This is a genomic window from Streptomyces sp. NPDC001599, from assembly GCF_042893535.1.
GTDB lineage: Bacteria > Actinomycetota > Actinomycetes > Streptomycetales > Streptomycetaceae > Streptomyces.
Genome location: NZ_JBIAVA010000006.1, coordinates 115344 through 342125, shown reverse-complemented (window position 1 = coordinate 342125; position 226782 = coordinate 115344). Strand labels below are relative to the sequence as shown.

Sequence of the window (226782 nt, the reverse complement as noted above, 5' to 3'; positions counted from 1 at the left end):
TGATCCACGGCTGCCGCCCGTCCTGCCCTAGCATGAAACCTAGGAACTCTAGGTTGCGGGAAGGCGGCCCATGCCCCGAGTGGGTCTCACCACGGACCGTGTCGTCGCCGCGGCCGCCGACCTGGCCGACGAGACCGGCTTCGAGGCGGTCACCGTCTCCGCGCTCGCCCGGCACTTCGGGGTGAAGGACGCCAGCCTCTACACGCACGTGCGCAACCTCCAGGACCTGCGCGTCCGGGTCGCGCTGCTGGCCGGCGGCGAACTGATCGAGGAGATCGCCGGGGCGGTGGCCGGCCGGGCCGGCAAGGAGGCGCTGGCCGCCTTCGCGGGCGCCTACCGGGCGTACGCCCTGCGCCACCCCGGCCGCTACGCCGCCACGCAGATCCGCGTCGACCAGTCCCTCGTCGCCGACGCCCCCGCCCTGCGCCGCACCGCCGAGATCACCTACGGCATGCTGCGGTCCTACGGCCTCACCGAGCCCGACCTCACCGACGCCGTACGCCTGCTGCGCAGCACCTTCCACGGGTACTGCGCGCTGGAGTCCGCCGGCGCCTTCGGCGCCCCGCGGGACGTACGGGCGTCCTGGGACAAGGTGGTCGACGCCCTGCACGTGGCACTGGAGAACTGGCCGCGCGCCTGAGCCGCGGGTAGGTGGCGGAGCTTTTTCCCGTGGTGACACCGCGATCCACTCGCGTCGAGGCATTGACAATCTATTCACGCACCGAGAGTCTGCATGACTATATGCAGGGGGCGTGAGCGTCTTCGTGTCGCCGGGCCGCGGCAGGACGACCAGCCTCCGGATGATCAGGAAGTAGGAGGGCCTTGACCATGGCAGCGGTAGTCGAGAAGCACTCCATCGACGTCGTCCCGGACAGCGAACGGCACGGCACAGCCTTCAACCAGTTCACGCTCTGGCTCGGCGCGAACCTCCACATCACGGCCGTCGTCACCGGTGCCCTCGCCGTCGTCTTCGGCGGCGACGTGGTCTGGTCGCTGCTCGGGCTCGTGCTCGGCAACCTGCTCGGCGGCGCCGTCATGGCGCTGCACTCGGCGCAGGGCCCGAAGCTCGGGCTGCCGCAGATGATCCAGTCCAGGGCCCAGTTCGGGGTGAAGGGCGCGGTCGTCCCGCTGCTCCTCGTGATCCTGATGTACGTGGGGTTCTTCGCCAGCGGCACCGTGCTCGCGGGTCAGGCCACGGCGCGGCTCACGCACACGGGAGACACGACGGGCATCATCGTCTTCGCGCTCGTCACGGGGCTCGTGGCGACAGTCGGCTACCGGGTCATCCACGTTCTCGGGCGGGTGGCGAGCGTGGTGTGCGCGCTCGCCTTCGTCTACCTGGGCATCCGGCTGTTCGACCAGGTCGACGTCGGGGCGCTGTTCTCGGACGCGCACTTCTCGCCACCGATGTTCCTGCTCGCGGTGTCGCTGTCGGCCTCCTGGCAGCTCGCCTTCGGGCCGTACGTCGCCGACTACTCGCGCTATCTGCCGCGTACGACCAGCGGCAAGGCCACGTTCTGGTGGACGCTCGCGGGCTCCGCGCTCGGCTCGCAGTGGTCCATGGCGTTCGGTGTGCTGGTCGCGGCGAGCGCCGGCGAGAAGTTCGTCGACAACCAGGTCGGGTACGTCGTCTCGCTCGGCGGAGCAGGACTCGCGGCCTCGTTCTTCTACTTCGTGATCGCCCTCGGCAAGCTCACCGTCAACGTCCTCAACACGTACGGCGGCTTCATGTCGATGGTGACGGGGATCAGCGGTTTCCGCGGGCAGCGGGAGCTGTCGCAGCGCGGCCGGGCCGTCTACATCGGCATCATCATGGTCGCGGGCACGGTGGTCGCACTCGCGGGCAAGGACAGCTTCCTGACCTCGTTCAAGGACTTCCTGCTGTTCCTGCTGACGTTCTTCACGCCGTGGTCCGCGATCAACCTGGTCGACTACTACCTGATCTCCCGCGAACGCTACGACCTCCCCGCCCTCTCCGACCCGGACGGCCGCTACGGCGCCTGGCGCTGGGACGCGCTCGTGGTGTACGCGGTCGGGATTCTCACCCAACTGCCGTTCCTGGCCACCGCCTTCTACACCGGCCCGCTCGTCGGTCCGCTCGGCGGCGCGGACATCTCGTGGATCGTGGGGCTCGTGGTGCCCGCCGCCCTGTACTGGCTGCTCGCCCGGGGTCGGGCAACGGACTGGCCACCCAGCGAGAAGACGGACAACAGCCCTGCTTCGTTGGGTGCCCCGGCTCCTTAGGGCCGGCCCGGCGCGCGCACCTCGTCGTACGTGGGCGCCGGACCGCCCGGGTCCCGGCCCGCGCGGACGTCCGCGGCCGCCTGAAGGGCCGCGCCCAGCGCCCGCCGGTAGAGCAGCGAGCCGAGGCTGACGCGGCGTACGCCGAGGTCGGCGAGGTGCGCGAGGGTGGGTCCGGCGGGCGTGTACAGGATGTTGAGGGGCACGTCGAAGTGGGCGGCGAGGGACGCGATGCGGGCGGGGTCGGTGAGCCCGGGGACGAAGACGCCGTCGGCACCGGCCTCGCGGTAGGCCTCCAGGCGCCGCAGCGTCTGCGTGGCGTCGCCGTCGCCCGACCAGTACGTGTCCGTGCGGGCGTTGACGAACAGGCCGGGGGCGGCCGCGCGGACCGCGGCGATCTTCGCGGCGTGCCGGTCTGCGGGCCCGAGGGCGTCCTCCAGGTTGATCCCCACGGCGCCGACCGCCGCCAGCTGCCGTGCGAACTCCCCCACCTCGTCGGGGTCGTCGCTGAACCCGTCCTCCGCGTCGACGGAGAGCGGGAAGGGGGCCGAGCCGAGGGTGAGGGCCAGCCGCAGGGTCTCGTCGCGGGTCGCGGACGCCCCGTCGGGCAGACCGGCCGCCGCCGCGACGCCGAGGCTGGTCGTGCCGACGGCGCGGAAGCCCTGCCCGGCGAGGGCGAAGGCGGAGGCGTGGTCCCAGGCACACGGCAGCAGCAGGGGCTCACCGGCACGGTGCAGGGCGGCGAAGGCGGTCACGGTCACGACAGGTCACCGACCGCGTCGGCGTAGTACACGGACTCCGCGAGGTGCGCGGCCAGTTCGCGAAAGCTCCAGCCCTCGCCCGGCGAGTGGTCGAGCTGCTCGTCGGTGAGCGCGTCGAGGCGGTTGGCCCAGATCCGGGCGAGCCGGGTGAGTCGGCTGCGGGCCTCGTCGAGGTCCTCGGCGGTGAAGCGGGCGTGGTCCGCTTCCGTGGTGACCAGGGAGGCGTGCCAGTGGTCGGGGAGTGTCTCCTCGCCCGCCAGCCGGGCCTCCAGCTCCGCGAGGTGGTCCACCAGGTGGTCGGCGACCCGCCGGACCGCCTTGTGCGGGGTGTAGACGCGGCCGTCGACGTGGGCGGGCGTCCCGTCCCAGTGGGTCCAGGTCCCGGCCAGGGCCAGGACGTGGTCGACCATGCCGGTGACGGCGTCGGCGGGCGCGGTGACGGTGTTCGTGTCGCTCATGTCCTGCACGCTAGGGGCCCGTTGCTTCGGCCGCGGCCGAAGTGTTCCGGGGGATCGGGGGTATCCGGCCTGCACCGGACTTCCACATCTTCCCCAGGAGAGGTGACATGGCGAGCGCAGACAGAGGCGACGACCGTCCGCGGCCGCGGTGGCAGGACAGGCTCTGGGCCATCGGTGCGATCGCGCTGGTCGTGGGCGTCGGGATACGGCTGCTGATGAACGGCGCGTCGGCGTGGCCGTCGGCCGTGGTGGGCGCGGTACCGGCCGCCGCCTGGATCGTGTGGTGGGTGCGCCGTCGGCGGGTGCGCGACGCGGGAGCGGTCGGTGCGGAACCGGCGGACGTGCCCGGCATGGAGCGGCAGATCCTCAAGGGCCGAGCGGCGCCCCGGGACCCCGAGCGGCGGCGGGCGATGGCGGCGCTGGTCGACTCGCGCCAGGAGCGGCTGCGGCGCAACCGCTGGTGGGCGTTCCCGATGCTGGCGCTCATCTTCTTCGGTACGTCGGCCCTGTGGTTCGCCTCGGGTTCGGTCGGCGCCGGGAGCCTGATGCTCGGCCTGGCCATCGTGTTCATGGGCTGGCTGACCTGGTACAACCTCCGCTTCGACCGGCGTCTGTCGCAGATGCGCGCTCGACTTCGGGGCTGAGCGGCCGTCCGGCGGGTCAGGTCACCAGGCCGTGGCGGTAGGCGAAGACGACCGCCTGGACGCGGTCGCGGAGGTCGAGTTTGGTGAGGATGCGGGAGACGAAGGTCTTGACGGTCTCGGGGCTGATCACGAGGGCCGCGGCGATCTCGCTGTTGGAGAGGCCGTCCGCGATGAGGCGCAGGACCTCCATCTCCCGGGGGGTGAGCGGGATGTCCCGGACGGTGCCCTCGGCGGGGCGGATGCGGGCCGCGTACCGGCCGACGAGGCGGCGCGTCACATCGGGGTCGAGCAGCGCCGCGCCCATGGCCACGGTACGGATGCCGTGCAGCAGCCGGTCCGGCGGCGCGTCCTTGAGCAGGAAGCCGCTCGCGCCCGCGCGCAGCGCCTCGTAGACGTACTCGTCGAGGTTGAACGTCGTCACCACGAGCACCTTGACGGGGTGTTCCACCCCGGCACCGGCGAGCAGGCGGGTGGCCTCCAGGCCGTCGAGCACCGGCATGCGGATGTCCATCACGACGACGTCCGGGCGCAGTTCGCGGGCCAGGTCGACCCCGGTCTGCCCGTCCCCGCACTCGCCGACCACCTCGAGGTCCGGCTGGGCGTCGACGATGGTCGTCAGACCGGTGCGGATCAGTGCCTGGTCGTCGCAGATCACGACCCGGACGGGCGCGCTCATGCCGTGCTCCCCCCGGGTATCCGGGCCTTGACGACGAAGCCGCCGCCCGCCGCACGGTCCGCGCTGAACTCGCCGCCCAGCACGTCGACCCGTTCGCGCAGGCCTGCCAGCCCCCGCCCGCTGCCGCCGGGGGACGCGGCCCCCGTGCCGGAGCCGTCCGTGCCGACCTCCACCGTGATCTCCCGTTCGCCGTGCCGCACCAGGACCGAGGTTCGGCCGCCGTGATCGTACTTGAGGGCGTTGGTCAGGGCCTCCTGCACGACGCGGTAGGCCACGAGGTCGGAGCTGCCGGTGGCCGCCGCCGGGGTGCCCTCCTCGGTGAACTCCACCGGCTGCCCGGCCCGGCGGGTCTGCTCGACCAGCGTGAGCACCCGGCCGACGGGTGGCGTCCTGGGCTCGGCGGTGCCGTGGTCGGGGTTGAGGAGGTCGAGCAGGTGCCGCAGGTCGGTGATGGCCCGCCGGCCGGTGTCGCTGACGGCGGCCAGGCTCTCGTCGAGCCGTTCGGGCGCGGCGGTCAGGTACCGGGCCGCCTCGGACTGCACGACCATCGCGGTCACGTGGTGGGTCACGACGTCGTGCAACTCGCGGGCGATGCGGGTCCGTTCGGCGTTGCGGGCGTCCTCGGCGACCCGGCTGCGGCGTTCGGCCTCCGCGGCCCGCGCGGAGCGCATCCAGGCTCCGACGCCCCACGCCAGGGCGAGGATCAGGTAGAACGTCACGTACTCGACCAGCGTTTCGTCGCCGCCGCGCGCGTTCAGCCCCACGGCCATGGCCACGTACGCCAGGGTGGCGGCGACCTGCGTGGCACGCCGGTACTTCTCCTGGTGGGAGCCCGCGTTGATCAGCACGATGGGGAGCGCGGCCCCCGCGAACATGTGGTAGCCGCGCAGTTGGTCGAGGGCGAAGCCGAGCGAGACGAGGGCGAGGCAGACGAGCGTCCACCGCCGGCGCACGGCCAGCGGGATGGACTGCAGGACGGCCGCCACCCCGGCCAGCGCGTCGGCGGGACGGGTCGGCAGGCCGCCGATCTCCGTGCCCTGACCGCGTAGCTCCGGCAGGAGCGACGCGACGAGGAGCAGTACCCCGAGCGGGAGATCCCGGGCCGTGACGTCGAGCCGGCGCCACCGCTCCAGGACCCGTCGGCGATCGATCATCGGGGCAGTGTAGCGGTGGAGTTGGCACGCGCGGCACGCCGGGAGCCGAACGGCTTGACGTTCCCGCGCCGGTGCGCCAGCCACAGGAACACCAGCGTCAGCAGCGCCCCGAAGCCGACCGAGTAGACGCTGCCCTCCGGGCCGAAGTCGCCGCCGGTCAGCAGCTTCGGGCCGGACATCGTGGCGTCCAGCAGTCCCTCGCTGTCGCCGTTGCCGGAGACGACGGTGCTGAAGACGCCGCCCGCGGCGAAGTTCCAGCCGAAGTGGACGCCGATCACCAGCCAGAGGTTGCGGGTGGCGGCGTAGGCGGCGGCGAGCATGAACCCGGCCTCGATGGCGATGGCGAGGGCGCCCCACAGGGTGGCGTCCTCGTTGAGCAGGTGCATGAGGCCGAACACGAGGCCGGTCAGGCCCAGCGCGAGGTAGGTGCCGATGTGCTCCTCGATGATCCGGAACAGGACCCCGCGGAACACGACCTCCTCCGTCGCGGCGGCGGCGGCCATGAACCCGACCAGCCCGATCGCGCCCTGTACCGAGCCGAGTCCGTCGACCTCGTAGTACCCGGAGGCGAAGAGGTTCGTGATGACGGCCCCGAACAGTCCGAAGCCGATCAGCGTTCCCCAGCCCGCCTTGGCCGCGGCGCCGTCCAGAGCAACGTCCAGGGCCTCCCGGCGCTCGGTCCGCCGCACCACCCAGGCGTACACGAACACCACGAGCGCGACCGACGTGAGACCGACCACCAGCGTGAGCCAGTCGTTGTCCTTCACCGCCTGGACGGCGATGCCACCGAGGGCGTAGGCCGCCAGCACGGCCAGGAACTGCCACACGAACCTCACGGAAACTCCTTCGTCGGGCCCGGAACTCGAGCGCCTCGGGCTGTGAAGGACGCTACGGATCCGGCGGCCGCAGATCGTCACCTCACGGTGGACACCTGTCTGTAGCTCGCACGGGGGACAAGCCCCCGTGGCCCCGCCGGACAGGTCGTAGCCTCGTGCCATGACCAGCGACTTCGCCGACGCCCTCGCCTCCGGCCCGCTCGTGCTGGACGGCGGACTGTCCAACCAGCTGGAGGCGGCCGGGCACGACCTGGGCGACGCACTGTGGTCGGCCCGGCTGCTCGCCGAGGACCCCGAGGCGATCACGCGGGCCCACCTCGCCTACTTCGAGGCGGGCGCCGAGGTGGTGATCACCTCCAGCTACCAGGCCACCTTCGAGGGCTTCGCCCGGCGCGGCATCGGGCGGGAGCGGGCGGCCGAACTGCTGGCGCTCAGCGTGGAGTCGGCCCGCGAGGCCGCCCGCCGGGCGCGGCAGGCCCGCCCGGACCGCCCCCTGTGGGTGGCGGCGTCGGCGGGCCCGTACGGGGCGATGCTCGCGGACGGCTCCGAGTACCGGGGACGGTACGGCCTGGGCAGGGGCGAACTGGAGCGCTTCCACCGCCCCCGCCTGGAGGTGCTGGCCGCCGCACGGCCCGACGTCCTCGCGCTGGAGACGGTCCCGGACACCGACGAGGCGGCGGCGCTGCTGCGGGCGGTGCGCGGACTGGGCGTGCCCGCCTGGCTGTCGTACACGGTGGCCGGGGACCGCACCCGCGCCGGGCAGCCACTGGACGAGGCCTTCGCCCTGGCCGCCGACGCGGCGGAGGTGATCGCCGTGGGCGTCAACTGCTGCGCCCCCGAGGACGTGCCCGGCGCGGTCGAGACCGCCGCCCGCGTCACCGGCAAACCGGTCGTCGCCTATCCCAACAGCGGGGAGACGTGGGACGCGAAGGCCCGTGACTGGCGCGGGCGTTCGTCGTACGTGGCCGAGCGGGTGCGGGACTGGCGGGAGCGCGGGGCCCGGCTGGTCGGCGGCTGCTGCCGGGTGGGGCCGGAGACGATCACGTCGGTCGCGCGGGCCCTGTCCCGGGAGTGACCCGTGCGGCATGTGCCAATATTGCCGTGAACAGGCGTTCGGGGGCGGCGACGGGTTCGGCGGGGGGCCACGGCATGGGACACGGGGAGCGGACGGGACACCGGGTGGCACCGGGGGTGGTGGCCGCCGCCGTGGTGGTCGGGACGCTGTCCGTCGCCGCGCTCGCGCTGCGGCCCGCGGAGGGGTTGCTCCACTCCGGCCGGGGTCCGCTCGGTCACTGGGGTTTCGTGGCGATCGGGGCGTCCGTCGCTTGGGCCTTCGGAGCCTGGACGGTCGTACAGCGCCTTCGTCCCCGTTTCGGCGCCGACCGCCTTTCGCTGCCGCCGGGTGAGGAGCGGCTGCGGGAAGCCGCCGCGCCCCTGCTGCTCGGCGCGGCGGGCGTCATCGGCGTCCTGGCCCTGGTCCTGCACCGCTTCTCCACCGGCGAGAGCACGACCGGCCCGCCCCCGCCCCTGGCGCGTGACCCGGCCCCCACGCCGACCCTCGTCACTCCCCCGCCCCGGCAGCGGCACGGTTCGGCGGACCATTCCTCCCTGCCGCTGTACCTCGTGCTCGCGCTGCTGGCCGCGGTCGCCGTCGTGCTCGTCGTGGTGGCCGTCCTGCGGCGGCTGCGACGGTTCGGCCTGAGGGTGCCGCAGCGCCCCGGCCTTCCCGGCGCCGCGACGCAGGACGACGACGCGCGGCTGCTGCTGTCCGCCGTGGACTCGGGCCGCCGCGCCCTGGCCGGGACGGACGACGACGCCCGGGCGGCCGTCATCGCCTGTTACGCCGCGATGGAGGACGCCCTCGCCGCGTCCGGTGTGCCGCGGCACACCTCCGACAGCCCCGCCGACCTGCTCACCCGCGCCGCGGGCGCGGGCTTCACGCCGGGTCAGGCCGCGCCGCGTCTGACCGCGCTGTTCCGCGAGGCCCGTTACTCCTCGCACCCGATGGACGGCTCGCACCGGAAGGCCGCGGCCGACGCCCTGGAGGAGATCGCGTCCCTGCTCCGGGACCGTGACGCGGACACGGACGCGGACACGGGCACGGACCGGGAGGCGGGGCGGTGAACCGGCCCGCGGAGAAGACCTCGGTGGCGGAGACCTCGCAAGACGCCATGCTCAGCCTGCCCCGGCTCGGGCTGCTCGGCGCCGCGGTCGCCGGCTCGGGCGTCCTGCTCGTCCTGCTCTTCGACGGCCCCGTGGCCGCCGGGGCCCTCGTGGCCCTGCTCGTCGCCGTGGCCGTGCTCACCGCCCGGTACGTCGCCGGAGCGGGCGCCCTCGACTCCGCGTACCGCGACGAGGTGCGGCTGCTGCGGACCCGGGCCCCGGGCATGGGCGAGTGGCGGCGGAACGTGGGCACGTCCACCGGACCCGACGGCGCCCTCTACTACCGGGCGGTGCTCCGGACCGAGCTGCGCCGCCTGTACGCGGCCGCGCTCGCCGAGCACCACCACGTGTCCCTGGAGCACCAGCCCGAGCGGGCCGCCGAGTTGGTCGGCCCCGAGCTGTGGCCGTGGCTGGGGCCCGTACCACCGGGCACCGGCCCCGACGGCGAGGTGCCCCTCGACGTGCTGCGCCGCCTCGTCGACCGGCTCGAAGCACTCGGCTCACCCCGCACTTCCGGCACCCGCGCCCCCAGCACCCGCGCCCCCAGCACCCGCACCCGCACCCGCAGCCCCCGTACCGGTAAGGACCAAGCGACGTGACGACTACCTCCACGAACCGGCTCCGCACCGCCGAGCAGGTCGCCGAGCAGGCCGGTGCCGTACTGTGCGAGATCGGCCGTGCCGTCGTCGGCAAGCCGGACGCCCTGGAACACGTGATGCTGGCCGTGCTGGCCGGCGGCCACGTCCTCGTCGAGGACCTGCCGGGACTCGGCAAGACGCTCCTCGCCCGGTCCTTCGCCACCACCCTCGGCCTGGACTTCCGCCGGATCCAGTTCACGCCCGATCTGCTGCCCTCCGACGTCACCGGGACGCCGCTGTACGACCAGCGCTCCGGCGAGATGGTCTTCCACCCCGGCCCGGTCTTCACGCACCTGCTGCTCGCCGACGAGATCAACCGGACGCCGCCGAAGACACAGGCCGCGCTGCTGGAGGCGATGGCCGAGTCGCAGGTGACCGTGGACGGCGAGACCCGGCCGCTCGCCGACCCCTTCCTGGTGATCGCCACCGCCAACCCGGTGGAGTACGAGGGCACGTACTCGCTGCCCGAGGCCCAGCTCGACCGCTTCCAGCTGCGGGTGCGCATGGGGTATCTGGCCGCGCAGGAGGAGCTGGCGATGCTGCGGGCCCGGATCGACCGGGCCGCGCCCGAGGCCGTACTGGAACGGCTCGCCGGGCCGGACGACGTCGTGGCGTGGCGGGCCGTCGTGGAGCGGGTGGAGATCGACGACGACCTGCTGGAGTACGCCGTCGCGCTCGTCGGCGCGACCCGCGACCACCCCCAGATCAGCATCGGGGCCTCGCCGCGCGGCGGACTCGCCCTGGTCCAGCTCGCCCGCGCCCGCGCCGTGCTGGACGGCCGCGACTACGTCGTCCCCGAGGACGTCAAGGACCTCGCGGTGCCCGCGCTGGCCCACCGGGTGTCGCTGCGGCCGGAGTTGTGGGTGCGCGAGATGTCCACGGACGACGTGCTGCGCGAGATAGTCGACAGCGTGGGTACGCCTACGACGCGGCGTACGGCCGCAGCGTCGTCGTGACCGCGCCCGCACCGCGCCCGGCCCCGGCTACGGCTACGGCTGTCGCGTCGGCCCCCGCGACCCGGCCGAGCCCGGCGGTGGTCCGCGCTCTGGAGGGACGCACCGCCCCGACGCAGCCACCGCCACCCCCACCCGGCGGCCCGCGCCCCAGTGAGCGCACCCTGCGCCTGCTGACCGTCGCCGTCGTGGCCCTGGCCGCCGCGCTGGTCACCGGCCGGGCCTGGCTGCTGGCACTCGCGGCGGCACCGCTGGTGCTGCTCGCGCTGGCACTGCCCCGCGCCCACGCCCGCCGCGTCGAGACGTCGACGACCGTCGAGCCGGGGCGCTGCTTCGAGGGCGACACGGTCACCGTCCGCATCGCGCTGGCCCACGACGGCGAGGCCGTGCGCCTCGACCCCGGTGTCACGCTCGGCCCCGGCCTGCGCCTCGACGAGGTCGTCGTCGGCCCGTCCACGGTGACGCTGCGCCACACGGCGCTGCACTGGGGCCGCTGGTCGCTCGGTCCGGTGGACGTCGACGTGTACGACCCCGGCGGCACCGTGCGCCGCACCGTGCGCGTCGAGGCGGCCGAGGTGTCGGTGTTCCCGCGCGCCACGCAGGCCCGGTTCACGCCGATCCCGGTGCGGCTGCCGCAGCGGCTGGGCGAACACGCCTCGCCGCAGTCCGGGGAGGGCGTCGAGGTCATCGGGGTGGGTCCCTGGGTCCCCGGGGAGCGGCAGCGGCGCATCCACTGGCCGTCGACGACCCGACGCGGGGCCGTGCAGCTGCACCGGTTCGCGGCCGAGCGGGCCGCCGACACCGTGATGCTGATCGACGCGTTCGGGGACGTCGTCGACCCGGCGACCGGGCTGTCGTCCCTGGACGAGACGGTGCGGGCCGCCGCCGGGCTCGCCCGGGCCTATCTGCGCACCCATGACCGGGTCGGGGTCGTCTCCACCGGCGGCACCACCCGGTGGCTGGCGCCGGGCACCGGGGACGCGGCGTTCTACCGCATCGTGGAGAGCGTCCTCGACGTCCGCAAGGACCGCTCCTTCGGCGGCGACGGGCTGGAGCGGGTCCCGCCGCCCGCGCTGCCGGAGGGGGCCCTGGTGTACGTGTTCACCCCGCTCAGCGACGCACGGATCCTGGAGGTGCTGCGGGACCTCCAGGCGCGGGGGCGCCGCCCGGTCGTCGTGGAGATACCGAGCGGGGACCCGGTGGTGGAACCGGGCGACGAGGCGGGCGAGTTGGGGCTGCGGCTGTGGCGCGCGGAGCGCGACGCGATGCGGTTCGCCCTGCGGGACAGCGGCGTGCCGGTCCTGCGGCACACCGAGGGCGAGTCACTGGATCTGGCGCTGGCGCCACTGCTGGCGGGGCGGGTCGGCGGAAGGGGGCGCGCGGGATGACGGCGCTGGACACGCGGGTCGGCCTCCGTGAGTACCTCGGCTACTGGATCGGCACGGTGCCGGTGCGGGTGCTGGGGGCGGCGGCGGTCGTGATGGCCTGGCGGCCGTGGGCGACGGTGGACACGGCCGGGGAAGCGGTGCCCTTGGTCTGCGCGGTCGCGTTCGCGCTGTGGGCGGCGCCCTCGCTGGACCGGCGGCCGTCGGTGGAGGCGGCCTGGTGGTCCTACCGGCTGCTGCGCCACCGGACGACGCTGCTGGCGTCGGGTGTCGTGGTGATCGCGGCCTTCAGGGAACCGGCCTGGTGGGAGGGCGCCTGTGTGATCGGGCTACTGGTCGCCTACCTGGTGACGAGTGAGACGTGGCCGTGGCGGTGGGGGCGAGGGACCGCACGGGTGTGGGGCGAGGCGGCCGCGGCGTGCGCGGGTGCGGGCGTGGTGGCGGCCGCGGCGGCGGTTCCGGTGTCCGGGACGGGCTCCGGACTGGGGCGGGCGATCGCCGCCGCGACGGTGGCGGGCCTGGCGGTGGCCGGCGGCGCGGTGCTGCGCGCCCGGTGGCGGGGCGATGCCCGCAGGACTCGCGTCCCGGGGAACTGAAGGGCAGCGGGCCTGCCCCTTCGGCAGCGGGAGAATCCCCCTTTCGAATGCGCTCGGACAGCCGTCCGCCCATTCGGTCGCAAGATATTCACACGCCGTCAATTTCCGTCCGAGCCCTTCATATGACGGCTGGTAGCGTGCCCAACGCTTCACCCCCACAGAACGAAGTAACCGATCTTTGGATTTCACTTCATGACTGGTACGCCAGAGGAAACCCCCACGAACACCTTCGCCCCGGGCGGACGGCGCAGGCATCGCAGGGCGAGAGTGAGCCGCGTCGGCGCACGCCGGGCCCTCGTGCTCGCGATGGCCGTGCCGGTGGCCTCCGCCACGCTGGCCGGAACCTCGGCCTTCGCCGCCGACGACAACACCCCGCGACCACAGGGCATCTCGGTCGACGACCTCGCCGCCGACGACGCGCAGCTGGTCAAGAACCTCAACGAGCGCCTCGCCGACGAGCGCCTGGGCACCGACGTCAGCGGCGTCGTGCTCGACGCCGACTCGGACACCGCCCTGTGGGACCACAACGGCTCAACGGCGCTCATGCCGGCCTCCAACGCCAAGCTCGCCACGGCCACCACGGCCCTGACGCTGCTCGGCGCGAACCACGAGTTCACCACCAAGGTCGTGTACGGCGAGGGCACTCTCACCCTCGTCGGCGGCGGTGACCGCACCCTCACGAGCGACGACGTCGCCGAGCTGGCCAGGACCGCCGCCGACGGCCTCAAGGCGGCGGGCCGGACCGACGTCCAGGTCCGGGTGGACGACAGCCTGTTCGCCGACCCGAGCCTCGCCGAGGGCTGGAACGAGGGCTACTACCCCACCGAGGTCGCGCCGGTCCGCTCCCTCGTCGTCGACGGCGCCGCCGTCCAGGACACCTCGATCGACGCGGGCAAGGTCTTCGCGAAGCAGCTCGCCGCGCAGGGCGTCACCGTCACCGGCGAGGTGGGCCGCCAGACGGCGAAGCAGTCCGACGTACCGGTGGCGCAGCACAAGTCGGCGCCGCTGTCGGACATCGTCAAGAAGATGCTCAAGACCAGCGACAACAACATCGCCGAGACCCTGCTGCGAATGTCCGCCGTGGAGCTGGGCAAGCCCGGCACCTTCGAGGCGGGTACCGCGCTGGTCCGCCAGGTGCTCAGCTCGTACGGCATCTCCCTCGACAACTTCGCGATGCACGACGGCAGCGGCCTCTCCCGCGCCGACCGCATCCCGGCCGCGACCCTGGCGCAGCTCCTCGACGCGATCACGGAGTCCCCCGCCCTGGGCTCGATCCTGGAGGGCCTGCCGGTCGCCGGCGAGGCCGGGGCCAGCCTCGGCCCGGAGTGGGGCCGCTTCGACGACCCCAACTCCGAGTGCGCCGTCGGCAAGGTGCACGCCAAGACCGGCACGCTCACCGGCGCCATCGCCCTCAGCGGTGTCACGCGGACCGACGACGGCGACTGGCGGATCTTCTCCTTCATCGAGAACAACTCGACGGCCGCCCCGAGCGACATCAAGGACGCCATGGACGGCCTCGCCGCGACCGTGAACGGCTGCTGGGCCTGACCCGTCGCAGGTGACGGAGCGTGGAGATCCGGTGAAGGCCCCCGAGGGCAGACGGGCGTGCCCCGTCAGTCCGCCGGGACACCGCACTCGAACCACACGACCTTGCCGGGCTCCCGCTCCGTCACGCCCCACTTGTCCGCCAGCTCCGACACCAGCAGCAGCCCGCGCCCACCCTCGTCCGACCCGTCCGGGTCCAGCGGCACCGCCGGTACGCCGTCCCCGCTGTCGTGGACCTCGACGCGTACGCCGTCCCCGCAGGGCAGCAGCCACAGCCGCAGCAGGAAGCCCCGGCCCGGCGGTACGCCGTGCAGCAGGGCGTTGGTCGCCAGTTCGCTGACGCACAGCACCACGTCGTCCGCGCGCCCGCGCACACCCCAGTCGGCGAGCGTCTCCCTCGCGAACGCCCGCGCGGCGGGGACGGACCGGCGCTCACGGCGGTAGAAGCGCTCACGTGGGGACGAGGGTGGAGTTTCACTGTTCACGTGACGAGGGTCACGCTCCGTGGTCATGATGGGACAGTGCGCATGGCCGTACAGCCGGTCTGTACGGGTGCGCGTTGGTGAACGTACACGCGCGGGTGGGGAGTTCGACCTCATGGGCACGACGACACGGAGGAACGCCTCCGCGATGAAGATGGTGGGCGCGCTGCTCGCCCTCTACCGGCAGGCGGCGGGGCACACCCAACGCTCCCTGGGCGAGCGCTTCGTCATCGGCGAGCAGCAGATCGCCTCGATCGAACAGGGCCGACGCCCGCTGAAACCGGACCTCGCAGAGCAGCTCGACGAACTCCTGGGGACCAAGGGGGCGTTGTCGGTTGCCTTGAGCAAAATGCCGGAGGTCGACCTCGTGCCGCTCTGGGCGGAGGAATACCTGGATCGGGAGAAGGAAGCGATCGCCATCTCCGTCTACGCGAGTCTGGCCGTACCTGGGCAGCTCCAGACCGAGGAGTACGCCCGCGCCGTCTTCCGCAGTCGGGTGCCTGTCTACGCTGCGGACGAGATCGAGCAGTTGGCGGCACGGCGTATGGAGCGCCAGGAGATCCTGCACCGCAAGGTGCCGCCCACCACCAGCTTCGTCATCTGGGAAGCGGTACTGAGGGACCACCTGGGGGGTCGGGATGTCCACACGCAGCAGGTGCGGAAGCTGCGCGAGTGTGCGGATGTGCCGGGCATCACCCTCCAGATCATGCCGCTCGGCCGCACCTCGCACGCGGGACTGGACGGCCCCTTCGTCCTCTTGGAAACACCCGACTACCAGCGGCTCGCGTATATGGAAACGCACCGTGGCAGCCAGCTGATCGCTGATCCGGACGGGGTGGGAATCCTCACTCAGAAGTATGCGATGCTGCGGACGCAGGCCCTCAACACCGAGGATACGAAGGACCTGTTGGACCGTCTCCTGGGAGAAGCATGAGTAGCGGCACCGCACTTGAGTGGTTCAAGTCGAGTTACAGCGGCAGCGAAGGCGGCGAGTGCGTCGAGGTCGCCCAAGAAGGCACCGCCGTCCACATCCGCGACTCCAAAGCCCCGCAGGGACACGTCACCGTCGGACCAGGCGCCTGGGCCGCGTTCCTCGGGGCGTTCGGGACGCGGTGACGTCGGCCTTCCACAGGTCGTACTCGGCGTCCAGCGGGCCGTGGGCCGTGTGCGGGTCGCCGTCGCCGAAGACCCGCACGGGGTGTGTGGCGTCCCAGGACTCCCACCCGGGGTCTCCGGACTCCACGAACCGCACCCACGCCCCGTGCATGGCGTCGGCCAGGGCCTGCGGCGCGCCCTCGCCCGCAAGCCTGCGTGCGTCGGGGCCGTCGCCGGAGTCGAAGACGAAGCCCAGCTCCAGGGCGTGGCAGGCGCCGAGGTGGGGGAGGTTGGACGGCCAGGCGAACTCGTAGAGGTGCGAGGAGCCGGGCCGCGCGTCGGCCACGCGGTGCATCGGGATGCGGAGCAGGTGGTCGGTGACGAGCTGGCCCACGGTCTCGGCGGCCCCCGCGCCGGGGCGCAGCGTGCGGTAGCCGCGGACCACCTCGTTGCCGCAGTGGCAGCGGGCGCGGGCTCCCGCGAGGGCCACCGCGCCGAGTCGGTCGACGCGTTCGACGAGGCCCCCGGGGACCAGCCAGAGCCGGTACTCGTCGCGGGTCCAGCCCATCATGAGGTCGACGCCCGGTGCCGCGTCGCCGTCGAGGAGCGCCTCCAGCGGGTCACGGGGCAGTACGTCGCCGTCGACGACGAGGCCGAAGCCGGGGCCGCCGAGTACGGGGCTGCTGAAGCGCCCGACCTCGGCCTGGGCGCGCAGCAGCTGGTCGCGGTCGGCGGCGGCGAAGGCCTCGGCGGTGGAGGGGATCTTGAGGCGGGAGGCCATGCGGCGGACCATGCGCCGCACCTTGTCGCGGTCGGTGGCCTCGGGTGCGCCGCTCTGGAGCACGGCCCGCCGGAACAGTCCCTGGGCCTGGGGTGCGGCGAGGAGCGCGCCGGTGCTGATGGCGCCCGCGGACTGACCGGCGACGGTGACCCGGTCTGGGTCCCCGCCGAAGGCGGCGATGGAGTCCCGCACCCACTGGAGGGCGGCGATCTGGTCGCGCAGGCCGGCGTTGGCGGGGGCGTCGGGAAACAGTCCGTAGCCCTCCACGCCCAGTCGGTAGTTGATCGACACGCAGACGACGCCGTCGCGGGCGAAGGTGTGGCCGTCGTAGACCGGTACGGCGGAGGAGCCCCTGGTCAGCGCGCCGCCGTGCAGCCAGACCAGGACCGGCAGGCGGGCGCCGGGGCCGGGCTCGGGGGTCCAGACGTTGAGGTTGAGGCAGTCGTCGCCCGGGATCGCCGGGTCGGACAGGTACCGGGCGAAGGCCTCGGAGTACGGCGGTTTCGGGGCCGTGGGCCCGAAGGAGCCCGCGTCTCGGACGCCGTCCCAGGGCTCGGGGGGTACGGGCGGGCGGAACCGGCCCGGTCCGAAGGGGGGCGCCGCGTAGGGGATGCCCCGGAAGACGGCGACACCGTGCTCGTACCTGCCGCGTACCGCGCCGTGGACCGTCCTGACCACGGGGTTCGTCTGGCCTGACCGCATGCGCCCACCAGCCCTTCGCCGCACTCTCGTACCGCTCAAGGCATAGCGCCACACGACCGGGGATCTATTCCGGCAGGCCCCTGTCGCCACGGCTGGGGGACAATGGAGACGACGCACGCGATGCGCGACCGAGGAGGCTGCCGTGACGGACGCACCCGTAAGGATCGCCGAGGCCGACGGTCGGCACGCGGTGCTGGCCTTCTCCGGGGACCTGGACGCGCCCGCGCTGGTCGTGCTGGAGGAGCTGCTCCTCGACCCGCGGCTGCGGGAGCCGAGTGCCTGGACCCTGGAGATGAGCGGCCTGGACCACATCGATCTGGCCTGCGCCTACGCGCTGCTGCGGACGGTGACGCACACGCCGAAGCCGGTCGCGCTCACCGTCCGGGGTGCCCGCCCGGCCGTCCACCGGACGCTGCGGCAGGCCGGTCTGGACACGGTGGCGGCCTTCACGGCGTAACCGGGTCGCCGGGTCAGCCACCCACGTCCACGTGGTTGTCGGGGGCCCCGTCGCCGAACGGCGGCAGGTCGCCGCGCTCGACCGGCGTGGCGGGCACGGGGTCGGCGGAGGGCAGGAGGCGGTCGGTCTCGGCGGCGTCGGGGCGGTGGGCGGCGAGGGCCGCCGCGCGCAGGACGTCGCGCGGCACGGCGTCCTTCTCGGCGGAGACGCGTACGACGTGCCCCTCCTCGGGCAGCGCGTACTCGTGCCGTCCGGCACCGGTGCGGTACCAGGCGTCACCGTCGCGCGCGCAGGTGGTGCGCTCGCCGGACATGTCGCCGACGGGCTGCTCTGGGCAGGTGCCGGCCGTGATGGTGCCCCGGTCGACGGCCAGGCGCAGCAGCGCGTTGGTGTCGCCGTCGACCCAGGTGGCGGAGAAGCCGTCGTCTCCGAGGACGCCGACGGACTGCTGGGCGAGGGTGAAGCCGGGGGCCTCGGTGACGTAGACCAGCTCGGGGGCCACGCCCAGCGCCTGGGCGCGGGAGGCGAGTTCGCCGGTGCCGGGGGCCGCGGCCGGGGCAGGGCCGGACGGACCGGGGTCCCCCGCCTTCTCGGAGCCGCAGGCGGTGAGCAGCAGCGGGGCCAGCAGCAGCACCGGCAGGACACGCGCGTGACGAATCATGCGGTCATCCTGCCGTACGGGCGTTCCCTCCGGGGGGCCGCTCACGCCGTCTCTCCACACCTGGCCGCGCGCCGAGCAGCCTGTGCGGCATCCGTGTGCCCGGGCGTGAGACTCTTCCGGTCGCGCGGCCGACGCGTACGGAGCCGTGGCGCTGAACATCGCCGCGATCGCGACGGGTGCCCAAGGCCGCCGCACCGAGGCTCTCGCCACCGGCACGGGGCGCCGGAAAGCTGCACCGCTCGCTTCCCGACCACCAGCGCCTCCGAGCAGCGGAACTCCCACTAGGGGCCTGCCCGAGGGCGGGGCAAGCCGCAAGTCTGGGCGCGGTACAGCCCGTTGGGGATCATGACCCTTCGATGCAGTACGCCGCGGATGTCCGGTTCAGAGGGCGAAGTGGCTATTTTTGTAGGACATGTGTTTCCATTGCGCCGCTCAAAGATCATTTACGGCCTGACCCGCCGGGGGGAACGACATCGGCGGGTCATGTGCCGAGACCATGAAAGTACGCACATGAGAACCACCTGGCATGCCGCGGGCATAGCCATGCCGGCCGCTACCGCCGTGCTTCTGTCCACGCCCGACGTCGCCGTCGCGGCCGGTGGGACCAGTCCTGGGGGCACCGAGGCGGAGCGCGCCGTCTCCGGGCTGCTGGAGGCGGGCATCCCGGCCCTGAAGAAGGCACGCAAGTTCTGATGGCGGAGGACCAGTGATTGCGATAACGGCGATCGTCGCGGACATCGTCCTGATCCTGACGCACCGTGTACGCGCCGTGCCGGACCCGGCGAAGTACGCGCCGTGGCCGTACATGGCCGTGGGCCTCGCGGGATGCGCGGCGGGCTGGCTCGTCGTCGGCCGGCCGGAGGCGGTCTGGGACGACCTGTTCCTGGCGCTGGTCTGCGGCGTGGTCGTCACCTCCGAGGCCGCGCACGCGGCCCGGGCCCTGTCCGGACGCCCCTGGGTGGGCTGGGCGACGGCCCTGGTGAGTGGAGCGGCGGCGGCCACCTGGCTCCTGCCGGACCCTCTGCCCTTCACCTGACACCCCACTCCCGGCCATACGGCTGTACTTGGGGTTGCGGGGGTGTCAGTCGCACAGAGGTGCGCGTGTACCGCGCCGAAGTCCTCAACTGAGGTTCATCTCACGTCGAGGGGTCGCGCAGGCCGACTAAGGCTGATGGGCGGCGGCGTCCTTCGTCAGCTTCACGGCCTGGCGCAGGCTGAGACCGGGGGCCGCCTCGCGCAGCGCCTTGACGGCGCGGACGGAGTCTACGGGGCCCTCGTGACCGGCCGCGGCGAGGCGTTCGTGCACCCAGCGGGCCAACAGGGCGGTGTCGGGTTCCGCGGCGGCCTGCTCGACCAGGGCCGCGGCGCGCTCCAGACCGGGCCGTTCCTCCGGCGTCGCCTCGGCGAGGGCCTGGCGGATGCCGTGAGCGACGACGTCCGTGTCGCGCAGGACGAGGACGTTGAGTTCCGGTGGGGCGAGTCGTCCGAACATACGGCCATGATCGGCCGTGCACCCGGTCGCGTTCAACGGACTTGAGGAGCTTCTGAGGCGGGCGGCGCCGCGTCCGGGTGTCCGTTTTCTTCAAGACCCGGTGCGCGCGCCCTGTCTACGGTGGCCCCATGACCGCACGATTCAACGCCATCAGCCTCATCGTCTCCGACATGGCCGCCTCCGTGGCCTTCTACCGCCGGCTCGGTTTCGCCTTCCCCGAGGGCTCCGAGGGACAGCCGCACGCCGAGGCCGCGTTGCCTGGCGGGATCCGGCTGCTCCTGGACACCGAGGAGTCCATCCGTTCCTTCACTCCCGGATGGGAGCCGCCTGCCGGGGGCGGGCGGCACTCGCTCGCCCTGCTGTGCGACACGCCCGCCGAAGTGGACGCCTTCTACGCGGAGCTGACGGGCGCGGGGTGCAAGGGCGAGCGCGAGCCCTGGGACGCCCCCTGGGGGCAGCGGTACGCGGTGCTCGGCGACCCCGACGGCCACGGCGTCGACCTGTTCGCGCCGCTGGCTTGACTCCGGCCGCCCCCCCCGGCACCAAGCCGGCCGTTTTCCGGACATTGTTCCGCTCGCCGTTGGGCCGGGCTCAGACGAGGGCGGTGACCAGGCAGGCGAAGGCGGCGACGATGACGGCGACGCGGACGTAGTGGTAGCGGTCCCAGCGGTTCATCTGCTCCTTCCAGTCCGCGGGCCGGTTCTCTGGGGTCCACGTCTTGCCCCGGTTGTTGATCGGGACGAGCAGCAGCAGCGACATGATCACGCTCACGATCAGCAGCGCGGCGGCGGTGACGACGAGTCCGGCGCCGGAGCGGTCCCACCCGGCGACGGCCCAGACCACGCTGAGGACGAGCGAGCCGATGTACCAGAACGGCATGAGGGCGCCGAGCATCCGGCCCCCGTGGGCGCGGGCGAGCTGGCCACTGTCCTCGGGAAGGGCGTTGAAGATCCGGTTCATGACGAAGGCGACGGAGAACTCCACCCCCACCATCAGGCCGACGATCACGGTGGTGAACACCTCGAGTGCGTTGAGCATGACGACCCCTCCTGGGATCTAGCGCCGCTAGATGATGAGGCAACGCTAGACCTACTGCCGCTCTCTTGTCTAGCGGTGCTAGGATCACAGTCATGTCGGTACAGGAACGCAAGCGGCGCGAACGGGCGGAGCGGGAGCGCCTCATCGTGGCGACGGCCCGTGAACTCGCCGAGCAGCAGGGCTGGGACGCGGTCACCACCCGCCGGCTCGCCGAGCGCATCGAGTACAGCCAGCCCGTCCTCTACAGCCACTTCCGCGGCAAACGCGAGATCATCGGCGCCGTCGCCCTCCAGGGCGCCGCCGAGCTGGCCGCGGCGGTGCGTGCCGCGACCTCCGCCGCGGACGGCCCACGCGAGCGGGTCGCCGCGCTCGCCCGCACCTACCTCGGCTTCGCCGCACGCAATCCGGCGGTCTACGACGCCTTGTTCCAGCTCGACGGCGGCCTGGCGTACGCACGGGAGGACACCCCGGAGCCGCTGAAGGACGCCTTCGCCGCGCTGCTGGAGAGCCTGGCCGAGGTCGCCGGGGACGGTGTCCACCCGGCGCTGTTCACCGAGGTGTTCTGGGCGTCCCTGCACGGCCTCGCGACCCTGACCCGGGCGGGACGGCTGCTGCCGGAGGACGCCGCCCAGAGGGTGGAGCTGCTGGTGGACCGGCTCGCCGTGGTCTGACGCACCGTCCCGGCGGGCACGCGGCCGGACGCCTCAGGGCCCCGCGCCCCGGGCTGCGGGCCGGTGCTCAGCGAGGCCCAAGTCCTGTGCGTCCGTCGAGCAGTTCGCGGGCGATGTCCAGATGCCCGGCGTGACGCGCCGTCTCTTCGACGACATGCATGATGATCCCGCGCAGGTCGCCGAACTCGTCTCCGAGCGGTTCGGGATGACGGCCCTGCGGGGGTGCGGACAACGGCGTGCGGGCGATCACGGCATCGGAACGGCGGCACTGGTCTTCGTAGAAGGCGAAAACCACCCGCGGCTCTCGCGGTGTGGTCAGGGGGGCATGGTCGTCGGGCCATGGCAACGGCTCGGCTGCTCCGGTGACGATCTCCTGGAACCAGTGCCTCTCGGCGTGACCCAGGTGTTCTATGAGTCCGAGGGGCGTCCAGCCGGAGGGCAGAACCGACGTGGTCAGTGCCTGTGGGTCAAGCCCGTCGACGATGGCCAGCACGCTGGCTCGCTGTGCCGCGAGAAACGCCGACAGCGTCTTCTTTTCCGTGCCTTCCGAGTTCATGGACGCATGGTTGCAGCAACCACTGACAACCGCGGCTCCCTCATGCCCGAGTAACGGCGCCCGCCCGGCGGCCGAGGCACGGCGGCTCATGGAGACCGCGCCGGACGCCCCGTAAGTGGTCAGCCGGGCGCAAGTCCGGCGGCCTGGCCGCGCAGCAGCTCGAGTGGTGTCGCGCCCGCCAACTCCCGTACGTCCCGCGCCAGATGCGCCTGGTCCGCGTAGCCGGTGCGGGTGGCCGTCTCGGCGAGGGGCGTGCCGTCCCGGGCCAGGGCGAGGGCGCGTTGCAGCCGCAGGACGCGGGCCAGCGTCTTGGGGCCGTAGCCGAAGGCCGCCAGGGAGCGGCGGTGCAGGCGCCGGGCTCCGATGCCGAGCGCGTCGGCGGTCGCGGCGACCGGGCGGCCCGCGTCGAGGGCGGCGACGACGCGGCCCAGCAGCGGGTCCGGCGGCCCGGTCTCGGCGGCGCGGGACAGCGCGGCCTCCTCCAGGCCGGTCGCGGGGTCGGCGGCGGCGTTCACCCGGGCGGCCAGCCGCCGTGCGCGGGATGCCGGCCAGAGGTCGGTCAGCTCGACGCGCCGGTCGCGCAGGGCGTCGGCGGGGACGCCGAGGAGCGCGGGTGCGGTGCCGGGATAGAAGCGGACGCCCGCCCAGGAGCCCCCGCCGCCCTCGGTGACGTAGGCCCGGGTGTCGGGGCCGGCGACCAGGAGCCGGCCGTCGTACCAGAGCAGGTCCATGCAGCCGTCGGGGAGGACCCGTCCGGGGCCGGACCCGGACGGGGTGTTGGTCCACACCACCGCGCCGGTCAGCCGGGACGCCCGTTCCGCGTACACGCCTGTCAGGTTACGCCGGAGCCGGGGCCCGGTACTCCTGCGGGCTCACGCCGTACGCGCGCTTGAAGGCGGTGGACAGGGCGAAGGCGCTGCCGTAGCCGACCTGGCGGGCGATGGCGCCCAGGGTGTCCTCGCTGTCGCGCAGCCGGTCGGCGGCCAGGGCGAGGCGCCAGCCGGTGAGGTATCCCATGGGCGGTTCGCCGACCAGGTCGGTGAAGCGCCGGGCGAGCGCGGCACGGGAGACCCCGGCCTTGGCGGCGAGGGACGCGACGGTCCAGGGGTGCGCCGGGTCGTCCTGGAGCAGCCGCAGCGCCCGGCCGACGACCGGGTCGCCCATCGCCCGGTACCAGGCCGGTGCCTCCGCCGAGGGCCGGGCGAACCAGGCCCGCAGCGCGGCGATGACCAGCAGGTCCAGGAGCCGGTCCAGGACGACCTCCTGGCCCGGCTCGTCCCGCGTGACCTCCGTCATCAGCAGCGGGGTGAGGGGGTTGTCCCACGCCTTCGAGGTGAGGGACAGCAGCGGGGGCAGCGCGTCGAGGAGACGGCCGCCGATCTCGCCGCGGACCAGGTAGGTGCCGATGAGGAGGACCGCCTCGCCGTCGGCGCGGTCGCCCCAGGTGCGTACGCCGAGGTCCATCGAGCCGTTGAGCGGGCGTCCGTCGGGGTAGCTGCACGCGCCGCCCGGCAGGATCACCGCCTGCGGGGCGGTGCCGGGGTCGTCCGCGCAGACGTACGGGTCGGGGCCGCGCGCGATGGCCAGGTCCCCGGCCCGCAGCCGCAGCCGCTCCCCCGCGTCGGGCACGATCCAGGCGTCGCCGCGGACCATCAGCATCACGGTGAGCGGCGCCCGGTCCTCGACGCGCACGGCCCACGGCGGGTCGAAACAGGCACGGATCATGAAGGCGCCACGGGCCCTGGGGCCCTCGAGCAGTCCGGCGAGTGCGTCCACGGTGCCAGTGTCCCGGTTCGGCCCGCGGACCGTTCACCGAGGGGTTCCCCGGGCCTCCTTCCTTCGGCCGGCGGCGGCCACGTCGAGCGCTCTCCTGGCCGCCGCGACGACCGTGCCGTCGGTGAGGAAGTGGGTGTCGTCGTCGGCGGAGGTGCCGCCCGCGCCGAGTGGCACCCAGCCCGCCGCGCGCCGGGGCGTCGCCCGGGTCTTGGCCGACAGGTGCACCGAGGTGGCGCCCGCCGCCAGCAGACCGGCGACGTCACCGGGCCGCACTCCGCCCCCGGCGGCCACGTCGAGCCCGGGGTTCGCCGCGGCCATCGCGGCCAGCACGGCGCTGCCCTCGATCGCGGTGGGCGCGCCCCCGGAGGTCAGGACGCGGGTGATGCCGAGCCCCGGCAGCGCCGCGACGGCGGCCACCGGGTCGCTCGCCTGGTCCACGGCCCGGTGGAGCGTGACCTGTGCGGCGGGGTCGGTGTCCCGCGCGGCGCCGACGAGCGCGGCGAGGGCGTCCGTGTCGAGGGCGCCGTCCGGGGTCAGTGCGCCGACGACGACGCCGCGGGCCCCGGCGCGCAGGGCGGTGCGCACCTCGGCGGCCATCAGGGCGACCTCCTCGGCGTCGTACACGAAGTCGCCGGGGCGGCAGCGGACGAGGACGTGGACGGGCGGTCCGGACTCGGCGGCCGCCTCGACGGCCGGGGTCGAGGGGGTCAGGCCGCCGAACTCCAGTCCGGTGCACAGTTCGACGCGGTCCGCCCCGTGTTCGCGGGCGGTGCGGGCGCCGGCCGGGGAGACGACGGCGATCTCCAGGCAGGCGCCCGCCGGGGAGAGGGCGGCGCTCACTCGTCGTCCCCGGTCAGCGGCCGGTCGGCGGCGGGGACGAGGCGGGCGGACAGGTCCGGGTCGGCCATGGCGGGGTCGAAGGGGAACATGGGCCGGCGGATGCGGCGGTGGCCGAGGCGTACGAGGTCCTGGTCGACGCCGCCCGGGGTGAGCGCCATCTTCCAGTCGGCGGCCATCGCGAACAGCTCGGGTTCCAGGTAGCCGATCTTCACGACGACGATGTCGGCGCCGCGCGGATCGAGGTCCAGGTCGGTGAAGTCGTGCTCGTGGTGGTAGGGCTTGCGCAGCTCGGTGAGGATCACGTAGGCGCTGCCGACGCGGATCACGACCTCGGTGCGGGCGTCCCGGTCGCCGAGCCGGACGGCGTGCACGACGCCGGTGAGGGTGACGGGACCGGCGTGCCGGTCGTCGACCTCGGCGCCCGCCGTGACCGTCACCGTGGCCCCGACGCCCGCCGCGGCGGCGTGCCGCACGGCCTCGGGGCCGGGCACCGAGGCGTACAGGACGGTCGGCCCGTCCTCCTTCTGGAACTCGGGGCGGGCGAGCAGGCGTGCCAGGCCCCAGGTCACGTCGCCGGCGCCGCCCGCGGTGGGGTTGTCGCCGGTGTCGCTGACGTAGTACGGGCGCCGCTCGCCGGCCAGGGCCTCGTCCAGGATGTCGTCGAAGGTGCCGGTGGGGGCGACGAAGTCGAAGTCGTGGCGGGCGTCCCAGAAGCCGCGCGCCAGCCGTTCGGCGCCCGCGGACACGGCCCGCTCGTCGTGCCCGGTGACGACGACCGCGGCCCGGTTGCGGGGCTCGTCGGCCCAGGCGTAGCCGACCCAGATCGCCGCGTCGATGACGCCTTCCTCCGCCTCGACCTCGGGAACGGCCCCGTACACGCTCTTCGCGGGCTCGATCCGGGTGGAGGTCTGCTCACCGGCCAGCAGGACGGGCACCGGCACCCATGCCTTCAGCGGGCGGGGGGCGCCGGAGGCGAGGTGCGTCAGGAGGTTGCGTACGGCGCGCTCCTTGGTCTCCATGTGGTCCTCGTGCGGGGCCATCCGGTAGCAGGTGATCAGGTCGCTGCGGTGGACGAGGGCGCGGGAGACGTTGCCGTGCAGGTCCATGGAGGTGGAGACGACGACGTCGTCGCCGACGACCGTGCGCACCTTCTCGAGGAGCAGGGCCTCGGCGTCGTCGACGCCCTCGACGGTCATGGCTCCGTGGATGTCGAACCAGAGGCCGTCGAGCGGGGGCAGGGCGGCGAGCCGGGTGAGGAGTTCCCCGGTGAGTTTCTCCCAGGCCGCGGCGGTGACGGTGCCGCCGGGCAGGGACTTGCCGACCAGGGCGCCGTGCCAGTCGGCCGCCTCGCGCAGTTCCTCACCCTCGGCGAGGAAGGGATAGCGGTCCAGTACCTCCTGGCCGCGCGAGGGGTGGAAGGCGGGCGCCTGGGTGCGGGCCGGCGAGAAGGTGGACGACTCGATGCCGAGACCGGCGACGGCGACGACGGGGCGGCGGGAGGGAGTGGGGGCGCTGGGGTGGGACATGGCTCCTCGTTCGTGCGGGTGGTGCGGGGGCGTTGCTTCAGGAAGTGGTGGAGGTCTGGAACCGGTCCGGGTCCAGCTGCGCTCCGCCGACCTCGCGCAGGGCCTGCGCGAGCGCCCGCTGGAGGGCGGAGTGTCCGGCGCCCAGGAGGCCGGCGTCGGGGCCGAGGACGGCGCGCTCGATCGCCAGGTGTTCGGTGACCAGCGGGTGGCAGCTCTCGTAGAGCTGGCTGCGGACCGCGGCGACGAACGGTTCGACGGTGGAGAGGATGCCGCCCAGGTAGACGGCGTCCGGGTTGAAGAAGTTGACGTTCGCGGCGAGCACCTGGCCGAGGTAGTCCCCGGCCCTGCGCACCGCCCGGTTGGCCTCCGGGTGCGCGTCGGTGGCCAGCCGCACCACGTCCTCGGCGCTGGTGACGTCCACGCCCTCGTCCCGCAGCACCCGCACGAGGGCGGCACCCGAGGCGACCGTCTCCAGGCAGTCGGTGTTGCCGCAGGAACAGGGCACGTGGTCGCCGCGGGCGATGCGGATGTGGGTGATCTCCCCGGCCGCTCCCGTGCCGCCGCGGTAGAGCCGGCCGTCGACGAGGGCGGCGGCGCCGATCGCGGTGCCCGTCTTCACCATGATCACCTGCTGGTGGCGTCCCTTGCGGGCGATGTGCTCCCCGACGGCCATGCAGTTGGCGTCGTTGTCGGCGACCGCGGGTACCGCGAAGCGCTCCCGGAGCCAGGACTCGACGGGGAAGCGGTTCCACCCCGGCATCCGGGAGGGCTGTACGACGCTGCCCGTCGCGGTGTCGACCGGACCGGGCAGGGAGAGACCGACACCGCGCAGCCGTCCCCGGCCATGGTGTTCGACCAGGTCTTCCAGGGTGGCGGCGAGCCGGGAGAGGGCCGCCTGCGGGCCGTCGGCGATCACCAGCGGCACGGTGGAGACGTCGCGCAGCTCGCCGCCCGGCAGGACCACGCCGACCCGGGCGTGGCTGCCGCCCAGGTCGGCGGCGACGGCGAACTCGTCCTGGCCGCCGAGTCTGAGCACCTTGCGCGGACGTCCGCCGGTGGAGGACTGGGTCCCCTCCTCGGCGACGAGGCCGTGCTCGACGAGCTGGGCCACGGCCACCGAGACACTGGAGGCCGCGGCGCCGAGCAGTTCGGCGAGCTGGGCCCGGGAGGTCGCCCGGCCGGAGGCGATGAGTTCGAGGGCTCGCGCCGCCAGTGCCGAGGTGCCTGCCGCCCTCCGGCCGGGCGTACTTATTTCATTCATGTACGTGCTTACTTCCCCATCGTCGGTCCGATGCAGACAGTACGCCGGAAACGCCGTCCCGTGAATGGTGATCAGTGCAGTAATTCGCGACCCGGACAGGGCCGGGACTTTTTTCAGAAACGGAGATACTTAGTTGTTACTCAACTTTGTTTGTGCATGCACCGAGTCAGGCGTTAGCTACCTCCAGGCCACTCACCTGGAGGAGATACATGTCCCCTGCTCGCACAGCGCCACGCCGGCGCCGGGCGCTCGTCGTCGGCGCATGCGCGGCCGTGGGCGTGCTGCTCAGCGGCTGCACGGGCGGCGTGTCCGCCCCCTCCGGCTCCAAGAACGAGATCAATTACGCCCTCCCGGCGAACTTCACCCCGAACTGGATCGTGCCGATCGGGACACCGGGGCACCTCAACACGAACAACGCCTCCATATCCCAGGTGCTGTGGGAACCGCTGATCGCCTACGACGGCTCCACCGGCGAGATCGGCTGGAACAAGGACAACTCGCTGGCGACGGACGCGAAGTTCGCCGCGGACGACAAGAGCGTCACCATCACCCTCGGGGACCGTCACTGGAGCGACGGTGAGCCGATCACCTCACGGGACGTCGAGTTCTGGTTCAACCTGGTCAGGGAGAACAAGAAGTCGTGGGCCAGCTACAGCCCGGGCAAGGCCCCGGACGTCTGGTCGTCCTTCAGGACCATCGACGACCGGCACTTCACGCTCGACTTCGACCGTGCCTACAACCAGCAGTGGATGCTCGCCAACGAGCTGAGCATGATCCGCGTGATGCCGCAGCACGTGTGGGACAAGACCAGCGACTCCGCAGCCGTCTCCGACCTCGACCGCACCCCGGCCGGCGCCGAGAAGGTGTGGACGTACCTGATCGACGCCGGCAAGAAGATCTCCCGCTACGCGAGCGACCCGCTGTGGAAGACGGTCAGCGGACCGTACCGGATCAAGTCCTTCTCCACCTCCGGCCGGGTGGAGCTGGTCGAGAACGAGAAGTACGACGGCGGGGGCGCGGCCCACGTCAAGCAGATCAACCTGCTGTCCTTCACCACCGTGGCCGCCGAGGAGAACGCGCTGCGGGCGGGCACGGTCGACTACGGCTACATCAGGGCATCCGACCTCGGGATCAAGAAGTCCTTCACGGACCTCGGCTACCACGTCGAGCGGTGGTCCGGCTGGGCCGTCACCTACATGCCGTACAACTTCAACAACCCCGAGATGGGCGCGGTCTTCCGGCAGCTGTACGCACGGCAGGCCGTCCAGATGTCCGTCGACCAGAAGACGCTGTCCAAGGTGCTCTACAACGGCACCGCCGTACCCACCTACGGTCCCGTCCCGCAGGGGCAGCCGTCCGCCTTCCTCTCGGACGAGCAGAAGGCGGAGCCGTACCCGTTCTCCAACTCCGCGGCGCGCAAGCTGCTGACGGACCACGGCTGGACCATGCAGGACGGCACGATGGTGTGCACCTCACCGGGCACCGGCGAGGGGCAGTGCGGCGAGGGCGTCGAGAAGGGCACCGAGTTCAGGATGCGGGTGCTCTCCCAGTCCGGCTCCACGGAGACGGACAACATGATGAGCGCCCTCCAGTCCTCCTTCGAGGAGACCGGCATCGACTTCGACATCAAGACCGCACCGGTCAACTCGGTCCTCTCGCAGACCGGACAGTGCAAGGAGGACGACCCCGCCTGCAAGTGGCAGCTCTCCTTCTTCGGCAGCGCGGGCAGCTGGTACTTCCCCGCCTACCCCAGCGGTGACGCGCTCTTCGCGAGCGGCGGCGGCTCCAACTTCGGCAGCTACTCCAACTCCGAGGTGGACCGGCTGATCGACCGGACCACCACCTCCTCGGCCTCCGACGCCATGCTCGACTACAGCAAGGCGCTCGCCGAGGACCTGCCCGTGGTCTGGCTCCCCGAGCCCGACTACCAGGTCTCCGTGATCAGGGACGGTCTCGGCGGATTCGCCCAGGACTCCCTCGCCAACTTCCATCCCGCCATGTGGGCGTGGACCGAGTGAGCCCGCACCCCGCCCCACTCACCCGCAGCCGCCCCGTCCCCACCAAGTCACCCGGAAACCCATGAGCACATACTCCTTCCTGATCAGGCGGGTCCTGCAGGCCCTGGCGGTGGTCCTCCTCGTGACCGTCGTGGTGTTCTGCCTGCTGCACGCCCTGCCCGGGGGCCCCGCCCGCGGCATCCTCGGCCCGCAGGCAACCGCTTCGCAGATCGCCGCCTTCAACCACGAGCAGGGGCTCGACAAGCCGCTGCCGGTTCAGTACGTGTACTACCTGAACCAGCTGGTCCACGGCGATCTCGGCATGTCCTACACCCTCAACGAGCCCGTCTCCCAGCTGATCACCGAGAGGCTGCCGAAGACCCTGCTGCTGACCGTGCTCTCGGCGGTCGTCGGCCTGCTGGTCGCGGTGCCGCTCGGCGTGTGGCAGGCCGTCCGCCGCAACAAGCCGGTCGACTACGTCATCACCACGCTCAGCTTCATCGCCTACTCCACCCCCGTGTACTTCCTCGGACTGATCCTGGTCCTCGTCTTCAGCCAGGTCCTGCCCTGGTTCCCGGCCCAGGCACCCCAGGGCAACAGCGTCGCCGACGTCCTCTCGCAGCCCCAGGGGCTGGTGCTGCCGGTGGTGGCCGGCGCGGCCACGATGGTCGCCGTCTTCAGCCGCTACATGCGCTCGGCCACACTGGAGAACCTCACCGAGGACTACGTGCGCACGGCGCGGGCCGGCGGCACCCGTCCCCGGGCCATCCTGACGCGGCACGTCTTCCGCAACTCGCTGACCCCCGTGGTGGCCATGCTCGGCTACTACATACCGGTCCTCTTCGGCGGTGCGCTCGTGGTGGAGCAGCTCTTCAACTACCCCGGCATGGGCCTGCTGTTCTGGACCGCCGCCCAGTCCTCCGACTATCCCGTGCTGCTGGGCTGCGTCCTGGTCATCTCGGTCGCCACGGTGACCGGCACCCTGCTGGCCGACGTCCTGCAGCGCGTCATCGACCCCCGAGTGAAGGCAGGTCGGTCATGAGCTCCCTCACCTCCCTGGACGGGCTCGCCGCGAAGCCCGAGCGCGCCGCCTCCGGCACCCGGCTCGCGGTCCGCCGCTTCCTGCGCAACCGGCTCGCCGTGGTCGGGCTCGGGGTCGTGGTCTTCTTCGTGCTGTTCTGCTTCGTGGGTCCGCTGCTCTACTCCACCGACCAGACGCACACCCTGCTCCAGCAGGTCAACCAGTCGCCGAGCGGCGCCCACTGGCTCGGCACCGACGCGGTCGGCCACGACGAGCTGGGCCGGCTGATGTACGGCGGCAAGGTGTCCCTGATCGTCGGTCTGTCGGCCGGTGTCCTGGCCACGGTCATCGGCACCCTGTGGGGCGCCGCCGCCGGTTACGCGGGCGGCTGGATCGACGCGGTCATGATGCGTGTGGTGGACGCGGGCATCGCCATCCCCGCCCTGTTCATCCTGCTGGTGGTCTCCGCGATCACCACCCCCGACCTGACCGGCCTGGTCCTCATCCTCGGTCTCATCTCCTGGCTCGTGCCCTCGCGCCTGGTGCGGGCGGAGACGCTGACACTGAAGAACCGGGACTTCGTCCTGACCCTGCGCGCGATCGGCGGCACCCACGCGCGCGCCATCATCCGGCACATCCTGCCGAACTCGGTGTCGACCGTCATCGTGGCGGCCACCTTCCAGATCGCCGACGCGATCCTGCTGGTGGCCTACGTCTCCTACCTCGGTCTGGGCGTCCAGCCCCCGTCCACGGACTGGGGCGGCATGCTCTCGTCCGGCATGACCGCGGCCTACTCGGGCTACTGGTGGCTGATCGTGCCACCCGGCCTCGCCATCATCCTGGTGGTGTGGGCGTTCAACGCGATCGGAGACGGACTCCGGGACGCATTCGACGTGAGGGGGCGGGCATGAGCGCCGTTCGACGACCGGCCGCTCCCGCCACCGGCGGGCACATCCTCGACCTCGACGACCTGGGCGTCGTCTTCACCACGGAGACCGGCACGGTGCAGGCCGTGCGCGGCGTGTCCCTGCACGTCGCACCGGGCGAGACGCTCGCCCTGGTCGGCGAGTCGGGTTCGGGCAAGTCCACCGTCGCGCTGGCCGCCATGGGCCTGCTCGCCGGCAATGCCCGGGCCACCGGAACGGCCGTCGTCGACGGCACCGACATCGTCGGCGCCGACGAGGAGCAGCTGTCCGGGCTGCGCGGATCGACCGTCTCCATGGTGTTCCAGGAACCGGCCACCGCGCTCGACCCGCTCACCCGGGTCGGCAAGCAGATCGCCGAGGTGATCCGCAACCACCGGCGGATCAGCGCGGCGGACGCCGCCGCGCGCGCCGTCGAACTGCTGCGCCGCGTCGGCATCCCCGAGCCCGAGCAGCGGGCCCGCTCCTACCCGTTCCAGCTCTCCGGCGGCCAGCGCCAGCGCGTCGTCATCGCCATGGCCATCGCCAACGAACCGGCGCTGCTGATCGCCGACGAGCCCACCACCGCGCTCGACGTGACCGTGCAGGCCGAGATCCTCGACCTGCTGCGGCGGCTCGCCGCGGAGACCGGCACGGGTGTCCTGCTGGTCACCCACAACATGGGCGTCGTCGCGGACTTCGCCGACCGGGTCGCGGTGATGTACCAGGGCGCCATCGTGGAAACGGGGCCCGTCGAGGACGTACTGCTGCGTCCGACGCACGACTACACCAAGCGGCTGCTGTCCGCCGTACCGCGCCTGTCCGTCGCCGAGTCCGGTCGGTCGGGTCAGTCCGGTCGGTCCGGCGAGTCGGGTGAGAGTGGTGAGCGGCGGGCGGACGGGCCCGGCGCCGCGCCCGGCGGAGAGCCCGCGGTGGAACTCAAGGACGTCTCGGTGGTCTTCGGCCGCGGGAAGCAGGCGGTGCACGCCCTCAAGGGTGTCTCCTTCGCCGTCCACCCCGGGGAGACCCTCGGCCTGGTGGGAGAGTCGGGCTCCGGCAAGTCCACCGCCTCCCGGGTGGCGCTCGGTCTGATCACGCCCACGGCCGGGTCCGTCACCCTCTTCGGGGCCGACCTGGCCGCCACCCGCGCGCGGGCACGGCGGGCACTGCGGGCCGGCATCGGCGTCGTCCTCCAGGACCCGGTCGCCTCGCTCGACGCCCGCATGACGGTAGGCGAGTGTGTCGCGGAACCGCTGCGGATCCACCGCCGGAAGCTGTCCGGCAGGGACCGGGAGTCCCTGGTCGCCGACGTGCTGGACCGGGTCCGGCTGCCGCGGGAGGTGGCCCGGCGGGCGCCGCGCGAGCTGTCCGGCGGCCAGCGCCAGCGCGTGAGCCTCGCGCGCGCCCTGGTCCTCGAACCCCGTCTGCTGGTGGCGGACGAACCCACCAGCGCCCTGGACGTGAGCGTGCAGCAGGCGGTCCTCGAAGTGATCGGCGAACTGCAGGAGGAGCTGGGCTTCGCCTGCCTCTTCGTCTCCCACGACCTGGCCGTCGTGCAGCAGTTCGCGCGCCGGGTGGTGGTGATGCGGGCGGGGCGGGCCGAGGAGCAGGGCCTGACGTCGGCCACGCTGCTGCACCCGGAGACCGACTACACCCGCCGTCTGCTGGCGGCGGTGCCCGTGCCCGACCCCGTCGTGCAGCGCGGCCGCCGGGCCGAGCGGCTGGCGACCCTCGCCGCCGGGCGGACGGAGGAGCAGGGGTGAGCGGTCCCGGCGCCCCGGTCTTCGCCGGGGTCGACATCGGCGGCACCACCACCCAGGTGGTGCTCTGCGACGAGGAACTGAAGGTGCTCGACCGCGCGGACACGGCCACTCCGGCCCGCTCCGGCGGCCGGGCGATGATCGCCGCGACGCTGGACGCGCTCGCCGTCGTGCGGGCCCGCACGCCCGGCAGGCTGACCGCCGTGGGGGTGGGCGCGGCCGGGGTGGTCGACGCGGCCTCCGGTCACATCCTGGTGGCGAGCGACTCGTTCACCGACTGGGCCGGGTTCCCGGTGACCGGCGCCCTGCGCACCGCACTGGGCGTCCCCGCCTTCCTCGACAACGACGTCAACGCCTTCCTGCGCGGCGAGATCGCGTGCGGCGCGGCGCAGGACGAGGAGGACGTCCTCGGCATGACCCTGGGCACCGGCGTCGGCGGGGCGTTGTGGACGGGGGGCGAGCTGCGCACCGGAGCGCACGGTGCGGCCGGCGAGATCGGCCACATCCCCGGCTTCGGCGACCTGCCGTGCACCTGCGGCGGCCGAGGCCACCTGGAGACGCTGGCCTCGGCCCGTTCGCTGCGGGCCCGCTACGGCGAGCGCACCGGGCGGGAGCTGACGGCCCGCGAGGTGGCCGAGGCGGCCCGGGACGGGGACGCCGACGCCCACGCCGTGTTCGCGGCGGCGGGCGCCGGTGTCGCTCGTGCGATCGTGATGACCGCCGGCCTGGTCGACATCGGGACGGTCGTGATCGGGGGAGGCGTCAGCGGTGCCTGGACGCTGCTGGAACCGCTGATCCGGGAGCCGCTCGCCGCCGAACCGCCGATCAGCGGCCACCCCGTCAAGCTGCTGCGGGCGGCCCTGGGAACCGACGCCGTGCCGCTGGGCGCGGCGGCCCGGGCACGCCGCGAGCTGACCGCCCGCTGAGCCCCGGGCCGGTGTGCCCGCCCGGCCCGCCGGAGCTCCGGCGGGCCGGGCGGAACACCTACTGTGCGGGGCGCATGGCCACGCCCTTGTTCAGCGTGCCGGTGCCGGTCCCGGTGTACAGGAGCAGCGTGCCCTGACCGCCGACGGCGGCGATGTCGCCCTTGCCGTCACCGTTGAAGTCGCCGCCGACGATGCGCTTCATGGGGGTCCAGGTGTTGTCCGGCCACAGCTTGCGGGCGAGGTCGAGGCCCCCCGTGGAATTGCCCGCGTACCAGTTCAGGCTGCCGTCGTCGCGCACCGCGACCAGGTCGTCGCGGCCGTCGGCGTTGATGTCGGCGGTGCCGGTGAGGCGGGTCTTGCTCCAGGTGGCGTCCGGCCACATCTTGACCTTCTCGCCGGTCAGCACGCCGTCGGCGCCGGTGTAGTAGCCGTAGAGGTTGCCGTTGCCCCACTGGGCGATCAGACCGTCACGGCCGTCGAAGGTGAACCGGGAGACCTGCTCGATCGTCTTCCAGGACGTGTCGTGCCACATGGGCCTGCTCTTGTTGAGCATGCCGGTGGGGGTGCCCGTGTACAGGTTGAGGGTGCCGTCGCTGCGCACCGCGGCGATGTCGCCGTTGCCGTCGTCGTCGAAGTCGCCGCCGATGATCTGCACCATCGGGCCCCAGGTCTTGTCGTTCCACAGTTCGCGCCCGTACTCCAGCGTCCCGTCGGGCTTGGTGTAGAAGGCGTGCAGGGACCCGTCCTCCAGGACGGCGGCGATGTCGGTGCGGCCGTCGCCGTTGAAGTCCGCGGAGGCCACCAGGTCGCTCAGACCGCCGGTGCCGAGATCGCGGTTGACGGTCTGCCGTACGAAGTCGACGTCGCTCGCCGCGGCCACGGCGTCCGTACTGGTCGACTCCGATCCGAAGCAGCCGCCCTGCATCGAGCGGCTGTTGACGCCCACCAGCTCCAGCGCGCCGTCCTTGTTCTGGAGCAGGGGGCCGCCGGCGTCCCCGGCACAGACGGCGTCGCCGTCCTGACCGGTCACGTTGACCGCGTCGGCGGTGACCGAGGTGGCCGTGAAGGCGCCCTGGTGACGCTGGGTGGGCACCCATGCGTCCTTCGTCCGTCCGAAGCCGACGGCTGTGAGTGGTGCGCCGGGGGCCGGTGCGCCGGCCGCGAGGGGCACCGGGGCGATGTCGGGGACGGCCTTGTCCAGCCGTGCGAGAACCATGTCCCGGTTCGGGTGCGGGACGAGTTCGACGACCTCGCGCACATAGCCGTTGGCGATGCCGGAGTCGGCCCGGCCCACGGTGGCGCGGGTGAGCCGTTCGGGCTTTCCGGCCGGGACCGCGACCGACTGGCTGGGGTCGTCCGCGAAGCAGCTCGCCGCGGTGAGCACCCACTGCGCGTCCACCAGGGCACCCGAGCATGCGCGGTAGTCGGTGCCTATGGTCAGACGGACGGCGAAGTCCAGCTTCGCTTCGGTGGCCGGGGCGCCGACGGTGGCATGGGCCGGGCCGGCTGCCAGGGCGGCGGCGGCCGTCAAGGCCATGCCGCCGGCCAGGGCCCCGCGGGCCCGCCGCGTGCGGATTCCTCTGTTGAGCAACATACTCCCCTTCTTCGGAATCAATCTGGCCACAAAAGGACCTTCCGAATTTGGCAATGGAAATACCTGACGCGTGACGCATCGTACACACGCCGCCCCGAACAGTTGCACGGTAAAGTCACCGGCCGCCCAGAACTTCTCCACAGAAGACTTGCGCGGTTTGCGAATAGAACGGTGCGTATTTCCTTTTCGCCTTGCCCTCAGGAGGCGTCGTCGCCCTGGTGGTGATGGTGGGTGTGGTTCGCGGGAGGCGCGCTCTTCGGGTGGGTGCGCAGACGGGCCGTGACGTCCTCGGGGGGCAGGAAGCGGGACCAGCGTTCGGGGAACTCGGAGGGCATGTCCGGGTCGCCCTCGCCGTTCACGGTGGTACGGGCCACGTACTCGGCGACCTGGGCCTGGCGCAGTCGCTCGTTGGCCTCGCGGGCGGCGGCGGTCGCGGCGGCCGGCCACACCCGGTCGATGGCCGCGTTGACCGCGGCGCCGACGAGCACCGCGAACGCGGACACCCCGATCCACAGCAGCACGGCGACGGGCGCGGCGAGGGAGCCGTAGATGGTGGGGCCCTCGACGGTGCTGGTGAGGTAGATGCGCAGCAGGAAGCTGCCCAGCACCCACATGGCGAGGGCGACCAGCGCTCCGGGGACGTCCTCGATCCAGGGCGAGCGCACCGGCACCGACACGTGGTACAGCGTGGTCAGGAAGGCCACCGAGAGGATGATGACGACCGGCCAGTACAGCACCTGTACGACCGTCGTCGACCAGGGCACGACCCGCACCACGGCGTCCGGCCCCGCCACCATCAGCGGCAGCGCGATCGACCCGATCAGCAGGGCCACGATGAAGAGGAGGAAGGCCATCAGGCGGGTCCTGACGATGCCCCGGACGCCGTCGAGGCCGTACATCACGGTGATGGTGTCGATGAAGACGTTCACCGCGCGGGAGCCGGACCACAGGGCGAAGAGGAAGCCGATGGAGATGACGTCGGGCCGGCCGCCCTTCATCACGTCGTCCAGGATCGGCTCGGTGATCTGCCGGACGCCCTTCTCGGAGAGCACGGCGCGGGAGGCGTCCAGGATGTTGTCGCGCAGGCTCTCGGTGGTGTCGGCGCCGATCCAGGAGTCGACGTAGCCGAGCAGTCCGAGGAGGCTCAGCAGCAGGGGCGGCACCGAGAGCAGGGTGAAGAAGGCGGCCTCGGCGGCCAGGCCGAGGATGCGGTACTCCATGCACGAGTTGACCGTGTCCTTCAGCAGCAGCCAGGCGGTCCTGCGTTTGGATACGTTCCGGTACAGGACCCGGGCACGGTGGAGCCGGCCCGAGGGCCGTTCGGGAGAGTCACTTGCTGGCTGCACGCCCTAAAGGTATCCGGCGCGGAGGGCGGCACTCGTCCGCGGACGCCCGGTGATCGCGTACCGCCCCGTCGCGGCCCCCCGGCACGGTAGGTTCACGTCCATGGCAGGCAGTACCCACACCGTGACGAATCAGGCGCCGCCGCTGACCGGCTACGACGTCTTCACCTCCGACCGGGCCCTGGCGGAGGCGGTCGGGCGGCAGCTGGCGGCCGGAGCGCGCGAGGAGGCGCTCGCCGAGCTGTCGGGGCTCGGCCGGGGCTGCGGGTCGTGGCAGACCCAGGAGTGGGGCGCGCAGGCCAACGCGCACCCGCCGGTCCTGCGCACCCACGACCGCTACGGCCACCGCGTCGACGAGGTCGACTTCCACCCGGCCTGGCACCGGCTGCTCGGCAAGGGCGTCTCGGCGGGCCTGACCGACGCCTGGTCGCGGCCGGGCGGGCACGTACGGCGCGCGGCGGCGTTCCTGATGTGGACCCAGGTGGAGGCGGGCAACTGCTGTCCGCTGTCGATGACCCACGCGGCGGTCCCGGCCCTGCGCGCCGACCCGGAGCTGGCCGCCGAGTGGGAGCCCCGGCTGACCTCCCGGGTCTACGACCGGGAGCTGCGACCGGCCCACCTGAAGGCCGGGGCGCTGTTCGGGATGGGCATGACGGAGAAGCAGGGCGGCAGCGACGTACGGGCGAACAGCACGGCGGCGCGGCCGCTGGCCGAGGACGGGACGTACGAGCTGACCGGGCACAAGTGGTTCTGCTCGGCGCCGATGTCGGACGGCTTCCTGGTGCTGGCGCGGGCCCCCGGGGGGCTGACCTGCTTCCTGGTGCCGCGCGTGCTGGCGGACGGCACCCGCAACGTGTTCCTGATCCAGCGGCTCAAGGACAAGCTGGGCAACCGGTCCAACGCCTCCGCCGAGGTCGAGTTCGCCGGGACCTGGGCGCGCCGGGTGGGCGCGGAGGGGCGCGGGGTGCCCACGATCATCGACATGGTGGCGGCGACCCGGCTGGACTGCGTGCTGGGCTCGGCGGGCCTGATGCGGCAGGCGGTGGCGCAGGCGGTGCACCACTGCGGGTACCGGGAGGCGTTCGGCGCGAAGCTGGCCGACCAGCCGCTGATGCGCAACGTCCTCGCGGACCTGGCGATCGAGTCGGAGGCGGCCACGACGCTCGGGCTGCGGCTCGCGGCGGCCTGCGACGCCGCCGCGGGCGGCGACGAGCGGGAGCGGGCGCTGCTGCGGCTCGCGGTGCCGGCGGCCAAGTACTGGGTGACCAAGCGGTGCGCGCCGGTGGCGGTGGAGGCGGCCGAGTGCCTGGGCGGCAACGGGTATGTCGAGGAGTCCGGGCTGCCCCGGCTGGTGCGCGAGTCGCCGCTGAACTCGGTCTGGGAGGGCGCCGGGAACGTGCAGGCGCTGGACGTGCTGCGGGCGCTGGGCCGGGAACCGGCGGCGCTGGACGCGTATCTGACGGAGGTGGGCGCGGCGCGCGGGGCCGATCACCGGCTGGACGCGGCGATCCGGGACCTGCTGACGGAGCTGGCCGACCTGGCGGCCGCCGAGGGGCGGGCGCGACTGCTGGCGGAGCGGCTGGCGCTGGTGCTCCAGGGCGCGCTGCTGGTGCGGTACGCGCCGCCGGAGGTCGCCGACGCGTTCTGCGCCTCGCGGCTGGGCGGCGACGGGGGCGCGGCGTTCGGCACGCTGCCGCCGACCCTGGACCTGGCGGCGGTGGTGGAGCGGGCGCGGCCCGTGGTCTGATTCCGGCCGCGTGGCGCGGGGGTGGTGCTGCGCCGACACGGCACCACCCCCGCCACACGGGCCTGTTCAGGCCGCGTACGCCGCTCGGGACGGCGTGGTTCAAGTTTGGACACCCGTGAAGCCGTCCACCAGGGTTGCAGGGGGTTGCAACTTGCGGTCGGCTGTGTGCGGACTGTGCCCGTCCGGCGTGGGCAACCGGTCAGTATGAGACGAACATTCGACTTCCGGAAGGACGAGGTCCCGTGGCGCTCTCGCCCATGGACGTGACGCAGTTCGCCGCCGTCGACACGGCGCGTGCGGCCCGGATGCTCAGCCAGGTCCGCACCGCGAGACTCTCCGGCGGGCGGGCTCCGGTGGCGCCGCGTCCGGTGATCGAGCAGTCCTGGGACCGGATGCTGCGCAGCGGAGTGGACCCGGAGCACGACTTCCGCTCCGGGCTGCTGGGCCCGGAGGAGATCCGTCGGCGGCGCGAGGCCTCCGAGCTGCGGCACGTCCTGCCGGTGCTGCGGGAGGCGCTGCTGTCGGTCGCGGACGTCGCCCACCACATCATGGTGGTCGCCGACGAGGACGGCCGGGTGCTGTGGCGCGAGGGCAGCGCGCGGGTGCTGCGCCGGGCCGACGGGCTCGGGTTCGAACTCGGGGCGGACTGGCGGGAGGAGGTGGTCGGAACCAACGGAGTGGGGACGCCGGCGGTCACCCGGCGGCCCGTACAGGTCTTCGCCTCCGAGCACTTCGTGCGGTCCCAGGCGACCTGGACCTGCGCCGGGGCGCCGATCACCGACCCGCGCAGCGGGCTGCTGCTGGGTGTGGTCGACCTGAGCGGGCCGCTGGAGACGATGCATCCGGCGACGCTGGCCTGGGTGGACTCGGTGGCCAAGCTGGCGGAGGCCCGGCTGCGGGAGTTGCACACGCGGTCCCTCGAGCGGTTGCGGGCGGTGGCGGCCCCGGTGCTGGCCCGGGTGGAGGGGCGGGCGCTGGTCACCGACCGGGACGGCTGGACGGCGGCCGTGACGGGGATGCCCTACCTGGACCGGGTGGTACTGCCCAGGTCGCCGGAGGCGGGCACGCGGTGGCTGCCGGCGTTCGGCGCGTGCACGGTGGAGCCGCTGGCGGAGGGCTGGCTGGTGCGGGCCGCGGCGGGGCCGGTGCCGCAGGACGCGACCCGGATCGTGCTGGACCTCGCGCAGCCGCGCCGCTGGTCGGTACGGGTGCTGGGCGGCGCGGAGGACTGGGCGCGGGAACTGAGTCCGCGGCACGCGGAGTTGCTGTACCTGCTGGCGGTGCACCGGGGTGGCCGCAGCGCCGCCGGGCTGGCCGAGGACATGTTCGGCGACCCGGCCCGCACGGTGACGGTACGGGCCGAGATGTCGCGGGTGCGGAGGTACCTCGGGGCGTATCTGGAGCACCGGCCGTATCGTTTCTGCGAGGACGCGGAGGTGGAGATCCTGCTCCCGGCCGACCCCCAGGACCTGCTCCCCCACTCCACGGCTCCGGCGGTGGCGCGGCGGCGGGTGTCGCCGGGGGTGCCGTGACGGGGCGTCCGGGGGCCCCGGACGCCCCGGACGGCTGTAAAGGCGGGTCGATTTCGCATATTTGCATCGTCCGCGTCCGCCGGGCCGTCCGTCTGCCGTAGCATCCTTGATGGACCGTCCCATCCGCTCCTCGGGCAACGCGACCACCGTCGAGCGCAGTTGGTCCGGTGTCCGTGGAGGTTCGATGAAGCAGCGCGGCAGACACCGCCGGCGCAGACGGGGCAGGGCGCTGCGCGCGGCCCTGACCGGCGCCGCCCTCGCACTGACCGGTGCCGCCACACTGATCAGCGCCTCGCAGGCCACGGTCGCCGACGACCCCGGCGCCCTCAGACCCCTCACCTCCGCCGCCGAGACCGACGCCCTGCGCCTGACCGAGCACCGGGTGCCGACGGCCTGGCTCGACCGGCTCTCCGCCGCGATGGGCGACCCGGTGGGCGTCGACACCGTCCTCGAGTCCGCCGACCACACCCTGCGCGACGCCGCCGACTGCACGGCCGGGGAGCGCGAGGCACTGCCGGTCTCCCCCGCCGCCACCCGCGCCTACTGCTGGGACGAGGCCGACACCGACGGCTGGCGTCCCGGCGCGGTCACCACCTCCGGTGACGCCGACGAGGACGGCCGCTGGGGCACCCACCGGGTCATCCTCTCCGCCTGGTCCCGCGACGACGGCACGCCCCAGGGCGGCCTCGCCCGGGTCTCCTTCGTCGACGCCGACGATCCCGGCCGGCTCGGCTACACCTCGGCGCTCCTCGCCGTCCCGGTCGACGGCGGCCACGACTACCGCGGGCTCGCCTCGCCCGTCACCGGCATGGTCTGGTACCAGGACAAGCTGCTGGTCACCGCCGCCGCCGGGGACCGCGACGCGCTGTACGTGTACGACGTGGAGCGGGTCCAGCGCGCCACCACCGCGGCGGACGCCGTCGGACGGGTACCCGGCGGCTGGGCGGCGGGCGGCCACCGGTACGTACTGCCCGCCATCGCCTCCTACCGGCTGCCCGACACCGACGCCGCGGCCCGCCCCGGCGCGATCTCCCTCGACCGCGGCACCACCCCCGACAGCCTGGTGGCCACGGAGCACGTGGCCGCGGACGGCGACCGGCCCACCCGGCTGTGGCGCTACGCGCTGCGCACGGCCACGGATCCCGGCCGCACCGGACTGCCCGCCACGGACGCCTCCGGCCATGTGGACGCGGTCGAGGCGTACGAGACCGGGGCGGCCGAGGTCGGAGGCGTGCTCTCGTACCGGCCGCCCGGCGCGACCCGGTCCGACTGGTACCTGGGACGCGCGGCCGGCGGGCGGGACGGGCGCGGGACCCTGTGGCGCCAGGACACGGAGGGCGCCCGGGCCGCGGAGTGCGGGGCGGACCGGTCGCAGCAGTGCTGGAGCGGACCGGCGGGCTCGATGTCGTACTCGGAGCGGACCGGCGAGGTCTGGTCGCAGTCGGGCCGCATGCTCTTCGCGCTGCCGCTGACGTCGATCGAGGACGCACTCGACTGAGGTGCCGTCGTGGGCGCCCCCCGGTCGCACGGACCGGGGATCGACAGATCCGCGGAGCGGATGATTCCCTGACCGGCATGACCAACATCGCCGTGACCACGTGGTCCCTGGAGCAGACGGCGCCCACCGATCTGCTGCCGGCCGCCGCACCGGAGGGGGACGTCCGGATCGTCCGCGCCGAGGTGCCCTCCCCCGAGTTCAGCCGTTTCCTGTACGCCTCGGTCGGCGGCGACATCCGCTGGACGGACCGGCTCGGCTGGAGCCACGCGCGGTGGCGGGAGCACCTGGAGCGGCCGGGCGTGGAGACCTGGGTCGCCCACGACCGCGGCACGCCCGCCGGATACGTGGAGCTGACGCCCGGCGACGACGGGGTCGTGGAGATCGAGTACTTCGGCCTGATCCCGGCCTTCCGCGGCCGGCGCATCGGCGGCCACCTCCTCTCGTACGGAACCGCCCGCGCCTGGGACCTGGCGGAGCGCTGGCCGGGGCTGGCGACCACCAAGCGGGTGTGGCTGCACACGTGCAGCAAGGACGGCGAGTACGCCATGGACAACTACCAGCGCCGCGGCTTCCGGCTGTTCGACACCAAGGTGGAGGAGGAGGCGGACGTGGCCACTCCCGGGCCGTGGCCCGGGGCCTTCCCCGCCTGACCTGCGCCGACACGTCAGTTTTCGGCCGTCCGGCCGACCGCTCACCGCACGTGTGACCCACGACACCCTTGTCTCGCTCCACGAGACAAGGGTGTCCACATTTTGGATTAAGCTGGACCAGTCACAGATCGCCGTGCCACGCTTCCGTCATGCCTGGAACTGGAATTGCCTTGGTGAGTCGGCGGCACGTCGACCTCGGCCGCATGTCCAGCGCCATCTGTCCGGGCCGCTGAGAGCACCCTCCAGCACCTCCGGATTCCCCGCATTCGCCTCGCTCCCGCGCAATGACGCGCACGCGTGTCTCACGTATGCCCCTACGTAGGCCATGCGCCATGCGCGCAGGTCAGAGCCGCTTTCCGCCTGCCTTGAAGGACGTGTCAAACCATGGCCGCCACCCCGCCGAAGCCCGCTGCCGCGACCCCGCGCCGCAAGGTGAGCCGTCACCGCGGCGAGGGCCAGTGGGCGGCCGGACACTTCACCCCGCTCAACGGCAACGAGCAGACCAAGAAGGACGACGACGGTCTCAACGTTCGGACACGTATTGAGACGATCTACTCCAAGCGCGGCTTCGACTCGATCGACCCCGGCGACCTGCGCGGTCGTATGCGCTGGTGGGGGCTGTACACCCAGCGTCGCCAGGGCATCGACGGCGGCAAGACGGCGATCCTCGAGCCGGAGGAGCTGGACGACCGCTACTTCATGCTCCGCGTCCGCATCGACGGCGGCGCGCTGACCACGGCTCAGCTGCGCGTCATCGGTGAGATCTCGCAGGAGTTCGCGCGCGGCACGGCCGACATCACCGACCGGCAGAACGTCCAGTACCACTGGATCCGGATCGAGGACGTACCGGAGATCTGGAACCGCCTGGAGGGCGTCGGCCTGTCCACGGTGACCGCCTGCGGTGACACGCCCCGCGTGATGATCGCCTCCCCGGTGGCGGGCATCGCCGAGGACGAGATCATCGACGGCACACCGGCGCTGGAGGAGATGAAGCGCCGGGTCCTGAACAACCCGGCGTACTCGAACCTCCCCCGCAAGTTCAAGACCGCGATCTCCGGGTCGCCGGTGCAGGACGTCGTGCACGAGATCAACGACGTGGCGTTCGTCGGGGTCGAGCACCCCGAGCACGGGCCGGGCTTCGACCTGTGGGTCGGCGGCGGCCTGTCCACCAACCCCAAGCTGGGCGTGCGGCTGAACGCCTGGGTGCCGATCGACGACGTGCCCGACGTCTACGAGGGCGTCATCTCCATCTTCCGCGACTACGGCTACCGGCGGCTGCGCAACCGCGCCCGTCTGAAGTTCCTGGTCGCCGACTGGGGCGCGGAGAAGTTCCGTCAGGTGCTCGAGGACGAGTACCTGAAGCGGAAGCTGACCGACGGACCGGCGCCCGCCGAGCCCAGCAGCCGCTGGCGCGACCACATCGGCGTGCACCGCCAGAAGGACGGCCGCTACTACGTCGGCTTCGCCCCGCGCGTGGGCCGCGTCGACGGCACGATCCTGACCAAGGTCGCCGACCTGGCGGAGGCGCACGGCTCGGGCCGGGTGCGCACCACGGTCGAGCAGAAGATGATCGTCCTCGACGTCGAGGAGGGGCGGGTCGACTCGCTGGTCGAGTCCCTGGAGGCGCTGGACCTCACCGCCAGGCCCTCCACCTTCCGGCGCGGCACCATGGCCTGCACCGGCATCGAGTTCTGCAAGCTCGCCATCGTCGAGACCAAGGCGCGCGGCGCCTCGCTCATCGACGAGCTGGAGCGCCGCCTCCCGGACTTCGACGAGCCCCTCACCATCAACCTCAACGGCTGCCCGAACGCCTGTGCCCGCATCCAGACCGCGGACATCGGTCTCAAGGGCCAGCTCATGCTCGACGAGCACGGCGAGCAGGTCGAGGGCTACCAGGTGCACCTGGGCGGCGCCCTCGGCCTTCAGGCCGGCTTCGGGCGCAAGGTGCGCGGCCTGAAGGTCACCGCCCAGGAGCTGCCGGACTACGTGGAGCGGGTCCTCAAGCGCTTCCAGGCCGAACGCGAGGACGGCGAGCGCTTCGCCGCCTGGGCGGCCCGGGCCTCCGAGGAGGACCTGTCGTGAGCGAGCGCGCCGCGCCCTTCTACTGCCCCTACTGCGGCGACGAGGACCTGCGTCCCGGTGAGCAGGGCCACGGCGCCTGGGAATGCGGGGCGTGCAACCGCGCCTTCCAGCTGAAGTTCCTCGGGCTGCTCGCCCGGGGCCTTCAGTCCGACTCCACGGGAGGGGAACCGACATGACGGCGGTTCAGGAAGAACGTACGGCCGAGGACCTCAAGGCACTCGCCGAGCGGGCGGGCCGTGAGCTGGAGGACGCCTCCGCGCTGGAGATCCTCCAGTGGGCGGCGAAGACGTTCGGCAGCCGCTTCTGCGTGACCTCCTCCATGGAGGACGCGGTCGTCGCCCACCTGGCCTCCCGCGCCCTGCCCGGCGTGGACGTGGTGTTCCTCGACACCGGCTACCACTTCCCGGAGACCATCGGCACCCGCGACGCGGTCGAGGCCGTGATGGACGTGAACGTCATCACGCTCACGCCCCGGCAGACGGTCGCCGAGCAGGACGCCGAGTACGGGCCGAGGCTGCACGACCGCGACCCCGACCTGTGCTGCGCGCTGCGCAAGGTGAAGCCGCTGGAGGAGGGCCTGAAGGGCTACCAGGCCTGGGCGACCGGGCTGCGCCGCGACGAGTCTCAGACCCGGGCGAACACGCCGGTCGTCGGCTGGGACGAGAAGCGGGGCAAGGTGAAGATCTCGCCCATCGCCAAGTGGTCACAGGAAGATGTGCAAACGTACGTCACCGAGCACGGCGTCCTCACCAACCCGTTGCTGATGGACGGCTATGCCTCCGTGGGCTGCGCGCCCTGCACCCGTCGTGTGCTGGAGGGCGAGGACGCCCGCGCCGGACGCTGGGCGGGCCGCTCCAAGACCGAGTGCGGACTGCACGGCTGACATGACGACCACCACCGGACCGACGACCACCGGACCGACGACGACCACCACGGGACCGGCCACCGACACGGAACCGGCCACCACCGGACCATCGATATCCAGGGAGAACCACGTGACGACCGGAGCCACCGTCTGGCTCACGGGGCTGCCCAGCGCCGGCAAGACCACCATCGCCCGCGAGCTGGCCGACCGCCTCCGTGAGGAGGGCCGGCGCGTCGAGCTGCTCGACGGCGACGAGATCCGCGAGTTCCTCTCGGCGGGCCTCGGCTTCGACCGCGCGGACCGGCACACCAACGTGCAGCGCATCGGCTTCGTCGCCGAACTGCTCGCCCGCAACGGCGTCACGGCCCTGGTCCCGGTGATCGCGCCGTACGCGGACAGCCGCGACGCCGTGCGCAAGCGGCACGGGGCGAACGGCACGGCGTACGTCGAGGTGCACGTGGCCACCCCCGTCGAGGTGTGCTCGGTGCGCGACGTGAAGGGCCTGTACGCCAAGCAGGCCGCGGGCGAGCTGACGGGGCTCACCGGGGTGGACGACCCGTACGAGGAGCCCGTCGAGCCCGACCTGCGCATCGAGTCGCAGGACCAGACCGTGCAGGAGTCCGCCGCGGCGGTCCACGCGCTGCTCACCGAGAGGGGACTGGCATGACGACGACCGCCGAAGCGGCACGGGAGGGTACGGCCGGCCCGTACGCCCTCTCCCACCTCGACGCCCTCGAGTCGGAGGCCGTGCACATCTTCCGCGAGGTGGCGGGCGAGTTCGAGCGGCCGGTGATCCTCTTCTCCGGCGGCAAGGACTCGATCCTGATGCTGCACCTGGCGCTGAAGGCGTTCGCCCCGGCGGCCGTGCCGTTCTCCCTGCTGCACGTGGACACCGGGCACAACTTCCCCGAGGTCCTGGAGTACCGCGACCGTACGGTGGAGAAGCACGGGCTGCGGCTGCACGTCGCCTCCGTGCAGGACTACATCGACCGCGGGGTGCTCAAGGAGCGTCCGGACGGCACCCGCAACCCCCTCCAGACGCTGCCGCTGACCGAGAAGATCCAGGCGGAGAAGTTCGACGCCGTCTTCGGCGGCGGGCGCCGCGACGAGGAGAAGGCCCGGGCCAAGGAGCGGGTGTTCTCGCTGCGCGACGAGTTCTCCCAGTGGGATCCGCGCCGCCAGCGCCCCGAGCTGTGGAACCTGTACAACGGCCGGCACGCCCCGGGCGAGCACGTCCGCGTCTTCCCGCTCTCCAACTGGACCGAGCTGGACGTGTGGCAGTACATCGCCCGCGAGGGCATCGAGCTGCCGCAGATCTACTACGCCCACGAGCGCGAGGTCTTCGCCCGCTCCGGCATGTGGCTGACGGCCGGTGAGTGGGGCGGCCCGAAGGACGGCGAGACGACCGAGAAGCGCCGGGTCCGCTACCGCACCGTCGGCGACATGTCCTGCACCGGCGCCGTCGACTCCGACGCCGACGACATCGAGAAGGTCATCGCCGAGATCGCCGTCACCCGGCTCACCGAACGCGGCGCCACCCGCGCCGACGACAAGATGTCCGAGGCCGCGATGGAAGACCGCAAGCGCGAGGGGTACTTCTAGACATGACCAGCACCACTGAACCCGTCGAGCCGCTGTCGGTCTGGCAGTTGTCGGAGACGACCCTGCTGCGGTTCGCCACCGCCGGCTCGGTCGACGACGGCAAGTCCACGCTGGTCGGCCGGCTGCTGCACGACTCCAAGTCGGTCCTCACCGACCAGCTGGAGGCCGTCGAGCGGGCCTCCGCGAGCCGCGGCCAGGACGCCCCGGACCTCGCGCTGCTCACCGACGGCCTCAGGGCCGAGCGCGAGCAGGGCATCACCATCGACGTGGCCTACCGCTACTTCGCCACCCCGCGCCGCCGGTTCATCCTGGCCGACACCCCCGGGCACGTGCAGTACACGCGGAACATGGTCACCGGCGCCTCCACGGCCGAGCTGACGGTGATCCTCGTCGACGCCCGCAACGGCGTCGTCGAGCAGACCCGCCGGCACGCCGCGATCGCCGCCCTGCTGCGCGTCCCGCACGTCGTCCTCGCCGTCAACAAGATGGACCTGGTCGACTACCAGGAGTCCGTGTTCGCGGCCATCGCCGAGGAGTTCACGGCGTACGCCACCGAGCTGGGCGTCCCGGAGGTCACCGCGATCCCCATCTCGGCCCTGGAGGGGGACAACGTGGTGGAGGCGTCGGCGGTCATGGACTGGTACGGCGGCCCGACGGTGCTGGAGCACCTGGAGACCGTCCCGGTCAGCCACGACCTGGCGCACTGCCACGCCCGGCTGCCCGTGCAGTACGTGATCCGGCCGCAGACCTCCGAGCACCCCGACTACCGCGGCTACGCGGGGCAGATCGCCGCCGGCACCTTCCGGGTGGGCGACGAGGTCACCGTGCTGCCCTCGGGCCGCACCTCGAAGGTGTCCGCCATCGACGTGCTCGGCGAGCCGGTCGACGCGGCCTGGACGCCGCAGTCGGTGACGCTGCTCCTGGAGGACGACATCGACGTCTCGCGCGGCGACCTGATCGTGCCCAGCGAGGACGCCCCGGCCACCAGCCAGGACGTCGAGGCCACCGTCTGCCACGTCGCCGACGCGCCGCTCACCGTGGGCCACCGGGTGCTGCTCAAGCACGGCACCCGTACCGTCAAGGCGATCGTCAAGGACATCCCGGCCCGGCTCACGCTGGACGACCTGTCGCTGCACCCGCACCCCGGACAGCTCGTCGCCAACGACATCGGCCGGGTGAAGGTCCGCACCGCAGAGCCGCTGCCCGCCGACTCCTACGCCGACTCGCGGCGCACCGGCTCGTTCATCCTGATCGACCCCAGCGACGGCACCACGCTCACCGCCGGCATGGTCGGCGAGTCCTTCGCCGCGCCGGAGCCGGTCAAGGACGCGGCCGACGACGACGGGTGGGACTTCTGAGCATGGGCTCCCCCGACTTCTACTCCACGTTCGCCAAGGAGGGCGGCCGCATCGGCAGCGGCGCCCTCGGCAGCGGGCAGGGCGGAGTGGCGCGATGTGCGCGGTGACGTACGCGCACCGCTCGCGCGCCCTCACCCCCCGCAGCCGAAGACCTGCCGACCTCCCGGCCACGCCCTGACACCTCGGACCAACCGACAGGCGTGCGTGCCGGACCAACGAGAGGAACACCTCCCGTGCCTGCCACCACCGCCCTGCGCCGCACCCTGGCGGTCATAGCCGCCGTTCCGCTGCTCACCCTGGCCGCCTGCGGCTACGGCTCCCAGGCGAAGGACGACGACACCGCCAAGGTCGCCGAGGGCGCCGAGAAGATCGACGGTCTCGACTCGGTCCGGATCGGCTACTTCGGCAACATCACGCACGCCACCCCGCTGGTCGCCAACCAGAAGGGCTTCTTCCAGAAGGCACTGGGCGCGACCGAGGCCAAGTACGCGGTCTTCAACGCGGGGCCGTCCGAGATCGAGGCCCTGAACTCCGGCTCCATCGACATCGGCTGGATCGGCCCGTCCCCGGCGGTCAACGGCTACGCCAAGTCCGACGGCAAGAACCTGCGCATCATCGGCGGTTCGGCCTCGGGCGGTGTGAAGCTCGTGGTGAACCCGGACAAGATCAAGTCCCTGAAGGACGTCAAGGGCAAGCGCATCGCCACGCCGCAGCTGGGCAACACGCAGGACGTGGCGTTCCTCAACTGGGTCGCCGAGCAGGGCTGGAAGGTCGACGCCCAGAGCGGCAAGGGCGACGTGACGGTCGTCCGCAGCGACAACAAGGTCACCCCGGACGCCTACAGGTCCGGTTCCCTGGACGGCGCCTGGGTGCCCGAGCCCACCGCGTCCAAGCTGGTCGCCGAGGGCGGCAAGGTGCTCCTGGACGAGTCGACGCTGTGGCCCGACGAGAAGTTCGTGATCACGAACATCATCGTGTCGCAGAAGTTCCTCAAGGAACACCCGAAGGCGGTCGAAGCCGTCCTGAAGGCGTCGGTCGACACCAACGAGTGGATCACGGCCCACCCGGACGAGGCGAAGACCGCGGCCAACGCGCAGCTGGAGAAGGACTCCGGCAAGGCGCTCCCGGCGGACGTGCTGGACCCGGCCTGGGAGTCGATCAGGCTCACCGACGACCCGCTGGCCGCCACCCTCGACGCCCAGGCGGAGCACGCCGTGAAGGCCGGTCTGCTGGAGCAGCCCGACCTGAACGGCATCTACGACCTGACGCTGCTGAACAAGGTCCTCAAGGCCAAGGGCAAGCCCGCGGTCGACGACGCCGGGCTCGGCGTCGAGTAAAGCCCGGATCCGACCACCCAGGAGGTGACGACCATGGCCACGACCACGACCCTCGCCAAGGCCGCCGACGGCACCGAGTCGGCCGAGTACGCGGCCCGCATCGAGCACGTCTCGAAGTCCTTCGCGGGCCCCGCCGGGCAGCAGCTCGTCCTGGACGACATCACCCTCGATGTCGCGCCCGGCGAGTTCGTCACCCTCCTGGGAGCCTCCGGCTGCGGCAAGTCCACGCTGCTGAACCTGGTGGCGGGCCTGGACCGGCCCAGCGCGGGCGGCATCAGCACGGACGGGCGGCCGGCCCTGATGTTCCAGGAGCACGCCCTGTTCCCGTGGCTGACCGCGGGCAAGAACATCGAACTCGCCCTGAGGCTGCGGGGCGTGCCCAAGGCCGAGCGCCGCGACAAGGCGGAGGAGCTGCTCGAACTCGTCCGCCTGAAGGGCGCGTACGGCAAGCGGGTGCACGAGCTGTCGGGCGGTATGCGCCAACGGGTCGCGATGGCCCGGGCGCTCGCCCAGGAGAGCAAGCTGCTGCTGATGGACGAGCCGTTCGCGGCGCTGGACGCCATCACCCGGGACGTGCTGCACGACGAGCTGACCCGCATCTGGCGCGAGACGCAGGTGTCCGTGCTGTTCGTGACGCACAACGTCCGCGAGGCCGTGCGGCTGGCCGAGCGCGTGGTGCTGCTGTCCTCCCGTCCCGGGCGCATCGCGCGCGAGTGGACGGTGGGCATCCCGCAGCCGCGCCGTATCGAGGACACCGCCGTGGCGGAGCTGTCCGTCGAGATCACCGAAGAACTGCGTGGGGAGATCCGCCGACATGGCCAGCACTGACACGACGCGTCCCGCCGGGGGCGCGGGCCCGAAGGACGGCGGCGACCTCGCCGGTCTGGAGGCGGGCCTGGACGCACTGGAGTCGGTGCAGCAGGGACGCACGCCGCTGCGGCAGACCCTGGTCGAGAAGGTCCTGCCGCCCACCGTCGCGGTCCTGCTGGTGCTGGCGGTCTGGCAGGCACTGGTCTCTTTCAAGATCGTCGACGATCCGACCAAGCTGCCCGCCCCGTCCGACGTGTGGGACGTGCTCCACCAGGCCTGGCTCCAGGGCGAACTGCTCGGCTACATCTGGACCAGCGTCTCGCGCGGTCTGCTCGGCTTCTGCTTCGCGCTGATCATCGGCACCCCGCTGGGGCTGCTGGTGGCACGGGTGAAGTTCGTGCGGGCGGCGATCGGCCCGATCCTGTCCGGCCTCCAGTCGCTGCCCTCGGTGGCCTGGGTGCCGCCGGCCGTGATCTGGCTGGGCCTGAACAACTCGATGATGTACGCCGTCATCCTGCTCGGCGCGGTGCCCTCCATCGCCAACGGCCTGGTGTCCGGCGTCGACCAGGTCTCCCCGATCTTCCTGCGCGCGGGGCGCACGCTGGGCGCGACGGGGCTGAAGGGGACCTGGCACATCGTGCTGCCGGCCGCGCTGCCCGGCTACGTCGCCGGTCTCAAGCAGGGCTGGGCCTTCTCCTGGCGTTCGCTGATGGCCGCCGAGATCATCGCCTCCTTCCCCGACCTGGGCGTCGGCCTCGGGCAGTTGCTGGAGAACGGCCGCAACGCCAGCGACATGGCCATGGTCTTCGAGGCCATCCTGCTCATCCTCGTCGTCGGCATCGCCATCGACCTGCTGATCTTCAGCCCGCTGGAGCGCTGGGTGCTGCGCAGCCGCGGTCTGCTGGTGAAGGGCTGAGGTACGCCATGTCCGCGCCGGTCCGCCCCGTCCTCCTGGTCGTCGCCCACGGCAGCCGCGACCCGCGGCACGCCCAGGCCGTGCACGCCCTGGTCCGCCGGGTGCGGGCGCTGCGCCCGGACGTGCGGGTGGAGACCGGCTTCCTGGACTTCAACGTCCCCTCGGTGCAGGGCGTGCTGGAGTCCCTGGAGACGGAGGGCGTGCGGGACGTGGTCGCCCTGCCGCTGCTGCTGACCCGCGCCTTCCACGCCAAGGCGGACATCCCCGCGGTCCTGGCGGCGGCACCGCCGCGGCTCAGGATCCGGCAGGCGGAGGTGCTCGGTCCCTCTCCCCTGCTCCTGTCGGCGCTGGAGCGGCGCCTGTACGAGGCGGGCCTGACGCCCGCCGACAAGTCCTCGACCGGGGTCGTGCTGGCCTCGGCGGGGTCCTCCGACCCGGAGGCGATCGCAGTGATCGCTGAAATCGCGCGGGAGTGGCGGCTCACCGGTTGGTGCGCCGTGCGGCCTGCGTTCGCCTCCGCATCCCTTCCGCGCACCGAGGACGCGGTGCGGGGGCTGCGCGAGCTGGGCTGTGCGCGCGTCGCCGTCGCCCCGTACGTCCTGGCGCCCGGCTTCCTGCCGGACCGTATCGCGCGGGGCGCGGCCGGGGCGGACGTGCTGGCCGACGTCCTGGGTCCCGCACCGGAGGTGGCGCGGGTCCTGCTGGAGCGGTACGACGCGGCGCGGGTGCCGGTGGCGCTGGCGGTCGGGGCCTGAGGGGTCGGCGACCCGTCAGGGGTTCGTCAGCTCCACGAGCTTGGTGACCGTGTTCCAGTTGCGGCTGGTGGCGATCAGTCCCTTGTTGACGCGGGGTCTGGCGAGGGCTTCGGCGAGCTTGGAGCGGCCCAGCCCGTCCGGTGCATAGAGGTACAGGGCGCGGTCGCCGAGGCGGAACTCCTCGGGGTGGAAGGCCGGTGCGTCGATCGCCGCGAAGCGGTCCGCGTCGACGGGTGCGGAGAAGTAGGTGACGTGCAGTTGCCTGGCCTCCAGTCCGGCGGCCGGGAAGGGGCAGGCCTCGACGACCGACCTCAGGTAGGCGTGGTCGCGCACGAGCACGTCCACCGGGAAGCCGAACCGCTTCTCGATCGCCTCCGCCAGCTCCGCGGCCAGGGAGTCCTCGTCGCCGTGGGCCGAGGCGAAGACGGCCTGTCCGCTCTGCAGATGGGTGCGTACGGCGTCGTGGCCGAGGGAGGTCAGCAGCGTGCGCAGGTCGGCCATGGGGACCTTCCGGCTGCCGCCCACGTTGATCCCGCGCAGCAGCGCCGCGTACATCGTCGTCATCGGCCCACCATAGAACGGCCGTCGTGCCCCGTGGGGGTGGGCACGACGGCCTGGTCCGCGAGGGGCGGACGTGCGCGCCACTCTCGCCGATGCGGTGTGCGGGGTTCAACCGCTGCACGCACCTGTGACTTAATCAACAACTCTTCGGAAAGCCCTCGCCGTCCGGCGCCCCCGGTAGATGTAAGGGGCGGGGATCCTCCTCAGCGGTGAGGGCGACGATACGGAGGGATGAGACGAGGCCGCCGCACGTCACCGAAGAGCACGACGCGACGGCCTTACGCGGCCCATACCTTCGAAACGCAAGGTGGCGGCAGGGGGCCGGCACCGCTCATGAGGGGGCAGGCCGGTCATGCGGAACCGAGAGACACGGGTGCGGGGCATAGCCGCCCGGGCGGGCGGCTGGAGTGCCCGGCACCGATGGGCCGCCGTCGGGATCTGGGTGTTGTTCGTCGTCCTGGCGATGGGGCTCGGTTCGGCGGCCGGCCGGGTCGACGTCAAGGACAGCGACCAGATGGGCGGCGAGACGCACACCGCCGCCCGGATCGTCGAGGACGCCGGGATCGACGAGCCGGCCAGTGAGACGGTCCTGATCCAGGCGAAGTCCGGTGATCTGAAGGCCACCGACGCCGAGTTCCGGGCCGCGGTCGACGCGGTCGTCACGGCGGTGGAGGGCACCGGGAAGGTCACGGGCGTCACCTCCCCCTACGAGGCGAAGACGATCTCGAAGGACGGCCGCAGCGCGCTGGTGCAGTTCGACATGCGCGGCGAGGCGGACACCGCGGGCGAGCGGGTCGAGCCGGTGCTGAAGGCGGTCGAGGGGGTCCAGAAGGAGCACGAGTCGCTGCGGATCGAGGAGATCGGCGGCGCCAGCATGATGAAGACGTTCGACGACGCGTTCGGCGACGACTTCAAGAAGGCCGAGTACTCGGCGGTGCCGGTGGCCCTCGGCATCCTGCTCGTCGCCTTCGGCGCGCTGGTGGCGGCGCTGGTCCCGGTGGCGCTGGCGATCACCGCGATCATCGCGACGATGGGTCTGATGGGCCTGGTCAGCCACCTCCAGCCGATGAGCGAGACCGCCAACTCCGTGATGCTGCTCGTGGGTCTGGCCGTCGGTGTCGACTACTGCCTGTTCTACCTGCGCCGGGAGCGCGAGGAGCGGGCCGCCAGGCGGGACGCGCAGACGGCGCTCAGGATCGCCGCCGCCACCAGTGGCCGGGCGATCGTGGTCTCCGGTGTCACGGTGTGCGTGGCGATGGCGGGCATGCTGTTCACGGGTATCGCCGAGTTCGAGGCGATGGGTCTGGCCTCGCTGATGGTGGTCGCGGTCGCCATGGTCGGCTCGGTGACGGTGCTGCCGGCGCTGTTGTCCCTGCTGGGTGAGCGGGTGGAGAAGGGCCGCCTGCCGTTCCTGCGCCGGCGCCGTCCCGGCGGCTCCGCGGGCGAGGGCAGCCGGTTCTGGACGGCCGTGCTGAAGCGGGTCCTGGCCAAGCCGCTGCTGGCGGCGGCGGTGGCGGTCGGCGCGCTGCTGGCCGTGGCCGCGCCCGCCCTGGGCATGAAGACGCAGAACCTCACGCTGGACCAGGAGTTCGGCGACTCGCTGCCCATCGTGCAGACGTACAACCGGGTCAACGAGGCCTTCCCCGGCGGTTCGGACCCGGCCGAGGTGGTCGTGAAGGCCGACGACATCAACGCGCCCGAGGTGCGGGCCGCGCTCGCCGACTTCCGGGAGCGGGCGATCAGTTCGGGCGCCTCGCGCGGGCCGGTGGACATCACGATGCACGACGAGCAGAACGTCGCGCTGGTGTACGTCCCGCTGGTCGGCGGTTCCGACCAGGACAAGGCGGGCGAGAGCCTGGACAAGCTGCGCGACGACGTGCGGCCTGCGACGCTGGGCAAGGTCGAGGGCGTCGAGGCGCCGATCACCGGTCAGGTGGCGGGCAACAAGGACTTCAACGACCAACTCGTGGGCTCGGTCCTGCCGGTCTTCGTGTTCGTCGTGGTCTTCGCCTTCCTGCTGATGCTGCTGTCCTTCCGCTCGCTGACGGTCGCGCTCACCTCGATCGTGCTCAACCTGCTCTCGGTGGGCGCGGCGTACGGCATCCTGGTCGCCGTCTTCCAGCACGGCTGGGGCGCCTCGCTGGTGGGCGCGGAGGGTGTGGGCGCCATCATCACGTGGCTGCCGCTGTTCCTCTTCGTGATCCTGTTCGGCCTGTCGATGGACTACCACGTGTTCGTGGTCTCCCGGATCCGCGAGGCGCGGCTGCGCGGGCGCTCCACCCGGGACGCGATCCAGCACGGCGTGGTCACCACGGCCGGGGTCGTCACCAGTGCCGCCGTCATCATGGTCGCGGTGTTCGCCATCTTCGGCACGCTGTCCATGCAGTCGATGAAGCAGATGGGCGTGGGCCTGGCGGCGGCGGTGCTGATCGACGCGACGATCATCCGGGGCGTGCTGCTGCCGGCCGTGATGTCGCTGCTCGGCGAGCGCAACTGGTACCTGCCCAAGTGGCTGCACCGGCTGCCGGACCTGACCCACGACGAGTCGCCCGAGGCGATCGCGTCGCCGGAGCGGGACGGCGAGCGCGGGGAGCGGGGAGAGCCGGTCGGCGTCTGACCGGCTCCCGTCGGCACGCCACCACGGCCGAAGGGCCCGTCGGTTCCGGGGGAACCGACGGGCCCTTCGGTATGCCGTGCCGGGTCAGCCGCGGGCGGCGGCCAGTTCGGCCTCGATGAGGTCGGCGGCCCGCCGGGTGCCGCCCTCCTCGGCCATCTGCGCCTGGATCTCCGTCAGGCGCCCGGCCACCTCCGCGTCGTCGACCAGGGCGAGGGCGGCGGTGCGCAGCGCCTCGGCGGTGGCCTCCTCGGTGGGGAGCGTGCGGGCGACGCCGAGACCCTGGAGCATGTCGGCGTTGCCGAACTGGTCCGCGGCCTGCGGTACGGCGATCATCGGAGTGGCGGTCGCCAGTCCCTCCTGACTGCCGCCGGCGCCGGCGTGGGTGACGAACAGGTCGGCCTGCTGGAGGATCGCCAACTGCGGCACCCACGTGCGCACTTCCACGTTGTCCGGTACGTCGCCCAGCTCGGCCGGGTCCACGTGCCGGCCGACCTGGAGCACGGTGTGCCAGCCGGGCAGCTCGCCGAAGGCGCGGACGCACTCCCGGTAGAACGCCGGCTGTTTGGTGAAGGCGGACCCGAGGGAGACGAGGACGACCTTCTCCGCGCCCTCGGGACGGGTCCATTCGCCCTCGGCGGCGCGGTCCCCCTGGCAGGCGCCGACGAAGGTGTACGCCTTCTCGTCCACCCGGTCGGCGTTGGGCTGGAGCGCCTTGGGGATCAGCACCAGGGAGCGGTCGGGGCGGCCGACGAAGGGGTCGGGGTGGTCGGTGATCCCGTTCTCCGCCAGCCAGGCGTGGAAGCGGGCGTAGTACGCCTGCCCGCGCTCGGTCTTCAGCGGCTCCTCCCACATCGGCTCGCCGACCTCCTGCTCGTATCCCTCCCAGGCGACCATGCAGGGCGACAGGGAGATCACCGGCACGTCCCAGCGGCGGCCGAGGACGCGTGCGGTGTAGGAGGCGATGTCGTGCAGGATCAGATCCGGTTCGTCGCCCTCGTACGCCTCGGTGAGTTGGGGAAGCGACTGGATCGCGTCGTCCAGGAAGGGCTCCACGTTGTCCAGCAGGGTGCTCCCCCACGCCTCGGGGTCGGCGTCGGGGCCGGGCAGGGTGCTGTGCCAGAGCTTGGGTTCGGCGCCCGCCTCGGCGACCTTCTCCGCGAGGAGCGGCGGGATCGCGTACGTCACCCGGTGCCCTCGCGCGACGAGCTCGCGGATCACCTCCAGGCTGGGGTTCACGTGGCCGTGCAAAGCGATGGAGAACATGGCGATGTGCGCGGGGCGAGTGGTCATGCCCGCACCGTATGCGAGACGAGACGTCTCGTGCAACTTCTTTCCGTTCATGCTGTCAGCTCCTCGTGCAGCCGCAGCCACCGGTCGGGCGCGACCTCGCCGACGAGCACGCCGTGATCCAGCCGTGCCGCCCGGAACGCCGCGTCCACCCGGCGTCGCGGTCGGGCCCGGCGCAGGGACGCGTGCAGCGAGCCGCCGACGCCCGAGAAGCCCAGCTCGACCAGGTCCGCCCAGGTGCGGCGGGCGGCGGCGGTGAGCAGCGGGGCGGGGCGGCGTTGGATGCGGAGGATGCCGGCGTCGACGCGCGGCGCCGGGCGGAAGCGGTGGCGGCCCACCCGGCCCAGCAGCCGCCACTCGTGGCGCGGCCAGGTCAGGACCGTGAGCAGGGTCCAGCGGCCGTAGTCGCCGGTGCGCTTGCGGGCGTACTCGAGCTGGGTGAGGAGGGTGGCTTCGGTGAGGCCGGGCGCGGACAGGCACCAGTCCACGATGTCGGCGGTGCGCGAGAAGGGCACGTTCCCGGCGACCGAGAAGGGTGTGCGCGGGGGCCGGGCGGCGAGGAAGTCACCGGCGACGACGTGGACGTGCGGGGTGCGCGCGAATCGGGCGCGGAGCCCGGGGAGGAGCCGGGGGTCGATCTCGTAGGCGTACAGCTCGCGGCTGCGGCGGGCGAGCGGCTCGGTGAGGGCGCCGTTGCCGGCGCCCACTTCGAGCAGGAGGGGCGGGCGCCCGGGGTCGGGGGCGGCGAGCCGCGCGACCCGTTCGGCGGTGGCGCGGTCGGTGAGGAAGTTCTGCGAGAGCGTGCGGGCACGCTGGGTGGGGCGGGCCATGGCCTGCGGTCCTTGTCTTCCGTGACAGGAGGGGAAAAGGGCAGCCGAAGGCCCTGACCGGAAGACGAAGGCAAAAGGGAATGCGGAGGCTCAGCCCCGCCGCGCGCGCGTCGGACGTGTCGGACGCGTCGAGTGCGTCAGCGGCGGGGGGACCCCGGGCCGGTCAGGGCTCCGGGGCCACGACGCATCCTGATGGAGTACGTGCAGCCCCGGCCGAGACCGGAGTTGATGATCGCGTTGAAAGCTGCCACGGAGGCGACGCTAGGCGGACGGGTGCCCGGCGGGCAAACCGTTTTCGCGCGGCGGCCGTCAGCGCTGGTAGCGGGCGAGTACCAGGTTGCCGTCCTCCTCCAGTCTGTGGCGCAGTTCTCCCATGCCGATCGCCCCGCTGTAGTACTCCTGGAGCGCCGGGGTCGCCACTTTGTCCTTCCACTCGGCGTAGCCCCGCACGGACTGCGCGGGCGCCGGGCGCAGGTGGGCGGCGAGTGCGGTGCCGGTGGCCCAGCCGCGCTCGGCCGTGTGCAGGGCGGGGTCCTTCAGTGCCTGCTCCCCGGTGGGCAGCATCCAGTCGCCGAGCGCGAGGCGCACCATGTTGTCCGGCTGGAGGAGGAAGTCGACGAACGCGGCCGCCTCCTTCTTGTGCGGGCTGTCCTCGGCGATGGACAGGGTCTGCGGGCTGACCCCCTGGGCGAGCCCGTCGGCGCCGGCCGGGGCGGGCAGCACCTGCCAGTCGAAGCCCTCGGGTGCCTGCTGCTCGATCTGCTGGCGGTAGGAGAAGCCGAGCGGCACCATCGCGTACTTGCCCGCGAAGAAGCCGGGCAGGGTGTCGGAGCCGCCGCTGCCCAGGGTGGTGGGCGAGGCGCTGCGGTCGGCGCCGACCTGGTCGCGGACGGTGCGGGGCACCACCTGGTCGCCGTCCTCGAAGCGGACGGTCACCCTGCCGTCGGCTCCCCGGTGGAACAGCTTGCCGCCGGTGGACAGGGAGAGGTTGAGCGTGGCGGACACGGGCTCCTTGAGCGGCCAGGCCACCCCGTACGTGCCGTCGCCGCTCAGCTCCTTCGTCACCTGCCGGAACTCCGCCCAGGTCCAGGGGTGTTCGGGCGTCGGGATCCGGACGCCGGACTTCTCGAGCAGGGTGGCGTTGGCGATCAGCACCCGCGGTTCCTGGAGGAACGGCACGCCGTAGACGCCGTCGCCGAAGGTGGCCGTCTCCCAGCTGCGTTGCGGTATGTCGGACCTCAGCCGCGCGGGCAGCAGTCCGGTGAGGTCGGCGAGGTAGCCGCCGTAGGCGAAGTCGGCGAGGTCGTCGGAGGCGTCGTGGATGATGTCGGGTGCCTCGCCTCCCTCGAAGGAGGTGAGCAGCTGGTCGTGGACGCTGTCCCAGCTGCCCTGGACGTACTCGACGCGCACGTCCGGGTGGGTGGCGTTCCACTCCCGCACCAGTTCCTTGTTGGCCTTCACCGACTCGTCCTGCCAGGCCAGGGACTGGAAGCGGAGGGTGATCCGGCCGTCGTCCGCCCCGTCGCCGCCGCCCGAGCAGCCCGCGAGCAGCAGGACGGCACAGGCGAACAGGGTGAGGATCCTCGTACGCGTCCGCGTCATCAGCTCTTCACCGCCCCGGCGAGCATGCCGCCCGTGATCCGCCGCTGGATGAGGGCGAAGACCACCAGCGAGGGCAGGGTGGCGAGGAAGGCCGCCGCGGCGAGCGGTCCGAGGTCGGCGACGCCCTCGGCGCCGATGAAGTGGGTGAGGATCACGGGCAGGGTCTGTTTCTCCGGTGTCTTCAGCAGGACCAGCGCGAAGAAGAACTCGTTCCACGCGGTGATGAACGCGAACAGGGCCGTCGCCACGATCCCGGGCGCGAGCAGCGGCGCGGTCACCGAGACCAGGGTCCGCAGCCGTCCGGCGCCGTCGACCGCGGCCGCCTCCTCCAGCTCGCGCGGCACGGCGCGGACGTATCCGGTGAGCATCCACAGCGCGAACGGCAGCGACCAGACGACGTACACCATGATCAGGCCGGGGACGGAGTTGATCAGGCCGAGGTTCTTCAGGACCAGGAACAGCGGGATGATCAGGAGGACGAAGGGGAAGGCTTGGCTGACCACGACCCACCCGGTGGCCGCCTTGGCGAGCCGGCCGCGGCGGCGGGCCATGACGTACGCCATCGGGGTCGCGATCAGCACCGCGATCACGGCGGCGCCGAGCGCGGCGAGCAGGGAGTTGAGCCCGGCCTGGAGCAGCGGCTGCTCGCCGAAGGCCTGCCGGAAGTTGTCGAGGGTGGGGTTCTTCGGGATCCAGGTGGGGTGCAGACTGGCCAGCTCGCGCGGCGGCTTGAACGCGATGGAGATCAGCCAGAGGAACGGAAAGGCCAGGAAGACCAGGTAGGCGAGCAGTGCCGCGTACTGGCCCGTGCGGGCCGCGGTCGAGGTCCTCACGCCTTGTCACCTCCCTTGGCCTCGCCCCGGAGCCGGCCGACGAGGAAGACCGCCAGCAGGATCGAGATCAGGGCGACCATCACGCACCCCATGGCTGCCGCGTAACCGAACTGGCCGTAGCGGAAGGCCTCCTCGTACGCGAAGAGCATGGGCAGCCGGGTGCGGCCGCCGGGGCCGCCGTTGGTCAGCACGTAGACCAGGGCGAAGGAGTTGAAGTTCCAGATGAGGTTGAGCGCGGTGATGGCGAGCGCGACGGGTCTGAGGGCGGGCCAGGTGACCGTGCAAAAGCGGCGCCAGGCTCCCGCGCCGTCCACCGCGGCCGCCTCGTGCAGCTCGCGCGGGGTGTTCTGGAGTCCGGCGAGCAGGGCGACGGTCGTCTGCGGCATGCCGGCCCAGACGCCGACGACGATGACCGCGGGCAGGGCGGTGCCGAGGCCGCTGAGCCAGTCGTGGCCGTTTCCGAGGCCGAGGTCGCGCAGGGTCTCGTTGAGGATGCCCGCGTCCGCGTTGTAGACCAGCCGCCACATGATGCCGACGACGACCTCGGGCATCGCCCAGGGGATGATCGCCAGCGCCCGGGCCAGCCAGCGCAGCCGGAGGTTCTGGTTGAGCAGCAGGGCGAGACCGAGGGCGAGCAGGAACTGCGGCACGGTGACCCCGACGGCCCACACCAGGCCGATCCGGAACGACTCCCAGAAGGGCGTGTCGTGCAGCAGGTCCTGGAAGTTCAGGGCGCCGATCCACTCGGTGGGCTCCGTGCGGCCCGACTGGGCGTCGGTGAACGCCAGCAGGATGCCGTAGAGCAGCGGCCCGACGCTGAGGACCAGGATCGGGATCAGCGCGGGCAGCACCAGGAACCAGGCGCCGTGGTCCGGCGCGCCCCGTGGGGCGTCCGGGCCGGGCGCACGGCGCGCCGGTCGTCTCGACTCGGTCACCAATGTCACGTAATCAACCCCTTTGCACGGCTCGGACGGGCTTGGTCATGGTCGTGAAGTGACCGCGTCCCGTCAATAGCCCCCGACATGCTCCCACCTGTGCGAATGGGACACTGACCGGCGGACGGCGGGAACCGGCACGAACACGGAGGCACGGGACGATGGACGAGGCACGGGCGCGGGAGGTGCTGGCCGCGGCGGGGGTGCTGCCCGGCCCGGCGTCGGAGGCGCGGCTGCTGGCCCTCGGCGAGAACGCGGTGTTCGCCGCGGGCGACCTGGCGGTCAAGGTGGGCCGCGACGCGGAACTCCTCGGGCGGGCGCGCCGGGAACTGGCCGTCGCCCTCTGGCTGGAGGAGGCGGGCGTCCCGGCGGTGCGGGCGGCGGAGCCGACGGCCCTGTTCGTCGACGGGCACCCGGTGACGGTGTGGCGGCGGCTGCCCGAACCGGTGCGGCCCACCGAGCCCCGGGACGTGGCAGCGCTGCTCCGGCTCGTCCACGAACTGCCCCTCCCCTCCTCCTTCGAGCTGCCGCCCCGCGAGCTGCTGGGCGGAGTGGAACGCTGGCTGCGCCTGGCGGGCGACGTGATCGACCCCGCGGACGCCGCGTATCTGCGTGAGCGCCGGGACGGCTTCGCGTCGGCGGCCGCCGCGCTCACCCCGCACCTGACGCCGGGTCCGATCCACGGGGACGCACTGCCCCGCAATGTGCACGTCGGTCCGGACGGGCCGGTCCTGATCGACCTGGAGACCTTCTCCGCCGACCTGCGCGAGCACGACCTGGTGGTGATGGCGCTGAGCCGGGACCGCTACGGGCTGCCCGCCGAGGCGTACGACGCCTTCACCGCGACCTACGGCTGGGACGTGCGCGAGTGGGACGGCTGCGCGGTGCTGCGCGGCGCCCGCGAGACCGCGAGCTGCGCGTGGGTGGCCCAGCACGCGCCGAGCAACCCCAAGGCGCTGGCCGAGTTCGAGCGCCGGGTGGCGTCGCTGCGGGACGAGGATCCCGAGGTGCGCTGGTACCCCTTCTGACCCGTGGGTGGGTCGGGCCGGGCCCTGTCAGACCCGCTCGTCGGCCGGCTCCTCGGCCAACTCGCGCAGCGGCCAGGTCCCGTCGACGACGGCCGTGGCGTCGCCCTTGCGGCGCAGGAAGCTCTGGAAGTCCGCCGCCCACTCGGCGTACCACTCGATCTGGCGGCGGTGCAGGTCCGCCGGGCCGAGGGCCGCGACCTTGGGGTGGCGGCCGGCTATCGCGCAGGCGAGCCGGGCCGCGGCGAGGGCGTCGGCCGTGGCGTCGTGGGCGGCGTCGAGCGGGACCCCGTACTCCCGGCAGACCGCTTCCAGGTTGCGCTTGCCCCTGCGGTAGCGGTCGACGGAGCGGTCGATCGTGTACGGGTCGATGACCGGGGCGGGGTCCGGGCCCCCCAGCCGCTCGCGCAGGGACGGCAGCGCGTGGCGCCGCAGTTCGGCGGAGAGCAGGGTGAGGTCGAAGGCCGCGTTGTAGGCGACGACCGGGACGCCCGCCTTCCAGTGGTCCACGAGGACGGTGGCGATGGCGTCCGCGACCTGGTCGGCGGGCCGGCCCTCACGGGCCGCGCGTTCGTTGCTGATGCCGTGCACCGCGACCGCGTCCGCCGGGATCTCCACTCCGGGGTCGGCCAGCCACTCCCGCCGGCCCAGCGGCTCCGAGCCCCTGACCTCGATCACGGCTCCCGTGACGATGCGCGCCTCGCGCGGATCGGTGCCCGTCGTCTCCAGGTCGAAGCCGATCAGCAGCTCCCGGTGCCAGCCCATGGGCGGTCCCCCTTCTTGGTGGTGCGTTCCCCCAGTGGTCTCCACCCTCGCACGGGCCACTGACAATCAGAGGATCGCATTCCGCTTATGCCCGCACCGACCCCGGGCCCGCCTTCACGACACCGGCCTCGAATCCGCCCACATCAGCTCGAATTCCTCACGGTAGGTGGGGAAAAGTCCGACCTCGTCGACCCGGTCCGACTTCACGACCTTTCCCCCGTTCCGCCCGTTGCGCAGGACCAGGACCGGCGCCTCCATGCCCCGGGTGCGGCGCAGGTAGGACTGCACCACCGCGATGCCGTCGGCGCCGTCGCCGTCGACGAGGTAGGCCGTGAAGCGGGGCGTCTCGTCGAAGACCTGGATCTCGAAGGCCCCCGGGTCCCGCAGCCGGGCCCGCACGCGGCGCATGTGCAGGATGTTCATCTCCACGGCGCGGCTCAGCTCGCCCCGCTTGATGCCCAGTTCGCGCTCGCGGCGCTTGATCGCACTGGAGGCCGGGTTCAGGAAGAGCAGCCGTACCCGGCCGCCGCCCTCGGCCATCCGCAGCAGGCGGCGGCCGGAGAAGTTCTGCACGAGCAGGTTGAGGCCGATACCGAGGGCGTCCACGCGGCGGGCGCTGCCGAACAGGTCCTCGGCGGGGAACTGGCGCAGCAGCCGCACCCGGTCCGAGTGCACGGCGACCACGTCGGCGTAGCGGTCCCCGACCAGGTCCTCCACGGCGTCCACCGGGAGCCGGCGCGCGGACGGCACGTCACTGCCCGCGCCGAGCACCTCGAGCAGCCGCGCCGAGGCCCGCTCGGCCTGGTTCAGGACCGCCTCGGACAGGGCGCGGTTGCGGGAGACGACGTTGCGGGTGACCTCCAGCTCGTCCAGGGCCAGTTCGACGTCGCGGCGCTCGTCCACGTAGGGCTCGAAGCAGGGCCAGTGCTGCACCATCAGCTCGCGCAGCTGCGGCAGGGTGAGGAAGCTGAGGACGTTGTCGTCGGCCGGGTCGAGCAGGTAGCCCTTGCGGCGGCTGACCTCGCGGACGGCGACGGCGCGCTGCACCCACTCCTGGCCGGCGGGTCCGGCGGCGGCGACCACCCAGTCGTCGCCGTGGACCGGTTCGTAGACCGGCCGCAGGACGGCGGCCACGACCGCGCGCAGCCGCTGCTCGACCAGGTTCAGCCAGATGTAGGCCCGGCCCGCCCGCTGCGCACGCGTGCGCACCTCGTGCCAGGCCGCTGCGTCCCAGTCCAGTTCCGGACCGATCGCGCCCGCGTTCATCGGCCGCGCCAGGGACACCGCACCGGGCGGGACGTCCGCGGAGTTCCCCTGGTGACCGTCGTCACCAGGAGGCAGCTCCAGCCCTCCCGAGCCCACCCGAGTACCGCCTTCCGCTCCCCCGGACACTGCCGGGGACACCCCGTCCCAACGATCAAGGAAGGGTACTCCGGTAGCGGTCCGCGGTGCAGCCCGATGGACGGGCCGGTTTTGCCAACCTCCTTGATCCGCGGGCGTGTTCCGCTCGTGCTCACACCGGGGAGTGAGCGGATTCATAGCGGTGACGTGGCCGGGTACCGGAAGGGTGGCCCCGTGCCCGCGTCGAGGGCCGAGCCGAGGGAACGCCTCCCGGGTGGGTAGGAGGACGTGAGTGCTAGGGCCTGTCCGGCGGATCAGGCCGCAGGAAAGTAACGGTTCGTGACCAGCGCAGGCGTGCCAGACCCCGCGTCTGCGGCAGGATCCGCCGGACAGGCCCTGGGGTGGTCGCCTCACTTTCGGGGAGACTTCCGGGGGACTCGGAGCCAAGGCGTCCGCACCGGCGCCCCACACCTGAAAGAGTCGTGTTCATGCAGGTCTGGCCTGGAGAGGCGTATCCACTGGGTGCCACGTACGACGGCGCCGGCACCAACTTCGCGGTCTTCACGGAGGCCGCCGACCGAGTAGAGCTGTGTCTGCTGCACGACGACGGTTCGGAGACGGCGGTCGAGCTGCGGGAGAGCGATGCCTTCGTGCGGCACGCGTACGTGCCGGGCGTGATGCCGGGGCAGCGGTACGGGTACCGCGTGCACGGCCCGTACGCCCCGGAGCACGGACTGCGCTGCAACAGCGCCAAGCTGCTCCTCGATCCGTACGCACGTGCGATCAGCGGGGCGGTCCAGTGGGGCGAGGAGGTGTACGGCTACCACTTCGGCGAACCCGAACGGCGCAACGACCTCGACTCGGCCCCGCACACGATGACGTCGGTCGTGGTCAACCCGTACTTCGACTGGGGCGACGACCGCCGTCCCCGGACGGAGTACCACCACACGGTGATCTACGAGGCCCACGTGAAGGGCCTGACCATGCGCCACCCGGGCCTGCCGGAGGAGCTGCGCGGCACCTACGCGGCCCTCGCGCACCCGGCGCTGATCGAGCACCTCACCGGGCTCGGCGTGACCGCGCTGGAGCTGATGCCGGTCCATCAGTTCGTCAACGACCACCGGCTGGTGGACATGGGGCTCAACAACTACTGGGGCTACAACACGGTCGGCTTCTTCGCGCCGCACAACGCGTACGCCTCCTGGGGCGACCGCGGCCAGCAGGTGCTGGAGTTCAAGTCGGCGGTCAAGGCGCTGCACGAGGCCGGGATCGAGGTGATCCTGGACGTGGTCTACAACCACACCGCCGAGGGCAACCACCTGGGCCCGACGCTGTCCTTCAAGGGGCTGGACAACCCCTCGTACTACCGGCTGGCCGACGATCCCCGCTACTACATGGACACCACGGGGACCGGGAACTCGCTGCTCATGCGGTCCCCGCACGTACTCCAGATGATCATGGACTCGCTGCGGTACTGGGTCACCGAAATGCACGTGGACGGGTTCCGTTTCGACCTCGCGGCCACCCTGGCCCGGCAGTTCCACGAGGTGGACCGGCTGTCGTCGTTCTTCGACCTGGTGCAGCAGGACCCCGTGGTCTCGCAGGTGAAGCTGATCGCCGAGCCGTGGGACGTGGGCGAGGGCGGCTACCAGGTGGGCAACTTCCCGCCGCTGTGGACCGAGTGGAACGGCAAGTACCGGGACACGGTGCGGGACCTGTGGCGGGGCGAGCCGCGCACCCTGGCGGAGTTCGCGTCCCGGCTGACCGGGTCGTCCGACCTCTACCAGGACGACGGGCGCCGCCCGCTGGCCTCGATCAACTTCGTGACCTGCCACGACGGCTTCACCCTGCACGACATGGTGGCCTACAACGACAAGCACAACCACGCCAACGGCGAGGACAACCGGGACGGCGAGAGCCACAACCGATCCTGGAACTGCGGTGTCGAGGGCGACACCGACGATCCGGCGGTGCTGGAGCTGCGGGCGCGGCAGATGCGGAACTTCACGGCGACCCTGCTGCTCTCCCAGGGTGTCCCGATGATCAGCCACGGCGACGAGTTCGCCCGCACCCAGCGGGGCAACAACAACGCCTACTGCCAGGACAACGAGCTGGCGTGGGTGGCGTGGCCCGACGACGGCCACGACCTTCTGGAGTTCACCCGCGCGATGGTGTGGCTGCGCAAGGACCACCCGGTCCTCCGCAGGCGCCGCTTCTTCCACGGGCGCCCGGTGCAGGGCACCCACGACGAGCTGTCGGACATCGCCTGGTTCACCCCGGAGGGCGCGGAGATGACCCAGCGGGACTGGAACTCGGCACGGGCCTCCGCGCTCACGGTGTTCCTGAACGGCAACGCGATCTCCGAGCCCGGCCCCCGCGGGGAGCGGATCGCCGACGATTCGTTCCTGCTGATGTTCAACGCCGCGCCGAGGCCGCTGGACTTCGTGGTGCCGGTGGACCACGGCCGGCAGTGGGAGGTGGTCGTCGACACCGCCCTGACGGCCGGGGTACCCGCGGGCACGGGCCCGAAGGTACAGGCCGGGGACCGCCTGACCCTGGTGGACCGGAGCCTGACGGTGCTCCAGCGGCCGGTCTAGGGCGGCCGGCCGGTGCGGGACCGTCCCCCTGCACCCGTCAGGGGGACGGTGACAGGAAAGGCGGCGGGGCGGGTACGTAGGTTTCCATGACACCTGAGCGACCCGACCCCGCCTCCCCCGCCGCCCCCTCCTCCGTCCCCTCGGCCACCTACCGGCTCCAGCTGCAGCCGTCCTTCCCCTTCAAGGCCGCGGCGGCGGCCGTGCCGTATCTGGCCTCGCTCGGCGTGTCGCACCTGCACCTGTCCCCCGTCCTGGAGGCGGTGCCGGGCTCGCGGCACGGCTACGACGTCGTCGACCCCGCGCGCGTGCGCGCCGAACTGGGCGGCGAGGAGGGGCTGCGGGCGCTGTCGCGTACCGCGCGGGAGCACGGGCTGGGCCTGGTGGTGGACATCGTGCCCAACCACATGGCGATGTCGCCGCGCCACAACCACGCCCTGTGGGAGGTGCTGCGCGAGGGGCCCCGGTCGCCCTACGCGCGATGGTTCGACATCGACTGGCAGGCGCAGGACGGCCGGCTGCTGCTGCCGGTGCTGGGCGCCCCGCTCGGCGAGGTCCTGGACGACCTCCGGGTCGACGGCGACGTGCTGCGCTACCACGAGCACACCTTCCCGCTGCGGAACGGCACCGCGGACCTGCCGCTGCCACGGCTCCTGGACGCGCAGTGGTACCGCCCGGTGTGGTGGCGGCTGGCCCGCACCGAGCTGAACTACCGGCGCTTCTTCAGCATCTCTGAGCTGATCGGCGTGCGCGTGGAGGACCCGGAGGTGTTCGAGGCGACGCACGGCACGATCCTGCGGCTGCTGCACGAGGGCGTGGTCGACGGACTGCGCGTCGACCATCCCGACGGCCTCGCCGACCCCGACGCGTACCTGGAGCGGCTGCACCGGGCGAGCGGCGGCCGGTGGACGGTGGTGGAGAAGATCCTCGCGGACGGGGAGCGGCTGCCCGCCGCCTGGCCCGTCGCGGGCACGACCGGCTACGACGCCCTGCGGCACGTCGACGGGCTGTTCACGGACCCCGCCGGGTTCGGGCAACTGCTCGACGAGTACCGCAGGTTCGCCGCCCCGCGGGCGGACCTGGGCGGGGACTGGGCGGCGACGGTGCGGCGGGCGGCGTACGAGGTGCTCACGCACGAGCTGGCCACCGAGCTGGACCGGCTGACCCGGGTGGCGCACCGCCTGTGCGCCGCCGCGCCGGACCCGGCGCTGCGCGACCGGGCGCCCTGGGCGTTGCGCACGGCGCTGGTGGAGCTGCTCGTGCGGCTGGAGGTGTACCGGCCGTACACCTCCGTGGACGCGGCGAGGGTCGTCACCGAGGAGGCGGCGGCCGGGGCGCGGCTCGCCTTCACGGTGCCCGAGGAGGCCGGCGCGGTGGACGTCGTGCGGGGCCTGGTGCTGGGGCGGTACGGGGACGGGCCGGACCACGTGGAGTTCCGGACGCGGTTCGCGCAGACCGCGTCGGCGCTGCGCGCCAAGTCCGTCGAGGACACGGCCTTCTACCGCTACGTGCCGCTGCTGTCGGCGACCGAGGTGGGCGGCGACCCGGGCCGTCCGGCCGTGTCGCCGCAGGAGTTCCACGCCTACTGCGCGCGCGTGCAGCGCGACTGGCCCGTCACGGGCACGGTCGTGTCGACCCATGACACCAAGCGCAGCGCCGACGTGCGCGCCGCGCTGGCGGTGCTCACCCAGTGCCCCGCGCGGTGGGCGGACGTCCTGACCGAGGTCACCGGGGCCACCGGCACGGACGAGGACCCGCCGGACCGGCAGGTGGCGTGGGCGGCCTGGCAGACGGTGTTCGGTCTGGGCCCGGCGGACCGGGAACGCGTACGGGAGGCGCTGCTGAAGCACGTGCGCGAGGCGGGCACGCACACCGGCTGGACGGAGCAGGACCCCTCGTACGAGGAGGCGGTGGCCGGGTTCGTGGCGGCGGGTCCGGGCGGCGCGCCGGGCGCGCGGGTGACCGCCCTGCGCGAGGCGCTCGCTCCGCACATTCGGGCCAACGTCCTCGGCACGGCCCTGGTCCACCTGACGATGCCGGGCGTACCGGACCTCTACCAGGGCACCGAGCACGAGTACCTGGCCCTGGTGGACCCGGACAACCGCCGCCCGGTGGACTTCCCCGCCGCGGGGGACGAGGGCTGGGCCGGGGGCGCCGGGGCGAAAGCGGCGGTGACGCGGGCGGCCCTGGCGCTGCGGGCCCGGCGACCCGGCGTCTTCGGCGACACGGGAACGTACGAGCCGCTGCCTGCCGAGGGCCCGGCGGCGGCACACTGCGTGGCGTTCGTCCGTTCCGGCCGGACCGTGACCGCCGTGACCCGGCTGTCGCTGCGGCTGGCGGAGGCGGGAGGCTGGCGCGGCACCACGCTGCCGCTGCCGCCCGGCAGATGGGCCGACGCGCTGGCGCCCGGACGGGAGTTCGCGGGCCACGCGCGCGCGCAGGACCTTTTCGCGGACCGGCCGGTGGCGCTCCTGGAACGGGTGGAGGCGGCGGCCGGAACACGGGGGGACGGAGGCTGACGCGGGTCAGTCGCGGTGCATCGGCACCGCGGCCTCGGAACCCCGGCCGGGCTCACCCGGGCGGGCGCCCGCACCGGTACGCCGTCCGGCCAGTTCGAACGCGGCGAGCACGACCCGGGTCTGGTACTCCACCTGGCGCCCGACCGGTATCCAGTGCGCCCCGCAGCCGTCGCGGTAGTCGGCGCAGCCCTCGTCGACGAGCCGGTCGAGCTCGGACAGGACGCCCGCCGGATCGCCCCCGGTACGGGTGACCAGCTGGTGCAGCAGCCCCGCGGTACGCAGCGACAGGCGGCGTCCGGCCAGCCGCAGCGCCACGAGGTGGGAGGTGTTCATCGGCGGCAGTGCGCGGCCCGTGCCGTCGTCGGTGTCGGGGTCCCACTCGTCGGCGAGCCGGGGGCAGACCAGCAGGTAGTCGTCGACCGGTGCGAGCAGGTGCGCCGCCTCCGGCACGGCGGCGAGGTGGGGCCTGAGCCGGGCGAGGACGCGGCGCAGCCGGAGGGTGTCGTGGCGCAGGGTGCGGCTCACGGTGCGCAGCACCCCGTCGCGGTCGGCCGGGGGCGAGTCGTCCGCCACGGCCGCCACGCCCCACATGGGCGCCTCGACGACCGCGGTGACGGTGCCGTGGCGCCGGGGGTGGCACCACGTCGAGTCGACGGCGGCCTCGGTGATGGCTGCGGTGAGGTCGCCGCGGCGGGGCGGCGGGATGCGGTAGACGGCGGGTCCGAGGTCGGGCCAGTACAGGGTGTCGTAGGCGCCGAGTTCGCGGGGTATGCCGAGCCGGGCCGCGGTGTGGGAGATGCGCTGGGCGAGGCCCGGCAGCTCGTGGGTCAGCTCGACGAAGCCGCCGCCGACGTCCACGCCGTGCAGGGAGCACTGCAGGAAGGGCCGCAGTTCGTCCTGGAGCGCGAGCAGGGTGCGGGTCTCGGGCAGCGTGGCGCGGTCCGGGCCGTCGGGCAGCCACTCGGGCTGCTCCAGGAAGCCGGGGCGGAAGAAGTTACGGGCGTAGCGGCCGAGGGTGTAGGGGCCGGTGAGCCAGCCCTCGTTGCGGCGCAGGCCGTCGGGGTCGACGCAGAGCAGCAGGTTCCAGGTGGCGTCGGCGCCCTCGGTGAGCCGGGGGTCGGCCACGGCCCGCTCGGCCAGCCGCAGGGCGGTGGCGCCGCCCACGGGCTCGTTCGCGTGCGGGCCGCCGACGACGAGGACCTGGCGGCTGCCGTGGCCGACGGAGAGCAGCAGCAGCGGGCTGCCCGCGCGGGAGGTGCCGACACGCCGCAGCCGGGCGTGTCTGGGGTACCGGGCGACGAGTGCGGCGGCCCGGGCGCCCAGCTCGTCCACGGTCGGGTAGCGCAGGAGGGGCGGCAGGGCACACCTCCACGAAGCGGGCCGTCGATTCACCTGGTGTGCGCGGTGTACGCACAGTCAGTCACGACTTGCGGGGTACGTCAACACCGTGAAAAGCAAAGCGGTTTGAGCCACGGAGACGGTCACGACTCCGTGTGAAGCGCGGGCCATGGATCTACCCGGAGGGCGGCCGCCGGGCCGCGTCAGTTCGCCGCCAGGCGGAAGGACATCCCGCCGAAACCGATCTGATCGCCCTCGCGGACGACGGCCGCGCCGATGACCCGCCGCCCGTTGACCGTGGTGCCGTTCGTGGAGCCCAGGTCGCGCAGTACCCACATGCCGCCCTGAAGGCTGAGTTCCGCGTGCACCCGGGAGACCGTCTCGTGGCTCAGCCGCAGTCCGCTGGCCGGATCGCGCCCTATGCGCAGCGGATGCCCGGCGCCGGGGTGGGGCAGCAGCAGCTTGGGCAGCCGCTCGGCCCGCCACGCCCGGCCGAGTCGTACGCCGAAACCGGACACCGCCTCGACGGTGCCGAACACCAGTCGGGACAGCCGGCTCTCGGTGGGCAGGTCGGCGGTGAGCACGGCCAGCTCCTCCAGGCGGCGGGCGGCGAGCGCCAGCTCCATCCGGCGGATGAACGTGTCCTGCGACAGGCGCCCCATGGCGACGCCGTCCCGGAGCACGCTCAGCGCCTTGTCGCGCTCCGCGTCGGACAACCGCGCGGGGTACGTGGGGAACTCGAAGGACGACGTCACGCAGCTGATTGTCGGTCAGCGGGGCCGGAGTGTCCAGAAAACGGGAAAACGGCGACCGCCCGGCGCGCGAGTGTCACGACACCCGCCGCGAGCGAGGGCAATCCTCAGCGGAATGATCCCCTCGTGCTGGAACATGGACGCGCTACATCACGGTGAGCAGACGAAGGGGAACCGTCCGTGCAGTTCGAGGTGTGGGCACCGCAGGCCGGCCGAGTGACGTTGCAGTGCGACGGCGCCACGCGCGCGCTGGAGCGCGATCCGGAGCGGCCGGGGTGGTGGTGCGGTGAGGCTGCGGCGCGGGACGGTTCGCGGTACGGCTTCGCGGTGGACGACGGTCCGGTGCTGCCGGACCCCCGCTCGCGCCGCCAGCCGGACGGTCCCGACGGGCTCAGCGCGGTGGTCGACCACGGGCGGTACGCGTGGCGTGCTCCGTGGGCGGGGCGTCCGCTGCCCGGCGGCGTCCTGTACGAGCTGCACGTGGGGACGTACACCCCCGAGGGGACGCTCGACGCCGCCGCGGAGCGCCTCGGGCACCTGGCGGGACTGGGCGTCACACACGTGGAGCTGATGCCGTTGTGTCCCTTCCCCGGGCGGCACGGCTGGGGCTACGAGGGGGTCTCGCTGTGGGCGGTGCACGAGCCGTACGGCGGGCCCGAGGCGCTGAAACGGTTCGTCGACCGGGCGCACGACCTCGGGCTCGGCGTGGTCCTGGACGTGGTGCACAACCACCTGGGCCCGTCCGGCAACCACCTGCCCGCCTTCGGCCCGTACTTCACCGACACCCACCACACGCCCTGGGGCGTCGCCGTGAACCTGGACGCGCCCGGCTCCGACGAGGTGCGGGCGTACCTGGTGGACAGCGCGCTGGCGTGGCTGCGGGACTACCGGCTCGACGGGCTGCGCCTGGACGCGGTGCACGCTCTGGCCGACACGCGCGCGTGCCACTTCCTGGAGCAGTTGTCGACCGCCGTGGACGGCCTCGCGGGCGACCTGGAGCGGCCGCTCTTCCTGATCGCCGAGTCCGACCTGAACGACCCGCGGATCATCACCCCGCGCGCGGAGGGCGGCCTGGGCGTGCACGCGCAGTGGAACGACGACTTCCACCACGCGCTGCACGCCGCGCTGACCGGGGAGTCGCAGGGCTACTACGCCGACTTCGCGCGCGATCCGCTGGCGGCGCTCGCCAAGACGCTGACCCGGGGCTACTTCCACGACGGTACGTACTCCGGCTTCCGGGGCCGCTCGCACGGCCGTGCGCTGGACCGCGGCCGGGTCGCCGCGCACCGGCTGACCGGCTACAGCCAGACCCACGACCAGGTCGGCAACCGGGCCCGGGGCGACCGTCTGGCGTCCCTGGTCTCCCCCGGCCTCGCCGCCTGCGCGGCCACCCTGACGCTGACCGCGCCGTTCACGCCGATGCTGTTCATGGGCGAGGAGTGGGCGGCGGGCACCCCGTGGCAGTTCTTCACCGATCACACGGATCCGCAGCTGGCGGAGGCGGTACGGCGCGGCAGGCGGCGGGAGTTCGCCGCGCACGGCTGGCGGGAGGAGGACGTGCCCGACCCGCAGGACCCGGCGACCCGTGAGCGCTCCTGCCTCGACTGGTCGGAGCCGGAACGCGAGCCGCACGCGCGCGTACTGGACTGGTACCGGCGGCTGATCGCCCTGCGCGCCGAGCAGCCGGACCTGACCGACCCGGACCTGGCCGACACCAGGGTGGCCTACGACGGCACGGGGCGCTGGCTGGCCTTCCGGCGCGGCGACATCCGGGTGGCCGTCAACCTGGGCACCGAACCGGCGGCGATCCCCCTGGGCAACCGGCCCGCCCAGGTGCTCGCGGCGTGGGAACCGGTGGAGGGTCCGGGCGCGAACGGAATACTGCGGGTACCGGGCGAGTCGAGCGTGGTGCTGGTGCAGGAGTGAGCAGCGGGCCGGAGGCCGTCAGGCGGTGTCGTCGCGGTCGTCGTCGCGGTCGTCGTCGCGCAGCTCCGTCACGCGTTCCAGGAGGATCGGTTCCCAGGCGCGTCGCAGCCGCGTCCTGAGCAGGGGCACGGACGGCGGCACCGGCTCGCCGGAGTGGCCGTCCAGTGCCTCCGCGAGGTGGACGACCGCGTCGCAGCGGGCCAGCCACAGGCCGCGCAGGCAGGGCCGGGCGCCGTAGCCGGCGAGGGTGGCCGCGCGGACGGCGGCCGGTGAACCGACGGAGAGGGCGAGCCCGGCGATGTCCTCGGCCGGGTCGCCGAGGACCGCGTCGCCCCATCCGAGGACGCCCCGCACCCGGCCGTCGGCGCTGACCACCAGGTGCCCGCCGGTCAGCCCGTGGTGGACGAGGACCGCCGCGCCCGGCTGGACACCGAGCTGGGCCGCCGCCTCCCGGGTGAGCCGCTCGGGCCGGGCGGTGTCGAACTCGTCGGCCGCGGCGAGGCGTCGGGCGGCACGCTCGGCGGACTGGCGCAGGGCCTCCAGGGAGCGCGGCGCCGCCCGCGGTACGCCGAGCGTCTCGGCCTGCCGGACCGGCACCTCGCGCAGGCCGGTGAGCAGCGCCGCGAGGTCCGCCTCGCCCAGGGCGGACACGTCGTGGTCCTCGCCCGACCCGCCGGCCACCTTGGCGTCCAGCGTGTACGCGAGTCCCGGCGCCCACTCCCCGTGCGCCACGCTGGTCGGCAGCGCCACCGGGACGTACGGCCGGACCAGTTCGCGCAGGCGCAGTTCGCGGCGTCCGCGCACCGCGCTCTCCCGGTCGGGCGCCAGCCGCAGTACGTGCCGGGTGCCGACCCACCAGGTGCCGGGTCCGACGCCCTCGGCGACCGGCCGGACGTCGGGTTCCGTGCTCCCGCCCAGCAGGGAGCGGACGAGTCGGCGGACGGTGTCCGCGGTGGGTGTCGGTGCCTGGGTCATGTCGCGCCGTCGTCCTCCGGTTCTGCCGGGGCGTTCGGGGTCGGTCCGTCACCGGTCACTCGACGACGACCAGCTCCCGGGTCGTGTCGTTGAGCCGCCTGCCGCCGTCCTCGGTGACGGTGACGATGTCCTCGATGCGTACCCCGAACCGGCCGGGCAGATAGACGCCGGGCTCGACGGAGAAGCACATGCCGGGCACCAGGGGCTGCTCCTCGCCCTCGATCATGTACGGCGGTTCGTGGGTGGTGACGCCGATGCCGTGCCCGGTGCGGTGGATGAAGTACTCGCCGTACCCGGCGTCGGCGATGACCGCGCGGGCGGCCCGATCGACGTCCTGGCAGGCCGCGCCGGGCCGCACCGCCCGGAAACCGGCCTCCTGCGCCTCGCGGACCAGGTCGTGCACCCGGCGCTCCTCGTCGGTGGGTTCGCCCACGTGGACGGTGCGGGAGGTGTCCGAGCCGTAGCCGTCCTTGAGGCCGCCGAAGTCGAGGACGACCATGTCGCCGTCCTCGATGACGCGGTCGCCGACCTCGTGGTGCGGGTTGGCACCGTTGGGTCCCGAGGCGACGATGGTGAAGTCGACCTGGGAGTGCCCGGACCGGCGCAGCGCCCCGGCCAGGTCGGCGGCGACCTCGGACTCCCGGCGCCCGCCGAAGCGGACCCGCCGGATCTCCTCGAAGGCGGCGTCCGCGGCCGCGCCCGCCGCCGCCAGCAGCTCCAGCTCCGCCGCGTCCTTGACCGCGCGCAGCATCGGCAGCGCCTCGGTGAGGGAGGCGTACGAGGTGTCGGGCAGGGTGCGCTGGAGGGCCAGCAGGTGCATGGCCCAGGCGTTGTCGCTGATGCCGAGGCGGCCGGATCCGTCGAGGAGGGCGGCGGTGGCCGCGTAGGGGTCCTTGCCGTCGGTCCAGTCGCGCAGGGTCAGGGCGGGCGCGCCGGCCGCCTTCGCCGCGTCGGGTGCCTCAAGCGTCGGGACGACGAGCACGGGGTCGCGGTCCGGGGCCAGGACGAGCAGGGTGAGCCGTTCGGTGTCCGCCGTGGGCGCGTAGCCGGTCAGCCACACCAGGTCCGGTCCCGGGGCCACCAGCAGCCCGGCGAGGCCCGCGTCGGCGGCCGCACGCGCGGCGCGCTCCATACGGGCCCGGTAGTCGTCGGCGGTGAAGGAAGCGGCGGGGCTGCTGCCGGTCATCCGGGCCTCCCGGGGCGGAAGAGTGGGCGGAGGGGTGAAGGGACCACGGGCAGCATCCTGCCCGCAGGACGGGGGCGACGCGAGCCGATTGGCATTGATCGACCCTCACGACTAATGGTTGTATGCACCTCAAGCATTAGCATCGGGGGCGTCGCGGTCCGGGCGCCCGGAGGAGGCCGGCACCGTGCTCGTACTCGCGCACATCAGCGATCTGCACCTGGACGGAAGCCCGCGGGCGACGGAGCGCGCCGAGCGGGCGCGCGAGAGGCTGTGGCGACTGCCGGGGCGGGTGGACGCGCTCCTGGTCACCGGGGACATCGCGGACCACGGCACGGAGGCGGAGTACGAGGAGGCCGCCCGCGTCCTGGGCCTGCGCGACGGCTCCGCGCCGTTCCCCGTGCTGACCTGCCCGGGCAACCACGACAGCCGTGCGCCCTACCGCAAGGCCCTGCTCGGCCGCCCGGCCGCCGACGGCCCGGTCAACGACGTGCACGTCTTCGACGGCGGCGCCGTCCTGATGTGCGACTCCAGCATCCCGGGCAGCGACGAGGGGGAGCTGGACGGGGAGACGTACGACTGGATCGAGGCCTCGCTCGACGGACTCGACGACGGCGTTCCGGCCCTGCTCGCCTTCCACCACCCGCCCACGGCCGTGCACCATCCCCTGCCCGACTCCTACCGGCTGCGCCGCCCCGAGCGCCTGGCCGCACTGCTGGAGCGCAGGCCCGGGATCGCCGGGCTGATCACGGGTCACGCCCACTCCCCCGCCGCCACCGTGTTCGCCGGGCGGCCACTGGTGGTGGGGCCCGGGGTGACGTGGACGCTGCGGCTGCCCTGGGAGGGCGAGCAGGTCGCGGACCGGGACGCGCCGGTCGGGCTCGCCTTCCACGTGCTGGACGACGCCGGACGGCTCACGAGCCACTTCCGCACGGTCACGTGACGACGCCCGGTACGGCGGTCAGCTGCTGGTAGCCGCCGCTGCGGTGGCGCACGGTGAGCTTGACCTCCTTGCCGGGCCTGGCGCGGGCCACGGCGTGCGCGAGGTCGGCCGCCGAGTCGACGCGGGTCGTGCCGACGGCGAGCAGTACGTCGCCCCGCACCAGGCCCGCCGTGTACCCGGGGCCCGGCACGTGGACGCCCACGACCCGGGCCCCGGGCTTCTCGTCGTCCACGGCCTCCACCCCGAGGGTCGCGCCGGCCGGCGCCGGGGAGGGGGACCGGCCGGCGGACGGACCGGCCGACGGGTGCGCCGGGGCGCCCCGGGTGCCCGTCGCCGCGGCCTGCTGCCGCAGTTCGGCCAGCTTGCTCATACCGATCACCGTGGCACCCACCGTGCCGAGGCCCACGCCCGCGAGGAGCAGGACGGCCGCGGCGAGCACGCCGAGCAGCAGGGTGGTGAGCCGCCGGCGGCGCCGACGGCCGGCGTGGGGACGCCGGGCGCCGTCGGGCTCGGTACCGGGTCCCGGATCCCGGCCGGGCATCGGCTTGGGACGCAACGCAGTCTGTTCCATGGATCGCCTCCGGCAGGTGCTCTACCCGGCGCACCGGCGCGTGACGAGCCACGAAAGAGTGAGACTGAACGTCGGTCAGTGCGTCAGGGCGGGACTGCTCCCCGGCACGGCGATCGGCGCTGCGGCCCGCGTGGTCACGGGCGCGGTCGGGATCCGGTCCGGGAGGAAGCCGTGGGTGCGTCCCGCCAGGTACTCGGCCTTGTAGCGCGGGACGTTCCGGTGCCAGTTGAGGATGCCGGCCATCCAGTTCTGCAGGTCGGTGACGTAGCCGCGCATGACGGTCCGCGCCTCCTCGGACAGCTGGAAGTCGTCGTAGACGACGGGGAGTTCGTGCGCGACGACGTGCTCGAACTGGCGCATGCGCTGGTTCATCAGGTCCTGCACGACGCCCAGGGCGGCCGGGTAGTCGACGCCGAAGAAGTTCTGCACGACGAGGACCGCGTTGTGGATCTCGCCCTCGTACTCGATCTCCTTCTGGTAGGAGAAGACGTCGTTGAGCAGGCACGCGTAGTCGATCGCCGCGTTCTCCAGGGAGCGGACGGGGCCGCTGCGGTAGACCTCGGGCGGCACCGCCGGGCCGTGTCCGGCGCGGCACAGGCCCAGGGTGAGGTCGGAGCCGAAGGTGGCGCGGCGCATCTCCAGATAGTCGACCGGGTCGGGGACGCGGTTCTGGATCTGGTTGGACAGCTCCCACACCCAGGCCTCGGTCATCGTGTCGACGGCCGTCTTCAGCGGACGCCGCTCCTCGGGCGTCATGCCGGCCGTCGTGCGCGCCCACAGGTCGATCAGGGAGCGTTCCATGGCGTTGACGGGCGGCGGGACCGGCTCGCCGTCGAGCGGCATGCAGTCCGACAGGCGTGCGGTGGTCAGCCGGGCGGCGGCGAGGTCCCGGCGGTGGCCGTAGACCAGCGGGTAGTAGTCGTCGCCGTAGGTGCCGAAGGCCAGCCAGCCGGAGGCGAGGTCGAGCTGGTCCTGGGTGGCGTCCGGGTCGAGTCCGGCGGCGCACAGCGGGAGGTCGCAGCTCTCCAGCTTGTCCTCGTCCCAGACGCCCTCGCCGAGGATGCCCATCTCCCGGCACCACTGGGACAGGTGCCGCCGGGCACCGTCCAGCGCGGGGCTCAGCTCCAGCGGGTAGGGCATGCGGATGTCGGGGATGACGGACGGACCGACCTTCTGGAACGGCACGTACGTGTAGGGGCGGGCGCGCCGGGCGACCGCGTCGGCGAGCAGCGCGCCGACGTCCGCGGCGGAGGTGCCTGGCCCGGTCAGCGCCTGCCAGCCGGCCAGGGGCCGCTCCCCCTTGTTCATGTAGCGGCTGGAACGCATGTGCCACTCGTGGCCGCCGGACTGCCAGTCCTGGAGGCCCTTCGTGTACGCGCCGACGGCGGCGACCTGAGGCGGGGTCAGGCCGTTCTCCAGGGCGACAGCGGGCACCTCGGTGAACGCGGTGTGCTCGAACTGGTGCAGTCGCGAGGTGAGGACGTCGTTGACCAGCTCGGCGGCCTCCTGGGTGGTGCAGCCGAAGAAGGTCTCCAGCACCAGCACCCCGTTGCTCAGCTCGCCCTCGTCCTCGACCTCCCGCTGGTAGGAGAAGAGGTCGTTGCGCAGGTGCACGGCGTCGGAGAACGTCTCCATCAGCACCCTGAGCGGCCTCGACCCGGCGACGGCGGCGGGCACCTCGGCGGTCGCGTACTCCACGAGCCCCGCCGACCACGGGGCACCGCCGACCTTGCGGCGCATCTCGATGTACTCGACGGGGTTGGCGACACGCCCCTCGTTGATGTTGGACAGCTCCCACATGGACTCGTTGAGGAGGTGTTCGGTGGCGACGGCGAAGCGGCGGCGCCAGCCGGCCGACATCGCGGGCACCGTGCGGGTCCACAGGTCGGCGAGGCCCGCCTCGACCGGGTTCTGCGGCTCGGGCATCCCGGCCGCGTCGTCGAGCGGCATGAACAGCGGGAGCCGGTCCAGGTGGGCCTTGCCGGCGAGGCGGTCCTGACTGCGTTTGAACTTCTCCAGGAAGTGGTCGTCGAAGAAGAAGACCCACACGTACCAGTCGGTGATGAGGGAGAGCGCCGGTCCGTCGCAGTCGGGGTGGGTGTAGGCGCAGAGCAGGCCGTAGTCATGGGCTTCGAGGTCGGACTGCTCCCAGACCCCGGAGCCCTCCAGCATGCCCATCTCGCGCGCCCACGTCGTCGAGTGGGCGCGCGCCTCGTCGAGATGCGGGTTGAGCCGTGCGGGGTGCGGCAGGTAGAAGTGCGGGAGTCGGAAGGGCTGTTGCGTCATGGCCCGGCCCTACCCAGGGCTCTTCGGCCGCATCCGCCGGGCCGCACATGATCACACCATCGCGTGAATCAGCCCGGAATGCGGGAACTTCTCCCTCAGCGCCTGACCTGGATCAGCGCGTGCGTCCCGCTCGTCCGCCAGCGCCGCTCGCCGCTCGCCTCCAACGCGGCCTCGGTCCTCGCGTCGAGCCCGGTGACCACGTCCGACTTCAGGGTGCGCAGCGCCGCGACCGGGCCGGGGAAGTACGCGGTGACCCGCGCGAAGGAGGTGGTCGGCGGCCACCACCGGTCGCCCACCAGGCGCCGGTAGTTCAGGTCGCCCTTGAGGACGGTGACGGTGGCCGCGGCGAAGTCCGCGCGCAGGTCGTCGGGCATGTCCGCGTACGGCAGCGGGGCACAGGAGAAGGGGTGGGCGCGGACGGTGACGCGGCCGTCGGTCAGCGCCGTCCAGAGCCGCTCGCCGTGGGCCGCGGCCGCACCGCCCGCCGCGACCAGCCGCCGCAGGGCGTCGAGCAGGTCGGTGGGCGTGGCGTCGGAGACGTAGTACGGGTACGGCTTGACGTGCAGGACGGCCCGGTCGACGCGGCCCTCGGCGAGGAGGTGCGAGACGAGGAGCAGGTCGGGGACGAGTTCGCGGCCCGCGTTGTCCGCGACGAGGCACAGCGTGGCCGGACCCCGGCCCGTGGGGCCCGTCCCGGGAGCCGGGAGCAGGGACCAGAGGGTGTCGCTGTCGTCGGCGACGAGTGCCTCCACCGCGCCCTCGGTGCCGGCACCCCGGTCGGAGAGGCGGAAGCCGAGGTCGGCGCGGTTGCCCCACAACGAGCCGTGCAGCAGCGCCCGGGCCCGCTCCTCGGCGGACAACTCGTCGAGACCGTCGAGCGCGGCCAGTTCCTCGTCCGTCTCCGGCGCGTCGAGTTCGGCCAGCTTGGCGGGCCGGAAGGGGTCGACGCCCTGCCAGGTGCCCGGGCCGAAGTAGCCGACGGCGTCGAGGAGCCGGCGGTAGAAGTGGCTCTCGGCCCACAGCCAGGGCACGTCGTACCAGGAGCGGCCGGCGTACGCGTCCATGCCCCACCGCGCCCAGCGGTCCCGGTCGCGGCCGGTGGGGTCGGCGTCGGCGGACAGCGGCTCGACCACGCCGTCGGCGCAGCTCGCGAGCAACGCGTCGAGCGCGCGGCGCCGTTCGGGACCGAACGGGAAGGCGTCCCGCACCTGCCGCACGACGGCGGGGTGCCGCTCGGCCAGCACGCCGTGCGGGAAGGAGCCGGGCTCGTCGGCGACGATGACGGGGGCGGGCACGAACGGGGTGTCGGGCATGCTCGTCACCGTACCGGCCAGGCCGCGCGCGTCCCCGTACCAGGCGGTCAGGCCGCGCCCGTCTCCTGTTCCAGGCGGGCGGCGAGGGTGAGGTAGCGGGCGCGCCGGGTCACCGGGACCATGCCCCGGATCAGGATGTACCACATCTCGGCGAGGCGACGGGGCTGGCGCCCGGCCGGTTCGAGGGTGCCGCTGACGACGCGGGTGCCGACGACGGAGCAGACGAGGGTGTGGGCGACGGAGTCGACGTCGATGTCCGGATGCACGTCGGACTGCCGCACCGCGTTCAGCAGCCGGGACGTGGCGATCTCCCGCCACTCGGTGAAGGGGTGGGGCAGCGGCGGCCGTACCGGTACTCCCGCGGTGGCGAGCCGCAGCCCGGCCCGCAGCACCGGCCCCTCCTCGCAGAGCCGGGCCATGCCGAACGTGAGGCGCATCAGCGCCTCCAGCGAGGAGTAGCCCCGCCCGTCCAGGTCCTTCGCCAGCCGGCGGGAGGTGTGGGACTGTATCTCCATGATGGCGTGCGCGAGGTCTTCCTTCGCCGCGAAGTGGAAGTACAGGGCGCCCTTGGTGACCCCGGCGTGGGCGACGATCTCGCTCAGGCTGGTCGACTCGTAGCCGCGGCGGTCGAACAGGTCGGCCGCCGCACCGACGATCGTCGCGCGGGTCTGCTCGGCGCGTAGCTGCCTCGCCATCGGCTGGACTCTCCTGGGCTGGAACTCAACAGACCGTGCCGCCTGTCTTTACCCCCCGTACACGATAACTCACGGCCTAACTGACCATCAGATCAACCCGGAGCGACGGCCCACGCCGCCGGGCATACCGCCCGGCATTCCGCTTCGGCCCGCTTTCGCCACCCTCGTTCATCACGATGCGGCACCGACAACTCACAGGAGTTGGCTGGTCACTTGACTACCAGCGGTCACACACGGTTTGCTCCGGCCAGGCGAGTTTCACCCGGTTGGCGCACTGACCCGCGGCTCCGGGCCGGCCCGCCCCGTTCCTCCTGCTCGGCCGCACAGCGAGGTGCCCCCGCCCCCATGAGTACAGCTCCCCCGCCCACCCACTCCCCCGGACCCCTGCGCACCGCGGCCCTCACCGCGGCCGTCTGTCTGCTGGCGGCCGGCTGCTCCGCCCTCGGCGGGGACGAGGACGGCTCGGCGGCGGACGCCGCGGGCGGGTCCGGCGGCGACCGGATGAAGATCGTCATGGTCACCCACGGCGGTGAGGGCGACGCCTTCTGGGACCGGGTGCGCAAGGGCGCCGAGGCGGCGGCCGCCAAGGACGGCGTCGACCTGACCTATGCCGGGGACGCCGACACCGCCGACCAGGCCGACCTCGTCCGGGACGCCGTCCGTGACAAGGCCGACGGCATCGCCGTGACCCTGGCCAAACCGCAGGCGATGAGGGCTCCGGTCGCCGAGGCCAAGGCGGCCGGGATCCCGGTGGTCGGCCTCAACTCCGGTATCGACGCCTGGCGGTCCACCGGACTCCTGGAGTACTTCGGGCAGGACGAGAGCGTCGCGGGCCGGGCCGTCGGCGACAAGCTGGACGACCTCAGGGCCAAGCACGCCCTGTGCGTCATCCACGAGCGCGGCAACGTCGCCCTGGAGGCCCGCTGCGCCGGTGTGAAGAAGACCTTCGGCGGCGAGACCGAGATGCTCTACGTCGAGGGCACCGACATGAAGGCGGTCGGTGCGGCCGTCACGGCGCGGCTGCGGCAGGACCCGAGCATCGACGAAGTCGTCATGAACGGCGCGGCGTTCGCCCTCACCGCGGTCGAGTCGGTCGACGCCGCGGGCAGCGACGCCCACGTCGCCACCTTCGACCTCGACAACGACCTGGTGGCCGCCGTCAAACGCGGGGACGTCCAGTTCGCCGTGGACCAGCAGCCGTACCTCCAGGGCTATCTCGCGGTGGACGCGCTCTGGCTGTACCGCACCAACGGCAACGTCAGCGGCGGCGGTGTGGCCCCCGTGCTGACCGGCCCGGCGTTCGTGACCCGGACGAACGCCGACTCGGTCGCCGAGTTCGCCGCGGGCGGCACCCGGTGACCGGGCCCCGCGGCCGCCGGTACCTCCGCACCCCCGCCACCCCGCCCCACTGATCGCCTAGGACGACGATGCCTGCACGGAAGTCACGGAAGAAGGGTGCCCGGCGCCGCCTCGGCTCCATACGTCTCTCCCTGATCCTCCTGGCCCTGGTCCCCGGCGTCACCCTCGCGGCCGTGTGGGGCGTCACGACGATCCAGATGTTCTCGGAGGGGCTGCGGCTGCGCGCGCAGACGGAGCTGAGCCGCGACACCGGCGCCATGGGCACCGAGGCCACCCTGGCCCTGCAGAAGGAGCGCAGCCTGTCGGCCGCCTGGCTGGCCGCACCGGACGGCGACCGGACCGAACTGGACGCACAGCGGAAGAAGACGGACCGGGCGGTCGCGCAGTTGGTCGGCCAGTCCGACGCGATCGAGAGCGCGCCCTCCCGGGTCTCGGACCGGCTGTACTCGGTACTCGGCTCGGTGGGCAGCCTGGAGTACTACCGCAACCAGGTGGACGACCCCAGCGACATCACCGCCGAGCAGGCGCTCGACCAGTACACCTCGATCGTCGACGAGCAGATCCACGCCTTCCAGGAGCTCTCCCAGGTCGACGACGGCGACCTCACCTCCCAGGCGGGGCCGCTGGTCGCCCTGGAGCACGCCGCCGAGCTGGTCTCCCAGGAGGACGCCCGGCTCACGCTGGCCTGGCCGTCCGACCGGATGGGAGAGGAGCAGTGGTCCCGGTTCGCCCAGCTGGTGCACACCCGCCGCTGGCTGGTGCAGGACCAGATCGTCCCCTCTCTGACGGGCAGTGCGAAGACCCAGACCGAGCGGATCCTCGCCAGCTCCGAGTGGAAGTCCATGCAGGACGTCGAGAACCAGGTGCTCGAGGCCCGTTCGGCGGGCGGGGACGACCGGATCGACCTGCCGGACGCACGGCAGCGCTGGATCACCGCCTTCGAGAAGATCTCCACCCAGTACGGGCAGCTCATCCGGCAGCAGACGGACGGGCTCCTGGACCGCAGCGCCGAGGAGGCCCGGGGCCTGCTGATCAAGGCCGGTGTCCTCAGCGCGGGCGGCCTGATCGCGCTGGTGCTGTGCATCGTGATGTCCTGGCGCATCACCCGCTCGCTGTCCCGGCGGCTGCGCGGGCTGCGGCTGGCCACCCTGAGCCTGGCCGAGGAGCGGCTGCCCGACGTGGTGGCCCGCCTGGAGCGGGGCGAGACGGTCGACGTGGAGTCCGCGACGCCGCCGCTGGACTACGGACGGGACGAACTCGGCCAGGTCGCCCAGGCGTTCAACACGGCGCAGCGCACCGCCGTGCACACCGCCGTCGAACTCGCCGACACCCGGCGCGGCTTCCAGAAGGTCATCCTGGGCATCGCGCGGCAGAGCCAGAACCTCGTCAACATGCAGCTCGGCAAGCTGGACGCCCTGGAGCGCGAGCACACGGACCCCGAGATCCTCAAGGGCCTGTACGAACTGGACTCCACGGCCAGTCAGCTGCGGCGCTACGAGGAGAACCTCGTCATCATCAGCGGTGAGCAGCCCCGGCGCACCTGGCGCGAGCCCGTGTCGCTGGTCGACATCCTGCGCAGCGCGGTCGGCGAGGTCGCCGAGTACCAGCGGGTGGAGCTGCACGCCGACGAGGAGGTGGCCCTCGCCCCGCCCGCGGTGGCCGACGTGATCCATCTGCTGGCCGAGCTGATCGACAACGCGACGGCGTACTCCCCCGCGCCCAACCCGGTCGGGGTGCGGGCGGCACTGGTGGCCAAGGGCCTGGCCGTCGAGATCGAGGACCGCGGGCTCGGGCTGTCGGAGGAGGACTACGCGTCCTTCAACGCCCAGTTGGCGGTGGCGCCGCAGTTCGACGTGGTGGCACTCGCCGACGACCTGCGGCTCGGCATGTTCGTCGTCGCCCGCCTCGCGCACCGGCACGGCATCACCGTCACGCTGCGCCCCTCGCCGTACGGCGGGACCACGGCGATCGTGCTGATCCCGCACGACATCGTGGTGCGCGAGCCGGCCGGCGGGGCGGACGGCACCGACGTCGCGGCGGAGGGCGCGCGGGGCCCCCGGGTCGCCGGACCGGCCGCGGCCGCCGCGCGCGGCTCGGGCGACCCGGTCACCGGCACCGGTCCGGCGGCCCCGGGCACCGAGGCCGGTCCGGCCACCGCAGCAGACCCGGTCGGCGGCCCGGAGCCGGTGCGGCCCCTACGGTCGTCGCGGCCGGCGCCCGCGAGCCCGTCCGCAGCCGCGGCGGGTTCCCCCGGCGGCTCCTTCGGCGACTCCTCCCACGGCTTTGCCGACGGGCGCGGCGGACTGGCGCCGCTGCCCCGCCGGGTACCGCAGACCAGCCTCGCCGCCGAACTGCGCGACGAGGATCCGGGCGGCCGCCGGGACGGCTCGGACGACGCGGCGGGCGACGACTACGCCGACTTCACCGCCGAGCGCGCCGCCTCATCCCTCGCCGGTTTCCAGCGCGGCACACTGCGGGCCCAGACCAACGACGAAGCAGCCGAAGCAAACGAGGCAGACGAGGCGGACGAGGACGCCGGTCGCGCGGACGACCGCGCCACCGACGGGCACGCGCTCTCCTCCGCCGCCCACTCGACCCCAACCGCCGACCGCCGACCGCCCACGAAGGACACGCGATGACCCGACCCTCCCCCGCCACGCACACCGAGCTGGACCAGTTGCTCACCGGACTCGTGGAGCGGGTCGCCGACGTGAACCAGGCCGTGGTGCTCTCCGAGGACGGCCTGGTCGTCAGCAAGTCCACCGGCTTCCTGCGGGACGACGCCGAGCGGCTGGCGGCGACCGCGTCGGGCCTGATGAGCCTCAGCAAGGGCGTCAGCATGGACTTCCGGGGCGGCCCGGTGCGCCAGGCGCTCATCGAGATGGCCAACAGCTACCTGATACTCACCTCCGCGGGACCCGGCGCGCACCTGGTCGTGCTCACCGGGCCCAACGCCGACGTCGGCGTGGTGGCGTACCAGATGAACATGCTGGTGAAGAAGATCGGCGAGCACCTGAGCGCGGCACCGCGGGCCACCGCCGGCCCCGGCGAGTGACGTGACCGGAGGCGACGCTGCGGGCCGGCTCGTGCGGCCGTTCACCCTGACCGGCGGCCGGACCCGGCCCAGCCGCGCCGACTTCACCCTCATCACGACGGTGACCGCGATCGACCCGCAGCCCGCCCGGGCGGCGCGGCCGCAGCCCGAACACCTGCGGATCCTGCGGCTGTGCGCCGAGCCGATGGCCGTGGCGGAGATCGCGGCCCGGCTCGACCTGCCGGTGAGCGTGGTCGTCATCCTGCTCTCGGACCTGCTGGAGGCCGGCCGGATCACCGCCCGGCCGCCGCACCCGGTCTCCCGCGCCACCGACGACCTGGACCTGCTGCAGAAAGTGAGGGACGGCCTTGGCCGGCTCTGAGCGCGTCGCCGAGACGCCCACGGCATCCGCACGCTCCACCGCGCCCGAGGCGGTGAAGATCCTGATCGCGGGCGGTTTCGGCGTCGGCAAGACCACCATGGTCGGGTCGGTCAGCGAGATCGCCCCGCTGCGCACCGAGGAACCGCTGACCGCGGCGGGCCTGGACGTCGACGACCTCGCCGGCATCGAGGAGAAGCGGGCCACGACGGTGGCGCTGGACTTCGGCCGGATCAGCATCGGCCGGGACGTGGTGCTGTACCTCTTCGGCACACCCGGTCAGCAGCGGTTCTGGTTCATGTGGAACGACCTGGCGATCGGGGCGCTCGGCGCGGTGGTCCTGGTCGACGTCCGCAGGCCCGAGTCGAGCTTCGCCGCGATCGACTTCTTCGAGCGGCGGGGCATCCCGTTCGTCGTCGCCGTCAACGGCTTCCACGGCCGGCACCCGTACCCGGCGGCCGAGATCCGCGAGGCCCTCGCGCTGCCGGAGCACGTGCAGGTGCTGCTGTGCGACGCGCGGGAGCGGACCTCGAGCCGGGACGTCCTCATCGCCCTGATCGACCAGCTGATCGACGCCGCGGCCGGGGCCGCGGCGTCGTAGCGGGTCGTGGCGTTTCCTCCCCGGGCGTCCGTCAGACGAGACCCGCGGACTTCAGCCACTCCTTGGCCACGTCCAGCGGGTCCTTCTTGTCCAGCTGGACCTGGGCGTCCAGGTCGAGGAGGGTCTCGGTGTCCAGCTTGGCGGAGACCGCGTTGAGCGTGGCCACGCCCTCCTTGTCCAGCCCGTCCTTGGTGACCAGCGGGGTCACGTTCGCGTGGCCGAAGAGGTTCTCCGGGTCCTTCAGGACGACGAACTTCTCCTTGATGATGGTCGGGTCGGTGGTGAAGACGTCCGCCGCCTGCACGTCGTTCTTGGTCAGCGCCGACTGGGTCAGCGGGCCGCCCGCGTCGAGCGCCTTGAAGGACTTGAACTTCAGTCCGTACACCGACTCCAGGCCCTTGAGCCCCTGCTGACGCGTCTGGAACTCGGGCGAGCCTCCGATCACCAGGTCCGGCGCGACGTCCTTGAGGTCGGCGAGGGTCGACTCGGCGGTGAGGCCGTGCTTCTTCGCGGTCTCGGCGTTGACGCTCACCGAGTCCTTGTTCTCGGCCGGTGACGACTCAAGCAGCGTCAGCTTCTTGTCGAGCTTGGCCTTCGCCGCCTCGTTCACCGCCTCGACGGACTTCTGCTGTGCCTTCGGGTCGAGGTAGGCGAGCAGCGAGCCGTTGTACTCCGGCAGCACCGTGACGGAGCCGTTCTTCATCATGCCGTAGGTCGTCTCCCGGCTGCCTATGTTGTGCTTGTAGGTGACCTTGAGGCCCTTGGCCTTGAGCGCCTCTCCGTAGATGTCGGCGAGCAGGGTGCTCTCGGCGAAGTTGTTCGAGCCGACGACGACGGTGCCCGCCTCCGCCTTGTCACCCGCGAGGGGGTTGTCGGAGGTGCCGTCGGAGTCGGAGGAACAGCCCGCGAGCAGCGCCGCCGCGGCGGTGAGCGCGACGGCCGCCGCGCCGGTGTGCCTGGTCCTGGACCTGCTGCTCTTCGCGGTGAAAGTCATCCGTCGATCCAAACGAGCCACTTGCCGGTGAGTCAAGTACGGCCTGGTTACGGTTTCTCCGCGGCCCGGGCGCTCAACGCCTGCGCACCCCCGGCGAGACCGCGAACCGTCCCGCCGCCCAGAAGACCGCGAGGGTGACCAGGGCCAGGACGGCCACCAGGGTGGCGCCGCCGACGACCTTCTCGTAGTCGCGCTGGTAGAGCCCGTCGATGATGTAGCGGCCGATGCCGCCGAGGCTGACGTAGGCGGCGATGGTCGCCGTCGACACGACCTGGATGGCGGCCGAGCGCAGCCCGCTGAGGACCAGCGGAAGGGCGACCGGGAGTTCGACCCGGAAGAGGATGCCCGACTCGTGCATGCCCATGCCCCGGGCGGCGTCCACCGGGGAGGGGTCGACGGAGCGGACCGCCTCGTAGGTGGTCACGAGGATGGGTGGGACCGCGAGTACGACGAGCGGGACCATCACGGGCAGCAGGCCGATGCCGACGACGACGGCGATCAGTACCAGCAGACCGAAGCTGGGCAGGGCTCGGGCGGCGGTGGCGACGAAGGCGACGGCGTTGCCGCCGCGTCCGGTGTGCCCGGTCAGCAGCCCGACGGGCAGCCCGATGGCGGCGGCGAGCCCGAGGGCCATCAGGGTGTACTGGACGTGTTCCAGCAGGCGGGTGGGGATGCCGTCGTAGCCGTGCCAGTGGGCGCTGTCGCTGAAGAAGGCGTGGACGAAGTCGAGGACGTTCACCGGGTCGCCGCCTCCTGCGGTTCGGGCCGCTCGGCGGCCTGCTTCGGGCGGCGCCCGCCCTTGCCGCGTGGCATCCAGGGCGTCAGCAGGTTGCGGGCCAGGACGAGCAGCGCGTCGCACAGGACGGCCAGTACGGCGGTGGTCAGGACCGAGTTGACCGCCAGCTCGGGCCGGCCGTACTTCTGGGCGTCCGCGAGGAGGTTGCCGAGGGCGCCCTGGTTGCCGATGAGGGCGCCGACGCTGACCAGGGAGATGCTCGCCGACACGGCGACCCGCAGCCCGGCGAGGATGGCGGGCACGGCGATCGGCAACTGCACCTGGAGGTAGCGCCGTACGGGCCCGAAGCCCATGGCGGTGGACGCGGCCAGGGTCTCCTCGGGCACCGACCGCACGCCGTCGACGATCGCCGGGACGAGCACCACGAGGCTGTACACGGCCAGCGGGATCATCACGGTCAGTTCGGTCTGCCCGGTGTAGTCGATGAGGACCACGAAGACGGCCAGCGACGGGACGGCGTAGAAGACGGTGGTCACGCCGAGCACGGGCGGGTACAGCCAGCGGAAGCGCACGCAGAGCTGGGCGAGGGGGAGGGCGGCGAGCAGCCCGGCCAGGACCGGCAGCAGCGCCTCGCGCAGATGCAGGCCGATCAGGCCGAAGTAGGTGTTGTCGAGGTCGCTCGGTATGTCGAAGAAGCCGTTCACGGGGCGACCTTCGTGACGTCGGCGGGCTCCTCGGCCCGCGCGTCGCCGGGGGTCCCCGCGCCGGGGCTCCCCGCACCGTGGGCGGAGCGGATCGCCGCGCCGACGCTCTGCTGGGAGACGACGCCGGTCACCCGTCCGTCGGCGTCCACGGCGACGGCCCAGCCGGTGGGCGAGAGCACGGCGCAGTCGAGGGCGGCCCGCAGCGAGTCGGTGCCGGGCACGAACGGCCGCCCGTAGGACAGCAGCCGCCCGGCCGCGAGGTCCCCCGCCCTCAGGTCGCCCGGCTCGGCCCAGCCCAGCGGCCGGTCGTCCGCGTCGGTCACCAGCAGGTGGGGGGCGCCGCCGGCGGCGGCGAGCTGTTCGGCGGTCGCGTCGGCGCGCACGACCGGGCCGGTGGTCAGCTCCAGGGCGGCGGACGGGAAGAAGGAGAGCCGCCGGATGCCGCGGTCGGCGCCGAGGAAGTCCTCGACGAAGTCGTCCGCGGGGTCGGACAGCAGCTCGGCGGGCGGTGCGAACTGGGCGAGCCGGCCGCCGGTGCGCATCACCGCGACCATGGTGCCCAGTTTGATGGCCTCGTCGATGTCGTGCGTGACGAAGACGATGGTTTTGCCCAGTTCATCCTGGATGCGCAGGAGTTCGTCCTGGAGTCCCTTGCGGACCACGGGGTCGACGGCGGAGAACGGCTCGTCCATGAGCAGCACGGGCGGATCGGCGGCGAGCGCCCGGGCCACGCCGACGCGCTGCTGCTGACCGCCGGAGAGCTGGTACGGGTACCGCTTGGCGAGGGAGGCGTCGAGCCCCACCCGTTCCATCAGCTCCGCGGCCCGCTCGCGGGACTTCTGCTTGCCCCAGCCGATCATGCGCGGCACGGTGGCGATGTTGTCGAGGATCGTGCGGTGCTGGAAGAGCCCGGCGTTCTGGATGACGTATCCCATGGACCGGCGCAGTGTGGTGACGGGCTGCTGCTGGAGGTCCTCGCCGTCGAGCAGGATCGTGCCCTCGGTGGGCTCGACCATTCTGTTGATCATCCGCAGGGTCGTCGTCTTGCCGCATCCCGAGGGCCCGACGAGGACCGTGATCGAGCGGTCGGGTATCTCCAGCGACAGCCGGTCGACCGCCACGGTGCCGTCCGGGTACCGCTTGGTGACTGAGTCCATCCGTATCAAAACGCCGAATACCCTTCGGGTCTGGCAGAAGCTGCCCGCTCCGGCCGCGGTCGGTGGGGCCGTCGCCGGTCGAGTGTAGACGCCTGGTCCGCGGGGCCCCCGTTGCTCCGGGGCGACTCCTTCCCCCTGCTCGGGCGTTCACACGGGGAATCCGGGGACAACGGCGGCCTACGCGGAAAGGATTCGTCGAAGATCCGGTGCTCCCCGCGCCGCCCGGGACCGGCCCGTCCCGGCCTCGCTGAACGGGCTGGGGCGCCGGCAAGACCACGGCCGCCCTGAGCCGTGGTACGCGCTGCGTTCCCGGTCCCTGCGGGCCTTGGGCGTGATGGGATAATCCTCCCGAATCCCCCGAATCCCCCGAATCCCGCCAAGGACGGCCCGGCGACGCTGCTGATGCAGCAGGTCCTCGCCGACCCGAACCGCCGCCCGGACGTGGACCTGGCCACCCGCGCCGTACCGGGCCCGTGCACTCTCCAGGAGGAAGGTGCTGCCGTGCCGAGGTGAGGTATGGGCCACGTCCAGATGCGGGCCGCAAGGCAACCAGGGAGCCGTTGCGGGGCACGGCTACGTCGATGCGTAGCACCGCTGGCGAGCTTCCAGACGTCCTCCGGGGAGGTGCCCACCAGGCCGAAGTCGGTGATCGAGTTGACGAGCTTCTCAATCGCCGTGTGCGCTACGGAGGTTCGCCGCGGTCCCAGTCCCGGGCAGTGCGGCCTCGCGCCGATGGTCGGCGGCCCCCTACTCTCCCCCGTCGGCGGAATGGAGCTGGAAGTCGACGACGACGCAACCAACCCGTCCGTCATCGGTGCGGCCGATCCAGACGGGGTAGGCCCCGTCGCCCTGGCCGGCACGGAAGGCGATGAGGTTCGGCTCGGGCTCTGTGCCGGGCAGTTCGACGCTGAAACGGCTGTCGCTGTCGAGGGGTATGAACAGGTCCTCGTCCAGCTGCTCTTCGATCACCGTCCGCGTCGCGTCCATGAAAGCCGCTGTGCCGGTGTCCACGCCGACCCCGTAGAACTGGCCCTCGCCGAGCAGCTCCAGGTCCTCGTCGGGCCGGAGGGCCATTTCCCACTCGCGGGGCGGGCTGTCCAGGAAGGTCACCCTGGCCGCGGCGACACGGGCCCCGTGTGTCGTGCGCAGAAGCGACAGCGTGACCGGAAACTCGCCCGGTGGCACAGCGACGGTCCGCGGGTCGCTGATCCAGCCGGGGTCCGAGACCGCCAGCTGCCCTGACGTGATCCGCAGCAGGCCGGCGTCAACGGGCTCGACGACGGCCGGTCCATCCGGAGTGTCGCACTCGCCCGGGGTGAACAGTTGCTCGATCTCGGTGGCGCGCAGCGGTCCCGACCCTTCGTCCACCGACACGTCGCGCAGGACTACGGTCGTGGCGGGCTCGTGGCCCTGCTGGGCGAGGAACGGCGCGAACACCTGCCAGTCGCCGAACTCCGGTACGGGGCAGAGGAAGTCCTCGACGGGCGCCGAGAGCAGCCGCACGGGGACGTGCTCCGGGTCGGAGCTCGACCGGCCGGGTGCCCGAGCGTGCAGTGGCTGCGTCGGAGCCCCCCTCGGCCCGGCAAACTCGGACCTCACCTCGACCATCCTGTCGGCAAGGACGGTCGTGGTCTCCTGAACATCCCACTGACCGGACGAGTGCTCCTGCTCGGTGGAAAACTGCCATCGGGTGTTCCGGTGGGCCAGCAACATTCCCGTGTGGTGCGGCTTGAGGTCGATCATCTGCATGCACCAGGACCTGTCGTCGAACAGATACACACGCCACATCCGGCGCGGCCAGTATTCGACCAGTGCCAGCGGTCGCTCCCGCGCGGACAGCAGAACCGCGTAATCCATCCCGGCAGCATGCTTGCGTGCCGCGAGCGCGCGCGACATCGGGTCCGGGTGGGCCATTCCCCGATAGGAACCCCACATCTCGCCGTACGACACATCAAGACTGTCGAAGATCACAGCCGCACATCTCCCCCCCGTGGCACCAGCCACCCCCGAGCAGCGGCGCTCAACGGGTGCCCCCTGCCGCAACGCCCTGCCTTTCCGAGCTTTGTCGTGCCGCCAGTCTGCCACCGGGGTGTGACACAGAGGATTGCGGGAGCCCGCGCGATGAAATCGATGGACCGCACCGCCCGCCACCCGCGCACCATCGACCTGCCCGACTACCGGCCCCAGGTCAGCCGGCAGTGTCGCCCGGGACTACAACGGCCGGACCTGGGTGGTCGAACGGCCCGACAGGCTGTTCGTCCCGGGCATCGAGAACGGCCGTCAGCTGTAGTAGGCGATCTTGTCGTCGAGGACCTCCATGGCCCGGGACAGCGCCGCCGCGCGCTGCTCCAGCGTGGCACGACGCTCGCGGAGGAAGGAAACCCGGTCCTGCACGGAATGCTCGGTGCGCAGAATGGCGACGAATTCCCGCAGGTCGGCGATGCCGAGGCCGGCGTCACGAAGGCACGTAATCAGGCCGATCCAGAAGACGTCGTCCTCGGTGTACTCCCGGCGCCCGCCTGGGGAGCGCCGGATCGGTCCGACCAGCCCTTCGCGCTCGTAGTAGCGCAGTGTGTCGAGAGAGACACCGGTCCGGTCGGAAGCGGCTGCTGGAGTAAGGAGGGTGGTCACGGCGTTCCTTGTCCGGTCTCTGTTACCGCGCTTCGGCGAAGCGGGCCAGGTGCTCGTCGCTGAGCCGCACACGTCGTGCGGCGAGTGCCTCCACGAGCTGCTCCGTCCGGCTCACGCCGACGATGGGGTCGATCCCTCTGCGCATCAGCCAGGCGAGGACGACTTGGTTCCTCGTGGCCGCCAGCTCGCCGGCCACGTCGTCCAGGACCGAGAGCACCCGGGCGGTACCCGGATGATCATAGGTCTGCGGAAGCGGCTTGTCTGCGCGCACGTAGGAACCCCACATCAGCGAGCTGTACGACCACACGGTGAGCCCCTCCGACTGTGCGAGGTCCAGGTCCTCGTCGGTGAGCAGGCGATGACCGCTCTCCGCGAGGGGGGTGAGTGGGCGCGGCTGCACAAGTGAGTGGCGCAGTTGCAGGGCCGTCCACGGTTCCACGCCCTGCTCCCGGGCGAGCGACCGGGCGCGCTCGACGCGCCAGGCAGCGTGATTCGCCGCCCCGATCCGCAGAGCGGTTCCCTTCGTGACCAGCTCGCCGAAGGCCCCGACGGTCTCCTCCAGCGGCACGGTGCGGTCCTCGGCGTGAGCCCAGAGGAGATCGACGTGATCGACTCCGAGACGCCCCAAGCTCTCCTCGACGCCCATGCGTACGGCCGGGGCGGAAAGTCCTTCGGCGCTCTGTGGCCAGGCGTGCGGGACGCGCGGATTCTGCCGAACCTTCGTCGCGATCCGGACCGCGGCCCGCGCATCGGGGCGGGCTCGAAGCCACGCGCCGATGACTTGCTCACTGGCACCGCCGAGGCCACTCGGATCGACCCAGAAGGAGTAGCAGTTCGCGGTGTCGAGCCAGACCCCGCCTTCGCCGACGAAGGTGTCGAGGATCGCGAAAGCCTCGTCCTGGCCGACGCGGGTGCCGAAGTCCATCGTCCCGAGGACGATCTGAGAGTTGGTGTTGTTGACATCCATGCCCCTCATCCTCAGATCTGGAGCGCGCTCCAGGTCAAGAGAGCTTGGGGAGACGATTCGAAACGCGGCCCCGGCAGCCGACGCCGCGTGCGGCAAGATCCAAAACCAGTGAGAACGGCGGAGCCCGACACCGGATGACAGAGATCTCCGGAAAGGGCTGCTGCCATTGGGTACCAGTTCATGACGCTCGTCGTCTCGACTGGGCCTTCCACTTGGCATATCACCTCGCCGGCCGGATGGAGGCGGCTCTGGCCCATGCGTGAGGTGGGCGATCGGTCTCGCGGTCAACGGGCAGGAGTCGGGAAGGACTTGTCGCCGAACAGGACCCGGCCCGCCGCGGCCCGGCCGATCGGCGTACGGAGCAGTGTGAAAGCCGTTTGGGCCATGGTCGGTGTGCGCACCTGAGCCAGTGCCCTGCGCAGGGTCAGCCGGCCTCGGAACGCGGCGCGCAGAGCGGCTCCGTCGTAGGCGGACAGCGCATCCGGCCGCCTGGTTCGCAGCGCGTGGTCCAGGACTTCGGCCGCGAACTCCGACAGCCGCAGGCACGGATCCAGCCCACCGGCGGTGAGCGGGGAGACCGCGCCGGCCGCGTCCCCCACCAGAATGCCGTCGGCGCAGCCGATCCGGCGCAGCACGCCCCCGACGGGAATCGGGCCGCCGCGCCGCTCCACCGCTTCCGGACGGTCCACGCCGGCCACCCCGGGCGCTGACGCGCTGAACCGCTGCAGTGCCCGGCGAAGTCCGTCCGGGAAGCGGTCCGCATAGCCGGCGACGCCCACATGCGCGTGCTGCCCGTCGTTGACCACCCAAGCCAGGTAGCCGGGAGCGAGCGAGGGGTCGAGCACACAGTGGAAGGTCGGTGGCTCCTCGTGTCCGGCCAGCTCGAAGACCTCCTCGGCTCCGACCAGCAGGTGGTGGTTGCGGTCAAGGCCGAGGTCGCGGGCGACGCTGGAGCGGGCTCCGTCGGCACCGACGACGAACCGCGCCCGGACCGCCGTCGGCCCGTCGCGACCGAGCAGGTGGAACGTGTCGCCCTGGCGTCCGGCATAGCGCGTGCCCAGGACGATCCGCACGCCGGCGGTCGTCGCGGTGGCCGCGGCCGCCGTGTAGAGAGGCGCCATGTCTCCTACGCGGTACTCGTCGCGGCCGCTGACCAGGGCGACGGGGCGACGCAGGTCGGGCGGGTAGAGGACGACCCGTCGAATCGGCGGGCCGAGGTGCTCGGGAGGCAGCGGAAAGTCGTCGAGCGTCTTCCGCACGAAGATTCCCGTGGTGCGGACCGCGCCGACGAGGCTGGTTCGCCGGTCGATCAGGAGGACGGAGTGGCCCTGCCGTGCGAGGAGCGTAGCGGTGTGGAGGCCGGCCAGCCCGGCGCCGACTACGAGGACGTCGGTACGGGCCGCGGGCCCGAGGAAGTCGGTGCCGGTCACAGTACTCACAGGTGACGCTCCGCGGGTGTGGCCTCGTCCGCCAGGCGTTCGGCCTCCCAGCGCAGCAGGTCTCCGGGCTGGCAGTCCAGGACCTCGCAGAGCGCGGCCAGCGTGGTGAACCGGACCGCCTTGGCGCGGCCGTTCTTGAGGACCGCCAGGTTCGCGGGGGTGATGCCGATGCGGTCGGCGAGTTCGCCCACGGACATCTTGCGCCTGGCCAGCATCACGTCGATGTCGACGACGATCGGCATCAGATCACCCCGGCCAGCTCGGTCTGCATCCGGGTCGCCTCGGCCTCGCGGGCGACCGCCTGGGCGAGCAGCATCCGCAGCACGAGCACGATCAGGGCGACCGCGAACACCGCCAGGGAGACGCCGCCGAGCAGCAGGACGACGCCCGGGGCCACGGCCTCGCCCGGCGCCAGAACGACGCCCAGCGCGAAGACCAGGAGCGCCGCGGCGGTGAAGGCGCCGATCACGATGTGCACGTACCGGAAGGCGCCCTCGGAGAACACGCTCCCACGTCGCATCATGTTCACCAGCCGCCATACGCAGACCAGGACGGTCTGGGCCGTGCCGATGCCCAGGACCACGATCAGCAGGATCGGAACGCGCCGGTCCGCGAGCACACCGCCCTCGATGTCGTCGGCCAGCAGCGCGACCATCACGGTCTGCACGAACAGCGAACCGGCGAGCAACGCCACGAGCACGGTACGCAGCGCCAGCACGGTGATCTTTCCCATCAACTCTCCTTCGATCGAAATGCGATGGCAATCTATCGATATTCGATAGGAGAGGCAAGCGGGGTGATCGACTGCGTCGGCGGTCGCGCGCAGTGGGACCCTGCGCAGCACGTCCTACGCCCGGGAGGGCGATTCGTGACGATCGCACGCGACGAGGACGGTGTCGTCACACCCGCCTCCGCGGCCCGGCTCCTCTCGACGATCACCGCTCGGAGGCTACGAGGCGCAGGGGCCCGGGGAACCAAGTACATTCCCGTCTTCCCCGAGGCTTCCGGGGCTCTCCACAAGTCAACAAGCGGACCGACCAGTGGGGAGGCTCCCTCCGCAACCGTGCCAGGCTGCTCCTCGACGTCGTGACAGCCGTCCGTGAGCGCGTGTCACCGGGTTTCGGCATCGCCGTCAAGCTCAACTCCGCGGACTTCCAGCGTGGCGGCTTCGACCTCGAAGACGCACACCACGTCATCGAGTGGCTCAGCGACAGCGTCGACTTCGTGGAGCTGTCGGGAGGAAGCGTCGAGTCACTCGCCACGGCCGGTCACACGGCCGACGACCGCACCCTGGAGCGCGAGGCCTACTTCCTTGAACTCGCCGGCGAGCTCGTCGAGGCCGCCTCGGTTCCTCTCATGCTCACCGGCGGCACCCGCCGGGCAAGAGTCGCAAAGGACGTGATGGCACGCGGGTTCTCTCTCGTCGGCGTCGCAACCGCACTCGCGCAACGGCCCGACGCCCCGCTCAGCTGGCTCGCGGGCGAGGACGGCGAGGTCGCGGCCCCCCGCTCGGCGTTCCGCTCCAAGTCCCTTCGCGCCGCGGCCGTACAGGCAAGCATCACCTCGCGCCTGCATGCTCGGCCGCGGCCGTTCGAGACGACCACTCGTCCCGGTCGCCGCCCTCGTCGTCGATCGATACCGGCGATCCCGTGCGATTCGCCGCTACCGTCAAGAAAGAACGGCGCCCGACTCCGAACTCCATCGACGCCCCGGAGCGCGGCACCGCTTGAGGAGCTAGGAGGGATCAGCCGCCCGCGGGTGTCAGCCGCAGCGAGATGCTGTTGATGCAGTACCGCTGGTCGGTCGGGGTCGGGTAGCCCTCGCCCTTGAAGACGTGGCCGAGGTGGGATCCGCAGCGGGCGCAGCGCACCTCGGTGCGGACCATCCCGTGGGAGCGGTCCTCGATCAGCTCGACCGCGTCGGTGTCCCTCGGGTCGTAGAAGGACGGCCAGCCGCAGTGCGACTCGAACTTGGTCGTGGAGGTGAACAGCTCCGCACCGCAGGCGCGGCAGGAGTAGACGCCCTCGGTCTTGGTGTCGGTGTACTCACCGGTGAAGGCCGGCTCGGTGGCGGCCTCGCGCAGCACGGCGTACTCGGCCGGGGCCAGCTCGGCCCGCCACTGCTCGTCCGGCTTCTCGACGTCGTACGACATGAGTCTCAGCCCCTCACTTCAGGTACTTCACTTCGACAGCTCGTCCAGGATGCGCGGTCCGAGGTCCGTGACGTCGCCCGCGCCCATGGTGAGAACGAGATCACCGGCCTTCGCCATTCCCGCGACCAGCGCGGGCGAGGCGTCCTTGTCGTGGACCGGTGTGACGTCGGCGCCGGCGGCGCGGGCCGCCTCGACGATCAGCTCGCTGGTGATGCCCGGGATCGGGTCCTCGCGGGCCGGGTAGATGTCGAGGACGACCGAGGCGTCCGCGAGGGCCAGGGCCTGGCCCATCTCCTTGCCCAGCTCCTGGGTGCGGGAGAAGAGGTGCGGCTGGAAGAGGACCAGGATGCGGGCGTCGCCCACCGCGGCGCGCATGGCCTCCAGGTCGGCGGTCATCTCGGTGGGGTGGTGCGCGTAGGAGTCGACGACCTGGACACCGGCCGCCTCGCCCTTGAGCTGGAGGCGCCGCTTGACGCCCGTGTACGCGGCCAGCGCGGGGGCCAGCTCGGCGGCGGGGATGCCGAGGGCGGCGCCCGCGGCGAGGGCGGCGACGGCGTTGTGGGCGTAGTGGCGGCCGGGGACGGAGACGGCGAAGGTCAGCTCGGCGCCGTCGATGACGACGGTGACCTCGCTCTTGAGGCCCTGCGGGACGACGGAGAGGATGCGCACGTCGGCGTCCTCGGACTCTCCGTACGTCACCGTCCGCACCTGGCCGGCCAGCCGTCGGGTCAGCTCGCGGGCGCCCTCGTGGTCGGCGGCGATCACCAGGGTGCCGCCGGGGACGATCTTGCCGGCGAAGGTCTCGAAGGACTCGTAGATCTCGTCCATCGAGGCGTAGTTGGCGTGGTGGTCCAGCTCGACGTTGAGGACGATGGCGACCTCGGGGGCGTACTTGTGGAAGCTGCGGTCGCTTTCGTCCGCCTCGGCGACGAAGATCTCGCCGTCGCCGTGCAGGGCGTTGGAGCCGGGCGCGTCCAGGTCGCCGCCGATCGCGTACGACGGGTTCCGGCCCAGCTCGGACAGGGAGACCGCCAGCATCGAGGTGGTGGTGGTCTTGCCGTGCGTGCCGGCCACCGCGATGGGGCGCAGGCCGTCCATCAGGGCGGCGAGGGCGTCGGAGCGGTGCACCACCGGGATGCCCAGCTCGGCGGCGCGGACCAGCTCCGGATTGTCCTCGCGGATGGCCGAGGACACGACCACGCAGCTCGCGTCGTCGGCGAGGTGCCGCGCCGCGTGCCCGATGTGCACGGTGGCGCCCAGCGCGCGCAGCGCGTCGGCGGTCGCGGACTCCTTGGCGTCGCTGCCCGCCACGGCGGCGCCGCGCTGGGAGAGGATCTTGGCGATGCCCGACATTCCGGCGCCGCCGATGCCGATGAAGTGCGGTCGGTCCATGGCGGTGGGAAGGCCGGGTGCCATGCGCTGTTCTCCCAGAGTGATCCGTTGGTGATCCGTTGAGGCCGCGCCCCCTCGGCAGGGGCGCGGCACCAGCCTATGCCTTGCTGTGGGAGAACAGTTTCAGGACCGGTACGCCGACCTTGTGCCGGGCCCGGGAGGCCCAGTCCCGGTGGAAGAACTCCTCCACGTAGTGGGGGTCGGTCAGGACGATCACCTCGTCGGCGCCGGTCTCCATGACGACGGACTTCAGCTCGTCCAGCGGGTGGTCCTCGATGAGTCTCCCGTCGGCCTGTGCACCGGAGGCGCGCAGGGCGGTGAGGGACACCTCCAGGGCCCGCTCCCCGACGCTCTGCGCCTCCCGGCCCTCCGGGGTCTCCCCCTCGCGCACGGCGTCGTCCAGCTCGCCGAGCGCGACGTCGTCAATGGCGCGCAGCAGGCGGTCCGCCTGATCGCCGCGCGGCTGGAGCAGCACGTGGAAGCCGACCCGCTCGTCCCCGTGCAAGGTGGTGACGAACTCCACGTCGGCGGACGTCAGGGCCTTCTCGATCATCAAAACGCTTGTGAACACCAGGCGCCCCTTCTCCTTCGAGGGCCCGCGGGCCCACCCTCCGTAGGCCGTACCAGACCCTGCGGAAACCATCCTGCCCCGTGATCGCACGGGTACTGCCGGAATCAGTGTGCCCGGCGCGGACTAAACGGAACGGGAGATTCCGTCGATTCCCGGATGTGCGGTAACGACCGAACCCGTGTCCGGTCACCGCCGCCCACCCGGGACCGGGATCTCCTGGTCGCGCCGGTACCGGCCGAAGAGGAAACCTTCCTCCTCCAAGAGGGACACCAGTGCGAATCGCCGTGGCATCTCGACGGCCGGTCCGCCCGCGATCCGCTGCGCGTCGCCCGCGGTCAGCATCGGGGAGACGGTCAGGCACAGCTCGTCGAGCACACCGGCCGTGACGAACTGCCCCAGCAGCCGCGGGCCGCCCTCGGTCAGCAGCCGGGTGTGCCCCAGCTCCGCGAGCGCCCCGAGCGCACGGGCCGGGTCCACCCCGACGCCGTCCCCCGCGATCACCACCCGGGCCCCGGCCCGCTCCGCGGCGGCGATCCGGTCGGGGGCCGCGGCGGCGCCGGTCAGGACCAGCGTGGGCACGGCCGGGGAGGTGAACAGCGGCAGGGAGAAGTCCAGCTCCAGGCTCGCGCTGACCACCGCGATCACCGGCACCGGCGCCTGGCCGGCCGCCCGCCGCGCCTCGGCGAAATCCGCCCGCGCGCGTGCCGGGCGGTACCCCTCCTGCCGTACGGTCTCGGCGCCGGCGATCACCACGTCCGCCAGTGCCCGCAGGGTGCCGAAGACCCGCATGTCCGCCGCGCTGGAGATGGGCTGTGAGCGGCCGTCGTGCTGGGCGGCGCCGTCGAGGGTGGAGACCATGTTGGCCCGCAGCCACGTCTGCCGGTGCCCGTCCGGCTCGGGGTACGCGTAGGCGGCGGCCAGCTCGGCCAGGCTCCACTCCCGGTCGGTCTCGGAGCCGCCGCCCGGGCCGGCGGTCGGATCGGTCACGGGGGACACGGGGAACAGGCGTCGCATGGGGTGCAGTGTTCCACGCACCCGCCACGCCAACCGCGCAGGCCGGAGCCCTGCCCACCCCCACATACGCACCGCGCCCACGGCGCCGAACCCGCGCCGGGCCACGCGCGCCGCCCGGTTTCCTCCGGACCCCACCACCGCGGCGCCCCGCCGCACGGGCACCCGGCACCGCGCCCGCCTGCCCCGGCGCCCCGCCTGCCCCCGCGCCCCGTCCGCGCCCCGTCCGCGCCCCGCGCCGCCCGCCTCCCCCGCCCCGTCCGCGCCGCCCCCGGCCGACGACGAGGCCCTCCGCGCAGGCCCTACCATTGAGTACCGTGTCGTCCTCCTCTCCCGCCTCCGTCCCCGCTCCGATAACCGGGACGGCTCCGGCCACGGTCTCCCTGTGCGCCCGCGAGCCCCGTGTCCCCGCGGACCGCCTGGTCGCCGAGATGGTGCCCCCGCCCCGTTTCGACTCCGTCCGCTTCGGCACGTACATCCCCGACCCGAACCAGCCCAGCCAGAGCGAGGCCGTCCGGGTCCTGGAGGACTTCGCGGGCGGACTGGGCGAGGCGCCCGGCACGGCCACCGGCAGGCGCGGCTTCTTCGGGCTGGGCCGTGCCAAAGCGCCGAAGGCCCCGGCCGGACCCCGCGGCGTCTACCTCGACGGCGGTTACGGCGTCGGCAAGACCCACCTGCTGGCCTCCCTGTGGCACGCCACCCCCGCCGAGCCCTCCCGCAAGGCCTTCGGCACCTTCGTGGAGCTGACCAACCTCGTCGGCGCCCTCGGCTTCCAGCAGACCGTGCAGACCCTGTCCGGGCACCGCCTGCTGTGCATCGACGAGTTCGAGCTGGACGACCCCGGCGACACCGTCCTCGTCTCCAGCCTGCTCGCCCGGCTCGTGGAGGCCGGCGTGGCGCTCGCCGCCACCTCCAACACGCTGCCGGGCAAGCTGGGCGAGGGCCGGTTCGCGGCGGCCGACTTCCTGCGCGAGATCCAGGGCCTGTCCGCCCACTTCCGCGCCCTGCGCATCGACGGCGAGGACTACCGCCACCGCGGTCTGCCCGAGGCCCCCGCGCCGTACTCCGACGAGCAGGTGACCCGGGCGGCGCAGGCCACCGAGGGTGCCTCCCTGGACGACTTCGCCGCCCTCCTCGACCACCTCGCCCGCGTCCACCCCAGTCGCTACGGCGCCCTGACCGACGACCTGACGGCGGTGTGCCTCACCGGCGTGCACCCGGTGCCGGACCAGTCGACGGCGCTGCGGCTCGTGGTGCTCGCGGACCGGCTCTACGACCGCGAGGTGCCCGTCCTGGCCTCCGGGCTGCCCTTCGACCGGCTGTTCGGCGAGGAGATGCTGAAGGGCGGGTACCGCAAGAAGTACTTCCGGGCGATCTCCCGGCTCACCGCGCTGGCCCGGGACGCGGCGCGGCTGGTGGACACGCCCTGAGGAACGGTCGGTTCCCGCCAACCCAGCCGCCATTTTGAGGCTCTCTCCGGCACGTAACGCCCCGTTAACCCTGCAAAGTCCTTTGCAGGGTTAACGTGTTTCTTGACCGCGCATTGACCATGCTTTTGCCGGGCATTGACCTGTCTCCCGGCATATACCAGCGGCAGGAACTGCCTGGAGGGGGCCGCGTGTACCGACGTTCGGCGGCCCGCACGGTGGTCGCGATCCTCGCCCCCGTCCTGTTCGCGCTCCAGTTCTTCGCTCCCACGGCGTCCTTCGCATCCGCGCATACAACCGGTGATGCCGTGGCCCACGCCCGTCCCGGAACCATCCCCTCCGGCACGGTGCCGCACGACGAGACCGTCACCTGCCGCGAGGGCGGCCGCCCGGGCGAGCCGACCACCGCGCCGCGCGTCCGCGACCGACACCGCACCACCGCCGCGCCGCAGTCCGGCGCCCCTCGGCACCCACTGGCGCCGCAGTCCACTCCGCAGGCGCCCGGCTCCCTCACCGCCGGCCGTGCCACCGAGCACCGGCCGAGACCCACGACGGACCACGCCCCCGAGGCGCTCCAGGTCTTCCGCTGCTGAGGGACCACCGGCACATCCCCCACCTCTGTCCCACCCGTCCGACGCGCCCCCACGGCGCGCCAGGAGGAAACCGCATCATGCAACCCCTCATCGACAACGCCCGTACGTTCGGACAGCGCCCTGAGGAGTTCACCGGGCACGCCGAAGGCCAGTCGCCCGAAGTCCTGTTCATCACCTGCTCCGACTCCCGGGTGGTGCCCGCCCTGATCACGGGCGCCCGGCCCGGCCAGCTCTTCGAACTGCGCACCGCGGGCAACATCGTCCCGCCCTACGGAACCGAGCACCCCTCCGGCGAGGCGGCCACCGTCGAGTACGCCGTCCAGGTCCTCGGCGTCAGCGACATCGTGGTCTGCGGCCACTCGCACTGCGGCGCCGTCGGCGCGCTGGTGCGCGGCGACGACCTGACCGCCGTGCCCGCCGTGCGGGACTGGCTGGCGCACGCGGCCGACGAGCCGAAGCCCTGCGACCCCGCCGATCCGACGGTCGCCGAAGCCGTGCAGCACCACGTACTGGCCCAACTGCTGCGCCTGCGCTCCTACCCCTGCGTCGAGCAGCGGCTGACGGACGGCCGGCTGCGGCTGCACGGCTGGTACTACGAGGTCCACACCGGCCTCGTGCGCCGCCACCGTGCGGACACCGACGCCTTCGAGGCCCTGTGAACGCCGGCATGAGCTCCATAGCCGACCGCAGCCGCCGCTTCCCGCACTGGCGGCAGGACCTCACCGCCTCCCTCGTCGTGTTCCTGGTCGCGCTCCCGCTGTGCGTGGGCGTGGCCGTCGCCTCCGGTGTCCCGGCCGAACTGGGCCTGGTCACCGGCATCGTGGGCGGCCTGGTCACCGGGTTCCTGCCGGGCAGCAGCCTCCAGGTCTCCGGCCCGGCCGCCGGGCTGACCGTGCTGGTCTTCGGCGCGGTCGACCAGTACGGACTGCCCGCGCTCGGCGTGATCGTGCTCGCCGCCGGGCTCCTCCAGCTCGCGATGGGCGCCCTGAGGCTGGGGCGCTGGTTCCGGGCGATCTCCCTGTCGGTCGTCGAGGGCATGCTGGCCGGCATCGGCCTGGTGCTCATCGCCGGTCAGCTGTACTCGGCCGCCGGTCTCGAGGCGCCCGCCTCCGGCCTCGACAAGCTCACCGGGCTGCCCGGGGCCGCGGCCGACGCGCTGGGCAGCACCGAGGCGCTGACCTCGCTCGCGCTGGGCGCGGGCACTGTCGCCGTGATGGTGCTGTGGAAGCGGCTGCCGAAACGGGCGCGGACCGTACCGGGGGCACTGGCCGCGGTCGGTCTGGCCACGGCGGTCACGGCCGCGTTCGGACTGTCGGTCGCGACCGTCGAGGTGAGCGGCCTGCTGGACGTGGTCCAGCCGCCCGGCGCCGACGCCTTCGGCGAGCTGGCGAACGTGGGCCTGCTCGGCACGATCGTCGCCTTCACGCTGATCGCCTCGGCGGAGAGCCTGTTCAGCGCCGCGGCGGTGGACCGGCTGCACGGCGGCCCGCGCACCCAGTACGACAAGGAGCTGATGGCGCAGGGCGCGGGCAACACCGTGTGCGGCGTCCTCGGCGCGCTGCCGATGACCGCGGTCATCGTACGCAGCTCCGCCAACGTGGCCGCGGGAGCCCGCACCAAGGCGTCCCGGGTGCTGCACGGTGTGTGGCTGCTGCTGTTCGCGGCGCTGCTGCCGTCCGTACTGGGCCTGATCCCGCTGCCCGCGCTGGCGGGCATCCTGGTGCACGCGGGCTGGAAGCTGATCCCGTTCCGCAGCATCCTGCCGCTGTGGCGCGACCACCGGGGCGAGGCGCTGATCCTCGTGGTCACGGCCGTCTCGATCGTCGCGGTCAACATGTTCGAGGGCGTACTGATCGGCCTGGCCCTGTCCGTGGTCAAGACCGCCTGGGAGGCCTCGCACCTCGGGCTGGAGATCGTCGACAAGGGCGCGGGACCCGTCCAGGCCCATCTGAGCGGCAACGCGACCTTCCTGCGGCTCCCGAAGATCCTGGAGTCCCTGGAGGCGCTGCCGCAGGACCGCCCGGTCGAGCTGGACCTGTCCGGGCTGCACCACCTGGACCACGCCTGCCGCACGGCCCTGGAGAACTGGGCCGAACGGCACAGCGCCACCGGCACGGATCCGGTGAAGGTCACGGAGCCGGAGAAGGCCGGGGTGTAGCGGGGAGTCCGCCGCCGGGTCCCGGGGCATGGCCCCCGGCCCGGCGGCGGGCCTATCGTGACAGTAAGGGTGAAAACCGTCCTCCGAGCGAGGAGGTCGTCATGGTGCAGGAGCTTCTGACCGCGGCCGCCGCCGTCGGCAGCGCGGGCGTCCTGTACGTCGCCTCGGCGGCACGGGTCGTCAAGCAGTACGAGCGAGGGGTGGTCTTCCGGCTCGGACGGCTCGCGGGTCAGGCACGCGGTCCCGGGTTCACGATGATCGTTCCGTTCGTGGACCGGCTGCACAAGGTGAACATGCAGATCATCACGCTGCCCGTGCCCGCCCAGGAGGGCATCACCCGCGACAACGTCACCGTGCGGGTGGACGCGGTCGTGTACTTCAAGGTGGTCGACGCGGCCAACGCGCTGGTCCGGGTCGAGGACTACCGGTTCGCCGTCTCGCAGATGGCCCAGACCTCGCTGCGCTCCATCATCGGCAAGAGCGATCTGGACGATCTGCTGTCCGACCGCGAGAAGCTGAACCAGGGGCTGGAGCTGATGATCGACAGTCCCGCGGTCGGCTGGGGCGTGCAGATCGACCGGGTCGAGATCAAGGACGTGTCCCTGCCGGACACGATGAAGCGCTCGATGGCCCGCCAGGCCGAGGCGGACCGGGAGCGACGCGCCCGGGTGATCAACGCCGACGCCGAACTCCAGGCCTCGAAGGTGCTCGCGGAGGCGGCCCGGGAGATGTCCGAGACGCCCGCGGCCCTGCAACTGCGGTTGCTCCAGACGGTCGTGGCGGTGGCCGCCGAGAAGAACTCGACCCTGGTGCTGCCCTTCCCCGTGGAGCTGCTGCGGTTCCTGGAGAAGGCGCAGGAGCACCCGGTCGATCACCCGGTCGAGCGGTGACACGGGCTACGCGCGTGGTTCCCGGGGCTCCTGGCAGGTGATAGACACAGCGGGTCACAGTCCTGTCCGCCAGCAGGAAGGTTTCCCCATGTCCACGTCCCGCAACGCGGCCACCCGCCGCCAGGTGCTCGCCCGTACCGGAGCCCTGGGCGCAGGCATCGCCTTCACCGGCGCCCTCTCCGAACTCTTCACCGGCACCGCCGCCGCGCAGTCCCTCGGCCACACCGGCTACGGCCCCCTGGTCCCCGACCCCGACGGACTGCTGGACCTGCCCAAGGGCTTCCGCTACCGGGTGCTGTCCCGCGAGGGCGACCGGCTGCGCTCCGGGGAGGGCCCGGTGCCCTCCAACCACGACGGCATGTCCGCCTTCCCGGGGCGTTCCTCCGGCAGACACGGCCGCACCACCCACCTCGTCCGCAACCACGAGAACCGCGAGGACGGCCGCGTCCCCGTCCCCAGGGTCGAGGGCCTCACCTACGACCCGGAGGGCAAGGGCGGCTGTACGGCGCTGGCGCTGGACTCCCGCAACCACGTCCTGTCCGAGCGGGTCGCGATCGCCGGTACGGCCGTCAACTGCGCGGGCGGCCCCACCCCCTGGCACACCTGGCTGACCTGCGAGGAGACCGAGGACAAGGCCGGGACCAACGGCTACACCAAGGACCACGGCTTCATCTTCGAGGTCGACCCGGTCGACCCGCACCGCACCGGGGCGGTGCCGCTGACCGCGATGGGCCGCTTCCAGCACGAGGCGATCGCCGTGGACCCGCGGCGCGGTGTCGTGTACGAGACGGAGGACGCGTTCGAGCGGCCCTTCGGCCTGTTCTACCGGTTCCTGCCCGAGAAGCCGCTGGGCGGCCGGGGCTCGCTGCGGGCGGGCGGCAGGCTCCAGGCGATGCGCGTGCCCGGTGTGCCCGACCTGTCCTCGATCCAGGAGACGGGCGCGACCTTCGACCGCATCGAGTGGGTGGACGTGCCCGACCCGCTGGCCGCCGAGACGCCCATCCGCTTCCAGGACTTCGGCCGGGGCGGCATCACCCACGCGCAGAAGCTGGAGGGCTGCTACTGGGGCGGGCGGAGCGTGTACTTCGTGTCGTCCTTCGCCCACAGCTCCGAGGGCTCGGCGGCCGACCACTACGGTCAGATCTGGCGCTACGACCCCGAGCGGCGACGCCTCACCCTGGTGATCGTCTTCGGTCCCGACACCGACGTCCGGCTGCCGGGCGAGTCCCCCGACAACATCTGCCTGGCCCCCAGCGGCGGCCTGATGGTCTGCGAGGACGGCAACGGCGCCCAGCACGTCTTCGGCGTGACCCGGCGCGGCGAGGTGTACGCCATGGCCCGCGGCGCCCAGAACATCGGGACGGAGGAGGAGCCGGAGTGGGGTGAGTTCGCCGGTGTCACCTTCTCCCCCGACGGCGACACGATGTTCGTCAACTGCTACACGCCCGGCACCACCTTCGCGGTGACGGGGCCCTGGCGCAGGTAGCGGCCCGGGGACCAAGGCGGGGCGCGTCGTCCGGTCACTGAAGCCGCGGCCACGGGGTACCCGGGCCGCATGACTCAGAACGTGCAGGTCAACGGCTCGTACTGGCTTCAGACGGCACCGGGCGGCGCGCCCCGCCCCGCACTCGCCGAAGATCTCGACGTCGACGTCGCCGTGATCGGCGCCGGTGTCGCCGGGCTCAGCACGGCCTGGGAGCTGACCCGGGCCGGGCGGAGTGTGGCGGTGCTGGAGGCGGGACGGGCCGGTGCCGGGGTCACCGGGTACACCAGCGCCAAGCTGACCGTCCTGCACACCCTGGTCTACGACAGGCTGCGCCGCACCCGCGGCCCCGAGGGCGCCCGGCTGTACGCCCGCTCGCAGTCCGAGGCGATCGAGCACGCCGCCGGGATCGTCGCCGAGCTGGGCATCGAGTGCGACTGGGAGACCCGCGACGCCTACACGTACGTGCGCGACCCGGGCCGGGTGGACGAGCTGCGCACCGAGGCGGCCGCGGCGAAGGAGGCGGGGCTGCCCGCGTCGTTCGTGACGGAGACCGGGCTGCCGTTCCCGGTGGCGGGCGCCGTGCGGGTGACCGGGCAGGCCCAGTTCCATCCCCTCAAGTACCTGCGGGCCCTCGCCGCGGACCTGGAGGCGCGCGGGGGGCTGATCTTCGAGGACACCACCGTCCAGGGTCTGGACGAGGGCGAGCCGTGCCGGGTGAAGACCGACGCGGGAGCGACGGTCACCGCCCGCGACGTCGTGGTCGCCACGCACTACCCGGTCTTCGACCGGGCGCTGCTCTTCGCCCGCCTCTCCCCGCGCCGCGAACTGGTCGTCGCCGGGACCGTCGAGGCGGACCGCGACGTCGACGGCATGTACATCACGCCGGAGGAGAACACCCGCTCGGTGCGCACGGCACCCCTGGCCGACGCGGGCCGCCGCCTGCTCGTCGTCACCGGGGAGCACTTCACCCCCGGCACGGGCGACACCCGCGAGCGCTTCGAGACCCTGGCCGCCTGGGCGGACGAGCACTTCCCCGGCGTCGAGCGCACCCACGCCTGGGCCACGCAGGACATCGACCCCACCGACACCGTGCCGATGGTGGGCCCGCTGCACCCGGGCGCGCACCACACCTACGTCGCCACCGGCTTCGGCGGCTGGGGGCTGAGCGGCGGCATGATGGCGGGCCGGCTGCTCACCGCGCAGATCACCGGCGAGGAGTGCGCGTGGAGCGGACTGTACGACCCGCGTCGGCTGCGCACGGCGGTGCGCGAGGCACCCGCGCTGCTCAAGACGCAGGCCGAGGTGGCCCGGCACTTCGTCGGCGACCGGCTGCGGCCCACCCCGCCGGTGGAGGCGCTGCCGCCGGGCGAGGGCGCGGTGGTCCGGGCGGGCGGCGACCGGCTGGCGGTCTACCGGGACGAGGAGGGCGCCCTGCACGCCGTCTCGCCGCGCTGCACCCACCTGGGCTGCCTGGTCGACTTCAACGCGGCCGAGCGCGCCTGGGAGTGCCCCTGCCACGGCTCCCGCTTCGGCACGGACGGCAAGGTGCTGGAGGGCCCGGCGACCAAGCCGCTGGAGCGGCGGGACATCTGACGCCGGCTGGACCGGGTGGGTGAGAGCGGCGGCACGTCGCCGGACGTAGTCATACAAACAGAACATCCCACTCCTACGTTCGTACGGTGATCTCTCTCGTACGACGCGCCACCGCGCTCTGTGTCCTGGGCGCCGCCCTCACCGCCTGCGGAACCACCGGGGCCGAGCAGGCCCCCCGTCCGGCACCCTCGGCCCCCGCCCCGTCCCCGTCCGCCTCCCGGACGCCCACGCCCACCCTCGCCCCCGGCCCCGCGGGCCTGACCCCCGTCTTCGAGCACGGCCCGCGCACGGACGGCACGAAGGACGCCGCACGGGGCGGCAGGCAGGTCGCCCTCACCTTCGACGCCGACATGACCGCCGACCAGGGGCCGCGGGCCGCGTCGGGCGAGCGGTTCGACAACCCGGGGCTGATCGCGGCGCTGCGGGAGCTGAAGGTGCCGGCCACGGTGTTCATGACCGGCCGCTGGGCCGAGGAGTACCCGGACGAGGCCCGCTCCATCGGCCGGGACCCGCGGTTCGAGATCGCCAACCACTCCTACAGCCACTACGCCTACACCGACGACTGCTACGGCCTGCCCACCGTGCCCGAGGACCGCATGCGTTCGGACCTGGAGCGGGCGTACACGGCGTTCGAGAAGGCCGGGGTGCCGAACCCGATGCCGTACTTCCGCTTTCCCGGCGGCTGCTACGACAAGGCGGCCCTCAGGGAGCTGTCGGCCACCGGGGTCACCGCCGTGCAGTGGGACGTGGTGAGCGGGGACGCCTTCGCGACGGACGCCGACGCGGTGACCCGGCAGGTGCTCGACGGGGTGCGGCCGGGTTCGGTCGTCGTCATGCACTGCACGCGCAGCGCCGCTCCGGTGACCGAGGAGGTGGTGCGGGCGGTGGTGCCGGAGCTGCGCCGCCAGGGCTACCGCTTCGTGAAGGTCTCGGAACTGATCGGCGCTGCGAACGGGCACGCCTGACGTCCTACGCTGGAGACATGAGCAGCGACCAGGACCACGAACAGGACCCGGACGGCGCCGGCTGCGAGCCCGGCGGCTACTGCCTGATCGACACGGCGCCCCGGCCGCCCCGGGCCGACGGCCCGCCGTACGCCGAGTGCGTGCAGTGCCGGGAGCCCACGGAATACCCGGAGTCGTACAAGGGCATCACGCTCTGCCCGGTCTGCGAGTGGCAGGAGGCCCAGCGCACCGCCTGCTCAGGCTGAGGACCTGCGCGAGCTGAGCGCACAGGCCACGGCGATCGCGCCCGCGGCGATGACCGCCGCCCCGGCCAGCGGCAGCAGCGGCAGCGGGACCGCGCCCGACCTCGACCCGGTGACCAGGCCGCTGACCGCCGCCCGCGCCGGGGACCCCGACGCCACCAGCGCCAGCAGCGCCGCCAGCAGCAGGGCGGGGACCGCGCGGCCGGGCGAACGCAGCACCGGCCAGGCGGTGAGCGCGCCGACGGCGGTGCCGAGCAGGGCGCACACCAGCGCGGCGAGCAGTCCGGCACCGGCCGCCGGGAGCGGGGGTACGCGCGTGCCGCGACCGGTACTGACCGGGTCGCTGATCAGTGTCACGACGACGGTCGCCACCGCGCCCAGGACGACCGCGGCGGCCAGTGCCACGAGCACGGGGGCCAGGTGGGCCCGCGCGGGACCGCGCGCCGCCGACACGCAGCCCCGCGCGGCGGGCGGCTCGGACGTGACGCAGATCCGCACCAGCCAGGCCGCGACCGGCAGCAGCACGGCCGCCGCCCAGCCCAGCGAGTCGAGCACCGGCTGCCCGCCCCGCACCCCGATGCCGAGCGCGGCGGCATACAGGACGACGGGCGGCAGCCAGCGCTGGGAGCGCAGCAGGAGGGCCGTCTGGTAGCGCAGGAGAGCGGTCATCGGTGGTCCTCCGGGTCGTGCACGGCCACCACGTGCCAGGGCGGCCGGGCCGTCAGGAGCGTGCGCAGCACGACGTCGGAGTGCGAGGCGGGGACGGTGAGCGCGTGGCATCCGGGGACGGTCTCCCCGGCCGACGCGGCCATGCGGCGCACGTCGGCGGGGAGGGCGGCCCCGGGCGGCCCCTGCACCCGGACGACGACCCGCGGCCCGGGCGGCACCGGAGCGGGTCCGGTACGGCGGTGCAGGGCTCCGTCGCGCACGGCGTACACGGCGTCGGGCGCGCCGGCCAGGCGGCGCGGATCGTGGTCGACGAAGACCGCGGCACCGCCGGCCGCGGTCCGTTCGGCGACCGCCCGCTCCAACTCCTCCCGCGCGTCGGCGTCGAGCCCCGTCCACGCCTCGTCGAGGACGAGCAGCTCCGGCTCGGCGAGCAGCGCCTGCGCCACCGCCACCTTCTGGCTGCCGCCCTTGGAGAGCCGGGAGAGCTGCGTGTCGGCGTACCCGGCGGCCCCGAGCCGCTCCAGCCACTGCCCGGCGGCACGGGCCGCCGCCCGGCGGGACAGCCCGTGGACGGTGCCGAGGTGGGTGAGGTACCGCGCGGCGGTGAAAGGCAGGGCGGGCGGGAAGCGTTCGGGGACGTAGGCCGTGCGCGGGCGGCCGGTGACCCGGCCCTCGGTGGGGGCGTCGATCCCGGCGAGCAGGCGGAGCAGGGTCGACTTGCCGGTGCCGTTGGCGCCCTCGACACGGACGAGGGCGCCGGGCCGCACGCCCAGCTCGACCCCGCGCAGCACCCAGGGGCCGCGCAGACCGTAGCGGCGGCCCACACCGTCCAGCCGTAGCTCGCGTCGCATGGGGCCATACTCTCCCAGGCGCGCGGGTTGGCAGACTGTAGGACGTGAGCAACGACCCGACGACACCCGTCCCCGCCCCCGCCCCAGTCCCCGTCCCCATCCCCGACAGCCCCTTCCGTCCCGAGCCCGGGGACCGCGACCTCGCGCCGCAGTTCGTGCTGCCGCTCGTCGTGCGCATCGAGCGGGCGGCCCCGCCGTCCCGTACCGACGCGCTGGAGACCGCGGCCCGGGCGGTGCTGGTGATGCTCGGCGACGAGCGGTCGACCGGTGACGGCGCGTGGGCGCGGGCGATGCGGGACTGGCAGGACGCGCGCATCCGCAAGGTCGTGCGCCGGGCCCGCGGCGCGGAGTGGCGGCGGGCCGAGGCGCTGCCCGGCATCACGGTCACCGGCAAGAGCGCCGAGGTGCGGGTCTTCCCGCCGGTCCCGTTGGACGGCTGGCCCAAGGATCTGGCCCGGCTCCAGGTCTCCGGCACCGACCTCGACGACCCCGAGCCGCCGGTCGGCGCCGATCCCTCCGCGACGGTGCTCTGGCTCAACCCCGACCTGGACATGTCGGCGGGCAAGGCGATGGCCCAGGCGGGCCACGGTGCGCAGCTCGCCTGGTGGGAGCTGTCCGACGGCGAGCGGACGGCGTGGCGCGACGCGGGCTTCCCGCTGTCGGTGCGCACCGCGGATCCGGCCCGCTGGACCGGCCTCACCACCGGCGGCCTGCCGGTGGTGCGGGACGCCGGATTCACGGAGATCGCGCCGGGTTCGTGCACGGTGGTGGCGGACCATCCGGCGCTGCGGCGGGCGCGCCCGTAGGCGGCGGAGGCGCGCCGGCCGGTGCCCGGGGTGGCCCGCGAACCTCAAATGTTCCTCTGAAGGCACCCGCCGCGGGGTTCGGGCCCCCTCGCACGGGCGATACCCCGGTCATGACGACGCGGAGGGAGGGATCGGCCATGCGACGACTGGGCACCGGCATCGGATGGCGGCCGGAGATCGCGGACGCCGTCGAGGAGATGCCCGGCATCGAGTGGGTCGAGGCCGTGTCCGAGAACCTGTGTCCCGGGCATCTGCCCGACTCGCTGCTGCGACTGCGCGAGCGCGGGGTGAGCGTCGTGCCGCACGGGGTCTCGCTCGGGCTCGGCGGCGCGGACCGGCCGGACCCGGGGCGGCTGGCGGCACTGGCCGAGCGGGCCGAGGTGCTCGGGTCGCCGCTGGTCACCGAGCACATCGCGTTCGTGCGCGCGGGCGGGGCGCTGACCGCGTCGCCGCCGCTGGAGGCGGGGCACCTGCTGCCCGTGCCGCGCACGCGCGACGCTCTCGACGTGCTGTGCGAGAACGTGCGCATCGCGCAGGCCGCGCTGCCCGTGCCGCTGGCCGTGGAGAACATCGCCGCGCTCGTCTCGTGGCCGGACGAGGAGCTGACGGAGGGGCAGTTCCTGTACGAGCTGGCCGACCGGACCGGCGTGCGGCTGCTGATCGACGTGGCGAACCTGCACACCAACCACGTGAACCTGGGTGAGGACCCGGCCGAGGCGCTCGCCGAGCTGCCCCTGGAGGCCATCGCCTACGTCCACGTCGCGGGCGGCTTCGAGCGGGACGGCGTCTGGCACGACAGCCACGCCCACCCCGTCGCGCGGCCGGTGCTGGACATCCTGACCGACCTCGCCTCGCGCGTCGCGCCGCCGGGCGTACTGCTGGAGCGGGACGAGAACTTCCCCGACGGCGACGAGTTGCGGGGTGAGGTGGAGGCGATCCGCGCCGCCGTGGAGAAGGGCCGGGCGGCGGCCACCGGGACCGGAGCGGCCGCCCGCACCCCGCGCACCGGTACCGGTGCGGGCCGCGGCGCCGACGACGCCGTACGGCAGCGGCTCGGGCTCGCGCAGGCCGCGCTGCTGTCCGCGCTGGTCGCGGGGACGCCGGCGCCCGAGGGGTTCGACCGGGTGCGGCTGGGGGTGCAGGCGCGGGCGCTGGCCGGGAAGCGGGCCGACGTGGTCGCAAAGGTCGCGCCCGAACTGCCGGTGCTCCTGGGCGCGCGGTACCGCCCCGCCTTCCTCGCCTACGCACAGGGGTGTCCGATGACCGGCGGCTACCGGCGGGACGCCCTCGGCTTCGTCGAGCACGTGCTGCGGACGGCGCCGGGGGAAGGCGAGGACCCGGGGGTGCGGCGGGAGTTGCGGGAGTGGTGGCTGGAGCGGTCGGGACCGGTGCCGCGGTCGGCCCGCCCCGGGGTCCGGCTGGCCCGTGCGACCAGGCGCGTTCTGCTGCGGCGCTGAATCCCGCTCGGCGGCGTGGGGACATCGCCAACGGACATCACCCTCTTGCAAAGAGGCCCCGGCATCCACGCCGAGGAGGAATCGCATCCGGATGGTGCGACGCGGAGCGTCGCCGTGGTCCGCTTCGGCGCGGAGCGCCCGGCGTACCCAAGATAGTGCGTACATGTGTGCCCATAGTCGCTGGTCGGGGTGGTGGTTGTGGGATCGGCGGGTGTGTGTGCGGCTGTCGTACGTATGGTCCTTTGCGGGGTTCGGGACGGCACGGTGTCCTGGCCACAGGTCGTGAGGGGGGTGAGATGGCGCAGGCGGGGGCCGATGAAAAGGTCGGGCATGCCCGGTACACGTACCGGCTGCGGGTGTCGTCCGCGGCCCGCGCCCTGCTGGCGGCCGAGTGGGGCCGGTGCCGCTGGCTGTGGAACGAGTGCGTCGCCAAGTCCAGGGCCGTACACCTGCACAACAGGGCCACCGGCGCGAAGACCACGTGCGGCCCGGCGCAGCTGGACAGGATGCTGACCGAGGCCCGTTCCCGTACGCCGTGGCTGCGGGAGGGCTCGTCGGTTCCCCAGCAGCAGGTCATCCGCGACTTCGGCCGCTCCCGAGCCAAGGCGCACAAGGACATCACCGAGGGCCTGCCCGTGGCGCGCCGGGCCGGGATGCCGACATGGAAGACCAGGCGTGAGTCGCCGGCGACCCTGAACTACACCCGGCGCGGGTTCCGGCTGAAGGACGGCCGACTGCATCTGGCGGGCGGCATCGTCCTGAGGGCGGTGTGGTCGCGGGAGTTGCCGGCCGAGCCGTCCTCCGTACGCGTGTACCAGGACAGCCTCGGGCACTGGTACTGCTCCTTCGTCGTCCCCGCCCACGTCCAGCCCCTGCCCGCGACCGGCCGCGTCCTCGGTGTCGACTGGGGTGTGCGGGAGACAGCGACCACCACATCCGACGCGCACGACCTGCCGCACCCCTCGCACGGTGGGAAGGCGAAGGAGAAGCTCACCCGCTACGACCGGATGATGGCCCGCCGCAGGCCGAAGAAGGGGACGGCCGGATCGAGGGGCTACCGGGCGGCGAAGAGGCTGCGGGCGAAGGTCCACAAGAAGGTGGCCCGGCAGCGTGCGGACACCGGCCGCAAGTGGGCCAAGAAAGTCGTCCGCGACCACGATGCCGTAGCGGTCGAGGACTTCCGGCCGAAGTTCCTGGCCCGGTCGACGATGGCCCGCAAGGCCGCGGACGCCGCCATCGGCGCCACCAAGGCCGCTCTGATCGAGATGGGCCGTAAACACGGGCGGGACATCCGCCTGGTCCACCCCGCGTACACCACGATGGACTGCGCGCAGTGCGGAGCGAGAGCCAAGCACGCCCTGCCGCTGGGTGAACGCACCCACACCTGCACCGCCTGCGGAACCGTCTGGCCACGGGACAAGAACTCCGCACGCGTCATGCTCGCCCGGGCTGGTCTCAACCCGGCTGGTGCCGAAGGCGGAAGACCCCCTGGAGCGCCGCTCCAGGAGGCAGCCTGAGCCAGGAATCCCCTCCCTTCAGGGAGGGGAGGATTCAAATACCCACAACACTGCGTCGTCCGGAATGTGAAAAGGGCATGGCGCGGCGAAAGCCTTTGGCATAGAAGTACGGCATGTTCTGGGTCCTTTTCCTCCTGTCGGCCTGGGCCGTCGCGGGCCTCGCCTGCCTGCGGCTGTGTCTGGCGGCCGTGCGCGCGGCGGCCGTCGACCCGCACACCGCGGCTCCTGAGCACACGCTGACGCTGTACGAGGCGGCGTTCCTGTCCGGCGGTCCGCGGCGGGTGGCGGACCTGACGCTGGTCTCGATGGCGCGTCAGCGGCGGCTGCTGCTCGCACACACCGGCTGGGCGACCGTCGTGGACCCGCGCGGGCGGGACGACATGGAGCGGTCGGTGATAGGGGCGATAGGCCCGGGGGGACAGTCCCGGATAGCGCCGGTACGGGCCGCCGCGGCCGCCGCCGACTCGGTGCGGGGCCTGGCCGACCGGCTGGTCGGCGCGGGCCTCGCCGTACCCGACGGCGGCGCCCGGGGGATCGCGGCCGGAGTGCGGCGGGTGCGGGTCGCCGCGGTGACGGTGTGCGCGCTCGGCCTGGTCGCCCTGGCGCTGCCGCTGCCCGCCACCGAGCCGCGCCTCCTGATCGCCCTCTGGTTCGCGCTGCCGCTGGCCCTGACCCTGGGATGCCTGGCCATCACGCGGATGGAGATCCACACGTACTCACGCTGGGCCTCCCCCGCCGGGCAACGGCTGGTCGGCGCCCTCGTCCAGCGGGCCGACGGCACGGCGGACGACCGGACCTTCCTCACCTCGGTCGCCGTGCGCGGCGTGCACGCGATCGGCGAACCGGACCTGCGTGCGGCCTTCGCCCACCGCGAGAAGTACGCCGGGGACCACTGGGAGCGCCAGGCCTGACGCTCGGGGGGCGTACGGGGGCACTCGGACCCGACACCCGCGGGCGGTGCTTGCCCCGCCCGCCCGCCGCACCAAACATCCCTGGTGTCACACCGTGCACCGAAGGGATACGCGATGCGAGCTGCCGCTCTCTACTCGGCCGCCGGGTCCTTGCTGCTGACCACCCTCACCGCCGCCCCTGCCCAGGCGGCGCCCCCGGCCGGGCCCGGATCCGCCGAGGCGTTCGGCACCGCCGTGGCTGCCCGGCACGCGGCGGCGGCCGGGATCGAGTTCGGGGCGTGTCCGAGGGCGGAGGAGCTGCCGGACAGCATGCGCTGCGGCACGGTCACCGTGCCCCTGGATTACGCCCACCCCGACGGGAAGCGCATCGAGCTGACGGTGAGCCGGGTGCGGGCCACCCACAAGGACCCCGACGGCGCCGGACGCACGGTCCCCGGACAGGGCGCCCTCCTCTACAACCCGGGCGGCCCCGGCGCCTCCGGGCTGTACTTCCCGCTGGTGGGCATGGTGCCCGAGTGGAAGCGCATCGCCGCCGCCTACGACCTCGTCGGCTACGCCCCGCGCGGGGTCGCGCCCTCCGCGCCGCTGTCCTGCCAGGACCCCGGGGACTTCTTCAAGGGGCCGCGGCCGGCGCCGACGCAGCCCTCGGAGGCGTACAAGCAGGAGCGCGCCGCGGAGGCGGAGGCGTACGCGCGCGACTGCGCGGAGCGGGGCGGGGAGGCGCTGCGGCACTACCACTCGCTCAACAACGCCCGGGACCTGGAGGTCGTCCGCGCCGCGCTGGGCGAGCGGCGGCTCACCTTCATGGGCGCGTCGTACGGCACCTACCTCGGCGCGCTGTACGCCGAGCTGTTCCCCTCGCACGTGCGGCGGATGGTGTTCGACGCGGTGGTGAACCCGGACCCCGAGCAGGTCTGGTACCGCAACAACCTCGACCAGTCGGAGGCGTTCGAGGACCGCTGGGACGACTTCAAGGAGTGGGTCGCCGAGCACGACGCCGTGTACGGGCTCGGGGACACGGCGAGGCGGGTGCAGGACAGCTACGAGGAGGCGAGCGCGCGGCTGGCGGCGGAGCCGGCGGGCGGGACGGTGGGGCCCGCGCAGTTGCAGGGGGCGTTCCTGAAGGCCGGGTACTACGACGACTACTGGCCGCACCGCGCCGAGGCGCTGTCGGCCTACCTGAAGGGCGACCCGCAGCCGCTGGTCGACCAGGCGGGCACGCGGACGGAGGCGGGCGCGGTCCGGTCGGAGAACTCCAACGCCGTGTACACGGCCGTCGAGTGCAACGACGCGCCCTGGCCGACCGACTTCGAGGTCTGGGACCGGGACAACACGCGGCTGGCCCGCCGGGCGCCGTTCGAGACCTGGGACAACGTGTGGACCAACCTGCCGTGCGCCTACTGGCAGGTGCCCCGGCAGCAGCCGCTCGACGTGCGCACCGCGCCGGGTGAGCTGCCGCCGACGCTGGTCCTGGCCGCGGAACGGGACGCGGCGACGCCGTACGAGGGTGCGCTGGAGCTGCGGCGGCGGCTGGCGGGCTCGGTGCTGGTGACCGAGCGGGACGCGGGGACGCACGGCATCGCGGGCGGGCCGAACGACTGCGTCAACGGCCACCTGGAGGCGTACCTGCTGGACGGCCGCCTCCCGGCGCGGGACACGTCGTGCGCCCCGCGCCCGGAGCCGGAGCCGAGGGCCTGATCAGGCGAGCCCGGCGACCAGCTCGCCGATGTCCTTGCGGCGCCCCGTGTAGAACGGGATCTCCTCGCGGACGTGGCGGCGGGCCTCGGAGCCGCGCAGGTGGCGCATGAGGTCGACGATGCGGTGCAGCTCGTCGGCCTCGAAGGCGAGGATCCACTCGTAGTCGCCCAGCGAGAAGGAGGCGACCGTGTTGGCGCGCACGTCCGGGTAGCCGCGGGCCATCTTGCCGTGGTCGGCGAGCATGCGGCGGCGGTCCTCGTCGGGCAGCAGGTACCAGTCGTAGGAGCGCACGAACGGGTAGACGCTGATGTAGTTGCGCGGCGTCTCGTCGGCCAGGAAGGCCGGGATGTGCGAGCGGTTGAACTCGGCGGGGCGGTGCAGCGCCATGTTCGACCAGACCGGCTCCAGCGCACGGCCCAGCTTCGTGCGGCGGAAGAGGTTGTACGCCTCCTGGAGCTGGTCGGCGGTCTCGGCGTGCCACCAGATCATCAGGTCGGCGTCGGCGCGCAGACCGGACAGGTCGTAGGTGCCGCGGATCGTCACGTCCTTCGCGGCGAGCTGGTCGAACAGCTCCTGGACCTCGTCGGCGTACCCGGCGCGGTCCTCGGGGAGGGTGTCCTTGAGCTTGAAGACGGACCAGAGGGTGTAGCGGATGACCTCGTTGAGGTCCTTGGCCAGCTTGCCCTTGTTGGGGATGCGCTCGGCCGCGGGGGTGGAGGCGTCGTCACTCATGGCCCTATTCTCCCGCTCCGCCGTGCAGACTCTGCACCGGGTGGGCCGTGAGCTGCTCCACACCCCGCAGGTCGCCCCGGATCTGGTCGACGGCCGCGTACGCGCTCGCGATGCTCGCCGGGATGCCGACGCCGTCGTACGCCGCGCCGCACACCGCGAGGCCGGGGAGCTTCGCGACGTGCTCGCGGACGCGGGCCACGCGCGCGTGGTGGCCGACGGGGTACTGCGGCAGGCCGTCCCGCCAGCGGGTGACGCGGGTGGCGACCGGCTCGGCGGTCAGGCCGGTGGCCTCGGCCAGGTCGTGCCGGGAGACGGCGACGAGGCCCTCGTCGTCGCGGCCGAGGATCTCCGTGTCGCCGTACCGGCCCACCGAGGTGCGCAGGACGACCAGGTCCGGGTCCTCGTCGGCGATCCAGCCCCACTTGCGGGAGGCGAAGGTGGACGCCTTGATGGTGTGTCCGTCGACCGGCGGTACGAGGAAGCCGCTGCCCTCGGGGAGCGCGGCGGCCTCCGAGCGGCGGTAGGCGAGGGTGATCAGGGCCATCGAGGCGTACTCGATCGCGGACAGCTCGGCCGCGGCGGCGGGCGCCTCGGCGCGCAGCAGCTCGGCGGCGGGCCCGGCCGGGACGGCGACGACGACCGCGTCCGCGTGCAGCTCCCGGTCGCCGGCGACGATCCGCCAGCCGTCGGACGCGGTGCGGCGCAGCTCGGTGACGGGCGCCTGCGTGAGGATCTCGCCGCCGCGCGCGCGGACCGAGTCGGCTACGGCGGGCGGGAGGGTGCCGATGCCGCCCTCGATGCCCATGAAGACCGGGCCGCTCGGCGGTGACGTGGCCGTGCGGCCCTGGAGGGCGCGGACCGCCTCGGTGAGCGAGGTGTGGGTGCGGGCGGCCTCGAAGAGCTGCGGCACGGCCGAGCGCAGCGAGATGCGGTAGGCGTCGCCCGCGTAGACGCCGCCCAGGAGCGGCTCGACGAGGCGGTCGACGACCTCGCGGCCCAGGCGCGCGGCGACGTACTCCCCCACGGCCACGTCGTCGCCGACCTCGGTGGGGGGCAGCTCGGCGTCGCGCTCGATGCGGGCGAGGCCCTCCTCGGAGAGCACGCCGGACAGGGCGGCGGCGGTGCCGGGGACGCCCATGACGTGGCCCTTGGGCATGGGGCGCAGCGCGCCGCGGGTCCACAGGGAGGCCGTCGCGGTGGACGGCGGCTGGAGGCGGTCGGCGAGTCCGGCGGCGCGGGCCAGGCCGACGGCCTCGGGGCGGCGGGCCAGCATCGACTCGGCGCCGAGGTCGACGCGTACGCCGGCGATCTCGCCCGGCAGCAGCTTGCCGCCGACGCGGCCGGACGCCTCCAGGACGGTCACCCGGGCGCCGCCCTCCAGGAGGCGGTGGGCGGCGGCCAGTCCGGCGATGCCGGCTCCTACGACGACCACGTGTCCGGGGCCCTGTTCCGGGGGTGCCGGGGGGAACTCGCCCGCCGGTGTCTCGCTTGCGCTCATGCCCCCCAGCGTCTCAGACGCCACCGACAGGTCCCACGAGTCCGGACCGTGATCTCTTCGGGACCGTTCCGCGCCGTCGTACGAGCCCCCGCGTGCGTCATAGAGACATCAGTCGCTACGACCGGGGGGTACCCACGATGCAGGCACGACGGGCAACGACGAGAAGGTCCCTGCCGGCCGCCCGGGCCCTGGCCGGTCTGCTGCTGGTCACGGCGCTCGCCCTCACCGGGTGCAGCGCCTCGGACTCCGGCTCCGACACGGGCGGCAACGCCAAGGCGGCCGCACCGCAGCAGGGCTCGCAGGCGGAGGGCTCACAGGCCGACGGCAGGGCCGGCGCCGCCGGTGAGGCCGGGGCCGCCGGTGCCGGGGCGAGCGCGCCGCCGAAGCTCGCCCCGGCCCACATCATCCGCACCGTCTCCCTGAGTGTTCGGGTCAAGGACACGTCGATGGCGCTCGACGCGGCCCGCACCGCGACCGAGAACGCCGGCGGCTACGTCGGCGACGAGTCCACCACCCGCGACGCGGAGGGCCACGAGCGGACCGAGGTGACGCTGCGCGTGCCCGTGGAGCGCTACGAGGACGTGCTCGACGAGCTGGAGGGCGCCGGGAAGCTGCTGCGGCGCGACGCGAAGGCCGAGGACGTCACCGACCAGGTGGTGGACGTGGACAGCCGCGTCAAGTCGCAGCGCGCCAGCGTGGCCCGCGTCCGCGAGCTGATGGACCGGGCGACGCGGCTGAGCGACGTGGTGAGCCTGGAGGGCGAGCTGAGCACCCGTCAGGCGGAGCTGGAGGCACTGCTCGCCCGGCAGGCGGCCCTGAAGGACCGCACGAGCCTGGCCACCATCACCCTCTCCCTGTCGGAGACGCCGGTGAAGCACGAGGAGAAGAAGGAGGACGAGGACCCGGGGTTCACGGACGCGCTGGCCGGCGGCTGGGACGCCTTCGTGACGATGCTGCGCTGGGTGGCGGTGGTGCTCGGCGCGGTGGCGCCGTTCGCCGCGGTGGCGGCGCTGCTCGTGCTGCTGTGGCTGCGGGTCGTACGCCCCCGGCTGCCACGCCGTCCGCAGGCGCCGCGCGGCGGGGAGTCCGGGGCGCGGGACTGAAAGATCCCGCCCACGTAGCGTGTTCGCATGAACATGAGCGCTGAGGGCGGGAAGAGCGAGCGGCTGGTCGTGATCGGCGGCGACGCCGCGGGCATGTCCGCGGCGTCGCAGGCGCGTCGGCTGAAGGGCCCGGACGAGCTGGAGATCGTGGCGTTCGAGCGCGGTCACTTCAGCTCGTTCTCGGCGTGCGGCATCCCGTACTGGGTCGGCGGCGACGTGGCCGAACGGGACGCGCTGATCGCGCGCACGCCCGAGGAGCACCGCGCCCGGGACATCGACCTCAGGATGCGCACCGAGGTCACGGAGATCGACGTGGCCGGCGGCCGAGTACGCGCGCGTGACGTCGATTCCGGGGCTCAGTCCTGGACGTCGTACGACAAGCTCGTGATCGGGACCGGGGCGCGGCCGGTCCGGCCGGAGCTGCCGGGCATCGACGCGCCCGGCGTGCACGGGGTGCAGACGCTGGACGACGGGCAGGCGCTGCTGGACACGCTGGCCGCCACGCGTGGCCGGCGCGCGGTGGTCGTCGGCGCCGGGTACATCGGCGTGGAGATGGCCGAGGCGCTGATCAACCGGGGCTACGAGGTGACGGTCGTCAACCGCGGCCGGGAGCCGATGTCGACGCTGGATCCGGACATGGGCCGCATGGTGCACGAGGCGATGGAGGGCCTCGGCATCACCATGGTGAACGACACCGCGGTCACCGAGGTGCTGACCGGGGACGACGGCCGGGTCCGGGCGGTGGCGACGAAGGACGCCGAGTTCCCGGCGGACGTGGTCGTGCTCGGCATCGGCGTGCGCCCCGAGACGGGGCTCGCCGCGGCGGCCGGGCTGCCGCTCGGCGCCCACGGCGGGCTGCTCACCGACCTGGGGATGCGGGTGCGCGGCCACGAGAACATCTGGGCGGGCGGCGACTGCGTGGAGGTGCTCGACCTGGTCTCCGGCCAGGAGCGGCACATTCCGCTGGGCACCCACGCCAACAAGCACGGACAGGTCGTCGGCACCAACGTGGGCGGCGGGTACGCCACCTTCCCGGGCGTGGTCGGCACGGCGGTCAGCAAGGTCTGCGACCTGGAGATCGCGCGGACCGGCCTGAGGGAGAAGGACGCGCTGCGGGCGGGGCTGCGGTTCGTGACGGTGACCGTCGAGTCCACCAGCCGCGCGGGCTACTACCCGAACGCCTCCCCCATGACGGTGAAGATGCTGGCCGAGCGGCGCACCGGGCGGCTGCTCGGCGTGCAGATCGTCGGCCGTGAGGGCGCGGGCAAGCGGGTCGACATCGCCGCGGTGGCCCTCACGGCCGGGATGACGGTCGAGCAGATGACGGCCCTGGACCTCGGTTACGCGCCGCCCTTCTCGCCGGTGTGGGACCCGGTGCTGGTGGCCGCCCGCAAGGCGGCGCGGGAGGTCGAGCGGCAGCGCTGAGGGCGCCCGCCGGTCAGGCCGTGCCGTTGATCCGGTCGATGGCCTGCCGTGCCTGCTCGGCGGGGGGCCGCGCCGGCAGGGAGGACACCGACGCCGGGGCGCCCATCGAGGCCGGGGCGGTCGCCGGGACCGGGGTGCGCACCGCGGGTGGCTGCTCACCGGCCGGCTTGGCGTGGGACGCGCCGCGCGCGGAGCGCAGCCGGTGGCTCACCGCCTCGTCCAGTGTCACCGGCCGCTGCATCTGCGCCGCCAGCCGCCCCGCCTCCTGACCGAGCCGGGCGACGTCCTCCCAGGGGAGGCGGAGGACGAGGGCGACCTCGGCCTCGCCGTCGGGCAGGGCGTGCATCGCCGGTGCCGGTGTGACCCGTTCGTTCATCGCCTGTTCCTCACGTCGTCCCCGCGTCCCGCCTTCCCCGGGCCGCGGGCGGTTGAGAGGGCATACGTACACACGGACGGGGGCGTTCAACGGGCGGACCGGTTCACGGCCGGACGGGCGGGCAGTACTGTCTCGTGGTCATCCCCGTCCATGACGTGAACCCGGCGCGCCGCACCCCGTGGGTGACGTACGCCCTGATTCTCGCGAACGTCCTGGTGTTCCTGTTCACCCCCGGCATGGCCGGGTCCGCGTCGGGCGACGGCAGCCTCGCGCAGATGTGTGACCTCCAGGCCTTCCTGGACCACTGGGCGGCGGTGCCGCAGGAGCTGCTCCAGCACCGGATGCCCCGCCTGGTGCCCACCGGCGCCGTGGGGGTCGGCCCGCAGGGGCCCGGCTGCGTGGTCGCGCCGCCCGGCTACGACAAGTCGCCGGAGCTGAGCGTCCTGACGGCGATGTTCCTGCACGGCGGCTGGCTGCACCTGCTGGGCAACATGCTCTTCCTGTGGATCTTCGGCAACAACGTCGAGGACCGGATGGGCCACGTCCCCTTCCTGCTCTTCTACGGCGTCTGCGGCTATGCGGCGACCTACGGCTTCGCGCTCCTCGACGCCGAGTCGGGTGCCCCGCTGATCGGCGCGTCGGGGGCGATCGCCGGGGTGCTCGGCGCCTATCTGGTGCTGTATCCGAGGGCCAGGGTATGGGTGCTGGTGCCCTTCCTGATCTTCCTGCCGCTGCGGCTGCCGGCCTGGCTGGTGCTGGGCTTCTGGTTCGGGCTCCAGGCGGTCTACTCCTCCGGCGGCGCCGTGTCCGACGCGGGCACGGTGGCGTACGTGGCCCACGTCGTGGGCTTCGTCGTCGGCATGCTGATCGCCTGGCCCCTGCGGCGGGGCACCCCGCGCCCGCCGGAGCCGCCCGGGCTGCTGTTCGGGCGGCGGGCGCAGCCGGGGTGGTGAGCGGCGGGCGGGGTGGTGAGCGGCGGGCGGGGTGCGCTCAGGCGGGGCTCGCCTCGCTCTGCCCGACGGAGGCCGGGGCGGTCCAGCTGATGCGGGTGCTGCACAGGGCGACGGCGCCCGCCGAGGCGGCCACGGCGCCCATGCCCCATGCCAGGTTGCTCGCTCCGGCGATGAAGCCGATGAGCGGCGGGCCGGCCAGCAGCCCCGTGGTGCCCATGGCGGCGACCAGGGTCAGCGCGTCCGAGCCCTGCCGGGCGGCGGCGGCGTAGACGCAGGGGGTCACGGCCGCGATGCCCAGGCCCATGCAGGCGAACCCGGCGAGCGCCGGGGCGACGCCGCCGCTGAGCAGGGCGACGGCGAGACCGGCGGCGGCCACGGTGCTGCCGAGCAGGACGACCCGTCCGTCGCCCCAGCGGCCGCGCCAGCCGTCGGCGAAGAGGCGGGCGACGACCATCATCCCGGACACCACGGCGATGCCGAGCGGGGCGAGTTCCGCCGAGGCCTCGGCGATGTCCTTCAGGTAGAGGGCGGACCAGTCGTTCATGGCGCCCTCGGCGACCGTGCCGAAGACCATGGCGCAGCACATCCACAGGGTCAGGCGCGAGGGGACGGTCCAGCGGCGGCGGACCGGCTCCGGCTCGGCGGGCGCCGGTGCGTCGGCCGGGGCTGTCGCGTCGGCGGTGGTTCCCGCGTCGGCCGGGGCGTTCTCGTCGAGCAGTCCGGTGCGCGCCGTCAGGCCCAGTGCGGCGAGGAGGACGACGGCGACACCGAAGTGCGCCGGGACCGATCCGGTGGCGGCGGTCATGCCGGAGGCGAGCAGGGCCGCGAGCAGGGATCCGGCGCTGAAGACGGCGTGCAGCCTCGCCATCGTGTTGCGTTCGTACCGTGTCTCCAGGGCCGCGCCCTGCGCGTTCATGGCCACGTTCAGGCAGCCCACGAGGACGCCGTCGGCGCACATCACCAGCAGGGCCACCGGGTAGTTCGGCGCCGCCGCCAGGGCGAGCAGCAGCAGCGCCAGGCCCAGCTGGGACAGCAGGGCGAGCCGCCGCGAGCCCATCCGGCGCATCAGCCACGCCACCGCCGGGAAGGACACCGCCGCCCCGACCCCCGCGGCCATCAGGAGCACCCCCACCTCGGCCGCGCTCAGGTCGAGGTCGGTCTTGATGGCCGGGATCCGCGCGGCCCAGGTGGCGTACTGGAAGCCGAGGGACAGGAACAGCGCGGCGATCGCCAACTGGCCGCGCCGGAAGGGGTCGTGGGGACGGGTCACGCGCAATCAGCTCACTTCGCGCAGGGTGGGGGCGGGCGGGGAGAGGGACGGGCGGGGCCGGGTCTGCCGGGCGGCCACCACCGGCTTGGACATGTAGACGGCGTCGCCGCCGTACTCGCCGGCCGGCACCACCCCCGGCTCGGCCGCGAAGCCGCGCGCCGACCAGAACCGCTCGGTGCCGCCCACGGCGACCAGGGAGATCCGCTCGTCCCCGCGCGCCCGGGCGATGGCGGTGAGGTGGTGCAGGAGGTGCCGCGCGAGTCCCCTGCGGCGCAGAGCGGGTGCGACGACGATGTCGTGGAGGTGGAGGTTCCCGGGCTCGACGGCGTCCCGGGCCGCCTCCGTCCGCGTCAGGTCCGGGTAGCGGTGCGGCGGATAGGGCAGCGCGAGCACGTAGCCGGCCGTACGGGCGCCGACGTCCACGACGAAGCACGTGTCCGGCGACACCGCCGCCCTGGACTGGAGCGCGGCCCGGCCCTCCGAGAGGCCGAGGCCGGTGTAGGCGTCCCGTTCCAGCGTCACCACCGCGTCCCAGTCCCCGTCGGCGAGGGTGCGTACGCGCACGGTCTCAGTCATCGGCGCCGGTCCCCTCCGGGCGGCCCGCGAAGGCGTACGGGAGCGGGGCGAAGCCGTTGAAGCCCCGGGTGGTGTAGCTGGTCGCGTAGGCGCCGCAGGACAGCACCCAGACCGGGTCGCCCGAGGCCAGCGCGGCGGGCACCGGGACCAGCCCCTCCTCGTGGGAGTAGGCGTCGTCGCTGTCGCAGGTGGGTCCGGCGACGACGGCCGGGACGTACGGGCCGTCGGGGTGGCCCGGGAAGACCAGCCGGTACTGCAGGGCGTCCATCTCGTACAGGCCGTTGAACTTGCCGCAGCTCAGGTAGAGCCAGTGCTGCCGCTCGCCGTCGGCCGCCCGGCGCTCGGTGAGGCGGGCGACGTGGGCGCGGATCGCGCCGTGGTCGGCGACGAGGTGCCGCCCGGGTTCGACGACGAAGTCCAGGGGGCCGCCGTGGATCCGGCGCAGCTCGTCCATGCCCTCCCGGATCACCGCGAAGATCTTGTCCAGCGGTGGGTCGAGGGGGGTGCCGTGCCGGTCGCGGTAGCCGAGGGCGGGCAGTCCGCCGCCGAGGTTGACGTGGTCGACGCGGATGCCGCGCCGGGCGAGTGCGCGCAGCACCTCGCCCAGGTCGTCGACGGCGCCGTGCCAGGCCTCGCTGGTCATCTGCTGGGAGCCGACGTGCACGGACAGGCCGGCCGGCACCAGCCCGGCGTCCCGGGCCGCCGCCAGTACCCGCACGGCGTCGCCGGGCGGGCAGCCGAACTTGTTGCTCAGCCCCCACAACGCGCCCGCCCCGCCGGTCGCCACCCGGCAGAACACGCGGGCACCGGGGGCGTGGACGGCGAGGGCGGCGACGTCCTGGAGGCTGTCGGTGGCGAAGGTGCGCACGCCGAGCCGGTGGGCCTCGGCGATGTTCCGGTCGGACTTGACGGTGTTGCCGTAGTGCACGCGGCCGGCCGGTATCCCGGCCCGCAGCGCCTGCTCGACCTCGCCGGGGCTCGCCGCGTCGGCGCCGGCGCCCCGGCCGGCCAGGGCGGCGAGGACCTCGTCGACCGGGCAGGCCTTCATCGCGAACCGCACCTCTACGCCCGGCAGTTCGTCCCGCAGCGTGTCGTGGCGCCGCTCGATGCCGGCCAGGTCGTACACGAGCCGGTCCTCGGTGGCGGCGGCGAGCGCGGCGGCCAGGGGTCCGTCGAGGTCCGCGGCCGTCACGGCGCTCACCGCGGCTGCCCCTCGGGCAGGCGGACGGGGGTGGTCCTCGCCGCGGCGACCATGGACTCCCACGCCTCCGTCAGCAGCGCGAAGTCGGCCATGTCGCCGCGTGCCTCGTCCAGGAGGCGGGCGCGACGGCCGGCCAGCAGGTCGGCGAAGTCGGCGTAGCTGCCGCCGAGCCTGCGGTAGGCGGCGTCCAGGGCGTCGAGCCGGCGGACGTTCTCCGCGGTGTCGAGGCCGGTGCTCTCGCGGGCCAGGGCGGCGACGGTGTCGGGGCGGACCCGGCCGTGCTCGTCCAGCAGGGCGTCGCCCGCCTCGGCCATGCGGTCGTAGACGTGGTGGAAGTAGAGCATCGACAGCAGGAACTTGGCGAAGCGGGTCTGGTAGGCGAGGAAGCCGGGTCCCGTCCGGCGTTCGCCGGTGTAGTAGTTGACGATGTTCCGGTTGTGCAGCACGCCCGGCAGCCGGGCGTCGTGCACGAGGTGGATGAGGAAGTAGTCGCTGCCGATGGTGTCCCGGGCGGGCGGCAGCGGGACGCGTTCGCTGACCGTCGGGCCGTGGAAGGCGATGTTGCACATGTCCACGCGCATCGGGTCGACCACCGTCAGCAGCGAGTGGTCCACCGTGAAGGGTTCGGTGCCCGCGCCGGTGAAGGACTCCTCGACCAGTGCGCGCTTCTGCTCGGCGGACCAGCCCTCGGGCGCCCACAGGGAGACGACGTCGTGGTAGACGGCGGGGTCGGCGTCCCGTATCCGCGCGATGTCGACGGAGAGTTCACCCACGAAGGAGCTGCCGACCATGGCGACCCGCCGCTCACGGAGGTCGTCGTCGAGGGCGACCGGCTCGGTGACGCCCGCCGCGGCGTCGGCGGCGCGTTCGCCGAGGGAGAGCAGCTCGTGGTGGACGGGGAAGACGGTGCGGCCGGCCACGCTCTGGTAGCGGCTGTCGGAGTCCCTGCGGTGGACGGACTCGCAGCCGAGCGCGGCCGCGATCAGGAAGGCGCGGTTGGTGCAGGCGCCGTAGGACAGTCCGTCGGGGAGCATCAGGTCGAGGAGCAGTTCGGGCTTGGCGCTGCCGGAGCGGGCCGCCACCCGGGTCAGGAAGTCGCGCTGGGCGGCCTCGTCGAGGTGGTGCGCCGTGATCCGGGGGTGGGCCGGCAGGCGCCGTAACGCGGCGGCGTGGGCGGCGAGTTCCTCGGGCGGGCAGGAGTCGAGGACCAGCAGGTGGACATCGATGTCGAAGTGGTCGGCGGCGTAGGCGGCTTCCTCGCCCAGGGCCGCGACGGTGTCCGGGCAGTGCCGGTTGGTGGGCAGGGTCAGGCAGATGCTGCGCATGCGCCGTCCCCGGTGGCCTCGTTCCGGTCGCCGTCCTGGTCGCTGTTCTCGCTGTCCTGGTCGCTGCCTTCGGCGCCGGCGGCCGCGTGCCAGGACTTCAGGCCGAGCAGTTTGGCGCCGAGGTCGGTCAGTTCGGCGGGGCCGTAGCGCTCGGACTCGTGCCGGTGGGCGTCGCCGAGGAGGGTGACGTTCCAGTCGGGGGTGGCGAGGGTGCGCCAGGAGTCGACGCGGGAGTCGCGCAGGGTGCGGTGGGTCTCCAGTGCGGGCATCATCGACAGGTACTGCACCGAGCGCACGCCCTCGCCGGAGACGTTGGGGGCGACGCCGTGGGCCAGCAGGCCGTTCCAGATGAGCAGGTCGCCGGCCTCCAGGTCGGGCCGTACTACGGGCATGTCCTCGCGGTCGATCGCGGGCCGGATGGGGTCGCGGTCGTCGGGCTGGAGGGCCTTCCAGCGGTCGAAGCGGCGGAACAGCTCGGGGCAGCACTGGAAGCCGCCGTGGTCGGGCTTGGTGTCGTTGAGCGCGATGATGCCCTGGACGCGCTGCGGCAGGACGCCGAGCGTGGTGTCCACGTCCCAGTGCAGGTCGATGTCGAAGCCGCGGTCCGGCTTGTCGATCAGGGCGCGGTCCCGGTTGCCCGTGTTGGGCGGGTTGAGGTTGAGCCGGTCCAGGGTGACCCACAGCTCCTCGCAGTCCCACACGTCGACGAAGGCGTCGTAGACGCGCTGCGTCTGGCGGCTGTCCCAGATGAGCTGGTGGTGGTAGGCCTCGACGAAGCCGTAGATGTGCAGCTCCCGGTCGAGGTCGGAGCGGTACTCGCGGTCCTCGTACCAGGTGTCGGGGCGTTCGGGGTCCATCCCCTGGAACTCCCAGGCGAAGTCGAGCAGTCGGCGCGCGGAGTCGGCGGGTATCGCCTCCTTCACGACGACGTAGCCGTACGTCTGCCAGTGGGCGAAGTCCTCCTCGGACAGCACCCGCAGGGGACGTTTCTTGTCGAGGTCGCGCAGCTGGGTGCGGGCCAGGTAGGTGTCGGCGTCCGCGCTGAAGTAGGGCAGGTCCGACGGGGCTCGGTGGAGGTAGGAATCGGGCGTCGCCATGTGGTGCTCCAGATCCTCGCCGTCGCCCCGTGCGGGCAACGGCGGTGTGTGCGACGGTGGTCGGCCGTCGCACATGAGGTCGGGTGGTGGCAGCGGGCCCGCTCGCGGCACGGGGCGGGAGCGGGGCGAGGTCCGGGGTGGTCGTCACGGAAGTCGTCGTACGGAAGTCGTCGCCGCGACGGCGGACTGCGCAGTCCGGCCGCGGCAGGCGCCCGGCGCGGAAACTGGTGTCACATCCGTCCCTTGCCGAACTTGCGCCTCACAATGGACTAGACCAAGGCAGGGTGTCAACACCCCTCCCCACCAGTCGAGTTGTTACTTCCGGGTTCGACGGCGGCACCCTTGACACGCCTGGTTAACCTGAACGCGCACCCCCTTGGTCTATACCAAGAATCCACCCGAAAGGCGCGGCCGATGTCCTCCAGCAAGCACAGCAGCGAGTTGCGTCGGCTCGCGCTCTCCGTTCTGCAGCCGGGTTTCGTGGGCACCGAGGCCCCCGACTGGATCCTGCGCGACATCGGCGACGGACTGGCCTCCGTCGTGCTCTTCTCCCGCAACATCGTCTCCACCGAGCAGGTCGCCCGGCTGACCGCCAGGCTGCGGGCCGAGAACCCCGACCTGATCGTCGCGATCGACGAGGAGGCGGGCGACGTCACCCGCATCGAGTCCGCCACCGGGTCGTCCCGGCCGGGCAACTTCGCCCTCGGCACCGTCGACGACGCACAGCTGACCGAGGCCGTCGCCGCCGACCTCGGCCGGCAGCTGCGCGCCGCCGGGGTGAGCCTCGACTACGCGCCGAGCGCGGACGTCAACTCCAACCCGGACAACCCGATCATCGGCGTGCGCTCCTTCGGCTCGGACCCCGAGGTGGTCTCCCGGCACACCGCCGCGTGGATCCGCGGGCTCCAGTCGTCCGGCGTCGCCGCCTGCGCCAAGCACTTCCCCGGCCACGGGGACGTCGCCGTGGACTCCCACCACGACCTGCCCGCCTACACGGCCGGGCTCGACGAGATCGCCGCCCAGGCGCTGCCCCCGTTCCGGGCGGCCGTCGCGGCCGGCGTGCGCGCGGTCATGACCGGCCACCTGCTGGTGCCCGCCCACGACCCCGACCTGCCGGCCACGCTGAGCCGGCGGATCCTGCGCGACCTGCTCCGCGAGGAGTTGGGCTTCGACGGCCTGGTCGTCAGCGACGCCATCGAGATGGGCGCCGTCACCCGCCGCTACGGCATCGACGGCGCCACGGTCAAGGCCGTCGGCGCCGGGGTGGACGCCATCTGCGTGGGCGGCGAGAGCGCCGAGGAGGCCACCGTCGCCCTCCTCGTCAAGGCACTGACCGCCGCCGTGACGGGCGGGGAGCTGCCCCAGGAGCGGCTGGCCGAGGCGGCGGGCCGGGTACGGGAGTTCGCCCGCTGGTCGGCCGGGCTGCGGGCGTCCGCAGGTGCCGGGGAGGCAGCCGGGGACGGCATCGGCCACGTCGCCGCCCGCCGGGCCGTGCGGCTCACCGGCGCCGCGCGGGCCGCCCTGCCTCTGACCGCCCCGCCGCACGTGGTCGAGCTGGCCCCGGTGACCAACATGGCCATCGGCAAGGAGACCCCGTGGGGCGTGGCGGAACCGCTGCGGGAGCGCCTGCCGGGTACGACCTCCGTGCGGGTGCACGGGCAGGAGCTGGAGGAGGGGACGACGGCGCTGGAGAGCTGCGCTCTCGAACCGGCGGTGGGGCGCCCCCTGGTGATCGTCGCCCGCGACGCGGCCCGGCACGCGTGGATGAGCCGCGCCGTGACCGGCCTGACCGCGGCCCGCCCGGACGCGATCGTGGTGGAGATGGGCCTGCCGGGCACCACGTCCGCCGCGGCTGCCCAGGTCTTCACCCACGGCGCGAGCGCGGCCTCGGGCGTGGCCGCGGCGGAGATCCTGACGACGACGTCGGCGGGCTGAGCGGGGACCGCGCCCAGGAGTCGGTCCGGGGGCGACCGGGAACTTTACCGAGGCGAGGAGACCGAGGGCGTGATCACGTCCCGCGGTCGCCCGCCTCACCCGCCGTGCTCGCGGTCACCCGTGGTGGCGGACCGCCCGCCCGCAGGCCCGGGCGCGACGCGTGCGAGCCGGCACTGTCCCGAGGGTGCGTCAGCGCGCGGTCTGCGTGTGGACGTACTCCACGAGGCGGGTCAGCGCGTCCGGGTCGGTGGTCGGCAGGACGCCGTGGCCGAGGTTGAAGACGTGACCCTCCAGGCCCGCCGCCACGTCCAGGATCTCGCGGGTCTGGGTCTCGACCGCCTCCCGCCCGGCGAAGAGGACGGCCGGGTCCAGGTTGCCCTGGAGCGCCTTGCCCGGGCCGACGCGGCGGGCCGCCTCGTCCAGCGGGACGCGCCAGTCGACGCCGACGACGTCCGCGCCGGCCTCGCCGAGCAGACCCAGCAGCTCGCCGGTGCCGACGCCGAAGTGGATGCGCGGCACGCCGTACCCGGAGACGGCCTCGAAGACCTTGCGGGAGGCGGGCAGCACCGAACGGCGGTAGTCCGCGGGGGAGAGCGCGCCCACCCAGGAGTCGAAGAGCTGGACGGCGCTCGCGCCCGCGTCGATCTGCACCTTGAGGAAGGCGGCCGTGATGCCGGCGAGGCGGTCCAGGAGGTCGGCCCACAGCTGCGGGTCGCCGTACATGAGCGCCTTGGTGTGCTCGTGGTTGCGGGACGGGCCGCCCTCCACGAGGTAGCTCGCGAGGGTGAACGGCGCCCCCGCGAAGCCGATCAGCGGGGTGGCGCCCAGCTCGCGGGTGAGCAGGCCGAAGGCCTCGGTGACGTAGGTGACGTCCTCGGGGGTGAGGTCGCGCAGCTGTGCCAGGTCCGCGCGGCTGCGGATCGGGTTCGCGATGACCGGGCCGACGCCTGGCTTGATGTCGAGGTCGATGCCGATGGCCTTGAGCGGGACCACGATGTCGCTGTAGTAGATCGCCGCGTCCACCCCGTGCCGGCGCACCGGCTGGAGAGTGATCTCGGCGACGAGCTCCGGCCGCGTGCAGGATTCGAGCATCGGCACGCCCTCGCGCACCTTCAGGTACTCCGGCAGTGAGCGCCCGGCCTGCCGCATGAACCACACCGGGGTGTGCGGCACCGGCTCGCGCCTGCACGCCCTGAGGAACGCGGAGTCGTACGTGGCGGTCGGCGGCTGGCCCGCGGGGCTCTGGTTGGCACTCACACCGGCAAGTCTCGCATGCCCCCGGAACGGCACCGGACCACGGGTGGGACGCCTCCCGCGCGCCCCCGCGAGACCGCGTGATCCGGACATCGCGTCCGCACGCGGGTGTCCCTCCCTGCGCCGGGCCGCCGTTCCGCTTAATGTTCCCCGCATGGCTGCGGCTCAGGGACGACTGTCGGACGGCGCTGGCGGAATGGACGAGGCGAAGGGGACCGAGGAAGAGGCCCGGCACAAGGGGAGTCACAACGGAAGCAACGGAAGCGGCGGGGGCAACGGGAGTACGGCACCGCCGGCCTTCACGGCCGCCGTGGAGGCGCTGCGGGCCGCGCGGCTGCGGCCCCAGATCGAGGTGGAGGCGACCCGCGCGCCGCAGCGGCTCGCCCCGCACGCCTACGCGCTCGAGGCCGCGGTCGTGGACGGGGACGAGGACCTGGCGGACGGGCGGCTGGTGCTGCTGCACGACCCGGCCGGGCACGACGCCTGGCACGGGACCTTCCGGCTGGTGACGCTGGTGCGGGCGGAGCTGGAACCGGAGATGGCGGCGGATCCGCTGCTGCCGGAGGTGTGCTGGTCCTGGCTGACCGGCGCGCTCCAGGCCCGCGGGCTGACGTACGGGGAGCCCAGCGGCACGGTCACGCGTGCGAGTTCCCACTACTTCGGAGGCCTTTCGGCGCGCCCGTCCGCCTCGCAGATCGAGATCCGGGCGTCCTGGACGCCGCGCGAGGGTCTTGGCGGGGTCCCGGACACCGCGGCGCACCTCTCCTCGTGGTGCGACCTGCTGGCCCAGGTCGCGGGTCTGCCACCGGCGGCGCCGGGCGACGCCTCGGTCGTGACGCTGCCGCAGCGGCGCGGCCCGCAGTCGCGCTGACCCTTCACCAGCTGTCGTTCATCTTCCGGGGCGGGGGATCCGCACGTCCGGAGGAGGTTCCGTCACTTTGTCGACACGGCCACTTTCGGCCTTGTATCGACAAAGTGCGAAACCGTTCGATCTTCGAATGATCGACAGTGTGTCCGAATTGCTCGGATTGTTACTCACCAGATCGTGATCATTCTCTAAAGGCGGGCGCGTTCGGTGCCGAAGACGACTGTGACCTTGAAAGCACGGTTCGTCCCGGCTTCACCCCCATGAGCCGGCTCCGTCCCCGCACCCCAGGAGGCCTGGTGTCCGTTCTCCTCGAGCAGCCTGCAAGCCTGGTCGCCTACCGCCCGAACAAGCCGACCGCCATGGTGGTCGTGGCCGACCCGCGCGTCCGTTCCACCGTCACCCGCCACCTGTGGGCGCTCGGTGTGCGCGACGTCATCGAGGCCTCGTCCGTCGCGGAGGCTCGTCCCCGCATCGGCAACCCCCGCGACATCTGCGTCGCCGACGTCCACCTCCCCGACGGCTCCGGACTGACCCTGCTGTCCGAGACCCGCGCCGCGGGCTGGCCCAACGGGCTCGCCCTGTCCGCCGCCGACGACATCGGCGCCGTGCGCAACGCCCTCGCCGGCGGCGTCAAGGGCTACGTCGTCACCGGCACCCGTACCAACGTCGGGCTCCCCACCCGGCCGGGCGCCGCCCCCATCGGCGCCGCCGCCGCCCGTCTGCACCGCCGCCCCCCGGGCGCCCCGAGCCACCCGGGCGGCTACCGCGAGCTCTCCGGCCGCGAGGTCGAGGTGCTGCGGCTGGTCGCGGAGGGTCAGTCGAACAAGGCGATCGGCGTCTCGATGGGCCTGTCCGCCCTGACCGTCAAGAGCCACCTGGCCCGCATCGCCCGCAAGCTCGGCACGGGCGACCGCGCCGGGATGGTCGCGGTGGCCCTGCGCACGGGCATCATCCACTGACCGCTCCGATCCCCGCTCACCGCTCCCTGCTCCCTGCTCCCTGCTCCCGCTCCGAACTTCCCACTCCCCCGACGACCTCCCGTGAAGCCCGTCTTTCACTGACCTGACTGGTTTACGACCCCCCGGAGCCCGCCGACGGAACGTTCCGTCGGCGGGCTCCGTCGATCCACCGATACCCTTGACAGGTGACCGACGCCCACGAAACCGCAGCAGACCGTCCACTGCGAACCACCGGAGGCGCCCCTCCGGACGACGCCGGATCTTCTGTGAGTCAGGCGCCGATCCCCTTGCTGGAACCACGCGAGGGCATTCCGCCGGTGATCGCCGACGCGGACGCCCTCGCCGAGGTGACCGCCGCCTTCGCCGCCGGGAGCGGCCCCGTCGCCGTCGACGCCGAGCGCGCCTCCGGCTACCGCTACGGCCAGCGCGCGTATCTGGTGCAGCTGCGCCGTGCGGGCGCGGGGACGGCTCTGATCGACCCGGTGGCCTGTCCCGACCTCTCGGGTCTCGGCGCGGCGATCGCCGACGCGGAGTGGGTGCTGCACGCGGCCACCCAGGACCTGCCGTGCCTGCGGGAAATAGGGATGGTGCCCACCCGCATCTTCGACACCGAGCTGGCCGGGCGGCTCGCCGGCTTCCCGCGCGTCGGCCTCGGCGCGATGGTGGAGAACGTCCTGGGCTTCGTCCTGGAGAAGGGCCACTCGGCCGTCGACTGGTCGACGCGCCCGCTGCCCGAGCCCTGGCTGCGCTACGCCGCGCTCGACGTCGAGCTGCTGGTCGACCTGCGGGACGCCCTGGAGAAGGAGCTGGACCGCCAGGGCAAGCTGGAGTGGGCCCGGCAGGAGTTCGACGCGATCGCGTCGGCCCCGCCGCCCGAGCCGCGCAAGGACCCGTGGCGCCGTACGTCCGGCATGCACAAGGTGCGCAGGCGCCGCCAGCTCGCCGTGGTGCGGGAGCTGTGGCAGGCCCGGGACCGGATCGCGCAGCGCCGGGACGTCTCCCCCGGCAAGGTGCTCGGGGACGCGGCGATCGTCGAGGCCGCGCTCGCGCTGCCGCCCAACGCGCACGCGCTGGCCGCGCTGAACGGGTTCGGCAGGGTGAACCGCCGGCAGCTGGAGCAGTGGCAGCTGTCGGTCGACCGGGCCAGGGCGCTGTCCGAGTCGCAGCTGCCGCAGCCCGGCCAGCCGGTGACCGGCCCTCCGCCGCCGCGGGCCTGGGCCGACAAGGACCCGGCCGCCGCGGCCCGGCTGACCGCCGCACGCGCCGCGGTGACGGCGCTGGCCGAGCGGCTGAGCATGCCCCAGGAGAACCTGATCACGCCCGACACGGTGCGCCGGGTCTGCTGGGAGCCGCCCGCGACCGTCGACGCCGAGTCCGTGGGCGCGGCGCTGGCCGGACACGGGGCCCGGCCCTGGCAGGTGGAGCAGGTGACACCGGTGCTGGTGGCGGCGCTGAGCCAGGAGGCGGCGTAGCGGGGACGACGGCTCGTCGACGGCGGGTTTTGGCCACATCCCGGGATGAGTGACCGGGCACGCAAACCGGGCGGTCGGTGCTCCGGTGGTGTGACGGGCGGTGTGACCTTCGCCGCTCCCGCCGGGGGGACTGGGCAGCTACGTTACTCATAAGTAGCATGGGGGCTGAGCGCGCGCTCAGTGCATGCGTGCCGCAGCAGTGCCATCCCGCACCCTGGAGGAGAGCCATCGTGCCTCGTACCGTCAGGGACGTCGTCTTCGTCGACGGCGTCCGCACCCCGTTCGGCAAGGCGGGCCCGAAGGGCGTCTACCACGAGACCCGCGCCGACGACCTGGTCGTGAAGGCGATCCGGGAGCTGCTGCGCCGCAACCCCGGTCTCGACCCCAAGAAGATCGACGAGGTCGCCGTCGCCGCGACCACGCAGATCGGCGACCAGGGCCTGACCATCGGCCGCACCGCCGGCATCCTGGCGGGCCTGCCCACCTCGGTCCCGGGCTACTCCATCGACCGCATGTGCGCGGGCGCCCTGACCGCCGTCACCTCGGTGGCCGGCTCGGTCGCCTTCGGCGCGTACGACGTCGCGATCGCGGGCGGTGTCGAGCACATGGGCCGCCACCCGATGGGCGAGGGCGTGGACCCGAACCCGCGGTTCGTCAGCGAGAAGCTGGTCGACGAGTCCGCCCTGTTCATGGGCATGACCGCCGAGAACCTGCACGACCGCTACCCGAGCATCACCAAGCAGCGCGCGGACGAGTACGCCGTGCGCTCGCAGGAGAAGGCCGCCAAGGCCTACGCCAACGGCCAGATCCAGGCCGACCTGGTGCCGGTCTCGGTGCGCCGCACCAACGAAGAGGCGGGCGAGACGGGCTGGGGCCTGGTCACCGCCGACGAGCCGATGCGTCCGGGCACCACGCTGGAGAACCTGGCGGGCCTGAAGACGCCGTTCCGCGTGCACGGCCGGGTCACCGCGGGCAACGCGGCCGGTCTGAACGACGGCGCGACCGCCTCCCTCATCGCGAGCGAGGACTTCGCCCGCGAGAACAACCTGCCGGTCAAGATGCGCCTGGTCGCGTACTCGTTCGCGGGCGTGGAGCCGGAGGTCATGGGCTACGGCCCGATCCCGGCCACGGAGAAGGCCCTGGCCCAGGCCGGCCTGTCCATCGACGACATCGGCCTGTTCGAGATCAACGAGGCCTTCGCCGTCCAGGTCCTCGCCTTCCTGGAGCACTACGGCATCGCCGACGACGACGCGCGCGTCAACCAGTACGGCGGCGCCATCGCCTTCGGTCACCCGCTGGCCTCCTCCGGCGTCCGCCTGATGACGCAGCTGGCCCGCCAGTTCGAGGAGCAGCCGCACGTCCGCTACGGCCTGACCACCATGTGCGTCGGCTTCGGCATGGGCGCGACGGTCATCTGGGAGAACCCGCACTTCGAGGGGGACAAGTGAGCACCACCGCAGAGCTGCTGAAGGGTGCGGCCGAGCTGTTCCCCGGCGAGGTCGTCACCAGCGCCCACGTGCGCCACTTCGACCTCCCCCTGGGCGCCGGCCGCTTCGCGCTCGTCACCCTGGACAACGGCCACGACCACACCAAGCCGACCACGCTCGGCCCGCAGTCGCTGGCGAACATCGACGCCGCGCTCGACCAGGTCGAGAAGGAGGCCGCGGACGGCGACATCGTCGGCGTCGGCGTCACCGGCAAGCCGTTCATCTTCGCGGTGGGCGCCGACCTCAAGGGCGTCGAGCTGCTGAAGCGGCACGAGGACGCGCTGGCCATCGGCAAGGGCGGCCACGACGTCCTCAAGCGCCTGGCGAACCTCGCGGTGCCGTCGTTCGCGTACTACAACGGCGCGGCCATGGGCGGCGGCGTCGAGATCGGCCTGCACTGCACCTACCGCACGGTGTCGGCGGCCCTCCCCGCGTTCTCCCTTCCCGAGGTCTTCCTCGGCCTGGTCCCCGGCTGGGGCGGCTGCACCCTGCTGCCGAACCTGATCGGCGCCGAGAAGGCCGTCTCGGTCGTCATCGAGAACAGCCTCAACCAGAACAAGCAGCTCAAGGGCGCGCAGGTCCACGAACTCGGCATCGCGGACGCGATCTTCGAGGGTGCGGACTTCCTGGAGCAGTCGCTGCTGTGGACGGCGTCCGTCCTCAAGGGCGAGATCACCGTCGAGCGTCCGCTGATCGACCGCGGCGAGGCCTGGGACCAGGCCGTCGCCAAGGGCCGCTTCATCGCCGACGGCAAGGTGCACGGCGCCGCCCCGGCCGCCTACCGCGCCCTGGACATCATCGCCGCCGCCAAGAACGGCGACCTCCAGCAGGGCTACGACGCCGAGGACCAGGCCCTCGCCGACCTGATCATGGGCGGCGAGCTGCGCTCCGGCATCTACGCCTTCAACCTGGTCCAGAAGCGCGGCAAGCGCCCCGCGGGCGCCCCGGACAAGTCGCTGGCCCGCCCGGTCACCAAGGTGGGCGTGGTCGGCGCCGGCCTGATGGCCTCCCAGCTCGCGCTGCTCTTCCTGCGCCGCCTGGAGGTCCCGGTCGTCCTGACCGACATCGACCAGGAGCGCGTCGACAAGGGTGTGGGCTACGTCCACGCCGAGATCGACAAGCTGCTCGGCAAGGGCCGCATCAACCAGGACAAGGCGAACCGCCTCAAGGCCCTGGTGACCGGCGTCCTGGACAAGGCCGAGGGCTTCGCGGACGCCGACTTCGTCATCGAGGCCGTCTTCGAGGAGATGGGCGTCAAGCAGAAGGTCTTCGCGGAGGTCGAGGCGGTCGCCCCGGCGCACGCGATCCTGGCGACGAACACCTCCTCCCTCTCCGTCTCGGAGATGGCGTCGAAGCTGAAGCACCCCGAGCGGGTCGTCGGCTTCCACTTCTTCAACCCGGTCGCGATCCTCCCGCTCCTGGAGATCGTCCGCGGCGAGCAGACCGACGAGGCCTCGCTGGCCACGGCGTTCGGCGTCGCCAAGAAGCTGAAGAAGACCGCGGTCCTGGTCAAGGACGCCCCGGCGTTCGTGGTCAACCGCATCCTGACCCGCTTCATGGGCGAGATCCAGAACGTCATCGACGAGGGCACGCCGGTCGCGGTGGCGGAGAAGGCGGTGGAGCCCCTCGGCCTGCCGATGTCTCCCCTGGTCCTCCTGGAGCTGGTCGGCCCGGCCATCGGCCTGCACGTCTCGGAGACCCTCAACCGGGCGTTCCCCGAGCGCTTCACGGTCTCCCCGAACCTGAAGGCGGTCGTCGAGGCGGGCAAGCGCGGCTTCTACGTCTACGACAGCGGCAAGCCCGAGCTGGACCCGGAGGTCGCCGCACTGCTCAAGCAGGGCGACTCGGTCCTGACGGAGGAGCAGGTGCGGGCCCGGGTGCTCGACGCGGTGGCCCAGGAGATCGGCCTGATGCTCGACGAGGGCGTCGTCGCCGAGGCCCAGGACATCGACCTCTGCCTGATCACCGGCGCCGGCTGGCCCTTCCACCTGGGCGGCATCACGCCGTACCTGGACCGCGAGGGCGTCTCGGAGCGGGTGAACGGGAAGCGGTTCCTGGAGGCCGGGGTGGCGTCGGTTCCGGCGTAACGCGAACAGGTCTTCCGGTGCCCGGCACGCCATTCGGTGTGCCGGGCACCGGCCTTTCCACAGGGCCGCCGACTCCCGCGAAAGGGAAACCGCGGATCGATCACCATGTGGAGACAATGTGACGTTATAGAAACGCTCACGTCATACAATGTGCCGATCCCGGTCGCTTTTTCTGGGGGGGCAGATCCGGGCAGCGGAAGGACAACAACACAAATCCCGGAGTCGGCGAAGAAGTCCCCCGCGGGCGGCAAGACTTCCTGACGCACCGAGGGCGGCTCCGGTCCCTCGGTCCGGCCCGTCGGTTCCGCCGGCCCGCTCAGAACGCCCCCCACGCCACCAGCGCCAGCCCCGCCTCGTCCTTCCGCCGGGTCAGCAGCAGCTGTCCGGTCGACGGGGACAGGGTCGCCGCCACCAGCCGGCCGTCGGCGTCCAGGGCCAGGGCCACGGTCGCGTCGGCCGGCAGTGCGGGGCCCGACTCGGTCCAGGCCGCGCCGGCCTCCTCCGTCTCCGAGGGGTACGCGGCGAAGGCGACGCGGCCGCTGCCCGCCGCACGCTGGGCGACCACGGTGCAGTCGTAGCCGTCTATGACGGTGCGGACGGCGGACACGGGGCCGGGGCCGGCGGCGGGTACCAGGGGTGCCGGTTTCCCGCCGGGGCGCCAGGCGCGCAGCTCACCGGTGTCGTCGTCGGTGAAGAAGACCGTGGTGTGCTCGGCGGAGGTCGCCAGGGCGCGCAGGGTGCCCGGGCGGACCGCGGCGTGGAGGCGCTCCCCCAGCACCATGCGGGTGCCCGGCCCCTCCTGACTCCAGTGCAGGATCCCGCCCTCCACGGGCGCGTACAGCTCGACCAGGCCGGTCTGGGTCGTCACGGCCACGGGCGACTCCTGGACGCGGCTGCCCGTCAGGTCCCGCCACGGCGCCCAGCCGCCCTTCTCCCGCTGAGCCACCATGCTCATGCCGCCGCCACCGTTGCGGACGAAGACGTGGGCGCGTCCCTGCGCGTCGACCGCGACGGTGGGAGATCCGGTGCGGTCGCCCTGCTTGTTGGGGTGGCCGGTCGGCTGCCAGTCCAGGGGCGCGAGCAGCGGCCGGTAGTGCGTGGTGTGCGCGAGGCCGGAGCGGTCGGCACCGGTGGGCTGCCAGGCGACCAGATGGGCGTAACCGTCCGCGCCCTGCCCGACCGCGAGGCCGCCCGGACGCAGGGTCTTGTCGCCGCCGGCCCGGCGCGGGGCCTCCCAGCGCCCGCCGGGTGTGCTCTCGGCACGCCACAGGGCGGCGTCGTCCGCCTGGAAGTACACACTGAGGCGGCCGTCGCGGCCGAGGAGAAGCCAGTCGCCGTTCACCGGTTCACTCTAAGCGGGAGAACCCGCTCCGTGACGAGCGGGTACGGCCGCCGACGGCGGGGGAAAAGGGGGCGGCGAGGGCGGGGCGTGCGACCCTGACGGCATGGAGGACAACGCGAACCCGCTCGTCGTCGTCGACGCCGCGAACGTCGTCGGCTCGGTGCCCGACGGCTGGTGGCGGGACCGGCGCGGGGCCGCCGAGCGGCTGCGGGACCGGCTGGCGGCGGACGGGGTGCCGGGGCGGGCCGGGCCGGTGGACATCGTGCTCGTCGTCGAGGGCGCGGCCCGCGGGGTGGAGTCCGTGCCCGGCGTACGGGTGGAGTCGGCGCCCGGCAGCGGGGACGACCACATGGTCGACCTGGTCGCGCGGGCGGCGGACGACCGCCCCGTCCTGGTGGTGACGGCCGACCGCGAACTGCGCCGCCGGGTGACCGCGCTGGGCGCGGAGGTGGCGGGGCCCCGGACGGTGCGGCCCGGGTGAGACACGGCCCCGTACCGCCCCGGGACCCCGGCGCGACGGAGCGGTGGGGCTACGTGCCGGACGGTTCGGCCGGGTCGGCCGGTGACTCCTCGCCGCGGGCCAGGCGGCTGTGGGTGCGGCCGTAGAGGAAGTACACGACGAAGCCGATCGCCATCCAGATCGCGAACCGGACCCAGGTCTCGGCGGGCAGGTTCAGCATCAGCCACAGCGAGGCGGCCACGGACACGATGGGCAGCAGCGGGACCAGCGGGGTGCGGAAGGCGCGCGGCAGGTCCGGCCGGGTCCGGCGCAGGATGATCACGCTGATCGCGACGACGACGAAGGCGAAGAGCGTGCCGATGTTCACCAGTTCGGCCAGCTCGCTGAGGCTGGTGAAACCGGCGACGATCGCGATGACCACGCCGAGCAGGATGGTCGGCCGGTAGGGGGTGCGGAACTTCGGGTGGACGTGGGAAAAGAAGCGCGGCAGCAGTCCGTCGCGGCTCATCGCGAAGAACACCCGGCTCTGGCCGAGGAGCAGGATCATGCAGACCGTGGTGAGGCCGACGGCCGCGCCGAAGCTGATCACTCCGGAGAAGAAGGGATGGCCCGTGGCCTTGAAGGCGTCGGCGAGCGGGGCGTCCACGGAGAGCTTGGTGTAGTGCTGCATGCCGGTGACGACGATCGAGACCGCGACGTAGAGGATGGTGCAGATGATCAGGGAGCCGAGGATGCCGCGGGGCATGTCGCGCTGCGGGTTCCTGGTCTCCTCGGCGGCGGTGGCGACGATGTCGAAGCCGATGAAGGCGAAGAAGACGACCGAGGCGGCCGTGAAGATGCCCATCACGCCGAAGTTGGCCGGCGCCCAGCCGAACATCAGCTGGATGAGGGGCGAGTGCAGTCCCCCGCCCGCCTCGACGGGCTGCGACTTCGGGATGAAGGGGTCGTAGTTGGCGCTCTTGACGAAGAAGGCGCCCGCGATGATCACGATGAGGACCACCGCCACCTTGATGGCGACGACGAGCGAGGTGATCCGCGCCGACAGCTTCATGCCGAGGACGAGGATGGCGGTGAGCACCAGCACCAGGGCCGCGGCGAGGATGTCGAAGCCGAAGCCCTCCGCGCCGTCGCGCCCGCCCAGCTCCGCCGGCATGTGCCAGCCGGCGTTGTCCATCAGCGAGCGGATGTAGCCCGACCAGCCGACGGCCACCACCGCCGTGCCGAGCGCGAACTCCAGGACCAGGTCCCAGCCGATGATCCAGGCGGGCAGTTCGCCCAGCGAGGCGTAGGAGAAGGTGTACGCGGAGCCGGCCACCGGCACGGTGGAGGCGAACTCGGCGTAGCACAGCGCGGCGAGCGCGCAGACGACTCCGGCGACGACGAACGCCAGGGCCGTGGCGGGTCCGGCGTTGTCCTTGGCGACGGTGCCGGTCAGTACGAAGATGCCGGTGCCGATGACGACGCCGATACCGAAGACGGTCAGGTCCAGCGCCGACAGGGATTTCTTGAGCGCGTGCTCGGGTTCCTCCGTGTCACGGATGGACTGCTCGATCTTCTTGGTCCTGAAGAGGGTGTTGCTCACGGGGACCTCCCACGCTTGTCGTCCTCGACATGATCGAGAGGGGGCGTACTGCGTATGCCCCGGCGTGGGCGATTTCACGCGGATGGGCCGGTTCCGCCACTGCAACGAGTGGTGGAACCGGCCCATCCGGCCCAGTGCGGAGTTGTGGAGTTGCTCAGCTCCCGCGTGCGCGGTGTCAGTCGCGCGCGGCCTCCACCTGGTCCACCTCGGCGCCCGCGCGGTCGTACTTGCCGTCGAGCTTGGCGACCAGACCGGTCACCTGGCGCGCGATGTCGGGCGCGGTGAGCCCGATCTCGGCCAGCACCTCGGCGCGCGAGGCGTGGTCGAGGAAGCGCGGCGGGATGCCGAAGTCGCGCAGCGGTACGTCGACGCCGGCGTCGCGCAGGGCCTGGGAGACGGCGGAGCCGACACCGCCGACGCGGGAGTTGTCCTCGACGGTGACGACGACGCGGTGCCGGTCGGCGAGCGGGGCCATGGCCTCGTCGACGGGCTTGACCCAGCGCGGGTCGACCACGGTGGTGGAGATGCCCTGCTTGTTCAGCAGGTCGGCGATCTCCAGGCACATCGGCGCGAGGGCGCCGACCGAGACCAGGAGCACGTCGGGCGTGTCGGTGCCGGGGGCGCGCAGCACGTCCATGCCGCCGACCCGGCCGACGGCGGGTACGGCGGGGCCGACGGCGCCCTTGGAGAAGCGGACCACGGTGGGCGCGTCGTCCACCGCGACGGCCTCGCGCAGCTGGGCGCGGACCTGGTCGGCGTCGCGCGGGGCGGCGAGCCTGAGGCCGGGGACGACCTGGAGGATCGACATGTCCCACATGCCGTTGTGGGAGGCGCCGTCGGTGCCGGTGACACCGGCCCGGTCCAGCACGAAGGTCACGCCGCACTTGTGCAGGGCGACGTCCATCAGCACCTGGTCGAAGGCGCGGTTGAGGAAGGTGGCGTACACGGCGAAGACCGGGTGGACGCCGCCGTGCGCGAGGCCGGCCGCGGAGACCGCGCCGTGCTGCTCGGCGATGCCGACGTCGTAGACGCGGTCGGGGAAGGCCTTGGCGAACTTGTCGAGGCCGACCGGCTGGAGCATCGCGGCCGTGATGGCGACGACGTCGTCGCGTTCCTTGCCGAGCTTGAGCATCTCGTCGCCGAAGACGGACGTCCAGTCGGCGCCGGAGGTGGAGATGGGCAGGCCGGTGTCGGGGTGGATCTTGCCGACGGCGTGGAAGCGGTCGGCCTCGTCCTGGAGGGCGGGCTGGTAGCCGCGGCCCTTCTCGGTGAGGCAGTGCACGATCACCGGGCCGCCGAAGCGCTTGGCCCGGGTGAGGGCGGACTCCAGGGCCTCCAGGTCGTGGCCGTCGATCGGGCCGACGTACTTGAGGCCGAGGTCCTCGAACATGCCCTGGGGGGCGATGAAGTCCTTCAGGCCCTTCTTGGCGCCGTGCAGGGTGTCGTAGAGCGGGCGGCCGACGACCGGGGTGCGCTCCAGGACCTCCTTGGTGCGGGCCAGGAAGCGCTCGTAGCCGTCGGTGGTGCGCAGGGTCGCCAGGTGGTTGGCGAGGCCGCCGATGGTGGGCGCGTAGGAGCGCTCGTTGTCGTTGACGACGATGACGAGCGGGCGGTCCTTGGCGGCGGCGATGTTGTTCAGCGCCTCCCAGGCCATGCCGCCGGTGAGGGCTCCGTCGCCGATGACGGCGACGACGTGGTCGTCGCGCTCCAGCACCTGGTTGGCCTTCGCGATGCCGTCGGCCCAGCCGAGGACCGTGGAGGCGTGGCTGTTCTCGATGACGTCGTGCTCGGACTCGGCCTGCGAGGGGTAGCCGGACAGGCCGCCCTTCATCTTCAGCTTCGAGAAGTCCTGGCGGCCGGTGAGCAGTTTGTGCACGTAGGACTGGTGGCCCGTGTCCCAGAGCACCTTGTCCTTCGGCGATTCGAAGACCCGGTGCAGGGCGAGGGTGAGTTCCACCACGCCGAGGTTGGGGCCGAGGTGGCCGCCGGTCTTGGAGACGGCGTCGACGAGGAAGGTACGGATCTCCTCGGCCAGCTGAGTCAGCTCTTCCAGGCTGAGCCGGTCCAGATCGCGCGGTCCCGTGATGCGGGTCAGCAGCGGCACCCGTGCCTCCTTGCAGTAGAGCTGTTGCCGGGCTCGTCGAGTCTAATGTTCCGCTCCGGCGGAACGTGTCCGGGCGGTGCGTCGTACGTCACGCGTTCGGCCTTACCCACGGGCGGGCCGTTCTACGTCTTCCCGGCCGGCTCTGCGTCTTCCCGGCCGGCTCGGCGTCCTCGCGGGCGGCTCGGCGTCATCGCGAGCGGCGGGGTCCGGCTTGGGGACACCTTTACCCGAGTGGTCCAGTCCGCGGGGCGCACGGTGTGCAGGCCGGGGGGCGCCCGGCCCCGCGAATTGGTCTAGTCCCATTCTGGTCCAGACCATTGCGTCCCCCGTCGCTCCGGCGATATCCCCGTACCCGGCAACACCCCAGCACAGCACGGGAATCGACGTTCCACCCCACACACACCGGGACTGACATGAGACGCATGCGTTCCATCCGGGCGGCCCTCACCGCGGCCGCCACCACCGTGGCCGCGGTGGGCCTCGCCCTGTCCGGCACCGGCGCGGCCCAGGCGGCGACCCCGCTGCCGGACCGGGTCTTCGCGCCGTACTTCGAGGCCTGGACCGGCGAGAGCCCGGCCGCGCTGGCCGCCCAGTCGGGTGCCAAGCACCTGACCATGGCCTTCCTCCAGACGGCGACCCCGGGGTCCTGCACGCCGTACTGGAACGGCGACACGTCGATGCCGATCGCGCAGTCGACCTTCGGCGCCGACTTCGACACCATCCAGGCGAACGGGGGCGACGTCATCCCCTCGTTCGGCGGCTACACGGCCGACACCACCGGCACCGAGATCGCCGACAGCTGCACCGACGTCCAGCAGATCGCCGCGGCCTACGAGAAGGTCATCACGACCTACGACGTCTCCCGGCTCGACATGGACATCGAGATCGACGCGCTGGACAACACCGCGGGCATCGACCGCCGCAACAAGGCCATCAAGCTGGTCCAGGACTGGGCCGCCGACAACGGTCGCGACATCGAGATCTCCTACACCCTGCCCACCACCACCCGCGGTCTGGCGAGCAACGGCGTCGCCCTGCTCGAGAACGCCGTGGCGAACGGCACCAAGGTCGACGTCGTGAACCTCATGACGTTCGACTACTACGACAACCAGCCCCACGACATGGCCCGGGACACCCAGACGGCGACCCAGGGGCTGCACGACGTGCTGGCCCGGCTCTACCCGGACAAGTCCTCGGCCGAGCTGTGGCACATGATCGGCGTCATCGAGATGATCGGCGTCGACGACTTCGGACCGGCGGAGACCTTCACCCTGGACAACGCGCGCACCGTCTACGACTGGGCCCTGGACCAGAGCATCAACACGCTCTCCTTCTGGGCGCTCCAGCGGGACAACGGGAGCTGCGCGGGCGGCGGCGCGGCCGACAACTGCTCCGGCATCCAGCAGAACACCTGGGACTTCTCGCACATCTTCGCGCCCTTCACCAGCGGCAGCACCGCCCCGGAGAACGACTTCTCCCTCTCCGCGGGCCCGGCCTCCGGCACGGTGACCGCGGGCGCCTCGGCCACCACCACCGTGAGGACCGCGGTGAAGTCGGGCCAGGCAGAGACGGTGCGGCTCGGCGCGAGCGGGGTACCGGCTGGTGTCACCGCGTCCTTCAGCCCCGCCTCGGTCACGGCGGGCGGACAGTCGACGCTGACCCTCGCCACCACCGACCAGGCCGTCTCGGGCACGTACTCCGTCACGGTCACCGGCACCACCCCGTCCGGCAGCCACAGCACCACGTACGCGCTGACCGTCACCGGCGGCAACGGCAGCCAGTGCACGGCCGCCCCGTGGAACTCGGGCGCGGTCTACACCGGCGGGCAGCAGGTCTCCCACGAGGGGCACACCTGGAAGGCCAAGTGGTGGACGACCGGCGAGGAGCCCGGGACCACCGGCCAGTGGGGCGTCTGGCAGGACCTCGGCGCCTGCTGAGGTGAGCGGGGCGTACTGACACGACACAGCGGTCCGCCCGCCGGCCCAGGGCTCAGCTGGGCGGGCGGGCGGACCGTCGTCGGCCGTGCGGCGGCTTGCTACGCGCGGCCGGCCGTCTTCTGCGTCTTGCGGGTGATCGCGTCGATGACGACCGTCGCCAGCAGCACACCACCGGTGATCATGTACTGGACCGGCGAGGCGATGCCCTCCAGGGCGAGGCCGTACTGGATCGAGACGATGACCATCACACCGAGCAGCGCGTCCCAGGTGCGGCCGCGGCCGCCGAAGAGGGACGTGCCGCCGATCACGGCCGCGGCGATGACGTTCATCAGGAACTCACCGGTGCCCGCGCCCTGGTTGGCGGCGGCGATCTTCGAGGCCACGAAGAGGCCGCCGATCGCGGCGAAGCCACCCGCGATCGCGAAGACCGAGATCCGGATCAGCTCCACGTTGATGCCGGCGCGGCGGGACGCCTCGACGCTGCCACCGAGGGCGAAGATCTTGCGACCGTAGGCGGTGCGGCGCAGGACGAAGTCCGTGAGCAGCAGGAACGCCAGGAAGATCACCACGGCCAGCGGCAGGCCCTTGTACTGGTTGAAGACGATCGCCACGACGAACGCCAGGATCGCCAGCAGCACCGTGCGCACGATGATCTCGTTCAGCGGCCGGGAGGGCACTCCGGCCGCCTCGCGGCGCCGGCTGTCGAAGAACGCGCTGAGGAAGTACCCCGCGGTCACGACGACCGCCAGGCCGTAGGCGGCGGCCACGTCGCTGAAGTAGTAGCTGGTCATCTTGACGACGATGCCCTCGGAGTCGAGGTTGATCGTGCCGTTGCTGCCCAGGATCTGCAGCATGAAGCCCTGCCAGAACAGCAGTCCGGCCAGCGTCACGGCGAAGGCCGGCACGCCGATGCGGGCGAAGACGAAGCCGTGGATGGCACCGGCCACGGTGCCGGTGAGGACGGAGAGCAGCAGGGCGAGCCACTCGTTCATCCCGTGCGTGACGCTGAGCACCGCGAAGGTGGCGCCCGCCACACCGCTGACCGAGCCGACCGACAGGTCGATCTCGCCGAGCAGCAGGACGAAGACGATACCGACGGCGATCATGCCGGTGCCGACCATGGCCACCGACATGTCGGAGATGTTGCCGGCGGTGAGGAAGTTGGAGTTCAGGCTGGTGAAGATGGCCCAGATGATCAGCAGACCGACGACGACCGGTATGGACCCGAGGTCACCGGCCTTCATCTTCCGCTTGAACTCGGCGAGGTAGCCCGCGAAGCCCTGCTCGCGCACCAGCAGCCGCGGGTCTACCGCGGTGGCCGCGCCGGAGGCCGCGGCGGGGTTCTCCACCGCGTGGTCCTCGGCGGGGGTGGAGGTCTTGTCGATGCTCACTTCTTGATCTCCCCATTGGTGCGCGCCGCACGACGGGTCACGGCGTTCTCCGTGGCGCCCGTGATGGCGGAGATGATCTCTTCCTGCGAGGTCGACTTGACCTCGAAGACACCGTTGTTGCGCCCGAGGCGCAGGACGGCGACCTTGTCGGCGACCGCCTTGACGTCGGCCATGTTGTGGCTGATGAGGATGACGGCGTGGCCGCGCTCGCGCAGCCGCTCCACGAGGTCGAGGACCTGCGCGGTCTGCTCGACACCGAGGGCGGCGGTGGGCTCGTCGAGGATGACCAGCTTGGGCTCGCCGAGCATGGACCGGGCGATCGCCACCACCTGGCGCTGACCGCCGGAGAGCGAGGCGATCGGGATGCGCACGCTCGGGATGCGGATGGACAGCGTGTCGAGGAGCTCGCGGGAGCGGCGCTCCATCTCCACCTCGTCCAGGACGCCGCGCCTGCGGATCTCCCGGCCCAGGTAGAGGTTGCCGACGACGTCGATGTTGTCGCACAGCGCGAGGTCCTGGTAGACGGTCGCGATGCCGAGGTTCTGGGCGTCGTGCGGCCTGTTGATCGAGACGGACTTGCCGTCCCACTCGATGGCGCCCTCATCGATGGGGTGGACGCCGGCGATCGTCTTGACCAGCGTGGACTTTCCGGCGCCGTTGTCGCCCACCAGGGCGACCACCTCACCGGCGTGGACCTCAAGCTCTACGTCGGTGAGCGCCTGGACGGCACCGAATCGCTTGGAGACCCCGCGCAACGCCAGCACGGGCGTAGCGGACACGTGAACCATCTCCTTCGCCGCCTGACCCGGCGGGAGGTTGTGCAGAAGTATTGGGGGGTGTTCCGTCCGGCGCCCCGCGTAGCTTGCGGGGCTGATGGGTGCGGGGCGCCGGAGGAGCTGGGGCGGCCGGTCCCGGGCGGCTCAGCCGGCTCGGGACGCGGGTCCGCTTACTTGAGGCCGATCTTGTCGCAGGCGGCCTTGTACTTGTCCGTGCAGATCTCGTCGATCGTGTAGAAGCCGTCCTTGATGACGGTCTCCTTGATGTTGTCCTTGGTCAGCGAGACGACCGGGACGATGACCGCGGGGACGCCCTTGGTGGTGGCGCTGTCGACCTTGTCGTTGGCGATGGAGTCGAGCGACTCGCCCTTGGCCAGCGCGACGGCCATCTCGGCCGCGGTCTCGGCCTCCTTGGGGTAGGACTTGAAGACGCTCATGTACTGCTCGCCGGTGACGATGCGCTGCACACCCGCGAGCTCGGCGTCCTGGCCGGTGACCGGGATGTTGGTGATGCCGGCGCGCTTCAGGGCGGTGATGGAGCCGCCCGCCATGCCGTCGTTGGCGGAGTAGACGCCGTCGATGTTGTCCTTGCCGAGCGCGGAGATCGCGGCGTCCATGTTGGCGTTGGCGTTCTCCGGCTTCCACTCCTTGGTGTCGTACTCGCGGCCGATCTTCACCTTGCCGTCGAGGACGGAATGGGCGCCCTCCTTGAACTGGGCGGCGTTCGGGTCCGTGGAGGAGCCGTTCATCATGACGATCTGGCTGTCCTTGGCCTTGTCGCCCAGCGCCTTCAGGAGCGCCTCGCCCTGCGTCTTGCCGACCGTGACGTTGTCGAACGAGGTGTAGGCGTCGATCGGGCCCTCGGCCAGGCGGTCGAAGGCGACGACCTTGATGCCGGCGTCGTGGGCCTTCTTCACCGAGCCCGCGATGGCCTTGTAGTCCACCGCGTCGACGATGAGCACGTCCACCTTGTTGGTGATCATCGTCTCGACCTGCTGGTTCTGCAGGCTGGCGTCCTGCTTGGCGTTGTTGTAGACGACCTTGCCCTTGTTGTTCGTGAGCTCCTTGACCTTCTTCTCGATCATGGGCTTGTCGAACTTCTCGTACCGAGCGGTCTGGTTCTCCGGAAGGAGCAGGCCGACCGTGATGTCGTCGCCCTTCTTCGCCGCCGAGTCGGACGAGTCGCTGCCGCCGTCGGACTCCTTGGCGCTGCCACAGGCGGCGAGCGAGACGGCCATCGCGGTGGTGGCAACGGCAACGGCGGCACGACGCATACGCGTGTTCACTTCACAAACCTCCCTGACGAGGCCGCGTCGTTGCGGCCGAGGTGGCTGGAAGTCAACTCGGCCACACGTGCGACGTCAAGAAGTAAATCCTTAACGAGATGACAACGGTGCCATCCGTGCTCTAAGTGAAGGCAGGCGTGGCCGCCGGCAGAGCGCCGGTCGCAGACCCGTCCAAGAGTGTCGAATCGCCCATCTCGCTAAGGGCGAGGGCGAGGGCTCCGAGCACCTCCGCACGGCCGCCAAGGGCCCCGGGAAGCACCGAGAGCTGCCGCGCCGCGCTGGGGATGGCGTAACGCCCGACGGACTCTCTTATCGGCCCGAGCACCAGCTCGCCGGCCTCGGCGAGATCGCCGCCGAGGACGACGCGGCTCGGGTTGAGCAGGTTGCAGAGGTTGGCGACTCCACTGCCGATGTGGCGGCCGACGTCGGCGATCACCCGACGGCAACCGGGGTCACCGTCCCGCGCCAGCCGCACGACGCCCTCCATCGTCAGATCGGTGCCGTGGCTGGGCTGGAGGAGCGGAAGCACATAGCGTGCTGCCGCGAAGGTCTCCAGGCAACCCCGGTTTCCGCACCGGCAGACGGGCCCGGCCTCATCCAGGGTGATATGACCGATTTCGCCCGCTGTGCCGCCGGGTCCGCGATAGATCTTCCCGTTGATCACCAGCCCGGCGCCGACACCGCTGGCGACCTTGATGTACGCCAGGTCCCGCACCCCCCGGCCACTGCCCCAGACCAGCTCGCCCAGGGCGCCCAGGTTGGCGTCGTTGTCCACGTGCACCGGCACGCCGAGCCGCCCCCGCAGCTCCTCGGCGGGCCGGGTGCCGCCCCAGCCGGGCAGGATGGCGGTCGAGCCCAGCGTCCCGGACTCCACGTCGATCGGGCCCGGCACGCCCAGGCCCACCCCGGCGATCTTGGCGCGGTCCACGCCGGTGGCCGCGATCAGCCGGCTGACCAGCTGTTCCGCCCGGTCGAAGCCCTGGTCCGAGGAGGCGTCGACGTCCAGCGGCTCGGACTCCTCGGCGAGCACCTGATGGGCCAGGTTGCCGACGGCGACCCGCAGGTGGGTGTGGCCGAAGTCCACGCCGATGACGATGCCGGCGTCCCCGCTCAGCGAGACGCTGCGGGCCCGGCGGCCGCCCGCGGAGGTGGGCGTGACCTCGACGGTCCCGCCGTCCTTCAGTTCCCGGACGATGTTCGAGACCGTGGCCGCGGACAGTCCCGTCGTCCTCGCGATCTCCGCCTGCGTGAGCGAACCGGCGAGCCGTACCGCCCGTACGACGCGTTCCAGGTTGGCTCGGTGCAGCGAAGACTGCGACCCGGGAGTCTCCATTGACTCTCACCCTCATCCCCTGGGTCCGCGTCACCCGGTGCGATGCGGACCTTGTACAAGTTATGAACCCCAAACTCCGCTGGATCGCCCAGTGGCGTCAAGCCCTTGAAAGAAATCGGTTCCACGCCGTTCCCACGGTCGGCTGCCGGTGGTACGCCGCAGGGGTCCGTCCCCGGAGAGCTGCCTCTCCGGGGACGGACCCCTGCGTACGACGGGTGAAGCGGCCGTGGGCGTCAGCGGAAGGTGCCCTGCGACACCGAACCGGCGATCCGCCGCTGGAAGACGCAGTACACGAGCAGTACGGGCACCACCGTGACCACGATCGCCGCGAACAGCGCACCGTAGTCGATGTCGTAGACCTGCGAGGACGCGTAGGCGGCCATGCCTTGGGTGAGGACCCACTTGTCCTGGTCGGTGTTGAGCGCCACCGGCAGCAGGAACTGGTTCCACAGGCCCAGGAAGTTGAAGATCGCCACCGCCGCCATGCCCGGGCGGGCCATCGGCAGCATCACCTGGAAGAACGCCCGCCAGTCCCCGGCACCGTCGATCAGCGCGGCCTCGTACACGTCGTGCGGCAGCGACCGGAAGAACGAATAGAGGAAGAACATCGTGAACGGCAGCGCGAACGCGACATAGGTGAGGATCAGTCCGGGACGTGTGTTCAGCAGCCCGAAGTTCTGCAACTGGAAGAAGAGCGGAACGATCGCCAGGAAAACCGGGAAAGTCAGGCCGGCGAGCATCACGTAGTAGATCAGCCGGCGTCCGGGGAACTCGAACCGGGCGAGAACGTAGGCGCACATCGCGCCGAGCAGCATCACCAGGATCAGCGCCGAGACCACGACGATCACGGAATTCAGGAAGTACTTTCCGATGTTCGCGTCGGTCCACGCGTTCGCGTAGTTCTCGAAGCGCCAGTGATCCGGCAGCGAGAACGGCGACGAAAGGATCTCGCCGGTCGATTTGAACGACGACACCAGGACCCACAGCATGGGCACGATCACGATCACGGACCACAGGATCAGCAGGGCGTGCGAGATCGCCGCGAATCTGCGGTCGCTGCTCGCGGCGGCCCTCGTCAGCTTGCGGTCGCTCGCCGGTTTCCGGTCACTGGCCGGCTTGCGGTCGGCGGTGATGACGCTCACCGGGCACCTCCCTTGGCTGCGGCACGCCGAGCCCGGGACCCAGGTGCTTTCCTCTTGCTCTCGCCCTCGCCGCCGCCCGTGAGGCGGTTGACGAGGAACACCAGCGCCGCGAACACCAGGGTGACGGCGGCGAGGACGACGCCCATCGCGGTGGCGTAGCCAAACTGCTGCTTGGCGAAAGCGACGTTGAACAGACGCTGGCTGATCGTCAGGGTCGAGTTGTCCGGGCCGCCGTTCGGCACCATCGCCTGGACGTAGACGAACGCGTCGAGGGCGGCGATGCCCAGGTAGATGTACGCCGTCTGCACGCTGTCCCGGATCGCCGGCAGGGTGATCGAGATCGTGGTGCGCAGCCGGCCGGCCCCGTCGATCTTCGCCGCCTCGTACAGCTCGCCGGGAACGCCCTTGATCGCGGCGATGAAGAGCACCGCGTAGAAGCCGACGAGCCCCCAGATGATGACGAACATCACGGCCGGCATCGCGGCCGCCTTCTCGCCCAGCCACGCGAACGCGTCGAACTGGTCGAGGCCGAGGCCGGTGAGGACGCCGTTGAGCAGGCCGGCGTTCGGGTCGTACATCTGCGCCCAGATCAGACCGACGATGATCGCCGGCACGACGTAGGGGAAGAACGAGATGATCCGGTAGAACGACGCTCCCCGGATCCCTCGGACGGGACCCTTGCTGGGCCCGCCCAGGGTGATGGCGACGGCGACCCCGAGGGCCAGCGTCAGCGTCACCAGCGGCACGAAGGCCGCGAGGAGTGCGACGTTGCGCAAGGCCTTCAGGAAGATGTCGTCCTGGAACATCTTGGTGAAGTTGTCGAAGCCGACGAAGTTGTAGTCCGGGCTGAAGCCGCGCCAGTCGGTCATCGCCCAGAAGATCGCCTGGCCGAACGGGATCAGAACGAAGATCACGAAGATGGCCAGCGGGACACCGAGGAACGCGAGGAAGAACGTCACCCGGTCGAACGTGAGCCTGCGGCGCCGTGGCCGCCCGCCGCGAGCGGCCGGCTCGGGCCGGCGGCTCGCGGCGTCGGAGGTGGTGGTGTTGTCTTTCATCCCTGTACTAGCTGATCTTGATCTTGTCGATGGAGTCGTCGTCCCGGACCTTGTCGGAGATCTTCTGCAGGGCCGAAGTGAGGCCCTTGCGGTCGAGGTCACCGGAGAGGAACGAGTTCCACGGCACCAACTGGTCGGTGTTCATGCCGTAGGCCTCGACGAACCGCCTCATGTCGTAGATGTTGTCGCCCGCGGCCTCGAGCATCGTCGTCTGGGAGACGAGGGCGGCCGATCCGAAGCCGTCGGCGGGCACGGTGCCCTTGACCACCGTCGGGGCCAGCTTCGTCTTGGAGAAGTTGGCGGCCGCCTTCTCGGACAGCATCGCCCGCAGCACTTCCTTGCCGCCCGCCGGGTTCTTGCCCTGCTTGGGCACGATGAACGGCTCGCCCGCCGCGGCGTGGAGCGACTCGTAGGGCAGCTTCGGCTTGTCCGTGAGCGTCATCTCCGGGAAGCCGGTCATCTGGAAGTCCTTCTTGGTGGCCTTGGCCATCTCGTTCTCGATCCAGCCACCGGACGGGTAGAGCAGCGCCTTCTGGTCGTTGCTCCAGATCGCCTGTGCCTTCTGGAATTGGGTGCCGGAGCCGCCGGGGACGAACATCTTCTCCTTGATCATGGTCTCCATGACCTTGAGGACGCCCTGGATGGCCGGATGCGACCAGGCGTTCTTCTCGAGATTGCCGAGAGCGAGCCGGACCTCGTCGCCGCCCTCCTTGATCGCCGAGGCGAACAGCATCGTCTGGTAGTAGGTCGCGGCTTCCTTGCCGTGGACGAAGAGGTACTTGCCCTTCTTCTTCGCCTTCTGGCCGAGGTCGAGCGCCTCGTCCCAGGTCTTCGGCGGGGTCCAGCCGTTCTCCTCGAAGAGCGTCTTCGAGTACCAGACGCCGTACACCGTCATCACGTACCGGAGCGCGACGAACTTGCCGTTGTACGTTCCGGGGTCCTTGACGCCGGGGTAGACGATGTCGGCGATCTTCTTGCCCTCGTAGGTGTTGGCCTCGAAGAGGTCGTCGAGCTCCTCCAGCTGGTCGAGGATGCCGAGGAAGCCGATCTGGTCCTCACCGGAGTTGTCGATGAGGTCCGGCGGGTTGCCGCCGACGAAGCGGGGCTGGAGCTGGGGGGCGATGTCGACGACCGGCTTGACCTGGACCTTGAGTCCCTTGACCTGGCTGCCGAGCACCTGGTTGGTGTAGTCGACGTAGTCGGTGCCGTAGCCGCCGTCGAAGATGGCCGCTTCGACCGAGGAGTTCGCGGCGGCACCGAACGGGTTGTTGGCGCTCTTCTCGCCCTTCGGGCCGCCGTCGCCGTCGCCGTCCTCGCTGGAGGGAGAGCTGCAGGCCATCGCGAACGAGCCCATCGCCGCGGTGGCGATGGCGCCGCGCAGGAGCGTCCGCCTGTCAAGAGAGCCGGCACGAATGGTCATCTTTGCATCCTCACTGATCGATTGGTTCTGTCCGGGTGTGCGGCGTTGTCGCCGTTGTCTCGGAGCCGCGGTGCGGCGCCGATGATCAGCTGAGCGATGCCGGCACAACAGTCGCCGGGGCCGGAGCTGCGGTCGCGCTCCGCCTGATCAGATCGTGATGGCCCACGCCGGTGGTGGATCCCATGCTCAAGTCCTCGCCTTCTCCAGGACTCAGGCGGTGAACCGGATCCTCCCCGGCACCGCGTTCGGGTCAAGCTGGGTCGTGCAGGAAATGCGGCCGTACAAGGTCGGGTGCGGTGAAGATGCCCCGGAGTGCCGACAGGTATAGTCCACTTTCACTTGGCGGAGCAAGATCGAATGCAAGGTTCACGGTACGTCTTTTCCGAGTTGAGACCTCCCGGAAATATGAGTGGCCTGTGCACCGCATGCCGGAGGAATCCCTGCCATAAGCCCCGAACGCCACATCCAACACCCTTGACATCACATGCCACTTGACCCCTACTGGTCCTTGCGCAGTTGATTTGACAACGTTGTCCCACGCGCAGGGAGGGTGGCCAGGACATGCAGTACAGAGTTCGGCACAGATGGGGTCCGGCGGTCGTCATGACGACCGCCTTCGCCTTGGCGGTGGGTTCCCAGGGGGCGGCGGTCGCACTGCCGGGCGCGCCCGCCAAGGCCGACCGGGAGTTCGCGTCGTCCTTCGAGGCCGACGACCCGGCTCCGGACTGGACCGACACCGTGGAGACCGGCGCGGACGGCGGCAAGCGGGCCTCCGGTGTGGACGGCGGGTACAGCACCGGCATACCCGGCAACGTCACCGAGAACGTCACCGGCGTGCGCGCGAGCGCCGAGAACACGGGCGGCCGGGAGGTGAAGGAGAACCTCGTCGACAACGAGCCGGCCACCAAGTGGCTCACCTTCGCGCCGACCGGCTGGGTCGAGTTCGACCTCGACGCGCCGACGAAGATCGCCAAGTACGCGCTCACCTCGGCCAACGACCACGACGAACGCGACCCGCTGGACTGGACGCTGAAGGGCTCGGCGGACGGCGAGACCTGGCAGACGCTGGACACCCGCGCCGGGGAGCACTTCGGCGAGCGGTTCCAGACCAAGACCTACGAACTCGCCGAGACCGCCGAGTTCCAGCACTTCCGGCTGGAGATCACCAAGAACAACGGGGCCGGTGACGCGCTCCAGCTCGCCGACGTGCAGCTGGCCACCAGCGACACCGAGGTCCCCACGCCCGAGGACATGCTCTCCTTCGTCGACGAGGGCCCGGTGGGCTCGCCGACCGCGAAGGCGAACGCCGGGTTCACCGGCAAGCACGCGCTGCGCTACGCGGGCCGGCACACCGCGGACGGCCGGGGCTACTCGTACAACAAGGTCTTCGACGTGAACGTCAAGGTCGACCGGCGCAGCGAGTTGTCGTACAAGATCTTCCCGTCGATGGCCGACGGCGACCTCGACTACGACGCCACGAACGTCTCGGTCGACCTCGCCTTCACCGACGGCACCTACCTGAGCGAGCTCAAGGCCACCGACCAGCACGGGTTCCCGCTGACGCCGCGCGGTCAGGGCGACGCCAAGATCCTCTACGTGAACCAGTGGAACAGCGTGCAGTCCGGGATCGGTTCGGTCGCGGCCGGCAAGACCGTCGACCGGATCCTGATCGCCTACGACTCCCCCAAGGGCCCGGCGAAGTTCCGCGGCTGGCTGGACGACGTGGAGATCGAGCGGGCCAAGCCCGAGCGTCCCAAGGCCCACCTGTCCGACTACGCGCTCACCACCCGCGGCACCAACTCCAGCGGCAGCTTCTCGCGGGGCAACAACTTCCCCGCGACCGCCGTGCCGCACGGCTTCAACTTCTGGACGCCGGTGACCAACGCCGGTTCGCTCAGCTGGATCTACGAGTACGCCAGCGGCAACAACGACGACAACCTGCCCACGGTGCAGGCGTTCTCCGCGAGCCACGAGCCGAGCCCCTGGATGGGCGACCGGCAGACCTTCCAGGTGATGCCCTCGGCCGCCTCCGGCACCCCGGACACCGGCCGGGACGCCCGCGAACTGGCCTTCCGGCACGAGAACGAGACGGCCAGGCCGTACTACTACGGCGTGCGGTTCGAGAACGGCGTCAAGGCAGAGATGACGCCGACCGACCACGCGGCGATGATGCGCTTCACCTACCCCGGTGACGACGCGAGCGTGATCTTCGACAACGTCGAGGACAACGCCGGTCTGACCCTGGACAAGGAGAACGGCACCTTCACCGGCTACTCGGACGTCAAGTCCGGCGGCTCCGCCGGTGCCACCCGCCTCTTCGTCTACGGCGAGTTCGACAGCAAGGTCACCGGCGGCGACTCCAGCGGCGTCAAGGGCCACCTGCGCTTCGACGCGGGCCGGGACCACGCCGTGACGCTGCGCATCGCCACCTCGCTGATCAGCGTCGACCAGGCGAAGGACAACCTGCGCCAGGAGATCCCGAAGCGCGCCTCCTTCGACAAGGTCAAGCGCGACGCCCAGAAGCAGTGGGACAAGATCCTCGGCAAGGTCGAGGTCGAGGGCGCCACGCAGGACCAGCTGACCACGCTGTACTCCGGCCTCTACCGGCTGTACCTGTACCCGAACGCGGGCCACGAGAAGGTCGACGGGACGTACAAGTACGCCTCCCCGTTCTCCAAGGCGGTCAAGGAGAACACGCCGACCGAGACCGGCGCCAAGATCGTGGACGGCAAGGTCTACGTCAACAACGGCTTCTGGGACACGTACCGGACCGCCTGGCCCGCGTACTCCTTCCTCACCCCGTCCCAGGCCGGTGAGCTGGTCGACGGCTTCGTGCAGCAGTACAAGGACGGCGGCTGGACCTCTCGCTGGTCCTCCCCCGGCTACGCGGACCTGATGACCGGCACCTCCTCCGACGTGGCGTTCGCCGACGCCTACGTCAAGGGCGTCGACTTCGACGCGAAGGCGGCGTACGACGCGGCGGTCAAGAACGCCACCGTGGTACCGCCGTCCTCGGGCGTGGGCCGCAAGGGCATGGCGACCTCGCCGTTCCTCGGCTACGCCGGTACCGAGACGCACGAGGGCCTGTCGTGGTCGCTGGAGGGCTACCTCAACGACTACGGCATCGCGAAGATGGGCGAGAAGCTCTACAAGGAGACCGGCGAGAAGCGGTACAAGGACGAGTCCGCGTACTTCCTCAACCGCGCCCAGGACTACGTCAACCTCTTCGACGCGAAGGCCGGCTTCTTCCAGGGCAAGGACGTCAAGGGCAACTGGCGCGTGGACTCCGAGAAGTACGACCCGCGGGTGTGGGGCTACGACTACACGGAGACCAACGGCTGGGGCTACGCCTTCACCGCCCCGCAGGACAGCCGGGGCCTGGCCAACCTGTACGGCGGCCGGGACGGCCTCGGCGACAAGCTCGACGAGTACCTCTCCACCCCGGAGACGGCCTCCCCGGACCTGAAGGGCTCCTACGGCGGCGTCATCCACGAGATGGTCGAGGCGCGCGACGTCCGCATGGGCATGTACGGGCACTCCAACCAGGTCGCCCACCACGCCCTGTACATGTACGACGCGGCCGGGCAGCCGTACAAGACGCAGAAGAACATCCGCGAGGTGCTCCAGCGGCTGTACACCGGCAGCGACATCGGGCAGGGCTACCACGGCGACGAGGACAACGGCGAGCAGTCGGCCTGGTTCCTCTTCTCCTCGCTCGGCTTCTACCCCCTGGTGATGGGCAGCGGCGAGTACGCCATCGGGTCCCCGCTGTTCAAGAAGGCCACGGTGCACCTGGAGAACGGCCGCGAGCTGGTCGTCAAGGCGCCGAAGAACAGCACCAAGAACGTCTACGTGCAGGGCCTGAAGGTCAACGGCAAGCGCTGGAACTCCACTTCGCTCCCGCACTCGCTGATCGCGAAGGGCGGCGTCCTGGAGTTCGACATGGGCGCGAAGCCCTCCTCGTGGGGCACGGGCGACAACGCGGCGCCGCCGTCGATCACCAAGGACGACGAGGTGCCGACCCCGCGCACCGACGCCGTCACGGGCCAGGGCCCGCTGTTCGACAACACCTCGGCGACGGACGCGAGCGTGACCTCGGTGGACCTGCCCGTGTCCGGCGAGGGCGCCAAGGCGGTCCAGTACACGCTCACCTCGTCGGCGGACCGCACCAAGGCCCCGACCGGCTGGAAGCTCCAGGGCTCGGCCGACGGCACCACCTGGAAGACGCTGGACGAGCGCTCCGGCGAGTCCTTCGCCTGGGACCGGCAGACGCGCGCGTTCTCGGTGAAGTCGCCGGGCTCGTACGCCAAGTACCGCCTGGTTCTGGACGGCGCGCACACGCTGGCGGAGGTGGAACTGCTGGCGTAGGCGACCCGCACCACTGACGGACGGGCGGCGGGTTCCGGCTCCGGCCGGAACCCGCCGCTGTCCTGTGCCGCCCCATTCCCCTGCGCCGGCGCATGCACCAAAATGACCGGGCGCCGTCGGCGGCCGCCGGGGCGCGTCACGCATCGTCAGGGGGAACACATGCGGACTTCCATCGGCACACGCGTCACCGGACTGGTCGCGGGCGCACTGCTGACGGCGGGGGCCCTGTTCGCGACCGCCGCCCCGGCCCAGGCCTACGACCCGGACCCCAGCGTCTCCACGTACTACCGCGACACCGACACCTGCCCGTGCAGCGGCGGCACGCTCGGCGACCCGTTCGACGGCACCTACTTCGCGCACGACGCGGGCGGCACGGCCGTCAAGATGGAGCTGAACGACGCGGGCTGGTTCATCGGCAAGGTCGAGTTCCACCCCGACGGCGAGAAGCTCTGGGTGTACGACACCAAGAACGACGGCGACGGGTTCTACGTGGCCGTCGGCTACTCGTCCGGCGGTTCCTACCACGACCTGGGCACCTTCTCGGCGCCGGGCACCTCTGCCACCGTGGACACGACGGTCAAGAACTTCGACATCCCGGACGGCGCGTACGTGGACATCACGGTCTACGACGGCTCCGGCCGGTCCGACTACATCGCTGCGGCGCGCGGCACCGGCGGGGCGGTCGCCTGACGGCATGGACGCCTCCATCGACCCGGCCTGGCTGCCGGACTCCGCCTTCCGTGCGATCGGCACCCGGCGCGTGCGCGTGCCCGGGGCCGGGCCGCTCGTGGACACCGTGCGCGGTGAGGTGGCGGCGGCCTGCGAGCGGTTCGGGGGCGCGCTCGTGGGCGACGGCGCCCCGGCCGAACTCGTGCTGGAGCTGACGGTCGGGGGCGCGGACGGCACCGACTCCGGCGACGAGGGCTTCGAGTACGTCCGGGAGGACGGCCGGACCACCGTCACGGCCTCCGGCGGGCGCGGGCTGCTCTACGGCCTGTTCCACGTCGTGCGGCTCGGCGAGGCGGCGTTCCGGGGCGGACCCGCCCGCGAGGAGCACCGCCCGGCGCTCGCGCTGCGGATGCTGGACCACTGGGACAACGTGGCCGTGCATCCGGTGATGGGCCAGGTCGAGCGGGGCTACGCGGGCGGCTCGCTTTTCTGGGCCGACGGCCGGGCCCGCGACGGCCTGGACCGGGTGCGGGCGTACGGCAGGCTGCTCGCGGCCTGCGGGATCAACGCGGTCTGCGTCAACAACGTCAACGTCCACGAGACCGAGGCGCACCTGCTCACCGACCGGATCGACGAGGTCGCCGCGATCGCGGGCGCGCTCAGGCCCTACGGCGTACGCACGCACCTGTCGGTGAGCTTCGACGCGCCGGTCGGCCTCGGCGCGCTGCCCACCGCCGACCCGCTGGACGCCGGGGTGCGGGACTGGTGGGCCGGGACGACGGCGCGGGTGTACGAGGCGGTCCCCGACTTCGGCGGGTACGTGGTGAAGGCCGACTCGGAGGGCCGGCCCGGCCCGTTCGCGTACGGCCGCACGCACGCGGACGGCGCCAACGTGCTGGCCGCCGCGCTCGCCCCGTACGGCGGCACCGTGCACTGGCGGGCCTTCGTCTACGACCACCGCCAGGACTGGCGGGACCGGTCGACGGACCGTGCCCGGGCCGCGTACGACCACTTCGTGCCGCTGGACGGCGACTTCGCCGCGAACGCGGTGCTCCAGGTCAAGCACGGCCCGATGGACTTCCAGGTGCGCGAGCCGGTGTCGCCGCTGATCGGCGCGATGCCGGGCACCCGGCTCGCGGTGGAGGTGCAGGCCACGCAGGAGTACACGGGGCAGCAGCGGCACGCGTGCTGGCTGGGCCCGATGTGGAGCGAGGTGCTGCGCTTCCGTCCGGACGGCGAGACGGGCGTGGGGCGGCTGGCGGACGGGCTGGTGGCGGTGTCCAACGTGGGCGACGACCCGTTCTGGACCGGCCACCCGCTCGCCCAGGCCAACCTGTACACCTTCGGGCGGCTCGCCTGGGCCCCGGCGGCGGACCCGCGCGCGGTCCTGGACGAGTGGATCGCGCTGACCCATCCGGGAGCCGGGCGGCGCCTGTACGAGGGCCTGCACGCCGTCCTGGACGGCTCCTGGGCCACGTACGAGAAGTACACCGCCCCGCTCGGCGTCGGCTTCATGGTGCAGCCCGGCCACCACTACGGGCCGAGCGTGGACGGCTACGAGTACAGCCCCTGGGGCACCTACCACTTCGCCGACCGCGACGGCGTGGGCGTGGACCGCAGCGCCGCCACCGGCACCGGGTACGCGGCGCAGTACGCCGGTCCCTGGGCGGAGCTGTTCGATTCGCCCAGGACCTGCCCCGACGAACTGCTGCTGTTCTTCCACCACGTGCCCTACGGACATGTGCTGCACAGCGGGAAGACCGTGATCCAGCACATCTACGACACCCACTTCGAGGGCGTCGAGGACGCCGAGGAGGCCCGCGGGGTGTGGGCGTCCCTCGCGGACCTGGTCGAGCCCGCCCGGCACGCCCGGGTGGCGGAGCGGTACGAGGAGCAGGTGCGGTCCGCCCGGGAGTGGCGCGACCAGATCAACAGCTACTTCCTGCGCAAGTCGGGGGTGCCGGACGAGCGGGGGCGGACGATCCACTGACGGCGGGGGCCAGGGCCACGAGCGGCCGATGCCGGTGACGCTCCCTCACTAGGCTGCACGAGTGTTCTCATACGACGAGTTGACCTCGCCGGAGCGCGCGTTGTGGGACGCGTTCCCGCAGGGGCGCCGTGTGGACCTGCGCACGGGCGCGGCCGCGGACGACCGTGTCGCCGAGGGCGGCCGGTGGGGCCCCGGGCGGACGGTCCGGGCCGCCGTGGTCGTGGCGCTCCTGCTGGGCGCGAACGCCGCACAGCCAGGTGCCGTCGCGGGTCTCAGGCTGGCCGGGGCGCGGTTGACCGGACGCCTCGACCTGGCCGGCGCGCAGGTCGCTCACGCCCTCTGGCTCGAGGACTGCTGGTTCGAGGAGTCGGTGGACCTGCTCGGGGCGTCGACACGCACACTGGTGATCACGGGCAGCCGCGTACCGGGCGTCGAAGCCTATTCGGCCGCCGTCGAGGGCACGCTCGACCTGCGGCGCTCCGTGGTGACACGGCTCGCTTCCTCGCCCTTCAACCAGGTGAGCACCGCCCTTTCCCTGAGCGACGCCCGGGTGACCGGCGGACTGCTCCTCGACGGGGCCGGGATCAGCGCGCCCGGGGGGTGGGCCGTGGCGGCCGGCGGCCTGGTCATGGAAGGGGGCCTGACCTGCCGCGGCGGGTTCGTCGTGCGGGGGGAAGTACGGCTGCCGGGGGCGCAGTTGCCGGGCGGACTGTTCATGCAAGGGGCCCGGCTGCTGAGCCCCGGCCCGACCGGGGTGGCTCTCGCCCTGGACAACGCCGTGGGCTCGACGTTCGACTTCTCCGACGGGTTCGTCGCGAACGGGACGGTCCGGCTGCGGGGTGCCCGGGTCTCGGACAACCTGACCTTCGCGGGCGCCGTCCTGAACGGGCCGCGCGACGGCAGCGGCCCGTCCCTGGTCGCCCCCTTGATGCAGGCTGCCGATTTCGGCCTCACCCTCGCCCGGCCCCCGTCCGGCACCGTGGATCTGCGGGGCGCACAGGTGTCCAGCCTCCACGACGGCGAGCACAGCTGGCCGGACGTGGTGGAGCTGGACGGCTTCGTCTACGGCTCCGTCAAGGTGGACGAGGCCGGCGAGCGAAGGGAGGCGCTGGGGCGGCGGGACTCCGTGGCCCACCGGGTGGCCTGGATTCGCCGCAGCCCCGGCTACAACCCCCAGCCCTACGAGCAGTTGGCGAGCTGGTACCGGAAGGCCGGTCACGACGACGACGCCCGCCGCGTCCTCCTGGCCAGACAGCGCCATCGGCGTCGGACGCTGCCCCGGGCCGCGCGCGTCTGGGGCCACCTGCTCGACGCGACCGTCGGCTACGGCTACCGCCCCTGGCTGGCCGGCGTCTGGCTCCTCGCACTGACCTTGCTGGGCACACTGTCCTTCGGCGCTCACTCCCCCGAGTCGGTCAAACAGGGCGAAGGCGCCCCGTTCCAGCCCCTCGTCTACACCCTCGACCTCCTGATCCCCATCGGCGGCCTGGGTCAGCGCACGGCCTGGTACTGGCCGGACGGCGGCCTCCAGTGGCTGGCCTACCTGCTGATCGCCTTCGGCTGGATACTGACGACCGCGGTCGTCGCGGGTGTCACCCGCGTCCTGCAGAAGAACTAACGGCGACACTCGTTGCCCGCCTCACCCGACGGTCAGGCCGTGAACTCCTCCCGCGTCTCGTCGATCACCGGTCGGCTGCTGTACAGCAGGGAGAGCAGCAGGGGTGCGGCCAGCAGGGCCGGCAGGGCCTCGGTCAGCAGGGCGGTCAGGGCGGCGGTCAGGAGCAGCAGGGAGGCGGCGCCGAGGGTGGCGCGGCCGTGCCGGAGCAGGAAGTACGCGGCGAGGCGGGCGGTGTCGCGGGTGCGGAAGGTGAACAGGGAGGTCAGGACGAGGGCGTGCGCGCCCCACAGGAGGGATCCGGCGCCGACCAGCGCGAGGAGCACCGCCCACCAGCCGGGCAGGCCGGTGGCGGCGAAGTGGGTGAGCGTGAAGGCGATGACGGTGAGCCAGGCCAGCAGGGGCGCCCACAGCTTCAGCGCCGGGAGGGCGCCCAGCCGCCAGCCGCGTGCGTAGGCGCGGGCCGGGTGGAGTTCGGTGAGGTCGGCGCTGCGGTGGTGCAGGGCGTACACGGCGGCGGACAGGGCGGGCCCGAGGGGCAGCAGGCACAGGGCGGCCAGGGGGAGGTTGGCGGGGTCGGGGGCGAGCAGGAAGAGAGCGGCGAGGCCGGGTGCCGAGGCGAGGAGCAGCAGGGCCTCGACGGTGAGCAGGGTGTGGATCAGGGCGGCGGCGCGGGAGAGGACGCCGGTGCCGAAGTCGGCGGTGCGCGCGGTGCTCACTCCGGGTCCCGGCCCGGCTCCGGGCCCGTGCCCTGCTCCGGGCCCGTGCCACGCTCCGGGCCCGTGCCACGCTCCGGGTCCCGGCCGAGCAGGCGGCGCTCGTCCCACCAGGTGGGGGTCTCGTCCTCGACGGGGCTCAGTTCGACGAAGGCGACCTCGTGCCGGGCGAGGGTGAGGGGCAGGTCCACGCGGCCGTCCTCGACCGGCAGGCGCCGATGGGTGCGGGCGGGTTCGGCGGCCTCGTGCAGGGCGTCGAGCTGGTGGGGGCGGGGCGAGCGGGGGCTGCCCATGCGGCGCCAGGCGGTGTACGCGTTGCCGTGCTCCTCGTCGACGGTGAGGCGCCGGACGAACGCCTCGCCCCGGCCGCCGCCCGCGTCCTGTGCGCCGACTGGCACGGACAGCCGCAGGGCGTGCGCCTGCGGCCCGGGTGTGGCGCCGGTCGGGTCGACGGGCGCCCAGGCCAGGACGGTGACCCGGCCGTCCCGGTGCCGGGTGACGAGGTGGTCGTCGCCGCGGGTCAGCAGGTCGGGGCCCATCCGGGCGAGGAAGGCGTACAGGTGGAAGGTGGGCTTCCTGATCTGCCGGTGGGTGAGCAGCCCGAAGCCGCCGTGGAAGAGGGCGGTGGGGACGCCGGCCTCCTCGAAGACGTCGCTGAACGTCCAGTACGAGAAGGAGTCGACGAGGTCACCGCCGCCCGCCAGGACCGGGGCGAGGTAGGCGGCGTGGAAGGCGGTGTCGTGCACCGGGTTGTCGGGCCGGTAGGAGGAGTTGAACTCCGTGATGTGCACGGGCACGTCCGCGAGCCGGGTGCCCTTGAGGGTGCGGCGGGGCTCGGCGAACTGGTCGAGCAGCTCGGCGGCCGGGGCGAGCGTCTGGTGCACGCCGAAGGGCACGTGCTGGGCGGGCCCGGAGCTGTAGGCGTGGCGGGAGACGAAGTCGACGGGGACGTCGCGGCGTTCGGTGAAGGCGGCGAACCGCTCCAGCCAGTCGGACCCGGCCCCGGGCGACACCGCCGGGCCGCCCACCCGGAGCCCCGAGTCCACCTCCTTCACGGCGTGCGCGGTGGCCTCGTACAGGCGGTGGTAGGCGTCCTGGTCCGCGTGCTGCCAGAAGTCGGGCAGGTCGGGCTCGTTCCAGACCTCGACGGGCCAGGTGCGCACCTCGTCGAGGCCGTAGCGGTCGACGAGGTGGGCGAGTGTCGCCTGGACGAGCGCGGTCCACTCGGCGAGGTGGCTTGGCGGGGTGACGTTGCCGCGCCACCAGAAGACCGTCTGCTCGCCGCTCGCCAGGCCGCCGGGCATGAAGCCGAGTTCGAGGAAGGGGCGGACTCCAGCGGCCAGCCAGGCGTCGACGACCTGGTCGACGTGGGTGAAGGAGTGGTGGACGTACCGGGTGCCCTGGTGGGTGTAGGGGCGGTGGACGGCCATGCCGTCGCTGAACAGGCCGTGGCCGCGGATGTACCGGAAGCCGATCTCGCGCTGGAGCACGGCGAGGGAGTCCTGGTGGTCGCGGCGCAGGGCGAGGTCGAGGCGGCCGGTGCCGACGCACCTGCGCCAGGCGTCGGGGAAGGCGCCGGCCGGGTCGGCGGGGACGTGGACGCGGGCGGTCACCCCTGCTCCTTCCTGAACCGCTCGTGTGCCTTGTTGTGGACGTCGACCAGCCGGTCCATGTTCTTGGCCTTCAGCTCGGTCAGATAGGCGTCCCACTCCGACATGGGGCGTTTGCCGAGGATGAAGCGGAGGGTGTTCTGCCGGACGTGGTCCTTGAGGGGTGTGTCCCAGAGCGTGGCCTGTTCCTGCTCCACGGACTGGAGCGGGTGGGCCGGGTCGACGGGGAGTTCCTCGCGCCGCGACATGACTTCCTGGAACTTCTTCTCGTCGGGGCTGAAGGCGGAGGAGACCAGTTCCCAGCTGCCGCCGTAGGAGAAGACGCCGTTGTAGAAGCCGTAGTCCTTCTGGAGGTCCTTGGGGGCGTCCGGGGCGGAGCCCATGAGGCTGATGCCGTCGGCGACCCGGTAGCGGCCGCCGGACTCGGTGTAGGTGACGCCCTCGACGCCCCACTTGGTGAACTTCTGGCCCTCGTCGGAGTACCAGAGCCAGTCCACGAACTGCATCAGGGCGACGAAGTCGTCGCGGTCCAGGGCGTCACTGGAGATCATCATGCCGTTCTCCAGGCGGGAGCCGCCGAGCACCACGGGGCCCGCCGGTCCGAGCGGGACGGGGATCATCTCGATCGTCGCGCCCTCGACCTGCCGTTGGAGGTTGTACCGGTAGTTCTGCACCAGCTCCTGCGGGTTGGCGCTGATCGCGAAGGACTTCTCGGAGAGCAGCTTCTTGACCGCCTCGTCGTCGCTCTGGGTGAAGCCCTCGGGGTCCACCAGCTTCTCGTCGACGAGCCCTCGCAGGTACTCGATCATCTGCCGGTAGCCGTCGCTCGCGCCGGTGAAGACGAACTGCCCGGCCTTCGCGTCCCAGCTGGTGTTCAGGTACGACCAGCCGGCCCGGACGCCGTGCGCCTGGCCGATGTAGCCAAGGAGGGCGCCGCCCGGCTCGGGCTGGTTCCAGCGGTCGGAGAAGGGGTGGCTGCCGGGGTACTCCGCCTTGAGCGCCCGGAAGACGTCGGCCGTCTCCTCCAGGGTGGACGGCAGGCTCAGCCCCAGCTCGTCGAGGACGTCGGTGCGCAGTGCGAGGGAGTAGTTGGCCTTGGCCCGCTCGTGCATGCCGGGCAGCAGGTAGTACTTGCCGTCGGACTGGCGCAGGGAGTCGACCTCCGGGGTCAGCTTCCATCTGCGCACCTTGTCGCGGAAGTTGGGCATCAGTTCCACGTGGTCACTGACGGCCACGACGGAGCCCGACGCCACGAACGGGGTCTCCTGTCCTGGGTAGGTCTTGGGCAGGAGCAGCGGGGCGTCGCCCGCGCCGATGAGCAGGCTGCGCTTCTTCTCGTAGTCGCTGAGCGGCACGTCGGTGCGCTCGAAGGTGGCGCCGGTGCGCTTGGTCAGCTCCTTCCAGAGCAGCCAGTCGTCCTTCGGCGGGTAGTTGGGGTTGCTGAGGTGCAGCAGCGAGAAGGTGAGCGGTCCCGCGGCCTTGAACCGCTGGCCGGTCCGGTACTCCTTCATCGCGCCGTCTCGCTTCTTCGACAGGTCCTTGGCGTCCCCGCCGTCGTCGCCGCTGCCGCAGCCGGTGAGCGCGGCGAGGCCGGCGAAGCCCGCGGCGGCCAGGATCTGCCGCCGGGAAAGGTGTGCTGCGTTCTTCACGGTTGCTCCCTCGGTGTGGCTGGGACTCAGCCCTTGACGGCGCCGAGCATCACGCCCGACACGAAGTACCGCTGGACGAACGGGTACACGCAGAGGATGGGCAGGGCGGTGAGCACGATGGTGACGGCCTGGATGTTGGCCGCGACCTGGGTGAGCTGCTCGGTTCCGGCGCCCGCGGCGGTGCCCCCGGTGGCGCCCGCGATGAGGTTGCGCAGATAGACCGTGACCGGCATCAGTTCGATGCGGTCCATGTAGAGGAAGGCGCCGAACCAGGAGTTCCAGAAGGACACCGAGTAGAACAGCACCATGGTCGCGACGACCGCCTTGGACAGCGGCAGCACGATCCGGAACAGGATGCCGTACGTGTTCAGGCCGTCGATCTGGGCGGCCTCCTCCAGTTCGTCCGGCAGGCTCTCGAAGAAGGCCTTCATCACCAGCAGGTTGAAGACGCTGATCGCGTTCGGGAGGGCCAGCGCCCACACGGTGTTCTTCAGGTCGAGGCTGGTGATCAGCACATAGGTGGGGATGAGTCCGCCGGAGAAGAACATGGTGAACACGGCGATGCCGACGAGGACTCCGCGCCCCTTGAGGTGCTTCTTGGACAGCACGTAGGCGTAACACGTGGTCAGGACCATGGCGACGGCGGTGGAGACGACCGTGTAGAAGACGGTGTTGCCGTAGTTGCGCCAGAAGGTGCCGTCCTGGAACACGATCTTGTACGTGGTGAGGTTGAAGCCCTCGGGCCACAGCGTCACCTCGCCGGCCCGGATCTGGCGCTCCCCGCTGAAGGAGCGGGCGACGATGTTGAGGAAGGGGTAGAGCGTCACCACCACGACACCGGTGAGGACCAGCCCGTTGACGCCCTGGAAGACCCGGTAGCCGCGGGTGGGCCGGTCGACGCTCACCACAGGCTGGTCCCCACCGTGCGGCGCGAGAGCAGGTTGGCCGAGGTGATCAGCACCAGGCCGATGACCGCCTCGAACAGGCCGATGGCGGCGGCGTAGCTGAAGCTGTTGGACTCGACGCCGGTGCGGTAGAGGTAGGTGGAGATCACGTCACCCGTCTCGTAGGTCAGCGGGTTGTAGAGGAGCAGGATCTTCTCGAAGCCGACCGCCAGGAACGTGCCGATGTTGAGGATCAGCAGCGTGATCATGGTGGGCCGGATGCCGGGCAGGGTGACGTGCCAGATCTGCCGCCAGCGGTTCGCGCCGTCGATGCGGGCCGCCTCGTAGAGGTCGTCGTCGATCGTGGTGAGCGCGGTCAGGTAGAGGATGGTGCCCCAGCCGGCGGTCTGCCAGATCTCCGAGCCCACGTAGATGGTGCGGAACCACTCGGGTTCCTGGATGAACCGGACCGGGTCCTGGCCGAACCAGCCGAGCACGTGGTTGACGGGGCCGTCGGTGGCGAGCATCTGCAGGGTGATACCGGCGACGATCACGATCGACAGGAAGTGCGGCAGGTACGACACCGACTGCACGAACCGTTTGAGCGACCGGGTGCGCACCTCGTTGAGGAGCAGCGCGAGCACGATGGGGATGGGGAAGCAGAAGACCAGCGTGAGGCCGCCGATCCAGAGGGTGTTGCGGAAGACCTGCCAGAAGGTGGGGTCGCTGAGGAACATCTCCACGTAGCGCAGCCCGACCCACTGCTCCCCCAGGATCGACCCGCCGGGTTCGAAGCGGCGGAACGCGATCACGTTGCCGATCATCGGCAGATAGCGGAAGACCAGGAAGAACAGCAACGGCAGCAGGGCCAGTGAGTACAGCTGCCAGTCGCGGCGCAGCGCACGCCGCCAGCCGGGCGGCGTGGTGGAGGTGCTCATGCTTCAGGCCTCCCCATGGAGCGCGGACAACCGAAAGTTTCGGTCGCACACCGGTAACTTCGCGGCAACTTAGAGGTAGGGAGAAAGCGGTGTCAATGGCAGGTACACGGCAGGATTGTGGAGCTCAGGCCGCACCGTGGGGCAGAGAGCTGCTGGTGATCGGCGCTCTGGGAAGAACCGCGAAGAGCTGTTACGGTCGGCCGCACCTTTCTGGACCGATGCCGCAACGATCGGTTGTCCGATCGTCCGGTCGTCCCCGAACCCGCTGCGAGGTGCCGCCGTGCCCGCGTTCGACCTGCCGCCGACGGAGTTGACGCACCATCGTCCGGCCCCCGACGAGCCCGAGGACTTCGACGCCTTCTGGCGCGAGACCCTCGCCGGATCACCGCCCGGCGGCCCCGTGGTGTCGGCGCACCCGGTGGACAACGGACTGCGGCTGGCCCGGACCTGGGACGTGACCTTCCGGGGCTTCGGCGGCGACCCGGTGCGCGCCTGGTTCAGCACACCCGCCGGGACCGGCGACCGGCCCCGGCCCGCGGTCGTCGAGTACGCCGGGTACGGGCGCGGACGCGGACTCCCCCACGAGCGGCTGACCTGGGTGGCCGCCGGGTATGCGCACCTGCTGATGGACAACCGGGGCCAGGGCGACCAGTACGGCTGCGGCGGCGCCACCCCCGACCCGCACGCGGACGCGCCCGGCGGTCCCGGCCCTGCGGTACGGGGACTGCTCGACCCGCACGACCACCACTACCGCCGTCTGATCACGGACGCGGTCCGCGCGGTCGCCGCGGTGCGGATGCTGCCCGGCGTGGACGCGGAGCGCGTCACGGCCGTCGGCAACAGCCAGGGCGGCGGACTCGCGCTGGCCGTCGCGGGGCTGGTACCCGACCTGGCGGCGGTACTGGTCTCGGCGCCGCTGCTGTGCGGTATCCGCCGCGCCCTGGACCTCACGGACGCGGGGCCCTACGGCGAGATCGCCGCGTACCTCTCGGTGCACCGCGGTGCCGAGAGCGCCGCGTACCGCACCCTCGCCTACCTGGAGGGCGTCTCCTTCGCCCGCCGGGCGCACGCGCCGGCCCACTTCGGCGTGGGTCTGCGCGACACGGTGTGCCCGCCGAGCGGGGCGTACGCCGCCTTCAACCGGTACGCGGAACTGTCCGGGGCCGAGCCCCGCAAGGAGATCCACGCGTACCCGTTCAACGGGCACGAGGGCGGGGACGCGGTGCACGTGCGGCGCCAGTTGGAGTGGCTGGCTGCCGTGGTGCCGGCCCCGTGACACGGCGAGGGCCGCACCCCCGTCACCGGGGATGCGGCCCTCGACCTTCCTGCGCCGCCGCCTGGCTGCCGGCGGCGGATCGGGCTGCTAGTTGCGGATCAGGCTGCGCAGCACGTACTGCAGGATGCCGCCGTTGCGGTAGTAGTCCGCCTCACCGGGGGTGTCGATGCGGACGACCGCGTCGAACTCGACGCCGGTGTCGGTGGTGACCTTCACCGTGCGCGGGGTGGTGCCGTCGTTCAGCTCGGTCACGCCGGAGACCGAGAAGGACTCCTCGCCGGTCAGACCGAGGGACTCGGCGGTCCGGCCCTCCGGGAACTGGAGCGGCAGGACGCCCATGCCGATGAGGTTCGAGCGGTGGATGCGCTCGTACGACTCGGCGATGACGGCCTTGACGCCGAGGAGCGCGGTGCCCTTGGCGGCCCAGTCGCGGGACGAGCCGGAGCCGTACTCCTTGCCGGCCAGGACGACGAGCGGGATGTTCTGCTCGATGTAGTTGCGGGAGGCGTCGTAGATGAACGCCACCGGACCGCCGTCCTGGGTGAAGTCGCGGGTGTAGCCGCCCTCGGTGCCCGGCGCGATCTGGTTGCGCAGGCGGATGTTGGCGAAGGTGCCGCGGATCATGATCTCGTGGTTGCCGCGGCGCGAGCCGTAGCTGTTGAAGTCGCGGCGCTCGACGCCGTGCTCCGTCAGGTACTTGCCGGCCGGGGTGTCGGCCTTGATCGCACCGGCGGGCGAGATGTGGTCCGTCGTCACCGAGTCGCCGAGCTTGGCGAGCACCCGGGCGCCGGAGATGTCCTCGACCGGGGCCGGCTCCATGCCCATGCCCTCGAAGTACGGGGGCTTGCGCACGTAGGTGGACTCGCCGTCCCACTCGAAGGTGTCGCCGGTCGGGATCGGCAGCGCCTGCCACTGAGCGTCGCCCGCGAAGACGTCGCTGTAGGACTTGGAGAACATGTCCTCGCCGATGGCGTTGGCGACGACGTCGTTGACCTCGGCCTCGGAGGGCCAGATGTCCTTGAGGAAGACCGGGTTGCCGTCCTGGTCGGTGCCCAGGGCGTCCTTGGTGATGTCCACCTTCATGGAGCCCGCGAGCGCGTAGGCGACGACCAGCGGCGGGGACGCCAGGTAGTTCATCTTGACGTCGGGGTTGATCCGGCCCTCGAAGTTGCGGTTGCCGGAGAGCACCGAGGTGACGGCGAGGTCGTGGTCGTTGACGGCCTTGGAGACCTCGTCCGGCAGCGGGCCGGAGTTGCCGATGCAGGTGGTGCAGCCGTAGCCGACGAGGTTGAAGCCGACCTTGTCGAGGTAGGGGGTCAGGCCCGCCTTCTCGAAGTAGTCGGTGACGACCTTGGAGCCGGGGGCGAGGGTGGTCTTGACCCACGGCTTGCGGGTCAGGCCCTTCTCGACCGCCTTCTTGGCCACCAGGGCGGCGGCGACCATGACGTACGGGTTGGAGGTGTTGGTGCAGGAGGTGATGGCCGCGACCGTCACCGCACCGTGGTCCAGCTCGTAGGTCGTGCCGTCGGGGGCGGTCACCGGGACCGGGTTGGACGGGGCGCCGTTGGGGGTGACGGCCGGGGAGTCGGAGGCCGGGAAGGACTCCTTGCCCGCCTCGTCGACGACGTCCACGTAGTTGAGGACGTCCGACTTGAACTGCTGGGCGGCGTTCGCGAGGACGATGCGGTCCTGCGGGCGCTTCGGGCCGGCGATGGAGGGCACGACCGTGGAGAGGTCCAGCTCCAGCTTCTCGGAGAAGTCCGGCTCGGCCTTCGGGTCCAGCCAGAGGCCCTGCTCCTTGGCGTACGCCTCGACGAGGGCGACCTGCTGGTCGCTGCGGCCGGTCAGGCGCATGTAGTTCAGCGTCTCGTCGTCGATCGGGAAGATCGCGGCGGTGGAGCCGAACTCCGGCGACATGTTGCCGATGGTGGCGCGGTTGGCGAGGCTGGTGGCGGCCACGCCCTCGCCGTAGAACTCGACGAACTTGCCGACGACGCCGTGCTTGCGCAGCATCTCGGTGATCGTGAGCACCAGGTCGGTGGCGGTGGTGCCGGGGGTCAGCTCGCCGGTGAGCTTGAAGCCGACGACGCGCGGGATCAGCATGGAGACCGGCTGGCCGAGCATCGCGGCCTCGGCCTCGATGCCGCCGACGCCCCAGCCGAGGACGCCGAGGCCGTTGACCATGGTGGTGTGCGAGTCGGTGCCGACCAGGGTGTCCGGGTAGGCCTTGCCGTCGCGGGTCATGACGACGCGGGCCAGGTGCTCGATGTTCACCTGGTGGACGATGCCGGTGCCCGGCGGGACGACCTTGAACTCGTCGAAGGCGGTCTGGCCCCAGCGCAGGAACTGGTAGCGCTCGCGGTTGCGGCCGTATTCCAGGTCGACGTTCTGCTTGAACGCGTCGTTGGTGCCGAACTTGTCGGCGATGACGGAGTGGTCGATGACCAGCTCGGCCGGGGCCAGCGGGTTGATCTTCGCCGCGTCGCCGCCCAGCTCCTTGACGGCCTCACGCATGGTGGCGAGGTCGACGACACAGGGCACGCCGGTGAAGTCCTGCATGATCACGCGGGCCGGCGTGAACTGGATCTCCTGCGACGGCTGGGCCTGCGAGTCCCAGCCGCCGAGGGCGCGGATGTGGTCGGCGGTGATGTTCGCGCCGTCCTCGGTGCGGAGCAGGTTCTCCAGCAGCACCTTCAGGCTGTAGGGAAGGCGCGCGGAGCCCTCGACCTTGTCCAGCCGGAAGATCTCGTACGACTCGTCGCCCACCTGCAGTGTGCTGCGGGCGTCGAAGCTGTTCGCCGACACGACAGTCTCCTTCATTTATGTGCGCGTACCACCGCATCCTGCCGCCACGCCCTCTTGGCCGATCCGCTAAGGTAAGGCTAAGTTAGGTAACCCTTACCGCCAGACCCGAAAGCGGCGCGCGGCTGCGGTGCGCCTCGGCAGATATCTCGATGTCGAGATAACTCTAGTACATAGGGGCGGCCCGGTCATGTCCGGGCGCCGTGTGGCGTGCGCCCCACCCCGGGTGACCCGCGGGGCCATCACTACGCCGGACGGGGGTATCCGATGCGTGCCGGACCGAGCCGGCGCGACACGGAAGGGGGCACGATGCCGCTCACGTTCCGCAAGAGTTTCCGGATCCTCCCGGGAGTGCGGCTGAACATCAACAAACGCTCGTGGTCCATCACGACCGGAGGCCGGAACGGTCCGCGCCACACCCGCAGCAGCACCGGACGTCGTACGACATCGATGGATTTGCCGGGGCCTTTCGGATGGCGTCGCACGACGACGAGCAGGCGCCGCTGAGGCGTGACCGGGGGTTACTTGACGTCACGTCACCCGAACGGACCCCCCGAGAGGCGCGATCTCATATCTGAGATAGCCTCAACCTCATGGCAGACGACTACCTCGTACGCATCGGCAGGCTCATCCGTGACGCGCGGCAGCACCGCGGCTGGACGCAGTCACAGCTCGCGGAGGCGCTCAACACCAGCCAGAGCGCCGTCAACCGCATCGAACGCGGCAACCAGAACATCAGCCTTGAGATGATCGCCCGGATCGGCGAAGCGCTGGACAGCGAAATCGTCTCCCTGGGCTACGCGGGTCCGATGCACCTGCGCGTGGTCGGCGGCCGTCGCCTCTCCGGCGCCATCGACGTCAAGACCAGCAAGAACGCCTGCGTGGCCCTGCTGTGCGCCTCGCTGCTCAACAAGGGGCGCACGGTGCTGCGCCGGGTTGCCCGCATCGAGGAGGTCTACCGCCTCCTGGAGGTGCTCAACTCCATCGGTGTGCGCACCCGCTGGATCAACGACGGCACCGACCTGGAGATCGTGCCGCCGGCCGAGCTGGACATGGAGGCCATCGACGCCGAGGCGGCCGTCCGCACCCGCTCCATCATCATGTTCCTCGGCCCGCTGCTGCACCGCATGGAGCGTTTCCGGCTGCCCTACGCCGGCGGCTGCGACCTCGGCACCCGGACCATCGAGCCGCACATGATCGCGCTGCGCCGCTTCGGCCTGGACGTCGCCGCGACCGAGGGCCACTACCACGCGGTGGTCGACCGCACCGTCCGCCCGGACCGCCCGATCGTCCTGACCGAGCGCGGCGACACGGTGACGGAGAACGCCCTCCTGGCCGCCGCCCGCCACGACGGCGTCACCGTCATCCGCAACGCCTCCTCCAACTACATGGTCCAGGACCTCTGCTTCTTCCTGGAGGCCCTGGGCGTCCGCGTCGAGGGCATCGGCACCACCACCCTCACCGTGCACGGCATGCCGGTCATCGACGCCGACGTGGACTACTCCCCCTCCGAGGACCCGGTAGAGGCGATGAGCCTGCTGGCCGCCGCCGTGGTCACGGAGTCGGAGCTGACGGTGCGCCGGGTCCCCATCGAGTTCCTGGAGATCGAGCTGGCGGTCCTGGAGGAGATGGGCCTCGACCACGACCGCACCCCGGAGTACTTCGCCGACAACGGCCGCACCCGCCTGGTGGACCTGACGGTGCGCCCCTCCAAGCTGGAGGCGCCCATCGACAAGATCCACCCGATGCCCTTCCCCGGCCTGAACATCGACAACGTCCCCTTCTTCGCGGCGATCGCGGCCTCGGCCCAGGGCCAGACCCTCATCCACGACTGGGTCTACGACAACCGCGCCATCTACCTCACGGACCTGAACCGCCTCGGCGGCCGCCTCCAACTCCTGGACCCCCACCGCGTCCTGGTCGAGGGCCCCACCCGCTGGCGCGCCGCCGAGATGATGTGCCCGCCCGCCCTGCGCCCCGCCGTGGTCGTCCTCCTCGCGATGATGGCCGCCGAGGGCACGTCGGTGCTGCGCAACGTGTACGTCATCAACCGCGGTTACGAGGACCTCGCAGAGCGGCTGAACTCGATCGGGGCGCAGATCGAGATCTTCCGGGACATCTGAGAACTCTAACAGATAGTAGCGCGAAACCCCTCCTGACCTGCAGAAACGCGGGACTGGGGGGGCTTCCGGCCATCCCTGGGACTTTTCTGGGACTTCTGGCCGCTCGCTGCGCGCATTGCGGCAGTCCGGCCGCCAGCCGGGTCGCCTGGCGAGCCACAGCTTCGCCGTCGAGGTGGACGGCATGCGGGTGCTGGTGGACACCGGCATCGGAAACGGGAAGCGGCGCGCCAACCCCGCCTGGCACAACCTGAACAGCGACTACGAAGCACGGCTACGGGCGGCGGGCTTCGCGCCGGAGAGCGTTGACCTCGTGGTCCTGACCCACCTCCACGCCGACCATGTGGGGTGGAACACGCGTGCCGAGGGCGACGCCTGGGTGCCCACCTTCCCGAACGCGCGCTATCTCACCTCACGCACCGAGTGGGACTACTGGGCGGGCGTCGACATGGAGGAGGCGCGTCGGCAGATGTTCCGGGACTCGGTCCATCCCGTCCGGGAAGCAGGTCTGTTCGACCTCATCGATGTCGCGGACGAGGGCACGGACGTCGCGCCGGGCATCCGTCTGCTGCCCACCCCCGGTCACACACCGGGGCAGGTGGCGGTGGGACTGAGCAGCCGTGGCGAGACCGCATTGGTCACCGGTGACAGCATCCACCACCCGGTCCAGATGGCGCATCCGGAGCTCTGCAGCTGTGTGGACGTCGCTCCCGAACTCGCGGCCAGGACCCGGAACCAGGTGCTCGGCTCACTGGCCGGTACGTCAGCTCTCCTGCTCGGGAGCCACTTCCCCCCGCCCACCGCCGGACACGTGCTGCGCGAGGCCGGCGGGTACCGACTGGTCCCGGCTCCCTCAGGGGTAACGCCCATCGGCGGCTGAAGCGGATCGGAGCACCCGGGACGTGCCGCGCACCGAGTCCGTGCGGGTGACCTCCTGGGTGTCCGCGACCGGACGGCCGGGAGCGCGAAGTCGACGGGGCGTGATGCGGCAAGGAAAGTACCGGGCCGCAAGCGCGGCCTGGCCTGACGGGCGTACCGGCCAGGAGCCGATCCGGTAACGCGGGAAAACGCGGTGCCGAAGGCAGTGGTCGAGCCGTAACCGATCTCACGCATCGGAAATCCTGCGGAGTGACCTTTTGGTGCGCTGAACCAATTTGGTTCGGCGCACCAAATGTGTCACGCTGGAGGCATGGCAACGAGGAACCCCCGCTCGGAGCGGCGTAACCAGGTGCTCTCCCGGGAGCGGATCATCGAGACGGCGATCGAGTTGCTCGACGCGGGCGGTGAGGCGGCCATGACCACGCGGGCTCTCACCGAGCGCCTGTCCACCGGTTCGGGAGCCATCTACTACCGGGTGGGCAGCCGGGACGACCTGCTGGACACGGCGACCGAGACGCTCGTCACAGCAGCCCTGGCGGCAAAGCCCGTTCAGGCTTCAGCCGCACCCGGGGACGAGATCCGCTCCGTCGCGCTGGCTCTGTTCGACGCGATCACCGAGCACCCGTGGCTCGCGACGCGGCTGACCCAGCAGGTGGTCCGCAAGCCGTTTGGCCCGGTGACGGTCGGCATCTTCGAGCGGATCGGCTGCCAGGTCGGGGCGCTGGGTGTGCCCCAGGCGTCCTGGTTCGACGCCGCCTCGACGCTGGTGCACTACATCCTCGGTGCCGTCAGCCAGAACACCCGGATGGAAGGCGACGCCCCCGACGGCTCGCACAACCGCGGCGAGTTCCTCGACGAGACCGCGGCGGCTTGGCAGAACCTCAATGCCGAGGACTACCCGTTCATGCACGCCATCGTCGTCCAGGTGAGCACGCACGACGACCGCGAGCAGTTCCTCACCGGCATCGCCGTGATTCTCGACGGGCTTGCCCGGCTCGGCTGACCCGTCCCGGCCGGCCCACCCCAGCGCGTGTCTCTGAAAGGAATCTCATCATGCGTGACGTAGTAATCGCAGGCGGCGGACCCGTCGGCTTGTTCCTGGCCGCCGAGCTCGCCCTGGGCGGCGCGTCCGTCGTGGTCCTGGAACGCGACGCAGAAGCAACTTCCCCCTGGAAGGCGCTCCCGTTGGGCTTGCGCGGCCTGAGCGCCGGGTCGGCCGAGACGTTCCACCGCAGCGGCCTGCTGGATGCAGTGATACGCGCTTCGCATGCCGACCCGGCGAAGGTCGGCGCGGCTCCCGACGCCATCCAGGCACCGGATCCCCGGGATGTGAGTCACTTCGCCGGTATGGGCCTGAACGCGGCCGACATCGACGTGGCCGCACTGCCGTTCCGGCTGCCAAGCCCGGCGATGGAAGGCTTCATGACCAGCCTGGAGGCAGTCATCTCGGTCATGGCTGAGCGCGCCACCGAGCTGGGCGTAGAGATCCTGCGCGGCAAGCCCGTCACGGCCCTCACGCAGGACGACGAACACGTCACGGTCACGGCCGGAGGTCAGGAGTACCAGGCGCGCTACCTGGTCGGTTGCGACGGCGGACGCAGCACGGTGCGGGGCCTGGCGGGCTTCGACTTCACCGGTACAGATCCACTGTTCACCGGCTACGTCGCCCAAGTCACCTTCGCCGACCCCGACCAGTTGTCGCTGGGCTTCAACCTGACGGACAACGGCATGTATCTGCGCACCCCCTTCGAGGGGCATCTGGGCATGATGGACTTCGACGCCGGCGCCTTCGACCGGTCCCAGCCACTGACCCGCGAGCATCTCCAGGATGTCCTGCGGCGCATCACCGGTGCGGACGTGTCGCTGACCGGGGTGCGCCTGGCGTCGAGCTTCACCGACCGAGCCATGCAGACCACGACGTATCGCAGGGGGCGTGTCCTGCTGGCAGGGGATGCGGCGCACATTCACTCGCCCCTTGGGGGGCAGGGACTCAACCTCGGCATCGGGGACGCGGCCAACCTCGGCTGGAAGCTCGCTGCGACCGTGCGCGGCACCGCGCCCGAGGGGTTGCTCGACACCTACACCAGCGAGCGCCACCCGGTGGGAGCTGCGGTGCTGGACTGGTCGCGGGCCCAGGTGGCGACCATGAAGCCGGGCCCCAATGCCCCCGCGCTGCGACAGCTGGTCCACCAACTGCTGAGTACCACGGACGGCACGACCCTCGCCTACCGGCGGACAACGGGTCTGTTCAACCGCTACGACGTGAGCGACGCTCACCAGCTCGCGGGCTCTACCGCCCCCGACTTCCGCTTCGAGGACGGCACCCGCTTGGGAGAGTTGCTCCGTCAGGGCCAGGGCGTCTTGCTCGACTTCCGTACCGATGACCGGCTGCAGCGCGCCGCTCAGCACTGGGAGGGCCGGATCCAGTACGCCGCCGGCCCGGCGCGCAACGACCTCGGCTTCACCGCGGTACTCGTTCGCCCCGACGGCGTAGTGGCCTGGGCCGCCGGACAGGACCTGGACATCGGAACGTTGGAGCAGGCAGCCGCCCGCTGGTTCGCCGGTGCCCAGAACTAGCCCGGCCGCGGCCCTTGTCGGCGCATTGCCGAGGAGGTCGCAAGCAGGCCGAGGAGGAGGCACGACTGCGGGCCGAGGAGGAACGGCGCCCCGCCGAGCATGACAGCACGCTTGCACGGCAGCGCTCGCAGGCATTCCGCACTGTCTCGCCAGCCCAAGCCATTCCCGCGCCCCACGTCAACTCGCCCTCGTATCGGGCACCTGAGCGCGGCTGGTCCCACCAAATCGCCGTCGCGGCCGAGCTTCGGCCTGCCCTCTCACGCTCTCCTCCGGCCCCCCTCTAGGAGAATGACCATGACCGGACACCTCAGGACCTTCTCACCGAGGGCCAAAGCTCTCACGGCCGCGTTGGCGGCCATCGCCGTGGCGGGGATCGCTGTGCCGGTGATCACCAGCGCGCAGGCCAAGACTTCCGCCTCCGCACGCTCGGCCGACGCGCACACTTCCCCCAGCAGCGTGCAGAAGCTGCACCCCGACGCGGCCTGCTTCGAGGTACGAGTGCCGGTGTCGGTCAAGAAGACAGGAAGGGCCCACATCTACGGGGAACTGTGCCAGCCGCGCCAGAAGACCAAGGTGAGCAAGACCGTGCAGCTGCTGGTCCCCGGCTCGACCTACAACCACAGTTACTACGACATGCCGGTGGAAAACGGCCGCTACTCCTACGTGTCCAAGGCCCTCGACGAGGGCTTCTCCACCTTCAACATCGACCGGCTCGCCACAGGCAAGAGCACACTGCCGCCCAGCTCGAAGTACACCCTCGAATCCAGCACGGACGCCATCCACCAGGTCATCAGCCGGTTGCGTGACGGTCAGGTCAGGGACCGAGCCTTCGACAAGGTCGTCTGGGTCGGCCACTCGCTGGGCTCGTCCATGGCATGGGCTCAGGCCGCGAAGTACAACAACGACGTCGACGCCTTCGTGCTCACCAGCATGAGCCACGTCGTCCGCCAGGAGGAGCCCTCCGACGACGGTCCCGGCGAGGACGTCAAGTTCGAGATCAAGGCGAAGGACGACCCCAAGTTCCACGGCAGGATCAACGACTCTGGCTACCTGACCACGAACGTCGGCATGCGGCAGTTCTTCTACTACACCCCCAACACCGACCCGGCCGTCATCAAGGCCGACGAGCGCCTCAAGGACGTGAGCACCGCCGCAGACTCCGACAACGAGAGCCTTCCCGCCGCGCAGTCCCCTTCTCAGGCGATCAAGGTGCCCACCCTCCTAGTCACCGGCGACAAGGACCAATACTGCACCGTTGACACCTGCACCCCGAGGAGGATGCTCGCCAACGAGCGCCCGTACTACTCCGACCAGGCCGACCTCACATCGATCGTCGTGCCCAACAGCGGCCACGACGTGCAGCTGCACAAGAACGCACCCAGGACGAACGCACGGATCCTGCACTGGATCAAGGCCGCGCTCTGAGGCTGACCGATCAAGGCCTGCGGTGGCGGAAAGATCATCCGCTGGCACTGGGAGTCTCCTGGGACCTTTCTGGGACTTTCGGCTGCATCAACAGGCCAGAGCGCGAAACAACCGAAAGGTCTTTCATGCAGGTCAGCGTCCGCTGACCACTCATCGCCGCAGGTCACAAAGCTGACTGGTCTCTCCCGGGACATCTGAAAGTTCTAAGATAAAGCAGCGTGAGACCCCTCCTGGCCTGCGCAAATGCGGGGCAGGAGGGTACTCGTAGGCGCCGCTGGGACTTCTGCTCGCTTTATGCTCCGCCGAAGGGCCCGTCGTGCGCACGGAGCGCCACACGGGCGTCACGCCCCAGGGCCACGTCCTGGTCGGTCATTGCTGGGGAATTCATGACCCCTGCCAGTACAGCCGGCCGCTTGGCCTCCACGGCCCAGTGGCCAGACCGCCCGACGAGCGAAGTGGTCAGTTGTCGGGGTTCTTCTTCGAGCGCCGAGGGGCGGCGGCCTGGTTGGGGCGAGCGCCGGCCTCGGTCTGCTGGGCGTACACGGCGTTCGTCACGAGCTCGCGCGCGTATGCGGCGTCCAGTCGGCCGGGGCGGAAGAGGATGCGGTACATGATCGGCGCCACGACGCGGTCGATCAGCAGTTCCGTCTCGGGCACCGGCTCCCCCCGCTGCACCGCACGGGCCAACACGACGTCGATCTGCTCTGCGGCATACGCCGAACACTGACCGGCATTGGTCCCGTCGGGGTCGCCGAGCAGGGCGTCCCGGATGTAGGCGCGCCCGGGCGGCGAGGCCATCTCGTCGACGAACTGTTCCGCCCACGCGTCGAGATCGGCCCGCAGGCTTCCGAGATCGGCCGGATCCGTTTCCGGGCGCAGTCGTTCGACGGCCACGTCTGACAGGAGTTCCTGCAGGTCGCCCCAACGACGGTAGACCGTGGAGGGGGTCACGCCCGCCCGAGCGGCCACCATCGGGACCGTGAGCGCGTCGCGGCCCACCTCCCCTACGAGTTCGCGTACCGCCGCATGGACGGACTCCTGTACGCGTGCGCTGCGCCCGCCGGGGCGGACCATGGGCTTGGGACTCATGCGATCCACCTTAATGCGATTCTGTTGCTTCTAGGCGGTGGCCGGCGTCGGCGACCCGCGGGGCTGCGTGTCCGGGCGGCGGAGCACGGCGGACGCCCCTGCGGCGACGCGACCGCAGGCCGGCTGGAACGTCCGCCTTCCCTCAGGCAGCGAGGGGAGCAAGCCGCCCCGCGCCGGCCACCGACTCTTCGTAGACCCGGCCCGCACGGAGCACCGTCGCGTCGTGGAAGGGGCGCGCCATCAGCTGCATACCGATCGGCAGTCCGGCGCGGTCGTGACCGACCGGCAGGGTGAGGGCCGGGACGCCGGTGATGTTGGCCGGGGCACAGAGGCGGACGTAGCTGTCCGACACGGCCTCGGTCGTACCATCGGCCCACTCGACGGCTTCCTGCCCCGCCCCGGTGGCGGTCATCGGCACCGTCGGCGCGGCGAGGACGTCGATTCCGTCGAACATGCGAGCCCAGGCGTCTCGCATCATGGTGCGGGCCCGCTGGGCGCGGAGGTAGTCGCCCGCAGAGGTGAGTTCGCCGGCCTCCAGCAGGATGCGAACGTCCGCCGCGTACAGGTCGGGGGTGGCCCTCAGCGACCGCTCGTGGTAGGCGGTGGCCTCGGGAACCATCAGCCCCCACTGAACGGCCTGGACGTAACGCGCCATCGGGATCTCGACGTCGACGAGTTCCGCCCCCAGCTCCGCCAGCCGCTCGATCGCGCCGCGTACGGACTCCTCGACCTCGGGCGCGACCCGGTCGAAGTAGTGGTTCCGCGGTACGCCGACCTTCAGTCCTCGCAGGTCGCCTCCCGGGAAGCGGTCCAGCATCGGGCCGGACACGCTCGCCGGATCGCGCGGGTCGTGGCCGACGGTCGCCGACAGCACCAGCGCGGCGTCCTGGACGGTGCGGGTGAGCGGGCCCACGTGGTCCAGGGACCAGGACAGCGAGGTCACGCCTGTGCGTGGGACCAGGCCGTAGGTCGGCTTGAGGCCCACCACGCCGTTCAGGGCAGCGGGGACCCGGATGGAACCGCCCGTGTCCGTGCCCATGGCGAACGTCGCCCCGCCGGCGGCGACAGCTACCGCCGAGCCGCCGCTCGACCCGCCCGCGACCCGGCTTTGGTCCCAGGCGTTGTTCGTCTGCGGAGTGGTCAGGCCGTAGGCGAACTCGTGCGTGTGCGTCTTGCCCAGGAGGACGGCCCCGGCGGCGCCGAGCCGTTCGGCCACCCGGCTGTCGCGTTCCGCCACGTGCCCTGCCCGGACGTGCGAGCTCGCCGTGGTGGGCATCCCCTCCGCGTCGATCAGATCCTTGAGCGCCATGGGGATCCCGTGCAGTGGCCCGCGCGGTCCGCTTCCGGAGATCTCCCGTTCGGCGCGGACCGCTGCGGCCAGGGCCGCGTCGGCGGCGACGGTGACGTAGGCGCCCAGCCGTCCTTCGACGGCGGCAATACGGGCGAGTACCGATTCGGTGAGTTCGACCGGGGACAGCTCCCGTGCGCGCACCGCACGGGAGGCTTCGGTCAGCGACAGCTCAAACGGTTGCATCGGCGTTCCCCTGTCCGGCCCGGTAGGAGGACGCGGGAGGGGCCTCGCCGAAATCGAGCTCGCGCAATGTGCTGATCACGGAGTGGATGTAGTTGGCCGTCATGGCCACTCCTTCGTGCCGGCCGTCCCCGAGAGGGAGCCCCGCCCGCAGCGCCCCTCGGGCTGCCTCTTGGGGGGTGAGTTCGCTGGTCATGGCTTCCTTCCGGATCTGTACGGCGCGACGGGCCGGGGCTGGTACAGGACCTCCGACCACCGCAAAAGCGAATCGTTTGCTTTAGTCGACAGTAGGACCTACGGTGACTTAAAGCAAACCAATCGCTTTTAGCACTGGAAGACCCTCATGCAGAGCGTCCCTGCGGGCCTCGCGCCTCCCCGCACCTCCTCATCCGGACGCCTGCCGCCCGCATTGCACGCCTCGATCCACCCGACACATCCGACACACCCGACACACCCACTCCAGACATCTCCGTCCTCGCGACCCGTAACAGGTAAGGAAGTCGCCGTGTTCACCTCACCTCGAACGACCAAGTCCATCGCTCCCCCCGCCTCTTCCTGGACGGTGGGCGACCACACCGTCCGACGCATCGACGAAGTGGCCCTGCCCGCCCCGACCGGTCCGTGGCTGCTGCCCGGGGCAACCACCGGCCTCGTGAGCGGGACTCCCTGGCTGAGCCCCGAATTCGCCGACGAACAAGGCGTGCTGCGCCTGGCGAGTCACAGCTTCGCCGTCGAGGTGGACGGGATGCGGGTGCTGGTGGACACCGGCATCGGAAACGGGAAGCGGCGCGCCAACCCCGCCTGGCACAACCTGAACAGCGACTACGAAGCACGGCTACGGGCGGCGGGCTTCGCGCCGGAGAGCGTTGACCTCGTGGTCCTGACCCACCTCCACGCCGACCATGTGGGGTGGAACACGCGTGCCGAGGGCGACGCCTGGGTGCCCACCTTCCCGAACGCGCGCTATCTCACCTCACGCACCGAGTGGGACTACTGGGCGGGCGTCGACATGGAGGAGGCGCGTCGGCAGATGTTCCGGGACTCGGTCCATCCCGTCCGGGAAGCAGGTCTGTTCGACCTCATCGATGTCGCGGACGAGGGCACGGACGTCGCGCCGGGCATCCGTCTGCTGCCCACCCCCGGTCACACACCGGGGCAGGTGGCGGTGGGACTGAGCAGCCGTGGCGAGACCGCATTGGTCACCGGTGACAGCATCCACCACCCGGTCCAGATGGCGCATCCGGAGCTCTGCAGCTGTGTGGACGTCGCTCCCGAACTCGCGGCCAGGACCCGGAACCAGGTGCTCGGCTCACTGGCCGGTACGTCAGCTCTCCTGCTCGGGAGCCACTTCCCCCCGCCCACCGCCGGACACGTGCTGCGCGAGGCCGGCGGGTACCGACTGGTCCCGGCTCCCTCAGGGGTAACGCCCATCGGCGGCTGAAGCGGATCGGAGCACCCGGGACGTGCCGCGCACCGAGGCGCACCGAGTCCGTGCGGGTGTCTGACAGGGTTCGGAAACAGGCGGGGCCGGAAGGGACGTGTCGTCCTTCCGGCCCCGCCATGCTGCCTGGGCCCCGCCGGCCTCCGCGCGGGACCGGTCGTCCCTGGGGGCTCAGGCGGTCGGTGGGTCCGCCGGTCAGTAGGCGGAGTCGACGTTGTCCATGGAGCCGTACTTGTCGGCCGCGTAGTTGCAGGCGGCGACGATGTTGGCGACCGGGTCGGTGATGGAGTCCTTCGTGCCCTTGACGTGGTAGGCGTCGAAGGTGGGCTGGATCGTCTGGAGCAGGCCCTTCGAGGGGATGCCGTTCTGGGCGTTCACGTCCCAGTTGTTCTGCGCGGTCGGGTTGCCGGACGACTCGCGCATGATGTTGCGGTGCAGGCCCTCGTAGGTGCCCGGGATGTTCTTGGCGTCCATGACGTCCAGGGCGGTGCGGATCCAGCCGTCGAGGTCGTCGCCGTGCTTCTTCTCGCCGGCCTTGACGATGGCCTTGATCTTGTCGGTCTGGGCCTGGGTCTGCGCGGTGGACGTCTTGGCAGGCTCGGCGGCGTGTGCCGGGCTCGGGGCGAGGGTGAGGGTGACGGCGGCGGCGCCCGCGGCGGCGAGGGAGGCCACGGCGGACTTACGGATGCTGGGGCGGCGCATGATGGCGTGCACGGGTGTACCTCTCCATTCGGGAACGTGATGGGGAGGCCGACGGGGGGTCGGCGACGCGGTGTCCGCGTTGGACGCGGCTTCGCGTCATCAGGGCCGGTGTCTGGGTCACGGACGGGCTCTTCCCGTCCGGTCCCGGCGCTCGGCTCCCCGGTACGTCGAACACACTGCGGAACGTTCCGGCGCCGCGACAAGTGTGTGACCTACTACGCCGCTTCGCAGACCGGCCGCCCGACTCGCCCGGACGGCCGACGGCCACACCGGCGAGCGGCCGTCGGGCGTCTACTAACCCCGGCCCCGTGTGACCTGGGCCCTGTGCGCGCCCTCACAGAGCCGGTCACCCGGCGGTCGACTCTTGTCACCCTGCGCAGACAGGAATCTCACGCAACGGAACGGAACGATCACCTTCCGGGGTCGCGAGGAAGGCCGATGTCCCGGCATCAGGCGAGGTGGTGCACGGGGACACGCGTGACGAAGGTGTGTCCGTCGGTATGCGCAGAACTCCGCCCCCGCCGCGGCCGGGGAACGCGCGGTCCACGGCCGGACCCATCCATCATCCGTGTGTCACGCGAGGCGCGGGCAGGCGAGCCTGCGACGTCAGGCCAGGCTGCGGCGTGCCAGGGCGAGAAACTCCGCCTTGAATGGCTCGAGGCGCTCGGACAGGTTCCCCTCATCACGCTCCTGCCAGACCGCTTGATTGAGAGCGCGGGCATAGGCGGTCGTCGGTGAGTGAAGGCCAGGAGCACTCAGCAACTCGATGCTCTTCTCGGCTATTCGAAGACCGTCCATCGCGGGCCTGGCCGTCACATACCAGTCATCACCAACCTCCCATTGAGGTGGCCGCGCATGCGCCACGCCCTCAGCCTCCAGCGCACACCGGATGAACTCCAGCACGGTCCTGATCTGCTCGGTACGACGCTCCTCCGCCCACGCCGCAGCCCTTCTTCGTTCTTCAGCCCGGTCGGCTGCCCGCTGCGTCGTGCGCTGGGTCAGATACGTCAACGCACCACCTACAGCCACACCGACCATCGATATCACTGGGGTCCACAGGTCTACTGCCACCGCCGACTACTACCAGTACCTGCACACCGACCGCTACCGATCTTGCCAGAGAGGCATGCCTTCCCAGACAGCGCGGTAGGCGGTGCGGCGTCGAGGACCGTGGCAGGGCTCAGTGTTCACATCTGCTGTACCGAGGTCAGGTCCGCAGTTTGCCGGTGGGACAGTCGTTCATCTCCAAGGAGACCGGGTGCGGGTCCAGCATCAACGGGGCGGTCCAACGCCCCTCACGGTGCCGAACGTTTCCGCCGCAGCAACCAGGTACCCCCTGTCACCGCCCCCGTCATCAAAAAGCCCACCATCAGCGACATCCTGAATTCCTCCAGCTTGCTGCCGTCGTCCGCCATAACCACCGACAGCGTCGTCATGACGACCGTGATCACTAGCCCAATGGCCAGGTTCTTGCGTACCAGCGATTTCGGCATTTTCTCCTCGTTTCTCGATGAGTGCGCCGCAGTATCGGTCTCGATTTGACGGCACACCTGGAGCGTCACTGCAGTTTCCTGGACAGCACCCTCTGACTCTTTTTTTGGGGTACGGCCTTCCGGCGAGAGCCCGTCGTGACGCAGGGGAAATGACCGGGGGACGGACAGAAACAGGGGCGATCCGTCACGAGCAGGGGCGCGAGCCGCCCGGCCACCGCGATGCCCGCAGCGCACCAGGCTCCTACGACACGGATCGGCCCTGTCCGACGCGGACACCGTCGTCAACGCGACGTGCCGGACAACTCCATGGCCTGCGACCCGTCCGCCTCCGTCGCCGGCCGGCGGCCGCGGATCCTGCGGGCCAGACCGACGAGGACCGAGCGCAGCGCCTCGGCCCGACGGCTGGACGGGACGAACATCTGCTGCTTGAGCCGCGCGGTGCGCTGGTGCTTGGTGATGAACGGACGCAGCCCGGCCTCCCAGGCGTCCAGCGCGGCGGCGAGGTCGTCGGGGTGCTCCCGCAGGGCCGCACCCAGTGCGGCGCCGCCGCGCAGCGAGGACGTGGCACCCATGCCCGAGTAGAGGTTCATGCACCAGGCCGCGTCCCCCACCAGCACGACCCGCCCCGCACTCCACCGGTCCATCTTCACCTGGTGGATCGAGTCGAACAGGTGGTCAGGGGCCTCTTCCAGCGAGTCCAGGACGTGGCGCACCACGGGGTCGTCCAACCCGGAGAAGACCGCGCGCAGCCGCTCGACCCGCGACCCGCTGAACTGCTCCGGGATGTCCCTTGTCCGGTAGGTCAGCAGCGCGGTGGGCGCGTGGTCGGCGAGCCCGAACACCCACACCGCCCGCTTGGCGCGCGCGATGATGATGCTGTCGCTCGCCTCGTACGTGGGCACCTGCTCCTTCAGCTGGAAGGCGCAGATCATCGCGTTCCACGTGGTCAGGTGGTCCTCGTGCGGACCGAACACGATCCGGCGCACGCTCGAGCGCATCCCGTCCGCGCCGACCACCAGGTCGAAGCTCTCGCGGTACTGGGCACCGGTGTCGGCGTTCTCGAGCAGGACCTGCACCTCGGCAGGACCTTCGGTGATCGCTACCGGAGTGGTCGCGAACCGCACCTCGACACCCGTGATGCTCTGCCACAGCGCGGCCTCGATGTCGCCGCGCAGCACCGCTGCCGGCCCTCCGGGCTGGTCCAGGAATCCCAGAGCCGGCCTGCGCCTGCCCCGGCGAGCCACCGACCACGCATTCGTGCCGGCCGCCCGTTCCGGGTTGCGGGTGTGCAGGTGGTCGGCGATGCCAAGGTCGACCGCGGCCTGCCGGCCCTCCGGGAACAGCCCGACGAAGTAGCCCCCGGTGCGCCGCTCGGGCGCCCGTTCGACGATCACCGGCGTCCAACCGGCCCGGCGCAGCCCGATCGCGGCGGACATCCCCGCTATGCCGAGCCCCACCACCAACGCCCTCTTCGGCATGGCCGTCACCGCGCCGTACCGGACGGGACAGCGGCCGTCGCGGCGGTGAACTCCGCCGCCAGCCGACGGTGGACGACCCTGCGGACCAGATCGAGAACGCCCGATACCAGCACCTGGACCGGGCGGCTGGACGGTACGAACCGCTGTTGCTTGATCCGTGCGGAGCGCCGCTGGCTGGTGATGTAGGGACGCAGGCCGGCCTCCCAGGCGTCCAGCGCGGCGGCGAGGTCGTCGGGGTGCTCCCGCAGGGCCGCACCCAGTGCGGCGCCGCCGCGCAGCGAGGACGAGGAGCCCATGGCCGAGTAGGTGTTCATGCACCAGGCCGCGTCCCCCACCAGCACGACCCGCCCCGCACTCCACCGGTCCATCTTCACCTGGTGGATGGAGTCGAACACGTGGTCAGGGGCCTGCTCCAGGGAGTCCAGGACGTGGCGCACCACGGGGTCGTCGTCCATCCCGGAGAAGGCCGCGCGCACCTGCTCGATCGACGACCCGGCGAACCGGTCCGGGATGTCCTCGGTGCGGTAGGTCAGCCACGCGCAGGGCGCGTGGTCCGCGAGCCCGAACACCCACATCGCACGCTTGGGGCGCGAGACGATGATGCTGTCGCTCGCCTCGTAGGAAGGCACCTGCTCCTTCAGCTGGAACGCGCAGATCATCGCCTTCCAGTTCGCCAGGTAGTCCTCGTCCGGACCGAACACCATCCGGCGCACGCTCGAGCGCATCCCGTCCGCGCCGACCACGAGATCGAAGTCCTCGCGGTACTGCTTCCCGGTGCCGGCGTCCTCGAGCAGGACCTGCACCCCGCCGGCGCCCTCGGTGATCTCGACCGGAGTGGTCGCGAACCTCACCTCGACCGCGTCCTCGGTGCCGTCGCCGGTGATGCCCTGCCACAACGCGGCCTCGATGTCGCTGCGCAGCACCGCTGCCAGCCCGCTGGGCGCGTCCAGCAGTCCCAGGGCCGGCTTCCGCCTGCCCCGGCGATCCACCGACCACGAGTTCCCGCCCGGTCGCCATTCCGGGTTGCGGGTGTGCAGGTGGTCGGCGATCCCCAGGTCGGCCGCGGCCCGCACACCCTCGGGGAACATGAAGATGAAGTAGCCCCCGGTACGTCGCTCGGGTGCCCGTTCGACGATCACCGGCGTCCAACCGGCCCGGCGCAGCCCGATGGCCGCGGACATCCCCGCTATCCCGAGCCCCACCACTAATGCCCTCTTCTGCATGGCTTTCCTTTCTCCGATCACGTTCTGACGAATGGACGGCTCCGGCTGACCGCGATCCGCCGCCGCTCCCGGTGATCCGGATTCGCCGGCCGCACAGCAGGTCCGCAGACGGGCGACGCATCGGGCGCGGTGACGACGGCAGCACGCATCACGGGCCTTCCTTAACTAAGTTCAGCGCCGTAGCCAGCATTCCTGAACGCTGTTAAGGTGTCAACCATGACCAAGGGCATCACCCGGGAGCAGATCGTCGCGGCGGCGCTCGAACTCCTCGACGACCAGGGCATGGACGCCCTCACCGTCCGCGCACTCGCCTCCCGGCTGGACGTCCGCCCCTCCGCCCTCTACTGGCATGTGCGCAACAAGCAGGAGCTGCTCGACGAGATGGCCACCGAGGTCATGCGCCGCGTGGCCGGCGCCCTCGCCGCGGTCCCGCCGGGCGACGGGTGGCGCGACGACCTCGCCGCCTACAGCCGCGTGCTGCGCTCGGAGTACCTGCTCCACCGCGACGGGGCCCGCATCTTCAGCGGCACCCGGATCACCGACCCTGAGGTGATCCGCATGAAGGAGCCGCTGTTCGAACGCTGGACCGCGTCCGGCTGGAAGCCCACCGACGCGGACGACGCCATCGACCTGGTCACCGCGTTCGTCGTCGGCTTCGTCATCGAGGAGCAGGAGAGGCGCCAGGCTGCCGGGGCCGATCCGTCGCGCTACTCGATCGACCGGCGCGACGTCTGGCTCGGCGAAGGTGCGTCACTGGTCAAGGAGGCCGGACACCTCCACGACGACGGCGACCGACGGTTCGAACGGCTCCTCGGCATGGTCCTCGACGGGATCGCCGCCCGGCTGGACGCGTGACTCACCCGCGCCTGCGCATGACGGTCGCGCGCACGCTGCTCGCCGGGGTCGCGGTGGGGCTGTTGGCCACGTTCGCCCGCCACAACCGGTGCCGCTGACAGGCCGACTTCCGGGTCACCCACAGGCGCCGCAACCATGACACGCGAGACGCTTCAGGGAAGGGAACACTGGCCGGACGCCCGAGCGGCCCCTTCCGACGGGCACCCGCCACGACACCGGGAGGAGGCGCTCCCGCATCGGGCCGTCGGACCCGATCGCGAGCACGGCGCCGTTACAGAGGCGCACGGCCTCCTCGGAGTCGACGACCGCGAGGGACCCGCCCGCCCGGGCCGAAGGCGACGGACTCGACCCGTACTGGTGTGGGCGAGGAACGGACCGCCCACCTCGGCGCCGCCGGCGGAAGTCCCACCGCCGCACGCCGCCGTCCTCGTACGCGGCGGCGAGCATAGCGCCGTCGGGGCTGAAGGTGATCGACCTGACTCCCGTGGAGGGGGAGGCGATCGGCTCACCGACCGGGGCGCTCGGCTTGATGCCCCACAACCGGAGTCTGCCGACGAGGTCGACGGTGACGAGGGTCCTGCCTCGTCGTCGGGGCGCGGGTCCACGGAGTTCCGGACGGGTTGCCGCTCGAACTTCCCCGCCGGCCCGGCCGCCAGCGGCGTCGACCGCTCGGCATCCCAGTCGTCCCGCCGCTCTCCCACACCAGCCGCCCGGTCGTGACGACGAGCCCAGCGGCAACACACAGTAGTGGGCTACGTCCTCATGCGTGAGTGCGCGGCTGAATCACCCTCCCCCGGCCCGGACTCCGGCGGTGGCTGTGCTTGCCGCCTCCCGCCGGGCCGGAGCAGCACCAGCAGGGCGGTCAGCGCCGCCACCCCGGCCAGGACCAGGAGGACCACCCGGTCGGACACCGCCGCGCCGATGTCGGACAGCCGTTCCTCCAGGGCGAACTCCGTGTCGGTGTCCAGCACCGACGGCAGTGCGGAGGTGCCGTCGAAGGCCAGGAACGCCACTCCGAGCGCGATGAAGAGCAGGCCGCCGAGGAGGGTGGTGCTGTGCAGGGTCAACGGGCCCGCGCGGAAGGTCCGGCCCCGCAGCCAGCGCCTGCGGCCCAGGTCGAACCGGTCCCAGAGCAGCGCCAGTACGAACATCGGGACCGCCATTCCCAGCGCGTAGACGGCGAGCAGCACCCCGCCGTGCAGCGGGTCGCCGTCCACGGCCGCCACGGTGAGGACGGAGCCGAGGATCGGTCCGGCGCAGAATCCCGCCAGCCCGTACACCGCTCCGAGGGCGAACACCGACAGGGCCGAGCCCGAACGGCGTCCGCCCGCGGCCCGCGCCATCCGGCGGGAGCCGAAGCCCAGCCCGGCGATCTGGGCCACGCCCAGGGCGATGACCGTCCACCCTCCCGCCGTGACCAGGGCGTCCCGGTGCCCGTAGAAGAGGCGGCTGGCGAACGAACCGGCCACGCCGAGCGGTACCAGCGTCGTGCACAGTCCGGCGTAGAACAGGCCGGTGCGTGCCATCAGCCGGGTGCGGCTGGTGAAGGAGTAGGCGAAGAAGGCCGGCAGCAGCAGTGCGCTGCACGGGCTGAGCAGGGCGAGCAGGCCGCCGAGGAAGGCCATCGCCAGGCCGGCTTCGCTCATCGTCCGGCCGAATTCGTCGTCGTCTTCGCCGTCTTCGCCGCGGTCTCGACGGCTTCCTCGAAGGTGTCCGTCGGCTGGGCGCCCAGGATCGGCCTGCCGTTGACCAGGAACGCCGGGGTGCTGGTCACGCCCAGGGTGTAGCCCTCCTCCTGGTCCTCGCGGACGGCGCCGCGGGCCTCGTCGGAGGCCATGTCGGCCTGGAAGCGTTCGATGTCGGCGATTCCCGCCTCGCGGGCCATGGCGACGAGGTTCTCGGCGTCGAAGGCACCGGTGTTGCGTTCGCGCGGCTTGCCGTAGGCGACGTCGTGGAACTCCCAGAACTTCTGCTGCCGCCCGGCCGCCCAGCCGGCCAGCGCCGCCTGTTCGGACTCCTCGCCGAAGATGGGGAAGTTGCGCCACTCGATGCGCAGCGTTCCCTTGTCCACGTACGAGCGCAGCAGTTCGGGCTTGGTCTCGCGGGCGAACCGGCCGCAGAACGGGCACTGGAAGTCGGAGTACTCGATCAGCACCACCGGAGCGTCCGGGCGCCCGACCGCCAGCGGATCGGACGCGTCGCGGCGGGCGAGGGCGAGCAATCCCTCGTCGGCGGGCGCCGGGTCGGCGGGGCCGGTGACGGTCGGGGGTTCACCGGCCTTCTCCTCACGGTTGTCCGCGTCGTCGAGCGTGAGGGCGAAGGCCGCGGTCACCGCGGCGGCGACGAGCACCGCCACGGCAGCGACCGTCCGTCCGCGGCCGCGGCCGCGGCGGGACGGGGACGGGGTGGAGGTGGAGGACGGGGTGGAGGAGGGGGTGGATCCAGTCATGGGGTACCTCAGACGGGTGAGGAGGGAAAGGAAGACAAAGAGTGAGGGGTGCGCAGCCGTGCCGCGGGTCAGGCCGAGGGCGTGACCGGGCACTCGGTCTCGGCGGAGAGGCGGCGCAGCGCGGCTTCCGCGAGCAGCCCCGCCGACAGCACGGCCAGCAGCGGTTGCAGCGGAGCCCAGTAGCTCAAAGCGCCGGAGGCTCCGAGGAGCACGAGGACGAACTTGTTGCAGACCGGGCAGCCGACGGCGAAGAAGGAGAGCACCCCGCCGATCGCCCCGAGCCGGCCGCCGTCGGCGGCGTGCGGCTCCGGGGAGGACGAGGGCCGGCGCACGTAGGTGGTCAGGACGATGCCGGCCAGGACGGCCGTGACGGCCAGGGCCGGGTAGTTCCACCACTGCACGGGGACCGACCGGCCGAAGAGCGGATTGGGCACCACGTCGGTGGGCGCGCCGACCAGGACCGCCGTGGCCAGCGCACCCGCGCCCGCCACGGTCCACTGCCGGGACCGCCAATCACGTAGTGCCGCACCCGCCCGCCGCCATGAGCGCGGGGAAGAGGGCATGCCGAAGAACTCCGTTTCCGAGGATGCAGGGACGCGGCCGAACGGGCCGGTCTACATCCGCAGAACGGAGTGAAGGGTCGGTGGGGGCGGATCGGGGCCGCCGGCGAACACGCCGAAGTGCTGTGGCACGAGGGGCGCGGGATCGGTGTGCGGCGACGTCGCGCGCGGGAAGGCGGCGGACGGCGGCGGGTTCTCGGCCCGCTGGACACTTGAGTCGCCGATCGCCTTCTTGCCGCACGGTGCCGCGGCACCGTCGGACGGTTTGGCTGCGGCTGGGGCTGCGGCCGCGGTGTGTACCCGCTCCGCAGCGGGCGCGGGCGTCCCCCGTGCTCCGCTCTCCGCGTGCGCGAAGACGCACAGCAGCCCCACCACGGCCACGAGGAGGGCCAGCACACCGCGGACGTGGGCGTGTGCCCGCCCGGGTGCCGCTCGCTTCATCGCCGCTCCTGCGCTGTCCGTGGTCACGGCCACCCTAGGTCACGCGCCGCCAGGACCCGTACCGGGCCCGGACGCGCCGTCGGGCCGCGCTTCTTCCCCCGGTCGCGCGATCTCCGACGATTTTCGTACCGGACGGCGACCGAACCGGTGTGAATTCGAGATTGGGTAAGTATCGCAGAAATCGTTCACTCGACTGCCGCGCATCCGACGGAGTAGGCAGACGTTACTTCGGATATGACCGAGGAACACGGGGAATTCACGGCGCTTGGCCCGTACACCTACAGGCCCGGCAGAAATCACTGTCCGTCACCGAGCGACGGAACTCTGACCAGAGGCGGGCACCCCGTCCCGCTCCGGGTGACCGAACCCGTGCTGCAGCGGTTCCTGGACGTCATGACCGAGTTGGAGACCGGCCTCGCCGAGCGGTGGGGCCGGGCGCAGGGCTCCTTGACGTACACCCGGGCGGAGTGACCGGCACCTCGTGTACGAAGAACACTACGGAGAACACACTCACCCCCGCATGCCGTACGGCGAAGGTCCGTTCCGCACCACGGGCACCGGTCGGCACCGCGCGCCCGAGGCGGCCTCCCAGGAGACCCTGGTCCCGCCCGAACCCGGTTGGGACCCGGCCGAGGAACTCGCGTTCCTGCTCCAGGACGCGATGGAGCAGCAGACCGGAGCACCCTCCGCGACGGACACCTCGGCGCTCGCACCCGCCCCCGGCACACCGCTGAGCAACTTGCAGGAGATCACGGCGGAGCTGCCCCCGTTGAGGGAGTCCCCGACGAGTCACCGCAGGGTCCGCAGAGGGAGAAAGGTGAGCCGGCTGCGCGCCGCGAGCCTGTTCGTCGCGGCGCTCGCCGCGGTCATCGCCGCCTCCGTGAGCCTGTTCGGCGGCATGGTGGCCTACGAACCGTTGCGGCTGGCCGCCGTGACCCGCACCCGCGGCAGCGTCGTGTCCTGGTGGCCGCTGCTGGTCTACGGGCCCTGGCTGGTGGCCTCGCTGGCGGTGCTGCGGGCCGCGCTGCACCAGCGCCGCGCGGTGCACTCCTGGGCCGTCGTCCTGCTGTTCTCGGCCATCGCGATGCTGCTCTGCATCGCGGAGGCGCCCAGGACGATCAGCGACGGCGCGGCGGCCGCCCTGCCCGGCCTGGCCTCGCTGGTCTGCTTCCAGCAGGTCATCCGCCAGATCACGCTCACCCGTCCGCCGCGGCGGGCGGTGCCGCGCCACCGGCAGCGCGCCGCGGTCACTCCGGGTGACGATCCGGGCAGGGCGGCCGCCGATCCGGTGTCCCTTCCGCAGCAGCGGCAGAATGCCGTGCGTTCGCCGCGGCCCGGCGCGGGGCCCGGAAAACGAACCTGACCGGAGCGGAACAAGGCGGTCGTAACGATCTTCCATCTCCTTCGGAGAATGTGAAGAGAAGGAAATGCGGAATGCGTTGCGGATCGCGCCCGGACGGATACGGAAGGGCACCGCGCGGGTCAGCCCGCCGTCAGGACCACGTCCTGTCCCTGCCGGGCGTGGAAGCTCGGGAGCGGCACGATGCCCATGGGGCGCAGCTCCATCAGGGTGGCCTCGACGTGGGCCGCGCCGGGCTGGAGGACGACCGTGTCGGGCGTCCCGGTGTTGACCCAGCGGCGCTCCAGGCCGTCGCAGACGGCGCGGGTGCCGCCGACGCCGAAGCGGGCGGACGGGTCGCTCTGGCTCACGGTGGAGCTGACGAAGACCGGGCCGCTGCCGCCGGTGCAGCGGTAGGTGCCGGAGAGGGTGACGCTGCCGTCGGCGGCGATGCGGCCGGTCGGATCGACGGTCACCGACTCCGCGACGAGGCGGGCGTCGTGGGGCGCGGCCGTGGCGGCGGGGGCGGCGAGCAGGAGCAGGGCGGCGCCGGCGGCCGTGGCGAGGGCGGCGGGGCGTAGGGGCATGGGGAACCTCCCGGTCGGTCGGAATGAGAGGTTCCACTGGTACCGGGCGGAGGGGCCGGCGGCAGTGACCGTCACCCCTTCGGTGGCGAGTCCGGGCCGGCCGTCGTGGAACCGTCCCCGGCTTGTCCGGGTGTTGTCACGCTTGCCGCCCGGTACTTGGCGATGACTTCCCGGCGGGCGCACCGTCTGTACACGCGACGGTCCCGAGGACGGGACGGTCTCCCGACATGGAGGTGCGCCATGTGTGTCCACCGGCCTTCCTGCCCCGCTTCCGACTCCCCCGAGGCGAGCGTCGTCACCGCGCACGTCGTGGCCGCCCATCCGGAGCAGGGATGGAACCTGCTGTGCGACGGCACGGTCGTCTTCGACGACACCGGTGAGCTGCTCCCCGACGGCCGTGTGGTCGCCCCCTGCCGGGTGCCCGCCGGGCGCCTGGTGATGGCCGCCTGAATACGTCCGGCAGGACGCGGGACTCAGTCCTTCTCGGCGACGAACTCCCGCAGCAGGGAGGCGAGCAGCTCCGGCTGGTCCTCGGGGATCAGCGTCCGGGTGTCCTCGACCTCCACCAGCCGTCCCTGCGGGAGGAGTTCGGCCAGGCGCCGGCCGTGGGCACGGGGCATCATCAGGTCCTCGGTCGCCCAGACGACGAGTGCGGGCCGGTCGAACCTCCGCAGGCCCTGGGCGGCTTCGAGCAGTTCGTCGCGGCGCACGTGCGTGCCGTAGTGCCGGAAGTCGCGGCGGATCGCCGGGTCGGTGCGCAGCGGGCGCAGCCAGCCGTCGACTACCTCGTCCGGCACGGGCCGCTTGGTGAGCGCGCCGATGCCGACCGGGAGGCGCCGCAGCGGCCTGAGGCCGAGGGTGCGCACCAGCAGGGACACGCCGCCGGGGGCCCGGCAGGCGATGCCGATCAGCTTCCCGGGCAGGCCCGGTGGGTAGTTGTCGAACGCCTCGCACGCGACGAGCGCCAGCCGCGCGAGCCGCTCCGGGTGCCGGGCGGCCACCGTCTGGGCGCGCCCGCAGTCGTTCTCGACGAGGGTGACGTCGGTGAGGTCGAGGCGGTCGAGGAACTCGGCGATCAGCTCGTTGACCAGGTCGGGTGTGGGTGGTCGGCGCATCGGGCGGCGGTGGGCGCCGTAGGGCAGGGTCGGCGCGATCACCCGGTGGTCGGTGCGCAGGTCGGCGAGGACCTTGCGCCAGACGGTCGCGTCGTGGACGAGGCCGTGGAGAAGGACGACGACCGGGCCGTCGCCGCCGGTGTCCTCGTACTCGATGGTTCCCGCGCTCAGTTCGATGTCCGGCATGCCGGAATGCTAGGCGTCGCGGGCCCGCTAGGGCAGTACCGCGAACCCGTCCAGTTCCACCAACGCCCGTTCGTCCCAGAGCCGTACGACCTCCACGACCGCCATCGCCGGGTAGTCGCGGCCGGCCAGCTCGCGCCAGGTGCGGCCGAGTTCGGCGGCGTGGGTGCGGTAGGCGGCGACGTCGGTGGCGTAGACGGTGACGCGGGCGAGGTCGGCGGGGGTGCCCCCGGCGGCGCGCAGGGCGGTGAGCAGGTTGGTGAGGGCCTGCTCGAACTGGGCGGGGAGGGTGTCGCCGGTGACCTTGCCGTCGGTGTCGAGGGCGGTCTGGCCGGCCAGGAAGACGACGCGGGTGCCGGTGGCGACGACGGCGTGGGAGAAGCCGGTGGGCGGGGACAGTTGGGGTGGGTTCACCCGTTCGGCGGTCATGCTCCGGCCTCCTTGCTCGTGGTGTCGGTCCGGGAGGGCTGGTATGTCCGGTACAGCTCCTTGGCGACGATGCCGCGTTGGACCTCGCTGGCGCCCTCGTAGACGCGCGGGGCGCGCACCTCGCGGTAGAGGTGTTCGAGGAGGTGGCCGCGGCGCAGGGCGCGGGCGCCGTGCAGCTGGACGGCGTGGTCGACGACGTACTGGGCGGTCTCGGTGGCGAGGAGTTTCGCCATCGCGGCGCGCTTCGGGACGTCCGGGTCGCCCGCGTCGTACGCCGTGGCCGCCGCGTACACCATCAGGCGGGCCGCCTCGGTGCGCAGCGCCATCTCGGCGACCTGGTGGGCGACGGTCTGGAGGTCGCGCAGCCTGCCGCCGAAGGCCTCGCGGGCGGTGGTGTGGGCGAGGGTCGCGTCCAGGGCGGCCTGGGCCATCCCGACGGCGAAGGCGCCGACGCTGGGGCGGAACAGGTTGAGGGTGTCCATGGCCACCCGGAAGCCGCGGTCGGGTTCGCCCAGCACGTCGTCCGCGCCGACGGGCACGCCGTCGAAGGCGAGGGCGCCGAGGGGGTGCGGCGAGAGCATGTCGAGCGGGGTGCCGGTGAGGCCGGGGCGGTCGGCGGGCACCAGGAAGGCGGTCACCCCGCCGGCCCCGGCGCCGGGGGTGGTGCGGGCGAACACCGTGTAGAAGTCGGCCTCGGGGGCGTTGGAGATCCAGCACTTCTCCCCGGTGAGCCGCCAGGCGGACGCGCCCGCGCCGTGCCCGGTCTCCGGTTCCGCCCGCAGCGACAGTGCCGCCGCGTCCGAGCCCGCGTCGGGCTCGCTGAGGGCGAAGGCGGCGACCGCGGTGCCGTCGCTCACGCGGGGGAGCCAGCGGGCGCGCTGGGACTCGGTGCCGTGCGCGTGCACGGGGTGGGCGCCGAGGCCCTGGAGGGCGAGGGCGGTCTCGGCCTCCGTGCAGGCGTGGGCGAGGGACTCGCGCATCAGGCACAGGTCGAGCGCACCCGAGGTGAACAGGCGGGGCAGCAGGCCGAGGGAGCCCAGCTCGGCGACCAGGGGGCGGTTGACGCGGCCCGGCTCGCCCTTCTCCGCGAGCGGGCGCAGCCGTTCGGCGGCGAGGGCGCGCAGCTCGTCGCACCAGGTGAGTTGTGCCGGTTCGAGCGAGAATGCGGTCATCGCCGGTCCCTTCCCCTGCTTGCCCGACTGCTCCCTGCCCACCGGACGGACCGCCGGGCACCGATCGAGGTTATCGCGCCCCGTTGACTGTCGTCACCAACACGATACGCTCGTTGCGCGAGCCCACCACGACAAAGGGGGCGAACCGCCATGGCCGATCCGCGCCGCGCGGACCCGCACCGCTCCGCCCACGTCGACACCTTCGCGCGCGACCACCTGCCGCCCCCCGAGCAGTGGCCGGAGCTGCTCTTCGACCTGCCGGAGCTGCGCTACCCGGAGCGGCTGAACTGCGCCGCCGAGCTGCTCACCGGCCCGCCCGACGACCGCCCGGTCTTCCGCACCGCGTCCGGGGACACCTGGACCTACGGCGGGCTGCGGGACCGCGTCGACCGGATCGCCCACGTGCTCACCGCCGACCTCGGCGTCGTCCCGGGCAACCGGGTGCTGCTGCGCGGCCCCACCGGCCCGTGGCTGGCCGCGTGCTGGCTGGCGGTGCTGAAGGCGGGCGCGGTGGCGGTCACCGTGCTGGCCCAGCAGCGCCCGCACGAGCTGCGCGCGATCTGCGAGATCGCCCGGGTGGGGCACGCGCTGTGCGACGTCCGGGCCGTCGACGACCTCGCCAAGGCGGAGATCGCCGGCCTGCGGATCACGACGTACGGCGGGGACGCGCCGGACGACCTGCACAGCCGTACGACGTCGGACGCGGTGCCCGCGACGCCCTACCGGGCCGTCGACACCGCCGCCGACGACGTGGCGCTGATCGCGTTCACCTCGGGCACCACCGGGCGGCCCAAGGGGTGCATGCACTTCCACCGCGATGTGCTGGCGATCGCGGACACCTTCTCCGCGCAGGTGCTCAAGCCGCGCTCCGACGACGTCTTCGCGGGCAGCCCGCCGCTCGGTTTCACCTTCGGGCTCGGCGGTCTCGTCGTCTTCCCGATGCGGGCCGGGGCGAGCGCCCTGCTGCTCGAACAGGCCGGCCCCAGGCAGCTGTTGCCGGCCGTCGCCGAGCACCGGGTGTCGGTGCTGTTCACCGCGCCGACGGCGTACCGCGCGATGCTCGACGAGCTGGACGGGTACGACGTGAGCAGCCTCAGGCGCTGTGTCTCGGCGGGCGAGAACCTGCCCGCGGCCACCTGGCGGTCCTGGCACGAGCGCACCGGAGTGCGGATCATCAACGGCATCGGCGCCACCGAGTTGCTGCACATCTTCGTGTCCGCGGCGGACGACGCCATCAGGCCCGGCACGACGGGTGTTCCGGTGCCGGGGTGGCACGCGCGCGTACAGGACGCGAACGGCGCGCCGGTCCCCGACGGGGAGCCCGGACTGCTGGCGGTGCGCGGTCCGGTGGGCTGCCGGTACCTCGCGGATCCGCGCCAGCGGGAGTACGTGCGCGGCGGCTGGAACGTCACCGGGGACACCTACGTCCGCGAGCCCGACGGGTACTTCCGGTACGTGGCACGCGCCGACGACATGATCATCTCCGCCGGGTACAACATCGCCGGGCCCGAGGTGGAGGACGCCTTGCTGCGCCACCCCGACGTGGTGGAGGCGGCGGTGGTGGGCCGTCCCGACCAGCACCGGGGCCAGGTGGTGGTGGCGCACGCGGTGCTGCGGGAAGGGGCCGCGCGGGACGCGGACGCGCTGCGCGCGTTCCTGCGCTCGGAACTGGCGCCGTACAAGTGTCCCCGGGAGATCGTCTTCCTGGACGCCCTGCCGCGCACGGCGACCGGCAAGCTCCAGCGCTACCGCCTCCTCGACCCGACCGGGCCGGGCGTGCCGCCGACGACATAAGATGATCAATGTGTCCGACCAGCACGTACAGCCCGCTCCGAGGTCCCTCATCGTCACGCTCTACGGCGCGTACGGCCGCTGGGCGCCGGGCCCGGTGCCCGTCGCCGAGCTGATCCGGCTGCTGGCCGCGGTCGGGGTGGACGCGCCCTCCGTGCGTTCGTCGGTGTCCCGGCTGAAACGGCGCGGGCTGCTGCTGCCCGCCCGTACGGCCGAGGGCGCGGCGGGGTACGAACTCTCCGCCGAGGCCCGTCAGTTGCTCGACGACGGGGACCGGCGCGTCTACGCCACCACGCCCCACGGGGACGAGGGCTGGGTGCTCGCCGTGTTCTCCGTGCCCGAGTCGGAGCGGCAGAAGCGGCACGTCCTGCGTTCGCGCCTGGCCGGTCTCGGCTTCGGCACCGCGGCGCCCGGCGTGTGGATCGCCCCGGCCCGGCTGTACGCGGAGACCCGGCACACCCTGGGCCGACTCGGCCTGGACTCCTACGTGGACTTCTTCCGCGGTGAGCACCTGGGCTTCACGGCGACCGCGGAGGCGGTGGCCCGCTGGTGGGACCTGGCCGCGATCGCCAAGGAGCACGAGGCCTTCCTCGACCGCCACGCACGCGTCCTGCACGGCTGGGAGCGCCGGGCGGACACGCCGCCCGAGGAGGCCTACCGCGACTACCTCCTCGCCCTGGACTCCTGGCGCCACCTGCCCTACACGGACCCCGGGCTGCCCGCCCGGCTGCTGCCCGAGGACTGGCCCGGCACGCGCTCGGCGGCCGTCTTCCGGGCGCTGCACGAGCGGCTGCGCGACGCGGGCGCGCACTACGCGGCCATGGGACCGGCTTCGCCTCCCGAGCAGTGAGCACGCCACGCTCTGTGAGTCACATCGCATTCCGAGGGGATCAGTGAACCCTCAGCCTCCTCAGACCCTCTTCTCAGGTTTCTCCCCTAGCGTGCGGACGCATGAGTCTCGCACGTAACTTGAACCGGGCCCTCACCGTCACCACCGGCCTCCAGGTGCGGAGAGCACCCCGGGCGGCGAACGGGAGTCCGAAGGGGAGGCGGGGAGGGAAGTCCGCCGCCGCGCAGCCCACGGCGGGCCGGGCGGCCCCGTACCGATGTCCGTCGGCCGGGGAACTGCCCACCGACCGGTTGCTGCGAAGGCCCGTCTTCATCATCTCGTCCATCCGTTCCGGCTCCACCCTGCTGCGCATGATGATGGGGGCCCACCCGCGGCTGCACGCCCCGCACGAACTGCACGTCGGCAAGCTGGAGGTCGCCTGCGCCAACTGGCACTCCGAGCGCGCGATGGGGGAACTCGGCCTGCTCCGCGGCGATCTGGAGCACCTGCTGTGGGACCGCGTCCTGCACCGTGAACTCACCAGGTCCGGCAAGGACTTCGTGGTCGAGAAGACACCGGCCAACGCCTACATGTACCAGCGTCTGGGGGACTGCTGGCCCGACGCGCGCTTCGTCTTCCTGCTGCGCCACCCCGAGTCGATCGCCCGCTCCTGGCACGAGAGCGACCCCGTCAAGCGGCCGAAGGACACGGCCGTCACGGACGTGCTGCGCTACATGACGGCCGTGGAGGAGGCCCGGTCGGCGGACGCCGACGGCTTCACCGTGCGCTACGAGGACATCACCGGCGACCCCGAGCGCGAGATGCGCCGCCTGTGCGCGTACCTCGGCGTCGACTACGCGCCGGCCATGCTCAACTACGGGAAGAAGAGTGGTGCCGAGCTGGTCAGGGGCCTGGGCGACTGGCGGGAGAACATCCGCACCGGCACCGTGCAGCCGGGACGCGCGCTGCCCGGCCGGGACGAGATCCCCGAGCGGCTGCGCCCGATGTGCGCGGCCTGGGGCTACCCGTCCTGACGCGGGCCGTGCAGCGTGAGTCTCGGCTTGGGGGCGTCGCTGCGTCCGGTGCGCGGCGGTCGGCTGCCCGCCCGGTAGGGCGCGGGCCAGCGGGCGCCCGGCCCGTCGTAGCCCTGCTCGGCGGCGGCGTGCAGCGTCCAGTGCGGGTCGTAGAGGTGGGGCCGGGCGAGGGCGCACAGGTCGGTGCGCCCGGCCAGGATCAACGAGTTGACGTCGTCCCAGGAGGAGATGGCGCCGACGGCGATCACCGGGACGCCCGCCTCGTGGCGGATACGGTCCGCGTACGGCGTCTGGTACGACCGTCCGAACTCGGGCCGTTCACCGGCGACGACCTGGCCCGTGGACACGTCGAGGGCGTCGGCGCCGTGCGCGGCGAAGGCCCGGGCGATCTCCACCGCCTCCTCGTCGCTGGTGCCGCCCTCGGCCCAGTCGGTGGCGGAGATCCGTACGGTCATGGGCCGCTCGTCCGGCCACACCTCGCGTACGGCGTCGAAGACCTCCAGGGGGAAGCGCAGCCGGTTCTCCAGTGAGCCGCCGTAGGCGTCGGTGCGGTGGTTGGTGAGCGGGGAGAGGAAGCCGGAGAGCAGGTAGCCGTGGGCGCAGTGCAGTTCGAGCAGGTCGAAACCGGCCCCGGCGGCCCGCTCGGCGGCGGCCCGGAACTGCTCCCGCACGTCCGTCAGTTGCGCCCGGGACAGCTCGCGCGGGACCTGGCCGCCGGGCCGGTACGGCAGCGGGGAGGGAGCCACGAGGGGCCAGTTGCCCTCGGGCAGCGGTTCGTCCATGCCCTCCCACATCAGCCGGGTCGAGCCCTTGCGGCCGCTGTGGCCCAGCTGTACGCCGATCGCGGTGCCGGGCGCGCTGTCGTGCACGAAGTCGGTGATCCGCCGCCACGCCCCGCCCTGCCGGCCGGTGTAGAGGCCCGCGCAGCCGGGGGTGATGCGGCCCTCGGCGCTGACGCACACCATCTCGGTCATCACCAAGGCGGCACCGCCGAGGGCCCGGGCGCCGAGGTGGACCAGGTGGAAGTCGCCGGGGACGCCGTCGGTGGCCGAGTACATGTCCATCGGGGAGACGACGACGCGGTTGCGCAGGGTCAGGCCGCGCAGCCGGAACGGGGTGAACATCGGGGGCGTGTCCGGCGGGCAGCCGAACTCGCGCTCCACCTCGCCGGTGAAGTCGGCGTCGCGCAGCCGCAGGTTCTCGTGGGTGACCCGGCGGCTGCGGGTGAGCAGGTTGAAGGCGAACTGGCGCGGCGGCTGGCCGAGGTACCGGTCCAGGTCCTCGAACCACTCCAGGCTGGCCTTGGCCGCGCGCTGCGTGGAGGCGACGACGGGGCGCCGCTCCTCCTCGTACGCGGTCAGCGCCTCCTGGAGGGTGGGCCGCTCCTCCAGGCAGGCGGCGAGCGCGAGGGCGTCCTCGACGGCGAGCTTGGTGCCGGAGCCGATGGAGAAGTGGGCGGTGTGGGCGGCGTCGCCGAGCAGGACGACGTTGCCGTGCGACCAGCGTGCGTTGACGACCGTGCGGAAGGTGGTCCACGCCGACTTGTTGGACCGCAGCGGGCGGCCGCCGAGCGCGTCGGCGAAGATCTTGGCGCAGCGGGCGGTGGACTCGGTCTCGTCCGGTTCGTCGAAGCCGGCCGCCCGCCAGACCTCCTCGCGCATCTCGACGATGACGGTGGAGGCGGCTTCGTTCTGCGGCCCGTAGGGCCTCGTTGAGGGGTGGTGGTCGGGCGACGGGCGGGAGTAGGGGTAGCCGTGCAGTTGCATGACGCCGTGTTCGGTCTCGGCGATCTCGAAGCGGAAGGCGTCGAAGGCGAAGTCGGCGGCGAGCCAGATGTAGCGGCAGCGGTGGGCGGTGAGCCGCGGCCGGAAGACGTCGCGGTACGCCTCGCGAGTGGCGCTGTGCACGCCGTCGGCGGCGACGACGAGGTCGTGGGTGCGCGCGAGGCGGTCCGGGGGCGGTGCCTCGGTGCGGAAGCGGAGCTCCACGCCGAGGTCGCGGCAGCGCTGGTGCAGGATCTCCAGGAGGCGGCGGCGACCCAGGGCGGCGAAGCGGTGTCCTCCGGAGGTGTGGCGGGTGCCACGGTGGACGATGTCGATGTCGTCCCAGCGGACGAAATGGGCCTTGAGTGCCTCGTAGACGGTGGGGTCGGCGTGTTCGATGCCGCCGAGGGTTTCGTCGGAGAGGACCACGCCGAAGCCGAAGGTGTCGTCGGGGGCGCCTCGTTCGTAGACGGTGACCCGGCGGTCGGGGGCGAGGCGTTTGAGGAGGGCGGCGGTGTAGAGGCCGCCGGGGCCTCCGCCGACGATCGCCACTTGCAGGGGGTGGCTTGTCTTCGCGGGCGAGTGCGGGTTCGTGGGGGCTGGTCGCGCCCCGCGGCGGAGCCGCTGATCGACACGGCCCCGCGCCCCTGGGTTGGCTCCACTGCCCTGGGACGAGAGCATCCGTCTACCTCCCTTGCCACTTCGGGGGGCGTTTTTCCGTGAAGGCGGCGTGGAATTCGGCGTAGTCCTCGCCGGTCATCAGGAGGGCCTGGGTGGACGCGTCCAGTTCGACCGCTGCCGCCAGCGGCATGTCCAGCTCGGCCGTCAGGAGGGCCTTGGTCTGGGCGTGAGCCAGGGCCGGGCCGTCGGCCAGGCGCCGGGCCAGGGTGCGGGCGGCCTCGTCGGCGCGGCCCTCTTCGGTCAGCTCGCTGATCAGGCCGATGCGCTCGGCCTCGGATGCGCGGACCGTGTCGCCGAGCATCAGCAGCCGGGTGGCGTGGCCGAGGCCGACCACGCGGGGCAGCAGGTAGGCGGCGCCCATGTCGCCGCCGGAAAGGCCGACGCGGGTGAAGAGGAAGGCGAAGCGGGCGGACGGGTCGGCGACGCGGAAGTCGGCGGCCAGGGCGAGGACCGCCCCCGCACCGGCGGCGACCCCGTGCAGCGCGGCGATCACCGGGAACGGGCATTCCCGCACCGCCCGCACCACCTGGCCCGTCATCCGGTTGAAGTCGAGCAGCGTCGCGGTGTCCATGGACAGGGTCGCGCCGATGATCTCGTCCACGTCGCCGCCGGAGCAGAAGCCGCGCCCCTCTCCGGCCAGCACCAGCGCCCGCACCGACCGCCGGCGGGACAGCTCGGCGAGCAGGTCGCGCAGGTCGGCGTAGGCCTCGAAGGTGAGGGCGTTGAGCTTGTCGGGGCGGGCGAGGGTGACGGTCGCGACGCCGTCGGCCACCTCGACGCGCAGGTGCCGCCAGTCGGGGGTGGGGGCGGCGGAGCCGGTGAAGGGACTCATGACACTCGAAGTTATCACCCTTCTGTGACTGTCGTCACGGGTGCGCGATACGCGGATCGTGTCGGGGGCCGAAGGTCCCGGGGGGTGCCCGTCGAACGGCTCTGCCGGGCGGCGCCGTACCATTCATAAGGTTGAAAGCAGGACAGGACTCCCCTGCTCCACGAAACGGACCTGCCGTGCACGATCACTTCCCCGCACCCGCCTCCTGGCGCATCGCACTGCCGCACTCCGCCGCGGCGGTGCCGGTGGCGCGTGCCCTGGTGCGCAACGCCCTGGCCGAGCTGGAGCACACGGCCGACGGGGACACCGCGGAGCTGCTGACGGCGGAGCTGGTCGCCAACGCGGTGGAGCACACCCCGGCCGGCCCGACCTCGATCGAGCTGGTGGTGGAGCTGATGCCGACCGGCTGCCAGGTGGAGGTCCACGACCCCGACCCGTCGCCGCCGGCCGACCTCACCCGGCCGGACGTGGAGCCGCCCGACCCGTGGCGCGAGGACGGGCGCGGTCTGCTCCTGATCCGCGCCCTCAGCTCGTCCTGCGGTCACCGGCCCACCCGGTCGGGCAAGGCGGTCTGGTTCAGGCTTCCTGCGGTACCCGCTCAGCGTCGTCCGCACTGACGGCGGTCCGGGCCAGGCGGGAGTGGCGGCGCCCGTAGGCCGTGTAGACCAGCAGTCCCACCGCGAGGAACACCGCGAACTGGAGCCAGGTGGCCCCGCCCGTCTCGTACATCAGGTACAGGCAGAAGCCGATCCCGAGCAGGGGTGTCGCCGGGTAGAGCGGCACGCGGAAGGTGCGGGCGAGGCCCGGTTCGCGGCGCCGCAGGGTGATCACCGAGACGTTGACGGCGGCCATGGTGGCGAGGGTTCCGATGGTGCACAGGTTGACCACCGCGTCGAGCGGGGCGAAGGCCGCGGGGAGGGCGAAGACCACGCCGACGATCAGGGTGCCGGCGACGGGGGTCGCGGTGCGCGGGGAGACCTTCTCGAAGACCCGGGGGATCAGTCCGTCCCGGGACATCGACATCAGGATGCGGGTCTGGCCGTACATCACGGCGAGCACCACGGAGGCGATGGCGACGACCGCGCCGAAGGCGACCACGCCGCCGCCGATCGCGGAGCCGGTGACCTCGTCGACGACGTAGGAGAGCGCGGCGGGCCGGCCGCCGACCTGGTCGCCGCCGACGGCACCGATCGCGGCGACGGCGACCGCGCAGTACAGCAGGGTGACCAGGCCGATGCAGACCAGGATGGCGACGGGGATGTCCCGGCGCGGGTTCTTGGCCTCCTCGCCGGCCGTGGTGATCGCGTCGAAGCCGATGTAGGAGAAGAAGGCGGCGGTGGTGCCGGCGCCGATGCCGCCGAGACCGGCCGGGGAGAAGGGGGTGAGGTTGCCGTCCCGGAAGGCGTAGAAGCCGACGGCGCAGAAGGCGAGCAGTACGGCCAGCTTGAGGACGGCCATGGCGGCCGTGGCGCGGGCGCTCTCCCGCACGCCGCGCACCAGGAGCACGCAGGCCAGGGCGATGACGATCACCGCGGGCAGGTTGACCGCGCCGCCGTCGCCGGGGCCCGCGGACAGGGCGTGCGGCAGCTGGACGCCGAGGACGCTGTCGAGCAGCTCGTTGACGTACTGGCTCCAGCCGACCGCGACCGCCGAGACCGACACGCCGTACTCCAGGAGCAGGCACCAGCCGACGAGGAAGGCGGTCCGCTCGCCGAGCCCGGCGTAGGCGAAGGAGTAGGAGGAGCCGGAGACCGGGATCGCGCCGCCCAGCTCGGCGAAGGCGAACGCGGTGAACACGCAGGTGATCGCGGCGAGGACGAAGGAGACGACGACGGCAGGCCCGGCCTCGGCGACGGAGTCGGACAGGCCGACGAAGATGCCGGTGCCGACGATCGCGCCGACGCCGAAGCAGATGAGCTGGAACAGCCCCATCGTGCGCTTCAGGCCGTGACCTTCGCGGTCCGCGCCGGATTCGGCGACGAGGAGGTGGGGGGACTTGACGCGGGAAGCGGGCATTGCGGGTGGTGCTCGTTTCTGGTGGTGCGGGGCGCGGGGGTGATCGCGCGGGCGGCACCGGAAGGGGTGGCTCCGGAGCCGCCGGTCAGAATAACGGTCCTGGTCAGGCCAGCGTGGCCACGAGGACGGCCTTGATGGTGTGCAGCCGGTTCTCCGCCTCGTCGAAGACGACCGAGTGCTCCGACTCGAAGACCTCGTCCGTGACCTCCAGGGAGTCGAGCCCGTAGGTCTCGAAGATCTCCTGGCCCACCTTGGTACCCAGGTCGTGGAAGGCGGGCAGGCAGTGCAGGAACTTGACGTCCGGGTTGCCGGTGGCGCGCAGCACGTCCATGGTCACGGCGTAGGGCGCGAGGGCCTTGATGCGCTCCGCCCAGACCTCCTTGGGCTCGCCCATGGAGACCCAGACGTCGGTGACGACGAACCCGGCGCCCCGCACCCCCTCGGCCACGTCCTCGGTGAGGGTGATCCGCGCCCCGCTGGCCCCGGCGAGCCGGTGCGCCCGGTCGACGACCTCCTGGGCGGGCCAGTAGGACTTCGGGGCGACGATGCGCACGTCCATGCCGAGCAGGGCGCCGGTGACCAGGTAGGAGTTGCCCATGTTGAAGCGGGCGTCGCCGAGGTAGGCGAAGGTGATCTCCCGCAGGGGGCGGTCGCTGTGCTCGGTCATGGTGAGCACGTCGGCGAGCATCTGGGTGGGGTGCCAGTCGTCGGTCAGGCCGTTGTAGACGGGGACGCCCGCGAAGGCCGCCAGCTCCTCGACCTTGGTCTGGCTGTCGCCCCGGTACTCGATACCGTCGAACATGCGCCCGAGGACGCGGGCGGTGTCCTTCACGGACTCCTTGTGGCCGATCTGCGACCCGGCCGGGTCGAGGTAGGTCGTGGACGCGCCCTGGTCGGCGGCGGCGACCTCGAACGCGCAGCGGGTGCGCGTCGAGGTCTTCTCGAAGATCAGCGCGATGTTCCTGCCCTGGAGGTACCGCGTCTCCGTCCCGGCCTGCTTCGCGGCCTTCAGTTCCGCGGCCAGCTCGATCAGGCCGCGGAACTCCTCCTCGGTGAAATCCAGCTCCTTGAGGAAGTGGCGGCCGGCGAGGGCGGTCGGGACTGTCGCCATGGGGGCGCTCCAGAGGTGCAGGTCGGGGACTGACTCCTGGAAGTCTATACGAACTTCTGAATTTCTATACAGGCTCTCGCTCCACCGGGCAGCTCATGCAGCGCGGCCCGCCCCTGCCCCGGCCCAGTTCGCTGCCCGGGATCTCGATCACCTCGATGCCCTGTTTGCGCAGGTGGGTGTTGGTCGTGGAGTTGCGTTCGTAGGCGACGACGACGCCCGGCTCGACGGCCAGGACGTTGCAGCCGTCGTCCCACTGCTCCCGCTCGGCCGCGTGCACGTCCTGGGTGGCGGTGAGGACCCGGATCTCACCGAGGCCGAGGGCGGCGGCCATCGCGCGGTGCATGTGCTCCGGCGGGTGGTCGGTGACCTTCAGGTCCTTCTCCCCGGCGCCCGGCTCGATGGTGTAGGAGCGGAGCATGCCGAGCCCGGCGTACTGGGTGAAGGTGTCGCCGTCGACCATCGTCATCACCGTGTCCAGGTGCATGAAGGCGCGCCGCTTCGGCATGTCCAGGGCCACGATGGTCCGGGCGGACCCGGCGGCGAACAGTTTGTGGGCGAGCATCTCGACGGCCTGGGGCGTGGTGCGCTCGCTCATGCCGATGAGCACGGCGCCGTTGCCGATGACGAGGACGTCGCCGCCCTCGATGGTGGAGGGGTAGTCGGCCTGCCCCTCGGACCAGAGGTGGAAGGTCTCGTCGCGGAACACCGGGTGGTGGCGGTAGATCGCCTCGAAGTGGACCGTCTCGCGCTGCCGGGCGGGCCAGCGCATGGCGTTGATGGACACCCCGTCGTAGATCCAGGCCGAGGTGTCCCGGGTGAAGAGGTGGTTGGGCAGCGGGCCGAGCAGGAAGTCGTCCAGCTCCATGGCGTGGAAGCGCACGGAGGTCGGCTCCGGGTGCGCGTCCAGGAACTCCCGCTTGGTCATGCCGCCGACCAGCCACTCGGCCAGCTCGTGGGCGGGCAGGGTCTCGAAGGCGGCCCGGAGGTGGTCCGTGGCCAGCACTCCGTACTCCTTCTCGTCGAAGACCCGGTCCAGGACGAGCCGCCGCGCGGCCGGGACGTCCAGGGTCTCGGTGAGCAGGTCGCCGAAGAGGTGCACCGCCACCCCGCGGTCGCGGAGCACGTCGGCGAACCCGTCGTGCTCGGCGCGCGCCCGGCGCACCCAGAGCACGTCGTCGAAGAGAAGGGCGTCCTTGTTGCTGGGGGTGAGCCTTTTGAGCTCGAGATCCGGCCGGTGCAGGATGACGCGGGTGAGCCGCCCGGCTTCGGAGTCGACTTGGAATCCCATGTCTCCATCCTGACCACTCCGGCGCCCGTTCACCCCCTGCTTTCGCGTGCCCGTGACCACAGTGCGCCCTCCGGGTGCCCCCGTGCGACGGCGGGGCACCGCGGCGCCGCCGCGTAAAGCGTGGCGACGGCCGGAGTGCCCGGCCGCACGTCAGGGGGAGGCCCGTTGAGTTCCGACATGCTGAGTACGGACACGCTGAGTACGGACACGCTGAGTTCCGGTGCCTTGAGTCCCGATGCCCTGATCACCCACTTCGTGGGTGCCTCGGCGCTGATCCTGGTGGCCGCCCACAGCGGTGGGTGGCTGGCCCGGCGGCTGGGGCAGCCGTACATCGTGGGCCAGTTGGCGACGGGGATCGCGCTCGGCCCCTCGCTGCTCGGCAGCACGGCACCGCACGCGTACGCGGCCCTGTTCCCGGCGGCGATCGGTCCGGCGCTGACCGGGCTCGCGCAGTTCTCGCTGGTGGTGTTCCTGTTCGCGGTGGGCTACGAGCTGGACCTGAAGGTGCTCGGTGTCCGGGCGCGCAGCTCGGTGAACGTGGCGCTGGCCTCGTTCGCCGTGCCGATGGCCGTGGGCAGCGGCTGCGCCCTGCTGTTCGGGGACGCCCTGCACGACCTGGGCATGCCCGGGGACCTCTCCCCCGGCATGGTGGTCTTCGCGGGGGTCGCCCTGGCGACGACGGCGGTACCGGTGCTGACGGCCATCGTGCGCGAGAACGGGCTGTCCCGCACGGTGCCCGGGGTGGTGGCCGTCTCCGCCGCCGGGGTGCTGGACGCGATCTGCTGGACGGTGCTGGCGGGCGCGCTGCTGAACGCGGGGGGCGGCGACGGCGCCGGAGGGGGGCTCGACTGGCCGTGGCGGGTGCTGCTCACGGTCGGTTACGTCGCCCTGATGGCGTGCGCGGCCCGTCCGCTGCTGCGCCTGCTGCTGTGGCGGACCCGGCTGGAGCCCTCGCTCCGGATGGCGCTGCTCATCGGCTTCGCGCTCGGCTCGGCGTGGGTCACGCACGCGCTGGGACTGCATGTGATCTTCGGTGCGCTGCTCGCCGGCGTGGTCGTCCCGCGTGAGGAGGGCGGCACGCTCGACCCCGACCTGCTGCGGCCGCTGCTGTCCGTGGCCTCGCTGCTGCTGCCGTTCTTCTTCGTGCTGTCGGGCCAGTCCGTGGCGCTGAACAGCATGACGGGCACGGGCTGGGCCGCCCTGGCGGTGGTGACGCTGCTCGCGGTCGTGACGAAGATCGGCAGCGGGGCGGCCGCGGCCGCTCTGGGCGGCCTCGACCGGCACGACGCGTGGACGGTCGGCATCCTGCTCAACACCCGGGGGCTGACCGAGCTGATCGCCCTCAACGCGGGCCTGGACGCGGGCCTGCTGAGTGCCCCGCTCTACACGGTCCTGGTCTTCATGGCCCTCGCCACGACGCTCCTGACCCAGCCCCTCCTGCTGCTGAACGCGCGCTTCGCCACGCGCGAGCGCCGTCCGGAGTCGGCCCGGTCCACGGCGGTGAAGCCGTACGCCGGGTGACTCCGGCCGGCGCACGCCGCACCGCCGGGGGCCGGATCACAGCCGCGGGTCCACGGGCTCCGACTCCAGGGCCAGCACCCCGAACACCGCCTCGTGCACGCGCCACAGCGGCTCGCCGTCCGCGAGGCGGTCCAGGGCCTCCAGGCCGAGGGCGTACTCGCGGATCGCCAGGGACCGCTTGTGGTTCAGGAACCGGTGCCTGAGCCGGGCGAGGTTGTCGGGGCGGGTGTACTCGGGGCCGTAGATGATCCGCAGGTACTCGCGGCCGCGGCACTTGATGCCGGGCTGCACCAGGCGGTCCTTCCCGTCGCGTACCAGGGCGCCGACGGGCTTGACGACCATGCCCTCGCCGCCGCGGCCGGTCATCTCCAGCCACCAGTCGGTGCCCGCCGCCACCGACTCGGGGTCGCCGGTGTCGACGTAAAGGCGCCGGGTGGTCCGCAGCAGGCCGCTGCCGTCGTGCTCGACGAGCCGGTCGAGGAGGGCGAGCTGCTCGTCGTGCGGCAGTGCGGCCAGGCTGCGGCCCTGGACGGCGAGGATCTGGAACGGGGCCAGGCGGACGCCGTCCAGGCCGTCGGTGGGCCAGCAGTAGCGGCGGTAGGCGTCGGTGAACGCGGCCGCGTCCGCGGACCGGTCGCGCTGGCGGTCGAGGAGGTCCTTCACCCCGACGCCGCGCGCCGCGGCGCCCTCGAGTGCGGCCAGCACGCCCGGGAAGACCGCGCCGGAGGCGGCGCCCACGGCGGCGTACTGGGAGCGCAGCAGCCCGGAGGCCTTGAGCGACCAGGGCATCAGCTCGGTGTCCAGAAGCAGCCAGTCGGTGGCCAGTTCGTCCCACAGGCCGGCCTCGCCGATCGCGGTGCGCAGCCGGTCCAGGATCTCCTCGGTGACCGAGGCGTCGTCGAGGAAGGGGCGGCCGGTACGGGTGTAGAGGGAGCCCGTGGGGCCCTCCACGCCGAAGCGGGCGCGGGCCGCCTCCGCGTCGCGGCAGACCAGGACCACCGCACGCGAACCCATGTGCTTCTCCTCGCACACCACCCGGGCGACGCCGTCCGCCGCGTACTGCGCGAAGGCCTCCTTCGGGTGCTCCAGGTAGCCGTCCACGCCGGAGGTGGCGGTCGGCGCCATGGTCGGCGGGAGGTACGGCAGCAGCCGCGGGTCGGTGGCGAAGCGGCTCATGACCTCCAGCGCGGCCGCGCCGTTCTCCTCGCGCACGGTGATCCGCCCGGCGTGCCGGGTCTCCACCACGCGGCGGCCCTGGACGTCGGCCAGGTCCAGCGGGCGGCCGTCGTGCCCGCCGGGTGCCTCGGTGCGCAGCGGCTTGGCCGGCTCGTACCAGACGCGCTCGGCGGGTACGTCGACGATCTCCCGCTCCGGCCAGCGCAGCGCGGTGAGCTTGCCGCCGAAGACGGCGCCGGTGTCCAGGCAGATGGTGTTGTTCAGCCAGGTGGCCTCCGGGACCGGGGTGTGGCCGTAGACGACGGCCGCCCGGCCCCGGTAGTCCTCGGCCCACGGATAGCGCACGGGCAGGCCGAACTCGTCGGTCTCGCCGGTGGTGTCGCCGTACAGGGCGTGGCTGCGGACGCGGCCGGAGGTGCGGCCGTGGTACTTCTCGGGCAGGCCCGCGTGGCAGACCACCAGCTTGCCGCCGTCGAGGACGTAGTGGCTGACCAGGCCGTCGATGAACTCCCGCACCTCGGCGCGGAACTCCTCGCTCTCGCCGTCCATCTGCTCGATCGTCTCGGCCAGTCCGTGGGTGTGCTGGACCTTGCGGCCCTTCAGGAAGCGGCCGTACTTGTTCTCGTGGTTGCCGGGGACGCACAAGGCGTTGCCCGACTTGACCATGGACATCACGCGGCGCAGCACGCCGGGGCTGTCCGGGCCGCGGTCGACCAGGTCGCCGACGAAGACGGCGGTGCGACCGTCGGGGTGGACACCGTCGGTGTAGCCGAGCTTGGCGAGCAGGGTCTCCAGCTCGGTGGCGCAGCCGTGGATGTCGCCGACGATGTCGAACGGGCCGGTGAGGTGGGTGAGGTCGTTGAAGCGCTTCTCGGTGACGACGGTGGCGTGCTCGGCCTCCGCCACGCCGCGCAGCACGTGCACCTTGCGGAAGCCCTCGCGCTCCAGGTGGCGCAGGGAGCGGCGGAGTTCGCGGGTGTGGCGCTGGATGACCCGGCGGGGCATGTCGGCGCGGTCGGTGCGGCCCGCGTTGCGCTCGGCGCAGACCTGCTCGGGCACGTCGAGGACGATGGCGATGGGCAGCACATCGTGCTTCCTGGCCAGGTCGATCAGCTGACGCCGGGCGTCCTGCTGCACGTTGGTGGCGTCGACGACGGTGCGGCGGCCCGCGGCGAGCCGCTTGCCGGCGATGTAGTGCAGGACGTCGAAGGCGTCGCGGCTGGCGCTCTGGTCGTTCTCGTCGTCGGCGACCAGGCCCCGGCAGAAGTCGGAGGAGATGACCTCGGTCGGCTTGAAGTGGCGCCGCGCGAAGGTGGACTTGCCGGAGCCGGAGGCGCCGATCAGCACGACGAGGGAGAGGTCGGTGACGGGCAGGGCGCGGGCCCGCACGGTGGTGTCGTCGGTGGTACTCATGCGGCCTTCGCCTCCTTCTCAGTAGCGGTCAGGGTGAACAGGGCCAGCTGGGTGGGCGGCCCCACCTCGGGGTCGTCGGGTCCGACGGGGCGGAACTCCACCTCGTAGCCGTGCCGTTCGGCGACCGCCCCGGCCCAGGCGCGGAACTCCTCACGGGTCCACTCGAAGCGGTGGTCGCGGTGGCGGGCGTGACCGGCGGGGAGGGTCTCCCAGCGCACGTTGTACTCGACGTTGGGGGTGGTGACGACGACGGTGCGGGGGCGGGCGGAGCCGAAGACGGCGTACTCCAGGGCGGGCAGCCTCGGCAGGTCGAGGTGCTCGATCACCTCGCTGAGCACGGCGGCGTCGTACCCCTTGAGGCGCTTGTCGGTGTAGGCGAGCGAACCCTGGAAGAGCCGGACGCGGGCGGCCTGCCGCTCGCCCATGCGGTCCAGCTTGAGCCGTCGGGAGGCGATGGTGAGGGCGCGCACCGACACGTCCACGCCGACGATCTCGGTGAACCGCGGCTCCTTGAGCAACTCGCGCACCAGGTGCCCCTCCCCGCAGCCCAGGTCGAGGACGCGGGCGGCGGCGTGGTCGCGCAGCGCGGTGAGGATCGCCTCGCGGCGGTGCACGGCGAGCGGGGTCGGCTTCTCCTCCTGCTCGGCCTCCGCCTCGACCGCGTTGTCGATCTCCTCGACCTCGCTGTCGTCGGTCTCGGCCAGCCGGATCAGCTCCAGCCGGTCCATCGCCTCGCGGGTCAGGGACCAGCGGCGGGACAGGTAGCGGCTGGTGATGAGCTTGTGCTCGGGGTGGCCGGGCAGCCAGCCCTCACCGGCCCGCAGCAGCTTGTCGACCTCGTCCGGGGCCACCCAGTAGTGCTTGGCGTCGTCGAGCACCGGGAGCAGGACGTACAGGTGGCGCAGGGCGTGCGCGAGGGTGAGGGTCTCGGACTCCAGCACGAGACGGACGTAGCGCGAGTCGCCCCACTCGGGGAACGCGGTGTCCAGCGGCACCGCGTCGACGGCAACCGCCCAGCCCAGCGGCTCGAACAGGCGCCGTACCAGGTCGGGGCCGCCGCGGGCGGGCAGGGCCGGGATCTCGACGCGCAGCGGCAGCGGCTCGGCGGCGCGCTCGGGGCGGGCCTTGCACACGCCGCGCATCGCGCTGGAGAAGACGTTGCTCAACGCGACGGCGAGGAGGGACGAGGCCGCGTACGGACGGTCGTTGACGTACTGGGCGAGGGCCGCGTCGGGGGCGCCACCGCGGCCCTTGCCCTTGCCCCGCCTGACCAGCGCCACCGCGTCGACCTCCAGCAGCAGCGCCGCCGTGCAGCGCTGCTCCTCCGCCTCCGGGTAGAGCACGTGGGCCGTGCCGAAGGAGGTGGAGAACGCCTGCGCCTTCTCGGGATGCTTGTGCAGCAGGAAACCGAGGTCGGTCGCGGGGTGCTGGGGGGTACCGGTGGTGGTGATGGTCAGGAACATGGGCCTCTCCGGCCGGGTCGGCGGTGCAACGGACGACTGCGGTGCCGTGCGCGCGAGAGCCCCCAGGGGGTGTTCCCCGGGGGCTCCGGCAGGACGACGGTCACACCATCGCACAGGGCGGGTGACCGGCGCCTTCGGATATTCGACTGTGCGACAGGCGTGCGGTCTCAGGACAGCTGCGACTGGACCTGGGAGGAGATCAGCTCCAGGTGGTCCAGGTCGTCGAGGTCGAGAATCTGGAGGTAGATGCGCTGGGCGCCGGCCTCGGCGTAGCGGCCGATCTTCTCGACGACCTCGGCCGGAGAGCCCGCGAGGCCGTTGGCCTTCAGCTCCTCCACCTCGCGGCCGATGACGGCGGCGCGCCGGGCGACCTCGGCGTCGTCCTTGCCGACGCAGGCGACGAGGGCGTTGGAGCAGGTGAGCGCGTCCGCGCCGCGGCCGGCCGCCTCGGCGGCGGCCCGTACCCGGCCGAACTGGCGCTCGGTGTCCTCGATCGAGGCGAACGGCATGTTGAACTCGTCGGCGTACTGACCGGCCAGCCGCGGGGTGCGGGTGGCGCCGTGGCCGCCGATGAGCACGGGGACCTTGGCCTGCGCGGGCTTGGGCAGGGCGGGCGAGTCGGTGAGGTCGTAGAACTTGCCGTGGAAGTCGAAGGTCTTGCCGGTCTCGGTGGCCCACAGGCCGGTGACGATCGCCAGCTGCTCCTCCAGGCGGCCCATCTTCTCCTTCGGGAAGGGGATGCCGTACGCCTTGTGCTCCTCCTCGAACCAGCCGGCGCCCAGGCCCAGCTCGACGCGGCCGCCCGACATCTGGTCGACCTGGGCGACCTGGATGGCGAGGACACCGGGCAGGCGGAAGGTGCCGGCGGTCATGAGGGTGCCGAGGCGGATGCGCTTCGTCTCCCGGGCGAGTCCGGCGAGGGTGATCCAGGCGTCGGTGGGGCCGGGGAGTCCGTCCACGGCGCCCATGCGCAGGTAGTGGTCGCTGCGGAAGAAGGCGTCGAAGCCGAGGTCCTCGGTGGCCTTGGCCACGGTGAGCAAGGTGTCGTAGGTGGCCCCCTGCTGGGGCTCGGTGAAGATACGGAGATCCATGTCTCCCATCCTGCCTGCTCGGCGCGGGGGTACGGCACAGGCTCCACGTCGCGGCGCGCGGCGCGCGGCCCCCGGTGACCGTCCCAGGGGTGTCGCTCGGATCTTGCCTGGGGTGGGCCGCAGGGCACCGTTGCCTGGAGCCGGCCCGATCCGAACGACACCCCCTACCCGGCCTCCCGCTCGGGTAAGTGCGCGTCGCGGTCCGCCAGTTTGCGCAGCATCTCCAGGACCCGGTCGCGCGACTCGTCGGCCGCGTCGATGGCCTCCATGCACTGCCAGTACGTCGCCTCGTCGTCGGCGGCGCAGGCGACGCCCACGAGGGCGATGCCGGTCTCGCCGAGCAGGGTGCCCAGGCGCACCAGGGCCTGCCGGGCGTCGCCCAGTTCGGTGAGCTGGGCGGCGCGCAGCTCGCCCGGGGCCAGCTCCGGAGTGTGCAGCACCCCGCAGCCGCGGCCCGCCAGCTCGGTCAACCCGATGGCCTCGCCGCGCAGTTCGGGTGGTCCGTGGACCGCCAGCCGGCTGCCGATCGCCTGGGCCAGGGCCTGCACCTGCCACACCTCCGTCAGGACCTCCGGCACCTCGCCGCCGGCGGCCAGGGCACGCCCACTCGTCACGATGAGCCGCACAGCGTCCATGCGCTGCCCCCGTCTGTCCGACGCGCTCTCGACGCGTCCGCCCGAACTCCGTTGTTCACTACCCAGAGTGAAGGCGTGTGGGACGAAAAGCCAGAGGAAGGCGGAAATCTTCGGACACCATCGCGATTTCTGGCCGGAATCTGACTGCGGAGAGTGATAACGGAGTGGTTGACTCCCCCGGGTTCAGCCTTCCGGTCGGCCCACCTCGCCCGCCACCGGGAAGCGGGACTCGTTGCGCTCGATCTTCTCCTCCAGCGCGGCCAGCGGGTCGACTCCGAGCACCTCGCAGAACTGGAGGAGGTACGCCAGGACGTCGGCGACCTCGTCCCGGACCCGGTGGGCGGTGTCCGGGTCGGTCATGACGCGGGCCGACTGCTCGGGCGTCAACCACTGGAAGATCTCGAGGAGTTCGGAGGCCTCCACGCTCAGCGCGGCGGCCAGGTTCTTCGGGGTGTGGTACGGCTGCCAGTCGCGCGCGGCGGCGAACTCGGCCAGCCTGCGCCGCAGTGCCGCGAGGTCGCGGGGATGATCGGTCACGGGTTCAGGTGTACCACCGTGACGCCGCCCGCTCCGGCCGCCCCTGCCTGCCCCGCCTCCCCCACCGCCTCGACCGCCCACGACGCGTCGGCGACCGCTCCGACGAGGCGGATGTGTCCCCGGTCGCACATCCGCGCGGCCAGCCGGAGCAGTTCGGCGCGCTGGCGCACGTCGAGGCCGCGGTCGAAGCCGTCGGCGAGCACGGTGAGCGTCTGCAGCGCGGCGGGGACCTCGCCGGCCGGGTCGACCTCCAGCACGCCGGGGCCGGTGAACAGCACCAGGGCGAGGGCGAGGTAGCGCAGTTCGCCGTAGCCGAGGCGGCCGAGGCCGGTACGGACGCCGTCGCCCCGGTCGAGGAGCGCGCGGACCACCCCGCCGAGGGCCGGTTCGGCCAGGACGTCCTCGACGGGGCCCGCGCATCCGGCCCGTACCGCCGCGACGAACTGCGCGTGCCGCCGGCCGCACTCGGCGCGGGTGCGCCACAGCACGTCGGCGAGGTTGTCGCAGCCGCCGAGCAGGCGCCCCGAGCCGGTGGGTACGGGCTCCCGCATCCGGCCCGGCCGCGGATCGCAGGCGAAGACGGAGCGCAGCGCGACCACCATCTGTTCGGCCGCCGCGAGCACCCTGCGCTGCCCGTCCGTCTTGCCGGCCACCCGCAGCGGCAGCAGCGGGGTGCCGAGCCGGTCGTCGGGCAGCGGGGCGCGGGTCACGGGCGCCGACCCGGCCGTGTGCCAGGCCGCCTGCACGGCACGGCGGCCGGGGTCGCGCAGGGCCGTCTCGAGCAGCACCACGCCGTCCGCCGTCAGCCGCTCCCCCACGATGCGCAGTTCGGGCTCGGCCTGCACGGCGACGTCCAGGTGCACCGGCCCCTCGGCGCCGTCGGCCGTGCAGCCGATGCGAAAGCCCCGGCGGTGCTGCGCGTCGGGCCGGGCCCGCTCGGGCACGCAGGCGCCCGGGTCCGGGAAGACCGCGCCGAGTTCCGCGCCGCCGCCGAGCCGGGCCAGGGCGTCGTACGCCCTGAGCGCACTGGTCTTGCCGCTGCCGCTGGGCCCGGCGAGCACGGTGAGCGGCCCGAGCCGCAGCACGGCGCGCCGGTGCCCGGCGAAGGCGGACAGCCGCAGCTGGGTGACGCGGGGACGGTCGGGGATCGGCGCGCCGGACGCCGGTAACGCGGAGGACGCGGGTGACGCGGAGGACGCAGGTGACGCTGCCATATGCGGACCGTAGGACCCCGCCGGACGGCGAACCGTTTTGCCCGGACGGCTTTCCTACGATCGAGGGACCGGACGGTCAGGGCCGGAGCGGACCGTCACACTCCCGGCACCCCCGCCGCGCTCTCCATCAGCCCGTTCACCTCGGTGCCCGCCGGGGTCAGCAGGAAGACGTTGCGGTCCACCCGGTGCATCCCGCTGGCCAGGCCGAAGACGACGCCGGTACTGAAGTCCAGGACCCGCTTGGCGACCTCGCCCTCGGCGCTGGTCAGGTCCAGGAGCACCGGGATCCCCGCCATCAGGGTCTCGGCGACCTCGCGGGCGTCCGCGAACACGTTGACCCTCAGGACGACGAACCGGCGGCGCCGCTCCGTCTCCGCCTCCGGCATCGCCCGGTGACCGACCGCGGACGGCCAGGCGTCGCGCCCGCGCAGCGGAACTACCTGGGCGAGCCCTTCCCACTGCTCATCGGTGACGTCGTGGCTGTTCACCGGCTCCCCCGATTTCACTCGCCTTCATTGCCTGCACCAGCCAATTCTTACGCCAAGTCACCCGTTCGGCCCAACAGCGACACGGTTGGCGACGCTCCGTGTCCGGTGATTGCCCCGGGGCGGGCAGGGTACTCAGCGACGGCCACGTCCGGCCCTCCCGGGCCGCCGATCAACTTACGGAGAGCCCATGGGTGCGCTGGACCTGCCCGAACCCGTCACGCGCGAGGGGGCACCACCGAAGGTCGACACCGACGCCCTCCAGGACGCCCTGCGCGAGCGGGTGGACGGTGAGGTCCGCTTCGACGCCGGAAGCCGGGCCGCCTACTCCACGGACGCGTCGAACTTCCGGCAGACCCCCCTCGGCGTGGTCGTCCCGCGTACCCCGGAGGCCGGGGTGGAAGCGGTGGCCGTGGCCCGGGAGTTCGGCGCACCCGTGCTCTCGCGCGGCGGCGGGACCAGCCTGGCCGGGCAGTGCACCAACGCGGGCGTGGTCCTCGACTGGTCGAAGTACTGCACCCGGGTGGAGTCGGTGGACCCCGGCGCCCGCACCTGCGTCGTCCAGCCCGGGATCGTGCTCGACGACCTGAACCGGCAACTCGCGCCGCACGGCCTGCGCTACGGGCCCGAGCCCGCCACCCACGCCAACTGCACCATCGGCGGCATGATCGGCAACAACTCCTGCGGTGCCACCGCACAGGCGCACGGCAAGGTCGTGGACAACATCGCCCGCCTGGAGGTGCTGCTGTACGACGGCACCCGCTTCTGGTGCGGCCGGACGGACGACGAGGAGTACGCCGAGATCGAGCGGCAGGGCGATCTGCGGGCGACCGTCTACCGGCGGCTGCGGGCGCTGCGCGACACCTACGGGGACGAGATCCGCCGCCGGTTCCCGGACGTCCCGCGCCGGGTCTCCGGCTACAACCTGGACTCCCTGCTGCCGGAGTTCGGCTTCGACGTGGCGGGGCTGCTGGTGGGCAGCGAGTCGACGCTGGTCACGGTGGTGCGGGCGGAGCTGAAGCTGGTGCCGGTGGTGAAGGAACGCTCCCTGCTCGTGCTCGGCTTCGACAGCATCGACAAGGCCGCCGACGCGGTGCCCGACATCCTCCCGCACGAGCCGATCGCCCTGGAGGGCGTCGACGCCCGGCTGGTGCGCGACGAGCGGATCAAGCACCTGAACCCCGAGGCGCTGGCCGAGATGCCCGAGGGCAACGCCTACCTGATGGTGCAGTTCGGCGGGGACACCGCCGAGGAGGCCGACGCGCGGGCGCACCGGCTGCTGGAGGCCGTGCACCGCTCCGAACGGGACGCCGACTGCGCGTTCCTGGACGACCCGTCGCACGAGGAGGACCTGTGGCAGGTCCGCGAGGCCGGGCTCGGCGCCACCGCGCACATCCCGGGCAAGCCCGACACCTTCGAGGGCTGGGAGGACTCGGCGGTCTCCCCCGGGAAGCTGGGCGACTACCTGCGACGGCTGCGCGGCCTGTTCGAGGAGTTCGGGTACCTGAGCGACACGGGACCGAGCCTGTACGGCCACTTCGGGCAGGGCTGCGTGCACACCCGGATCCCGTTCGACCTGTACACCGCGGACGGGGTGGCGACGTACCGGAGGTTCATGGAGCGGGCCGCCGACCTCGTCGTCGAGTTCGGCGGCTCGCTGTCCGGCGAGCACGGGGACGGGCAGAGCCGGGGCGAGCTGCTGGGGCGGATGTTCGGGGACCGGCTCGTGGAGGCGTTCGGGCGGCTGAAGGCCGTGTTCGACCCGCTGGACCGGATGAACCCGGGGAAGGTCGTCGCGCCGTACGGGCTGGACGACAACCTGCGGCTCGGCGGTGACTGGGCTCCGTTCGAGCCCCGTGACCTGCACTTCCGCTTCCCGCACGACGGGGGTTCGTTCTCCCAGGCGGCCAATCGCTGCGTCGGGGTCGGAAAGTGCCGGCAGCACACCAGCGACGGCACGGTGATGTGCCCGTCGTACCAGGTGACCCGCGAGGAGGAGCACTCGACGCGGGGCCGGGCCCGGCTGCTGTTCGAGATGCTCGACGGGCACGGGGACGGCGCGATCCGGGACGGCTGGCGTTCGGAGGCGGTGAAGGACGCCCTCGATCTGTGCCTGGCCTGCAAGGGGTGCAAGAAGGACTGTCCGGCGGACGTGGACATGGCCACGTACAAGGCGGAGTTCCTGTCCCACCACTACGCCGGTCGGCCGTGGCGCAGGCCGCGTTCGGACTGGTCGATGGGCTGGCTGCCGGCGCTCGCGCAGGTGGTGGGCCGCGCCCGGCTCGCGCCGGTGGTCAACGCGCTCACGCACGCGCCGCTGCTGTCGAAGGCCGCGGTGCTGGTGGCCGGGGTGGCCGACCGGGAGGTGCCGCTGTTCGCGGAGCGGACCTTCGCGCAGTGGTTCGCGGACCACGAGCCCGAGGGTGACGGCCGCCGCGGGTCCGTGCTGCTGTGGCCGGACACCTTCACCAACCACTTCCACCCGCACATCGGCCGGGCGGCGGTACGGGTCCTCGAACAGGCCGGCTGGCGGGTGGAGTTGCCGCACGAGCCGCTGTGCTGCGGGCTGACCTGGATCTCCACCGGGCAGCTCGGCACCGCCGAGAAGGTCCTCACCCGGACCGTGCGCGCGCTGGCCGGCCATGTCCGGGCGGGCGGCCTGGTCGTGGCACTGGAGCCGAGCTGCACGGCCGTGTTCCGGGCCGACGCGGCCGAGCTGTTCCCCGGCGACCAGGACGTGCTGCGACTGGCCGAGCAGACGGTGACCCTCTCCGAGCTGCTCACCGATCACTCCCCCGGTTACGAGCCCCCGCGGGTCCCCGACCGGTCCGCGCGTGCGCTGGCCCAGGTGCACTGCCACCAGCACGCGGTCCTGGGCTGGGAGGCCGACCAGGAGCTGCTGCGCCGGGCCGGGGTGGACGCGGAACGACTGGACTCCGGCTGCTGCGGGCTGGCCGGCAACTTCGGCTTCGAGCGCGGGCACCTGGACGTCAGCGAGGCGTGCGCGGAGCGGGTGCTGCTGCCGCGGCTGCGGGAGGAGGACGAGTCGACCGTCGTCCTCGCCGACGGGTTCAGCTGCCGCACCCAGATCCACGAGTTCGACAGCGGCGGCCACGAGGGCGTCCACCTGGCGGAACTGCTGGCCTCGGCCCTGCCGCCCGGCCCCGCGACCGGCCCGGGGGCTCCGGGCAGCGCGTACGGCACCGCCCCGGGCGCCCGTCCGGCCGCTCCCGGTCCGCGGGCGCGGGCCCTGGCCCTCGCGGCCACGGCGGCGGCCGCCGTGGGCACCGCGGCGGCGGCGACGGCGCTGGCCCGGAGCCTGCGCCGCCACTGAGCCCGGACCCGACGGACGGTCACCCCGCACCCGCGGTGGTGACCGTCCGTCGGTTCCGGGCGTGGCGTCTCAGGCCCGGGAGGACGCGGTGTCCTGACGGCTCGCCAGGGCCCAGATCACGAACACGTCGATCGCCATCATGATCACGGACCACACGGGCGCGTACGGCAGGAACAGGAACTGGGCGATCAGGCTCAGCGAGGCGAGGACGATACCCGCCACCCGTGCCCAGGCCATGTCCTTGAGCAGACCGAACCCGGTGACGAACACGAGGGCGCCCAGAATGACGTGGACGATCCCCCAACCGGTCAGGCTCATCTCGTAGACGTAGGTGCCGATACGGGCGTACACGTCGTCCTCGGCGATGGCCGCGATGCCCTGGAGGACGGCGAGCGCGCCGTTCAGCAGCAGCAGTACGCCCGCGAAGACGACCCCGCCGGTCACCCAGCCGCTGGTGCGGTCGCCCGAGCGCCGGGCCCAGGAGGCGTCGCCGCCGTGGGACGGCCGGCCGGGAGAGGGTTCGGCGTGCTGGCTCATGAGCGAAGTCCTTTCTGTGTCCCCCGTACGGGGCAGCTGCCCACCGGTGCCGACGGCACCGACAGGTCGTTCAGAGCCTGCGGGCGTTCGCGCTCCCCGGCCACGCGGGTCCGCCGTACGGGTGAGTCGCGCGCCGGGCGTGCGCATGCGGGCGCCCCCGGCCTCGCGTTAACTGAGCGGCACCCGCGGCCCCGGTGACCGGCGGACCCCGGGGCCGGAAGAAGGAGGGCGTGTGACGAGTCGGCCGCTGCCCCGGCGGGGCCCGCGCGGACGGGTGCCGTGACCGCGCCGGCGAACGCCGTCCCGGACCGGGCGGAGCGGTCGCTGCGGCAGACCCTGCTCAGCCCCGGCTACCGGCGGCTGTTGCTGCTGTGCGTGCTGCTGGGGGTGCCCATCGCGCTGGCCTGCTTCTTCTTCGTCGGGCTCCAGCACGAGTTGCAGCACTGGGTGTGGACGTCGCTGCCCGAGGCGGCCGGATACGACACCCCGCCGTGGTGGTGGCCGCTGCCCGCGCTCGTGCTCGCCGGGCTGATCCTGGCACCGATCGTGACCCGGATGCCGGGCGGCGGCGGCCATCTGCCGGTGAACGGCCTGGGCGGCGCGCCCGTCGGCCCCCGGGCGCTGCCCGGCGCGGTGCTGGCCGCGCTGGCCACGCTGCCGCTCGGCGTGGTGCTGGGTCCCGAGGCCCCGCTCATGGCCGTCGGCAGCGGGCTCGCCCTGCTGGCGGTGCGGCGGGCGGGCGCGGGCGGCGACCAGCGGGCGAGCGCGATCCTCGCCACGGCCGGCTCCACCGCCGCGATCTCCACCATCCTCGGCGGCCCGATCGCGGCGGCGGTCCTGCTCATCGAGGGGGCGGGGCTGGCCGGCACCCAGCTGGTCGCCCTGCTGCTGCCCTGCCTGCTGGCCAGCGCGACCGGCGCCCTGGTCTTCACCGGCTTCGGTCAGTGGACGGGGCTGGAGATCGGCGCGCTGGGCCTGCCCGACCTGCCGCCGCAGGCCCATCCGGACGCGGGTGACTTCCTGTGGGGCCTGCCCACCGCCGCCCTGATCGCCGTACTGGTGACGCTGGCCCGCGCGCTGGGCCGTCGCACCGTCGCCTGGACCCGGCGCCGCACGGCCGCCCGCACCGTCGCCTGCGCCACCGCGGTCGGCGTCTGTGTCGCCGCGTACGCGCTGATCACCGGCCGTTCCCCGGCCGAGGCCGCGCTGTCCGGGCAGGCCACCCTCGCCCAGCTCGCCGCGCATCCGCACGCCTGGTCCGTGGGGGCGCTGGTCGCGCTGGTCGTGTGCAAGGGCCTGGCCTGGGGCGTCGCGCTGGGCGCGCTGCGCGGCGGCCCGATCTTCCCGGCCGTGCTGCTGGGCGCGGCGACGGCCCTGGCCTGCTCCGGGCTGCCCGGCTTCGGTGCCACCCCGGCCCTCGCCCTCGGCATCGCCGCCGCGGCGGCCGCGGTGACGGGGCTGCCGCTGGCCAGCTCGGTCCTGGCGGTGCTGCTGATGGGCCGGGACTCCCACGACCAGATGCCGCTGATCGTCATGGCCTCGGTCGTCTCGTTCGTCGTGGCCCAGCTGGTGCGCCGGACCCGGCCGGAAGCGGGCGGGGCGCCGGACGGATCGCCGACGGCGGGAGCGGCGCGGTGAAGGACCGCCGGACCGCGCACCCGCGCCCCCGACCTCGCCCACGTCCCCGTACCGGCTGGGACGCCGTCCGGCCCTGGCTCGTACGGGCGGGGATCGCGGCCGCCGTGGGCGTGGCGTACTTCCTGCTCCCCCTCGACCACCTGGGGCCGCAGCGGCCGGTGCTGAGCTGGGTGCTGTTCGCCCTGCTGCTGGCCGTCGTGGCCGTACTGCTGCTGCGGCAGATCCGGCACGTTCTCCTGGACCGTCCGGACAGCCGGCCCGGGGTGGTCATCTCGCTGCTGATCGTCCTGTCCGTGCACGTCTTCTCGGCCACGTACTACGCCCTCGCCAAGTCGCCGGGCGAGTTCAGCGGACTGCACACCCGGATCGACGCGCTGTACTTCACCGTGGTGACGCTCGCGACCGTCGGGTACGGGGACATCACCCCGCACGGCCAGGCCGCACGGGTCGTGGCCATCCTCCAGATCACCTACAGCTTCGTCTTCCTCACGGCCGCCGCGACCGCGCTGACCACCCGGATGCGGGACATGGTGGTCCGGCGGCCCGAGCGGGGCGGCCGGTCCCGCTGACGGCGGCGCCGGGCGTTTGCGCAGCACCGAGGCCTGTTCGGCGGCCCGGCGGGGCGCCCGCCGGGTCCGAGGCCCGCTTGTGCCCGCCCCCGTGGGAGCACTACTGTCGCCACGCCTTGGTGAACGGGAAATCCGGTGTGATGCCGGTGCGGCCCTCGCCACTGTGAATCGGGAAGTCCGGCTCCGGCCCTGGCGGGCAGCCACTGGATCGCTTGCGATCCGGGAAGGCGGAGCACGGGCGGTGGTACCCGTAAGCCAGGAGACCGGCCAAGGCGCGTCGTCCATCCACGAGGTGCTGGAGAGGGTCTGCTGAGCCATGCACATAGCCGAGGGCTTTCTGCCACCGGCGCACGCGATCGCCTGGGGTGTCGCGTCCGCGCCGTTCGTCGTCCACGGAGTCCGGTCACTCACCCGTGAGGTCAGGGAGCACCCGGAGAGCACGCTGCTCCTCGGCGCCTCCGGAGCCTTCACGTTCGTCCTGTCGGCCCTGAAGCTGCCGTCGGTCACCGGGAGTTGCTCCCATCCGACCGGCACCGGTCTGGGCGCGATCCTGTTCCGGCCGCCGATCATGGCGGTCCTGGGCACCATCACCCTGCTCTTCCAGGCGCTCCTGCTCGCCCACGGCGGGCTGACCACGCTCGGCGCCAACGTCTTCTCGATGGCGATCGTCGGCCCCTGGGCCGGGTACGGCGTCTACCGGCTGCTGCGCCGCTGGGACGTGCCGTTGATGGTCACCGTGTTCTTCGGCGCGTTCGTCGCCGACCTGTCGACCTACTGCGTGACCAGCGTGCAGCTGGCGCTGGCCTTCCCCGACCCGGGCAGCGGATTCCTGGGCGCGCTCGGCAAGTTCGGCTCGATCTTCGCCGTCACGCAGATCCCGCTCGCGGTCAGCGAGGGCCTGCTCACCGTGATCGTGATGCGGCTGCTCGTGCAGTCCAGCAAGGGCGAACTGACCCGGCTGGGCGTGCTGCTGACCCGGTCCGGCGAGCGGAAGCGGGAGGCGGTGGCCCGATGAGCCGGAACGCGAAGATCAACACCCTGCTGCTGCTCGCCGTGGCCGCGCTGGCGGTACTGCCGCTGGTGCTGGGCCTCGGCGACCACAAGGAGGAACCGTTCGCCGGGTCCGACGCGGAGGCGGAGACGGCGATCACCGAGATCGAGCCGGACTACGAACCGTGGTTCTCCCCGCTGTACGAACCGCCGTCCGGGGAGGTCGAGTCGGCGCTGTTCGCGCTGCAGGCCGCGCTCGGCGCGGGCGTGCTGGCGTACTACTTCGGCCTGCGCCGGGGTCGACGGCAGGGCGAGGAACGGGCGTTGGCCACCTCCGAGGCCACGGCGGCCGCGGGGGACGCCCCCGAAGGGGACTGAGTGCTGCCGATCGACGCGGCGGCGCACAGCAGTCGATG

At 72.2% G+C, this 226782-nt stretch carries 204 protein-coding genes and 1 riboswitch (1 of these 205 cut by a window edge); of the genes, 100 read left to right on the top strand and 104 right to left on the bottom strand.

The genetic code is table 11. The features are described from left to right. Nucleotides 1–70 precede the first annotated feature (70 nt). Nucleotides 71–640, top strand: a complete 570-nt coding sequence (locus tag ACFYZ3_RS18530; protein ID WP_388518582.1) for a TetR-like C-terminal domain-containing protein — start codon at nt 71–73, stop codon at nt 638–640. A gap of 188 nt (nt 641–828) precedes the next feature. Next, nucleotides 829–2244, top strand: coding sequence for a purine-cytosine permease family protein (locus ACFYZ3_RS18525; protein WP_388518578.1), 1416 nt, complete (start codon nt 829–831; stop codon nt 2242–2244). On the opposite strand, the gene ACFYZ3_RS18520 is transcribed toward ACFYZ3_RS18525, so the two are convergent. Further along, nucleotides 2241–3002, bottom strand: a complete 762-nt coding sequence (locus tag ACFYZ3_RS18520) for an isocitrate lyase/phosphoenolpyruvate mutase family protein (protein WP_388518575.1) — start codon at nt 3000–3002, stop codon at nt 2241–2243. The genes ACFYZ3_RS18525 and ACFYZ3_RS18520 overlap by 4 nt on opposite strands. Beyond that, the gene (locus tag ACFYZ3_RS18515; RefSeq protein ID WP_388518572.1) at nt 2999–3460 is read right to left on the bottom strand and encodes a hypothetical protein; all 462 of its coding nucleotides are present in this window, start codon (nt 3458–3460) and stop codon (nt 2999–3001) included. The genes ACFYZ3_RS18520 and ACFYZ3_RS18515 overlap by 4 nt, the downstream gene beginning before the upstream one ends. A gap of 107 nt (nt 3461–3567) precedes the next feature. Between ACFYZ3_RS18515 and ACFYZ3_RS18510 the strand changes: the two genes are divergently transcribed. After that, the gene (locus tag ACFYZ3_RS18510) at nt 3568–4104 is read left to right on the top strand and encodes a hypothetical protein (RefSeq protein ID WP_388518569.1); all 537 of its coding nucleotides are present in this window, start codon (nt 3568–3570) and stop codon (nt 4102–4104) included. A 16-nt stretch (nt 4105–4120) separates the two neighbouring features. On the opposite strand, the gene ACFYZ3_RS18505 is transcribed toward ACFYZ3_RS18510, so the two are convergent. The 3 genes from ACFYZ3_RS18505 to ACFYZ3_RS18495 are packed head-to-tail and all read right to left on the bottom strand — an operon-like array spanning nt 4121 to nt 6770. Next, on the bottom strand, nt 4121–4780 hold the full coding sequence (locus ACFYZ3_RS18505; RefSeq protein ID WP_388518566.1) for a response regulator: 660 nt from the start codon (nt 4778–4780) through the stop codon (nt 4121–4123). Continuing rightward, complete coding sequence (locus ACFYZ3_RS18500) at nt 4777–5934, bottom strand: sensor histidine kinase (protein WP_388518563.1); 1158 nt, start codon at nt 5932–5934, stop codon at nt 4777–4779. Before ACFYZ3_RS18500 ends, ACFYZ3_RS18505 begins: the two co-directional genes overlap by 4 nt. Continuing rightward, on the bottom strand, nt 5931–6770 hold the full coding sequence (locus tag ACFYZ3_RS18495) for a CPBP family intramembrane glutamic endopeptidase (RefSeq protein ID WP_388518561.1): 840 nt from the start codon (nt 6768–6770) through the stop codon (nt 5931–5933). The genes ACFYZ3_RS18500 and ACFYZ3_RS18495 overlap by 4 nt, the downstream gene beginning before the upstream one ends. Nucleotides 6771–6930: 160 nt before the next feature. Here ACFYZ3_RS18495 and mmuM point away from each other — a divergent pair, with 160 nt between their 5' ends. The 7 genes from mmuM (at nt 6931) to dacB (ending at nt 14053) form a co-directional block, all read left to right on the top strand. Then, nucleotides 6931–7845 carry a homocysteine S-methyltransferase gene (mmuM, locus tag ACFYZ3_RS18490; RefSeq protein ID WP_388518558.1) on the top strand — a complete coding sequence of 305 codons (915 nt, stop codon included), beginning with the start codon at nt 6931–6933 and terminating at the stop codon, nt 7843–7845. Nucleotides 7846–7871: 26 nt separating this feature from the next. Continuing rightward, on the top strand, nt 7872–8894 hold the full coding sequence (locus tag ACFYZ3_RS18485; RefSeq protein WP_388518555.1) for a DUF4129 domain-containing protein: 1023 nt from the start codon (nt 7872–7874) through the stop codon (nt 8892–8894). After that, nucleotides 8891–9532 (top strand): hypothetical protein, encoded by a 642-nt coding sequence (locus ACFYZ3_RS18480; protein WP_388518553.1) that lies wholly within the window; start codon nt 8891–8893, stop codon nt 9530–9532. Before ACFYZ3_RS18485 ends, ACFYZ3_RS18480 begins: the two co-directional genes overlap by 4 nt. After that, nucleotides 9529–10527: an AAA family ATPase gene (locus ACFYZ3_RS18475; protein ID WP_388518550.1), complete on the top strand. Its 999-nt coding sequence runs from the start codon at nt 9529–9531 to the stop codon at nt 10525–10527. Before ACFYZ3_RS18480 ends, ACFYZ3_RS18475 begins: the two co-directional genes overlap by 4 nt. After that, on the top strand, nt 10524–11912 hold the full coding sequence (locus ACFYZ3_RS18470; RefSeq protein ID WP_388518547.1) for a DUF58 domain-containing protein: 1389 nt from the start codon (nt 10524–10526) through the stop codon (nt 11910–11912). The genes ACFYZ3_RS18475 and ACFYZ3_RS18470 overlap by 4 nt, the downstream gene beginning before the upstream one ends. Further along, nucleotides 11909–12505, top strand: a complete 597-nt coding sequence (locus ACFYZ3_RS18465; protein WP_388518545.1) for a hypothetical protein — start codon at nt 11909–11911, stop codon at nt 12503–12505. The genes ACFYZ3_RS18470 and ACFYZ3_RS18465 overlap by 4 nt, the downstream gene beginning before the upstream one ends. Nucleotides 12506–12697: 192 nt before the next feature. Next, complete coding sequence (gene dacB, locus ACFYZ3_RS18460) at nt 12698–14053, top strand: D-alanyl-D-alanine carboxypeptidase/D-alanyl-D-alanine-endopeptidase (RefSeq protein WP_388518542.1); 1356 nt, start codon at nt 12698–12700, stop codon at nt 14051–14053. A gap of 65 nt (nt 14054–14118) precedes the next feature. Here the strand turns inward: dacB and ACFYZ3_RS18455 are convergent, their stop codons facing one another. Then, entirely contained in the window at nt 14119–14562 is a 444-nt protein-coding gene (locus ACFYZ3_RS18455; protein ID WP_388518539.1) for an ATP-binding protein, read from the bottom strand. 85 nt (nt 14563–14647) lie between these two features. Between ACFYZ3_RS18455 and ACFYZ3_RS18450 the strand changes: the two genes are divergently transcribed. Both ACFYZ3_RS18450 and ACFYZ3_RS18445 read left to right on the top strand, forming a co-directional pair. After that, complete coding sequence (locus ACFYZ3_RS18450) at nt 14648–15466, top strand: helix-turn-helix transcriptional regulator (RefSeq protein ID WP_059298578.1); 819 nt, start codon at nt 14648–14650, stop codon at nt 15464–15466. Beyond that, nucleotides 15463–15648, top strand: a complete 186-nt coding sequence (locus tag ACFYZ3_RS18445; RefSeq protein WP_388518536.1) for a DUF397 domain-containing protein — start codon at nt 15463–15465, stop codon at nt 15646–15648. Before ACFYZ3_RS18450 ends, ACFYZ3_RS18445 begins: the two co-directional genes overlap by 4 nt. On the opposite strand, the gene ACFYZ3_RS18440 is transcribed toward ACFYZ3_RS18445, so the two are convergent. After that, the gene (locus tag ACFYZ3_RS18440; RefSeq protein ID WP_388518534.1) at nt 15593–17110 is read right to left on the bottom strand and encodes a carboxylesterase/lipase family protein; all 1518 of its coding nucleotides are present in this window, start codon (nt 17108–17110) and stop codon (nt 15593–15595) included. The genes ACFYZ3_RS18445 and ACFYZ3_RS18440 overlap by 56 nt on opposite strands. Before the next feature lie 142 nt (nt 17111–17252). Here ACFYZ3_RS18440 and ACFYZ3_RS18435 point away from each other — a divergent pair, with 142 nt between their 5' ends. Then, complete coding sequence (locus ACFYZ3_RS18435; RefSeq protein WP_388518530.1) at nt 17253–17567, top strand: STAS domain-containing protein; 315 nt, start codon at nt 17253–17255, stop codon at nt 17565–17567. A gap of 13 nt (nt 17568–17580) precedes the next feature. Here the strand turns inward: ACFYZ3_RS18435 and ACFYZ3_RS18430 are convergent, their stop codons facing one another. Then, nucleotides 17581–18228, bottom strand: a complete 648-nt coding sequence (locus ACFYZ3_RS18430; protein WP_388518527.1) for a hypothetical protein — start codon at nt 18226–18228, stop codon at nt 17581–17583. Nucleotides 18229–18738: 510 nt separating this feature from the next. Here ACFYZ3_RS18430 and ACFYZ3_RS18425 point away from each other — a divergent pair. Together ACFYZ3_RS18425 and ACFYZ3_RS18420 are read left to right on the top strand one after the other, a co-directional pair. Next, on the top strand, nt 18739–18921 hold the full coding sequence (locus tag ACFYZ3_RS18425; protein WP_388518524.1) for a hypothetical protein: 183 nt from the start codon (nt 18739–18741) through the stop codon (nt 18919–18921). Between the two features lie 13 nt (nt 18922–18934). Next, nucleotides 18935–19264, top strand: a complete 330-nt coding sequence (locus tag ACFYZ3_RS18420; RefSeq protein WP_388518521.1) for a hypothetical protein — start codon at nt 18935–18937, stop codon at nt 19262–19264. Between the two features lie 126 nt (nt 19265–19390). On the opposite strand, the gene ACFYZ3_RS18415 is transcribed toward ACFYZ3_RS18420, so the two are convergent. Continuing rightward, a complete protein-coding gene (locus tag ACFYZ3_RS18415; RefSeq protein WP_388518518.1) occupies nt 19391–19720 on the bottom strand; it encodes a hypothetical protein in 330 nt (109 codons plus the stop codon). A gap of 128 nt (nt 19721–19848) precedes the next feature. Between ACFYZ3_RS18415 and ACFYZ3_RS18410 the strand changes: the two genes are divergently transcribed. Then, nucleotides 19849–20241 (top strand): VOC family protein, encoded by a 393-nt coding sequence (locus ACFYZ3_RS18410; RefSeq protein ID WP_388518515.1) that lies wholly within the window; start codon nt 19849–19851, stop codon nt 20239–20241. Nucleotides 20242–20311: 70 nt separating this feature from the next. Here ACFYZ3_RS18410 and ACFYZ3_RS18405 read toward each other — a convergent pair whose 3' ends face one another. Then, nucleotides 20312–20758: a DUF1772 domain-containing protein gene (locus ACFYZ3_RS18405; protein ID WP_388518512.1), complete on the bottom strand. Its 447-nt coding sequence runs from the start codon at nt 20756–20758 to the stop codon at nt 20312–20314. Between the two features lie 92 nt (nt 20759–20850). Here ACFYZ3_RS18405 and ACFYZ3_RS18400 point away from each other — a divergent pair, with 92 nt between their 5' ends. Further along, entirely contained in the window at nt 20851–21429 is a 579-nt protein-coding gene (locus tag ACFYZ3_RS18400) for a TetR/AcrR family transcriptional regulator (RefSeq protein WP_388518509.1), read from the top strand. Between the two features lie 67 nt (nt 21430–21496). Here ACFYZ3_RS18400 and ACFYZ3_RS18395 read toward each other — a convergent pair whose 3' ends face one another. The 6 genes from ACFYZ3_RS18395 to ACFYZ3_RS18370 all read right to left on the bottom strand — a co-directional run bounded on the left by ACFYZ3_RS18395 (nt 21497) and on the right by ACFYZ3_RS18370 (nt 27388). Beyond that, the gene (locus tag ACFYZ3_RS18395) at nt 21497–21985 is read right to left on the bottom strand and encodes a DinB family protein (protein WP_388518506.1); all 489 of its coding nucleotides are present in this window, start codon (nt 21983–21985) and stop codon (nt 21497–21499) included. Nucleotides 21986–22104: 119 nt separating this feature from the next. Then, nucleotides 22105–22812 (bottom strand): helix-turn-helix domain-containing protein, encoded by a 708-nt coding sequence (locus ACFYZ3_RS18390; RefSeq protein ID WP_388518503.1) that lies wholly within the window; start codon nt 22810–22812, stop codon nt 22105–22107. A 10-nt stretch (nt 22813–22822) separates the two neighbouring features. Continuing rightward, on the bottom strand, nt 22823–23761 hold the full coding sequence (locus tag ACFYZ3_RS18385) for an AraC family transcriptional regulator (protein WP_388518500.1): 939 nt from the start codon (nt 23759–23761) through the stop codon (nt 22823–22825). Nucleotides 23762–23794: 33 nt separating this feature from the next. Further along, complete coding sequence (locus tag ACFYZ3_RS18380; RefSeq protein WP_388518497.1) at nt 23795–24601, bottom strand: copper homeostasis protein CutC; 807 nt, start codon at nt 24599–24601, stop codon at nt 23795–23797. Continuing rightward, nucleotides 24598–26127, bottom strand: coding sequence for a M81 family metallopeptidase (locus ACFYZ3_RS18375; protein WP_388518494.1), 1530 nt, complete (start codon nt 26125–26127; stop codon nt 24598–24600). The genes ACFYZ3_RS18380 and ACFYZ3_RS18375 overlap by 4 nt, the downstream gene beginning before the upstream one ends. Before the next feature lie 37 nt (nt 26128–26164). Further along, nucleotides 26165–27388 carry an ROK family protein gene (locus ACFYZ3_RS18370; RefSeq protein ID WP_388518491.1) on the bottom strand — a complete coding sequence of 408 codons (1224 nt, stop codon included), beginning with the start codon at nt 27386–27388 and terminating at the stop codon, nt 26165–26167. A gap of 209 nt (nt 27389–27597) precedes the next feature. On the opposite strand from ACFYZ3_RS18370, the gene ACFYZ3_RS18365 reads away from it, so the two are divergent. From ACFYZ3_RS18365 to ACFYZ3_RS18345, 5 genes are all read left to right on the top strand, one after another. Next, entirely contained in the window at nt 27598–29406 is a 1809-nt protein-coding gene (locus tag ACFYZ3_RS18365; protein WP_388518488.1) for a peptide ABC transporter substrate-binding protein, read from the top strand. 61 nt (nt 29407–29467) lie between these two features. Continuing rightward, nucleotides 29468–30427 carry an ABC transporter permease gene (locus ACFYZ3_RS18360; protein ID WP_109029670.1) on the top strand — a complete coding sequence of 320 codons (960 nt, stop codon included), beginning with the start codon at nt 29468–29470 and terminating at the stop codon, nt 30425–30427. Then, entirely contained in the window at nt 30424–31317 is an 894-nt protein-coding gene (locus tag ACFYZ3_RS18355; RefSeq protein ID WP_388518485.1) for an ABC transporter permease, read from the top strand. The genes ACFYZ3_RS18360 and ACFYZ3_RS18355 overlap by 4 nt, the downstream gene beginning before the upstream one ends. After that, a complete protein-coding gene (locus ACFYZ3_RS18350; RefSeq protein ID WP_388518482.1) occupies nt 31314–33071 on the top strand; it encodes a dipeptide ABC transporter ATP-binding protein in 1758 nt (585 codons plus the stop codon). The genes ACFYZ3_RS18355 and ACFYZ3_RS18350 overlap by 4 nt, the downstream gene beginning before the upstream one ends. After that, nucleotides 33068–33994, top strand: a complete 927-nt coding sequence (locus ACFYZ3_RS18345; RefSeq protein WP_388518479.1) for an ROK family protein — start codon at nt 33068–33070, stop codon at nt 33992–33994. The genes ACFYZ3_RS18350 and ACFYZ3_RS18345 overlap by 4 nt, the downstream gene beginning before the upstream one ends. 58 nt (nt 33995–34052) lie before the next feature. Here ACFYZ3_RS18345 and ACFYZ3_RS18340 read toward each other — a convergent pair whose 3' ends face one another. Both ACFYZ3_RS18340 and ACFYZ3_RS18335 read right to left on the bottom strand, forming a co-directional pair. Next, nucleotides 34053–35531: a trypsin-like serine protease gene (locus ACFYZ3_RS18340; RefSeq protein WP_388518756.1), complete on the bottom strand. Its 1479-nt coding sequence runs from the start codon at nt 35529–35531 to the stop codon at nt 34053–34055. A gap of 254 nt (nt 35532–35785) precedes the next feature. Beyond that, complete coding sequence (locus ACFYZ3_RS18335) at nt 35786–36934, bottom strand: YihY/virulence factor BrkB family protein (RefSeq protein ID WP_388518477.1); 1149 nt, start codon at nt 36932–36934, stop codon at nt 35786–35788. 100 nt (nt 36935–37034) lie between these two features. Between ACFYZ3_RS18335 and ACFYZ3_RS18330 the strand changes: the two genes are divergently transcribed. The 15 genes from ACFYZ3_RS18330 to ACFYZ3_RS18260 all read left to right on the top strand — a co-directional run bounded on the left by ACFYZ3_RS18330 (nt 37035) and on the right by ACFYZ3_RS18260 (nt 52083). Further along, complete coding sequence (locus ACFYZ3_RS18330; RefSeq protein ID WP_388518474.1) at nt 37035–38678, top strand: acyl-CoA dehydrogenase family protein; 1644 nt, start codon at nt 37035–37037, stop codon at nt 38676–38678. 242 nt (nt 38679–38920) lie between these two features. Then, nucleotides 38921–40210: a GAF domain-containing protein gene (locus ACFYZ3_RS18325; protein WP_388518471.1), complete on the top strand. Its 1290-nt coding sequence runs from the start codon at nt 38921–38923 to the stop codon at nt 40208–40210. A gap of 184 nt (nt 40211–40394) precedes the next feature. Further along, a complete protein-coding gene (locus tag ACFYZ3_RS18320) occupies nt 40395–41708 on the top strand; it encodes a hypothetical protein (RefSeq protein WP_388518753.1) in 1314 nt (437 codons plus the stop codon). Between the two features lie 77 nt (nt 41709–41785). Further along, the gene (locus tag ACFYZ3_RS18315; protein WP_123626875.1) at nt 41786–42358 is read left to right on the top strand and encodes a GNAT family N-acetyltransferase; all 573 of its coding nucleotides are present in this window, start codon (nt 41786–41788) and stop codon (nt 42356–42358) included. Between the two features lie 149 nt (nt 42359–42507). Further along, entirely contained in the window at nt 42508–42591 is an 84-nt protein-coding gene (locus tag ACFYZ3_RS18310) for a putative leader peptide (protein WP_309475039.1), read from the top strand. 151 nt (nt 42592–42742) lie between these two features. Next, on the top strand, nt 42743–44440 hold the full coding sequence (gene sirA, locus ACFYZ3_RS18305) for a sulfite reductase SirA (RefSeq protein ID WP_388518468.1): 1698 nt from the start codon (nt 42743–42745) through the stop codon (nt 44438–44440). Continuing rightward, the gene (locus ACFYZ3_RS18300) at nt 44437–44616 is read left to right on the top strand and encodes a hypothetical protein (protein WP_159328176.1); all 180 of its coding nucleotides are present in this window, start codon (nt 44437–44439) and stop codon (nt 44614–44616) included. The genes sirA and ACFYZ3_RS18300 overlap by 4 nt, the downstream gene beginning before the upstream one ends. Beyond that, the gene (locus ACFYZ3_RS18295) at nt 44613–45323 is read left to right on the top strand and encodes a phosphoadenylyl-sulfate reductase (RefSeq protein WP_388518465.1); all 711 of its coding nucleotides are present in this window, start codon (nt 44613–44615) and stop codon (nt 45321–45323) included. Before ACFYZ3_RS18300 ends, ACFYZ3_RS18295 begins: the two co-directional genes overlap by 4 nt. A 1-nt stretch (nt 45324) precedes the next feature. Further along, the gene (gene cysC, locus ACFYZ3_RS18290; protein WP_388518462.1) at nt 45325–45972 is read left to right on the top strand and encodes an adenylyl-sulfate kinase; all 648 of its coding nucleotides are present in this window, start codon (nt 45325–45327) and stop codon (nt 45970–45972) included. Continuing rightward, nucleotides 45969–46907 carry a sulfate adenylyltransferase subunit CysD gene (gene cysD / locus ACFYZ3_RS18285; protein WP_388518460.1) on the top strand — a complete coding sequence of 313 codons (939 nt, stop codon included), beginning with the start codon at nt 45969–45971 and terminating at the stop codon, nt 46905–46907. Before cysC ends, cysD begins: the two co-directional genes overlap by 4 nt. A gap of 2 nt (nt 46908–46909) precedes the next feature. After that, nucleotides 46910–48265: a sulfate adenylyltransferase subunit 1 gene (locus tag ACFYZ3_RS18280; RefSeq protein WP_388518457.1), complete on the top strand. Its 1356-nt coding sequence runs from the start codon at nt 46910–46912 to the stop codon at nt 48263–48265. A gap of 233 nt (nt 48266–48498) precedes the next feature. Next, on the top strand, nt 48499–49602 hold the full coding sequence (locus ACFYZ3_RS18275) for an aliphatic sulfonate ABC transporter substrate-binding protein (RefSeq protein WP_388518454.1): 1104 nt from the start codon (nt 48499–48501) through the stop codon (nt 49600–49602). A gap of 33 nt (nt 49603–49635) precedes the next feature. Beyond that, a complete protein-coding gene (locus ACFYZ3_RS18270; RefSeq protein WP_356856981.1) occupies nt 49636–50430 on the top strand; it encodes an ABC transporter ATP-binding protein in 795 nt (264 codons plus the stop codon). Continuing rightward, nucleotides 50417–51328 (top strand): ABC transporter permease, encoded by a 912-nt coding sequence (locus tag ACFYZ3_RS18265; protein ID WP_361006591.1) that lies wholly within the window; start codon nt 50417–50419, stop codon nt 51326–51328. Before ACFYZ3_RS18270 ends, ACFYZ3_RS18265 begins: the two co-directional genes overlap by 14 nt. An 8-nt stretch (nt 51329–51336) precedes the next feature. Further along, a complete protein-coding gene (locus tag ACFYZ3_RS18260) occupies nt 51337–52083 on the top strand; it encodes a sirohydrochlorin chelatase (RefSeq protein WP_388518450.1) in 747 nt (248 codons plus the stop codon). 15 nt (nt 52084–52098) lie between these two features. On the opposite strand, the gene ACFYZ3_RS18255 is transcribed toward ACFYZ3_RS18260, so the two are convergent. Next, entirely contained in the window at nt 52099–52647 is a 549-nt protein-coding gene (locus ACFYZ3_RS18255; protein WP_388518446.1) for a DUF1697 domain-containing protein, read from the bottom strand. Nucleotides 52648–52996: 349 nt separating this feature from the next. Here ACFYZ3_RS18255 and ACFYZ3_RS18250 point away from each other — a divergent pair, with 349 nt between their 5' ends. Next, nucleotides 52997–55261, top strand: coding sequence for an MMPL family transporter (locus tag ACFYZ3_RS18250; protein ID WP_388518443.1), 2265 nt, complete (start codon nt 52997–52999; stop codon nt 55259–55261). An 84-nt stretch (nt 55262–55345) separates the two neighbouring features. Here the strand turns inward: ACFYZ3_RS18250 and ACFYZ3_RS18245 are convergent, their stop codons facing one another. From ACFYZ3_RS18245 to ACFYZ3_RS18225, 5 genes are all read right to left on the bottom strand, one after another. Then, nucleotides 55346–56602, bottom strand: a complete 1257-nt coding sequence (locus tag ACFYZ3_RS18245; protein WP_388518440.1) for a glycosyltransferase — start codon at nt 56600–56602, stop codon at nt 55346–55348. Continuing rightward, nucleotides 56599–57378 carry a 23S rRNA (adenine(2058)-N(6))-methyltransferase Erm(O) gene (erm(O), locus tag ACFYZ3_RS18240; RefSeq protein WP_388518437.1) on the bottom strand — a complete coding sequence of 260 codons (780 nt, stop codon included), beginning with the start codon at nt 57376–57378 and terminating at the stop codon, nt 56599–56601. Before erm(O) ends, ACFYZ3_RS18245 begins: the two co-directional genes overlap by 4 nt. Before the next feature lie 309 nt (nt 57379–57687). After that, the gene (locus ACFYZ3_RS18235; RefSeq protein ID WP_388518434.1) at nt 57688–58980 is read right to left on the bottom strand and encodes an ABC transporter substrate-binding protein; all 1293 of its coding nucleotides are present in this window, start codon (nt 58978–58980) and stop codon (nt 57688–57690) included. Beyond that, nucleotides 58980–59813 carry a carbohydrate ABC transporter permease gene (locus tag ACFYZ3_RS18230; RefSeq protein ID WP_388518431.1) on the bottom strand — a complete coding sequence of 278 codons (834 nt, stop codon included), beginning with the start codon at nt 59811–59813 and terminating at the stop codon, nt 58980–58982. The genes ACFYZ3_RS18235 and ACFYZ3_RS18230 overlap by 1 nt, the downstream gene beginning before the upstream one ends. Continuing rightward, nucleotides 59810–60757 carry a carbohydrate ABC transporter permease gene (locus tag ACFYZ3_RS18225; protein ID WP_388518428.1) on the bottom strand — a complete coding sequence of 316 codons (948 nt, stop codon included), beginning with the start codon at nt 60755–60757 and terminating at the stop codon, nt 59810–59812. The genes ACFYZ3_RS18230 and ACFYZ3_RS18225 overlap by 4 nt, the downstream gene beginning before the upstream one ends. A gap of 152 nt (nt 60758–60909) precedes the next feature. Between ACFYZ3_RS18225 and ACFYZ3_RS18220 the strand changes: the two genes are divergently transcribed. Continuing rightward, nucleotides 60910–61776, top strand: a complete 867-nt coding sequence (locus ACFYZ3_RS18220; protein WP_388518425.1) for a phosphotransferase enzyme family protein — start codon at nt 60910–60912, stop codon at nt 61774–61776. Nucleotides 61777–61803: 27 nt separating this feature from the next. On the opposite strand, the gene ACFYZ3_RS18215 is transcribed toward ACFYZ3_RS18220, so the two are convergent. Next, nucleotides 61804–62538 (bottom strand): 3'-5' exonuclease, encoded by a 735-nt coding sequence (locus ACFYZ3_RS18215; protein WP_361006611.1) that lies wholly within the window; start codon nt 62536–62538, stop codon nt 61804–61806. 114 nt (nt 62539–62652) lie between these two features. Further along, nucleotides 62653–63900, bottom strand: coding sequence for an SAV2148 family HEPN domain-containing protein (locus ACFYZ3_RS18210; RefSeq protein ID WP_388518422.1), 1248 nt, complete (start codon nt 63898–63900; stop codon nt 62653–62655). A gap of 467 nt (nt 63901–64367) precedes the next feature. On the opposite strand from ACFYZ3_RS18210, the gene glgX reads away from it, so the two are divergent. Together glgX and treY are read left to right on the top strand one after the other, a co-directional pair. Further along, nucleotides 64368–66476 carry a glycogen debranching protein GlgX gene (gene glgX / locus ACFYZ3_RS18205; RefSeq protein WP_388518419.1) on the top strand — a complete coding sequence of 703 codons (2109 nt, stop codon included), beginning with the start codon at nt 64368–64370 and terminating at the stop codon, nt 66474–66476. Nucleotides 66477–66562: 86 nt separating this feature from the next. Continuing rightward, complete coding sequence (treY, locus tag ACFYZ3_RS18200) at nt 66563–68992, top strand: malto-oligosyltrehalose synthase (protein WP_388518416.1); 2430 nt, start codon at nt 66563–66565, stop codon at nt 68990–68992. A gap of 6 nt (nt 68993–68998) precedes the next feature. Here the strand turns inward: treY and ACFYZ3_RS18195 are convergent, their stop codons facing one another. Together ACFYZ3_RS18195 and ACFYZ3_RS18190 are read right to left on the bottom strand one after the other, a co-directional pair. Then, entirely contained in the window at nt 68999–70324 is a 1326-nt protein-coding gene (locus ACFYZ3_RS18195; protein WP_388518413.1) for a M14 family zinc carboxypeptidase, read from the bottom strand. Nucleotides 70325–70533: 209 nt separating this feature from the next. Then, nucleotides 70534–71085 (bottom strand): FHA domain-containing protein, encoded by a 552-nt coding sequence (locus ACFYZ3_RS18190; protein WP_388518410.1) that lies wholly within the window; start codon nt 71083–71085, stop codon nt 70534–70536. A 177-nt stretch (nt 71086–71262) separates the two neighbouring features. Between ACFYZ3_RS18190 and treZ the strand changes: the two genes are divergently transcribed. Then, on the top strand, nt 71263–73008 hold the full coding sequence (gene treZ, locus ACFYZ3_RS18185) for a malto-oligosyltrehalose trehalohydrolase (RefSeq protein WP_388518408.1): 1746 nt from the start codon (nt 71263–71265) through the stop codon (nt 73006–73008). 18 nt (nt 73009–73026) lie between these two features. On the opposite strand, the gene ACFYZ3_RS18180 is transcribed toward treZ, so the two are convergent. Both ACFYZ3_RS18180 and ACFYZ3_RS18175 read right to left on the bottom strand, forming a co-directional pair. Further along, the gene (locus tag ACFYZ3_RS18180) at nt 73027–73983 is read right to left on the bottom strand and encodes an aminoglycoside phosphotransferase family protein (protein WP_388518405.1); all 957 of its coding nucleotides are present in this window, start codon (nt 73981–73983) and stop codon (nt 73027–73029) included. A gap of 55 nt (nt 73984–74038) precedes the next feature. Next, nucleotides 74039–75169 (bottom strand): aminopeptidase P family protein, encoded by a 1131-nt coding sequence (locus tag ACFYZ3_RS18175; protein WP_388518402.1) that lies wholly within the window; start codon nt 75167–75169, stop codon nt 74039–74041. Nucleotides 75170–75353: 184 nt separating this feature from the next. Here ACFYZ3_RS18175 and ACFYZ3_RS18170 point away from each other — a divergent pair, with 184 nt between their 5' ends. Next, nucleotides 75354–76109, top strand: a complete 756-nt coding sequence (locus ACFYZ3_RS18170) for a phosphodiesterase (protein ID WP_388518399.1) — start codon at nt 75354–75356, stop codon at nt 76107–76109. Here ACFYZ3_RS18170 and ACFYZ3_RS18165 read toward each other — a convergent pair. From ACFYZ3_RS18165 to cprB, 4 genes are all read right to left on the bottom strand, one after another. Further along, complete coding sequence (locus ACFYZ3_RS18165) at nt 76102–76680, bottom strand: PDZ domain-containing protein (protein ID WP_388518396.1); 579 nt, start codon at nt 76678–76680, stop codon at nt 76102–76104. The two genes, ACFYZ3_RS18170 and ACFYZ3_RS18165, sit on opposite strands and share 8 nt — an antisense overlap. Nucleotides 76681–76755: 75 nt before the next feature. After that, nucleotides 76756–78966, bottom strand: a complete 2211-nt coding sequence (gene cyc2, locus ACFYZ3_RS18160) for a germacradienol/geosmin synthase Cyc2 (protein WP_388518393.1) — start codon at nt 78964–78966, stop codon at nt 76756–76758. A gap of 95 nt (nt 78967–79061) precedes the next feature. After that, the gene (locus tag ACFYZ3_RS18155; protein WP_388518390.1) at nt 79062–80279 is read right to left on the bottom strand and encodes a damage-control phosphatase ARMT1 family protein; all 1218 of its coding nucleotides are present in this window, start codon (nt 80277–80279) and stop codon (nt 79062–79064) included. A 47-nt stretch (nt 80280–80326) separates the two neighbouring features. Continuing rightward, nucleotides 80327–80974 (bottom strand): transcriptional regulator CprB, encoded by a 648-nt coding sequence (cprB, locus tag ACFYZ3_RS18150; protein ID WP_388518387.1) that lies wholly within the window; start codon nt 80972–80974, stop codon nt 80327–80329. Between the two features lie 345 nt (nt 80975–81319). On the opposite strand from cprB, the gene ACFYZ3_RS18145 reads away from it, so the two are divergent. The 5 genes from ACFYZ3_RS18145 to ACFYZ3_RS18125 all read left to right on the top strand — a co-directional run bounded on the left by ACFYZ3_RS18145 (nt 81320) and on the right by ACFYZ3_RS18125 (nt 86347). Beyond that, the gene (locus ACFYZ3_RS18145) at nt 81320–82333 is read left to right on the top strand and encodes a substrate-binding domain-containing protein (protein WP_388518384.1); all 1014 of its coding nucleotides are present in this window, start codon (nt 81320–81322) and stop codon (nt 82331–82333) included. 68 nt (nt 82334–82401) lie between these two features. Further along, a complete protein-coding gene (locus tag ACFYZ3_RS18140) occupies nt 82402–84972 on the top strand; it encodes a nitrate- and nitrite sensing domain-containing protein (protein ID WP_388518382.1) in 2571 nt (856 codons plus the stop codon). Then, nucleotides 84969–85388 (top strand): roadblock/LC7 domain-containing protein, encoded by a 420-nt coding sequence (locus ACFYZ3_RS18135; protein ID WP_003972853.1) that lies wholly within the window; start codon nt 84969–84971, stop codon nt 85386–85388. The genes ACFYZ3_RS18140 and ACFYZ3_RS18135 overlap by 4 nt, the downstream gene beginning before the upstream one ends. Nucleotide 85389: 1 nt before the next feature. Continuing rightward, nucleotides 85390–85749: a DUF742 domain-containing protein gene (locus tag ACFYZ3_RS18130; protein ID WP_356857034.1), complete on the top strand. Its 360-nt coding sequence runs from the start codon at nt 85390–85392 to the stop codon at nt 85747–85749. Beyond that, nucleotides 85736–86347, top strand: coding sequence for an ATP/GTP-binding protein (locus ACFYZ3_RS18125; RefSeq protein WP_203695126.1), 612 nt, complete (start codon nt 85736–85738; stop codon nt 86345–86347). The genes ACFYZ3_RS18130 and ACFYZ3_RS18125 overlap by 14 nt, the downstream gene beginning before the upstream one ends. A gap of 31 nt (nt 86348–86378) precedes the next feature. Here the strand turns inward: ACFYZ3_RS18125 and ACFYZ3_RS18120 are convergent, their stop codons facing one another. The 10 genes from ACFYZ3_RS18120 to ACFYZ3_RS18075 form a co-directional block, all read right to left on the bottom strand. Next, nucleotides 86379–87341, bottom strand: coding sequence for an ABC transporter substrate-binding protein (locus tag ACFYZ3_RS18120; protein ID WP_388518378.1), 963 nt, complete (start codon nt 87339–87341; stop codon nt 86379–86381). Nucleotides 87342–87414: 73 nt separating this feature from the next. Next, nucleotides 87415–88080, bottom strand: a complete 666-nt coding sequence (locus ACFYZ3_RS18115; RefSeq protein ID WP_388518375.1) for an ABC transporter permease — start codon at nt 88078–88080, stop codon at nt 87415–87417. Next, nucleotides 88077–88781 carry an ABC transporter permease gene (locus ACFYZ3_RS18110; RefSeq protein WP_388518373.1) on the bottom strand — a complete coding sequence of 235 codons (705 nt, stop codon included), beginning with the start codon at nt 88779–88781 and terminating at the stop codon, nt 88077–88079. The genes ACFYZ3_RS18115 and ACFYZ3_RS18110 overlap by 4 nt, the downstream gene beginning before the upstream one ends. Further along, nucleotides 88778–89947 (bottom strand): ABC transporter ATP-binding protein, encoded by a 1170-nt coding sequence (locus ACFYZ3_RS18105; protein WP_388518370.1) that lies wholly within the window; start codon nt 89945–89947, stop codon nt 88778–88780. The genes ACFYZ3_RS18110 and ACFYZ3_RS18105 overlap by 4 nt, the downstream gene beginning before the upstream one ends. Before the next feature lie 738 nt (nt 89948–90685). After that, nucleotides 90686–91909 (bottom strand): DUF4241 domain-containing protein, encoded by a 1224-nt coding sequence (locus ACFYZ3_RS18100; protein WP_388518368.1) that lies wholly within the window; start codon nt 91907–91909, stop codon nt 90686–90688. A 309-nt stretch (nt 91910–92218) separates the two neighbouring features. Then, nucleotides 92219–92569 carry a MerR family transcriptional regulator gene (locus tag ACFYZ3_RS18095; protein WP_388518365.1) on the bottom strand — a complete coding sequence of 117 codons (351 nt, stop codon included), beginning with the start codon at nt 92567–92569 and terminating at the stop codon, nt 92219–92221. Between the two features lie 22 nt (nt 92570–92591). Continuing rightward, entirely contained in the window at nt 92592–93545 is a 954-nt protein-coding gene (locus tag ACFYZ3_RS18090) for an aldo/keto reductase (RefSeq protein ID WP_388518362.1), read from the bottom strand. A gap of 275 nt (nt 93546–93820) precedes the next feature. Beyond that, complete coding sequence (locus tag ACFYZ3_RS18085) at nt 93821–94975, bottom strand: FAD-dependent oxidoreductase (protein ID WP_388518359.1); 1155 nt, start codon at nt 94973–94975, stop codon at nt 93821–93823. Beyond that, nucleotides 94972–95217, bottom strand: coding sequence for a helix-turn-helix transcriptional regulator (locus ACFYZ3_RS18080; protein WP_356857058.1), 246 nt, complete (start codon nt 95215–95217; stop codon nt 94972–94974). Before ACFYZ3_RS18080 ends, ACFYZ3_RS18085 begins: the two co-directional genes overlap by 4 nt. Beyond that, nucleotides 95217–95708, bottom strand: coding sequence for a DUF2975 domain-containing protein (locus ACFYZ3_RS18075; protein ID WP_388518355.1), 492 nt, complete (start codon nt 95706–95708; stop codon nt 95217–95219). Before ACFYZ3_RS18075 ends, ACFYZ3_RS18080 begins: the two co-directional genes overlap by 1 nt. Before the next feature lie 92 nt (nt 95709–95800). Between ACFYZ3_RS18075 and ACFYZ3_RS18070 the strand changes: the two genes are divergently transcribed. Beyond that, entirely contained in the window at nt 95801–96760 is a 960-nt protein-coding gene (locus ACFYZ3_RS18070) for a hypothetical protein (RefSeq protein ID WP_388518352.1), read from the top strand. Here ACFYZ3_RS18070 and msrB read toward each other — a convergent pair. The 4 genes from msrB to ACFYZ3_RS18050 form a co-directional block, all read right to left on the bottom strand. Continuing rightward, nucleotides 96720–97127, bottom strand: a complete 408-nt coding sequence (msrB, locus tag ACFYZ3_RS18065; RefSeq protein WP_361006661.1) for a peptide-methionine (R)-S-oxide reductase MsrB — start codon at nt 97125–97127, stop codon at nt 96720–96722. The genes ACFYZ3_RS18070 and msrB overlap by 41 nt on opposite strands. A 27-nt stretch (nt 97128–97154) precedes the next feature. Beyond that, complete coding sequence (murC, locus tag ACFYZ3_RS18060) at nt 97155–98543, bottom strand: UDP-N-acetylmuramate--L-alanine ligase (RefSeq protein ID WP_388518349.1); 1389 nt, start codon at nt 98541–98543, stop codon at nt 97155–97157. Nucleotides 98544–98616: 73 nt separating this feature from the next. Then, nucleotides 98617–99090 carry an indole-3-glycerol phosphate synthase gene (locus tag ACFYZ3_RS18055; RefSeq protein ID WP_388518346.1) on the bottom strand — a complete coding sequence of 158 codons (474 nt, stop codon included), beginning with the start codon at nt 99088–99090 and terminating at the stop codon, nt 98617–98619. A 186-nt stretch (nt 99091–99276) separates the two neighbouring features. Then, nucleotides 99277–100104 carry a pyrimidine reductase family protein gene (locus ACFYZ3_RS18050; protein ID WP_388518343.1) on the bottom strand — a complete coding sequence of 276 codons (828 nt, stop codon included), beginning with the start codon at nt 100102–100104 and terminating at the stop codon, nt 99277–99279. Nucleotides 100105–100418: 314 nt separating this feature from the next. Here ACFYZ3_RS18050 and zapE point away from each other — a divergent pair, with 314 nt between their 5' ends. The 9 genes from zapE to ACFYZ3_RS18005 all read left to right on the top strand — a co-directional run bounded on the left by zapE (nt 100419) and on the right by ACFYZ3_RS18005 (nt 109458). After that, nucleotides 100419–101531, top strand: a complete 1113-nt coding sequence (gene zapE / locus ACFYZ3_RS18045; protein ID WP_388518340.1) for a cell division protein ZapE — start codon at nt 100419–100421, stop codon at nt 101529–101531. Nucleotides 101532–101719: 188 nt separating this feature from the next. Beyond that, nucleotides 101720–102121: a hypothetical protein gene (locus ACFYZ3_RS18040; protein ID WP_361006669.1), complete on the top strand. Its 402-nt coding sequence runs from the start codon at nt 101720–101722 to the stop codon at nt 102119–102121. 77 nt (nt 102122–102198) lie between these two features. Next, entirely contained in the window at nt 102199–102780 is a 582-nt protein-coding gene (locus tag ACFYZ3_RS18035) for a carbonic anhydrase (RefSeq protein ID WP_388518337.1), read from the top strand. A gap of 8 nt (nt 102781–102788) precedes the next feature. Beyond that, on the top strand, nt 102789–104279 hold the full coding sequence (locus ACFYZ3_RS18030) for a SulP family inorganic anion transporter (RefSeq protein WP_388518335.1): 1491 nt from the start codon (nt 102789–102791) through the stop codon (nt 104277–104279). A 101-nt stretch (nt 104280–104380) separates the two neighbouring features. Further along, nucleotides 104381–105169 (top strand): slipin family protein, encoded by a 789-nt coding sequence (locus tag ACFYZ3_RS18025; RefSeq protein ID WP_109029724.1) that lies wholly within the window; start codon nt 104381–104383, stop codon nt 105167–105169. A gap of 88 nt (nt 105170–105257) precedes the next feature. After that, nucleotides 105258–106655 (top strand): PhoX family protein, encoded by a 1398-nt coding sequence (locus tag ACFYZ3_RS18020; protein WP_388518333.1) that lies wholly within the window; start codon nt 105258–105260, stop codon nt 106653–106655. A gap of 69 nt (nt 106656–106724) precedes the next feature. Beyond that, entirely contained in the window at nt 106725–108248 is a 1524-nt protein-coding gene (locus ACFYZ3_RS18015; RefSeq protein WP_388518330.1) for an FAD-dependent oxidoreductase, read from the top strand. A gap of 86 nt (nt 108249–108334) precedes the next feature. After that, on the top strand, nt 108335–109213 hold the full coding sequence (locus tag ACFYZ3_RS18010; RefSeq protein WP_388518327.1) for a polysaccharide deacetylase family protein: 879 nt from the start codon (nt 108335–108337) through the stop codon (nt 109211–109213). 17 nt (nt 109214–109230) lie between these two features. Next, nucleotides 109231–109458, top strand: coding sequence for a hypothetical protein (locus tag ACFYZ3_RS18005; RefSeq protein WP_361006682.1), 228 nt, complete (start codon nt 109231–109233; stop codon nt 109456–109458). Here the strand turns inward: ACFYZ3_RS18005 and ACFYZ3_RS18000 are convergent. Together ACFYZ3_RS18000 and ACFYZ3_RS17995 are read right to left on the bottom strand one after the other, a co-directional pair. Next, the gene (locus ACFYZ3_RS18000) at nt 109450–110124 is read right to left on the bottom strand and encodes an ABC transporter (protein ID WP_388518324.1); all 675 of its coding nucleotides are present in this window, start codon (nt 110122–110124) and stop codon (nt 109450–109452) included. The genes ACFYZ3_RS18005 and ACFYZ3_RS18000 overlap by 9 nt on opposite strands. Beyond that, nucleotides 110121–110975, bottom strand: a complete 855-nt coding sequence (locus tag ACFYZ3_RS17995; protein ID WP_388518321.1) for an ATP-binding cassette domain-containing protein — start codon at nt 110973–110975, stop codon at nt 110121–110123. Before ACFYZ3_RS17995 ends, ACFYZ3_RS18000 begins: the two co-directional genes overlap by 4 nt. 44 nt (nt 110976–111019) lie before the next feature. On the opposite strand from ACFYZ3_RS17995, the gene ACFYZ3_RS17990 reads away from it, so the two are divergent. The 5 genes from ACFYZ3_RS17990 (at nt 111020) to ACFYZ3_RS17970 (ending at nt 117364) form a co-directional block, all read left to right on the top strand. Next, entirely contained in the window at nt 111020–111781 is a 762-nt protein-coding gene (locus tag ACFYZ3_RS17990) for a peptidyl-tRNA hydrolase (protein ID WP_388518318.1), read from the top strand. 137 nt (nt 111782–111918) lie between these two features. Continuing rightward, a complete protein-coding gene (locus tag ACFYZ3_RS17985) occupies nt 111919–113238 on the top strand; it encodes a DUF692 domain-containing protein (protein WP_388518315.1) in 1320 nt (439 codons plus the stop codon). Nucleotides 113239–113534: 296 nt separating this feature from the next. Next, complete coding sequence (locus ACFYZ3_RS17980) at nt 113535–114755, top strand: RNA-guided endonuclease InsQ/TnpB family protein (RefSeq protein ID WP_388518312.1); 1221 nt, start codon at nt 113535–113537, stop codon at nt 114753–114755. A gap of 113 nt (nt 114756–114868) precedes the next feature. Next, complete coding sequence (locus ACFYZ3_RS17975; protein ID WP_388518309.1) at nt 114869–115666, top strand: TIGR04222 domain-containing membrane protein; 798 nt, start codon at nt 114869–114871, stop codon at nt 115664–115666. Nucleotides 115667–115780: 114 nt separating this feature from the next. Continuing rightward, complete coding sequence (locus ACFYZ3_RS17970) at nt 115781–117364, top strand: alpha/beta hydrolase (protein WP_388518306.1); 1584 nt, start codon at nt 115781–115783, stop codon at nt 117362–117364. On the opposite strand, the gene hemQ is transcribed toward ACFYZ3_RS17970, so the two are convergent. Further along, nucleotides 117365–118096: a hydrogen peroxide-dependent heme synthase gene (gene hemQ, locus ACFYZ3_RS17965; RefSeq protein WP_003972879.1), complete on the bottom strand. Its 732-nt coding sequence runs from the start codon at nt 118094–118096 to the stop codon at nt 117365–117367. A gap of 4 nt (nt 118097–118100) precedes the next feature. Next, nucleotides 118101–119594 carry a protoporphyrinogen oxidase gene (gene hemG / locus ACFYZ3_RS17960; protein ID WP_388518303.1) on the bottom strand — a complete coding sequence of 498 codons (1494 nt, stop codon included), beginning with the start codon at nt 119592–119594 and terminating at the stop codon, nt 118101–118103. A 137-nt stretch (nt 119595–119731) separates the two neighbouring features. Between hemG and ACFYZ3_RS17955 the strand changes: the two genes are divergently transcribed. Then, nucleotides 119732–120697 (top strand): DUF4349 domain-containing protein, encoded by a 966-nt coding sequence (locus tag ACFYZ3_RS17955; protein ID WP_388518300.1) that lies wholly within the window; start codon nt 119732–119734, stop codon nt 120695–120697. A gap of 27 nt (nt 120698–120724) precedes the next feature. Beyond that, a complete protein-coding gene (locus ACFYZ3_RS17950) occupies nt 120725–122122 on the top strand; it encodes an FAD-dependent oxidoreductase (RefSeq protein WP_388518298.1) in 1398 nt (465 codons plus the stop codon). Nucleotides 122123–122135: 13 nt separating this feature from the next. Here the strand turns inward: ACFYZ3_RS17950 and ACFYZ3_RS17945 are convergent, their stop codons facing one another. Then, nucleotides 122136–122498 carry a hypothetical protein gene (locus tag ACFYZ3_RS17945; protein WP_115744787.1) on the bottom strand — a complete coding sequence of 121 codons (363 nt, stop codon included), beginning with the start codon at nt 122496–122498 and terminating at the stop codon, nt 122136–122138. A 134-nt stretch (nt 122499–122632) separates the two neighbouring features. On the opposite strand from ACFYZ3_RS17945, the gene ACFYZ3_RS17940 reads away from it, so the two are divergent. Continuing rightward, nucleotides 122633–123451: a rhomboid family intramembrane serine protease gene (locus tag ACFYZ3_RS17940; protein WP_388518295.1), complete on the top strand. Its 819-nt coding sequence runs from the start codon at nt 122633–122635 to the stop codon at nt 123449–123451. A 37-nt stretch (nt 123452–123488) separates the two neighbouring features. Here the strand turns inward: ACFYZ3_RS17940 and ACFYZ3_RS17935 are convergent, their stop codons facing one another. The 5 genes from ACFYZ3_RS17935 to ACFYZ3_RS17915 are packed head-to-tail and all read right to left on the bottom strand — an operon-like array spanning nt 123489 to nt 128920. Next, on the bottom strand, nt 123489–124721 hold the full coding sequence (locus ACFYZ3_RS17935) for an MFS transporter (protein ID WP_388518292.1): 1233 nt from the start codon (nt 124719–124721) through the stop codon (nt 123489–123491). A 6-nt stretch (nt 124722–124727) separates the two neighbouring features. Continuing rightward, entirely contained in the window at nt 124728–125297 is a 570-nt protein-coding gene (locus tag ACFYZ3_RS17930; protein WP_388518289.1) for a GNAT family N-acetyltransferase, read from the bottom strand. Next, nucleotides 125290–126498, bottom strand: a complete 1209-nt coding sequence (locus ACFYZ3_RS17925) for a type III PLP-dependent enzyme (RefSeq protein ID WP_388518286.1) — start codon at nt 126496–126498, stop codon at nt 125290–125292. The genes ACFYZ3_RS17930 and ACFYZ3_RS17925 overlap by 8 nt, the downstream gene beginning before the upstream one ends. Further along, nucleotides 126495–127823, bottom strand: coding sequence for a DUF6271 family protein (locus ACFYZ3_RS17920; protein WP_388518283.1), 1329 nt, complete (start codon nt 127821–127823; stop codon nt 126495–126497). The genes ACFYZ3_RS17925 and ACFYZ3_RS17920 overlap by 4 nt, the downstream gene beginning before the upstream one ends. Continuing rightward, a complete protein-coding gene (locus ACFYZ3_RS17915; protein WP_388518280.1) occupies nt 127805–128920 on the bottom strand; it encodes a phytanoyl-CoA dioxygenase family protein in 1116 nt (371 codons plus the stop codon). The genes ACFYZ3_RS17920 and ACFYZ3_RS17915 overlap by 19 nt, the downstream gene beginning before the upstream one ends. A 414-nt stretch (nt 128921–129334) precedes the next feature. Here ACFYZ3_RS17915 and ACFYZ3_RS17910 point away from each other — a divergent pair, with 414 nt between their 5' ends. Beyond that, nucleotides 129335–130855, top strand: a complete 1521-nt coding sequence (locus ACFYZ3_RS17910; protein WP_388518277.1) for a glycoside hydrolase family 3 protein — start codon at nt 129335–129337, stop codon at nt 130853–130855. Nucleotides 130856–131044: 189 nt separating this feature from the next. Here the strand turns inward: ACFYZ3_RS17910 and hemE are convergent, their stop codons facing one another. After that, nucleotides 131045–132112 carry a uroporphyrinogen decarboxylase gene (gene hemE, locus ACFYZ3_RS17905; protein WP_388518274.1) on the bottom strand — a complete coding sequence of 356 codons (1068 nt, stop codon included), beginning with the start codon at nt 132110–132112 and terminating at the stop codon, nt 131045–131047. Between the two features lie 151 nt (nt 132113–132263). On the opposite strand from hemE, the gene ACFYZ3_RS17900 reads away from it, so the two are divergent. The 5 genes from ACFYZ3_RS17900 to ACFYZ3_RS17880 all read left to right on the top strand — a co-directional run bounded on the left by ACFYZ3_RS17900 (nt 132264) and on the right by ACFYZ3_RS17880 (nt 138982). Continuing rightward, a complete protein-coding gene (locus ACFYZ3_RS17900; RefSeq protein WP_388518271.1) occupies nt 132264–132980 on the top strand; it encodes a DUF3000 domain-containing protein in 717 nt (238 codons plus the stop codon). A 293-nt stretch (nt 132981–133273) separates the two neighbouring features. After that, nucleotides 133274–133936 carry a response regulator transcription factor gene (locus tag ACFYZ3_RS17895; protein WP_003972894.1) on the top strand — a complete coding sequence of 221 codons (663 nt, stop codon included), beginning with the start codon at nt 133274–133276 and terminating at the stop codon, nt 133934–133936. A gap of 185 nt (nt 133937–134121) precedes the next feature. Then, nucleotides 134122–135408: an HRDC domain-containing protein gene (locus tag ACFYZ3_RS17890; protein WP_388518268.1), complete on the top strand. Its 1287-nt coding sequence runs from the start codon at nt 134122–134124 to the stop codon at nt 135406–135408. A 230-nt stretch (nt 135409–135638) separates the two neighbouring features. Next, nucleotides 135639–136856: an acetyl-CoA C-acyltransferase gene (locus ACFYZ3_RS17885; protein ID WP_007445303.1), complete on the top strand. Its 1218-nt coding sequence runs from the start codon at nt 135639–135641 to the stop codon at nt 136854–136856. Continuing rightward, nucleotides 136853–138982: a 3-hydroxyacyl-CoA dehydrogenase NAD-binding domain-containing protein gene (locus tag ACFYZ3_RS17880; RefSeq protein WP_388518266.1), complete on the top strand. Its 2130-nt coding sequence runs from the start codon at nt 136853–136855 to the stop codon at nt 138980–138982. The genes ACFYZ3_RS17885 and ACFYZ3_RS17880 overlap by 4 nt, the downstream gene beginning before the upstream one ends. A gap of 316 nt (nt 138983–139298) precedes the next feature. Here the strand turns inward: ACFYZ3_RS17880 and ACFYZ3_RS17875 are convergent, their stop codons facing one another. Beyond that, nucleotides 139299–140324, bottom strand: a complete 1026-nt coding sequence (locus ACFYZ3_RS17875; RefSeq protein ID WP_388518264.1) for a hypothetical protein — start codon at nt 140322–140324, stop codon at nt 139299–139301. A 103-nt stretch (nt 140325–140427) separates the two neighbouring features. Between ACFYZ3_RS17875 and ACFYZ3_RS17870 the strand changes: the two genes are divergently transcribed. After that, nucleotides 140428–140805 (top strand): NTP pyrophosphohydrolase, encoded by a 378-nt coding sequence (locus tag ACFYZ3_RS17870; RefSeq protein ID WP_388518261.1) that lies wholly within the window; start codon nt 140428–140430, stop codon nt 140803–140805. A gap of 49 nt (nt 140806–140854) precedes the next feature. Here the strand turns inward: ACFYZ3_RS17870 and ACFYZ3_RS17865 are convergent, their stop codons facing one another. Together ACFYZ3_RS17865 and dxs are read right to left on the bottom strand one after the other, a co-directional pair. Continuing rightward, on the bottom strand, nt 140855–142366 hold the full coding sequence (locus ACFYZ3_RS17865; RefSeq protein WP_388518258.1) for an amino acid permease: 1512 nt from the start codon (nt 142364–142366) through the stop codon (nt 140855–140857). A gap of 175 nt (nt 142367–142541) precedes the next feature. Continuing rightward, nucleotides 142542–144470 carry a 1-deoxy-D-xylulose-5-phosphate synthase gene (dxs, locus tag ACFYZ3_RS17860; RefSeq protein WP_388518255.1) on the bottom strand — a complete coding sequence of 643 codons (1929 nt, stop codon included), beginning with the start codon at nt 144468–144470 and terminating at the stop codon, nt 142542–142544. A gap of 413 nt (nt 144471–144883) precedes the next feature. Between dxs and ACFYZ3_RS17855 the strand changes: the two genes are divergently transcribed. Beyond that, nucleotides 144884–146407: a glycosyl hydrolase family 18 protein gene (locus ACFYZ3_RS17855; RefSeq protein ID WP_388518252.1), complete on the top strand. Its 1524-nt coding sequence runs from the start codon at nt 144884–144886 to the stop codon at nt 146405–146407. Nucleotides 146408–146505: 98 nt separating this feature from the next. Here the strand turns inward: ACFYZ3_RS17855 and ACFYZ3_RS17850 are convergent, their stop codons facing one another. The 7 genes from ACFYZ3_RS17850 to ngcE form a co-directional block, all read right to left on the bottom strand. After that, the gene (locus ACFYZ3_RS17850; protein WP_388518249.1) at nt 146506–147798 is read right to left on the bottom strand and encodes a sugar ABC transporter permease; all 1293 of its coding nucleotides are present in this window, start codon (nt 147796–147798) and stop codon (nt 146506–146508) included. Then, a complete protein-coding gene (locus ACFYZ3_RS17845; protein ID WP_388518246.1) occupies nt 147795–148586 on the bottom strand; it encodes an ATP-binding cassette domain-containing protein in 792 nt (263 codons plus the stop codon). Before ACFYZ3_RS17845 ends, ACFYZ3_RS17850 begins: the two co-directional genes overlap by 4 nt. Before the next feature lie 158 nt (nt 148587–148744). Further along, complete coding sequence (locus tag ACFYZ3_RS17840; protein ID WP_388518751.1) at nt 148745–149848, bottom strand: sugar ABC transporter substrate-binding protein; 1104 nt, start codon at nt 149846–149848, stop codon at nt 148745–148747. Between the two features lie 133 nt (nt 149849–149981). Continuing rightward, a complete protein-coding gene (locus tag ACFYZ3_RS17835; protein WP_362025632.1) occupies nt 149982–151193 on the bottom strand; it encodes an ROK family transcriptional regulator in 1212 nt (403 codons plus the stop codon). A 233-nt stretch (nt 151194–151426) separates the two neighbouring features. Further along, entirely contained in the window at nt 151427–152335 is a 909-nt protein-coding gene (locus tag ACFYZ3_RS17830) for a carbohydrate ABC transporter permease (RefSeq protein WP_388518243.1), read from the bottom strand. Further along, nucleotides 152332–153393 (bottom strand): sugar ABC transporter permease, encoded by a 1062-nt coding sequence (locus ACFYZ3_RS17825; RefSeq protein ID WP_361006751.1) that lies wholly within the window; start codon nt 153391–153393, stop codon nt 152332–152334. The genes ACFYZ3_RS17830 and ACFYZ3_RS17825 overlap by 4 nt, the downstream gene beginning before the upstream one ends. A 7-nt stretch (nt 153394–153400) precedes the next feature. Further along, on the bottom strand, nt 153401–154813 hold the full coding sequence (ngcE, locus tag ACFYZ3_RS17820) for an N-acetylglucosamine/diacetylchitobiose ABC transporter substrate-binding protein (RefSeq protein WP_388518239.1): 1413 nt from the start codon (nt 154811–154813) through the stop codon (nt 153401–153403). A gap of 561 nt (nt 154814–155374) precedes the next feature. Between ngcE and ACFYZ3_RS17815 the strand changes: the two genes are divergently transcribed. The 4 genes from ACFYZ3_RS17815 (at nt 155375) to ACFYZ3_RS17800 (ending at nt 163458) form a co-directional block, all read left to right on the top strand. Then, entirely contained in the window at nt 155375–159181 is a 3807-nt protein-coding gene (locus ACFYZ3_RS17815; RefSeq protein WP_388518236.1) for a GH92 family glycosyl hydrolase, read from the top strand. A gap of 159 nt (nt 159182–159340) precedes the next feature. After that, nucleotides 159341–159871, top strand: coding sequence for a hypothetical protein (locus ACFYZ3_RS17810; protein ID WP_388518233.1), 531 nt, complete (start codon nt 159341–159343; stop codon nt 159869–159871). Nucleotides 159872–159875: 4 nt separating this feature from the next. Next, nucleotides 159876–161840: an alpha-glucuronidase gene (locus tag ACFYZ3_RS17805; RefSeq protein WP_388518230.1), complete on the top strand. Its 1965-nt coding sequence runs from the start codon at nt 159876–159878 to the stop codon at nt 161838–161840. Between the two features lie 61 nt (nt 161841–161901). Beyond that, nucleotides 161902–163458, top strand: a complete 1557-nt coding sequence (locus ACFYZ3_RS17800) for an oxidoreductase (protein ID WP_388518227.1) — start codon at nt 161902–161904, stop codon at nt 163456–163458. A 32-nt stretch (nt 163459–163490) separates the two neighbouring features. Here ACFYZ3_RS17800 and ACFYZ3_RS17795 read toward each other — a convergent pair whose 3' ends face one another. The 5 genes from ACFYZ3_RS17795 to ACFYZ3_RS17775 are packed head-to-tail and all read right to left on the bottom strand — an operon-like array spanning nt 163491 to nt 169252. Continuing rightward, nucleotides 163491–164174, bottom strand: coding sequence for a hypothetical protein (locus ACFYZ3_RS17795; protein WP_388518225.1), 684 nt, complete (start codon nt 164172–164174; stop codon nt 163491–163493). Then, entirely contained in the window at nt 164171–165784 is a 1614-nt protein-coding gene (locus ACFYZ3_RS17790; protein ID WP_388518222.1) for a xylan 1,4-beta-xylosidase, read from the bottom strand. Before ACFYZ3_RS17790 ends, ACFYZ3_RS17795 begins: the two co-directional genes overlap by 4 nt. Beyond that, nucleotides 165781–167430 carry an extracellular solute-binding protein gene (locus ACFYZ3_RS17785; protein ID WP_388518220.1) on the bottom strand — a complete coding sequence of 550 codons (1650 nt, stop codon included), beginning with the start codon at nt 167428–167430 and terminating at the stop codon, nt 165781–165783. Before ACFYZ3_RS17785 ends, ACFYZ3_RS17790 begins: the two co-directional genes overlap by 4 nt. A gap of 26 nt (nt 167431–167456) precedes the next feature. Continuing rightward, nucleotides 167457–168338, bottom strand: a complete 882-nt coding sequence (locus tag ACFYZ3_RS17780) for a carbohydrate ABC transporter permease (protein ID WP_388518217.1) — start codon at nt 168336–168338, stop codon at nt 167457–167459. Next, nucleotides 168332–169252, bottom strand: coding sequence for an ABC transporter permease (locus ACFYZ3_RS17775; RefSeq protein WP_388518214.1), 921 nt, complete (start codon nt 169250–169252; stop codon nt 168332–168334). The genes ACFYZ3_RS17780 and ACFYZ3_RS17775 overlap by 7 nt, the downstream gene beginning before the upstream one ends. Nucleotides 169253–169532: 280 nt before the next feature. Here ACFYZ3_RS17775 and ACFYZ3_RS17770 point away from each other — a divergent pair, with 280 nt between their 5' ends. Further along, the gene (locus ACFYZ3_RS17770) at nt 169533–170528 is read left to right on the top strand and encodes an acetylxylan esterase (RefSeq protein WP_388518211.1); all 996 of its coding nucleotides are present in this window, start codon (nt 169533–169535) and stop codon (nt 170526–170528) included. 87 nt (nt 170529–170615) lie between these two features. On the opposite strand, the gene acnA is transcribed toward ACFYZ3_RS17770, so the two are convergent. Continuing rightward, entirely contained in the window at nt 170616–173333 is a 2718-nt protein-coding gene (gene acnA / locus ACFYZ3_RS17765; protein ID WP_388518208.1) for an aconitate hydratase AcnA, read from the bottom strand. Nucleotides 173334–173639: 306 nt separating this feature from the next. Between acnA and ACFYZ3_RS17760 the strand changes: the two genes are divergently transcribed. The 6 genes from ACFYZ3_RS17760 to ACFYZ3_RS17735 all read left to right on the top strand — a co-directional run bounded on the left by ACFYZ3_RS17760 (nt 173640) and on the right by ACFYZ3_RS17735 (nt 180331). Beyond that, a complete protein-coding gene (locus tag ACFYZ3_RS17760; protein WP_076976921.1) occupies nt 173640–173837 on the top strand; it encodes a DUF4236 domain-containing protein in 198 nt (65 codons plus the stop codon). Between the two features lie 86 nt (nt 173838–173923). After that, nucleotides 173924–175453 carry a UDP-N-acetylglucosamine 1-carboxyvinyltransferase gene (locus ACFYZ3_RS17755; protein WP_109029773.1) on the top strand — a complete coding sequence of 510 codons (1530 nt, stop codon included), beginning with the start codon at nt 173924–173926 and terminating at the stop codon, nt 175451–175453. A 115-nt stretch (nt 175454–175568) separates the two neighbouring features. After that, on the top strand, nt 175569–176330 hold the full coding sequence (locus ACFYZ3_RS17750) for an MBL fold metallo-hydrolase (protein ID WP_388518205.1): 762 nt from the start codon (nt 175569–175571) through the stop codon (nt 176328–176330). A 309-nt stretch (nt 176331–176639) separates the two neighbouring features. Next, a complete protein-coding gene (locus tag ACFYZ3_RS17745; protein ID WP_388518202.1) occupies nt 176640–177332 on the top strand; it encodes a TetR/AcrR family transcriptional regulator in 693 nt (230 codons plus the stop codon). A 50-nt stretch (nt 177333–177382) separates the two neighbouring features. Further along, the gene (locus tag ACFYZ3_RS17740) at nt 177383–178906 is read left to right on the top strand and encodes an FAD-dependent oxidoreductase (protein ID WP_388518200.1); all 1524 of its coding nucleotides are present in this window, start codon (nt 177383–177385) and stop codon (nt 178904–178906) included. Between the two features lie 294 nt (nt 178907–179200). Beyond that, the gene (locus ACFYZ3_RS17735) at nt 179201–180331 is read left to right on the top strand and encodes an alpha/beta hydrolase (protein ID WP_388518197.1); all 1131 of its coding nucleotides are present in this window, start codon (nt 179201–179203) and stop codon (nt 180329–180331) included. A 459-nt stretch (nt 180332–180790) separates the two neighbouring features. Here the strand turns inward: ACFYZ3_RS17735 and ACFYZ3_RS17730 are convergent, their stop codons facing one another. The 3 genes from ACFYZ3_RS17730 to ACFYZ3_RS17720 form a co-directional block, all read right to left on the bottom strand. Next, nucleotides 180791–181420 (bottom strand): TetR/AcrR family transcriptional regulator, encoded by a 630-nt coding sequence (locus ACFYZ3_RS17730; RefSeq protein ID WP_388518194.1) that lies wholly within the window; start codon nt 181418–181420, stop codon nt 180791–180793. A 142-nt stretch (nt 181421–181562) separates the two neighbouring features. Then, a complete protein-coding gene (locus tag ACFYZ3_RS17725; protein ID WP_388518191.1) occupies nt 181563–182954 on the bottom strand; it encodes an amidase in 1392 nt (463 codons plus the stop codon). Then, on the bottom strand, nt 182941–183147 hold the full coding sequence (locus ACFYZ3_RS17720) for a hypothetical protein (RefSeq protein WP_388518190.1): 207 nt from the start codon (nt 183145–183147) through the stop codon (nt 182941–182943). The genes ACFYZ3_RS17725 and ACFYZ3_RS17720 overlap by 14 nt, the downstream gene beginning before the upstream one ends. Nucleotides 183148–183456: 309 nt before the next feature. On the opposite strand from ACFYZ3_RS17720, the gene ACFYZ3_RS17715 reads away from it, so the two are divergent. Beyond that, nucleotides 183457–184392: an MBL fold metallo-hydrolase gene (locus tag ACFYZ3_RS17715; RefSeq protein ID WP_388518187.1), complete on the top strand. Its 936-nt coding sequence runs from the start codon at nt 183457–183459 to the stop codon at nt 184390–184392. Between the two features lie 195 nt (nt 184393–184587). Here the strand turns inward: ACFYZ3_RS17715 and ACFYZ3_RS17710 are convergent, their stop codons facing one another. The 5 genes from ACFYZ3_RS17710 to ACFYZ3_RS17690 all read right to left on the bottom strand — a co-directional run bounded on the left by ACFYZ3_RS17710 (nt 184588) and on the right by ACFYZ3_RS17690 (nt 189288). Then, the gene (locus tag ACFYZ3_RS17710) at nt 184588–185106 is read right to left on the bottom strand and encodes a transglycosylase SLT domain-containing protein (protein WP_361006783.1); all 519 of its coding nucleotides are present in this window, start codon (nt 185104–185106) and stop codon (nt 184588–184590) included. A 594-nt stretch (nt 185107–185700) separates the two neighbouring features. Beyond that, the gene (locus ACFYZ3_RS17705) at nt 185701–186105 is read right to left on the bottom strand and encodes a hypothetical protein (protein WP_361006785.1); all 405 of its coding nucleotides are present in this window, start codon (nt 186103–186105) and stop codon (nt 185701–185703) included. A gap of 284 nt (nt 186106–186389) precedes the next feature. Next, complete coding sequence (locus tag ACFYZ3_RS17700) at nt 186390–186656, bottom strand: hypothetical protein (RefSeq protein WP_361006787.1); 267 nt, start codon at nt 186654–186656, stop codon at nt 186390–186392. A 212-nt stretch (nt 186657–186868) separates the two neighbouring features. After that, nucleotides 186869–188065, bottom strand: a complete 1197-nt coding sequence (locus ACFYZ3_RS17695) for an FAD-dependent monooxygenase (RefSeq protein WP_388518183.1) — start codon at nt 188063–188065, stop codon at nt 186869–186871. Between the two features lie 5 nt (nt 188066–188070). Beyond that, nucleotides 188071–189288: an FAD-dependent monooxygenase gene (locus ACFYZ3_RS17690; RefSeq protein ID WP_388518180.1), complete on the bottom strand. Its 1218-nt coding sequence runs from the start codon at nt 189286–189288 to the stop codon at nt 188071–188073. A gap of 216 nt (nt 189289–189504) precedes the next feature. On the opposite strand from ACFYZ3_RS17690, the gene ACFYZ3_RS17685 reads away from it, so the two are divergent. Beyond that, nucleotides 189505–190143, top strand: coding sequence for a TetR/AcrR family transcriptional regulator C-terminal domain-containing protein (locus tag ACFYZ3_RS17685; RefSeq protein WP_361006793.1), 639 nt, complete (start codon nt 189505–189507; stop codon nt 190141–190143). Nucleotides 190144–190895: 752 nt separating this feature from the next. Here ACFYZ3_RS17685 and ACFYZ3_RS17680 read toward each other — a convergent pair. From ACFYZ3_RS17680 to ACFYZ3_RS17665, 4 genes are all read right to left on the bottom strand, one after another. Continuing rightward, complete coding sequence (locus tag ACFYZ3_RS17680; RefSeq protein ID WP_388518177.1) at nt 190896–191789, bottom strand: cytochrome c biogenesis CcdA family protein; 894 nt, start codon at nt 191787–191789, stop codon at nt 190896–190898. Further along, on the bottom strand, nt 191786–192592 hold the full coding sequence (locus ACFYZ3_RS17675; protein WP_388518174.1) for a DsbA family protein: 807 nt from the start codon (nt 192590–192592) through the stop codon (nt 191786–191788). The genes ACFYZ3_RS17680 and ACFYZ3_RS17675 overlap by 4 nt, the downstream gene beginning before the upstream one ends. Before the next feature lie 68 nt (nt 192593–192660). Further along, nucleotides 192661–193155, bottom strand: coding sequence for a hypothetical protein (locus ACFYZ3_RS17670; RefSeq protein WP_388518171.1), 495 nt, complete (start codon nt 193153–193155; stop codon nt 192661–192663). Between the two features lie 51 nt (nt 193156–193206). After that, the gene (locus tag ACFYZ3_RS17665) at nt 193207–193593 is read right to left on the bottom strand and encodes a hypothetical protein (protein WP_388518168.1); all 387 of its coding nucleotides are present in this window, start codon (nt 193591–193593) and stop codon (nt 193207–193209) included. 520 nt (nt 193594–194113) lie between these two features. Between ACFYZ3_RS17665 and ACFYZ3_RS17660 the strand changes: the two genes are divergently transcribed. Further along, nucleotides 194114–194956, top strand: a complete 843-nt coding sequence (locus ACFYZ3_RS17660) for a DUF2637 domain-containing protein (RefSeq protein WP_388518165.1) — start codon at nt 194114–194116, stop codon at nt 194954–194956. Nucleotides 194957–195075: 119 nt separating this feature from the next. On the opposite strand, the gene ACFYZ3_RS17655 is transcribed toward ACFYZ3_RS17660, so the two are convergent. Then, nucleotides 195076–195519 (bottom strand): DUF6299 family protein, encoded by a 444-nt coding sequence (locus ACFYZ3_RS17655; RefSeq protein ID WP_388518163.1) that lies wholly within the window; start codon nt 195517–195519, stop codon nt 195076–195078. Between the two features lie 240 nt (nt 195520–195759). Between ACFYZ3_RS17655 and ACFYZ3_RS17650 the strand changes: the two genes are divergently transcribed. Next, complete coding sequence (locus ACFYZ3_RS17650) at nt 195760–195969, top strand: DUF5999 family protein (RefSeq protein WP_388518161.1); 210 nt, start codon at nt 195760–195762, stop codon at nt 195967–195969. Between the two features lie 23 nt (nt 195970–195992). Here the strand turns inward: ACFYZ3_RS17650 and ACFYZ3_RS17645 are convergent, their stop codons facing one another. From ACFYZ3_RS17645 to ACFYZ3_RS17635, 3 genes are read right to left on the bottom strand one after another with little or no spacing between them, the layout of a single operon-like run. Further along, on the bottom strand, nt 195993–196820 hold the full coding sequence (locus ACFYZ3_RS17645; protein WP_388518158.1) for an alpha/beta fold hydrolase: 828 nt from the start codon (nt 196818–196820) through the stop codon (nt 195993–195995). A 27-nt stretch (nt 196821–196847) separates the two neighbouring features. Beyond that, nucleotides 196848–197246, bottom strand: a complete 399-nt coding sequence (locus ACFYZ3_RS17640) for a RidA family protein (protein ID WP_388518155.1) — start codon at nt 197244–197246, stop codon at nt 196848–196850. Then, on the bottom strand, nt 197243–198418 hold the full coding sequence (locus tag ACFYZ3_RS17635) for an acyl-CoA dehydrogenase family protein (RefSeq protein ID WP_388518152.1): 1176 nt from the start codon (nt 198416–198418) through the stop codon (nt 197243–197245). Before ACFYZ3_RS17635 ends, ACFYZ3_RS17640 begins: the two co-directional genes overlap by 4 nt. 87 nt (nt 198419–198505) lie before the next feature. Here ACFYZ3_RS17635 and ambL point away from each other — a divergent pair, with 87 nt between their 5' ends. From ambL to ACFYZ3_RS17620, 3 genes are all read left to right on the top strand, one after another. Next, nucleotides 198506–200212, top strand: a complete 1707-nt coding sequence (gene ambL / locus ACFYZ3_RS17630; RefSeq protein ID WP_388518748.1) for an aminobenozate:CoA ligase AmbL — start codon at nt 198506–198508, stop codon at nt 200210–200212. Nucleotide 200213: 1 nt separating this feature from the next. Beyond that, entirely contained in the window at nt 200214–201059 is an 846-nt protein-coding gene (locus ACFYZ3_RS17625; RefSeq protein WP_388518149.1) for a PaaX family transcriptional regulator C-terminal domain-containing protein, read from the top strand. Nucleotides 201060–201160: 101 nt separating this feature from the next. Next, the gene (locus tag ACFYZ3_RS17620) at nt 201161–202072 is read left to right on the top strand and encodes a sulfotransferase family protein (protein ID WP_388518146.1); all 912 of its coding nucleotides are present in this window, start codon (nt 201161–201163) and stop codon (nt 202070–202072) included. On the opposite strand, the gene ACFYZ3_RS17615 is transcribed toward ACFYZ3_RS17620, so the two are convergent. Next, nucleotides 202060–204516, bottom strand: a complete 2457-nt coding sequence (locus tag ACFYZ3_RS17615; RefSeq protein ID WP_388518143.1) for a bifunctional salicylyl-CoA 5-hydroxylase/oxidoreductase — start codon at nt 204514–204516, stop codon at nt 202060–202062. The genes ACFYZ3_RS17620 and ACFYZ3_RS17615 overlap by 13 nt on opposite strands. 4 nt (nt 204517–204520) lie before the next feature. Next, nucleotides 204521–205348, bottom strand: coding sequence for an enoyl-CoA hydratase family protein (locus ACFYZ3_RS17610; RefSeq protein WP_388518140.1), 828 nt, complete (start codon nt 205346–205348; stop codon nt 204521–204523). A gap of 176 nt (nt 205349–205524) precedes the next feature. Between ACFYZ3_RS17610 and ACFYZ3_RS17605 the strand changes: the two genes are divergently transcribed. After that, nucleotides 205525–205965: an ATP-binding protein gene (locus ACFYZ3_RS17605; protein WP_388518138.1), complete on the top strand. Its 441-nt coding sequence runs from the start codon at nt 205525–205527 to the stop codon at nt 205963–205965. On the opposite strand, the gene ACFYZ3_RS17600 is transcribed toward ACFYZ3_RS17605, so the two are convergent. The 3 genes from ACFYZ3_RS17600 to ACFYZ3_RS17590 form a co-directional block, all read right to left on the bottom strand. Next, nucleotides 205925–207364, bottom strand: a complete 1440-nt coding sequence (locus ACFYZ3_RS17600) for an amino acid permease (protein ID WP_388518135.1) — start codon at nt 207362–207364, stop codon at nt 205925–205927. The genes ACFYZ3_RS17605 and ACFYZ3_RS17600 overlap by 41 nt on opposite strands. 103 nt (nt 207365–207467) lie before the next feature. After that, nucleotides 207468–208475 (bottom strand): ornithine carbamoyltransferase, encoded by a 1008-nt coding sequence (gene argF / locus ACFYZ3_RS17595; RefSeq protein ID WP_388518132.1) that lies wholly within the window; start codon nt 208473–208475, stop codon nt 207468–207470. Between the two features lie 64 nt (nt 208476–208539). After that, nucleotides 208540–209763 (bottom strand): arginine deiminase, encoded by a 1224-nt coding sequence (locus tag ACFYZ3_RS17590; protein ID WP_388518129.1) that lies wholly within the window; start codon nt 209761–209763, stop codon nt 208540–208542. A gap of 225 nt (nt 209764–209988) precedes the next feature. On the opposite strand from ACFYZ3_RS17590, the gene ACFYZ3_RS17585 reads away from it, so the two are divergent. Further along, nucleotides 209989–211284 carry a cation:proton antiporter gene (locus ACFYZ3_RS17585; protein WP_388518745.1) on the top strand — a complete coding sequence of 432 codons (1296 nt, stop codon included), beginning with the start codon at nt 209989–209991 and terminating at the stop codon, nt 211282–211284. 36 nt (nt 211285–211320) lie between these two features. On the opposite strand, the gene ACFYZ3_RS17580 is transcribed toward ACFYZ3_RS17585, so the two are convergent. The 7 genes from ACFYZ3_RS17580 to ACFYZ3_RS17550 form a co-directional block, all read right to left on the bottom strand. Further along, a complete protein-coding gene (locus ACFYZ3_RS17580; protein ID WP_388518126.1) occupies nt 211321–213873 on the bottom strand; it encodes a polynucleotide kinase-phosphatase in 2553 nt (850 codons plus the stop codon). Then, nucleotides 213870–215336, bottom strand: a complete 1467-nt coding sequence (locus ACFYZ3_RS17575; protein WP_388518123.1) for a 3' terminal RNA ribose 2'-O-methyltransferase Hen1 — start codon at nt 215334–215336, stop codon at nt 213870–213872. Before ACFYZ3_RS17575 ends, ACFYZ3_RS17580 begins: the two co-directional genes overlap by 4 nt. Before the next feature lie 167 nt (nt 215337–215503). Beyond that, on the bottom strand, nt 215504–216427 hold the full coding sequence (locus ACFYZ3_RS17570; protein ID WP_388518120.1) for an LLM class F420-dependent oxidoreductase: 924 nt from the start codon (nt 216425–216427) through the stop codon (nt 215504–215506). 164 nt (nt 216428–216591) lie between these two features. Next, nucleotides 216592–217062, bottom strand: a complete 471-nt coding sequence (locus ACFYZ3_RS17565) for a DUF6099 family protein (RefSeq protein ID WP_388518117.1) — start codon at nt 217060–217062, stop codon at nt 216592–216594. 183 nt (nt 217063–217245) lie between these two features. Then, complete coding sequence (locus ACFYZ3_RS17560) at nt 217246–217599, bottom strand: nucleotide pyrophosphohydrolase (RefSeq protein WP_011030572.1); 354 nt, start codon at nt 217597–217599, stop codon at nt 217246–217248. After that, the gene (locus tag ACFYZ3_RS17555) at nt 217596–218813 is read right to left on the bottom strand and encodes an ATP-binding protein (RefSeq protein ID WP_388518114.1); all 1218 of its coding nucleotides are present in this window, start codon (nt 218811–218813) and stop codon (nt 217596–217598) included. The genes ACFYZ3_RS17560 and ACFYZ3_RS17555 overlap by 4 nt, the downstream gene beginning before the upstream one ends. Before the next feature lie 95 nt (nt 218814–218908). Next, nucleotides 218909–219301 carry a cell division protein SepF gene (locus ACFYZ3_RS17550; protein ID WP_208298327.1) on the bottom strand — a complete coding sequence of 131 codons (393 nt, stop codon included), beginning with the start codon at nt 219299–219301 and terminating at the stop codon, nt 218909–218911. 187 nt (nt 219302–219488) lie between these two features. On the opposite strand from ACFYZ3_RS17550, the gene ACFYZ3_RS17545 reads away from it, so the two are divergent. Next, the gene (locus ACFYZ3_RS17545) at nt 219489–222632 is read left to right on the top strand and encodes an FAD-binding and (Fe-S)-binding domain-containing protein (protein WP_388518111.1); all 3144 of its coding nucleotides are present in this window, start codon (nt 219489–219491) and stop codon (nt 222630–222632) included. Nucleotides 222633–222701: 69 nt separating this feature from the next. Here ACFYZ3_RS17545 and ACFYZ3_RS17540 read toward each other — a convergent pair whose 3' ends face one another. After that, entirely contained in the window at nt 222702–223169 is a 468-nt protein-coding gene (locus ACFYZ3_RS17540) for a hypothetical protein (RefSeq protein ID WP_388518108.1), read from the bottom strand. Between the two features lie 279 nt (nt 223170–223448). Between ACFYZ3_RS17540 and ACFYZ3_RS17535 the strand changes: the two genes are divergently transcribed. The 5 genes from ACFYZ3_RS17535 to cbiQ form a co-directional block, all read left to right on the top strand. After that, entirely contained in the window at nt 223449–224807 is a 1359-nt protein-coding gene (locus tag ACFYZ3_RS17535; RefSeq protein ID WP_388518105.1) for a chloride channel protein, read from the top strand. Beyond that, complete coding sequence (locus ACFYZ3_RS17530; protein WP_388518102.1) at nt 224804–225376, top strand: potassium channel family protein; 573 nt, start codon at nt 224804–224806, stop codon at nt 225374–225376. Before ACFYZ3_RS17535 ends, ACFYZ3_RS17530 begins: the two co-directional genes overlap by 4 nt. Nucleotides 225377–225476: 100 nt before the next feature. Next, a riboswitch (cobalamin riboswitch) is annotated at nt 225477–225663 on the top strand. A 29-nt stretch (nt 225664–225692) separates the two neighbouring features. Then, nucleotides 225693–226391: an energy-coupling factor ABC transporter permease gene (locus tag ACFYZ3_RS17525; protein ID WP_388518099.1), complete on the top strand. Its 699-nt coding sequence runs from the start codon at nt 225693–225695 to the stop codon at nt 226389–226391. Beyond that, complete coding sequence (locus tag ACFYZ3_RS17520) at nt 226388–226744, top strand: energy-coupling factor ABC transporter substrate-binding protein (RefSeq protein ID WP_388518096.1); 357 nt, start codon at nt 226388–226390, stop codon at nt 226742–226744. Before ACFYZ3_RS17525 ends, ACFYZ3_RS17520 begins: the two co-directional genes overlap by 4 nt. Beyond that, nucleotides 226745–226782 carry the beginning of a cobalt ECF transporter T component CbiQ gene (gene cbiQ / locus ACFYZ3_RS17515; protein ID WP_388518093.1) on the top strand. 712 nt of this gene lie beyond the right edge of the window, so 38 of the gene's 750 nt are visible here — the first part of the coding sequence; it begins with the start codon at nt 226745–226747; the stop codon falls past the right edge of the window. It begins immediately after the preceding gene.

What these genes read in the sequence shown, in the direction of transcription:
- ACFYZ3_RS18530 (WP_388518582.1), top strand. Translation starts at nt 71, where the DNA reads ATGCCCCGAGTGGGTCTCACCACGGACCGTGTCGTCGCCGCGGCCGCC.
- ACFYZ3_RS18525 (WP_388518578.1), top strand. Translation starts at nt 829, where the DNA reads ATGGCAGCGGTAGTCGAGAAGCACTCCATCGACGTCGTCCCGGACAGC.
- ACFYZ3_RS18515 (WP_388518572.1), bottom strand. Translation starts at nt 3,460, where the DNA reads ATGAGCGACACGAACACCGTCACCGCGCCCGCCGACGCCGTCACCGGC.
- ACFYZ3_RS18510 (WP_388518569.1), top strand. Translation starts at nt 3,568, where the DNA reads ATGGCGAGCGCAGACAGAGGCGACGACCGTCCGCGGCCGCGGTGGCAG.
- ACFYZ3_RS18505 (WP_388518566.1), bottom strand. Translation starts at nt 4,780, where the DNA reads ATGAGCGCGCCCGTCCGGGTCGTGATCTGCGACGACCAGGCACTGATC.
- ACFYZ3_RS18500 (WP_388518563.1), bottom strand. Translation starts at nt 5,934, where the DNA reads ATGATCGATCGCCGACGGGTCCTGGAGCGGTGGCGCCGGCTCGACGTC.
- mmuM (WP_388518558.1), top strand. Translation starts at nt 6,931, where the DNA reads ATGACCAGCGACTTCGCCGACGCCCTCGCCTCCGGCCCGCTCGTGCTG.
- ACFYZ3_RS18465 (WP_388518545.1), top strand. Translation starts at nt 11,909, where the DNA reads ATGACGGCGCTGGACACGCGGGTCGGCCTCCGTGAGTACCTCGGCTAC.
- dacB (WP_388518542.1), top strand. Translation starts at nt 12,698, where the DNA reads ATGACTGGTACGCCAGAGGAAACCCCCACGAACACCTTCGCCCCGGGC.
- ACFYZ3_RS18455 (WP_388518539.1), bottom strand. Translation starts at nt 14,562, where the DNA reads ATGACCACGGAGCGTGACCCTCGTCACGTGAACAGTGAAACTCCACCC.
- ACFYZ3_RS18450 (WP_059298578.1), top strand. Translation starts at nt 14,648, where the DNA reads ATGGGCACGACGACACGGAGGAACGCCTCCGCGATGAAGATGGTGGGC.
- ACFYZ3_RS18445 (WP_388518536.1), top strand. Translation starts at nt 15,463, where the DNA reads ATGAGTAGCGGCACCGCACTTGAGTGGTTCAAGTCGAGTTACAGCGGC.
- ACFYZ3_RS18440 (WP_388518534.1), bottom strand. Translation starts at nt 17,110, where the DNA reads ATGCGGTCAGGCCAGACGAACCCCGTGGTCAGGACGGTCCACGGCGCG.
- ACFYZ3_RS18430 (WP_388518527.1), bottom strand. Translation starts at nt 18,228, where the DNA reads ATGATTCGTCACGCGCGTGTCCTGCCGGTGCTGCTGCTGGCCCCGCTG.
- ACFYZ3_RS18425 (WP_388518524.1), top strand. Translation starts at nt 18,739, where the DNA reads ATGAGAACCACCTGGCATGCCGCGGGCATAGCCATGCCGGCCGCTACC.
- ACFYZ3_RS18415 (WP_388518518.1), bottom strand. Translation starts at nt 19,720, where the DNA reads ATGTTCGGACGACTCGCCCCACCGGAACTCAACGTCCTCGTCCTGCGC.
- ACFYZ3_RS18410 (WP_388518515.1), top strand. Translation starts at nt 19,849, where the DNA reads ATGACCGCACGATTCAACGCCATCAGCCTCATCGTCTCCGACATGGCC.
- ACFYZ3_RS18405 (WP_388518512.1), bottom strand. Translation starts at nt 20,758, where the DNA reads ATGCTCAACGCACTCGAGGTGTTCACCACCGTGATCGTCGGCCTGATG.
- ACFYZ3_RS18400 (WP_388518509.1), top strand. Translation starts at nt 20,851, where the DNA reads ATGTCGGTACAGGAACGCAAGCGGCGCGAACGGGCGGAGCGGGAGCGC.
- ACFYZ3_RS18395 (WP_388518506.1), bottom strand. Translation starts at nt 21,985, where the DNA reads ATGAACTCGGAAGGCACGGAAAAGAAGACGCTGTCGGCGTTTCTCGCG.
- ACFYZ3_RS18375 (WP_388518494.1), bottom strand. Translation starts at nt 26,127, where the DNA reads ATGTCCCACCCCAGCGCCCCCACTCCCTCCCGCCGCCCCGTCGTCGCC.
- ACFYZ3_RS18370 (WP_388518491.1), bottom strand. Translation starts at nt 27,388, where the DNA reads ATGAATGAAATAAGTACGCCCGGCCGGAGGGCGGCAGGCACCTCGGCA.
- ACFYZ3_RS18365 (WP_388518488.1), top strand. Translation starts at nt 27,598, where the DNA reads ATGTCCCCTGCTCGCACAGCGCCACGCCGGCGCCGGGCGCTCGTCGTC.
- ACFYZ3_RS18360 (WP_109029670.1), top strand. Translation starts at nt 29,468, where the DNA reads ATGAGCACATACTCCTTCCTGATCAGGCGGGTCCTGCAGGCCCTGGCG.
- ACFYZ3_RS18355 (WP_388518485.1), top strand. Translation starts at nt 30,424, where the DNA reads ATGAGCTCCCTCACCTCCCTGGACGGGCTCGCCGCGAAGCCCGAGCGC.
- ACFYZ3_RS18350 (WP_388518482.1), top strand. Translation starts at nt 31,314, where the DNA reads ATGAGCGCCGTTCGACGACCGGCCGCTCCCGCCACCGGCGGGCACATC.
- ACFYZ3_RS18340 (WP_388518756.1), bottom strand. Translation starts at nt 35,531, where the DNA reads ATGGCCTTGACGGCCGCCGCCGCCCTGGCAGCCGGCCCGGCCCATGCC.
- ACFYZ3_RS18330 (WP_388518474.1), top strand. Translation starts at nt 37,035, where the DNA reads ATGGCAGGCAGTACCCACACCGTGACGAATCAGGCGCCGCCGCTGACC.
- ACFYZ3_RS18320 (WP_388518753.1), top strand. Translation starts at nt 40,395, where the DNA reads ATGAAGCAGCGCGGCAGACACCGCCGGCGCAGACGGGGCAGGGCGCTG.
- ACFYZ3_RS18315 (WP_123626875.1), top strand. Translation starts at nt 41,786, where the DNA reads ATGACCAACATCGCCGTGACCACGTGGTCCCTGGAGCAGACGGCGCCC.
- ACFYZ3_RS18310 (WP_309475039.1), top strand. Translation starts at nt 42,508, where the DNA reads ATGCCTGGAACTGGAATTGCCTTGGTGAGTCGGCGGCACGTCGACCTC.
- sirA (WP_388518468.1), top strand. Translation starts at nt 42,743, where the DNA reads ATGGCCGCCACCCCGCCGAAGCCCGCTGCCGCGACCCCGCGCCGCAAG.
- ACFYZ3_RS18295 (WP_388518465.1), top strand. Translation starts at nt 44,613, where the DNA reads ATGACGGCGGTTCAGGAAGAACGTACGGCCGAGGACCTCAAGGCACTC.
- cysC (WP_388518462.1), top strand. Translation starts at nt 45,325, where the DNA reads ATGACGACCACCACCGGACCGACGACCACCGGACCGACGACGACCACC.
- cysD (WP_388518460.1), top strand. Translation starts at nt 45,969, where the DNA reads ATGACGACGACCGCCGAAGCGGCACGGGAGGGTACGGCCGGCCCGTAC.
- ACFYZ3_RS18280 (WP_388518457.1), top strand. Translation starts at nt 46,910, where the DNA reads ATGACCAGCACCACTGAACCCGTCGAGCCGCTGTCGGTCTGGCAGTTG.
- ACFYZ3_RS18270 (WP_356856981.1), top strand. Translation starts at nt 49,636, where the DNA reads ATGGCCACGACCACGACCCTCGCCAAGGCCGCCGACGGCACCGAGTCG.
- ACFYZ3_RS18265 (WP_361006591.1), top strand. Translation starts at nt 50,417, where the DNA reads ATGGCCAGCACTGACACGACGCGTCCCGCCGGGGGCGCGGGCCCGAAG.
- ACFYZ3_RS18260 (WP_388518450.1), top strand. Translation starts at nt 51,337, where the DNA reads ATGTCCGCGCCGGTCCGCCCCGTCCTCCTGGTCGTCGCCCACGGCAGC.
- ACFYZ3_RS18255 (WP_388518446.1), bottom strand. Translation starts at nt 52,647, where the DNA reads ATGACGACGATGTACGCGGCGCTGCTGCGCGGGATCAACGTGGGCGGC.
- ACFYZ3_RS18250 (WP_388518443.1), top strand. Translation starts at nt 52,997, where the DNA reads ATGCGGAACCGAGAGACACGGGTGCGGGGCATAGCCGCCCGGGCGGGC.
- ACFYZ3_RS18245 (WP_388518440.1), bottom strand. Translation starts at nt 56,602, where the DNA reads ATGAACGGAAAGAAGTTGCACGAGACGTCTCGTCTCGCATACGGTGCG.
- ACFYZ3_RS18235 (WP_388518434.1), bottom strand. Translation starts at nt 58,980, where the DNA reads ATGACGCGGACGCGTACGAGGATCCTCACCCTGTTCGCCTGTGCCGTC.
- ACFYZ3_RS18220 (WP_388518425.1), top strand. Translation starts at nt 60,910, where the DNA reads ATGGACGAGGCACGGGCGCGGGAGGTGCTGGCCGCGGCGGGGGTGCTG.
- ACFYZ3_RS18215 (WP_361006611.1), bottom strand. Translation starts at nt 62,538, where the DNA reads ATGGGCTGGCACCGGGAGCTGCTGATCGGCTTCGACCTGGAGACGACG.
- glgX (WP_388518419.1), top strand. Translation starts at nt 64,368, where the DNA reads ATGCAGGTCTGGCCTGGAGAGGCGTATCCACTGGGTGCCACGTACGAC.
- treY (WP_388518416.1), top strand. Translation starts at nt 66,563, where the DNA reads ATGACACCTGAGCGACCCGACCCCGCCTCCCCCGCCGCCCCCTCCTCC.
- ACFYZ3_RS18180 (WP_388518405.1), bottom strand. Translation starts at nt 73,983, where the DNA reads ATGACCCAGGCACCGACACCCACCGCGGACACCGTCCGCCGACTCGTC.
- ACFYZ3_RS18175 (WP_388518402.1), bottom strand. Translation starts at nt 75,169, where the DNA reads ATGACCGGCAGCAGCCCCGCCGCTTCCTTCACCGCCGACGACTACCGG.
- ACFYZ3_RS18165 (WP_388518396.1), bottom strand. Translation starts at nt 76,680, where the DNA reads ATGGAACAGACTGCGTTGCGTCCCAAGCCGATGCCCGGCCGGGATCCG.
- cyc2 (WP_388518393.1), bottom strand. Translation starts at nt 78,966, where the DNA reads ATGACGCAACAGCCCTTCCGACTCCCGCACTTCTACCTGCCGCACCCC.
- ACFYZ3_RS18155 (WP_388518390.1), bottom strand. Translation starts at nt 80,279, where the DNA reads ATGCCCGACACCCCGTTCGTGCCCGCCCCCGTCATCGTCGCCGACGAG.
- cprB (WP_388518387.1), bottom strand. Translation starts at nt 80,974, where the DNA reads ATGGCGAGGCAGCTACGCGCCGAGCAGACCCGCGCGACGATCGTCGGT.
- ACFYZ3_RS18145 (WP_388518384.1), top strand. Translation starts at nt 81,320, where the DNA reads ATGAGTACAGCTCCCCCGCCCACCCACTCCCCCGGACCCCTGCGCACC.
- ACFYZ3_RS18140 (WP_388518382.1), top strand. Translation starts at nt 82,402, where the DNA reads ATGCCTGCACGGAAGTCACGGAAGAAGGGTGCCCGGCGCCGCCTCGGC.
- ACFYZ3_RS18135 (WP_003972853.1), top strand. Translation starts at nt 84,969, where the DNA reads ATGACCCGACCCTCCCCCGCCACGCACACCGAGCTGGACCAGTTGCTC.
- ACFYZ3_RS18120 (WP_388518378.1), bottom strand. Translation starts at nt 87,341, where the DNA reads ATGACTTTCACCGCGAAGAGCAGCAGGTCCAGGACCAGGCACACCGGC.
- ACFYZ3_RS18090 (WP_388518362.1), bottom strand. Translation starts at nt 93,545, where the DNA reads ATGAGGGGCATGGATGTCAACAACACCAACTCTCAGATCGTCCTCGGG.
- ACFYZ3_RS18080 (WP_356857058.1), bottom strand. Translation starts at nt 95,217, where the DNA reads ATGCCGATCGTCGTCGACATCGACGTGATGCTGGCCAGGCGCAAGATG.
- ACFYZ3_RS18075 (WP_388518355.1), bottom strand. Translation starts at nt 95,708, where the DNA reads ATGGGAAAGATCACCGTGCTGGCGCTGCGTACCGTGCTCGTGGCGTTG.
- msrB (WP_361006661.1), bottom strand. Translation starts at nt 97,127, where the DNA reads ATGTCGTACGACGTCGAGAAGCCGGACGAGCAGTGGCGGGCCGAGCTG.
- murC (WP_388518349.1), bottom strand. Translation starts at nt 98,543, where the DNA reads ATGGCACCCGGCCTTCCCACCGCCATGGACCGACCGCACTTCATCGGC.
- ACFYZ3_RS18050 (WP_388518343.1), bottom strand. Translation starts at nt 100,104, where the DNA reads ATGCGACGCCTGTTCCCCGTGTCCCCCGTGACCGATCCGACCGCCGGC.
- ACFYZ3_RS18035 (WP_388518337.1), top strand. Translation starts at nt 102,199, where the DNA reads ATGCAACCCCTCATCGACAACGCCCGTACGTTCGGACAGCGCCCTGAG.
- ACFYZ3_RS18030 (WP_388518335.1), top strand. Translation starts at nt 102,789, where the DNA reads ATGAGCTCCATAGCCGACCGCAGCCGCCGCTTCCCGCACTGGCGGCAG.
- ACFYZ3_RS18025 (WP_109029724.1), top strand. Translation starts at nt 104,381, where the DNA reads ATGGTGCAGGAGCTTCTGACCGCGGCCGCCGCCGTCGGCAGCGCGGGC.
- ACFYZ3_RS18020 (WP_388518333.1), top strand. Translation starts at nt 105,258, where the DNA reads ATGTCCACGTCCCGCAACGCGGCCACCCGCCGCCAGGTGCTCGCCCGT.
- ACFYZ3_RS18015 (WP_388518330.1), top strand. Translation starts at nt 106,725, where the DNA reads ATGACTCAGAACGTGCAGGTCAACGGCTCGTACTGGCTTCAGACGGCA.
- ACFYZ3_RS18005 (WP_361006682.1), top strand. Translation starts at nt 109,231, where the DNA reads ATGAGCAGCGACCAGGACCACGAACAGGACCCGGACGGCGCCGGCTGC.
- ACFYZ3_RS18000 (WP_388518324.1), bottom strand. Translation starts at nt 110,124, where the DNA reads ATGACCGCTCTCCTGCGCTACCAGACGGCCCTCCTGCTGCGCTCCCAG.
- ACFYZ3_RS17995 (WP_388518321.1), bottom strand. Translation starts at nt 110,975, where the DNA reads ATGCGACGCGAGCTACGGCTGGACGGTGTGGGCCGCCGCTACGGTCTG.
- ACFYZ3_RS17985 (WP_388518315.1), top strand. Translation starts at nt 111,919, where the DNA reads ATGCGACGACTGGGCACCGGCATCGGATGGCGGCCGGAGATCGCGGAC.
- ACFYZ3_RS17980 (WP_388518312.1), top strand. Translation starts at nt 113,535, where the DNA reads ATGGCGCAGGCGGGGGCCGATGAAAAGGTCGGGCATGCCCGGTACACG.
- ACFYZ3_RS17975 (WP_388518309.1), top strand. Translation starts at nt 114,869, where the DNA reads ATGTTCTGGGTCCTTTTCCTCCTGTCGGCCTGGGCCGTCGCGGGCCTC.
- ACFYZ3_RS17970 (WP_388518306.1), top strand. Translation starts at nt 115,781, where the DNA reads ATGCGAGCTGCCGCTCTCTACTCGGCCGCCGGGTCCTTGCTGCTGACC.
- hemQ (WP_003972879.1), bottom strand. Translation starts at nt 118,096, where the DNA reads ATGAGTGACGACGCCTCCACCCCCGCGGCCGAGCGCATCCCCAACAAG.
- hemG (WP_388518303.1), bottom strand. Translation starts at nt 119,594, where the DNA reads ATGAGCGCAAGCGAGACACCGGCGGGCGAGTTCCCCCCGGCACCCCCG.
- ACFYZ3_RS17955 (WP_388518300.1), top strand. Translation starts at nt 119,732, where the DNA reads ATGCAGGCACGACGGGCAACGACGAGAAGGTCCCTGCCGGCCGCCCGG.
- ACFYZ3_RS17950 (WP_388518298.1), top strand. Translation starts at nt 120,725, where the DNA reads ATGAACATGAGCGCTGAGGGCGGGAAGAGCGAGCGGCTGGTCGTGATC.
- ACFYZ3_RS17945 (WP_115744787.1), bottom strand. Translation starts at nt 122,498, where the DNA reads ATGAACGAACGGGTCACACCGGCACCGGCGATGCACGCCCTGCCCGAC.
- ACFYZ3_RS17930 (WP_388518289.1), bottom strand. Translation starts at nt 125,297, where the DNA reads ATGACTGAGACCGTGCGCGTACGCACCCTCGCCGACGGGGACTGGGAC.
- ACFYZ3_RS17920 (WP_388518283.1), bottom strand. Translation starts at nt 127,823, where the DNA reads ATGCGCAGCATCTGCCTGACCCTGCCCACCAACCGGCACTGCCCGGAC.
- ACFYZ3_RS17915 (WP_388518280.1), bottom strand. Translation starts at nt 128,920, where the DNA reads ATGGCGACGCCCGATTCCTACCTCCACCGAGCCCCGTCGGACCTGCCC.
- ACFYZ3_RS17910 (WP_388518277.1), top strand. Translation starts at nt 129,335, where the DNA reads ATGTCCTCCAGCAAGCACAGCAGCGAGTTGCGTCGGCTCGCGCTCTCC.
- ACFYZ3_RS17900 (WP_388518271.1), top strand. Translation starts at nt 132,264, where the DNA reads ATGGCTGCGGCTCAGGGACGACTGTCGGACGGCGCTGGCGGAATGGAC.
- ACFYZ3_RS17870 (WP_388518261.1), top strand. Translation starts at nt 140,428, where the DNA reads ATGGAGGACAACGCGAACCCGCTCGTCGTCGTCGACGCCGCGAACGTC.
- ACFYZ3_RS17855 (WP_388518252.1), top strand. Translation starts at nt 144,884, where the DNA reads ATGAGACGCATGCGTTCCATCCGGGCGGCCCTCACCGCGGCCGCCACC.
- ACFYZ3_RS17845 (WP_388518246.1), bottom strand. Translation starts at nt 148,586, where the DNA reads ATGGTTCACGTGTCCGCTACGCCCGTGCTGGCGTTGCGCGGGGTCTCC.
- ACFYZ3_RS17840 (WP_388518751.1), bottom strand. Translation starts at nt 149,848, where the DNA reads ATGCGTCGTGCCGCCGTTGCCGTTGCCACCACCGCGATGGCCGTCTCG.
- ACFYZ3_RS17835 (WP_362025632.1), bottom strand. Translation starts at nt 151,193, where the DNA reads ATGGAGACTCCCGGGTCGCAGTCTTCGCTGCACCGAGCCAACCTGGAA.
- ACFYZ3_RS17825 (WP_361006751.1), bottom strand. Translation starts at nt 153,393, where the DNA reads ATGAAAGACAACACCACCACCTCCGACGCCGCGAGCCGCCGGCCCGAG.
- ngcE (WP_388518239.1), bottom strand. Translation starts at nt 154,813, where the DNA reads ATGACCATTCGTGCCGGCTCTCTTGACAGGCGGACGCTCCTGCGCGGC.
- ACFYZ3_RS17815 (WP_388518236.1), top strand. Translation starts at nt 155,375, where the DNA reads ATGCAGTACAGAGTTCGGCACAGATGGGGTCCGGCGGTCGTCATGACG.
- ACFYZ3_RS17810 (WP_388518233.1), top strand. Translation starts at nt 159,341, where the DNA reads ATGCGGACTTCCATCGGCACACGCGTCACCGGACTGGTCGCGGGCGCA.
- ACFYZ3_RS17805 (WP_388518230.1), top strand. Translation starts at nt 159,876, where the DNA reads ATGGACGCCTCCATCGACCCGGCCTGGCTGCCGGACTCCGCCTTCCGT.
- ACFYZ3_RS17775 (WP_388518214.1), bottom strand. Translation starts at nt 169,252, where the DNA reads ATGAGCACCTCCACCACGCCGCCCGGCTGGCGGCGTGCGCTGCGCCGC.
- ACFYZ3_RS17760 (WP_076976921.1), top strand. Translation starts at nt 173,640, where the DNA reads ATGCCGCTCACGTTCCGCAAGAGTTTCCGGATCCTCCCGGGAGTGCGG.
- ACFYZ3_RS17755 (WP_109029773.1), top strand. Translation starts at nt 173,924, where the DNA reads ATGGCAGACGACTACCTCGTACGCATCGGCAGGCTCATCCGTGACGCG.
- ACFYZ3_RS17745 (WP_388518202.1), top strand. Translation starts at nt 176,640, where the DNA reads ATGGCAACGAGGAACCCCCGCTCGGAGCGGCGTAACCAGGTGCTCTCC.
- ACFYZ3_RS17740 (WP_388518200.1), top strand. Translation starts at nt 177,383, where the DNA reads ATGCGTGACGTAGTAATCGCAGGCGGCGGACCCGTCGGCTTGTTCCTG.
- ACFYZ3_RS17735 (WP_388518197.1), top strand. Translation starts at nt 179,201, where the DNA reads ATGACCGGACACCTCAGGACCTTCTCACCGAGGGCCAAAGCTCTCACG.
- ACFYZ3_RS17730 (WP_388518194.1), bottom strand. Translation starts at nt 181,420, where the DNA reads ATGAGTCCCAAGCCCATGGTCCGCCCCGGCGGGCGCAGCGCACGCGTA.
- ACFYZ3_RS17725 (WP_388518191.1), bottom strand. Translation starts at nt 182,954, where the DNA reads ATGCAACCGTTTGAGCTGTCGCTGACCGAAGCCTCCCGTGCGGTGCGC.
- ACFYZ3_RS17720 (WP_388518190.1), bottom strand. Translation starts at nt 183,147, where the DNA reads ATGACCAGCGAACTCACCCCCCAAGAGGCAGCCCGAGGGGCGCTGCGG.
- ACFYZ3_RS17695 (WP_388518183.1), bottom strand. Translation starts at nt 188,065, where the DNA reads ATGCCGAAGAGGGCGTTGGTGGTGGGGCTCGGCATAGCGGGGATGTCC.
- ACFYZ3_RS17690 (WP_388518180.1), bottom strand. Translation starts at nt 189,288, where the DNA reads ATGCAGAAGAGGGCATTAGTGGTGGGGCTCGGGATAGCGGGGATGTCC.
- ACFYZ3_RS17685 (WP_361006793.1), top strand. Translation starts at nt 189,505, where the DNA reads ATGACCAAGGGCATCACCCGGGAGCAGATCGTCGCGGCGGCGCTCGAA.
- ACFYZ3_RS17680 (WP_388518177.1), bottom strand. Translation starts at nt 191,789, where the DNA reads ATGAGCGAAGCCGGCCTGGCGATGGCCTTCCTCGGCGGCCTGCTCGCC.
- ACFYZ3_RS17675 (WP_388518174.1), bottom strand. Translation starts at nt 192,592, where the DNA reads ATGACTGGATCCACCCCCTCCTCCACCCCGTCCTCCACCTCCACCCCG.
- ACFYZ3_RS17670 (WP_388518171.1), bottom strand. Translation starts at nt 193,155, where the DNA reads ATGCCCTCTTCCCCGCGCTCATGGCGGCGGGCGGGTGCGGCACTACGT.
- ACFYZ3_RS17665 (WP_388518168.1), bottom strand. Translation starts at nt 193,593, where the DNA reads ATGAAGCGAGCGGCACCCGGGCGGGCACACGCCCACGTCCGCGGTGTG.
- ACFYZ3_RS17660 (WP_388518165.1), top strand. Translation starts at nt 194,114, where the DNA reads ATGCCGTACGGCGAAGGTCCGTTCCGCACCACGGGCACCGGTCGGCAC.
- ACFYZ3_RS17655 (WP_388518163.1), bottom strand. Translation starts at nt 195,519, where the DNA reads ATGCCCCTACGCCCCGCCGCCCTCGCCACGGCCGCCGGCGCCGCCCTG.
- ACFYZ3_RS17650 (WP_388518161.1), top strand. Translation starts at nt 195,760, where the DNA reads ATGTGTGTCCACCGGCCTTCCTGCCCCGCTTCCGACTCCCCCGAGGCG.
- ACFYZ3_RS17645 (WP_388518158.1), bottom strand. Translation starts at nt 196,820, where the DNA reads ATGCCGGACATCGAACTGAGCGCGGGAACCATCGAGTACGAGGACACC.
- ACFYZ3_RS17640 (WP_388518155.1), bottom strand. Translation starts at nt 197,246, where the DNA reads ATGACCGCCGAACGGGTGAACCCACCCCAACTGTCCCCGCCCACCGGC.
- ACFYZ3_RS17635 (WP_388518152.1), bottom strand. Translation starts at nt 198,418, where the DNA reads ATGACCGCATTCTCGCTCGAACCGGCACAACTCACCTGGTGCGACGAG.
- ACFYZ3_RS17625 (WP_388518149.1), top strand. Translation starts at nt 200,214, where the DNA reads ATGATCAATGTGTCCGACCAGCACGTACAGCCCGCTCCGAGGTCCCTC.
- ACFYZ3_RS17620 (WP_388518146.1), top strand. Translation starts at nt 201,161, where the DNA reads ATGAGTCTCGCACGTAACTTGAACCGGGCCCTCACCGTCACCACCGGC.
- ACFYZ3_RS17615 (WP_388518143.1), bottom strand. Translation starts at nt 204,516, where the DNA reads ATGCTCTCGTCCCAGGGCAGTGGAGCCAACCCAGGGGCGCGGGGCCGT.
- ACFYZ3_RS17610 (WP_388518140.1), bottom strand. Translation starts at nt 205,348, where the DNA reads ATGAGTCCCTTCACCGGCTCCGCCGCCCCCACCCCCGACTGGCGGCAC.
- ACFYZ3_RS17600 (WP_388518135.1), bottom strand. Translation starts at nt 207,364, where the DNA reads ATGCCCGCTTCCCGCGTCAAGTCCCCCCACCTCCTCGTCGCCGAATCC.
- argF (WP_388518132.1), bottom strand. Translation starts at nt 208,475, where the DNA reads ATGGCGACAGTCCCGACCGCCCTCGCCGGCCGCCACTTCCTCAAGGAG.
- ACFYZ3_RS17590 (WP_388518129.1), bottom strand. Translation starts at nt 209,763, where the DNA reads ATGGGATTCCAAGTCGACTCCGAAGCCGGGCGGCTCACCCGCGTCATC.
- ACFYZ3_RS17580 (WP_388518126.1), bottom strand. Translation starts at nt 213,873, where the DNA reads ATGAGTACCACCGACGACACCACCGTGCGGGCCCGCGCCCTGCCCGTC.
- ACFYZ3_RS17575 (WP_388518123.1), bottom strand. Translation starts at nt 215,336, where the DNA reads ATGTTCCTGACCATCACCACCACCGGTACCCCCCAGCACCCCGCGACC.
- ACFYZ3_RS17570 (WP_388518120.1), bottom strand. Translation starts at nt 216,427, where the DNA reads ATGGATCTCCGTATCTTCACCGAGCCCCAGCAGGGGGCCACCTACGAC.
- ACFYZ3_RS17565 (WP_388518117.1), bottom strand. Translation starts at nt 217,062, where the DNA reads ATGGACGCTGTGCGGCTCATCGTGACGAGTGGGCGTGCCCTGGCCGCC.
- ACFYZ3_RS17555 (WP_388518114.1), bottom strand. Translation starts at nt 218,813, where the DNA reads ATGGCAGCGTCACCTGCGTCCTCCGCGTCACCCGCGTCCTCCGCGTTA.
- ACFYZ3_RS17545 (WP_388518111.1), top strand. Translation starts at nt 219,489, where the DNA reads ATGGGTGCGCTGGACCTGCCCGAACCCGTCACGCGCGAGGGGGCACCA.
- ACFYZ3_RS17540 (WP_388518108.1), bottom strand. Translation starts at nt 223,169, where the DNA reads ATGAGCCAGCACGCCGAACCCTCTCCCGGCCGGCCGTCCCACGGCGGC.
- ACFYZ3_RS17525 (WP_388518099.1), top strand. Translation starts at nt 225,693, where the DNA reads ATGCACATAGCCGAGGGCTTTCTGCCACCGGCGCACGCGATCGCCTGG.
- ACFYZ3_RS17520 (WP_388518096.1), top strand. Translation starts at nt 226,388, where the DNA reads ATGAGCCGGAACGCGAAGATCAACACCCTGCTGCTGCTCGCCGTGGCC.